The 200833-nt window shown below is 68.5% G+C and carries 151 protein-coding genes, 2 tRNA genes and 1 pseudogene; 55 read left to right on the top strand and 99 right to left on the bottom strand.

From position 1 onward, the window contains the following. The coding region (locus AMS65_RS11455) for an S-layer homology domain-containing protein (protein WP_193787024.1) at nucleotides 1–1302 on the bottom strand (1302 nt) is incomplete at its 3' end. Between the two features lie 384 nt (nucleotides 1303–1686). Continuing rightward, nucleotides 1687–3912, bottom strand: a complete 2226-nt coding sequence (locus AMS65_RS11450) for an S-layer homology domain-containing protein (protein WP_053384294.1) — start codon at nucleotides 3910–3912, stop codon at nucleotides 1687–1689. A gap of 215 nt (nucleotides 3913–4127) precedes the next feature. Between AMS65_RS11450 and AMS65_RS11445 the strand changes: the two genes are divergently transcribed. Next, a complete protein-coding gene (locus AMS65_RS11445; RefSeq protein WP_053384293.1) occupies nucleotides 4128–4676 on the top strand; it encodes a nitroreductase family protein in 549 nt (182 codons plus the stop codon). On the opposite strand, the gene AMS65_RS11440 is transcribed toward AMS65_RS11445, so the two are convergent. The 4 genes from AMS65_RS11440 to secA form a co-directional block, all read right to left on the bottom strand. Beyond that, a complete protein-coding gene (locus AMS65_RS11440) occupies nucleotides 4677–5612 on the bottom strand; it encodes a DMT family transporter (RefSeq protein ID WP_075200965.1) in 936 nt (311 codons plus the stop codon). It lies immediately after the preceding gene. 295 nt (nucleotides 5613–5907) lie between these two features. Continuing rightward, nucleotides 5908–5983: transfer RNA gene (locus AMS65_RS11435), tRNA-Thr, on the bottom strand. A gap of 61 nt (nucleotides 5984–6044) precedes the next feature. Next, nucleotides 6045–7034 carry a DsbA family protein gene (locus AMS65_RS11430; protein ID WP_053384292.1) on the bottom strand — a complete coding sequence of 330 codons (990 nt, stop codon included), beginning with the start codon at nucleotides 7032–7034 and terminating at the stop codon, nucleotides 6045–6047. Nucleotides 7035–7086: 52 nt separating this feature from the next. After that, nucleotides 7087–9825 carry a preprotein translocase subunit SecA gene (secA, locus tag AMS65_RS11425; RefSeq protein ID WP_053384291.1) on the bottom strand — a complete coding sequence of 913 codons (2739 nt, stop codon included), beginning with the start codon at nucleotides 9823–9825 and terminating at the stop codon, nucleotides 7087–7089. 120 nt (nucleotides 9826–9945) lie between these two features. Between secA and AMS65_RS11420 the strand changes: the two genes are divergently transcribed. Further along, entirely contained in the window at nucleotides 9946–10698 is a 753-nt protein-coding gene (locus AMS65_RS11420; protein WP_241489419.1) for a polyprenol monophosphomannose synthase, read from the top strand. A 145-nt stretch (nucleotides 10699–10843) separates the two neighbouring features. On the opposite strand, the gene tyrS is transcribed toward AMS65_RS11420, so the two are convergent. The 8 genes from tyrS to argF all read right to left on the bottom strand — a co-directional run bounded on the left by tyrS (nucleotide 10844) and on the right by argF (nucleotide 21612). Next, the gene (tyrS, locus tag AMS65_RS11415; protein WP_277620064.1) at nucleotides 10844–12157 is read right to left on the bottom strand and encodes a tyrosine--tRNA ligase; all 1314 of its coding nucleotides are present in this window, start codon (nucleotides 12155–12157) and stop codon (nucleotides 10844–10846) included. Further along, entirely contained in the window at nucleotides 12141–12962 is an 822-nt protein-coding gene (locus tag AMS65_RS11410) for a serine hydrolase (protein WP_053384288.1), read from the bottom strand. The genes tyrS and AMS65_RS11410 overlap by 17 nt, the downstream gene beginning before the upstream one ends. A 21-nt stretch (nucleotides 12963–12983) precedes the next feature. Next, entirely contained in the window at nucleotides 12984–14294 is a 1311-nt protein-coding gene (locus AMS65_RS11405) for a Na+/H+ antiporter NhaC family protein (RefSeq protein ID WP_053384310.1), read from the bottom strand. Nucleotides 14295–14478: 184 nt separating this feature from the next. Beyond that, nucleotides 14479–16095, bottom strand: a complete 1617-nt coding sequence (locus AMS65_RS11400) for an N-acyl-D-amino-acid deacylase family protein (RefSeq protein WP_053384287.1) — start codon at nucleotides 16093–16095, stop codon at nucleotides 14479–14481. A gap of 34 nt (nucleotides 16096–16129) precedes the next feature. Next, nucleotides 16130–17479, bottom strand: coding sequence for a type III PLP-dependent enzyme domain-containing protein (locus tag AMS65_RS11395; RefSeq protein ID WP_053384286.1), 1350 nt, complete (start codon nucleotides 17477–17479; stop codon nucleotides 16130–16132). A gap of 148 nt (nucleotides 17480–17627) precedes the next feature. Further along, nucleotides 17628–19214: a PucR family transcriptional regulator gene (locus tag AMS65_RS11390; protein WP_157502235.1), complete on the bottom strand. Its 1587-nt coding sequence runs from the start codon at nucleotides 19212–19214 to the stop codon at nucleotides 17628–17630. Nucleotides 19215–19270: 56 nt separating this feature from the next. Further along, the gene (gene argH, locus AMS65_RS11385) at nucleotides 19271–20689 is read right to left on the bottom strand and encodes an argininosuccinate lyase (RefSeq protein WP_053384285.1); all 1419 of its coding nucleotides are present in this window, start codon (nucleotides 20687–20689) and stop codon (nucleotides 19271–19273) included. Then, nucleotides 20686–21612 carry an ornithine carbamoyltransferase gene (argF, locus tag AMS65_RS11380; protein ID WP_053384284.1) on the bottom strand — a complete coding sequence of 309 codons (927 nt, stop codon included), beginning with the start codon at nucleotides 21610–21612 and terminating at the stop codon, nucleotides 20686–20688. Before argF ends, argH begins: the two co-directional genes overlap by 4 nt. 264 nt (nucleotides 21613–21876) lie before the next feature. Here argF and AMS65_RS11375 point away from each other — a divergent pair, with 264 nt between their 5' ends. Next, nucleotides 21877–22296: a DUF6941 family protein gene (locus tag AMS65_RS11375; protein ID WP_053384283.1), complete on the top strand. Its 420-nt coding sequence runs from the start codon at nucleotides 21877–21879 to the stop codon at nucleotides 22294–22296. Nucleotides 22297–22370: 74 nt separating this feature from the next. Beyond that, entirely contained in the window at nucleotides 22371–23135 is a 765-nt protein-coding gene (locus AMS65_RS11370) for an HAD-IIB family hydrolase (RefSeq protein ID WP_053384282.1), read from the top strand. A gap of 133 nt (nucleotides 23136–23268) precedes the next feature. Here the strand turns inward: AMS65_RS11370 and AMS65_RS11365 are convergent, their stop codons facing one another. The 3 genes from AMS65_RS11365 to AMS65_RS11355 form a co-directional block, all read right to left on the bottom strand. Beyond that, the gene (locus tag AMS65_RS11365; protein WP_053384281.1) at nucleotides 23269–24741 is read right to left on the bottom strand and encodes an APC family permease; all 1473 of its coding nucleotides are present in this window, start codon (nucleotides 24739–24741) and stop codon (nucleotides 23269–23271) included. Nucleotides 24742–25093: 352 nt separating this feature from the next. Next, entirely contained in the window at nucleotides 25094–26614 is a 1521-nt protein-coding gene (locus AMS65_RS11360; protein ID WP_053384308.1) for a malate:quinone oxidoreductase, read from the bottom strand. Nucleotides 26615–26644: 30 nt separating this feature from the next. After that, the gene (locus tag AMS65_RS11355) at nucleotides 26645–28063 is read right to left on the bottom strand and encodes a DNA repair protein RadA (RefSeq protein ID WP_053384280.1); all 1419 of its coding nucleotides are present in this window, start codon (nucleotides 28061–28063) and stop codon (nucleotides 26645–26647) included. Nucleotides 28064–28323: 260 nt separating this feature from the next. Here AMS65_RS11355 and AMS65_RS11350 point away from each other — a divergent pair, with 260 nt between their 5' ends. The 3 genes from AMS65_RS11350 (at nucleotide 28324) to AMS65_RS11340 (ending at nucleotide 31081) form a co-directional block, all read left to right on the top strand. Then, nucleotides 28324–29319 carry a putative FMN-dependent luciferase-like monooxygenase gene (locus AMS65_RS11350; protein ID WP_053384279.1) on the top strand — a complete coding sequence of 332 codons (996 nt, stop codon included), beginning with the start codon at nucleotides 28324–28326 and terminating at the stop codon, nucleotides 29317–29319. An 81-nt stretch (nucleotides 29320–29400) separates the two neighbouring features. After that, nucleotides 29401–29491 (top strand) — tRNA-Ser (locus AMS65_RS11345). Between the two features lie 171 nt (nucleotides 29492–29662). Continuing rightward, the gene (locus AMS65_RS11340; RefSeq protein WP_053384278.1) at nucleotides 29663–31081 is read left to right on the top strand and encodes a class I SAM-dependent methyltransferase; all 1419 of its coding nucleotides are present in this window, start codon (nucleotides 29663–29665) and stop codon (nucleotides 31079–31081) included. Between the two features lie 21 nt (nucleotides 31082–31102). On the opposite strand, the gene AMS65_RS11335 is transcribed toward AMS65_RS11340, so the two are convergent. Further along, entirely contained in the window at nucleotides 31103–31495 is a 393-nt protein-coding gene (locus AMS65_RS11335) for a hypothetical protein (protein ID WP_053384277.1), read from the bottom strand. A 21-nt stretch (nucleotides 31496–31516) separates the two neighbouring features. Next, nucleotides 31517–32293 carry a helix-turn-helix domain-containing protein gene (locus AMS65_RS11330; RefSeq protein WP_053384276.1) on the bottom strand — a complete coding sequence of 259 codons (777 nt, stop codon included), beginning with the start codon at nucleotides 32291–32293 and terminating at the stop codon, nucleotides 31517–31519. A gap of 211 nt (nucleotides 32294–32504) precedes the next feature. Between AMS65_RS11330 and AMS65_RS11325 the strand changes: the two genes are divergently transcribed. Genes AMS65_RS11325 through AMS65_RS11285 form a run of 9 tightly spaced genes read left to right on the top strand, consistent with a single transcriptional unit; the run spans nucleotide 32505 to nucleotide 43842 of the window. Continuing rightward, entirely contained in the window at nucleotides 32505–33563 is a 1059-nt protein-coding gene (locus tag AMS65_RS11325) for an ABC transporter substrate-binding protein (RefSeq protein WP_053384275.1), read from the top strand. 44 nt (nucleotides 33564–33607) lie between these two features. Next, nucleotides 33608–35467 carry a siderophore-interacting protein gene (locus AMS65_RS11320; protein ID WP_053384274.1) on the top strand — a complete coding sequence of 620 codons (1860 nt, stop codon included), beginning with the start codon at nucleotides 33608–33610 and terminating at the stop codon, nucleotides 35465–35467. Then, complete coding sequence (locus tag AMS65_RS11315; RefSeq protein WP_053384273.1) at nucleotides 35464–36519, top strand: ABC transporter substrate-binding protein; 1056 nt, start codon at nucleotides 35464–35466, stop codon at nucleotides 36517–36519. The genes AMS65_RS11320 and AMS65_RS11315 overlap by 4 nt, the downstream gene beginning before the upstream one ends. After that, nucleotides 36516–37538, top strand: coding sequence for a FecCD family ABC transporter permease (locus tag AMS65_RS20035; RefSeq protein WP_053384272.1), 1023 nt, complete (start codon nucleotides 36516–36518; stop codon nucleotides 37536–37538). The genes AMS65_RS11315 and AMS65_RS20035 overlap by 4 nt, the downstream gene beginning before the upstream one ends. After that, nucleotides 37535–38614, top strand: coding sequence for a FecCD family ABC transporter permease (locus AMS65_RS20030; RefSeq protein WP_053384271.1), 1080 nt, complete (start codon nucleotides 37535–37537; stop codon nucleotides 38612–38614). Before AMS65_RS20035 ends, AMS65_RS20030 begins: the two co-directional genes overlap by 4 nt. Continuing rightward, on the top strand, nucleotides 38611–39450 hold the full coding sequence (locus tag AMS65_RS11300) for an ABC transporter ATP-binding protein (RefSeq protein ID WP_053384270.1): 840 nt from the start codon (nucleotides 38611–38613) through the stop codon (nucleotides 39448–39450). Before AMS65_RS20030 ends, AMS65_RS11300 begins: the two co-directional genes overlap by 4 nt. Then, the gene (locus tag AMS65_RS11295; RefSeq protein ID WP_075200962.1) at nucleotides 39447–41213 is read left to right on the top strand and encodes an ABC transporter ATP-binding protein; all 1767 of its coding nucleotides are present in this window, start codon (nucleotides 39447–39449) and stop codon (nucleotides 41211–41213) included. The genes AMS65_RS11300 and AMS65_RS11295 overlap by 4 nt, the downstream gene beginning before the upstream one ends. Continuing rightward, the gene (locus AMS65_RS11290; RefSeq protein ID WP_053384269.1) at nucleotides 41210–43039 is read left to right on the top strand and encodes an ABC transporter ATP-binding protein; all 1830 of its coding nucleotides are present in this window, start codon (nucleotides 41210–41212) and stop codon (nucleotides 43037–43039) included. The genes AMS65_RS11295 and AMS65_RS11290 overlap by 4 nt, the downstream gene beginning before the upstream one ends. 29 nt (nucleotides 43040–43068) lie before the next feature. Then, nucleotides 43069–43842, top strand: a complete 774-nt coding sequence (locus AMS65_RS11285) for an SDR family NAD(P)-dependent oxidoreductase (protein ID WP_053384268.1) — start codon at nucleotides 43069–43071, stop codon at nucleotides 43840–43842. A gap of 29 nt (nucleotides 43843–43871) precedes the next feature. On the opposite strand, the gene AMS65_RS11280 is transcribed toward AMS65_RS11285, so the two are convergent. From AMS65_RS11280 to AMS65_RS11270, 3 genes are all read right to left on the bottom strand, one after another. Further along, on the bottom strand, nucleotides 43872–45650 hold the full coding sequence (locus AMS65_RS11280; RefSeq protein ID WP_075200961.1) for a bifunctional 3'-5' exonuclease/DNA polymerase: 1779 nt from the start codon (nucleotides 45648–45650) through the stop codon (nucleotides 43872–43874). An 88-nt stretch (nucleotides 45651–45738) separates the two neighbouring features. After that, complete coding sequence (locus AMS65_RS11275) at nucleotides 45739–46674, bottom strand: DUF808 domain-containing protein (protein WP_053384267.1); 936 nt, start codon at nucleotides 46672–46674, stop codon at nucleotides 45739–45741. Beyond that, nucleotides 46671–47309: a phosphorylase family protein gene (locus AMS65_RS11270; protein ID WP_083451648.1), complete on the bottom strand. Its 639-nt coding sequence runs from the start codon at nucleotides 47307–47309 to the stop codon at nucleotides 46671–46673. Before AMS65_RS11270 ends, AMS65_RS11275 begins: the two co-directional genes overlap by 4 nt. Before the next feature lie 297 nt (nucleotides 47310–47606). On the opposite strand from AMS65_RS11270, the gene AMS65_RS11265 reads away from it, so the two are divergent. Both AMS65_RS11265 and AMS65_RS11260 read left to right on the top strand, forming a co-directional pair. Next, nucleotides 47607–47909, top strand: a complete 303-nt coding sequence (locus AMS65_RS11265) for a hypothetical protein (protein ID WP_053384266.1) — start codon at nucleotides 47607–47609, stop codon at nucleotides 47907–47909. A gap of 142 nt (nucleotides 47910–48051) precedes the next feature. Beyond that, nucleotides 48052–48543: an S-ribosylhomocysteine lyase gene (locus AMS65_RS11260; protein WP_053384305.1), complete on the top strand. Its 492-nt coding sequence runs from the start codon at nucleotides 48052–48054 to the stop codon at nucleotides 48541–48543. Nucleotides 48544–48702: 159 nt separating this feature from the next. Here AMS65_RS11260 and AMS65_RS11255 read toward each other — a convergent pair whose 3' ends face one another. The 4 genes from AMS65_RS11255 to AMS65_RS11240 all read right to left on the bottom strand — a co-directional run bounded on the left by AMS65_RS11255 (nucleotide 48703) and on the right by AMS65_RS11240 (nucleotide 53311). Further along, on the bottom strand, nucleotides 48703–49458 hold the full coding sequence (locus AMS65_RS11255; protein WP_083451647.1) for a nucleoside phosphorylase: 756 nt from the start codon (nucleotides 49456–49458) through the stop codon (nucleotides 48703–48705). A gap of 352 nt (nucleotides 49459–49810) precedes the next feature. Continuing rightward, nucleotides 49811–51142 carry an amidohydrolase gene (locus tag AMS65_RS11250; protein ID WP_053384265.1) on the bottom strand — a complete coding sequence of 444 codons (1332 nt, stop codon included), beginning with the start codon at nucleotides 51140–51142 and terminating at the stop codon, nucleotides 49811–49813. A 367-nt stretch (nucleotides 51143–51509) separates the two neighbouring features. Further along, entirely contained in the window at nucleotides 51510–52346 is an 837-nt protein-coding gene (locus tag AMS65_RS11245) for an SDR family NAD(P)-dependent oxidoreductase (protein ID WP_053384264.1), read from the bottom strand. A gap of 179 nt (nucleotides 52347–52525) precedes the next feature. Continuing rightward, entirely contained in the window at nucleotides 52526–53311 is a 786-nt protein-coding gene (locus AMS65_RS11240) for an isoprenyl transferase (RefSeq protein WP_053384303.1), read from the bottom strand. A 126-nt stretch (nucleotides 53312–53437) separates the two neighbouring features. Here AMS65_RS11240 and trhA point away from each other — a divergent pair, with 126 nt between their 5' ends. Further along, complete coding sequence (gene trhA / locus AMS65_RS11235; RefSeq protein ID WP_053384263.1) at nucleotides 53438–54253, top strand: PAQR family membrane homeostasis protein TrhA; 816 nt, start codon at nucleotides 53438–53440, stop codon at nucleotides 54251–54253. 30 nt (nucleotides 54254–54283) lie between these two features. On the opposite strand, the gene AMS65_RS11230 is transcribed toward trhA, so the two are convergent. From AMS65_RS11230 to mca, 4 genes are all read right to left on the bottom strand, one after another. Then, complete coding sequence (locus AMS65_RS11230; RefSeq protein ID WP_053384262.1) at nucleotides 54284–54850, bottom strand: dihydrofolate reductase family protein; 567 nt, start codon at nucleotides 54848–54850, stop codon at nucleotides 54284–54286. Nucleotides 54851–55013: 163 nt separating this feature from the next. Continuing rightward, nucleotides 55014–57191, bottom strand: coding sequence for a RecQ family ATP-dependent DNA helicase (locus AMS65_RS11225; RefSeq protein WP_083451645.1), 2178 nt, complete (start codon nucleotides 57189–57191; stop codon nucleotides 55014–55016). 7 nt (nucleotides 57192–57198) lie between these two features. After that, nucleotides 57199–57486 carry a hypothetical protein gene (locus AMS65_RS11220; protein ID WP_053384260.1) on the bottom strand — a complete coding sequence of 96 codons (288 nt, stop codon included), beginning with the start codon at nucleotides 57484–57486 and terminating at the stop codon, nucleotides 57199–57201. After that, nucleotides 57483–58352, bottom strand: a complete 870-nt coding sequence (mca, locus tag AMS65_RS11215; protein ID WP_083451644.1) for a mycothiol conjugate amidase Mca — start codon at nucleotides 58350–58352, stop codon at nucleotides 57483–57485. The genes AMS65_RS11220 and mca overlap by 4 nt, the downstream gene beginning before the upstream one ends. Nucleotides 58353–58437: 85 nt before the next feature. Between mca and AMS65_RS11210 the strand changes: the two genes are divergently transcribed. Both AMS65_RS11210 and greA read left to right on the top strand, forming a co-directional pair. Beyond that, nucleotides 58438–58941 (top strand): DUF4307 domain-containing protein, encoded by a 504-nt coding sequence (locus tag AMS65_RS11210; RefSeq protein ID WP_241489418.1) that lies wholly within the window; start codon nucleotides 58438–58440, stop codon nucleotides 58939–58941. Between the two features lie 482 nt (nucleotides 58942–59423). Further along, nucleotides 59424–59909 carry a transcription elongation factor GreA gene (gene greA / locus AMS65_RS11205; protein ID WP_053384259.1) on the top strand — a complete coding sequence of 162 codons (486 nt, stop codon included), beginning with the start codon at nucleotides 59424–59426 and terminating at the stop codon, nucleotides 59907–59909. Nucleotides 59910–60190: 281 nt separating this feature from the next. Here greA and AMS65_RS11200 read toward each other — a convergent pair whose 3' ends face one another. From AMS65_RS11200 to AMS65_RS11155, 10 genes are all read right to left on the bottom strand, one after another. After that, complete coding sequence (locus AMS65_RS11200; protein ID WP_053384258.1) at nucleotides 60191–60991, bottom strand: TSUP family transporter; 801 nt, start codon at nucleotides 60989–60991, stop codon at nucleotides 60191–60193. Between the two features lie 76 nt (nucleotides 60992–61067). Further along, nucleotides 61068–62006, bottom strand: a complete 939-nt coding sequence (locus AMS65_RS11195; RefSeq protein WP_053384257.1) for an amino acid ABC transporter permease — start codon at nucleotides 62004–62006, stop codon at nucleotides 61068–61070. Then, nucleotides 62003–62659 (bottom strand): amino acid ABC transporter permease, encoded by a 657-nt coding sequence (locus AMS65_RS11190; protein ID WP_053384256.1) that lies wholly within the window; start codon nucleotides 62657–62659, stop codon nucleotides 62003–62005. The genes AMS65_RS11195 and AMS65_RS11190 overlap by 4 nt, the downstream gene beginning before the upstream one ends. A 72-nt stretch (nucleotides 62660–62731) precedes the next feature. Beyond that, on the bottom strand, nucleotides 62732–63625 hold the full coding sequence (locus tag AMS65_RS11185) for a glutamate ABC transporter substrate-binding protein (RefSeq protein ID WP_053384255.1): 894 nt from the start codon (nucleotides 63623–63625) through the stop codon (nucleotides 62732–62734). 70 nt (nucleotides 63626–63695) lie between these two features. Then, the gene (locus AMS65_RS11180; RefSeq protein ID WP_157502234.1) at nucleotides 63696–64442 is read right to left on the bottom strand and encodes an amino acid ABC transporter ATP-binding protein; all 747 of its coding nucleotides are present in this window, start codon (nucleotides 64440–64442) and stop codon (nucleotides 63696–63698) included. Nucleotides 64443–64683: 241 nt separating this feature from the next. Next, nucleotides 64684–65667 carry a TAXI family TRAP transporter solute-binding subunit gene (locus tag AMS65_RS11175; RefSeq protein WP_053384253.1) on the bottom strand — a complete coding sequence of 328 codons (984 nt, stop codon included), beginning with the start codon at nucleotides 65665–65667 and terminating at the stop codon, nucleotides 64684–64686. Further along, entirely contained in the window at nucleotides 65667–67040 is a 1374-nt protein-coding gene (locus tag AMS65_RS11170) for a sensor histidine kinase (RefSeq protein WP_053384252.1), read from the bottom strand. The genes AMS65_RS11175 and AMS65_RS11170 overlap by 1 nt, the downstream gene beginning before the upstream one ends. 124 nt (nucleotides 67041–67164) lie before the next feature. Next, complete coding sequence (locus AMS65_RS11165; RefSeq protein ID WP_053384251.1) at nucleotides 67165–67836, bottom strand: response regulator transcription factor; 672 nt, start codon at nucleotides 67834–67836, stop codon at nucleotides 67165–67167. A gap of 63 nt (nucleotides 67837–67899) precedes the next feature. Beyond that, nucleotides 67900–69309, bottom strand: a complete 1410-nt coding sequence (locus tag AMS65_RS11160; RefSeq protein ID WP_053384250.1) for an APC family permease — start codon at nucleotides 69307–69309, stop codon at nucleotides 67900–67902. Between the two features lie 134 nt (nucleotides 69310–69443). Continuing rightward, nucleotides 69444–71159 (bottom strand): amidohydrolase, encoded by a 1716-nt coding sequence (locus AMS65_RS11155; RefSeq protein WP_053384249.1) that lies wholly within the window; start codon nucleotides 71157–71159, stop codon nucleotides 69444–69446. Between the two features lie 203 nt (nucleotides 71160–71362). On the opposite strand from AMS65_RS11155, the gene AMS65_RS11150 reads away from it, so the two are divergent. After that, nucleotides 71363–71968 (top strand): TetR/AcrR family transcriptional regulator, encoded by a 606-nt coding sequence (locus AMS65_RS11150; protein WP_053384248.1) that lies wholly within the window; start codon nucleotides 71363–71365, stop codon nucleotides 71966–71968. Between the two features lie 23 nt (nucleotides 71969–71991). Here the strand turns inward: AMS65_RS11150 and AMS65_RS11145 are convergent, their stop codons facing one another. The 3 genes from AMS65_RS11145 to AMS65_RS11135 are packed head-to-tail and all read right to left on the bottom strand — an operon-like array spanning nucleotide 71992 to nucleotide 76436. Beyond that, the gene (locus AMS65_RS11145; protein ID WP_053384247.1) at nucleotides 71992–73569 is read right to left on the bottom strand and encodes an AMP-binding protein; all 1578 of its coding nucleotides are present in this window, start codon (nucleotides 73567–73569) and stop codon (nucleotides 71992–71994) included. Nucleotides 73570–73620: 51 nt separating this feature from the next. Next, nucleotides 73621–75045: an APC family permease gene (locus AMS65_RS11140; RefSeq protein ID WP_053384300.1), complete on the bottom strand. Its 1425-nt coding sequence runs from the start codon at nucleotides 75043–75045 to the stop codon at nucleotides 73621–73623. Continuing rightward, complete coding sequence (locus AMS65_RS11135) at nucleotides 75042–76436, bottom strand: amidase (RefSeq protein ID WP_053384246.1); 1395 nt, start codon at nucleotides 76434–76436, stop codon at nucleotides 75042–75044. Before AMS65_RS11135 ends, AMS65_RS11140 begins: the two co-directional genes overlap by 4 nt. A gap of 63 nt (nucleotides 76437–76499) precedes the next feature. Between AMS65_RS11135 and AMS65_RS11130 the strand changes: the two genes are divergently transcribed. Next, the gene (locus tag AMS65_RS11130) at nucleotides 76500–77138 is read left to right on the top strand and encodes a TetR/AcrR family transcriptional regulator (RefSeq protein WP_083451642.1); all 639 of its coding nucleotides are present in this window, start codon (nucleotides 76500–76502) and stop codon (nucleotides 77136–77138) included. Between the two features lie 3 nt (nucleotides 77139–77141). Here the strand turns inward: AMS65_RS11130 and AMS65_RS11125 are convergent, their stop codons facing one another. From AMS65_RS11125 to AMS65_RS11060, 14 genes are all read right to left on the bottom strand, one after another. Then, nucleotides 77142–77819 (bottom strand): FMN-binding negative transcriptional regulator, encoded by a 678-nt coding sequence (locus AMS65_RS11125; RefSeq protein ID WP_053384244.1) that lies wholly within the window; start codon nucleotides 77817–77819, stop codon nucleotides 77142–77144. An 83-nt stretch (nucleotides 77820–77902) separates the two neighbouring features. After that, a complete protein-coding gene (locus tag AMS65_RS11120; RefSeq protein ID WP_053384243.1) occupies nucleotides 77903–78814 on the bottom strand; it encodes a MurR/RpiR family transcriptional regulator in 912 nt (303 codons plus the stop codon). Continuing rightward, nucleotides 78807–79670, bottom strand: coding sequence for an alpha/beta hydrolase (locus AMS65_RS11115; RefSeq protein ID WP_053384242.1), 864 nt, complete (start codon nucleotides 79668–79670; stop codon nucleotides 78807–78809). Before AMS65_RS11115 ends, AMS65_RS11120 begins: the two co-directional genes overlap by 8 nt. A gap of 21 nt (nucleotides 79671–79691) precedes the next feature. Continuing rightward, nucleotides 79692–80792: a C45 family autoproteolytic acyltransferase/hydolase gene (locus AMS65_RS11110; RefSeq protein WP_053384241.1), complete on the bottom strand. Its 1101-nt coding sequence runs from the start codon at nucleotides 80790–80792 to the stop codon at nucleotides 79692–79694. Continuing rightward, a complete protein-coding gene (locus AMS65_RS20150; RefSeq protein ID WP_053384240.1) occupies nucleotides 80789–81790 on the bottom strand; it encodes an ABC transporter ATP-binding protein in 1002 nt (333 codons plus the stop codon). The genes AMS65_RS11110 and AMS65_RS20150 overlap by 4 nt, the downstream gene beginning before the upstream one ends. Next, nucleotides 81787–82794, bottom strand: coding sequence for an ABC transporter ATP-binding protein (locus AMS65_RS20145; RefSeq protein WP_053384239.1), 1008 nt, complete (start codon nucleotides 82792–82794; stop codon nucleotides 81787–81789). Before AMS65_RS20145 ends, AMS65_RS20150 begins: the two co-directional genes overlap by 4 nt. After that, on the bottom strand, nucleotides 82794–83699 hold the full coding sequence (locus tag AMS65_RS11095) for an ABC transporter permease (protein ID WP_075200960.1): 906 nt from the start codon (nucleotides 83697–83699) through the stop codon (nucleotides 82794–82796). Before AMS65_RS11095 ends, AMS65_RS20145 begins: the two co-directional genes overlap by 1 nt. Further along, entirely contained in the window at nucleotides 83692–84660 is a 969-nt protein-coding gene (locus tag AMS65_RS11090) for an ABC transporter permease (protein ID WP_053384237.1), read from the bottom strand. The genes AMS65_RS11095 and AMS65_RS11090 overlap by 8 nt, the downstream gene beginning before the upstream one ends. After that, the gene (locus AMS65_RS11085; protein WP_053384236.1) at nucleotides 84653–86380 is read right to left on the bottom strand and encodes a peptide ABC transporter substrate-binding protein; all 1728 of its coding nucleotides are present in this window, start codon (nucleotides 86378–86380) and stop codon (nucleotides 84653–84655) included. The genes AMS65_RS11090 and AMS65_RS11085 overlap by 8 nt, the downstream gene beginning before the upstream one ends. Before the next feature lie 170 nt (nucleotides 86381–86550). Then, the gene (ilvA, locus tag AMS65_RS11080; RefSeq protein WP_053384235.1) at nucleotides 86551–87795 is read right to left on the bottom strand and encodes a threonine ammonia-lyase; all 1245 of its coding nucleotides are present in this window, start codon (nucleotides 87793–87795) and stop codon (nucleotides 86551–86553) included. Further along, on the bottom strand, nucleotides 87792–88997 hold the full coding sequence (locus tag AMS65_RS11075; protein ID WP_053384234.1) for an AI-2E family transporter: 1206 nt from the start codon (nucleotides 88995–88997) through the stop codon (nucleotides 87792–87794). The genes ilvA and AMS65_RS11075 overlap by 4 nt, the downstream gene beginning before the upstream one ends. A gap of 49 nt (nucleotides 88998–89046) precedes the next feature. Continuing rightward, nucleotides 89047–90447 carry an aldehyde dehydrogenase family protein gene (locus AMS65_RS11070; RefSeq protein WP_053384233.1) on the bottom strand — a complete coding sequence of 467 codons (1401 nt, stop codon included), beginning with the start codon at nucleotides 90445–90447 and terminating at the stop codon, nucleotides 89047–89049. Nucleotides 90448–90637: 190 nt separating this feature from the next. Further along, nucleotides 90638–90937 (bottom strand): hypothetical protein, encoded by a 300-nt coding sequence (locus AMS65_RS11065; RefSeq protein WP_053384232.1) that lies wholly within the window; start codon nucleotides 90935–90937, stop codon nucleotides 90638–90640. Further along, complete coding sequence (locus tag AMS65_RS11060) at nucleotides 90934–92262, bottom strand: inorganic phosphate transporter (RefSeq protein ID WP_053384231.1); 1329 nt, start codon at nucleotides 92260–92262, stop codon at nucleotides 90934–90936. The genes AMS65_RS11065 and AMS65_RS11060 overlap by 4 nt, the downstream gene beginning before the upstream one ends. A 313-nt stretch (nucleotides 92263–92575) precedes the next feature. On the opposite strand from AMS65_RS11060, the gene AMS65_RS11055 reads away from it, so the two are divergent. Continuing rightward, entirely contained in the window at nucleotides 92576–92851 is a 276-nt protein-coding gene (locus AMS65_RS11055) for a mycoredoxin (RefSeq protein WP_053384230.1), read from the top strand. 214 nt (nucleotides 92852–93065) lie between these two features. On the opposite strand, the gene AMS65_RS11050 is transcribed toward AMS65_RS11055, so the two are convergent. The 5 genes from AMS65_RS11050 to manA all read right to left on the bottom strand — a co-directional run bounded on the left by AMS65_RS11050 (nucleotide 93066) and on the right by manA (nucleotide 99630). Beyond that, entirely contained in the window at nucleotides 93066–94103 is a 1038-nt protein-coding gene (locus AMS65_RS11050; protein WP_053384229.1) for a 6-phosphofructokinase, read from the bottom strand. 163 nt (nucleotides 94104–94266) lie between these two features. Further along, nucleotides 94267–96459 (bottom strand): DEAD/DEAH box helicase, encoded by a 2193-nt coding sequence (locus AMS65_RS11045; RefSeq protein WP_083451638.1) that lies wholly within the window; start codon nucleotides 96457–96459, stop codon nucleotides 94267–94269. A 282-nt stretch (nucleotides 96460–96741) separates the two neighbouring features. Continuing rightward, nucleotides 96742–97680: a bifunctional riboflavin kinase/FAD synthetase gene (locus tag AMS65_RS11040; protein ID WP_053384228.1), complete on the bottom strand. Its 939-nt coding sequence runs from the start codon at nucleotides 97678–97680 to the stop codon at nucleotides 96742–96744. Next, the gene (locus AMS65_RS11035) at nucleotides 97680–98204 is read right to left on the bottom strand and encodes a hypothetical protein (RefSeq protein ID WP_083451653.1); all 525 of its coding nucleotides are present in this window, start codon (nucleotides 98202–98204) and stop codon (nucleotides 97680–97682) included. Before AMS65_RS11035 ends, AMS65_RS11040 begins: the two co-directional genes overlap by 1 nt. Before the next feature lie 154 nt (nucleotides 98205–98358). Beyond that, nucleotides 98359–99630: a mannose-6-phosphate isomerase, class I gene (gene manA, locus AMS65_RS11030; protein WP_053384227.1), complete on the bottom strand. Its 1272-nt coding sequence runs from the start codon at nucleotides 99628–99630 to the stop codon at nucleotides 98359–98361. A 93-nt stretch (nucleotides 99631–99723) separates the two neighbouring features. On the opposite strand from manA, the gene AMS65_RS11025 reads away from it, so the two are divergent. The 4 genes from AMS65_RS11025 to AMS65_RS11010 all read left to right on the top strand — a co-directional run bounded on the left by AMS65_RS11025 (nucleotide 99724) and on the right by AMS65_RS11010 (nucleotide 105407). Continuing rightward, complete coding sequence (locus AMS65_RS11025) at nucleotides 99724–101118, top strand: O-antigen ligase family protein (RefSeq protein WP_053384226.1); 1395 nt, start codon at nucleotides 99724–99726, stop codon at nucleotides 101116–101118. A gap of 10 nt (nucleotides 101119–101128) precedes the next feature. Continuing rightward, nucleotides 101129–101479, top strand: a complete 351-nt coding sequence (locus tag AMS65_RS11020; protein WP_053384225.1) for a hypothetical protein — start codon at nucleotides 101129–101131, stop codon at nucleotides 101477–101479. 281 nt (nucleotides 101480–101760) lie between these two features. Then, the gene (locus tag AMS65_RS11015) at nucleotides 101761–103677 is read left to right on the top strand and encodes a glycosyltransferase (RefSeq protein ID WP_053384224.1); all 1917 of its coding nucleotides are present in this window, start codon (nucleotides 101761–101763) and stop codon (nucleotides 103675–103677) included. A gap of 206 nt (nucleotides 103678–103883) precedes the next feature. After that, nucleotides 103884–105407 (top strand): alanine/glycine:cation symporter family protein, encoded by a 1524-nt coding sequence (locus AMS65_RS11010; protein WP_053384223.1) that lies wholly within the window; start codon nucleotides 103884–103886, stop codon nucleotides 105405–105407. A 92-nt stretch (nucleotides 105408–105499) separates the two neighbouring features. Here AMS65_RS11010 and AMS65_RS11005 read toward each other — a convergent pair whose 3' ends face one another. Further along, on the bottom strand, nucleotides 105500–107872 hold the full coding sequence (locus tag AMS65_RS11005; RefSeq protein ID WP_162231765.1) for an S-layer homology domain-containing protein: 2373 nt from the start codon (nucleotides 107870–107872) through the stop codon (nucleotides 105500–105502). Nucleotides 107873–108008: 136 nt separating this feature from the next. After that, entirely contained in the window at nucleotides 108009–109148 is a 1140-nt protein-coding gene (gene glf / locus AMS65_RS11000; protein WP_053384221.1) for a UDP-galactopyranose mutase, read from the bottom strand. A 67-nt stretch (nucleotides 109149–109215) separates the two neighbouring features. Here glf and AMS65_RS19445 point away from each other — a divergent pair, with 67 nt between their 5' ends. From AMS65_RS19445 to AMS65_RS10980, 4 genes are all read left to right on the top strand, one after another. Further along, entirely contained in the window at nucleotides 109216–110856 is a 1641-nt protein-coding gene (locus AMS65_RS19445; RefSeq protein ID WP_053384220.1) for a class I SAM-dependent methyltransferase, read from the top strand. Between the two features lie 14 nt (nucleotides 110857–110870). Beyond that, the gene (locus tag AMS65_RS10990) at nucleotides 110871–111116 is read left to right on the top strand and encodes a DUF6752 domain-containing protein (protein WP_053384219.1); all 246 of its coding nucleotides are present in this window, start codon (nucleotides 110871–110873) and stop codon (nucleotides 111114–111116) included. 199 nt (nucleotides 111117–111315) lie between these two features. Further along, complete coding sequence (locus tag AMS65_RS10985; protein WP_053384218.1) at nucleotides 111316–112257, top strand: META domain-containing protein; 942 nt, start codon at nucleotides 111316–111318, stop codon at nucleotides 112255–112257. 29 nt (nucleotides 112258–112286) lie between these two features. Further along, nucleotides 112287–113231: an META domain-containing protein gene (locus AMS65_RS10980; protein ID WP_053384217.1), complete on the top strand. Its 945-nt coding sequence runs from the start codon at nucleotides 112287–112289 to the stop codon at nucleotides 113229–113231. A 229-nt stretch (nucleotides 113232–113460) separates the two neighbouring features. On the opposite strand, the gene AMS65_RS10975 is transcribed toward AMS65_RS10980, so the two are convergent. The 3 genes from AMS65_RS10975 to AMS65_RS10965 form a co-directional block, all read right to left on the bottom strand. Continuing rightward, a complete protein-coding gene (locus tag AMS65_RS10975; RefSeq protein WP_053384216.1) occupies nucleotides 113461–114414 on the bottom strand; it encodes a Gfo/Idh/MocA family protein in 954 nt (317 codons plus the stop codon). Nucleotides 114415–114499: 85 nt separating this feature from the next. Then, nucleotides 114500–115795 (bottom strand): nucleotide sugar dehydrogenase, encoded by a 1296-nt coding sequence (locus AMS65_RS10970; RefSeq protein WP_053384215.1) that lies wholly within the window; start codon nucleotides 115793–115795, stop codon nucleotides 114500–114502. A 10-nt stretch (nucleotides 115796–115805) separates the two neighbouring features. Further along, complete coding sequence (locus AMS65_RS10965) at nucleotides 115806–116942, bottom strand: glycosyltransferase family 4 protein (protein WP_053384214.1); 1137 nt, start codon at nucleotides 116940–116942, stop codon at nucleotides 115806–115808. 84 nt (nucleotides 116943–117026) lie between these two features. Here AMS65_RS10965 and wecB point away from each other — a divergent pair, with 84 nt between their 5' ends. Then, the gene (wecB, locus tag AMS65_RS10960; protein WP_053384213.1) at nucleotides 117027–118100 is read left to right on the top strand and encodes a non-hydrolyzing UDP-N-acetylglucosamine 2-epimerase; all 1074 of its coding nucleotides are present in this window, start codon (nucleotides 117027–117029) and stop codon (nucleotides 118098–118100) included. Nucleotides 118101–118161: 61 nt separating this feature from the next. On the opposite strand, the gene AMS65_RS10955 is transcribed toward wecB, so the two are convergent. From AMS65_RS10955 to AMS65_RS10930, 6 genes are read right to left on the bottom strand one after another with little or no spacing between them, the layout of a single operon-like run. Continuing rightward, nucleotides 118162–119277 carry a glycosyltransferase family protein gene (locus AMS65_RS10955; RefSeq protein ID WP_162231764.1) on the bottom strand — a complete coding sequence of 372 codons (1116 nt, stop codon included), beginning with the start codon at nucleotides 119275–119277 and terminating at the stop codon, nucleotides 118162–118164. Next, nucleotides 119270–120457, bottom strand: a complete 1188-nt coding sequence (locus AMS65_RS10950) for a glycosyltransferase (RefSeq protein ID WP_053384211.1) — start codon at nucleotides 120455–120457, stop codon at nucleotides 119270–119272. Before AMS65_RS10950 ends, AMS65_RS10955 begins: the two co-directional genes overlap by 8 nt. Before the next feature lie 56 nt (nucleotides 120458–120513). Continuing rightward, nucleotides 120514–122292 (bottom strand): ABC transporter ATP-binding protein, encoded by a 1779-nt coding sequence (locus AMS65_RS10945; protein ID WP_053384210.1) that lies wholly within the window; start codon nucleotides 122290–122292, stop codon nucleotides 120514–120516. After that, nucleotides 122289–123467 carry a glycosyltransferase gene (locus tag AMS65_RS10940; protein WP_053384209.1) on the bottom strand — a complete coding sequence of 393 codons (1179 nt, stop codon included), beginning with the start codon at nucleotides 123465–123467 and terminating at the stop codon, nucleotides 122289–122291. The genes AMS65_RS10945 and AMS65_RS10940 overlap by 4 nt, the downstream gene beginning before the upstream one ends. Beyond that, a complete protein-coding gene (locus tag AMS65_RS10935) occupies nucleotides 123464–124651 on the bottom strand; it encodes a glycosyltransferase family 4 protein (protein ID WP_053384208.1) in 1188 nt (395 codons plus the stop codon). Before AMS65_RS10935 ends, AMS65_RS10940 begins: the two co-directional genes overlap by 4 nt. A gap of 21 nt (nucleotides 124652–124672) precedes the next feature. Beyond that, nucleotides 124673–125785: a DegT/DnrJ/EryC1/StrS family aminotransferase gene (locus AMS65_RS10930; protein WP_053384207.1), complete on the bottom strand. Its 1113-nt coding sequence runs from the start codon at nucleotides 125783–125785 to the stop codon at nucleotides 124673–124675. A 56-nt stretch (nucleotides 125786–125841) separates the two neighbouring features. On the opposite strand from AMS65_RS10930, the gene AMS65_RS10925 reads away from it, so the two are divergent. The 4 genes from AMS65_RS10925 to AMS65_RS10910 are packed head-to-tail and all read left to right on the top strand — an operon-like array spanning nucleotide 125842 to nucleotide 129930. Then, complete coding sequence (locus AMS65_RS10925; protein WP_053384206.1) at nucleotides 125842–126540, top strand: glycosyltransferase family 2 protein; 699 nt, start codon at nucleotides 125842–125844, stop codon at nucleotides 126538–126540. 8 nt (nucleotides 126541–126548) lie between these two features. After that, nucleotides 126549–127001, top strand: a complete 453-nt coding sequence (locus AMS65_RS10920; RefSeq protein WP_083451634.1) for a DUF2304 domain-containing protein — start codon at nucleotides 126549–126551, stop codon at nucleotides 126999–127001. Continuing rightward, nucleotides 126998–128986, top strand: a complete 1989-nt coding sequence (locus tag AMS65_RS10915) for a DUF6541 family protein (protein ID WP_053384205.1) — start codon at nucleotides 126998–127000, stop codon at nucleotides 128984–128986. Before AMS65_RS10920 ends, AMS65_RS10915 begins: the two co-directional genes overlap by 4 nt. A gap of 59 nt (nucleotides 128987–129045) precedes the next feature. Continuing rightward, entirely contained in the window at nucleotides 129046–129930 is an 885-nt protein-coding gene (locus AMS65_RS10910) for an endo alpha-1,4 polygalactosaminidase (protein WP_241489417.1), read from the top strand. 13 nt (nucleotides 129931–129943) lie between these two features. Here AMS65_RS10910 and AMS65_RS10905 read toward each other — a convergent pair whose 3' ends face one another. Together AMS65_RS10905 and AMS65_RS10900 are read right to left on the bottom strand one after the other, a co-directional pair. Continuing rightward, a complete protein-coding gene (locus AMS65_RS10905; protein WP_053384204.1) occupies nucleotides 129944–131671 on the bottom strand; it encodes a family 43 glycosylhydrolase in 1728 nt (575 codons plus the stop codon). Between the two features lie 422 nt (nucleotides 131672–132093). After that, nucleotides 132094–133773, bottom strand: coding sequence for an HNH endonuclease signature motif containing protein (locus AMS65_RS10900; protein ID WP_053384203.1), 1680 nt, complete (start codon nucleotides 133771–133773; stop codon nucleotides 132094–132096). Between the two features lie 445 nt (nucleotides 133774–134218). Here AMS65_RS10900 and arsB point away from each other — a divergent pair. From arsB to AMS65_RS10880, 4 genes and pseudogenes are all read left to right on the top strand, one after another. Further along, nucleotides 134219–135309: pseudogene (gene arsB, locus AMS65_RS10895) on the top strand (ACR3 family arsenite efflux transporter). Next, nucleotides 135306–136361 (top strand): metalloregulator ArsR/SmtB family transcription factor, encoded by a 1056-nt coding sequence (locus AMS65_RS10890; protein WP_053384202.1) that lies wholly within the window; start codon nucleotides 135306–135308, stop codon nucleotides 136359–136361. The pseudogene arsB and the gene AMS65_RS10890 overlap by 4 nt, the downstream one beginning before the upstream one ends. Then, a complete protein-coding gene (gene chrA / locus AMS65_RS10885) occupies nucleotides 136358–137569 on the top strand; it encodes a chromate efflux transporter (RefSeq protein WP_053384201.1) in 1212 nt (403 codons plus the stop codon). The genes AMS65_RS10890 and chrA overlap by 4 nt, the downstream gene beginning before the upstream one ends. Nucleotides 137570–137597: 28 nt before the next feature. Further along, nucleotides 137598–137996, top strand: a complete 399-nt coding sequence (locus AMS65_RS10880; protein WP_053384200.1) for an arsenate reductase ArsC — start codon at nucleotides 137598–137600, stop codon at nucleotides 137994–137996. Nucleotides 137997–138099: 103 nt separating this feature from the next. Here the strand turns inward: AMS65_RS10880 and AMS65_RS10875 are convergent, their stop codons facing one another. Genes AMS65_RS10875 through AMS65_RS10850 form a run of 6 tightly spaced genes read right to left on the bottom strand, consistent with a single transcriptional unit; the run spans nucleotide 138100 to nucleotide 148309 of the window. Further along, on the bottom strand, nucleotides 138100–141903 hold the full coding sequence (locus AMS65_RS10875; RefSeq protein ID WP_083451631.1) for a CDP-glycerol glycerophosphotransferase family protein: 3804 nt from the start codon (nucleotides 141901–141903) through the stop codon (nucleotides 138100–138102). Between the two features lie 36 nt (nucleotides 141904–141939). After that, nucleotides 141940–143079 carry an ABC transporter ATP-binding protein gene (locus AMS65_RS20505; RefSeq protein ID WP_306455228.1) on the bottom strand — a complete coding sequence of 380 codons (1140 nt, stop codon included), beginning with the start codon at nucleotides 143077–143079 and terminating at the stop codon, nucleotides 141940–141942. Next, a complete protein-coding gene (locus AMS65_RS10865; protein ID WP_053384198.1) occupies nucleotides 143063–143926 on the bottom strand; it encodes an ABC transporter permease in 864 nt (287 codons plus the stop codon). Before AMS65_RS10865 ends, AMS65_RS20505 begins: the two co-directional genes overlap by 17 nt. A gap of 49 nt (nucleotides 143927–143975) precedes the next feature. After that, nucleotides 143976–144704: a DapH/DapD/GlmU-related protein gene (locus AMS65_RS10860; protein ID WP_053384197.1), complete on the bottom strand. Its 729-nt coding sequence runs from the start codon at nucleotides 144702–144704 to the stop codon at nucleotides 143976–143978. 9 nt (nucleotides 144705–144713) lie between these two features. Then, nucleotides 144714–146249: a polysaccharide pyruvyl transferase family protein gene (locus tag AMS65_RS10855; protein WP_053384196.1), complete on the bottom strand. Its 1536-nt coding sequence runs from the start codon at nucleotides 146247–146249 to the stop codon at nucleotides 144714–144716. A gap of 41 nt (nucleotides 146250–146290) precedes the next feature. Further along, nucleotides 146291–148309, bottom strand: coding sequence for a glycosyltransferase (locus tag AMS65_RS10850; RefSeq protein WP_053384195.1), 2019 nt, complete (start codon nucleotides 148307–148309; stop codon nucleotides 146291–146293). 94 nt (nucleotides 148310–148403) lie between these two features. Between AMS65_RS10850 and AMS65_RS10845 the strand changes: the two genes are divergently transcribed. The 5 genes from AMS65_RS10845 to AMS65_RS10825 all read left to right on the top strand — a co-directional run bounded on the left by AMS65_RS10845 (nucleotide 148404) and on the right by AMS65_RS10825 (nucleotide 159873). Then, nucleotides 148404–149675 (top strand): nucleotide sugar dehydrogenase, encoded by a 1272-nt coding sequence (locus AMS65_RS10845; RefSeq protein ID WP_053384194.1) that lies wholly within the window; start codon nucleotides 148404–148406, stop codon nucleotides 149673–149675. Between the two features lie 57 nt (nucleotides 149676–149732). After that, nucleotides 149733–150122, top strand: a complete 390-nt coding sequence (locus AMS65_RS10840) for an amastin family protein (RefSeq protein ID WP_053384193.1) — start codon at nucleotides 149733–149735, stop codon at nucleotides 150120–150122. 35 nt (nucleotides 150123–150157) lie between these two features. Next, nucleotides 150158–155185, top strand: a complete 5028-nt coding sequence (locus AMS65_RS10835) for a bifunctional glycosyltransferase/CDP-glycerol:glycerophosphate glycerophosphotransferase (protein WP_053384192.1) — start codon at nucleotides 150158–150160, stop codon at nucleotides 155183–155185. Beyond that, entirely contained in the window at nucleotides 155178–157679 is a 2502-nt protein-coding gene (locus tag AMS65_RS10830; protein WP_053384191.1) for a bifunctional glycosyltransferase/CDP-glycerol:glycerophosphate glycerophosphotransferase, read from the top strand. The genes AMS65_RS10835 and AMS65_RS10830 overlap by 8 nt, the downstream gene beginning before the upstream one ends. Nucleotides 157680–157851: 172 nt before the next feature. Further along, entirely contained in the window at nucleotides 157852–159873 is a 2022-nt protein-coding gene (locus tag AMS65_RS10825; protein ID WP_053384190.1) for an acyltransferase family protein, read from the top strand. On the opposite strand, the gene AMS65_RS10820 is transcribed toward AMS65_RS10825, so the two are convergent. Beyond that, complete coding sequence (locus AMS65_RS10820; protein WP_053384189.1) at nucleotides 159870–161963, bottom strand: acyltransferase family protein; 2094 nt, start codon at nucleotides 161961–161963, stop codon at nucleotides 159870–159872. The two genes, AMS65_RS10825 and AMS65_RS10820, sit on opposite strands and share 4 nt — an antisense overlap. Nucleotides 161964–162047: 84 nt before the next feature. On the opposite strand from AMS65_RS10820, the gene AMS65_RS10815 reads away from it, so the two are divergent. Next, nucleotides 162048–163079: a polysaccharide pyruvyl transferase family protein gene (locus tag AMS65_RS10815; RefSeq protein ID WP_053384188.1), complete on the top strand. Its 1032-nt coding sequence runs from the start codon at nucleotides 162048–162050 to the stop codon at nucleotides 163077–163079. Between the two features lie 14 nt (nucleotides 163080–163093). On the opposite strand, the gene AMS65_RS10810 is transcribed toward AMS65_RS10815, so the two are convergent. Both AMS65_RS10810 and AMS65_RS10805 read right to left on the bottom strand, forming a co-directional pair. Beyond that, nucleotides 163094–164140 (bottom strand): N-acetylneuraminate synthase family protein, encoded by a 1047-nt coding sequence (locus tag AMS65_RS10810; RefSeq protein ID WP_157502226.1) that lies wholly within the window; start codon nucleotides 164138–164140, stop codon nucleotides 163094–163096. A 52-nt stretch (nucleotides 164141–164192) separates the two neighbouring features. Then, on the bottom strand, nucleotides 164193–165854 hold the full coding sequence (locus AMS65_RS10805) for a cytidylyltransferase domain-containing protein (RefSeq protein WP_075200959.1): 1662 nt from the start codon (nucleotides 165852–165854) through the stop codon (nucleotides 164193–164195). 357 nt (nucleotides 165855–166211) lie between these two features. Between AMS65_RS10805 and AMS65_RS10800 the strand changes: the two genes are divergently transcribed. Continuing rightward, nucleotides 166212–167327, top strand: coding sequence for a hypothetical protein (locus AMS65_RS10800; protein ID WP_053384185.1), 1116 nt, complete (start codon nucleotides 166212–166214; stop codon nucleotides 167325–167327). Between the two features lie 86 nt (nucleotides 167328–167413). Further along, the gene (locus AMS65_RS10795) at nucleotides 167414–169435 is read left to right on the top strand and encodes an acyltransferase family protein (protein WP_162231762.1); all 2022 of its coding nucleotides are present in this window, start codon (nucleotides 167414–167416) and stop codon (nucleotides 169433–169435) included. A gap of 47 nt (nucleotides 169436–169482) precedes the next feature. On the opposite strand, the gene AMS65_RS10790 is transcribed toward AMS65_RS10795, so the two are convergent. The 12 genes from AMS65_RS10790 to galE form a co-directional block, all read right to left on the bottom strand. Then, the gene (locus tag AMS65_RS10790) at nucleotides 169483–171228 is read right to left on the bottom strand and encodes an S-layer homology domain-containing protein (protein ID WP_053384183.1); all 1746 of its coding nucleotides are present in this window, start codon (nucleotides 171226–171228) and stop codon (nucleotides 169483–169485) included. A 41-nt stretch (nucleotides 171229–171269) separates the two neighbouring features. Then, nucleotides 171270–173480, bottom strand: a complete 2211-nt coding sequence (locus tag AMS65_RS10785) for an S-layer homology domain-containing protein (protein WP_053384182.1) — start codon at nucleotides 173478–173480, stop codon at nucleotides 171270–171272. A 181-nt stretch (nucleotides 173481–173661) separates the two neighbouring features. Continuing rightward, nucleotides 173662–174954 carry a type II toxin-antitoxin system HipA family toxin gene (locus AMS65_RS10780; RefSeq protein ID WP_075200958.1) on the bottom strand — a complete coding sequence of 431 codons (1293 nt, stop codon included), beginning with the start codon at nucleotides 174952–174954 and terminating at the stop codon, nucleotides 173662–173664. After that, nucleotides 174954–175244: a helix-turn-helix domain-containing protein gene (locus AMS65_RS18760; protein ID WP_075200957.1), complete on the bottom strand. Its 291-nt coding sequence runs from the start codon at nucleotides 175242–175244 to the stop codon at nucleotides 174954–174956. Before AMS65_RS18760 ends, AMS65_RS10780 begins: the two co-directional genes overlap by 1 nt. A 212-nt stretch (nucleotides 175245–175456) precedes the next feature. Continuing rightward, on the bottom strand, nucleotides 175457–178657 hold the full coding sequence (locus tag AMS65_RS10775; protein ID WP_053384180.1) for an FG-GAP-like repeat-containing protein: 3201 nt from the start codon (nucleotides 178655–178657) through the stop codon (nucleotides 175457–175459). 255 nt (nucleotides 178658–178912) lie between these two features. Beyond that, nucleotides 178913–179782 (bottom strand): glycosyltransferase, encoded by an 870-nt coding sequence (locus AMS65_RS10770; protein WP_053384179.1) that lies wholly within the window; start codon nucleotides 179780–179782, stop codon nucleotides 178913–178915. A gap of 42 nt (nucleotides 179783–179824) precedes the next feature. Then, nucleotides 179825–181552 carry a sunset domain-containing protein gene (locus tag AMS65_RS10765; protein ID WP_053384178.1) on the bottom strand — a complete coding sequence of 576 codons (1728 nt, stop codon included), beginning with the start codon at nucleotides 181550–181552 and terminating at the stop codon, nucleotides 179825–179827. A 268-nt stretch (nucleotides 181553–181820) separates the two neighbouring features. Next, the gene (locus AMS65_RS10760; protein WP_162231761.1) at nucleotides 181821–182888 is read right to left on the bottom strand and encodes a CAP domain-containing protein; all 1068 of its coding nucleotides are present in this window, start codon (nucleotides 182886–182888) and stop codon (nucleotides 181821–181823) included. A gap of 482 nt (nucleotides 182889–183370) precedes the next feature. Further along, nucleotides 183371–184348 (bottom strand): glycosyltransferase, encoded by a 978-nt coding sequence (locus tag AMS65_RS10755; protein ID WP_053384176.1) that lies wholly within the window; start codon nucleotides 184346–184348, stop codon nucleotides 183371–183373. A 34-nt stretch (nucleotides 184349–184382) separates the two neighbouring features. Further along, nucleotides 184383–186023 (bottom strand): sulfatase-like hydrolase/transferase, encoded by a 1641-nt coding sequence (locus AMS65_RS10750; RefSeq protein WP_053384175.1) that lies wholly within the window; start codon nucleotides 186021–186023, stop codon nucleotides 184383–184385. Nucleotides 186024–186057: 34 nt separating this feature from the next. After that, nucleotides 186058–187506 carry an LCP family protein gene (locus AMS65_RS10745; protein WP_053384174.1) on the bottom strand — a complete coding sequence of 483 codons (1449 nt, stop codon included), beginning with the start codon at nucleotides 187504–187506 and terminating at the stop codon, nucleotides 186058–186060. Beyond that, nucleotides 187503–188516, bottom strand: coding sequence for a UDP-glucose 4-epimerase GalE (gene galE / locus AMS65_RS10740; protein ID WP_053384173.1), 1014 nt, complete (start codon nucleotides 188514–188516; stop codon nucleotides 187503–187505). The genes AMS65_RS10745 and galE overlap by 4 nt, the downstream gene beginning before the upstream one ends. Nucleotides 188517–188759: 243 nt before the next feature. Between galE and AMS65_RS10735 the strand changes: the two genes are divergently transcribed. Further along, nucleotides 188760–189878, top strand: coding sequence for a glycosyltransferase family protein (locus AMS65_RS10735; protein ID WP_053384172.1), 1119 nt, complete (start codon nucleotides 188760–188762; stop codon nucleotides 189876–189878). Between the two features lie 316 nt (nucleotides 189879–190194). On the opposite strand, the gene AMS65_RS10730 is transcribed toward AMS65_RS10735, so the two are convergent. Continuing rightward, complete coding sequence (locus tag AMS65_RS10730; protein WP_053384171.1) at nucleotides 190195–191439, bottom strand: MFS transporter; 1245 nt, start codon at nucleotides 191437–191439, stop codon at nucleotides 190195–190197. Continuing rightward, a complete protein-coding gene (gene purE / locus AMS65_RS10725; protein WP_053384170.1) occupies nucleotides 191440–191958 on the bottom strand; it encodes a 5-(carboxyamino)imidazole ribonucleotide mutase in 519 nt (172 codons plus the stop codon). It lies immediately after the preceding gene. 657 nt (nucleotides 191959–192615) lie between these two features. On the opposite strand from purE, the gene AMS65_RS20020 reads away from it, so the two are divergent. The 3 genes from AMS65_RS20020 to AMS65_RS10710 all read left to right on the top strand — a co-directional run bounded on the left by AMS65_RS20020 (nucleotide 192616) and on the right by AMS65_RS10710 (nucleotide 196881). Then, the gene (locus AMS65_RS20020) at nucleotides 192616–193107 is read left to right on the top strand and encodes an FHA domain-containing protein (RefSeq protein ID WP_053384169.1); all 492 of its coding nucleotides are present in this window, start codon (nucleotides 192616–192618) and stop codon (nucleotides 193105–193107) included. A 1-nt stretch (nucleotide 193108) separates the two neighbouring features. Beyond that, nucleotides 193109–194836, top strand: coding sequence for a variant leucine-rich repeat-containing protein (locus AMS65_RS10715; RefSeq protein WP_053384168.1), 1728 nt, complete (start codon nucleotides 193109–193111; stop codon nucleotides 194834–194836). Nucleotides 194837–194964: 128 nt separating this feature from the next. Further along, entirely contained in the window at nucleotides 194965–196881 is a 1917-nt protein-coding gene (locus AMS65_RS10710; RefSeq protein ID WP_053384167.1) for a DUF7937 domain-containing protein, read from the top strand. A 118-nt stretch (nucleotides 196882–196999) separates the two neighbouring features. On the opposite strand, the gene AMS65_RS10705 is transcribed toward AMS65_RS10710, so the two are convergent. Continuing rightward, nucleotides 197000–198148, bottom strand: a complete 1149-nt coding sequence (locus tag AMS65_RS10705) for a 5-(carboxyamino)imidazole ribonucleotide synthase (RefSeq protein ID WP_193787023.1) — start codon at nucleotides 198146–198148, stop codon at nucleotides 197000–197002. A gap of 260 nt (nucleotides 198149–198408) precedes the next feature. Here AMS65_RS10705 and AMS65_RS10700 point away from each other — a divergent pair, with 260 nt between their 5' ends. Both AMS65_RS10700 and AMS65_RS10695 read left to right on the top strand, forming a co-directional pair. Then, nucleotides 198409–200031: a DHA2 family efflux MFS transporter permease subunit gene (locus AMS65_RS10700; protein WP_083451622.1), complete on the top strand. Its 1623-nt coding sequence runs from the start codon at nucleotides 198409–198411 to the stop codon at nucleotides 200029–200031. Between the two features lie 10 nt (nucleotides 200032–200041). After that, nucleotides 200042–200611, top strand: coding sequence for a MarR family winged helix-turn-helix transcriptional regulator (locus tag AMS65_RS10695; RefSeq protein ID WP_053384166.1), 570 nt, complete (start codon nucleotides 200042–200044; stop codon nucleotides 200609–200611). Nucleotides 200612–200833: the final 222 nt, after the last annotated feature.

Raw genomic sequence — 200833 nt, 5'->3', positions numbered from 1 at the left:
GAACGCCGCCATCGCCTCACGCGTCACATTGTTCTTCGGCTGGTACTGGTAGGTGCCATTCGCCTGCTTGACACCCGTCGAAATACCCTCAGCGGCCATCCACGCGATCTCCGTGTAGAACTTCTGACCCTTCTTCACATCCGTGAAGGTGACGGTCGGCTTCGGATCCACCGGCTTCGGGGGGAAGACCGCATCCCACTGAGCCTTGGTCACCGTGAGCGGAACGGAACCGATGGTGGTGTCATCAGTCGGGTTCGAGTGCGCGTACCAGAAGAGAACCTCGTAGCTCTTCGAGCGGTCAAGGTCTTCCTTGAGAGCGTTCAGGGTCGCGCCGCCAGCCCCGTCGGTGATCTGGGCGTTGGTCACGAACGCCGCGGCAATGCCCTGGCTCCCCTGCGAGAGCTCTCCGGCGGTTCCCTCCTCGATGAGCGCGACGTACACGCCCGTGCTCGGCCCGGGCATGCCCTGCCCCGGCGGAATGGTGATACCGGTAGCACCGGTGAAGCTTCCGGTGACGCTGAGGCCCTTGTCGGTCGCGTTCGAAACGGCAGCGGAGTACGTCGGCGCGACAGGGCCAGCCTCGAGCTCCACGCTGACCGTGATCGGGCTGGGCTTGCGATCGTCGGCGCTGTTATTGACAGTAGAGGCATACGACCACTCCGGGATCACCGGGTCGGCATCCTCATCGCCGGCCAGGAACGCAAGGAAATCAGCGGTCCAAACGCCCTCGAGGCCGGCCCAGGTAGCTGCGTCATCGGCGACGACAGGAGCAGACTCGTTCCCCTGCAGTTCGATGATATCGAGGCGCTCGACACCACGATCAGGCGTCTGCTCGGGATCGAAGACGATGTTGGGATAGGCCCCGGGGGCAGTTCCGTATGCAACGTCAGCGGAAACCACACCGTTGCCGTCTGCGTCGAGTTCGACCTCCAGATCGGCCACGGTGAGCCAGCCACCGCCGGTAGGGGCAAAGTTGACGCTCTTGCCTCCGAACGCAAGAGTCGCTGAACCATCAGCGTTCAGTTCACCGGTTCCCTCACCCCAACTGCTGGTCTTGGTCCCGGCGTCGAACGATGCAGGCGCGACGTACTGCGCAGGCAGCGGGCTGGGACGCCCCATGCTGCCCGCATTCATCCAGGTGGAGATGACGCCGGAAGCAGTACCGCCAGTGACGTCTCGGGTCTCATCAGCAGCGAACGCAGCGGTCGGCGCCAGCGCCAGGCCACTCGCCGCGAGCAGCACAGCGGTGCCGGTCGCGAGCAGGGAAGAGAACTTCTTCCGCAGGCTCTTCTGTGCAGTCATTACGAGAGCACTCCTTTTCTCTAGGGGATCGGCCGCCGCAGAGGGGATGCGGGTGATCACTCATCGGATCGAACTGAGGCATGCCTAACCTCAGTGCCGCCCTCAAGTCTGACGAATATCATCCGATGATGCAAGTCGCAGTTCGCGCTCAGGCGTTTCCCACGATTCCGCATCCGTGGTTCTGCTGCTCTGCGCCGGTTCCGAGGAGTCTCCCGGGTCACGATATGGATTCTGCGACGCGCAAGCTCGCGCAGAATGACGTGGGAGCTTTGCGGGTTCGCGCAGCATGACCGCGGGCAGTGATCCTCGCGATCGCGCAGGACGACGAAGGCGCCGACCTCGAATACGTCGAGGTCGGCGCCTTCTATCGGCGCACTACCGTGCTCAGTTGTAGAGCGCGTTGCGGAACAGGAACGCCGCCATCGCCTCGCGCGTTACGGGCTTCTTGGCCTCGTAGTGGCGCTGGTAGCCCTTGCGCACGCCCGTCGACAGACCCGAATCGTACATCCACGAGATCTCCTTGAAGAACTTGTGGTTGGTCCTGATGTCGGTGAAGGGCGAGTAGCTCGGCTTCTTGTAGTTCGACGGCGCGTACTGACGGTACATGAACGCGGCCATCGCCTCACGCGACACTTTCGACTTCGGCTCGTAGTAGCGCGAGCCGCCCTTCTTAATGCCGGTCGACAGACCCGACGTGTACATCCAGGCGATCTCCTTGTAGAACTTGTGCTTGGTCGACACGTCCTTGAAGGGCGACTTCGCCGGAGCCTTGTACTTGGCCGGAGCGTTCATGCGGAACATGAACGCCGCCATCGCCTCGCGGGTGACGCTCTGCTTCGGGTAGTAGTAGCGGCCGTCGGACTTGCGGGTGCCCGTCGAGGTGCCCGAGTGGAACATCCACGCGATCTCGTTGTAGAACTTGTGGTTCGACTTCACGTCCTTGAACGGCGAGACCTGGCCGGAGCTGCCGGTGCGCAGGGTACCGTTGACCCCGGTCCTCTTCTGACCCGAGGTCAGCGTGATCACGTTCGCCTTGGCGCGGGTCGACTTCTTGTCCCACCACTCGCCCTTGGCCACGTCGCGGCCGGTCTTGGCGGTGAACTCGACCTTGTACTGACCCGGCGTCAACCCCAGCGTGAGGTAGTTGCCGCCGTGGTTCTGCCACGCGTAGTAGAGCGGGAAGTGGACGCCGTCGAGCACCTGGTACACGTTCGCCGCACGTAGGAAGTCCTTCGGCAGCCCACCGGTGACGCCGATCTTGCCCACGATGCTCGCGTTGGGATTCGTACCCGTCAGGTTACGGGTGAGGGTGCCGCCGAGCGACGGCGTGAACTTCGTCGCCGATCCCGACTTCATGAACTGGATCGAATCCAGCTTGTAGCTCGCGGTGTACCCGACGAGTTGCACCCAGTAGTCGCCCGCGGGCAAGGCCGGCGTCTGATAGGTGTTCGCGGTCTTGTTCCAGCCCGCGCTCCACATCTGGCCCTTCGCGTTCACCACGTACAGGCTCGAGGTGCTCTTGTTCACCCCGGCCGGCGTGGCGACGTTGCCCTTGAGCGCGACGCCGCGCTTGAGCGAGCCGTTGATGCCCGTGGCGTTGCCCTTGCGCACGTCGACGGCCTTCGCCGAGCTCCGATCCAGCGCGTTCGGGTACCAGCGCTCGACGATCACCGGGCTCGCCGCCCAGTACTCGAAGGAGATGCGGTAGCGGCCCGACGCGAGATTGCGGAACGAGAACTGACCCGTCGACGCGTTCCAGGTGTCGCGCTGCGCTGCAGGGATCGACGTGTTGTTGTGATTGAGGTAGCGGCTCGGCGTGCCGCTGCCGGAGGCGACGTTCTCGAGGTAGATGCGCACCGAAGACATGCTGCCGGTCTCGAGCGAGACCTTGCCCGAGATCGTCCGGTTGCCGGTCGTGGCGTTCGTGATCAGGCCGTTGTCATCGGAGACCGTCGCTTCCTGCGAAGCGGTCACCTCCGCGCCGGTGCCCTCCTCGTCGGGCACCGTGCCACCCTGCACCGAGCTCACGCTGTCACCGGCGAGTTCGGCCGGATCGACGAGTTCCGCGCGCGGCAGCGCATCCGAGGCCTCGCGGGACTCGAGCTCGGCAACCTCTTCACCGCTCGCCGCAGCACCGCCCGATTCCTCGAGCGCAGCGGGATCCTCAATCGATGCGCCGACATCACCCGGAATATCCTCTGCCGCCCCCACAACGGCTTCCAGGGTCACGTTCACATCGTTGCGGCTCTCCGCAGAGACATCGACCGGAGTTCCCTCCGGCTGCTCATCGGCAGCTCCGTAGACCTGTCCCTCGAGCACACCGGCTGCAACCCCAGCAGCGGAGAACTCGACGAGATAGGCACCAGGCTCAAGGCCGGTGATGGAGTATGCGCCGTCGGCATCGACGGTCGCGGGATCCACCACGGGATCCTCGTCATTCGCCGTGCGGGCAGTCACCTGCACACCGGCGAGCAGTTCGGCATCGAGGCCCTCGGGCAGCGCGACAACGCCCGCGATGGAGCGGTCGCCGTCCTCGGCGTGCGCGAGCGGGGCCGAAACCACACTGATGAGCGAGAGCACCAGCGCGACGACGATACCGATGGCGGGCACGCGCCAACGGATTCCTGGTCTTTCCAGGGATGAGGAGAACATGAAATTCCAATCAATCGGAAGTGGGGGTGGTGTGCGGCGTGACCGCACCCCAAGAGGCTACCAAGCACCTGTAAATTTGCCCAACGTACCGTGGAAACCCATCCGAAGTTCGCCGTCCGCGCCGGGCATAGACTGGCCTCAGATTCCTGATCGCGCGATTCACGGAGGCGGCCATGAGCAAGCAACCGGCGCTCGAAGCACTGCAGCAACGGCGCTCTCATTCGAAGCACACCGATGATGCCCCCACTCACGCCGAACTGGAGCAGCTGGTAGGGGCGATGGCGAGTGTCGCAGACCACTCCAGGCTGCGCCCCTGGCGCATCATCGAGTTGCGGGGCGGCGCTCGCGCGAAGCTGGGCAAAGGTCTCGCCAAGGCTTCAGGCGGGGATCGTGACAAGTACGTCGCCAAGGCGATGCGCAGCCCGCTCATACTGGTGATCGTGGTGAGCCCGCGCAAGAGCGGCAAGGTGCCGGTCTGGGAGCAGGAGGCTGTGGCGAGCGGTGTCGCGCACCTGCTGGGGCTGCTGCTGCACGAGGCCGGCTGGGGATCCATCTGGAAAACCGGATCGCACACCCGCAGCAAGGAGCTGCGCAAGGCCCTCGGAGTGAAGAAGCCCGAATACCTGCTCGGGTGGCTCTACGTGGGCGGGATCCCGGATCGGGATCGCAAGGCCAAGCCGCGCAAACCGCTCGAGCTGAGCCGCCACCTCACGGCGCTCTAGCTAGCCCTCGTTCCGCCTTCGCCCGGGCAGCGCCGCGACCGCCACCGCCAGCAGGGCGACGGCCGCTCCGGCGATCATGCCCTGCGTGAGCCCCTCGGTCAGCGGCACCCCGGCTTCGAAGGCGACAGCCGCGAGCAACTGCCCCGCCACATTCGACATGCTCAGCAGCAGCACTCCCGCCGTGCGCACCAGCGCCGCTGCCATCGCGATGAACACCGTGCCCACGATGCCGCCGATGTAGAAGTAAGGGGCGCTCGGCCAGTCCTGCGGCCAGCCCGAGATCAGCACCGAGACCACCGCGATGATCCCGAGCAGCGTCGTCCCCACCACGAAGTTGACGAAGGTGGACGTGAGCGCGCTCCGAGCCGCCGAACGCACCAGCCCGTTCACCATCGACTGCGCCGCGACGCCCACTCCGATCACCATCGGGAACACGACCAGCCACACGAACGGGCCGGGGTCGAGACCCACCGCGATGGCCACGGCGGCGACGGCGAGCACGGTCCCGATGATCCGTGCGGGCGTGGGATCGATCCTGCCGCCCGGACCCAGCCCCAGGCGATCGAACACCAGACCGCCCAGCACCTGCCCCGCCACGATCCCGACGGTGAACATCGCCACTCCGGTCAGCGGAGCCACGAGGCCCTGCCCCAGCACGAACATCGCGCCGCCGGCGCCGCCGAAGATCGCCCACATCGGCAGGTGCCCCGACCGCAGCTCGGTCCGGAGCTTCCCGAGGCCGCTGCGTCCGCGGCGCGACAGCAGCATCGCGAGGCACAGCAACGCGAGGCCGGAGCCGAACGACACCGCCGCGGTGACATAGCCGTTGCCGAGTTCCTGACTGAGACCGCCGTTGACACGGGTCTGCAGGGCCACCAGCACACCCGCGAGGCCGGAGCCGACGAGCGCTGCCCAGATCTTCAGTCTCTCGCGCACCCGGTCTACCCTACTCGCCCGCCGAGCCTCGCCGCGCTAGGTATCCGGGTGCTGCGGGGGCTCGGGTGCTGCCGGGTGCTGCCGGGTGCTGCGGGGTGCTGCGGGGTGCTGCGGGGGCTCGGATGTTGCCGGGCGCTGCCGGGTCGCCCACCGCTGCTTCGGCCCTCACCGTTGTTTCGGATGGAAACCAGTGAATCGAGCCGAAGTAGTGGTGAGGGCCGAAGAAAAGGATGGCGCAGGCGCCTGTCGGACATGCTCGACATGCAAAAGGGCCCCGCATCAGCGGGGCCCTGCATGGAGCCGCCTGTCGGACTCGAACCGACCACCTGCGCTTTACAAGGGCGCTGCTCTACCAGATGAGCTAAGGCGGCGAGGTGCGGCCCCGGAAGGCCGCGAATCGCTCTGACGGCCCCGAAGGGCCGCCAGAGCAGTTTACTCCGAGTCCTGCGACTCGTCGGAATCGGAACCGGCGTCGTCCGCCTCGGAGCCGTTGCCGTTGCCCTCGATCTCGCCCTTGACCTTCAGCAGGTACGCCTCGAGATCGCCGTCGCGACCGGCCACCCACTGCTGGCCGTTCACGATGACGGTCGGGGTGCTGCGCAGACGCTGCGGGCCGTCGGCGGGCTGCAGCTCGCCGGTGTTCGTGTCGCCCACGAGCTGAGCGCCCTTCGCGAGGCCGAGAATGCCGTCCTCGCTGACCGACTTGTAGTTGGCACTGATGAAGTTGCCGAAGCGCACGTCCTTGACGCACTGGCGGAGCTCCGTCGTCAGCTCGGCGCCGGCGGCCTCGGCCTGCTCGAGCAGCTGGTCATCGGTGAGACCGGTGGTGCTCTCCGTGGGCTGCACCTCGGCGCTCAGCAGGGTGTTGTGCACGTTGAACGCGACATCCGGCTGCTCCTCCACCACGCAGCTGAACAGATTGGCAGCACGGGTCGAGTACTTGGTGCCCAGCGACTGCCCATCGAGGAAGTTGATCGGGTAGACACCCAGCTCGATATCCCCGCTGCCCACATAGTTCTCGAGCATCGTGCCGTACTGCTGCTCGAAGTTGCCGCACGCGGGGCACATGTAGTCGACGTAGATCGTGACGTCGAGCGGCAGCTCCTTGCGATCCACCTCGCGAGCCTGACGCTCCTCGCCGGGCTGCAGCGCCGCACTCTCGACCACGTTCAGGTCCTTCGTGAAGACCGCCGCGCCCGAAGCCATGTTCTGCGGACCGGGACCCGCGGGCTTCATGGTCTGGGTGAGGATGAGTGCGACGACGGCGAGGATCGCCAGCACGCCCAGCACGATCCCGCCCTGCAGGAACAGTCGATTGCGCTTCTCGCGCTTCTTCTCCTGTTCCCGGGCCAGGCGGGCCTGTTCGCGCGCCTCTGCTCGGCGCTCATTCTTCGAGGGACGATTGTTCGTCTCGTTTGCCATGGATGTCTCCCAGTTGCCCCGCCGACGCGGAGTGCGGTTCAGTACGGTGTGACTACTTCTTCTTGCTTGCGCGGCGCTCGGCGCGGTTGGCCGGGGCGGCCTCGTCCGACACCTGCTGCCCGAAGGCTCCGCGCTTCTGCGGGGCCTTGGCCGCCTTCGCAGCGGCGGGATCCTGGGCCCCGCTCATAGCGGGAGTGCCGTCCTCGTCGGGAGCGCTGTAGCTGAGCTTGGACTGATCCGGCGTCTGCTGCTCTTCGAGCCCGCCGCCCTCGAGGTGCACGTGATCCTGCGGCCCCTCGGCCGGGCGCACCTTCACCTCGAGGTTGTAGAGCAGCCCCATGGACTCCTCCTTGATCTGCCCCATCATGCCCTCGAACATGGTGAACCCCTCGCGCTGGTACTCGACGAGCGGGTCGCGCTGGGCCATGGCACGCAGGCCGATGCCCTCCTTGAGGTATTCCATCTCGTAGAGGTGATCGCGCCAGCGGCGATCGACCGTGGCGAGCACCACGCGGCGCTCGAGCTCGCGCATGGCTTCCTCGCCCAGGGTCTCCTCGCGGTTCTGGTACGCGACCTCGGCGTCGGAGAGGATCTCGCGGCGCAGGAAAGCCCGGTCGACTCGGGATCCACCGGTCTCGGCCAGCAGCTCGTCGACGGTGATGCCCACCGGGTACACCTGGCGCAGGTCGCTCCAGAGCGCGTCGAAGTCCCAGTCGCTGTCGTGGCCGTGGGAATCGAGGATCGCGTCGATCGTCTGCTCCCGGAACGCCTTGATGCGCGGCTGGATCTCTTCACCGTCGAGGATCTGCTGACGGTCGCTGTAGATCGCCTTGCGCTGGCGGTCGAGCACGTCGTCGTACTTCAGCACGTTCTTGCGGATCTCCGCGTTGCGCTGCTCGACCTGGCTCTGCGCGCTCTGAATGGCGCGGGTGACGACCTTCGACTCGATCGCGAGGTCATCGGGGAAGCCCTCGCGATTCATGAGCGCGGCAGCGGCCCCCGAGTTGAACAGGCGCATGAGGTCGTCGGCGAGCGAGAGGTAGAAGCGGCTCTCGCCGGGGTCGCCCTGACGGCCGGAACGACCGCGCAGCTGGTTGTCGATGCGGCGGGACTCGTGGCGCTCGGTGCCGAGCACGTAGAGGCCGCCCGCGGCGGTGACCTTCGCGGCTTCCTCGGCGACGGTCTCCTTGACGGCGGAGAACACGTCGTCCCACGCGGCCTCGTAGGCCTCCGGATCCTCGTCGGTCGAGAGGCCGCGAGCGGCCATCTCCTGCACCGCGAGGAACTCGGCGTTGCCGCCGAGCATGATGTCGGTACCGCGGCCGGCCATGTTGGTGGCGACGGTGACGGCTCCCAGACGGCCCGCCTGCGCGATGATCGCCGCCTCACGGGCGTGATTCTTCGCGTTCAGCACCTCGTGGCGCACGCCCTTCTTGGCGAGCAGGCGCGACAGGTACTCGCTCTTCTCGACGCTCGTGGTGCCGACGAGCACCGGCTGGCCCTTCTCGTAGCGCTCGGCGATGTCCTCGACCACCTGCGCGAACTTGGCCTCCTCGTTCTTGTAGACGAGGTCGGGCTGGTCCTTGCGCTGCATGGGCTTGTTGGTGGGGATCGGAACCACGCCGAGCTTGTAGGTCGACATGAACTCGCCGGCCTCGGTCTCGGCGGTGCCCGTCATGCCGGAGAGCTTCTCGTACAGGCGGAAGTAGTTCTGCAGCGTCACGGTCGCGAGCATCTGGTTCTCGGCCTTGACCTGCACGCCCTCTTTGGCCTCGATGGCCTGGTGCATGCCCTCGTTGTAGCGGCGCCCCGCGAGGATACGGCCCGTGTGCTCGTCGACGATGAGCACCTCGCCGTTCAGCACGACGTAGTCCTTGTCGCGCGTGAACAGGGCCTTCGCCTTGATCGAGTTGTTGAGGAAGGAGATGAGGGGCGTATTCACCGACTCGTAGAGGTTGGTGATGCCGAGGTGATCCTCGACCTTCTCGATACCGGGCTCGAGCACGCCGATGGTGCGCTTCTTCTCGTCAACCTCGTAGTCGACGCCCGGCTCGAGCTTGCGCGCGATGCGCGCGAACTCGGAGAACCAGCGGTTGGCCTCACCCGAGGACGGACCCGAGATGATGAGCGGGGTGCGCGCCTCGTCGATGAGGATCGAGTCGACCTCGTCGATGACGGCGAAGAAGTGTCCGCGCTGCACGCGCTCCGACGCGTCGGAGGCCATGTTGTCGCGCAGGTAGTCGAAGCCGAACTCGTTGTTGGTGCCGTACGTGATGTCGGCGTTGTACTGCTCGCGACGGGTGGCGGGATCCTGGCCTGCGACGATGCAGCCGGTCGTCATGCCGAGCGCACGGAACACGCGGCCCATGAGATCGCTCTGGTAGCTGGCGAGGTAGTCGTTGACCGTGACCACGTGCACGCCCTTGCCCGCGAGGGCGTTGAGGTAGGCCGGCATGGTGGCGACGAGGGTCTTGCCCTCACCGGTCTTCATCTCGGAGATGTTGCCGAGGTGCAGATTGGCACCGCCCATCACCTGCACGTCGAACGGGCGCAGCCCGATCGTGCGCTTCGCGGCCTCGCGCACCGCGGCGAAGGCCTCGGGCAGCAGATCGTCGAGCGTCTCACCCTTCTCCAGGCGCTCCCGGAACTCGTCGGTCTCGCCGCGCAGCTCCTCATCGCTGAGCTCCGCGAAGGAGTCCTCGAGCTCGGCTACGAGCTTCGACTGACGCTGGAGCTTTTTCAGAGTGCGGCCTTCGCCGACGCGAAGGAGCTTTTCGAGAACTGTCGCCACGTTGTCTCTCCTGTAGGGTTTGCACGGTGGGTCTACCCGCGTCAGACACGGGTCACCGCCGTTGCCAAATTGTGACAACTCCCCAGCTTAGCAAGGTGCGGACTCTCCTCGGCTGGGGAGATGCCAGGATCGAGGATCGTGATGCACGAGCGCCCCTCCGAGGTCATCGTGATCCTGCCCACCTACAACGAGCGCGAAACCCTGCCGGCCACCGTCGCGGGGGTGCGCGCGCACCTGCCCGAGGCGGACATCCTCGTGATCGACGACGGCAGCCCCGACGGCACCGGACGCATCGCCGATGAGCTCGCGCTCGGCATCGACGGCCTGTTCGTGCACCATCGGGCCGCGAAGCTCGGCCTCGGCACCGCCTACGTGCGGGGCTTCCGCCACGCCATCGAGAACGGCTACCGGGTGGCCGTCGAGATGGACTCGGACGGCTCGCACCTGCCCGCCGACCTGCCGCGGCTCGTCGCGGCGGCGCGGGCGTGCGAGGGGGTCGCGATCGGCGCGCGCTGGGTGGCGGGCGGGCGGATCGTGGGCTGGCCCTGGTACCGGCGGTGGATATCGCACACGGGCACGCGGGTGGCGCGGATCGCGCTGCGCTCGCGGCTGCACGACCTCACGAGCGGCTTCCGCGCCATCGACACCCGCTGCATCGAGCGCCTCGACCTCGACGCCGTGGACTCTCAGGGCTATGCGTTCCAGGTGGAGACCGCGTGGACGTTCGAGCGCCTCGGCTGCCCCATCGAGGAGGTGCCCATCACCTTCGTCGAGCGGGTGGACGGGCGCTCCAAGATGAGCCTCGGGATCGTGCTCGAGGCGCTCGCGGGCGTGCTGCGCTGGGGGTGGCGGCTGCGCTTCGGGCGCCGCTGAGCCGCCTCTCGCTCACGCTCCAGTCCGGTCATCCTGCGCGGAGGCGAGGAACGAGCCGGAGTCGCAGGATCCCTCACTGAGATCCTGCGACTCCGTTCGCAAGCTCACTCCGCGCAGGATGACCGGTCGTGTCGGCCGGTCGGACTCAGGCGGTGAAGCCCGCGAGCGCCTTCTTGCCTCGGCGCAGCACGGCGTAGCGGCCGTGCAGCAGGTCGTCGCCCGAGATCACGCGATCCTCGTCGTCGACCGGTGCGTTGTTGACGTACACGCCGCCCTGCTTGATCGCGCGCCTCGCCTCGCCTCGGCTCGCGACGAGCCCGGACTCGGCCAGCAGCTCGGCCAGCGAAGCGCCTACGGACCCCGCGGCCTGCGGCAGCTCCGAGATCGCGCCCCGCAGCGTCGCCTCATCGAGCGCGGCGAGATCCCCGCGTCCGAACAGGGCGTCGGAGGCGTCGATCGCGCCCTGAGCGGCCGCGGCTCCGTGCACGAGCGTGGTCACCTCGAGCGCCAGCCGCTTCTGCGCCGCGCGCTTGAACGGCTCCTCGGCCACCTGGCGCTCGTAGTCCTCGATCTCGGCGCGCGACATGAAGGTGAACACCTTGAGGCGGGCGATCACGTCGGCGTCGGCCTGGTTGAGCCAGAACTGGTAGAAGGTGTACGGCGAGCACATCTCGGGATCGAGCCAGATGGCGTTGCCCTCGCTCTTGCCGAACTTCGAGCCGTCGGAGTTCGTGATGAGGGGGGTGCCGATGGCGTGCGCCGACTTGCCCTCGACCTTGCGGATGAGGTCGGTGCCGCTCGTCAGGTTGCCCCACTGATCGCTGCCGCCCGACTGCAGTCGGCAGTCGTACTGGCGGTGGAGCTCGAGGAAGTCGTAGCCCTGCAGGATCTGGTAGCTGAACTCGGTGTAGCTGATGCCCTCCTCCGAGTTGAGGCGCGCGGCGACCGCGTCCTTCTTCAGCATGGTGCCGACGCGGAAGTGCTTGCCGATCTCGCGCAGGAAGTCGATCGCGCTCAGCGGCGCCGTCCAGTCGAGGTTGTTGACGAGGCGCACGGCGTTCTCACCGTCGCTCGAGAGGAACTTCGTCACCTGCCCCTGCAGGCGCGTCACCCACTCGGCCACGGTGTCGCGGCTGTTGAGGGTGCGCTCCGCGGTGGGACGCGGGTCGCCGATGAGGCCGGTGGATCCGCCGACGAGACCGAGGGGCTTGTGGCCCTTGAGCTGGAGGCGGCGCAGCACCAGCAGCTGCACCAGGTTGCCCAGGTGCAGGCTCGGAGCGGTCGGGTCGAAGCCGCAGTAATAGGTGAACGGCTCGCCCTCGAGCAGCTCCGACAGCGCTCCGGCGTCGGTGGAAACGTGGATCAGACCGCGCCACTCCAGCTCGTCCCACAGGGTCTCGAAGCTGTCGTCGTTGCGCTGGGCTGCCAGGATCTCGAATCGTTCATCTACTACAGACACGCTTGCCATCGTACCGCGGTGCCGTACCGAGTTCAGCCACTGCAGACACGATCTCTCGTGTGATCCGGGCAATGGTGTCACCCGGGGTATGCCGATTCGCAGCACCCACACCGACGCCGAGCACCGAGATCAGCAGGAATCGTCCGTCGGGCAGTACGACCGCGCCGGCGTCGTGGCAGATGCCATCGAGTTCGCCAGTCTTATGCAGCACGGTGAGGGATCCAGGCAGCAGCCCCGGTATGCGTTCGTTGAACTGCTGGGCGCCGAGCATCTCCCGTGCCACCGTGGCGAGTTCACCGGGCAGGATCCGATCCGGCATGATCAGAGCTTCGACGATCGCTGTCAGACCGCGTGCGGTGACGAGGTTGTCCCGCCCTGCGAGTACCGCCGCGGTATCCATCATGTGCCGGGCGAGAATCATCCCTTCTGCGCCCGCTGCACCAGAGATCTCGTTGATCTCGTCGAACCCGACCAGGTCGATCACCGCGTTCGTGGCTGTGTTATCGCTGACGGCGATCATGAGCACGAGCAGTTCCCGGAGCGGGAGCGTTCGCACGGACGGCAGCAGCCGCAGCACCCCGCTGCCGCCGACGCACTCGTCGGGCAGCTGTACCTGCTGATCAAGTAGCAGACGTCCCGACATCACGGCTCGCAGAGCGGCGAGCAGCACCGTGAGCTTGATCGTGCTCGCCGAGCGAACCGCCTCCTCCTCGTTCAGGGAGTACACGGTCTGGCCGCCGAGGCGGGCTGACACGTGCCAGGTGCCGCCCGCCTCGGAAAGGATCGCTTCGATACGCGACTTCATGGTCTTCCTTCGTCCGCTCGGTCAGAGGATCGCGAACATGATGCAGAGCACGATGAGGTTCGCAGCCATCACGATCCAGCCGTTGTACAGCATCATCTTGAGGTTCGTCGAGCGCGCGAGGCCCATCTGACCGATCATGTCGCCGTTCGGGAGCGGCCCGAACCAGTCGATCTGGCTGCCTCCGAGGAGCGACGCCGCCCAGGCCGTCGGCGGCACGCCGATCGATGCGGCAAGCGGCCACAGCAGCTTGTCGATGAGCACCACCTGCGCGACAGCGGCTCCAGGAACCGCCAGCCACCCGATGAGCAGGCTGAGCACCAGGAAGGGCCAGGGTCCTGCAGACTGCAAGGTCGGGTTCAATCCGTCCAGCAGGGCCTCGTATGCACCCGATTCCTCGACGAGCACCAGCAGCGGGTTGAACAGCCAAAACAGGAAGAACAGCCAGATCAGGCTCGCCGCTCCTCGGGTGAAGGCTGTCACAGCAGGTTCCGGGTGCATCCGCCCGCAGAGAGCGGTCATGACTGCCGTGACGATCATCACGATGATCGCATAGGTGTAACCCGCCTTGATCATGACACCGACGACGGTGAGCGCCACGATCGTACCGGCGAACGCCCATGCCGCGGCCACCGAGTGCTTCGTGGCATTCGGATGAGCAATGGCCCCCGTGGCCTCACCCATATCCTCCGCCGGATAGGGGTCGGTATCGCTGGTGCGCTTCTGCACCCACCGAGAGCTGAAGAACCCCACGATGAAGGTAGTCGCGGCCATCGGCAGACCGGCCGAGTACAGGTACTCGAAGTAGGTCAAATCAGCAGCGCCCATGACCGTGACCACCGGAGGCGTGAAGGGGCCGATCATGAGGCCGGCGGCGCCGGCGGTGTGGATCATCGCGGCCACAGCGGGTCGCGACCACTTCACCCGAGCGGCAATCGGGATGATGATGGGCGCCAGAATCGCATTCGCCCCGGCCAAGGTGCCAAGCGAGCCGACGAGCACCGTCGAGGAGAGCATGATACCGATCTGCACCTTGCCCGGGGTATCGACACCGACCTTGTTCACGATCCCTTGCACCAGAGCAGCGGCGGCACCGGTCTCGCGGGCCACTGCGCCGAGACCCGCGCCGAGCATGATGATCAGGCCGATCGTCGCGATGAACGACCCCAATGACTCTGTCAGCAGAGTACCGATCTCGGGAATCGTGAGCTGCGCCATCGTTATCGCGAGAAGCGACGAGAACGCGGTCGAGAGCAGGATGTTGAATCCGACCAGCACCAGCACGGCGTAGGTGACGATCGGGATCAGACCCCACAGCCCAGGCCGGTCTGTCATCAACGGGATGAGAATACATGCGGCGAGCGCCACGGCTCCGACGGCGACGCCGAGGAGTCGGGGAAGCCGCTTGGGCGGCGCTTCCCCGTTCTCAAGCACACCATCGTGTTTGTTCGTTACGTCAACGGAAGACATTCTGGTCCTTCATATCGTGGTCGGTTCGGAATCGGATTTATGGTCTGTGTCATGCGGAGCGGCGGAGCACCCGGCCGCAACGGCGATCGGTAACCGCTCCGTCGGATACGGCTGCCTCCCCTGCGAGCAGCACGGTAGATACACCGCTGGAGAGCTGCCAGGGATCGCTATAGGTCGCGTTGTCTCTCACGGTCGCAGCATCGAAGATCACTACGTCGGCGACCTTGCCGATTGCCAGCATTCCTCGATCGTTCAGTCGAAGGCGATCTGCGGGCTGAGACGTCATCTTGCGGATCGCCTCCTCGAGCGGCATCACCCCGCGATCTCGCACGTAGTGACCGAGCACTCGGGCGAACGTCCCGAACGAGCGCGGGTGGGGCCGCCCCGCACCCGTTGCTGCCAGCGTCCAGCCGTCACTCGCGATCGAGACGAGCGGGTGGGCGAGCACGGCTTCGACGTCTTGCGGGTCCATCGCGTGGTTCACGATGGCGACGGAGCCGTCGTGCGCGTGCAGCAGTCGCATCGCGGCTTCCTCGGGTGCGCAACCGTCGCGCTCGCCGATCTCGGTGAGCCCGAGTCCGATCGTCCAGGAGTAGTCGTCTCCGGTGGTGCTCGGACCGAGCGCGGCCACGATGACTCCGGCCGGATCGATGTCTGCACCGAAACGGGAAGCAACAGCCTCCGCTATGGCTGCGCGCATCGGAGGATGGGCGAGTCTCTCGACCATCGCGTCCTTGCCACCGTCCATCGCGAAGCCGGGGAGCCGGGAAGTCAATCCCGTGCTCGAGGCGGTGTAGGGGTAAACGTCCGCCATGACATCGAGCCCGCGGGTACGCGCATCCTCGATCCGTTCGAGCGCGACGGCGGGCAGTCCTCGGTTCCCGGGCCCCAGCGCTTTCAGATGCGAGATCTCCAGCCGAGCACCGGCCCGCTCGGCAGTGGTGATGGCTTCGTCGACGGCTTCGAGCAGGTCGCCTGCTTCATTGCGCATGTGCGTCGAATGCAGAAGACCAGCGTCGGCTGCGGCAGACACGAGATCCACCATCTCCCGCGGGTCGGCATACGATCCAGGAGCGTAGATCAGGCCGGATGAGAAGCCGAAGACACCCGATTCGGCAGCCGCGGAGATCTCACGCCGCATCGCTCGCAGATCTGCGTCGTCGGGCTGCACATCGCCGCTCCCCATGCAAAACGAGCGGACCGTCGACAATCCGATCTGGAGCGCGATGTTGATACCGGGGCGCATGTCCTCGAGCGCGGTGATGAAACCCTCTGTATCCGACCACTCCCCGGTGAACGCGGCCTCCAGGTGTTGATTGTCCCGCGTGAGGTCATCGATCGATCTGGTGGGAAACGGAGAGGATCCGCAGTTGCCGACGAGCGAGGTCGTGACGCCCTGCGTCAGCTGAGTTTCAGCCGCGGGGGCGCCCTGGATCGAGAAGTCCGCGTGCGAATGCAGATCTATGAAGCCGGGGGCGACGATCTGACCACCCGCGTCAATCGTCCGAGTCGCCCGGTCCGCCTGGCGCGCGTCGGATGCGGTGGCGTCGGCGGGCCGCCGAGCGAGATGTGCGATCCGCCCGTCGACGATACCGAGCTCACCGTGGAAACGCGGCCCTCCGGTTCCGTCGACGATCTCTGCGTTGACGATGAGTGTCTCGAACATCGGTGTTCTCCAAAGGTAGTTTCCGGGGGTGGACTCACGCGCCGATCGCTCGCAGCTCGGGCTCACCCGATTCCGCGAGGATCTCCTGCATCGATTGAGCGCGGCGGGCAAGCGACCATGCGCGTTCTCCGGCCGGATCTGTTCCGACGGCGTAGATCGCGGGGCGCGGCAACGCGTTGTAGGAGAAATGGGAAGAGAAGTAGTACCCACCAGTGTCGGGAGCGACCACGAGGTCACCCTCCTCGATCAGCGGCAGTTCGCGCCCGACCGCCAGCATGTCCCCCGAGAAGCAGGCTGGACCCGCCACGTCCTGTATTTCCGTCTCGGAAGTCCGGATCCGACCGGCAGCGTCGTAGACTTCAACGCGCAACGGCCAGGACTCCGGCATGAAGACGGTCCGCGTCGCGACCTGCACGCCCGCGTGGGTGACCGCGATACGCCGTCCACCCGTCACTTTGATGTATTCGACGCGGCTCATCAGCAGCCCCGCCTTCGCGGTCAAGGAGCGCCCAAACTCGGTGATGATCTCGAATCCTCCGTCGAAGAGACGCGGCACCGCCGCCTCCACGGCCGCACGATGCGCTTCGAACCCCGGGATGATCTCGTCCGATGCGAAGTTCACCGGCAGCCCGCCGCCGATGTCGACCCGGCGAACCCTCCGCTCTCCCGCTCGATCGTTGATCTCATTGGCAAGGTCGACCACCGCATGCACACCGACCGCGGAGTGTTCCAACGTGAGTCCCTGCGAACCGCTGTGTACGTGTACCTGCGAGAGCCAAGGGCGGGAAAGATACGCCTCGATGAGCTCTTCCCGTCGGTCCGTGAGTCCGACACCGAATTTGGATGTGGCGGTGGCCGTGCTCATTGCCCCGATGGCTCCGGCACCGGTCTGGGGGTTAATGCGGATCCCGATGACTGCAGTGTGCTCCGGGCGGATGCATCGGTCGACGCGCTCGAGCTCTGAGAAGTTGTCGATGTTGAACGAGATCCCGAGCTCGAGTAGGCGGTGAATCTCGGTCTCCGTTTTTGCCGGCGAGTCATAGATGATCCCGCTCAGGGGGAAGCCCGCCGCGAGCGCGAGTTCCAGTTCGCCGCCGCTGGCCACCTCGCATCCGAACCCGGCTTGCGCAAAGCGCGCGAGCACCGGGCGGAGTGTGATCGACTTCGCCGCCACGGTGTGGAGAGCCGGCGACTCCGCGGAGTAAGCATGGAGCAACGACGCCATCAGTTCGTCGAGCGTATCCAGGTCGATGACGCCGCAGACCGGCTGTTCATCGGTCAGCAGGCCGAGGCGCACCGCATCGGCGACCGTATCGACCCTGCGCTGCCCGAGGAGTGCGGCGGTCGGAGAGGCGGAAGCGGCGGCGGTCGTCGTCGGGATCATATGCACAACACTAGGGAGCCTGAGCGTGCCTCCGACCAGTCCAGCACGAGGAGTTCACGCCGCGATCTCCGTGACTTTGCCCACTCCGGCGGGCGTTCTCCGCCGCTCTCTCAGATGTGCACGAAAGAAGCGCCTCCCGCTTGTGCATTCACCCGGAGTGACGAACTCCTGACATCGCGTCCCGGATGAGCAGGCCGAGGCCGAGCCGCGTCCGAGTGATGGGCGCACGCGGGTCGAGCTGAGCGATCGCAACGATCCGCTCGAGACGATATCGGAGCGAGTTGGCGTGGATGCCCAGCAGCCGAGCCGCGTCGGCAAGGTTGCCCGGGTGCTCGACAACGGCGGCCACCGTATCTACGAGTTGGGTACCATGCGCACGGTCGTACTCCGCAAGCAGCTCGAGCGGTGCGAGAATCTCCTCTGCTGCCGGCTCGACGAGTTCGACGATGCGCATCATGACGAGTCCCTCGTTCACATCAGCCTCAGTGAGCACCGTCGGACCGTTCTCAGCACGGCGGCTGTGCACGCCCCGCAGCACTGTTGAACGCAGGACGCGGCGGGCAGAGAGCGTCACCGATCGCAGCCCCGCGAGATCGGCCGACGGAGGGCTCATGGCCAGGACCGCGTCATGCTCCGATCCCGCCACACGCCGCAGATCCTGCTCCAGAGCTCGTGCCGCGTCAGCATCCGTCCGCTCACCCGCTCGCAGCGGCATCACGCCGAACAGCTCCGAACGCACCTCCACCGCAATGCAGCCGGCCCGCAGCGCTTGCAGATGGAACATCAGCGCGCGCGAGCGCTCGGTAACGGGCCCCAGAGCGACCACCGTGTGTATCGCGTCCCGTCGTAACCCGAGCAGGGAGGCGGGCACCCCGGAGTCGATACCGGAATCGAGCAGTTCCGCGAGTGCCGACTCCTGAACTCGACGCTCGTGCCGCTCACGATGCTTTTCTCGGAGCAGCATGGCGCTCGCCGACTCGCGGACGCTCAGCAGCAGCCCGCGGAGCGCGTCGCGATCGGTCCGCTGGTCGAACGCAGCCCATATGGTGCCGAGCGTCTCTGAGCCTGCTTTCAGCGAGACGACCATTCGCGCGGGATCATCGCCCTCGGCATCCCGCACCACAACCTCGTCCGATCTCCAGACCGCAGGGAGAAACCCGGAGGACATGAGGTGCTCGACTCGCCAGGCCGGCACCTCTCCGCTCAGGATGGTCTGGTTGCGGATCGGATCAACTTGTTCGCCCGCCACGGCGTACGCCAGCACCCTCGAGTCCAGATCTTCGATGGTGACCGCGCTCCCCGTCTGATCCCGGATCCAGCGCGCCAGAGCGGCGAGATCGTCCAGCTGAGACACCGCAGGATCCGTTCCGCCCGCGGCGATCAGCCGGAGCAGCGCCTGGAACAACTCAGTCCACTCGGTCCACTGCGATCGGCGCAGCAGATGCGGACCATCGGCTGCGCGCGCAGTGTCTCGGGTGGAGTCGTACGAGAGCACCAGGGCTGCCGCCGTACCTGCTTCGTCGAGCAGAGCCCCTAGCGCGAACCTGTCGGGAACCCGCATGCTGACGAGCACGATCGCGCCGCTGTAATCCCTGCGGCTGCCGGGCTCGTGCAGGAGCACCCGATCCACTTCGAGACCGGTCCGCGGTTCTTCAGCTTCACTGACGAACGGGAGCACCATGCCTGCAGCGCCCTCGAGGAGCTGCGAGAGTGGAACCACACGCGAATCGCTCACAAGTGGTGAGAGTACCAGGTCGTTGTCATCGCAACGCGCTGCACCCGATCCCCGCCCTACGCGCGGAACTCCGCGATGCGCTCGGCCAGGCGCGCCAACTGCTCGTCCACGCGCACACGGGCCGTGCCGCCCGCGCCGACACGCGAGTTCACCGATCCATCGATCGTCAGCACGTCGCGCACAGCCGGGGTGAGATGCTCCGAGACCGCGGCGAGCTCCTCGTCCGAGGGCTCGTGCAGCTCGATCCCGCGCTCCTCGCAGTGACGCACCAGCTCACCCGAGATCTCGTGCGCATCACGGAAGATCACGCCCTGCTTCACGAGCCACTCGGCCACGTCGGTGGCCAGCGAGAAGCCCTGCGGCGCGAGCTCGGCCATGCGACCCGTGTCGAAGCTCATCGTCGCGACCATGCCGGTGAAGGCCGGCAGCAGCACCTCGAGCTGGTGCACCGAGTCGAAGACGGGCTCCTTGTCCTCCTGCAGGTCGCGGTTGTAGGCGAGCGGCAGGCCCTTGAGCGTGGCGAGCAGGCCCGTCAGATTGCCGATGAGGCGCCCCGACTTGCCGCGCGCGAGCTCGGCGATGTCGGGGTTCTTCTTCTGCGGCATGATGCTCGAGCCGGTCGAGTAGCCGTCGTGCAGGCGCACGAAGCCGAACTCCTTGGTGTTCCAGATGATGATCTCCTCGCTGAGACGCGAGAGGTCGATGCCGATCTGGGCGCAGATGAACGCGAACTCGGCGACGACGTCGCGGGCTGCGGTGCCGTCGATGGAGTTCTCGAGCGGATCGCCGAGGCCGAGTTCCTCTGCGACGAGCCGGGGGTCGAGACCGAGCGAGGATCCCGCGAGGGCTCCCCCGCCGTACGGCGAGGCGCTCGCGCGCTGCGACCAGTCGCGCAGGCGTTCGAGATCGCGCACGATCGGCCAGGCGTGGGCCGCGAGCTGATGCGCCAGCAGCACCGGCTGCGCGTGCTGCAGGTGGGTGCGGCCGGGCAGGATCGCGTCGGGGTGCTTGCCGGCCTGCTCAGCGATCGCGTCGAGCAGGTCGAGCAGGTGCGACTTGATGATCGCGGCGTGGTCGAGCAGATAGAGGCGCACGAGGGTCGCGATCTGATCGTTGCGGCTGCGTCCGGCACGCAGCTTGCCGCCGAGCTGCACCCCGGTGATCTCGATGAGCAGTCGTTCGAGCGCGGAGTGCACATCCTCGTCGTCCTCGGCCGGCAGCGCGCGTCCGTCGGCCACGCGGGCCGAGAGCTCGTCGAGGGCGGCGCGCATATCGCGCAGCTCGTCGGCGCTCAGGTACCCGGCTGCGGCGAGCGCGGAGGCGTGCGCCTTCGAGCCCCGGATGTCGTACTGGGCGAGCACCCAGTCGAACTGCGTCGACTTGCTCAGCGCCGCCAGCGCGGGCGAGGGGCCGCTCGCGAAGCGTCCGCCCCAGAGTGCGCCGGCCTCGGCTGCGCGGTTCGTATTCTCAGTCACTTGCTCTCCTCCAGCAGCCAGGCCATCAGGGCCTTCTGCGCGTGCACACGGTTCTCGGCCTCGTCCCACACCACACTCTGCGGGCCGTCGATCACCTCGGCGGCCACCTCGTACTCGCGGTACGCCGGCAGGCAGTGCAGGAAGACCGCGTCTCCGGCGGCGTGAGCCATCAGCTGGGGCGTCACCCGGTAGGCGCCGAAGGTGGCGATCCGCTCGGCCTTCTCGCTCTCCTGCCCCATCGACACCCAGGTGTCGGTGATGACCGCATCGGCGCCCCGCACCGCTTCAAGCGGATCGGTGAGGATCGTGACGCTGCCGCCGGTCTCGGCGGCGATCCGCGTCGCATCGGCCACGATGTCCTCGCGCGGGTGGTACCCGGCCGGGCCGGCGACGCGGATGTGCATGCCCGCGGTCGCGAAACCGAGCAGGTACGAATGGCCCATGTTGTTGGCGGCGTCGCCCACGTAGGTGGCGGTGAGGCCTCTCAGGTCGCCCTTGCGCTCCCGGATGGTCTGCAGGTCGGCGAGGATCTGGCACGGGTGGAAGTCGTCGCTGAGCGAGTTGATCACGGGCACGCTCGCGTTCGCCGCCATCTCCTCGAGACCGGCGTGCGAGAAGGTTCGCCACACGACCATCGACACCATGCGCGAGAGCACCTTCGCGGTGTCGGAGATCGACTCCTTCACGCCGAGCTGGGCCTCGCCCGGGTTGATGATGACGGCGTTGCCGCCCAGTTCGGCGATGCCCGCGGCGAAGCTGAACCGGGTGCGGGTGGAGGTCTTGTCGAAGAGCACCGCCACAGACCGCGGACCCTCGAGGGGACGCTCGACGAAGGGTTCTCGCTTGACGCGCGCGGCGAGTTCGAGCACCTCGAGCTGCTCGGCGGGCGTCAGATCGTCGTCACGGAGGAAGTGCCTGGTCACCTATCCAGCCTACCTGCTGCGCCGGAGGCACCCGTCCGTCCCGGTGCCGCCCGCTCATCCCCCGCGTACCAACCCGTCGACACACCCATGCCCGCCCGCAGCCCTTTCTTTCGGACCTCACCAGTTCTGCGGACGGAAACCAGCGTCTCGATCCGAAACGTCGGTGAGAGCCGAAGCTCGGACGCACCCGCCCGCAGCGAACCGACCTGGCAGGGACCCAGCCCGGCGTGGGAGAGTGGAGCCAACGGATCCGAGGAGGCACGGATGAGAGTGGCGGCAGCGTTCCTGGCGGATGCGGCGAACGTGCGCGAGGGCACGCTCGGCGTGCTCTCGGGGTTCATCAACACGATCAACCGCGAGGAGTTTCCCGCGCCTCTGGGCGCGACGCTCGTGGTGGTGGTCGAGTACGACGAGAACGAGGCGCGGCGCGGCGATCCCGAACGCACCTTCCGTGCGCGCTGCGAGCCGGCAGTGGGCGGAGGCGAGATCTTCAGCCTGGAGGGCAATTTCAGCCTCGGCGGAGGCAACGACAGCTTCGGCTACATCCCCATGGTCTTCCAATTGGCCGATGCCCGGATCCCCATGCCCGGCACGTACCGCATCATCTTCGAGGGGACCGGGCTCGAGCGCGTCGACGTGCGCTTCTACGCCAACGCGACCTCCATGCCGGATCTCGACAAGTAGGTCCTCGGCGCGCGCCGGCCGAGCCGCGCGCCGCTTCCGGCGACCCCGGGGAAGCGCTGTGGCAGAATCGACGAGTGCCCACGATCCCCCGCCTCATCGCATTCGATCTCGATGACACCCTCGCCCCCTCGAAGTCGCCGGTCGACCCTCGTATGCTCGCAGTCTTCGCGCGACTGCTCGACCGCACCTCGGTGGCGGTGATCTCGGGCGGCAATTTCGAGCAGTTCGAGGCGCAGCTGGTGGATCGGCTCGACGCATTCGAGGGGGTCGACGAGTCGGCGCTCGAACGGCTGCACCTGCTGCCGACCTGCGGTACTCGCTACGAGCGTCGCGAGAACGGCGGGTGGGCGACCGTCTACCAGGAGAAGCTGACACCGCAGGAGCGCGACGCGGCGCTCTCGGCGCTGCGCGAGGAGGCCGAGCGCCTCGGCCTGTGGGAGCCGGAATCCTGGGGCGAGATCCTCGAGGATCGCGGATCCCAGGTCACCTTCTCGGCTCTGGGCCAGCGCGCACCCGTCGAGGTGAAGCAGGCGTGGGATCCCGACGGCGCGAAGAAGAGCGCCCTGCGCGCCGCCGTCGCAGCCAGGCTCCCCGACCTCGAGGTGCGCAGCGGCGGCTCCACCTCGGTCGACATCACGAGGCGGGGCATCGACAAGGCGTACGGAATGCGCAAGCTCGAGACGCACACGGGCATCCCGCTCGACGAGATGCTGTTCGTCGGGGATCGGCTCGATCCCGACGGCAACGACTACCCGGTGAAGGCGCTCGGCGTGGCGTGCCACGCGGTCGAGGGCTGGGAGGACACCGCAGCGTTCCTCGAGGAGCTGCTCGCGGCGTAGCCGGCGCCGGTTGAGCGAGCCGACGGAGGAGCGAGTCGAAGCCACGGGCGCTCGGACCCTCGATTTCGACTCGGCTCCGCCTCGCTCAATCAGCGGGAAAACGCTCCGCCCGCTCAACCAGCGGCAGGAGACGCTACGGGTTCTCGTGCGCGGCCTCGGCGAGCTCCTCGTCGAACTTCTCGAGGTCGCCGGAGAGTCCCTCGTACACACGAGGATGCTTCGACCGGAGCACCGCCGCGTAGATGATTCCGCCGACCACGGCGGCCACGAGGATCCACGGCAGCACCAGCACGTAGGGCTCGTCGGAACCCGCGACCGTCGAGAAGTTGACGATCGCCATGACGCTGAACACCAGCAGCGCGAGGAAGCCGATGCCGGGGGCGATGAAGGTGCTCCACCAGCGGGGATCCCGTGTCTTGCGGAAGTACACCACCACGGCCAGTGCGGCGATCGCCTGCACGATCATGATCGCGAGCGTCGCGAACCCGAGCCCGACCGGTACGAGGGTGAGGATCGACGGCAGATCGGGGAAGACGAACCGGAAGATCGCTGCGATGACCACCGCGAACATCAGGTTCACGAAGAGTGCGCGCTCGGGGGCGCCCTTCGCGTTGGTCTTCGCGAGCCAGCGCGGCAGCACGCGGGCGCGCCCCAGAGCGAAGAGGTACCGACCGGCCGAGTTGTGGAAGGCCAGCTGCGCCGCGAAGAGGCTGACGACGACCAGGACCAGCGCGACGAGCACCATGAAGGGTCCGAGGTGCTTGTCGATCAGCATCAGCGTGAGATCGCCGGCCTCGAGGTGCGCGAGCGCGTCGTCCTGCGCCTGGGCGGTGCCCAGCGAGCTGACCATCGCCCAGGCCGCGAAGGCGTGCATCAGGCCGATGACGATGATCGCGGTGTAGGTCGCCCGCGGGATGGTCCTGCGCGGCTCCTTCGCCTCCTCGCCGAAGAGCGCGGTGGCCTCGAAGCCGATGAACGCGGTTGCGGCCAGCAGCAGTCCGATCCACAGCGAACCGCCCATGATGATCTCGGGGGTGAACACCGAGAAACTGAAGCCCTCCTGGAAGAGCACCGAGAAGGCGAATACGAGCACCAGGATGATCTCGAGCACGAGCGCGATGCCGAGCACCACGGCGCTGATGTGGATGCCCGAGCGCGCGAGCAGGAACACGATCAGGCACAGCACGACGCCGCAGACGAACCAGTCGATCTCCAAGCCGTTGAAGAGTTCCGGGAACACCACCATGCCGGTGAAGAAGCCGATGGTGCCGAGCGCGCCCGCGACGAAGGCGTTGTAGCCGATCGTGGCGATGAGGCCGGTGATGAGGCCGGCGGTCTTGCCGAGTCCTCTCACCGCGATCGCGTAGAAGCCGCCGGCGTTGGTCAGCTCTTTGGTCATCTGGGCGTAGCCGACCGCGAACAGCAGCAGCGCCGCCGCCACGATGAGGATGGCGACCGGCAGGCCGCCGCCGTTGCCGAGCGCCATGGCGAGCGGCAGCACGACGACGAGCACCGTGACCGGCGCCACCGCCGCGAGTACGAGGAAGACGATCGAGCCGACGCCGAGCTGATTCCGGGCCAGCGCTTCATTGCGAGCTTCAGACATGGCTTCTCCTTCGAAACGCATACAAAGCAGGTTTCTGCAAGGAAAACACAGCCGATCAGGACTTGTCTATGCTCTGCGCCCGATGGTTAGGGTTCCGGGACGTCTTGATCGCCGGCGGACTAGGGGTGAGCGCTCTCAGGCAAGCGGCGACGCCGGGGCCGTGCGGCGGAGCCGTGCGGCGGGGCCATGCGGCGGGGCCATGCGGCGGGGCCATGCGGCGGGGCCGTGCGGCGGGTGCGTTGGCGTGCGGCGGGTGCGGAGCCGTGCGGCGGCGGCGCACGGCGAGCGACCCGTGAACGCAGAAGAAGGGCGTCCTTCCGGACGCCCTTCTGCTGCTGCAGCCCGAGGAGGCTCAGACCCCTGCGGCCGCCGGCTCGGTCTCGGCCGGTTCTGCGACGGGCACGAGACCCAGCACGGCTGCGGTCTCGGCGAGCGATGCGGCAGCCGCCTCGGGATCGCCGTTGAGGCCCACGCCGAGCGCGGGCACCTGCTGCTTGAAGACGGGCTTCCACTGCTGCTCGAACTGCTCGGGGAAGCAGCGCTCGAGCACGGCGAGCATCGCGTGCACCGCGGTCGAGGCGCCGGGCGAGGCGCCGAGCAGGCCTGCGATGGATCCTTCGGCGCCGGTGATGATCTCGGTTCCGAACTGCAGGATGCCGCCCTTTTCCGGATCCTTCTTCATCACCTGCACGCGCTGACCCGCGGTGATCATCTCCCAGTCCTCGGAGCGCGCGGTGGGCACGTACTCGCGCAGCGTGCTCATCTGCTTCTCCCGGCTGGCGAGCACCTCACCGACGAGGTACTTCTCGAGCGAGAACTCGGTGAGCCCGACCTTGAGCATCGGCCCGAGGTTGTGCGCACGCACCGATCCGGGCAGATCCCACCACGAGCCGTTCTTGAGGAAGTTGGGGCTGAAGCCGGCGTAGGGGCCGAAGAGCAGGCTCTCCTTGCCGTCGACGATGCGGGTGTCGAGGTGCGGCACGGACATGGGGGGCGCGCCGACCGCGGCCTTGCCGTACACCTTGGCGCGGTGCTGCTTCACGATCTCGGGGTCGTCGCACTTGAGGAACTTGCCGCTGATGGGGAAGCCGCCGAAGCTCTTGATCTCGGGGATGCCCGAGGACTGCAGCAGGTGCAGCGCGCCGCCGCCGGCCCCCACGAAGACGAACTTCGCGTTGATCGTGCGGTACCCCACACCCGAGGAGGCCTTCACGCCCACGTCCCAGGTGCCGTCGGAGCGGCGCTTCAGCTGCTTGACCGGCGTATTGAGGTGCAGTTCGGCGCCCTCGGAGACGAGATGGCGGATCAGCTGCCGGGTCACGGCGCCGAAGTCGACGTCGGTGCCGCTCTCGGAGCGCGTCGCGGCGAACACCTCGTCCTTGGCGCGGCGGTCGACCAGCAGCGGCGCCCACTCGGCGATCTGCGCGGGGTCGTCGCTGAACTCGATGTCGGCGAAGAGCGGCTCCTGCTTCAGCAGTTCGTAGCGGCGTCGCAGGTAGTCGACGTTGGCCTCGCCGCGCACGAAGGTCATGTGCGGGGTGGCGTTGATGAAGGAGGAGGGCTCGCCGAGGACGCCCTGCTTCACGAGTGCGGACCACCACTGGCGGGAGAGCTGGAACTGCTCGTTGATGTCGATGGCCTTCGCCGACGACAGGCTGCCGTCCTTGCCCTCGGGCATGTAGTTGAGCTCGCAGAGCGCCGCGTGCCCGGTTCCCGCGTTGTTCCAGGCGTTACTGCTCTCGGTCGCGACCTCGGAACGGGACTCGAAGATCTCGATCGTCCAGTCGGGCTGCACCTGCTGGATCAGCGTTCCCAGGGTGGCGCTCATCACGCCGCCGCCGATCAGGACGACATCTACCGTGTTGTTACTCACGGTCTGCAAGTGTACTCGCCTCTCGGGGCCCTATAGACCCGCGTCCTTTCTGGCCCGGTCCAAGGTCGCCGACGCGGCGTCGATCACGCGCACGTAGCCCAGGCGCGCGGCCTCGTTCGCGCGCTGCGAGCCTCCCACCACCGGGCGCACTTCGCCCGCGAGGCTGATCTCGCCGAATGCCGCGAGATCGTGCGGCAGCGGTCGGTCCGTGATCGCCGACAGCACCGCGAGCGCGATCGCGAGGTCGGCCGCCGGCTCGGCGAGCTTGACGCCGCCGACCGTCGACACGTAGACGTCCTGGTCGTGCAGGCGCGCCCCGACCCGTCGTTCGAGCACGGCGAGGATCATCGCCACCCGGGAGGGGTCCACCCCGCTCGTCACCCGCCGAGGATTGGGCGTCGCGCTCTTCGCCACGAGCGCCTGCACCTCGACGGGCAGGGCGCGCCGCCCCTCCATGGCCACCGTGGCGCAGGTGCCGCTGACCGGAGCGGCCGCGCGGCTGAGGAAGAGACCGCTCGGGTCGGGCACCTCCGCGATCCCCCGATCGGTCATCTCGAAGCAGCCGACCTCGTCGGTGGGGCCGTAGCGGTTCTTGAGCGTGCGCAGGAAGCGCAGGGAGGTCTGGCGGTCTCCCTCGAAGTGGCAGACCACGTCGACGAGGTGCTCGAGCAGACGCGGCCCGGCCACGGAGCCGTCCTTCGTCACGTGCCCCACGAGGATCACGGGCGTGCCCCGCCCCTTCGCCGCGCGGATCAGCGCCGCGGCCACCTCGCGCACCTGCGCCGGCCCGCCGGCGCTGCCCTCGATCTCCCCGCTCGCCATCGTCTGCACCGAGTCGACGATCACGAGCTCCGGATCCACCGCCTCGATGTGTCCGAGCACGGTCGCGAGGTCGGTCTCGCTCGCGAGGAACAGCTCGTCGTGCATGGCCCCTGTACGCTCGGCGCGCATGCGGATCTGCCCCGTCGACTCCTCGCCGCTGGCATAGAGCACACGTGATCGCCCATGGGTGTCGGGCACACGTGATCGCCCATGGGTGTCGGGCACGCGTGATCGCCCCTCGGCATCGGGCACGCGTGCCGCGCCGCCGTTCCCGTTCGGGGCGACGAAGCGCGAGGCGACGTCGAGCAGCAGCGTGGACTTGCCCACCCCGGGCTCGCCGGAGAACAGGATCGCCGCACCGGGCACCACCCCGCCGCCGAGCACCCGGTCCAGTTCGCCGATGCCCGTGGGGCGATGGCGCACGGAGTCGCCCTCCAGCTCGGTGATGGGCCGCGCCTCGCGACCGGGCCCGGGTGCCATCGCGCGCGTGGTGCGGGCGAGCGAGGCGCCCGCACGCCCGCGTTCCTCGACCGTGCCCCACTGCTGGCACTCGCCGCAGCGGCCGACCCACTTCGAGGTCTGCCATCCGCACTCCGAGCACGCGTACACGCTGTTCGTCTTCGCCATGCGGGCGAGCCTACCGGCGGCCTCCGACATCGAGCTGCGCCGGTCTCCCCTCCGGCCGGGAACCGGGTCGCTTCTCCATCGTCCGGACCGCATGCACTGCGAGAGATCGACCCGGATCCTGCGTGGGCGAGATGCACCCGGACTCTCGGCACCCCGCTGTGGAGGCACCCGGAATGTGACCGTCGTTGACCGCCGGCCTTGGGCTCGTCCTCACCGCTCACTAGCCTGGAAGCACACGATCGACCGGGAGCCCCACCTCTATGACCGATATCGCCTTCTTCACCCGGCTGCTCGACGCCGCCTCGCCGGCCGAGCGCTTCCGCCTCGCGGCCGAGCAGATCCAGCACGCCGAGCGGCACGGCTTCGCGCGGGCCTGGGTCGCCCAGCACCACTTCCGCGCGGAAGAGGGCGGGCTTCCGTCGCCGTTCGTGCTGCTCGCGAGCGTCTCGGAGCGCACGTCGTCGATCCGCCTCGGCACCGGGGTGATCACGCTGACTCTCGAGGATCCGGTGCGCGTCGCGGAGGACGCGGTCGTCGCCGACCTGCTGAGCGGTGGACGCATCGACCTGGGGCTGGGCAGCGGGGGCACTCCGACGTCGTTCGCGCCGTTCGGCCTCGCTCTCGAGAACAAGACCGCGGACTACGAGCGCAAGCTCGAGGTGCTGGTCGACGCCCTCGCGGGGCGCGACCTCGGGGCGGGCAACACGCTGTATCCCGCCGCCGGATCCCTCGTGGATCGCGTGTGGCAGGCCACCTTCAGCGCGGGCGGCGGCACGCGCGCCGGGCGGCACGGCCACGGGCTGCTGCTCAGCCGCACCCAGCCCCGGAGCTCCGGCCGCGAGCAGGCCTCGCTGCACGAGATCCAGCAGCCGATCGTCGACGCCTACCTCGACGCGCTGCCGGATGGAGTCGAACCGCGGATCACCGCCTCGCGCACCGTGTTCGTCGCCGACGACCGGGACGAAGCGCTCCGCTTCGCCGACGTGGGGTTGCGCCGACAGGCGGCGCTCTTCGGCGTCGCGGAGGACGCTCCCCTGGACGAGCTCATCCGGCGCAGCGACACGCACCTCGGCACGGCTGACGAGGTGGTCGAATCCCTCGCGAACGACCGCACACTCGAGCACGCCGACGAGGTGGCGATCCAGGTGCACTCGGTCGACGCGCCTCACGAGCACGTGCTGCGCTCGCTCGAACTGTTCGCGAGCCAGGTCGCTCCCCGCTTCGGGTGGGGTGGGAGCGCGGCCGGGGGCGCCTGACCCGGTCACCCCGACACGCCGGGAGCGCGGCAAGGGCGGCTCGATTCGCACTCGCGGCCGGAATCGCGTATTCTTTTCCGCGGTGACGTGTCCGAGCGGCCGAAGGTGCGACTCTCGAAAAGTCGTGTAGGGTAACCCCCTACCGTGGGTTCAAATCCCACCGTCACCGCCACCATGAAGGCCCTGACTCCCCGCAACGCTGGGGTGGCAGGGCCTTCGTCATGTCCGAGATGATGTCAGCAGCAGCACAGAACAGCTCACCGCCGCATCCCTTCCAGGCAGGCTGACTGGGGCAGACAACAGCCCCTCTCGGGCATCGGCGAAGTGAGTACACTGTGCCAGCATGGGGGCATTCTTCGCACGCAAGTTCGGCAAGTTCGGCAAGTTCGGCAAGGCCGGCAAGCTGCCTCGGGATCCCGCTCCGGCGACGTCGGACGACCTCGCGACGTACCTCCAAGGCCTTTCGACTCGTCTGCTGTCGGATGCGATCAAGGGCCGCATTCCCTACGACGCACCCCCGCCCGGGCTCGAAACCAGGTTGAACGGCGACCCCAACCCAAGCACCGCTCGCTATTACGCCGACGTGCTGACCCAGCCCGCGCTGCCCCCCACCGCGCGGACTCTCGATATGGGGTGCGGGTACGGGCGCATCGCGCTGGAACTCGCAATGAGGTTCTCCCCGGATCAGCAGTACTTCGGCTTGGACCCGCACTCCGAGGCGATCGAGTGGGCGACCGCCAACATCACACCGCGTCACCCGAACTTCACCTTCACGAAGGTCGACATCAGCAGCAAGGTGTACAACAGCGACGGCACTCTTGACGGCCCGAGCTACCGATTCCCGTTCGAGGATGAGAGCCTCGACCTCGTCTGCATGATCTCCGTGATGACGCACGTCGATATCGATACCGTCGAAACGTACATTCGCGAGGCGGCTCGAACGCTCAAGCCCACGGGCAGACTCGTCGCAACATTCTTCCTCCTCGACAAGGGCGTCGACGAGCTCCTGGCAGCGGGCCGCTCGACGTTTCGGATGCGATGGCCCCACGGTCCCAGCCGAGTCGAGGACCAGAGGAATCCCGAGTTGGCCATCGCCCATCCCCGAAAGCTGCTCCTCGACATCCTCTCCGACGCCGGATTCGCTGAGCCCGCCATCGTTGACGGGGACTGGTGCGGACGCTCCAGCACAGGATCGCTGGACTATCAGGATCTCGTGATCGCGAATCGGCAAGGAGACACCACCACTCCGACGCCGATCTCAGAGCCGGAGCCGCGGGAGCTCGATGCCGTCGAGTCGGATGCCCTCGCACATGCTGCGCTGCAATTCACACGTCTCGGATTGATCACTCCGCAGCTCGCTGCTGATTTCTTGGCCTGGGCGCATCCCGTTGTCATCAACGCGCTGTGGTGGCACACGAGAGGACTCACGCTGGCATCTGTGAGCGCCGCAGGCTCCGAACCGTTCACGTTCGCGTTCACGCACTGCCGAGCCCTGGGTTTCGATCTTCATGCCCCGACGGCTACCGCGTCCGGCGCAGCATTCACTCCCGTCACTCCGCAGGACCTGCTGAACTTCCTGGTCGACGCCGAGGCATCCGCGACCCAGCAGCAGATTCTCGACTGCGTTCTCGAGGTTGCTCACTATGGAATGCTCATCCACAATGCGATGCGCACCGGAAGGGAACTCACGCTGCACTCACCCGGTTCCCCGAGTCAGCCTGTCCGAATACCTGCGGTGCCGCGCCAGCTGCAGCAGCTGTAGCCCGACATCGTTCCCCAGGCCCTACCTGATGAGACCTCTCAGCAGGGTCCGGACCACCATCAGCACGACGACGAGCAGCGTGACGGCGAAGAACCCGCCCAGATGCACCGCGTCACCGAGGATGACGTCGGTGAGCCAGAGGATCACCGCCTTGCTGCCGGCGGCGACGGCGACGAGGCACACGCCGGCGATGGCGCGCGCACGCGATGTCTCCGCGCTCTTCATCCTGCCGACGATTCCGGTCTTCACCCGCACCACGACCTCGAGCACGACCTTGAGCAGGATCGCCGTCACGAGGGAGGTCAGAAAGGACTCGCTGATGATCTCCGGGAAGAACTGCGTGAACACACCGAGCACCAGGAGGTAGGCGAACACGTCGACGAGGTGCACGGCGGAGATCCTGGCGCGGTCCATTCCCACATGGTACGCGGACCGTCACACCGCGACGTAGCGGGTGACGTACTCGCTCGGCGTCATGCCGAAGTGCGCCTTGAACACCCTGCGGAAGGCGCTCGTGTTCGTGTATCCCACCCGGTGGGCGACCGCGTCGACGCCGCGCACGGAGCGCAGCAGCTCGACGGCGCACTCCATACGGTTCTGGATGCGCCACTCCCGGAGCGTCATGCCGGTCTCGGCCTTGAACGCCCGCTCGACCGTGCGCAACGAGGCGTGCACGTGAGCCGCGAGTTCCTCGGTGGTGCGGCTGTCCCCCGGGTTGAAACGCAGGATCTCCGCGATGCCGCCCGCGGCCTCGGAGACCGGCATGACGAGGTTCGTGGAGAGCACGGGCTGGCGCTCGAGACTCGAGAGGATCTGACGCGCGATATCGGCGTCAGGCCTGATGATGGTCTGCTGCGACTGGATATAAGCGAGGAAAAGCGTGCGCAGCTCGTGATCGACGCGCACCGTCGCCGTGCCGCGCAGTGTGGTGGCGACATCGGCCGCTTCGAAGAACATGGGCAGCATCACCGAGTCCTCGTGCACGTGCAGCACGTGCTTCGTACCGGCCGGCATCCAGATCGCGTGCCCCACTGTGAGCGAATGGCTGATCCCGTCGAGCACCGCCTCGGAGCTGCCCCTGGCCTGCCACAGCATCATGTGCTCATCGAAGTGCACCCGCTCCGGAATGCTGACGGGCGGCAGGTGGAGCCGTTTCGGTCCACGCGGATCCAGGGTGCCGGATCCGCGCGTCTGCGCGGTCGGAATCCGCATGCCGTCCTCCTGCTCCGCGTCCGTGGGGTGCAGGCGATCCCCCGTTTGTCGCATAGCGCCCGCAAGCTGTCGAAAACTGCACTCAGATGAAGCTTAGCGTCACCTAACCTAGATCTCATGTGAGCCCGCTTCGCGCTGCTCTCTCCTCTGACGCGGAACGCTCCATCCCCGATTCCACCTCGCCGACGATCCAGAAAGCACCGATATCGCCATGCCCACCATGACCCGCTCCGGCAGCCGCACCGCCGTAGCCGCCGCACTCGCCGCCCTGATCGTCCTGTCGGGCTGCGCCCCGTCGAGCGAGACGGCAGCAGGCGCACCGAACTCCGGCGATGCGGCGCTGCTGCCGCCCGCCGAGGGCACGACCGAATATCCGCTCGAGCTCGAGACCCCCTGGGGCGAGACGGTGCTCGAGGATCGCCCCGAGCGCGTCGCCGTCATCGGCGGCCTCGGCGACCAGGAGTCGGCCCTCGCTCTCGATATCGCTCCGGTCATCGGCTCCGATTCGGGCAGCTACCCGTGGATCGAGGGAACCCGGTTCGACGAGATCGGAGCGTTCGTAGACCCGTGGGCCGACAGCTTCCAGTTCGAGGCGCTGCTCGCCGCCCAGCCCGATCTGATCGTGGCGAGCACCTACGGCAAGCTCGAGGACGACTTCGAGCGACTCTCAACGATCGCGCCTGTGCTCGCAGTCGAGCCCTCCGGCGACTACGCCTGGGACTGGCGCGAGCTGATCCGCGGTGTCGGAGAGGCGACCGATCTGAGCGTCCTCGCCGAGCAGCAGATCGAGGAGACCGAGGCGAGCATCGTCGAGGCCGCGCAAGCGCACCCCGAGTACCAGGATCGCACGGTCTCGATCATCATCAACCGCGGACAGGAGGCCGGTATCCAGTTCGTGAACACCTCGGGATCCCCTGCTGAGGAGCTGCTCGAGCAGCTCGGCTTCGCAGAGCACCCGAACGTGGCGCAGCTGAGCGCCTTCGACTGGGGCGACGTCGCCATCGAGAACGTCGGCCTCGTCGACGCCGAGGCGCTCGTCGTCGCCCGCCACGGCGGCGAGGGCACGGTCGAGGAGGCGACGGCCTGGCTCGAGGACAACGGCCTCTACCAGCAGCTCGGTGCAGTGCAGGCCGAGAAGGTCGCCTACATCGATCCCAATCCCGAGACCGGCGGTCTCGACCTCGCCTGGGCCTTCGCCTACCCCAACGCGCTTACCCACCGCTGGGCTGTCGGCGAACTCACCAACGCCTTCGCCGGCCTGTTCGGCTGAGCCGCCCCGAGGGCGCGACCCCGACCGCAAACCGAGGAGTCCTCATGAGTAGCAGCCTGCGGCCGCTCACCGTCTTCCCCATCACCACCCGCACCCTCGAGGTGCTCCGCGTCGCCGATGTCACCTCCGGCATGCGCCGCGTGACGCTCGGCGGCCCCGAGCTCGCGGCGCACACCGCGACGAACGGCTACCCGGTGGCCGCGTTCCGCTCGGACGGGTTCGACGACGAGTTCAAGATCCTGCTGCATCACCCCGATGCGCCCGAACCCGTCGGCCCGACCCAGGCGGACGGCGTGCTGAACTGGCCGAGGGGCGATGAGCACCTGTTGCTGCGCACCTACACCGTGCGCCGCTGGGACCCGCAGGCCGGCGAGATCGACGTCGACTTCGTCAAGCACGGCGTCGGCCCCGCCACCTCCTGGGCCTGCAGAGTGCAACCGGGCGAGCGGATGCAGATCGCGGGCCCGAAGATGTCGGCTCCGCATCCGAACGGCGCCGACTGGGTGCTCATCGCGGGCGACGAGACTGCTCTGCCGGCGATCGGCCGCTGGCTCGAGGAGTGGCCTGCGGGAGCGCGAGCCCAGGTGTTCATCGAGATCGCCGAGCCGCAGCACCGGCAGCAGCTGCCGGAGCACGACGGCGTGGAGGTCACGTGGCTCAGCCGCGACGGCGCAGAGCCCGGTACGACGACGCTGCTGTTCGACGCGATCCGGTCCGCCGAGTGGTGGCCCGGCACCGTGTTCGCCTGGGTCGCGGGCGAGACGCTCACGCTGACTCCGATCCGCCGCTGGCTGCGCAACGAGCAGCAGCTGTCCAAGTCGCAGGTCGACGTCACCGGGTACTGGCGCCGCCGAGAGGTGGTGCTCACGGACGACGACGCGACGGTGCAGGATCTCGAGGCGAGCCAGGACGAGGGAGCTCGTTTCCACGAGTTGAGCGAGCTGCTGCCCGGCTTCGCGGTGCGCATCGCGGCGACTCTCGGCCTCGCCGCCGCATTCGACGGCGGCGAGCAGAACCTCGACTCGCTCGCCTCGCGCACCGGCTGCGACCGCCTCGGACTCGCGAAACTGCTGCGCTATCTCGCGGCCCTCGACGTCGTCGAGCCGAGCGGAGGCGGCTTCCGTCTCACCAGTCTGGGTCGCGAACTCGAAGACGACGATGTGATGGAGAGCCTGCATCTCGAGCGCGCGCATGCCGCCCGTGAACTCGCTGCCGCGCTCTCGCTGCTGGCTGCCGTCAGGGACGGTGCCGGGGATCACGTCCGCTGGTTCGGCCAGGAATGGCTCGACCGGTCGCTCGCACCCGGGGTTCTGCTCGACGAACGGATCGAGCACGAGGCGGAGGACGCGGTCTACGTCGCCGGCGCTCTCGCCGAAGCGAGCGCGTTCTCCGACCGCGCGGACGTCGCGATCATCGGGGAGGGCGCGGCGTCACTCGCGGCGTCACTCGCGAGCGCGCACTCCGCGCAGCGCATCACGATCCTCGCCGCTCCCTCGGAGATCGAGGCGATGCAGCGCCTGCACGGGGATCACGATCGCGTGCGCTACGAGCCGGCCGGACCGCTGAGCGGGCCGGAGCAGCCCGTCGACGCCGTACTGCTCTCGGGGGCGCTCGCGCGCCTCGCCGACGCCGATGCGGTGCATCTGCTCCGCCGAGCAGCACTGGGACTCGCTCAGGGCGGCTCCGTGCTCGTCTTCTCCGAGGTGCTCGATCCGGCGCTCGCCGACGAACACGACTACGAGCACGACCTCATCGGGTTCGCGCTCACCGGCGGCGGGGCCCGCGACGACGAGGAGCATCGACGTCTCTTCGAGGCAGCCTCGCTCTCGATCATCGCCCGCAGCACCATCGGCTGGGGGTACACCCTCTACGAACTGACCCGCAACGACAAGGATCACGCATGACCTTCCTCCCGCACCTCCGCCGCAGGGTCCTCGCATCGACCCTGGCCGCGACCGTGGCTCTCACCGCCCTCGCCGGGTGCGCGAGCCCCTCCCCCGGCGACGAGCCGTCCGGCGCAGCGGCCGCTCTGCTTCCCACCGCGGAGGGGAGCACGGACTACCCGCTCACGCTCGACAGCCCGTTCGGCGAGACCGTGCTCGAGCAGCGGCCCGAGAGGGTCGCCATCGTCACCGCTTCGACGGTGGACACCGATGCGCTGATCGCAATCGGCGGCACGCCGGTCTTCGCTCCCTCGACCATCGAGCGCAATCCCTGGCTCGACCCGGACGCGATTGCGGGTATCGAGACGCTCTGGGAATCGAACGCGGGCGCCGAGGTGTCGGCCGAGGCCGTGGCGGCTTCCGACCCCGATCTGATCGTCGCACTGTACGCCTACGACAGCTTCGATCGGGCGCGCTTCGAACAGCTCAGCAGGATCGCTCCGGTGCTCTACGCCGAGGGCGGCGAACTGTCCTGGCAGGAGACGACACAACGGCTGGCCGAGTCGGTCGACCTCTCCGCAGAGGCCGACCGGGTGATCGCCTCGACCGAACGGCTCGTCTCGGACAGCCGCGACGAGCACCCCGGGTTCGCGGGGAGGACGGCCGCGCACGTGATCGTCTACGAGGAGGACTACGGTGCGGCGTACGTCAGCGCCCCCGGCACCGACACTGCGACGCTCTTCGAACAACTCGGATTCGATCTGCCCGACAACGCCGCGAGGTTCGAGAGCGACGAGGCCATCAGCGACGAGATGATCGGGCTGATCGACGCGGACTTCCTGCTGGTCAGCACGTTCGAGGACGGCTCCGCCGACTACTTCGTGGAGTCGCCGCTCTTCCGGGCGGTACCGGCCGTCGCCGAAGGACGTACGGTCATCGATCCCGCCGACCAGAAGACCGGAATCAACTCCTTCGCGTGGGGGCTGAACGTGCAGAGCGCGATCAGCGTGCCCTGGCTCATCGATCGGCTCGCGGGCTTCGGGGAGCAGGCGCTGCAGGCCTCGGAGCAGTGATCCCTCGCACCGACGTCTCGACGGCGCTCTCACGGCGTCTGCTGACGGTACTCGTCGCCGCGATCGCCCTCGCCGCGATCGCGCTGACGAGTCTCGCCATCGGCGCGAACCCTCTCCCCTTTGCGCAGATCTGGCAGGGCTTCTGGCACCCGGACGACTCCGAGGCGTCGGTGATCGTATGGACGCTGCGGGTGCCGCGGACCATCGTCGGCATCGCGACCGGGGCCGCGTTCGGTCTCGCGGGCGCGCTGATCCAAGCGCTGACGCGCAATCCGCTGGCCGATCCCGGCATCCTCGGCGTCAACGCCGGCGCCGGTTTCGCGGTGACGCTGGGCGTGGGGTTCTTCGGCCTCGGCGGGATCACCGGCTACATCTGGTTCGCCTTTCTCGGAGCGATCATCGCCACCGTGCTCGTCTACCTCATCGGCTCGGCCGGACGCGGATCCGCCTCTCCCGTCACGCTCGTACTGGCGGGCGTCGCCCTCTCCGCCGTGCTCACGGGATTCTCGACATTCCTGTCGCTCATCGACGAGCAGACCTTCCGCGCGATCCGCAGCTGGGGCATCGGATCGATCGCCCGCACCAGCCTCGAAGACACCCTGGCGGTGCTTCCCTTCCTCGCCGCCGGCGCTCTGCTGGCCGCGTTCATCTCGGGATCCCTCAACGCCGTCGCTCTCGGGGACGAACTCGCGGCCTCGCTCGGCGCGAACCTCGTACGCACGCGAGTCATCGGAGTCGTGGCGGTCACGCTGCTCGCGGGCGGCGCCACCGCACTCACGGGAGGCATCGCCTTCATCGGGCTGATGGTGCCGCACGTAGTGCGGTGGTTCACCGGCCCCGACCAGCGGTGGATCCTCATCGGCACCTTCCTCGCGTCTCCCGCCCTGGTGCTCGCGGCGGACGTGATCGGACGTGTCATCGCGCGTCCGGGAGAGATCGAGGTCGGTATTCTGACTGCCGTAGTGGGGGCCCCGGTACTCATCGCGCTCGTGCGCCGCAGGAAGGCGAGCGGATTGTGACCGGAACACGCGCCCCGAGCTTCCACGTGGATCCCGGGTACACCCACCGGGATGTTCGCCGCGGGCGGCTGATCGCTCTTCGAGTGCATACGCGCAGCTTCGCGATCAACGTCGTGCTCATCGTCTTCGCTGCGATCTCGGCCGTGCTCGCGATCAGTCTCGGCGAGTATCCCCTCTCTCCTCAGCAGGTGGCGCAGGCACTGCTCGGGCACGGCGACGAACTGCACCGCACCATCGTCCTCGAGTGGCGGCTGCCCATCGCTATCGCGGCTGTGGCTTTCGGGGCCCTGCTGGGGATCGGAGGGGCGATCTTCCAGTCCCTGACGCGCAACCCGCTCGGCTCTCCGGACGTCATCGGCTTCGACGCCGGCGCCTTCACCGCCGTGGTCGTCACGGTTCTGCTCCTCGGCTCGGGCGGGTACTGGCAGATCGCGGGCGCCTCGATCCTCGGCGGCCTGCTCACCGCGTTCCTGGTCTACGCACTCGCGTACCGACGCGGGGTGCAGGGCTTCCGGCTGATCATCGTCGGCATCGCGATCTCCGCGGCGCTCGGATCGATCAACGCCTACCTCATCACCCGCGCCGACATCCACGAGGCGATGTCGGTGGGGTTCTGGGGCGCGGGATCGCTCGCGCGCGTGAGCTGGTCGAGCCTCGCCCCCTCACTCGTACTCGGCGCCGTGATCCTCTGCGCCGCCGGCCTGCTCGCACCGGCGCTCAGGCAGCTGGAGCTCGGTGACGACGCGGCCCTCGCCCAGGGGGTCGAAGCCGGACGTGCCCGGCTCGGTCTGCTCGTCGTCGGCGTCGCCACGTCGGCCCTCGTGACGGCGGCAGCGGGACCCATCGGGTTCATCGCCCTTGCTGCACCGCAGCTCGCCCGACGTCTCACCCGGACGCCCGGCGTATCGGTCGTCTCGGCCGGGTGCATGGGCGCCGCGCTGCTCACAGCGGCGCATCTGCTGTCGCTCGGGATCGCGCAGTTCTACCGCCCGGTGCCCGTGGGCCTGCTCACCGTGTGCCTCGGCGGGCTCTACCTCATCTGGTTGCTCATTCGCGAAACGAGGAAGGCCGCATGAACGTGTCGGAGATCCGCCAGTCCCCCGCCCGCCTGCAGGCGGAGCAGGCGACGCTGGGCTATGAGAAGCGCGTCATCAGCGAGGAACTGTCGGTGGCGATCCCCGACGAGTCGTTCACCGTGATCGTCGGGCCCAACGCCTGCGGCAAGTCGACGCTCCTGCGGGGCCTGTCGCGGTTGCTCAAACCGAGTGCCGGCCGGGTCATCCTCGACGGTGCCGACATCCACTCGTACCGGGCGAAGCAGGTGGCGGCCCGACTCGGCCTGCTGCCTCAGTCCTCGATCGCACCCGACGGAATCCGCGTCGCCGATCTGGTGGCACGCGGTCGTTACCCGTATCAGAAGCTGCTGCGGCAGTGGCGTGAGACGGACGAGCGCGCCGTGTTCGAAGCGATGGAGGCCACCGGCGTGACCGAGCTCTCGGCCCGCTTCGTCGATGAGCTGTCGGGCGGGCAGCGGCAGCGGGTCTGGGTGGCGATGGCGCTCGCGCAGGAGACGGAGATCCTGCTGCTCGACGAACCCACGACGTTTCTCGACATCAGTCACCAGATCGAACTGCTCGAGCTCTTCACCGATCTGAACCGCCGCGGACGCACGCTCGTCGCGGTGCTGCACGACCTGAATCACGCGGCCCGGTACGCGACTCATCTCATCGCGATGAAGGACGGTGCGATCGTGGCGGAGGGGGCACCCGCGGACATCATCACCGCGGAACTCGTCGAACGGGTGTTCGGCCTGCGCTGCATCGTGGTACCCGATCCCGTCGCGGGTACCCCGCAAGTGGTGCCCCTCGGCGGGCTCCGAGGCGAGGCCCCCCGCGACGGGCGGACGGCGTGATCGCACGAGCCGGCGGCGGCAGCCAGTTCGGACTCCGCCTTCGGCTGCCCGCCCTTCTGCAGGCTCCGGACGAGCCGCCCGGCATTCCGGCCGTGCGCGTGGACGACGCCTCTCCGAGACGGTTCGCTCTGCGTGTGCTGTTCGCGGCGAAGCGCTTCACCTTTCCGGCCGCTCTGCTGCTCGTCGGGCACATGGCGGGTGAGGCGCTGGTGCCGGTGATCGTGGGCGTCGTGATCGACCGGGCCATCGCGACGAGCGACCTCACCCAGCTGCTGTGGTGGCTGGGGGCGCTGGCGATCGACTTCCTGTTCCTCTCGTTCGCATTCCGCTTCGGCTCGCGGATCGGCCTCTACGGCATGCAGCAAGTGCAGCATCGGCTGCGCAGCCAGGTCGCCGACCGTCTGCTGCACCCGGCCGGTGTCGATCACGGGCAACAGGACGGCGCGGCGCTCTCGATCGCGACGAGCGACGTCGCACGTCTGGCCGCGGTGATGCAGATCGGCGTGTATCCGGTGGGAGAGGCCGCCGCCGTCATCCTCGCGAGCATCGCGCTGTTCTCGTTGTCACCGCCGCTGGGATTGGGGGTCGCGCTCGGTGCAGCGGCGCTGATCGTGGGCATGTTCACCGCGGGCGGGCCTCTGCAGAGACGCAGTCTGGACCAGCAGGCGCTCGCCGCGGACTCCGTCGACCGAGCGGCGGACCTGCTGGCCGGCTATCGGGTGCTCAAGGGACTCCGCGCTGAAGCTGAGGCGAGTGCACGGTACCGGGAGACGAGCCGCACGGCGCTGGTCGGCATGCTGCGGGCGAAGTCTGCCCTGGGGGTCTACGAGGGTGTTCTCAGCGGATTCTCGGGCGTATTCGTCGCGAGCCTCACGGTACTCGCGGGCGTGCTCGCCCTGAGCGGGCAGATCAGTATCGGCGGTCTCATCGCGGCGATCGGTCTGGTGCAGTTCGTGGTCGGTCCGCTCACCGCCATGCCCGCGCATACCGGTCGCATCTGGGCGGTCGCGCTGGCGAGCTCGGCGAGGGTGCTGAGCGTGCTGCAGGCACCCGAGGCGACGGCCACGACCGGGACCGATGCTCCCGGGCCGCGCGAAGCGGGTTCCGGGAGCCCCGCGCAGCTGGACAACGGCCGCCGAATCCCGGCGCTCGACATGCGCCTGCCGGGCTTCGCGCTCCAGGTGCTGCCTGGCGAGTGCATCGGCATCGTCGCGGGTCAGGCGGTCGCCGGTCGGATCGTACGACTGCTTGCAGCTCGCATGCGCTCGCACGAGTCGGGTGAGGCCCGCTTGGACGGCAGCGGTCCCGCGCAACTCGGCTTGCGGGAGTGGCGGCGCCGTATGGTCGTCGCGCCCCACCGAGCCGAGCTCTTCGACGGCACGATCGCGTGGAATCTCGACGTGCCGGGCACCGATCCAGCAACGGCCCCGGCCGCACTGCACGCGGCGGCCTGCGACGACCTGATCGCGGCACTGCCGCAGGGCATCGAAACGCCCGTCGGCGAGGGCGGTACCCGCCTCTCCGGCGGTCAACGGCAACGGGTGGCACTGGCCAGGGCCTATGCCACGAGAGCTCCGGTGCTCGTGCTGCACGAACCGACCACGGCCGTCGACGCGGCCACCGAGCAGCTCATCGCCGACCGGCTGCGTCGCGTCAGAGGCGCACGCAGCACGGTGCTCGTCACCTCGTCGCCGACGCTGCTCGCGGTCTGCGATCGGGTCGTGACCGTCGGCCCGCGCAGGAACGACGGAGAGGCCCCATGAGCGGCCAGGCGCACGAGCACGGGCGATCGGCCGGTGCACTGCCGATCGCGACCGGCACGCAGACGCTCGCCACCGCGTGGACGCTGCTGCGCGCCCGCCCACTGCTATTCGCAGGGACGGTGCTGGTGCTGCTCATCGGCGCGACCTGCGGACTCGTCGCGCCCTGGGCGCTGGGCCGATTGGTCGACCTGATCGCGACGGACGAGGCCGACGCGGCGGGGATCTGGGGGCTCGGCGCCGCGATCCTCTGCGCTGCGATCGTCTCGGCTATCGCGAGTGGCACGGGTATCGTGCTCGCCGCTCGTCTCTTCGAGACCGGGCTCGCCGAGCTGCGCGAGCGATTCCTCGACCGTGCGCTGGAACTGCCGCAGAGCAGGGTCGAACGGGCCGGCACCGGCGACCTGGTCTCGCGGGCGAGCGACGATGTCACGGAAGTCTCCGACGCGATCCCGGGCATCGTCCCGGCCTTCACAGCGGCGCTCTTCACCATCGCCGTCTCCCTCTCAGGAATGGCGGTGATCGATGTGCGCCTCGCGCTCGCGCTACTCATCACGCTGCCCGTGTACGTGTTCACGGTGCGCTGGTATCTGCGCACGGCCCCCGGGGTCTACGCCGCCGAACGCGCCGCGGTGGCCACCCGCGCGCACCACGTGCTCGCATCGTTGCGGGGACTCGACTCGGTGCTCGCGTACCGGCTCTCCGAGCGGCACGGCGCACGCATCGCGGAGTCGAGCTGGGAGGTGGTGCGGTGGGCGCTGCGGGCGAGGATCGTGCAGAACATGTTCTTCGCGAGACTGAACCTCGCCGAGTACCTCGGCATCGCGTCGCTGCTGATCGTGGCGTTCTGGCTCGTCGGAGCGAACGCCATCACCATCGGATCCGCCACCACCGCGCTCCTGATCTTCCTGCGACTCTTCGACCCGATCGGGCAGCTGCTGTTCGTGCTCGACGACGCGCAGTCCGCTGCAGCGTCGCTGGCGAGGATCGTCGGCGTCATACGCACCGATCCGCGTCCGGACGCGGAGAGCCCTGCACCTGCGGTGAGTCGTCCGAGCGCGGGAACCGGTTCGAACACGGACCCGGACGCCGTAGCTCGGCTGGACGGCGTCGATTTCGCCTACGACCGAACGGACGGCGAGAACGCCATGGCGCACGACGTTCTGCACGGCATCGACCTGCGCATCGGAACCGGCGAGCACATCGCACTGGTGGGCGCGTCGGGGGCCGGCAAGAGCACCATTGCGACGCTCCTGGCGGGACTGCACGAGCCGCGTTCGGGGCTCATGCACCGCCCGGAGCGAACGCTGCTGCTCTCGCAGGACACGCACGTCTTCGCCGACACGCTCGCCGGCAGTCTGCGCCTCGCCGCCGCGGGAGCCGACGACGACGCGCTGCGCGACGCGCTGCGGCGGGTCGAGGCCGGTGCGCTGCTCGACGCGCTGCCCCACGGGCTCGACACACGGCTCGGGCACGGCGGCCACCCTCTCACGGCGGCGCAGGCCCAGCAGCTCGCACTCGCCCGCCTGGTGCTCGCAGATCCCGATCTCGCCATTCTCGACGAGGCCACCGCGGAGGCCGACAGCGCCGAGGCCGGGGTGCTCGAACGGGCTGCAATCGCCGCAATCCGCGGCCGCGCAGCGCTCATCGTCGCACACCGTCTCTCGCAGGCGGCGGTGTGCGATCGCATCCTGGTCCTGGAGAACGGACGCATCGTGGAATCGGGCTCTCACGCGCAACTCATCGCGGACGGGGGTGCGTACGCCGCCCTGTGGCGGGCCTGGTCGCGAAGGCGGGAGATGCCTCCGGAGCGCGGCCCGCTCCCGTAGCATCTGTGAGGAGCGAAAGGACTGATGCTATGCGTGAAGATCGGACGGGCTTCCTCTCCGAGACGTTCGGACTCGGCGGCAGACGAGCGCTGGTCACCGGGGGCAGTTCCGGGATCGGACGCGCGATCGCGCTCGGGCTGGCGCAGGCCGGCGCCACCGTTCTGGTCGCGGCCCGCACCGAGTCGGCCATCGACGAGGTGGTCACCGGGGGAACCGCGGCGGGAGGTGCGCTCATCGGGATCCCGGCCGACCTGTCGACCCGCACCGGCGCGCACGCCCTCGCCGACGCCGTGGGCGACGCGGACATCATTGTGAACTCGGCGGGGATCAACCTGCGGCCCCCGATGCCCGAGCTCGACGAGGCGAGCTGGGACACGACCATGGCCGTCAACCTCGAGGCGCCTTTCGTGCTCGGGCAGCGCCTCATCCCGGGGATGGCCGCCCGCGGCTACGGTCGTGTCATCCACATCAGTTCGCAGCAGGCGCATCGCCCGTTCGCCTCCAGCGGCGCCTACGGGGTGTCGAAGGCCGGCCTCGAGGCGCTCGCCCGCTCGCAGGCCGAAGCCTGGTCGCCGCAGGGCGTGACCGCGAACGTGCTCGTCCCCGGCTTCGTGCGGACCGCGCTCAACGAGCGGCTCTCCTCCGATCCGCAGACGGTCCGGGCACTGGCCGAGAGAACGCTCATCGGACGCAACGGCATCCCCGAGGACTTCGTCGGTCCGGCGATCTTCCTCGCGAGTCCGGCGTCCGCGTACGTCACGGGACAGACGATTCCGGTGGACGGCGGATTCTCGGTCCACTGACGCTGCGCGCTCAGCCCTTCACCGCACGCTCAGTCCTTCACCGCACGCTCGGAGATGCGCAGATCCAGCGGGAAGTCGACCGGCGCGTTCCCGAAGAGCAGCTTCCCCGCGGCCTCCGCGGCCTCGCGGATCACGACGGCCGCGGCCTCGGCCTGCTCCTCGGGAGCGTGGACGATGACCTCGTCGTGCAGGAAGAACACGAGGTGCGCACGGCGCTCGAACACCGGGCCGGAGGCCCGCGCCGACGCGGTGTCCTCCGAGAGAGCGAACCCCGCCAGGCGCTGCCGCACCTCCGCGAGCCAGGCCAGCGCCCACTCCGCCGCGGTGCCCTGCACGACGAAATTGCGGGTGAAGCGTCCGAAGTCCCGGGCCGCGCGGCGGGCCCGATCCTCGTCGCGCGAGGTCGCGCCGGGCAGGCTCGCGCGCGATTGCAGCTCCCGCCATTCGGAACCCGGTTCGGGAGAGGAACGGCCCAGCCAGGTGGAGACGATACCACCCTGCTCCCCCACGGCGGCGGCCTGATCCACCAGGCCCATCGCACGGGGGAAGCCGCGCCGCAGACGCGGCACGAGGCGGCCGCTGTCGCCCGTCGTCCCGCCGTACATGGCCCCCAGCACCGCGATCTTCGCCTCCTGGCGGCTCGCGACGATCCCGCTCTCGACGATGCCCGTGTAGAGGTCGGTGCCGCGAGCCGCTGCGGCCATGGCGCGGTCGCCCGCCATCGCCGCGAGCACCCGGGGTTCGAGCTGGGCGACGTCGGCCGAGACGAGTCGCCAGCCGGGGTCGGCGCGCAGTGCGGGCCGCAGACCCCGCGGCAGCTGCAGCGCCCCGCCCCCGCTCGAGGCCCACCGCCCGGTGACGACCCCGCCCGGCACGTACACGGGACGGTAGCGCCCGTCGCGCACCCACTCGTCGATCCAGGCCCAGCCGTTCGCCGTGAGCAGTCGCGACAGCTTCTTGTAACGCAGCAGCGGCTCCACCGCAGGGTGCTCGTGCTCCGCCAGTTCCCAGCGCGACGTCGTCTCCACGTCGATGCCCGCGCGGCGCAGCGACCGCAGCAGCTTCGGCGGCGAGTCGAGACTCGCGCCGGGATCGCCGAGCGCCTCGCGCACCTGATCGGCCAGTTCGAGCATCCGCGCCGGCTTCGCGCCGTGGGAGGGCCTCGGGCCGAGGGCCTCCTGCAGCAGACGGTCGTGCTCCGCCGCGTCCCACGGCACGCCGGCCGATCTCATCTCGACCGCCACGAGCGCTCCCGCGGACTCCGCAGCGAGCAGCAGCCCGAGGCGGCCGGGATCATCGCTCGAGGCGGCAGCGGTGCGCTGCCGGTCGAACTCCGCGAGTGCGGCCTCCAGGTCGTGCGGCACCGTGCGCGCGGCGGCGCCGGGCTCCTCGATGACGAACAGCGCGGACTCGACCGGTGCGGGTTCCGCGGCTCCGGATCCCGCGTCCCATCGGTCCGCCGCGAACAGCGCCGCGCGCTCGCGTACGCGCACCGAGTGCTTCAGGATCGCGTGGCTGAGCCGGAGGTCGTGCGCACGGCCGACGCGGACCCCCGCCCGGAGCAGCTGCGGGTACCAGGTCGGAGTGTCGCTCCAGACCCAGCGCGGTGCCGCGGCGGATTCCCGCTGTTCGACGAAATCCGGCAGGTCCGCGGCGGCCATGAGGATCGGCGCCGAGCGCTCTCCGCCGGGGTCCACCTCCACCGCCGCGATCCCGCGGTCGGGGGCATGCCCGAGTACGCACCAGCGCTGATGCCGGGGCGCGGACGCAACGGTCCGACGATGCGTCGTGGGGCGATCCTCTGTCACGACTCCACGGTACTGCCCGCCTCGGACATCGTGCGCGGCTGGCCGAGAGACCCGACCCTCACCGGCCGGTCTCTGCTATCAGTGCGCGCTACCCCCGCCGCAGCAGCCGGCGGCCGAGCGACACCCCGACGACCGCCACAGCGCCCCAGGCCAGGCCGAACACGGCCGAGAGACCGCTGTCGATCAGCCAGGTCACGAAGCCCGGCGCGTGCACCGCGTGCGTGACGCCGTGCACGAGGTCGTGCGGCAGATGCCAGCCGACCTCGTGCAGGTTGGCGATCAGCAGATGACCGCCCACCCACAGCATCGCGACCACACCGATCACGCTGATCACCCGGAACACCGCCGGCATCGCCCGCACGAGCCAGAGGCCGAAGCCGCGGATGAACCGCGGGGCCTTCCGACGCATCAGCCACAGGCCGGCATCGTCCATCTTCACCAGCAGCGCGACCGCCCCGTAGACGGCACCGGTCATCGAGAGCCCGACCGCGATGAGAATCATGAGCCGCATCAGCCAGCCGTCGGCGTCGATGTTCGCCAGGGAGATGAGCATGATCTCCGCCGAGAGCACCAGGTCGGTGCGCACCGCGCTGCCGACGATCTGCTTCTCTTCCGCGGCGGGGCGCTCGAGCACCTCCTCCACCGTGGGCTCGTGCGCCTTGCCGCGCGCGGTCTCGATCCAGTGCCACACCTTCTCGGTGCCCTCGTACGCGAGGTAGGTGCCGCCGACCAGCAGCATCCACGGGAACACCCACGGCGCCCACACGCTGAGCAGCATGATCGCCGCGATGATGATCGCCTTGTTGATGAGCGAACCGCGGGCGATGCGCCAGATCACGGGCAGTTCGCGCTTCGGGTTGATGCCCCGCACGTACTGCGGGGTCACCGCGGCGTCGTCGATCACCACTCCGGCCGCCTTCGCCGAGGCCTTCGCCGCGCCGACGGCGACGTCGTCGATCGACGCTGCCGCCGCCTTGGCCAGCACGGCGATGTCGTCGAAGAGGGCGAAGAAGCTCGAGCTCACGCGTGCACCCCCGGTCCGCTCGACTCCGCTGCGGCCGGCACCGTCTCGGCCGGCACTGTCGCGGCCGGTGCCGCTGCGGCCAGCCGTGTCGCCCAGAACTCGCGCAGCTGCTCGCTCTTGCGGAACACGATCGTGTCCCACTCCTCATCGGTGGTCGAGCTGTCGGCGAAGTCGGAGGGGATCTTGAACAGCTGCAGCGGCACCGCGAAGCGCTCGCACACGCTCGCGTACGCGTAGGCCTCCATGTCGACGAGCGACGCCCCGAGACCCGCGATGTGGGCCCGCTGCGCGTCGTTCTTCACGAACACGTCACCGGTGGCCAGTACCGCGGTCGATTCAGGGGGCAGGATCGCGTCGCCGGCCGGGCGCAGCTCGGGCGACGGCAGCGAGAAGTCGTGCTGCACCACCCCGGTGATCTGGTAGACCTCGTCGAGGTGCGGACGATCCGGCCCGTCGCTCACGACGCCGGCGGTGCCGAGCACCACCACTCGCTCGACGTCTCCAGACGCGAGCGCGCTCGCGAGCGACACGGCCGCGTTCACCTTGCCGACGCCCGTGACCACGTGCGGCACATCGGCAAAGGCCGAGGCTTCGTCGCGGTGCGCGAACACGAGCAGCGTACGGGGCTCAGACATCGGTTTCTCCCTGCGGCGCTCCCGCGCCCATCGATCCGGATCCGGATCGGTTCAATCCCGATCCGGCTCCACACTAGCGCTTTTCGAAGATCTGTTCTATGCTGTAAAGCTGAGCTTGCGAACAGCACGCGTCTCCGCCCGATGGCTTCTGACAGATCCAGGGCGTTGGAGATCAACTCCGCGAAACCCCGCGAAGCTCAGCTGCACGGCGACAGCCCTTCCACAGGCGTTCCTTGGCGTACGCCGTGCGCATCGCAATTCGCGCACCACGGAGGTGCGCGCCAGAAAGGACCTCTCATGGAGAACAACATCACCCCGCTGCACGAGCAGCGCCGGGTGCGCCCACTGCGCACCCCCTACCACTCGCTCGGAGACGGACACGAGATGATCGTGCCCGACTGGGCGCAGCACCGCTCGGTGTACCGCACCTCGGGACGCACACTGTACCTCGTCGAGACCGAGAGCCTCGACGAGGCCCTCGGCGATCTCGAGCGACTCGGCCGTGCCGGCTGGGACGTACGAGTGGACGAGGATCCGGCAGCCCCCGGCTCCCGAGCCCGCATCGCGCTCTCGCGCCGCGACCTGGCGAAGGCGGCGTAGGGCGTCACCGCCCTCCCGCCTCCCCAGCGGCGCCGCCCGCGCTGCCGGCTTCCCGCGTTCAGCCCGCGCTACCCGTCGCGCCCTCTTCGTAACCGGGAGTCGCACTCGGAGCGCCCCGGTGTCCGCTCGCTACACTGACGGCATGAGCGATGTCGAACTTGCCGAGGTTGAGAGCTTCTCCCTGGACCACACCAAGGTGCTCGCGCCGTACGTGCGCCTGATCGGCGTGGAGCACGGCCCGAAGGGCGACGCCATCTCCAACTTCGATATCCGCCTGGTGCAGCCGAACGAGGGAGAGATCCCCACCGCCGGCCTGCACACCATCGAGCACACGCTCGCCGCACTGCTGCGCACCCGCTTCGACGGCCTCATCGACATCTCGCCCTTCGGCTGCCGCACCGGTTTCCACCTGATCGCGTGGGGCGAGCCCTCGGCCGAGACCGTCGCCGCCGCGATCAAGAGCTCGCTCGAGGATCTCGTCGAGCGCGTCGGCTGGGAGGACGTGCCCGGCACCGAGGCCGTGAGCTGCGGCAACTACCGCGACCACAGCCTGCACTCCGCGAAGGAGTGGGCCAAGCAGGTGCTGGATCAGGGCATCAGCCTCGACGCCTTCGACCGCTCGCGCCTCGCGTAGGCGCGGAGGCGCAGCGCGGGATACCGTCGCCCTCGCCCTCCCGAATCCGAAACACGGAGTCCCGGATGGCTGCTTCCATTCAAGTGAAGCAGCCATCCGGGACTCCGTGTTCGCGTTCAGCATCCGACACGTCTCCTGCGGAGTCGCCGGGCCGCGCGTCTACGACACCAGCACGTCGAGCGCCGCGGTGAGGGCGCCGTCGACGGCGCGGGTCACGATCTCGCGGTAGGGATCGTAGCCGTCCATCGACTCGTCCTTCGCGGCGAGCGGGTTGCCGTCGATCGCGAAGACCGCGCCGGTCTCGATGCCGTGCAGCGCGGCGATCACAAAGAGCGCGGCGGCCTCCATCTCGACCGCGACGGCGCCGGCCCGCTGCCACATGGGCAGATCGACGCCGGTGATCACGTCGCTGGGGTAGAACATGTCGCCGGTGACGACGATGCCGCTGTGCACGTCGAGACCGGTCTCGACGGCAGCGGCCTGCAGAGCGAGCGTCAGCGACGGCGTCGCGATCGCGGGGAACTGCGTCGGCACGAGCTGGTGGCTCACGCCGTCCTCGCGCACCGCCCCCGTGGCGACGACGATCGCGCCGTCGACCACGTTCGGCTGCATGCCCCCGGCTGTGCCCGACCGGATGATGCGGGTGACGCCGCCGCGGGCGAGCTCCTCGAAGCAGACCGCAGCGCCCGCAGCGCCGACGCCGTGCGAGGCGACGGTGACCGGCACACCGCGGTAGCTGCCCGCGTAGAGGTGGTACTCGCGGTTCGCGGCGAGCTGCCGGGCATCGTCCAGCAGTTCGGCGACTCGAGCGGCACGGCCGGGATCGCCGACCACGAGCGCGCGGTCGGCGAGATCGGAGACGCGTGCGCGCAGCAGCGGCAGTTCGGCATCGGCTGGGAGTCGGACGGGTGCCATGGTGAGGAGGCCTCTCTCGATCTGTCGTTCTGGGGGGGTCGCGAAGCCATCGTAGCCGCTGAGCGGGCAAACCTGCCTCGTCATTCTGCGCGGAGGCCTCGAAGCGAACGTAGTCGCGAGGCGAACGCAGTCGCGAAGCGACCACAGTCGCGAAGCGACCGCAGTCGCGAAGCGACCACAGTCGCGAGGCGAACGCAGTCGCAGAATCTACTCCGTCGGTTCTGGATCCTGCGACGGAGCCTGTGCTGCGCGAGCTTGCGAGTCGCAGTACGCAGGATGACGGAGCTTACGCGCGCAGGAGGACGGGGCTTGCACGCACGGGTACCGCGGCGCGCAGGGCGACGGATGCGGGTCAGCGCGCGGCGGCGCTCAGACGCGCGCGGGCCGAAGCCGCACGCGCGCGGATCGCGGCGGCGTCGAGCGTGAGGTGCTCGCCGTCGGCGTAGACGTGGCGGCCGCCGACGAACACGTGGCGCACGTCGGCCCCGCTGGCCGCGAAGCCGAGGTGGGAGGTGAGCACGGCGGGATTCGCAGCGAGGTCGAGGGGCGTGGCCGCGGATCCGCGCATGTCGAGCGCGATCACGTCGGCCAGGCGGCCCGCCTCGAGCGCGCCCGTCTCGGGGAAGCCGATCGCCTCCGCGCCCCGCCGCGTGGCGATGTCGAGCACGTCCGACGCGCGCACGATCGCGGCGTCCTGCCGCGCCCCGCGGTGCAGGATCGTGGCGGTCTTGATCTCCTCGAACAGGTCGAGCGTGTTGTTGCTCGCGACGGAGTCGGTGCCGAGCGAGACGCGCAACCCGGCCGCCTGCCAATCGGGCAGCGGCGCGATGCCGCAGCCGAGCTTGAGGTTGGAGACCGGGTTGTGACTCACCGCTGCTCCCACGCGCGCGAAGAGTTCGATCTCACCCTCGGTGAGGTGCACGCAGTGCGCCGCGAGCACCTCCGCGTCGAACAGCCCCAGGGACGCAAGGTGATCGCCGGGCGTGGCGCCGTAGCGCTCGAGGATCTGCTCGACCTCCGCCGCCGACTCGGAGATGTGCGTGTGGATCGGGATCCCCCGCTCGACGGCCCTCACCGCGATATCGCTCAGGAACTCGGGCGGGCAGGTATAGGGCGCGTGCGGACCGTAGGCGACCCGGATCTGCGGGTCGCCAGCGTACTGCTCGGCGAGCGCCTCGGTCTGCGCCGTGGCCTCCGCACCGTTCCAGGGCGAGACCCCCGGGAACCCGACGGCCTCCGGCGCGAACGAGGCGAGCGCGACCATCGCGCGCATGCCCGCCGCGCGCACGAGCTCGATGAGGGACTCGTCCCAGTGATACATGTCGGCGAAGGCGACCGTGCCCGTCTCGATCATCTCGACCATGGCGAGCTGCAGCCCCGTCTCCACGTCCTCGTGGGTGAGGTGCTGCTCGAGCGCCTGCACGGCGGCCAGCCAGGGCATGAAGCCCTCGTCGTCGGACACGCCGCGCAGCAACGTCATCGCGGAGTGGGTGTGCCCGTTGACGAGCCCCGGCATGAGCACGTGGCCGGAGAGGTCGTGCACGCGGTCGGCCCGATCCCCGCGATCGGGCCGCGCGGATCCCGCATAGGTGATGCGGCCCGTCTCGTCGAACGCGAGCTCCGCCCCGGCGATCGCGCCGTCGGGTGTCAGCATCGCGTCGGCCCGCAGAATGGTCTCGCTCATCGCGCCTCCCTCTCGTTCACGCCCACTGTATCGGCTGCCCCGGACATTCGAGGCGCTCTCGACGCGCGCATGCACGGACCCATCGGAGTCTCGGCGCTCACCGTTGTTTCGGACCGCACCGGCCGATCCCGTCCGAGAGAACGGTAAGAGCCGAAGCACGGGATCGAGACAGCGGGCGAGCGAGCGCGGTGCGGGCCGGCTGCGGTGGATCCTGCGACTTCGCGCAGGATGACGGGTGCTCGCACAGGACGACGATGTGCTCGCGCAGGACGACGGGTGCTCGCGCAGGACGACAGGTGCTCGCACAGGATGACAGGAACGCGCATGTCGGATGGGGCGCGTCCGTCGGAGGTCGGAGGTTTCCCGGCTACCAGCCGGGAGTGGCGAGCATGCCGCCGTCGACCGCGAGATCCTGCCCCGTGATGAACGAGGCCGCGGGTGAGGCGAGCAGCACGCACGCGTCGCCGATGTCCTCCGCGGTCGCGAGCCGGCCGAGCGGCGCGTGCGCGATCCAGCTCGCGACGCCCTCGGGCCAGGCCTCGGCGAGGCCCGGGCGATCCACGAGACCCGGTGACACGGTGTTGACGCGGATCCCCGCGGGCCCGAGCTCGAGCGCGGCCGCGCGGGCGTGCATCACGAGCCCGGCCTTCGCCACGGCGTAGTGCGCGTGCGCGGGCGCAGGGCGGCTGGCCTCGATCGAGGCGATGTGGGTGATCCAGCGGTTGCGTCGGGAGTCGGATCCGCCCGCCTCGACGGGCTCAGGAAGCGGACTGGGACCCGCCATCACCGCCGCAGCCTCCCGCGACAGCTCGAAGACGGCGCCGAGGTTGGTGCCCAGCACCTCGTCCCACTCCTCGCGCGAGGTCTCCGCGAGCGGCGCGAGCGGCTGGATCCCGGCGTTGTTCACGAGCCCGTCGAGGCCGCCGAGCGCGCGCGCCGCCTCCGCCACGAGCAGCGCCGCGGCTCCCTGAGCCGAGAGGTCGGCCCGCACCGCGACGGCCTCACCGCCGCGCTGCCGCAACTCCTCGACGAGCGCGAAGGCGGCGTCCGTAGAAGCGGCAGTCGTGCCTCGGTAGTGCACCGCCACACGTGCGCCCGCGGCGGCGAAGCGCCGCGCGATCCCGCCCCCGATGCCGCCCGATGCGCCCGTCACCAGCACGCGCTGGCCGCTCAGATCGGGCAGATCGGTGTTCCGCTGCGTCATCTCAGCCTCCTACCAGTCGGTTTCCGCGGCCCGGGAGGCCGAGCAGCCTGCCTTGCATCTGGGATATGCGGAAGATATGGTGCAATCGCCGCTCAGCGGCATATGTACGGCAGATCGCATACCTTCCGCAGTTGCGCGTGGCGCGAGCCGCCGGGCACCGTCGAGAGCATGGCACCGCCTCAGCCGCCCATCCGCCGCTGCCGCGAGGAGTAGTCGCGCAGCGCCCGCAAGAAGTCGACCTCGCGCAGATCGGGGTAGAGCGCCTCGACGAAGTAGAACTCGGAGTGCGCCGACTGCCAGATCATGAAGTCGGAGAGCCGCTGCTCCCCCGAGGTGCGGATGACGAGGTCGGGATCCGCCTGACCGCGGGTCCACAGATGCTCGCCGATCATCTCCGGAGTGAGCCGTTCGGCCAGCGTGTCGATCGACCCGCCCGCCGCCTGGTGCTCCTCGATGACACTGCACATCGCGGCGGTGATCTCGCTGCGACCGCCGTAGCCGACCGCGAGATTGATGTGCAGACCGTCGTGCTCGGCGGTGCCCGCCTCGGCTGCGGCGAGCGCCGCGGCGAGATCCTCGGAGAGCCCCTCGCACGCGCCGACGTGCTTCACGCGCCAGCGCGGGTTCTCGGCCAGCTGCGCGGCGAGCTCCCCGATGATCCCGAAGAGGTCCTCGAGCTCCTGCCGATCCCGGGCACCCAGATTGTCCGCCGAGAGCAGGTAGAGCGTCACGGTGTCGACGCCCGCCTCCTCGCACCAGCCAAGGAACTCCGGCACCTTCTTCGCGCCGGCGCGGTGCCCGAAGGCGGCACGCTCCTGCAGGCGCTGCTTGGCCCAGCGCCGGTTGCCGTCGACGATCACGGCGATGTGCTTCGGCACGCTCCCCGGTTCGATCTCCCGGCGCAGGCGCCGCTGGTAGAGCCGGTACAGCAGACCGGTTCGCGGCGTCGTGGCTGGGGCATTCACCCTCAGAGTGTACCGCCCGAGAACGGGAGGATGCCCCTGATCGGGCGGTGTCATCGGCAACATCACGGGCTGGGGATCTTCCACATATATGCCCCCGCAGATCTGTGCGGAACATACACTCGACACATGACCCCGCACGGCGCCTCCGAGCCCGAACACGTCGAACGGCCGTTCCCCGAGCCGGACAGTCTGTCACTGCCGCTGCTCGCCGACGCGCTCGATCACTCGCACGATCAGCCTCACCCGCCGGCGGACCCCTCCGACGCCGCTTCGGGCCCTCCTACCGCATCGGACGCCCCCGAGCCGAAGCCGCGCTGGCGCGGCTGGATCCACGCCGGCACCTTCCCCGTGGCGATCGCGGCCGGCATCGTGCTCATCTCTCTCGCGCACGGGCCCGTCGCCAAGTGGGCCTCGGCCGTCTTCATGCTCTCGAGCATGCTGCTCTTCGGCATCTCGGCGCTCTACCACCGCTTCAACTGGAAGCCGCGCACCAGGCAGCTCTTCCGCCGCCTGGACCACGCCAACATCTTCCTGCTCATCGCGGGCACCTACACCCCGATCGCGCTGCTCGCGCTGCCCCTCGACAAGGGTGTGCTGCTGCTGGTGCTGGTGTGGGCCGGCGCGCTGCTCGGGATCGGCTTCCGCGTGTTCTGGCTCGGCGCACCGCGCTGGCTCTACGTGCCCCTGTATCTGCTGCTGGGTTGGGCCGCCGTCATGTACCTCGTCGACATCTACAACGCCAACGCCGCGGCGATGGTGCTGGTGATCGCGGGCGGGCTGATGTACACCTTCGGATCGGTGGTCTACGCGCTCAAGCGACCGAACCCGGTACCCGGCGTCTTCGGTTTCCACGAGATCTTCCACGCGCTGACGGTGCTCGCGTTCCTGTGCCACTGGACAGCGGCGCTGCTCGTGGCGCTGGATCCGGTGTATCTGCGGTAGCAGGTCGCGGGCCGGATCCCCCGGCCTCCCTCATCGCTGCGGCACGTAGTGCAGGTACGCGGTGCCGTTCTCGAAGATCCGATGCTCGATGAGGCTCAGTTCGAGGCGCGCATCGCCGGGCAGGGCGCGCAACCCGCCGCCCACGATCTTCGGGACGACGAAGAACCGGAAGTCGCGCACCATGCCGGCGCGGATCGCCTCGCTCGCGGTCGTCGGCCCGAATATCTCCACCTCACCCGGAGTATCCTCGACGATCCGCGCGAGGTCGTCCAGGCCGAGGTCGCGCACCAGCCGCACCCCCTCGGCGGGGAGGTCGCCGGGATCCAGCGTCGAAGAGGCGACGACGAGATCCAACTCCCGCCAGCGGCGGGCGAACTCGTGCTCGGCCGCACTCCAGGGCTCGTCCTCCGGCTCGGCGTCCCAGTACCGCATCAGCCGGTAGGTGTTGCGCCCCAGCACCTCGGTCGACACCGCCGCCATGCGATCGATGTGGAACTGGAACACCTCCCCGCTCGGCGCCGACCACTGGAAGTCTCCGTCCGCATCGGCGGCGTAGCCGTCGATCGAGACGGTCGCGGTGTAGCTCAGAGTGCCCATACGGCATTGTCCTCCCGCGAGGGCGGGGCCGCAATGGGTCGCGATCCGGGATCGGAAGGTGCCGTGAGCCCCGGATCGCGCCCTGCTCCGGGAGGCGGGACCGGCCCCGGGGCGACAGCCGGCGCGCCGGGCCGGGCCGGGCACGGCGATCAGGACCGGCGGATCAGGCCCCGGCGAGCGCCTCGAGCACGGCGGCTCCGTAGCGCTCGAGCTTGACCTGGCCGATGCCGGATATCGCGAGCATCTCGTCGTCGCACGAGGGCCGGTGCACCGCGAGCGCTGCGAGCGTCGCATCGCCGAACACCACGTAGCCGGGCACGCCCTGCTTGCGTGCCTCGCCGGCCCGCCACTCGCGCAGCCGCTCGAAGATCTCGGCCTGATCCGGCGACAGATCGGCCGCGGCGGCCGAGCGCTTCGCGGCGCCGGATCCCGCACCGCCCGATCGCCCGCCGCGACCGGCGGCCCGAGCCACGACCTCCTCGCGCATCCGCACCTGCTCCTCGCCGCGCAGCACCGGCTTCGCGGCCTCGGTGGGCGCGAGCACACCCCACTCGCCGCGCGCCTCGACCAGCCCCACCGCGAGCAGATGCCGCACGAGCCCCCGCCACTGCGCGACCGACCACTCCTTGCCGATCCCCCACGTCGAGAGCTCGTCGAGCCGCATCTGGGTGACACGATCCGACCCCACGCCGCGCAGCACGTCGATGTGCTGCCCGGCCGCGTAGGTGCGACCGCGCTCCTTCTGGGTGCGGATGATCGTGGAGAGCAGCATCTGCGCCGGGGTGGTCGCGTCCCACAGCTTCGGCGGATCGAGGCAGACGTCGCAGTTGCCGCAGGCGTAGGCCGGCGCGGAGTGGGATCCTGCGACTCCGCTCGCAGGCTCGCTGCGCGCAGGATGACGGGAGGAGTCAAGCTCACCCCGCTCGATCGGCGAAGAAGGATCAGCGGGATCCTGCCCGAAGTAGCGCAGCAGGAACGCGCGTCGGCACTCCACGCCCTCGCAGAGCGCCAGCATCTGGTTGAGGTGGCGGGTCTGGTTGGCCCGGGTGGCGGCGTCGCCATCGCCGCTCTCGATCATCTGGCGCTGCTGCACCACGTCCTGCAGCCCGTACGCCAGCCAGGCCTCGGAGGGCAGGCCGTCGCGGCCCGCGCGGCCCGTCTCCTGGTAGTAGCCCTCGATCGACTTGGGCAGGTCGATGTGGGCGACGAAGCGCACGTCGGGTTTGTCGATGCCCATGCCGAATGCGATGGTCGCGACGACCACCACGCCGTCTTCGCGCAGGAAGCGGGTCTGCGCCTCGAGTCGCTCGGATGCCGGCAGGCCCGCGTGGTAGGCCACCGCGTCGATCCCGGCGTCCCGCAGCGCGGCGGCGGTCTGTTCGACCCGCTTGCGGCTCAACGCGTAGACGATGCCCGCCTCGCCCGCGTGCTCGCCTCGGATGAACGAGATGAGCTGCGAGCGCACGTTCTGCTTCGAGATGATGCGGTAGCGGATGTTGGGCCGGTCGAAGCTCGAGACGAAGTGCGCGGCGTTCTCGAGGTGCAGCCGCTCGGTGATCTCGCGGTGCGTCTCGGGGGTCGCGGTGGCGGTGAGGGCGATCCGGGGTACGTCGGGCCAGCGTTCGGCGAGCGCACCGAGACGCAGATAGTCGGGGCGGAAGTCGTGCCCCCACTGCGATACGCAGTGCGCCTCGTCGATCGCGAACAGCGCGATGCGGCCCTGGCTCAGCAGCTCGACCGTGCCGGGGGCGGAGAGCCGCTCGGGCGCCAGGTAGAGCACCTCGAGCTCACCCGCGCGGTAGGCGCGTTCGACGTCGAGCCGCTCCTCGTACGACATCGCGGAGTTGAGGGCGGCGGCGCGCACTCCGGCCAGGCGCAGCGCGGCGACCTGATCGTGCATCAGCGCGACGAGCGGCGACAGCACCACTCCGGTGCCCTCGCGCACGAGCGACGGGATCTGGTAGCAGATCGACTTGCCGCCGCCCGTCGGCATCAGCACGACCGCGTCGCCCCCGCCGACCACCTGGTCGATGATGGCCCGCTGCTCGTCCCGGAAGGAGTCGTAGCCGAAGACCTCCGAGAGCACGACGAGCGGGTCGGTGCCACGAGACGCCGCCGCGGCAGCCCGAGCGGGCTCTCCCGCTGCAGGCGCGTGGACCGCACCGGCAACTGCATCAGCAGGTCCGCCGGCGGGCGCGCGCCCCGCCGGCTGGGGCCGAGGTGCCGCCGAACGCTGTTCCGACCACCCCTCCGGTCGCGGGGCGCCCCAGGACTCGCCCGGCCACCGTTCCTCATCCGCGGAGCCGAAGCCCGGATCCTCGAAGCTGTCGCGGTCGCTCACGGTCGCGTCAGACCCGCCGGTCGGGATCGGTCGAGCCGTCAGGACCGGTCGAAGCCGCAGGAACGGCCGGGCTGTCGGGATCCTCGGCCTGGTCGGCGAGCTCCTCTGCGATCTGCTCGCGCACCTCTGCCCGGTAGGCGTTGCGGCGCAGACGCTTCACGAGCAGGAACCCGAGCGCGATGATGCCGACGGCCAGCAGACCCGTGAACACGAAGCCCTCCCAGCCGGGCGTCACCTTGTCGGGATCGAACTCGGTCTCTTCCGCGATCCGCACCGCGATGTTCAGCACGTTCATGCGCGCTCCTCCTCGATTCCCTGAAACAGATCCGCTTCGAACTCGCTCGTCGCCACCCGCGACGCCGCGAGCCGGTAGTCCTCGAACGGCCAGGCCTCGCGCTGCAGCTCGTTCGGCCAGAAGAAGAACGGGCTGTCGGGCGGCACCTGGCTCGCGTGCGCGCGCAGCGCTTCGTCGCGGCGCTCGAAGAAGCGGCCCACCTCGATCTTCGCGGTGCCGCGGTACTCCCGGCGGCTCATCCACTCGCGCATCTCGGCGAACTGCACGATGAGCGGGGAGGTCGGCTCGTTGTCGAGCAGCCACTGATAGACCGTCGTGACGCGCTCGGCGTTGAAGATCTCCTCGTAGTAGAGCTTCTTGATGGACCAGGGGTCACCGGCCTCGGGATAGGCGCCCGGATCCCCCGCGCGCTCCCAGGCGATGCGGCTGATCTCGTGGCACCGGATGTGATCGGGGTGCGGGTAGCCGCCCTGCTCGTTGTAGGTGATCATGACGTGCGGGCGGAACTCGCGCACGACGCGCACGAGCGCCTCGGCCGAGACCTCGGCGGGGATGTCGGCGAAGGATCCCGGCGGCACAGGGTCGCCCTCGTCGGGCAGGCCGGAGTCCTGATAGCCGAGCCAACGATGTTCGAAGCCGATGATGTCCTGGGCGCGCGTCATCTCGTCGCGCCGCAGGCCGGCGAGATCCCGGTGGCTCTTCGGATCGCGGGCGACGAGCTCGTTGAGCACGTCTCCGCGCTCGCCGCCCGTGCAGCTCACGATCAAGACCTCGACGCCCTCTTCGAGATAGTGCGCGTAGGTGGCGGCGCCCTTACTGGACTCATCGTCGGGGTGCGCGTGCACCGCGATCAACCTGAGCGTCATGCGAGTCCTCTCACGTGCCTCTCGGGAGCCTCCCGGTAGTCTGGCAACGATCACCCAGTTTACCCAGCCCGGATCGGAGGCTCCCGTGTCGCAGACGGCTGCAGATGCAGGAGCGACCAGCGGCTCGGCGGATGACCGGGTGACGGCCGCGGCGGAGCAGTCGGGAAGCGGCTCGGGAACCGGCTCCGGGCACCCCGGCGAGCAGTCCCTCGAAGACCGCTACGGCTCCGGCCGCAGGCGGCGCCTCGATCGGCGATTCGCCTGGGCGGCGGCCGCGCTGCTGGTGGCGGGCGGCGTGTGCTTCCTGCTGTTCAGCGGCTGGCAGAACACCAACCGCGTGTCGTGGCAGGACATCGGCTACACGGAGCAGGACGAACTGAACCTCGACGTGAAGTTCGAGGTGAGCGCCCCGCCGAACACTCCTGTCGCGTGCGCCGTCGAGGCGCTCAACAAGGTGAAGGCCACGGTCGGGTGGAAGATCGTGGAGTTGCCGGTGACCGAGGAGCGCACCCACACCGTCACCACACGACTGGTCGTGACGAACCCCGCCACCGCCGCGACCGCGCGCGAGTGCTGGGTCGTGGAGTAGGCCGCGGGATCCTCGCCGCTCTCCGGGCCCGTCACTCTGGATCGGTCGCGCTGGGCGCATCCTGCTGCACCCATCCTTCTGGGCCCCTCCCCTTGAACCCACCACCCTGGGCGCATCCCTCTGAACCCACCCTCGTGGCCCCCTCCCCCTGCTCCCGGAGTCTCAAATGGCTGGTTCAGTGGTCGTCGAAGCAACCATTTGAGACTCCGCGTTTCACGACGCGACGCAGTACTGCGCCACCCGAGGCACCGGCGCATCAGCCCCGCGTCATCACCGCCATCCGGGTGCGTCCGAACAGACACGCGGAATGCTCTCGGCCGGTGTTCCGGAATCGCGGTGCTATCCTGGAGGCCGCGCCCTGACCTGGTCGGGGCGTTCCGTTTACCCCGCGCCACGGTGGGTGCGGGCGCGGTCCACCCGCACGGCCCGCGATCCGCACGAGCACCGAAGCACACCGCGCACACACGAAACGAGGATCGACCATGGCCGAGCCCACGCAGACCTGGCTGACGCAGGAAGCTTACGACCGTCTCAAGGGCGAGCTGGACGCGCTCTCCGGGCCGGGGCGCAAGGAGATCGCCGCGCGTATCGAGGCGGCACGCGAAGAGGGCGACCTCAAGGAGAACGGCGGCTACCACGCGGCGAAAGACGAGCAGGGCAAGATGGAGGCCCGGATCCGCGACCTCGAAGAGCTGCTGAAGCACTCCGTCGTGGGCGAGGCTCCGCAGGCGAGCGGCGTCGTCGAGGTCGGCACCATCGTCACCGCCGAGGTCTTCGGCGACGAAGAGCGCTTCCTGCTGGGCAGCCGCGAGCTGGCCGACGGCAGCGACCTCGACGTCTACAGTTCGGAGAGCCCGCTGGGTGTGGCGATCCTGGGTCTGGGCGTGGGCGATGAGACCAGCTACGCCGCCCCCAACGGCAACCAGATCTCGGTGAAGATCCTCGCGGTCGACACCTACGCCGGCTGAGCTCCAGAGCCGCAGGGCCCGCCGCCCGGTGGGTCTCATCGCTCATCCGATTCCTCGGCTCTCACCGTTGTTTCGGACGGATCGGCGTCTAGCTGTCCGAAACAACGGTGAGAGCCGCAGAGTCGCGACAGCGCGAATGGCTGGCGGCAACTACGGCTCCGCGCCGCGTCACTCGTGAAACCGCCTCCACCCACGGAGAGCCGCCTCCACCCACGGAGAGCCGCCCCCACCCAAGGGGAGCCCCCCACGGAGCGCCATCCGCGGACATCAGGCCGAGGGCGTCAGCCCGGAGCCTCGCTCCAGATGTCGAAGCCCAACTTGACGATCAGCACGCCCACCACGACGAGGAACAGCGCCCTGACGAACCGGGATCCCCTCGCGATGGCCATGCGCGAGCCGATCAGGCTGCCGAGGACGTTGGCCGCTCCCATCACGAGCCCGAGGGGCCAGAGCACCGCTCCGAGCGGCACGAAGAACAGCAGCGCTCCCACGTTCGTGGCGAAGTTGACGATCTTCGCCTTCGCGCTGGCGCGCAGGAAGTCGTAGCCCAGCAGCCCGACGAGCGCGATCACGAGGAAGGTTCCCGTGCCGGGGCCCAGGATCCCGTCATAGAACCCGATCACCGCGCCGGTCGCGCCGGCGACCACGACGTGACGCGCACCCTTGTATTTGAGACGCGTCACCGCACCCAGTGACGGTTTGGCGAGCGTGATGATCGCCACCGCCAGCAGAGCGATCACGATGATCGGCTTGAACACCGCGGCCGGCAGGAACGCCGCGATCGACGCGCCGCCGAAGGCGCCGAGCATCGCGATCCCGGCCATCGGCAGCGTCGTACGCAGGCTCGGGCGCACCCGCCGGTAGAACGTCGCACTGCTCGTAGCCGTGCCGAACACCGAGGCGAGCTTGTTCGTGGCGAGGGCCTGCACCGGTGTCATCCCGGGTACCAGCAGCAGCGCGGGCAACTGCAGCAGACCGCCGCCACCGACCACCGCGTCGATCCACCCGGCGGCGAACGCCGCCAGGAAGAGCAGCGCCAGCACCCACCAGTCCGTGTCCTGCGGCAGAAACTCGATCGGCATGGCCTCTCCCCCCGATACAGATACCCCCTCACCGACGCGGGGTCGATGAGGGGGTGCGATACAGCAGATCGTACATCTATCTCTCGACCCGCGGGCCGTCCCCCTGAGTCGCGATCACCTCGGTCACGGTGCCCTGCTGATGCAGACGGGGATCACCCGGCTGCACCGGAACCGTGGCGGTCGCGGTGCCCGCATTGCCACCCTTGGCCTTCGGGCTCTTCCCCATGCGCACCTCGAGCTGTTTCGCGATTGCGGAGAGGATGAGGCACATGATGATGTAGATGCCGCCGATGACGAAGGCCGACTGCAGCAGCGGCCTGCCGAACTGCACGTTGCTGCTGAGCTGCTTCGCGAGGTACAGGAGTTCGGGGTAGGTGATGATGAAGCCGAGCGCTGTATCCTTCATCGTCACCACGAGCTGGGCGACGATCACGGGGAGCATGGCGCGCACCGCCTGCGGCAGCAGGATGAGCCGCATCACGCCGCTCTTGCGCAGGCCGATCGCGTAGCCGGCCTCCTTCTGGCCCCGTGGCAGTGACTCGATACCGGCTCGGAGCGCTTCGGCGAGCACCGAGCCGTTGTAGACCACGAGCGCGATCACGACGGCCCAGTAGGGATCCATGCGCACCCCGACCGAGGGAAGCCCGTAGTAGAGCAGCATCATCATGACGAGCACGGGAACGGCCCGGAACACCTCGGTGACCCCCATGAACGGGATGCGCACCGCCTTATGGTCGGAGAGGCGCCCGATGGCGAGCACGAACCCGAGCACGACGCTCAGCACGCCGGCGACGGCGAATGCAGCGAGCGTCTTGCCCAGCGCCTGGAAGATCTGCTCCCAGATGGTGGAGTAGGTGAACAGGCCCCACTTCTGAGCGGAGAACTGTCCCGACAGCGCGAAGCGGTACAGGAGGAAGCCCACGACGGCGGCCACGAGCAGCACCGTGAGCACGGCGATCACGCGGTTGCGCAGGATCGCCTTCGGGCCTGGGACGTCGTACAGCACGGAAGTCATCGGACGATCCTCCACTTCTTCTCAAGACGGTTCTGCGCGAAACTCAGCACCATCACCATCGCGACGAACACCAGCGCCACCCACAGCAGCACCTCCATCGGGCTGCCGGGTCGCCCGGCCGCGTCGTTGATCGTCGCACGCAGCGCAGCCAGCTCGGCCACTGAGAAGCCTGCCGCGACGGTGGTGTTCTTCAGGAGCGCGATGAACACGCTCATCATGGGCGGCACGACCGAGCGGAAGGCCTGGGGCATCACCACGAAGCCCATGACCTGACCGAACGGCAAGCCGATCGCTCGGGCGGCCTCGGCTTGCCCGACCGGCACGGTGTTGATGCCGGCTCGCAGCACCTCCGCGACATAGGTCGCGGTGTAGATGCCGATCGCGAGGATCCCCAGCACCAGCGTGCTCATCTTCGGCAGACCGAGCGCCGGGTACCCGAGCACGAAGAAGAAGAAAACCAGCGTCAGCGGCGTATTGCGGATGATGTTCACGTAGACGGTGCCCACACCTCGCGCGATCGGAACGGGCGAGACTCGCATCGCCCCGACGATGACGCCCAGCACCAGCGCCAGCACACCACCCCCGAAGAACACCAGCAGGGTGTTCTTGATCGCGGTTCCCCAGAGATCGAGGTTCCCGAAGATGACGTCCATACGTCTTCCTCTCCTGTGTGAGACCCCCCGAGCGGGCCGCGTCGGCGGCCGCGCTCCGGGGGTCGTCAGCGATTAATATGCATCCACCGCGGGCTGCTCGATCGTGATGCCCGAGTCGCCGAGGTTCCGGTCGAAGATGCTCTGCCACTCGTCACCGCCGTCGGTGAACAAAGTGTTGATGTGGGCGCGCAGCACATCGTCGCCCTTGGGCAGGCCGACGCCGTAGAGCTCCTCGGTGAGCAGCGGGCCGGTGGTGACCATGAGGTTGTCCGGATCCTGAGCCGCGTAGCCGATGAGGATCGCCTGGTCGGTGGTCACGGCGTCCACCTGGCCGTTGACGAGGCTCTCGACGCACGCCGAGTAGAGGTCGAACTCCTGGGTGTTGATGCCGGGGAAGTTCTCCTTGATGTTCTGGATCGGGGTGGAGCCGGTCGCCGAGCAGACCGTCTTGCCCTCGAGCTCCTCGAGCGACTGGAAGTCGGTGCCGCCCTGCTGCACCAGCAGGCCCTGGCCGGTGATGAAGTACGGACCGGCGAAGTCGATGTCGGCCTTGCGCTTGTCATTGATCGAGTAGGTGCCGACATAGTAGTCGATGTCACCGTTCTTGATCGCCTGCTCGCGGTTGGCCGATGCGATCGCCTTGTACTCGATGTTCTCCTCTTCGAAGCCGAGCGAGCCCGCGATCCAGCGCGCGATGTCGACGTCGAAGCCGCTGCGCTCGTTGGTCACGTTGTCGAGGTAGCCGAGACCGGGCTGGTCTTCTTTGACGCCGACGACCACCTTGCCGCGATCCTGCATCTCGTCGAAGGTGGGGCTGCCGTCGAGCGCCACACCCTCGGCGACATCGGCGACCACCGGTTCGCCGCCACTCGCGTCGCCTGCGGGGCTGCCGCTGTTGCAGCCGGTGAGCGTCAGCGCCGCTGCGGCGAGGAAGCCGAGTGCGGCGATGGACTTCTTGAAACGCATGGAGTGTTCCTTTCGATCTTTCGGATACTCAGATCGCCCGAAGCACGATCCGAGTGGGTCTGCAAACGGATCAGTGCGTGATGAGCTTGGAGAGGAAGTCTTTGGCTCGCCCGCTCTTCGGGTTGGTGAAGAACTCCTCGGGTGTGGCCTGCTCGACGACCTGGCCGTCGGCCATGAACACGACACGGTCCGCGGCCTTGCGCGCGAAGCCCATCTCGTGGGTGACGACGACCATCGTCATGCCTTCCTTGGCGAGCCCGATCATCACGTCGAGGACCTCGTTGATCATCTCGGGATCCAGGGCGCTGGTGGGCTCGTCGAAGAGCATCACCTTGGGGTGCATGGCCAGCGATCGGGCGATCGCCACACGCTGCTGCTGTCCGCCCGAGAGCTGCGCGGGGAGCTTCGACGCCTGCTTCTCGACGCCCACCCGGGTGAGCAGCTGCATCGCCTCTCGCTCGGCATCGGCTTTGCTGAGACCGCGCACCTTGATCGGCCCGAGTGTGACGTTCTCGAGGATCGTCAGGTGGGCGAAGAGGTTGAACGACTGGAACACCATGCCGACCTCGGCTCGCAGCTTCGCGAGCTCCTTGCCCTCGGCGGGCAGCTCCTTGCCGTCGACTCGGATCGAACCGCTGGTGATGGTCTCCAAGCGGTTGATCGAGCGGCACAGCGTCGACTTGCCCGATCCCGAGGGGCCGATGATGACCACCACTTCGCCCTTGTCGATCGTCAGATCGATGTCAGTCAGGGCTTGGAACTCCCCGTAGTGCTTCTGCACGTTCTCCACGACGACAAGCGGTTCGCTCGCACTCATCATGTCTCCATCTCTGGGTCGTGACCTGCGGAGTCGAACGCGCCGCAGGTGCTTAGCCTGGCTGCAACGGTTCACGGGTTCTCGCTGCCCCATCAGAGGTGTCGTTCACCGTCGAACCGATCAGGCCCCAATGCTAGGGAGCGGCTCACCGCACTGTCGTGCCTCTTGAGCGTTTCTTGAGCCTTCTTGCGGAACCGCGCGCAGCCAGTGGATCAGCGGGCGGCGGTGCAGCAGCGACGGCTCAGTGGCGCGCCTCGAGGTAGTACTTCACCGCTCCGGCGTGCAGATCCATCGGCGCGGTGAATATCGCCTGGCGCCGGTCGAGGAACTCCGCCGCGGCCACCGTGCGCGCGATCGTCGAGCGATGCTCGAAGAGCACACGTGTCATGTCGTAGACCAGGTCTTCGGGTGCGCTTTCAGCCGTGACCAGGTAGTTCGGCACGGTCATGGTGGCCGTCGGCGCCTCGACCCCGTAGGCGCCGACCGGGAAATCCGCGATGCGGTACACGCCGGCGTGCCCGGAGTTGACCCGCTCGACCGTGTCCGCTTCGATGGGGAGCAGCCGGATCGGCATCGTCTGCCCCAGCTGCGCGATGCCGGGGGTCGGAAGCCCGCCGACCCAGAAGAAGCCGTCGATCCTCCCCTGCTGCATCGCCTCGATCGACGCGTCGAGCCCCAATTCGGGGTTGTCGATCTGCTCGAGCGGCACGTCGGAGGAGCCGAGCACGCGCGCCGCAATGACCTGCACTCCAGAGTTCGGCGCGCCCAGCGAGACCCGGCGGCCGGCCAGATCCGCGATCCGCTCGATATCGGAACCGGCGGGCACGACGACCTGCACGTACTCGTCGTACACGCGTGCGATCGCCTGCACCGGCAGCGGACCGGTGAAATCCCCGGTGCCCGCGATCGCGTCGGCTGCGGTGTCCCCCTGCGCGAATCCCACGAGTGCCTGGCCTTCGGCCACCCGGAACAGGTTGTCCACCGAACCGTGCGTCTCGGTCACGGAGATGTCGAGCCCGAGCTCGGCACGCAACACCTCGGCCAGCTGCTCGCCGTAGCCGTAGTAGACGCCGGCGGGGCCGCCGCCCGCGATCTGCTGAGCCGGCCCGTTCGTGTACGACGGGCCGACGCAGCCACTGAAACCGAGCGTTCCCGCCAGCACCAGAACCGCCGCCAGGGCGGTTCGCGCGCCTGCACGCGCGACGACGCGCGTCCTCCCCCGCATCACTGCGGCCCTCCCGGCAGGTGCAGTGCGACCCGCAGACCGCCGTCTTCGGGAACCGAGACTCGCACCGAACCGCGCAGTGAGTCGAGCAGGTCGCTCGCGATGGCCAGGCCCAGCCCCGAGCCGGGAACGTTCTGATCGCGGGGGCTCCGCCAGAAGCGGCTCGTCACCCGCTCGAGTTCATCGGGCGCGAGCCCAGGGCCGTGATCGCGCACCGCGATCACGCACCCGTCATCGTCGCGCTGCACTGTCACATCGATCACCGTGTCGGCAGGCGCGAACTTTACTGCGTTGTCGATCACCGCGTCGAGGGCACTCTCCACCGATGTGCGGTCGGTGATGCTCAGCACGGTACCGCCGCGGTGCACCGCGATCCTCACCCGCTCCTCAGCCGCCACCTCGCCCCAGGCGTCGGCCCGGTCGGCCACGAGCCCGCCCAAGTCGACGACGGCGAACGCCGAGTCCTGCCGACCGGCTCTCGCCATGTTCAGCAGCGTGTCGAGAATGCGCGACATCCGGCGCCCCTCTTCACGGGTCTCCTCGACCTCGGCATCCCACTTCTCGTCGAGCCCGGTCGAGAGATACTCCACGCGCATCAGCAGCGCCCCGAGCGGGTTGCGCAGCTCATGCGAGGCGTTCATCGCGAACTCCTGCTGCCGCGAGATCACCCGTTCGATCTCGTCCGCCATCTGGTTGAAGATCCGGATCATCCGCCGCATCTCGGGCGGACCCGTATCATCGGCGATGCGCGCATCCATCTCACCGTGCTCGATCGCGGCCATCGCCCGGTCCACGCGCAGCATCGGCTTGAGCACCCAGTTGGCGAGCCTGACCACGGCGAGGACCAGCAGCGCGAGGATGAGCACGCAGGCCGCGACCAGCACCGCCCAGTGCGCGAGGATCTCGCCGCGCTGCGCGTCCGCGCTGGCTGAGATCGTGATCGCGCCGATCACATTGCCGTCGTCGAACACCGGCTCGACGGTCACGGTCTCGCCGAACGACCAGGGCAGCACCGCCGGAGAGGGATCGCTGCGTCGGCCGGAGAGGGCGAGGCCGATCCGCGCCGCCAACCCCTCGTCCACCTCCGCGGGCTGCAGTCCGCCCGATGCCCAGAGCACCCCCGACCGGTCGAACACGGCGATGCGGGTCTCGTAGAGCTCGCTGTGGCGGCGCATCTCGGCCTCGACTACGGCCGGGTTGCCGGCGCGAAGCGCCTGCCGGGCCCCGGTCAGGAAGTATCCGAGATCTCCCAGCTGCTGATTCGACACCTCGTGCTGGGTGCTGCGCGCGACACTCCAGGCGTAGGCCCCTCCGAGGGCCATGAGGATCACCGTCATCGGCACGAGGAAGAAGATGATGAGCCGGGTGCGCACCGCTCAGGATCCCGTCAGTCGGTAGCCGACACCCACGCCCGTCGAACGAACGGCGACTTCTCGCCGTTCGTAGGGCGTGCCCCGATCGTCTCGATCGAGGACTGCAACGTACCCGACCACCGCCTCAGCTCCCAGTCAATCGATAACCGACACCCCGGAGGGTCGCGATGAGGGATGGGCGGGCGAGCTTGCGCCGGATCGAGCCGACGTGCACCTCGAGCGACCGGCCGAATCCGCTCCAGTCGGTACCCCACACCTCCCGGATGATCCGATCCCGCGGCACGACGACACCCGGATAGCGTGCCAGCACCGCGAGAATGTCGAATTCCTTGGGCGTGAGCTCAGCCCACTCGCCGTCCACGAGCACCAGGCGATTCGCGAGGTCGATGAGCACCCCGTCGATCGTGATGCCGGCTGTGGTCTGCGAGTCGACTGCCAGCGCGCGGGTGCGACGGGTCACGGCCTCGATGCGTGCGACCAGTTCGCGCACGTCGTAGGGCTTCACCACGAAATCGTCGGCGCCGGCGTGCAGCCCCTTGATGCGCTCATCGACGTGGCTCCGGGCGGTCGCGACGATGATCGGCACCCCGGACACGCCTCTGATGCGGCGGCAGACGTCGATCCCGTCCATGTCGGGAAGCCCGAGGTCGAGCAGCACGACATCGGTGTCCGATCCCAGCACATCCAGCGCCGACGCGCCCTCGGCAACGCAGACCGTGGTGTACCCGGCCTGCCGCAGGTAGGCGCTGAGCACGTCGGACACCCGCTCGTCGTCTTCCACAATGAGGATCTTCATGTCGGCTTCTCCGCCCGACTCGCGGGCACCCCCCAGACTAGGCCATGAACCGACCCGACGACCTCACTCGTACATGCTGATGTTGATCGGGCCGGTGAGATCCGGCGCCGGAGCCCGGAATCCGCGGGTCTTCACGAGCAGGTAGATCAGCCCGAGCGCGAACCACACCCCGCCGATCATCATCGATACGTTGTCGAGGCTGAACCACAGCCACACGTTGATCGCGACGCCGATCGCCGGGACCGCCACGAAGCTGAGCCAGATGCCCGGTCCACGTCGCTTGAGGAAGCGGAAGAAGACGAAGATCACCGAGAGGTTCACGAAGGTGAAGGCGATGAAGGCGCCGAAGTTGATCATCGAGGCGGCCTGGTCGAGATCGACGAAGAGCGCCGTCAGCGCGACGACCGCGACGAGCAGCACGTTGCCCACCGGCACCCCGGTGCGGTTCACCCAGCTGAAGAGCCGCTTCGGCAGCGCCCCGTCGCGACCCATCGCGTAGAGCAGACGGGCGGCGCTCATCTGCTGCGTGATGCCGCAGCCCAGCACCGCCATCATGTAGCCGCCCACGAAGATCGCCTGGAAGGCGGCCCCGCCGACGTACTTCGCGATCTCGGGTGAGGCCCCCACGATGTCGGCCAGCTGCGTCACGTCGGGGATCAGCACCTGCATCACATAGGTGACGGTCATGAAGAACGCCCCGGCGACGAGCACGATGATGAAGATCGCCCGAGGGATGTCGCGCGTGGGCTTCTCGGCCTCCTCGGCGAGCGTCGAGACGGCGTCGAATCCGAGGAACGACAGCGCGAGGATCGCCGCACCGGCGGCGATCGACACCATCTGCACGTCTCCCGAGATGAACGGGGCGATCGTGAACTCCGCGCCGTTCGCCCCGTTGGTGATGTTCACGACGGTCAGCACCACGAAGACGACCGCGACGACCAGCTGGATCGAGACGAGGATCACGTTCATGCTCGCCGCCAGCTTCACGCCGATCAGGTTGAGCGCCGTGCAGATCCCGACCGTGAGCAGCACCCACACCCAGAACGGCACCTCGGGGAACACCGCCCCCATGTAGATCCCCGACAGGATCGCGTTGATCATGGGCAGCAGCAGGTAGTCGAGCGTCGCCACCCAGCCCACGAGGAAGCCGAGGTGCGCGTTGATGGCCTCTTTCGCGTAGGTGTAGGCGGATCCCGCGATCGGGAAGAACCGCACCATGCGCGAGTAGCTGAACGCGGTGAACAGCACCGCGACCATCACGACGAGGTAGGCGAGCGGCACGTGGCCGTCGGTCTCCTCGGCGACGATGCCGAACATGTCGAAGACCGCCATCGGCGCCATGTAGGCGAGGCCGATGAAGACCAGGTGGCGCAGCTTCAGCGTGCGCTTCAGCCGGCCCGGCTCGTGCGCGACGGCGTGGGCGATCTGATCGTCGCCCACGGCAACTCCGGAACGGGAGGGGAGGGTGGTCATGTGATTTCCTTCACTTCGTTGTGGTTCGAGGATGTCGCTGCTCGGGTTTCGACTCGTCGCGAGTTCCTCGCTCAACCGGCTGAGCGCACGATAGCCGGTTGAGCGAGCGGAGCGGGTCGAAACCGTGGGCTGTGTCAGTGGCTGTGGCAGTGGTGGTCGGCCGCGGGTTCGCTGCAGCTCTGCCCGGCGCCGGCCGGATCCTGCACGTTCGCGGCGGCCCGCGTGCCGCCCAGCTCGCCGCGGGCGTCGTGGATCGCGGTACCGCCGACCACGGTCAGCTCGGCGCGCTGCTCGAGGATCTCGGCGGGCTCCATGCCGTAGAGATCTCCCGACCAGACGACCACGTCGGCGAGCGCGCCGACGCGCAGGGTGCCGAGCGCGTCCTCGTGGTGAAAGGCGTCGGCCCCGCCCCTGGTGTAGGCCTCGAGCGCGCGGTCGAGGTCGAGCCGCTCCCCCGCGGTCCAGGCGTCCTGGCCGTCGAGGCGGGCGCGGGTCATGGCGCTGTACAGGCCCACGAGCGGATCCATCTCGCCGACCTGCCAGTCGCTCGAGAAGGTGACGCGCGCGCCCGAGTCGATCATCGAGCGGAAGCGCCACGCACGGTCCCAGCGGGCCTCGCCCACGTTCTCCATCCAGGTGCCGGCGACGAGATCGGGTGAGGCGTGCCGCGGCTGCATGGCCGCGACGACACCGAGCTCGTTGAAGCGCGGCAGGTCCTCGGGGGCGAGGCACTCGACGTGCACGATGCCGTGGCGGGCGTCGACCCGGCCGTTGGCACGCTGGGCAGCCTCGATCGAGTCGAGCGTGAGGCGGATGCCCCAGTCGCCCGTGGCGTGCGTGTGCACCTGGTAGCCCAGGCGGTCGAGCTCGACGAACAGCTTCGTGAACTCGGTCGGCTCGAGGCTCGTGTGGCCGCGGTGACCCGGGCGGTTGGCGTAGTCCTCGAGCATCGCCGCGGTGTGCGGCTCGATCACGTCGTCGGCGTAGAGCTTGACGGGGCCGAGCTTGAAGCGCTCGTGCTGCGGGGTCTCGCGGATGGCCTCGGTGATGCGGGTGCGGAAGTCCCCGTCGGCACCGACCGGGTGGTAGATCGCGGCGATGGTGCGCGAGGTGAGCCGGCCCTCGCGCTCGGCGCGGGCGAAGAGGTCGAGCTCGGCGAGCGGCACCTGCGGCTCGACCACCGTCGTGATCCCGAAGCGGGCGGCCATGTCGAGGCTGTTCACGATCTTGCGGTAGCGGCGATCCGGCGAGTACATGGGGATGTCGCGCTGCAGCTCGGCGAGGCCGTCGATCGTCATGGCGCTCGTGTAGAAGTCGGTGACCCAGCCGGTGGGCTCGCCCGTCGTCGCATCGATCTCGGGGTTGCCCCAGGCGATGTCGCCGCCGTTCAGAATGCCGAGCCGGGCGAGGGCGGGCCGGTTGAGCCACACCGAGTGCTGGTCGTAGGTGGTGATGAAGACCGGCTTGTCGGTGACGCCCACCAGATCGTCCGCGTTGGGGCGACGCCCCTCGACCACCGAGTAGAGCGCGTTCTCGGCGCAGATCCAATCGAGCTCGGGGTGCGTCTCCGCGAACTCGGCGATGCGGGATCGCACGACGTCGAGGCTCTGCACCTGGTCGAGGCTCACGGCGAGGTCGTCGAAGCCGAGCAGCAGGTGATTGTGGGTGTCGGCGACGCCGGGGGTGAGCAGGCGGCCCTCGAGCTGCACGGTGCGGCGGGCGGCGGGCGCGTCTGCGGCGGGACCGACGTAGCTGATGCGGTCGCCGGTCACGCCGAGGGCTTCCGCCCAGGGCTGCTCGGGATCGAAGGTGCGGATCCTTCCGCCGGTGAAGAGGGTGTCGACGGCCATGTCAGCTCCAGAGGATCGGGTCCGCGGTCGTGTCGCGGACAAGTTCTTTCACTCCAGAGTAAATTAATTAACTCAAATGTCAAGAAACTGCTTCTCGCGCGGATCCGCCCTGAGGCCCGCTCCCACCCCAGAGCAGAAGTGGGAGTCGGGCGGGGCCGACGCGAGCGGCGCACGGCGGCTCGGAGCCCTGGCATACTGGCCGTATGGCCCGACCGAGCACGCAGAAGCAGCGCCGCAGAGAAGTCGTCGATGCGGCCCTCGCCGCGGCGGCCGAGCACGGCCTGCGCAACCTCTCGCTCACCGACGTCGCCAACCAGGCCGGCGTGACCCGCGGCGCGCTGCTCTACTACTACGAGGATCTCGAGGCGATCCTCGTCGAAGCGCACGCGGCCGGCATGCGCCGCGTGGGCGAGGAGCGCGCGGCGCTCGTGGCGCAGCAGCAGGGCGCAGCGCGGAAGCTCGGGACCGCGATCACCGCAGGCCTCCCGGAGGGTCCGGACGACGCGCTCATGCGCCTGCTCTACGAGTTCGACGTGCTCGCGGGGAAGTCGCCGCTGCACGACGAACTCGTGCAGCGGCTCTACCGCGAGCAGCTCGCCCTCTACCGCGACATCCTCGAAGAGGGATCGGCGTCGGGCGAGTTCGAGCTCACCGGACCGCTCGAGGACATCGCCATGAACTTCGTCGCGCTCGAGGACGCCTACGGCCTCCACATCGTGGCCGGCGGCAGCATCACGGTCGCCGACGCCCAGCGCGCGATCCGGCTCTTCGCCGAGCAGGCGGGCGCCCCGCTGTCCGCAGGGGACTGAGGGGGGGCGCCCTCGCCGCGTCGCTACACCGCCGCCGCCTCACGCGCGCGGAGATCCCGGCGCATGATCTTGCCCGAGCTCGACTTCGGGATCGTCTCGACGAACTCGACGCGACGCACCTTCTTGTAGGGGGCGACCCGTTCGGCGACGAAGGCCATCACCTCATCGGCGCCGAGCTCGCTGTCCGGCGCCGCGACGACGAACGCCTTCGGCACCTCTTCCCCCTCCTCATTCCGCACACCGATGCAGGCGACGTCCATGACCTTCGGGTGCGAGAGCAGCAGCGCTTCGAGTTCCGCCGGGGCGACCTGGTAGCCCTTGTACTTGATGAGCTCCTTCACCCGGTCGACGACGGTGAACGAGCCGTCGGCATGATGCACCGCGACGTCGCCGGTGTGCAGGAAGCCGTCGGCGTCGAGCGTCTCCGCCGTCGCATCCGGACGGCCGAGATACCCGAGCATGACGTTGGGGCCGCGCACCCACAGCTCCCCCGGCTGCTCGTCCCCGGCCACGTCCGCGCCGGTCGCGACGTCGACGAGCCTGGCCTCCTGGTTCGGCAGCAGAACCCCGATCGAGCTCACCGGCAGATCGGTGCGCTGCGGCGGGATGACGTGCGACACCGGGCTGAGCTCCGTCATCCCGAACCCCTGCAGCATCCGCGCGTTGATCCGGCGCGAGGCCGCCTCACCGGTCTCGCCGTCGAGCGGGGCCGCCCCGGAGAGCAGCGTCCGCACGCTCGAGATGTCGAAGTCGTCGACCACGGGGTGCTTCGCGAGCGCGACCGCGATCGGCGGCGCGATGAACACGTAGGTGCAGCGATGATCCTGGATCGCGGTGAGGAAGGCGACCAGGTCGAACCTCGGCATCGTCACGAGCGCGGCACGCGCGTGCAGCGCCAGGTTCAGCAGCACAGTCATGCCGTAGATGTGGAAGAACGGCAGCACCGCGAGCACGCGATCATCGCGCTCCACATCGATGACGGGCCCGCACTGCGACACGTTCGCGACGAGGTTGCGGTGCGTGAGCATGACCCCCTTCGGCACCCCCGTCGTCCCGGAGGAGTAGGGCAGCACCGCGAGGTGGGTCGTCGGGTCGAACGAGACCTCGGGCGGCCGCTCCCCCGCCGACAGCAGTTCTCGGAGGGAGGGGTGGCCCTCAGCGCCGTCGAGCACGATCAGCCGCTCGTCGGGGATTCCGACCGCCGCCGCCGCGATCTTCGCCTGCGGGAGCAGCGGCGAGACCGTGATCAACCAGTTCGCCTCGGCGTCGCGGAGCTGCTTCTCGATCTCACCGGCGGTGTAGAGCGAGTTCAGCGTCGTCACGATCGCCCCGAGCCGGAGCACGCCGTGGAAGACGGTGGCGAAGGCGGGCGCGTTCGGGCAGAGCAGCCCGACGACCGTGCCGAGCCCGGCGCCGCGGGCGGCGAGCGCCCCGGCGAACGCGTCGATCTGGGCGGCGAGCTCGCCGTAGCTCGTCTCGGCCCCGGTCGCGGAGTCGATGAGAGCGGAGAGGGAGAGGTCCTCCGGCTGCAGAGAGCCGAAGAGGAACTCGTGGACGGAGACGTTCGGGATCTCGACGTCGGCATACGGGCTGGTGTACATGGTGACCTCCTGGTCCGGCGGTCGTCTTCGACCGCCTCGGTGGGAATGGGTTCAGGCGCGCGGAGCCAGGGACTCGGGCTCCGCGGCCGCAGCGGCGGATGCCGCGCCGGCCGGGGCGTCCGCGGCGGCGGCATCGAGATCGATGCTCGGAACCGGTCTCCGGAATCCCCGGGTGAGCACGGCGAGGACCACGAGCCCGAGCACGACCCAGGCACTGCCGATGCCGAGCGCGAGCGGGCTGAGGTTGGCGAGCAGGAACAGATCCACGACGACTCCGGCGATCGGGACGAGGATCCACCCGATCACCCCGCCGCCGGCGCGCGGCCGCTCGGGCGCCCGCATCCACAGCACGATCACGCAGACGTTGGCGGTCGCGAACGCGAGGAACGCGCCGAAGTTGATGAGCGACGTCGCATCGCCCACGGTGAAGAGCTGCCCGGCCACACCGATCGCCGCGATGATCAGAAGGCTCACGACCGGGGTGCGGAAACGGGCGGAGAGCCGGCCGAAGATCCGGCGCGGCAGCACGCCGTCACGACCCATCACGAACAGCAGCCTGCTGCCGCTCGCCTGCACCGCGAGACAGGACGCGATGGTTCCGATGAGCATCGCCGCGTTGACGAATCCGGCGAACACCGGCCCACCGATCATACCCATGATCTCGAACCCGGCGGTGTCCGGTGCCGCGAAGTCGAACCCGGGGTGGGCCCACTGCAGCACGAAGGCGACGAGGATGAAGATGCCCCCGCCGATGAGGACGACCGCGACGATGGCGCGGGGCACGTTCCGTCTCGCGTCCTTCACCTCCTCGCTGAGGGTCGACACCGCGTCGAAGCCCAGAAAGGAGTAAGCGGCTACCGCGGCACCGGCGACGACGGCGGGCAGGGCCAGATCCGCGGGGAGGATCGCCGGTGCGACCGCGTGGCCCTCGCTCGCGGCGAACACCGTGCCGCCGACGACGGCCGCCGCGACGGCGAGGAGCACGATGACGAGGAGCACCCGATTGAGGCGGTCGGCGAGGCGCACCCCGATGATGTTCACGATGGTCGTGACGGCGATGATGACGAGCCCCCAGCCCCAGGAGGGGAGGAACGGGAACTGCACGGAGATGTACAGCCCCGTGATCAGCCAGGCGACCATCGGCAGGAACAGGTAGTCGAGCAGGATCACCCAGCCGGCGAGGAAGCCGGCGTGCGAGCCGAGCGTGCCGCGCGCGTAGGTGTAGATCGAGCCGGAGGTGGGGAAGGCCCGGGCGAGCTTGCCGTAGCTGAGCGCGGTGAGCAGCATCGCGACGGTGGCGACGGCGTAGGCGAGCACGGTCGCCCCCTGGGACAGCACCGCGATCACCCCGAATGTGGCGATGACGATGGCCGGCGCCATGTAGGACACACCGAAGATCACGAGCCCCGAGTAGGAGAGCTGCGGGACGAGGCGGTTCGCGCCGGCGACCGCGCCGGCGTCGTGCTGAGGATTCATCGCGAGGGCCACCAGTCCGGAGAGGTCCACAGGGCCAGCTCGGCCTCCGCGGCAGCGCCGATCCGGAAGACGGTCGCGTCATCGTAGGGCCGGCCGACGATCTGCACTCCGGTGGGGAGGCCGTTGGACGCACGGCCCGACGGCACGGAGAGCACCGGCACCCGACCCACGATGTTGAACGGCATCGTCATCATCGCGTCGAGCATCGCCGGGGTGTCGGTGCACGGATCGTCCGCGGCGAAGCCGGTGTTCGCGAGCGTCGGGCACAGGAGCGCGTCGTAGGCATCGAGGATCTCGCCGAGCGGGAGGAAGAAGGCGTTCTCGCCCAGGAGCCCCTCCGCGTATCCGACCGCGGGTGCGGCGGCGCGCTCGACGAAGGCTCGCGTGTACGGCATGAGCTGGGCGGCCCGTTCCGGGTCGCCGTCGATGAGCGACTCGACCGAGGCGCCCATGATGGCGTTGAAGTGCGCCCACAGGAGCTCGGACATCTGGTCCGAGGTCCAGGGCAGCTCCACCTCCTCGACCGTGGCTCCGGCGCTGCGGAGAGCGTCGGCGAACGCCAGCGTGTTGGCCACCACGATCGGATCCGGATCGAATGCGCCGAGCGTGAGGCTCAGCGCGATCCTGGTGCCCGTGAGACTGCCGGCGACGGGGGCGAGCACGGGATTGTCGCGGAGCGAGGCCTGGTCGCCGCGCCACTGACCGACGATCACGTTCTGCAGCGCGGCGACGTCGGCGACGGATCGGCCCATCGGGCCGTCGGCGCAGTAGGTGTCGGCGTTGAACGGCGCGATGCCGGGCACGCGCGCGTAGGGCGGCTTGAAGCCGACCGTGCCGCAGTAGGCGGACGGGATGCGGATCGAGCCGGCGATGTCCGAGCCCGTCGCGAGCACCGTCGTGCCCGCGGCGAGCGCGGCGCCGGACCCGCCCGAGGAGCCGCCGGGCGAGAAGTCGGGGTTGTGGGGGTTCCTCGTCACGCCCCACAGAGCGGTATGGGTGACCGCCGCGGCGCAGAACTCGGGGGTCGTCGTGCGGGCATGCACGACGGCGCCGGCACCGTGGATCCGCTCCACGACGGGGTGGGTGATCTCCGCGACGGCGCCGCGGCAGAGCAGCGATCCATCCTGCTGGAGCCGCCCGGCGATGGGCTGCTCGTCCTTGAGTGCGAGCGGAATCCCCTCGAGAGGGCGCTGCGTTCCCTCGAGGAAGCGCTGCTCCGATTCACGGGCGGCCGCGTAGGCCTCGTCGCGCAGCTGCTCGGTGAACGCGTTGATCGTCGGCTCTGCGGCATCGGCGCGGGCGAGGACGTCGTCGAGGAGCTCGACCGGCGAGAGCTCGCGGCGCTCGAACAGTCCGGTCGCCTCGGCGGCGGTGAGGTATGGGGTCGTCATCGGTATCCCTTCCAAGGCGCTGCATTGCGCCTCCGTACAGTGTACGAAAACTACACTACAAGAATGAGCCCGCGTCAAGACCTCGATTCGCAACCGCTTCGACAGAGTGTGCCGCTCTCGCGCGGGATCATCACCGACGCGGCGATCTCCTATATCGAACGGCACGGCATGGAGCGCCTCTCGATGCGCCATCTCGCTCAGGAGATCGGCTGCGGCACGATGAGCCTGTACTCGTACGTGAAGAACCGCGACGACCTCACCCGCGCGATCGTCTCCGAGCTCATCGCACGCAGCCGCCTCCCCGAGATCGCGGCGCACGACTACCCGTCATGGCAGCAGCTCGCCCACGACCTCTGCTCGGCGTATCGCGAGCTCGCCTTCAGCCACCCGCGCTCCCACGAACTCCTCGGCCTGGCGCCCTACGAGGTCGAGCCCGTGGCATCGCACCTCCACGGGCTCCTCGCCGCGTTCGAGCGCGCAGGCCTCACCCCCGAGCGGGCGGCCGAGGTCTTCAGCGCGCTCGACGCCTACCTCACCGGCTACTTCGCCGTGAGCGTCCGCTCGGCGGTCGAGGATCAGCACCCGACCACCGAGCGAGATCTCGCACTGCAGCGGCTCCGCGCGCCCGAGCTCTTCGAGCGCGGGCTCGAGGTCTTCATTCTCGGGTTCGAGCAGGAGTTCTCGCGGCGGGATGCGGCCTAGCGTTCAGTCGAGCGGGCCGAGCCAGGTCGAGGGGTCGGTGCTCGGATCCCCTGCACGCCCCCGCACCTCCGCCGCGCGCATGTCGTCGGCGACCGCCCGCGCGCTCCCGAACGGGCACGCGTCGAGGTGCCCCTCGACGGCTTCGACGTCGGCCTGGAGCTTGTCCTGACTGAGCTTGCGAGCGGCGGAGATGTCGTCGATCTCGATCCGGAAGGAGACGACCCCGCGCGCGAGCGAGGCGAGGTCCGCCCGACTCATGGTGCTCGTCGACCACCCCGAGCCCATCGCACCGGCCTCGTTGTGCCGGACGGTGCGCTCGAGCACCGCCGGATTATCGGCGGCCGGCAGACGACGGTACCGCCCGCGCACGTGCACGGCCGTGTAGTTCCAGGTCGGCACGTCGGGTTCCGCCCGGTACACCCCCGGGGTGATATAGCTGTGGGGGCCCGAGAACACGACGAGCACCTCGGCCCCGTCGGGGATTCCGGTGAGCAGCGCGTTCCGGATCGCGCCGTGCCCCTCGAGCACACGATCCGCCCCGTCTCCGACGAGTTGGAACGGCAGGTGCGCCGCTCCGAAGGCCCCGTCCGAGATGCCGACGAGCACCCCGAACGGGTGCCGAGCGATGAGATCCTCCGCGAAGGCGGGATCCTCGATCTGGAATTCAACCGGCTGATACACGGGTCCTCCTCGACACCACGAAGCATTTCGTACACTGTACCGAATGAGGCGCGGCAATCGCCACCGGTGCGCCGCGGCACGACTCAGCGGTAGCGGAGCACTCCGCCGTCACGGGTCTCGATGAGCCGACGCGTCTCGTTGAGCAGCCTCGACGAGGATGTCGCGCGGGTGCGGTCCCGAGCCCCGAGCCCCAGCAGCACCGCGTCCACGAGCAGGAGCGGCATGAGCGTCTCGCCCGTCAATCCGCCGGGTGACGCCGCGATGTCGATGATCACCGCCATCCGCTCCCTCACCTCCGGCGGCAGGCCGGAGGTGATGAGCAGCACCGGCGCACCGAGCCGCTCCGCGCGGTCGAGGATGACCTCGATCTCGCGGAAGAGGCGCCCCGGGCAGAACACGACGACGCAGTCGCCCTCGCGCAGCTGCATGAGGTCGTCGGCGATGTCGAAACCCATACCCCCGACATGACGCGCAATCAGACCGAGTCGGGAGAACTTCTTCGCCGCGTACTCCGCAGCGGTGCTCGACACCCCTGTGCCGAAGGTGAAGACGCTGCGCGCCTCGAACAGGTGATCGATGAACGCGGTGAGCGTCTCCGCCGGAACCAGGCCCAGCGTCGTCTCGATGCGCTCCACCGCGTCGACGCTCACCTGTCCCAGAAGGTCGTGCTCGGGGTCCCCCTGCGCGGCCTGCAGGCGGCGTTCGAGTCGCGTAGCGGGGTGGGTGAGCGGCGACATGCCCAGCCCGATGCTGCGCTTCAGGTCTCCGAGCCCGGAGTACCCGAGCGTCTTCGCCGTCCGCACCACGGTCGCGTCGCTCGTCCGCGCCTGCCGGGCGATTCGCTGGGCGCTCAGATAGAGCACGTGCTCGGGGTTCTCGCCGATGAAGATCGCCACCCGACGCTCCGCCGGGCTGAGCTCGCCCTCGAGAGACGCGATCCGTTCGGACAGCGTCGCCGCGCCGTCGGGGACGGGGGTCGGCTCAGCGTCAGTCATGTCGTCCTTCCGAGTCCCGTCGCCGCGCGAGCGCCCGTGCGAAGAAGTCCGTAACGGCGGGGACCATCTCATAAGCATTATGTCCGACGCCGGGCACGACCGCTTGCTCGCTCGCGATGCCGTGCGCCGCGAAGTCGTCCATGAGCGCGCGCATCTTCTGCTGCCGATTCGTGCGCTCGTCGTTCACCCCTGGGAGGTAGAAGGGCGAGCCGGGCTCGGTCGCGATCTCCCACGTCTCGGTGTCGAGCCCCCCGATGAGCATCTGCACCGCGACGTCGCGCATCGCATCGAGCTGGATCCCGCGTCCGAGCACCTCCTCGAGATTCCGGGTGCCGACCGGCCAGTCCCGGGTCTCGTCGACGAGCGTGACGACGCCCGGGGCCCCGATCGAGATGGCGTGCAGACGGTCCGGGTGCCGGTAGTAGAAGCGGTGCGTGAAGTGCCCGCCGCCCGAGAAGCCGCCCAGCATGAAGCGGTCGGCGTCGACTCGGTAGAGCGCGGCGACCTCGTCGACCATGCCCAGCAGGATCTCGTCGAAGCGGATCCCGTGGAACTCGAGGTACTTGTAGCTGTGCAGCTCGCCGGGCTCGATGATCCCGACCGGGAAGAGCGGAGCGAGCACGATGCATCGGTGCTCGTTCGCGAACGCGGTGAAGAGGTCCCGATAGGCGACCGGGTTGCGCTCGGTTCCGTGGACCAGGACGAGCAGGTCGAGGACCTCGTCGCCGTCCTCCTCGTAGCCCTCGGGCACGGCGAGGCAGTAGGAGAATCGCTGGTCGGTCTGCGCCGCGAAAAACGGCGTCTGGCCGAAGTGGTAGTAGCTGAGGTTGCGGCCGTGGCCCGGGGTGGTGCGCATGAGGAGCTCCTTCGTTCGAGTTCAGAGGATGTGGTCGGGAAGATCGGCGCCCTGGAATCCGAAGGCGGCATACGGGCGCTGAGACGGCGGGCCGGCGCTCACCCACAAGAGGCCCGCCTCCGGCTCGGCGATGACCCCGCAGACCGTCATGTACTCGCCGAACTCGTGCCGGTCGTCGAATTCCACGGAGATGGCGTTCTCGGGATCCTGCCGGTCGCGCATGATCCCGGCGATCCGCTCGCGGCTCATCGGGCCGGAAACGGGGCCGGCGAGTTCTGCGATCCGGCGATACCGGATCTCGGAGTTCCGCAGACGATCGCCGATCGAGCGCTCCTCTTCGCGCAGCTCGTCCGAGAGGTAGTGGTTCGAGTGGAAGATCCGCCCCTGCTCGGGGAGCAGCCGCGTCATGCGCTCGGGGGTGTTCTCCAAGTCGACGGCCCGGCCGCCGCCCTGCAGGAGCAGGTTCCGAGACGACGCTCGATCGAGCGACTCGACCGCGGCGACCGCGGAGTCGAGGTCGCGATGCTGCAGGGCGAGCCGGGTGAACAGGTACCGCGGATACCCGGTGCGCCAGCCCTCGCATGTCAGGAAGTTCGCGAAGGCCGAGAGCCCGGAGTCGTTGATCCCGATGTAGGAGATCTGCCCGGCGGGCACGACCATGAGGATCGCCGGTCCACCCGTGGGGCGGAACTCGACCACCACGAGGAGGTCGCGGTACATGGCGGGGAGATCGGCGTTCTGCCCGGTGAACGTGGTTCCGGTGTCGGTGGCCTCGGGCTCGAACGCGAAGGTCGTGCACTCGTTGGACGCTTCGAGATCCCCGACGAGGTCGGCGTAGATCTCCGCACGGAGCTGCAGGAGGTAGGCCTCGCCGAGTGAGATGCCCGCTCCCTCGGCGAGACCGACCAGCTCCTCGTCCAGGTCGGGCGACACCCTGCGCACCGCCTCGCGGTAGCCGAGTGAGCGTTCGGCGGCGCGATCGGCGGGGATCCCGCCCGCATCGAAGCGATCGCGGAGTCGGTCGAGATGGCGCCGGATCCCGGCCCGGCACGACGACCCGTACTGGCGGCCGATCTCCTCGGGCGACCCGGAGAAGGTGAAGCGCGGAAGATGGACGGTCATGAGGACTCCTGAACGGTCGAGAGGTGATGGCAGGCGACGGATACCGGGGCGCCGCCCGGGAGCGGGACGAGCTCGGGCTGCTCCGCCGCGCAGAGCTCCGTGGCGAAGCGGCAGCGGGTGCGGAACCGGCAGCCGCTCGGCGGGGTGACGGGGCTCGGGATCTCACCGACGAGCACGATGCGGTCGCGCACGGTGTCGGCTTCCGGATCCGGCACCGGTATCGCCGATCGCAGAGCCCGCGTATACGGGTGCTGCGGATGCTGGATCACCTCCTCCGCCGGCCCGAGCTCGACGATCTGCCCGAGATACATCACCGCGATCCGGTCGCTGACGTGCCGCGCGACGGACAGGTCGTGAGTGATGAAGACGTAGCTCAACCCCAGATCGCGCTGCAGGTCCGTGAGCAGGTTGATGATCTGCGCCTGCACGGACACGTCGAGCGAGGCGATCGACTCGTCGAGCACGAGGAACTCGGGGTCGCAGGCGAGCGCCCGAGCGATGCCGACGCGCTGCCGCTGTCCGCCGGACAGCTCGAACGGCAGGCGATCCGCGAACGAGGGCTGCAGCCGGACGAGTTCGAGCAGTTCCGCGACGCGCTGCGGGATATCCCGGGCCGGAAGACTCCGGTGGACGCGGAGCGGCTCGGCGATGGAGCTGCCGATGCTGACCCGCGGGTTGAGCGAGGTCTGCGGGTTCTGGAAGACGAGCTGGGCGCGGCGACGCTCGGCCGGGGTCGGCGGACGATCCGGATCCGAATCGCCGATCCGGATCGAACCGGCCGTCGGCTCCTCGAGCCGCACGAGCATCCGCCCGAGGGTGGACTTGCCCGAGCCCGATTCGCCGACGAGCCCGAGGGTCTCGCCCCGCCGAACCTCGAGGGTGACCCCGGAGACCGCGTGCACATTGCCGACCGTGCGGCGCATGATCCCGCCCTTGATCGGGTATTCCTTCGCGACATCCTCGACGCGGACGAGGACATCGGGTGACGTGTTCGTCATGAGGCCTCCTGGTGTGCGAGCCGGCGGTCGGGCGCCGACTGTCTGAGCGGGTGGACGCAGGACACGGTGTGGTCGGCGCCGATCCGCACCACGGGCGGCAGCGCCTCGCGGCAACGACTCGATGCCATCGGACAGCGGTCCGCGAAACGGCAGAGCGGCTCCGACTCGGTGACCGTCGGGAGGCCGCCGGGGATCGGCTCGAGCCGCTGCGACGGCCGGTCGATCCGCGGCAGCGAGGCGATGAGGCCCGCCGTGTAGGGGTGCGCGGGGCGGAGCAGCACCTCGACCACCGGCCCCTCCTCGACGAGCCGTCCCGCATACATGACCGCGATGCGGTCGACGAGCCTCGCGATGACGCTGAGGTCGTGGGTGATCCAGATGACCGCCATGCCCAGCTCGGCGCGGAGCCCCATCACCAGATCGACGATCTGGGCCTGCACGGTGACGTCGAGCGCGGTGGTCGGCTCGTCCGCGATCAGCAGCTCCGGTTCTCCGATCAGCGCCAGCGCGATCATGATGCGCTGCAGCTGACCTCCGGAGAACTGGTGCGGGTACGAGCCGAGGCGCTCGCTCGGGTTCGAGATCCCGACGCGCTCGAGCGTCGCGATGGTCCGCGCCATGATCTCGCCCCGCCGTCTCTCGCCATGGGCCCGGAGCACCAACGAGAACTGCTTGCCGATCGTGAGGGTCGGGTTGAGCGCAGTCATCGCGTCCTGGTAGATCATCGCGATGCGATCACCGCGGATGCGGCGAGCGCGCGGATCGGCTCCGAGCAGCTCGATGCCGTCGAAGCGCGCGGATCCGGACAGCTGGACGCCCGTGCGCGGGAGCAGGCCCATGAGCGCGAGCGACGACACCGACTTCCCGGATCCGCTCTCTCCCACGATCGCGAGCGCTTCACCGCGCGCCAGTTCGAGGCTGACCCCGTCGACCGCGACGAGCGGACGGCCCTCGGAGCGGAACTCGACGCCGAGACCGTCGATGCTGAGCAGTGATTCCGACATCAGTTCCTCCTCCGTCGCGGATCGAGTGCGTCCCCGAGGCCGTCGCCGATGTAGTTCACGGCGAGCGCGACGAGGAAGATCATGAGGCCGGGGAAGAATCCTCTCCACCAGTGCCCCTGCGTGATGACCGACTTCACGGACTGATTCAGCAGCGCGCCCCAGGTCGACTCCGGCGGCTGGAAGCCCATGCCGAGGAAGGACAGCGCCGACTCCGCAAGAATCGCGGCGGCGATGCCGAGGGTCGCGGTGACGACGATCGGGGTGATCGCACCGGGCAGGACGTGCACCGTCGCGAGCCGGAGATCGCGGGCGCCGAGCCCGCGGGCCGCCGAGACGAACTCCTGCTGCTTCTCGGCGAGGCAGGCGGCACGCACGAGTCGGGCCGTGTTCATCCAGCTGAACAGGGCGATCGAGATGACGATCGCCCAGAAACTGGGGCCGATGAGCGTGACGAGCAGGATCACGACGAAGAGCCCCGGGAGCGAGTAGAAGACGTCGACGATCCGCATGAGGAGGTTGTCGACGATGCCACCGCAGTAGCCGGCTACGGCGCCGACCGTGACGCCGAGGGCGAGTGAGGAGATGACCGCCGCCGCGGCGACCGAGAGCGTGAGGCGTCCTCCGGTCAGTACCCGGGACAGCTGGTCGCGCCCGAGCTCGTCCGTCCCCATCCAGTGGGTGAGCGACGGAGCCTGGTTCTTCGCGGCGAGGTCGACCCCCTCCGGAGCGAACGGCACGAGGAACGGTCCGATCGCGACGGCGAGCACGATGATGATCAGGATGATCGCGCCGACGACGGCGAGCCGGTGCTGCATGAAGCGGCGCAGGAAGCCGGCTGGGCGCGAGGTTCTCGGGCGGACGCGGGCGACGGCCGCGCCCACCGCGCCGGTGGTGGGGCTAGGCATAGCTGATCCTCGGATCGAGTCGCGCGTAGACGAGGTCCGCGACGAGGTTGGCGATGACGACGAGCAGAGCGGCGATCATGAGCAGCCCGAGCAGCACCGGATAGTCCCGCTCATTGGCCGACTCGATGAAGAGGCGCCCCATCCCGGGGAGGCCGAAGATGGTCTCGGTGATGACCGCTCCGAGGAATATCTCCGGGATGCTGAGCAGCACCACGGTCGTCACGGGGATCGCCGCGTTCTTCAGCGCGTGCCCCACGATGACGGTCCGCTCGGCGAGACCGCTTCCGCGAGCGGTGCGGATGTAGTCCTGCGCGAGCACATCGAGCATCGACGCGCGCACGTATCTGGTGAGGCTCGCAACGCTCACGAGGCTCAGCACGGCGACCGGCAGGATCAGGTGGCGGATCCGGTCGATCGCACCGTCGAAACCGGTGTAGCCCGCGCGCAGATCCTGCAGCCCGGAGGCGGGGAGCCAGCCGAGTTGGAACGAGAACACGTAGACGAGCATGAGCGCGAACCAGAAGCTCGGCGTTGCGAGCCCGATGAACGAGAGGCCGGTGGTGGTGTAGTCGAAGGCCGACTGGCGATTGACCGCCGCGATCACGCCGATGATGAGGGCGATGACCGTGGACAGCAAGAAGGCCAGCCCGGACACGGTGAGGGTGACCCCCACGCGCTCTCCGATCACCTGCAGCACGGGCTGACCGGTCTTGAAGGAATCGCCCCAGTCGCCCGTGACCACTCCCCCGATCCAGTGCAGGTACTGCACCGGGATCGGATCGTTGAGCCCGTACTGCTCGCGGATCTTCGCCATCTGCGCAGCCGCCGCCGGGTTGGAGCCGCCCTCCCCCATGGAGAGCGGCCCGCCCGGTGTCATCTGCAGGAGCGCGAAGACGACGATGCTGATCGCGATGAGCAGCGGCACCGCCTGCAGCAGGCGACGGATCAGGTAGCTAGCCATCGCTGCCCGCTCCGGCGACCTCCCAGTTCGCGACGCTCATCGGCGTCCAGGCGCCGTACCAGGAGTCGGTGTCGACCCCCGTCAGTCGCGAGTTCCAGGCCATGCCGTTGATCCCGGCGTAGAGCGGGATCGCGACCCGCTCCTCCGTGAACAGGGTGTTGATCTCGCCGAGGATCGCGTTGCGCTTCTCGGCGTCCATCTCGCTCGACGCCTCCTGCACGAGCCGGTCGTAGTCCTCATCGCTCCACCAGGTCGCGGAGATCCCGGAGGGATTGTCGTCGCTCGGGATCGAGGAGGTCGTGAACTGCGAGATCCAGGTCGTGGGATCCGGGGCGTACCCGTCGCGGGACATCGCCATGTCGAAATTGCCGGTGGAGAGGAGACCGCCCTGGTCGCGGCTGTCGAAGAGCCGGTTCGAGGGGACGTTCTCGATCTTCACCTCGATGCCGATCTCGGCCAGGTTCTGCTGGATGAGCTGCTGGTACAGTTCGCGGACGTGGTCGCCGGCGATCGTCTGGAACTTGAGGCTGGCGCGCACGCCGTCTTTCTCGCGGATGCCGTCGGCTCCCGGGACCCAGCCGGCGGCGTCGAGGACCTTCGCGGCGGCCGCCGAGTCGAATGCGGCCGGCTCGGAGGGCACCGATCCGACACCGGAGTACAGGAAGCTCCCGGTGAGCGAGCCGAAGCCGCCGAGCACATCGTCGATGATCGCCTGCCGGTCGATACCGCGGTCGATGGCCTCGCGGATCGCCGGATCGCCGAGGACCGGATGGGGTGTACCGAGTTCGCCGTTATCGCTGTGGTTCAGCCACAGCCACTCGACGAACCAGGGCTGCTCGCTGATACTCGTGGTGATCGGGGCCCCGTCGGCCTCCTGCTGGGTGAGGTTCTCGAAATCGGCGCCCGTGAAGAAGAACACCGAGTCGTACTCGCCGCCGGCGAAGGCGGTCATGGTGGACTCGCGATCCGGGGTGATCTTGACGGTCACACCGTCGAGCTTGGGAAGCTCCGGATCGACCCAGTAGTCGTCGTTGCGATCGAGGGTGATGCTGTCACCGGACTTCCACTCCTCGAGCACGAACGGTCCGGTGCCGAGCGGGAGTCTCACCTGCGGATCGCTCTCCTCGATCGCCGGGGAGTCGAACTCGTGTGCGGGAAGGGTCACCTGGAACAGGTTGAGGAATGAGGGAGTCGGGGTCGTGAAGCCGACCTCGAGGGTCTGCGGGTCGATCACCTTCGTCGATTCGATGGCGCCGTACTCCGGGTCCGTGACGATCAGCGAAGCGGGATCCTGGACCGCTGCGACGGTGAACGCGAGATCTTCGGCGGTGAAATCCTCGCCGTCGGACCAGGTCACCCCCTCCTTGATCCTGAAGGTGATGGTCTTGCCGTCCTCGGAGATGCCGCCGTTGTCCAGCGTGGGGATCTCCTCGGCGAGCCAGGGCTCGTACTCCCCCGACTCCGAGATCGTGAACATCGGCTCCTGCACGAGCGCGCGGGTGAGTTCAGCGCCGCTCTGGGATGCGAACAGGTAGTTCAGAACGCCGGGCTCCTGGACCAGGGCGATGAGCGCGCGATCGCCGCCGCTCCCGCCCGAGGACGCGTTGCCGGAGGGGGCGCAGGCGACCATGCCCAGGCCGAGCGTCGCGGCTGCGACGGCCGCGCCGGCGCGAAGCGCGCGACCGCGGAGGGGTGTCCGAATAGGGCGTTTGGAGTTCATCATCGAATCCTTGCGTCGAAGCGGTATCGTACGGGTGTACGCTTGTAGCAGATACTACATAACATCATTTCGACACACAAGCACTACATTCCCGAGGGTCGCGAATACGACGACGCCCGCCCCGGAGAACCGGGGCGGGCGTCGTCGTATGGCCGCTGGGCGGGGAGTCGTCAGTACCGCTCGCCCACCCGCACCGTATAGCCGGCCTCGCGCAGCGCCTGGGCGACCGCGTCCCCGTGCTCATTGCCGCGGGTCTCGATGTGCAGCTCGAGCTCCACCTCGCTGACCGGCAGCTCCGTCGCGTGACGGGTGTGGATCACCTCGACCACGTTCGCGTTCTGCGAGGCGACGATCGACGCCGTGCGCACGAGCTGGCCCGGCACATCCGGCAGCAGGATGCGCAGCTTGAGGTACCGCGCCGAGGCGGCGAGGCCGTGGCCGATCACGCGCTGCAGCAGCAGCGGGTCGATGTTGCCGCCGGAGAGGATCGTCGCGGTGACGCCGTTCACGTGCGCCTTGCCCGCGAGAATCGCCGCGACACCCGCCGCGCCCGCGGGTTCGACCACCAGTTTGGCCCGCTCGAGCAGCATGACGATGGCGCGCGCGATGTCGTCGTCGCTCACCGTGACGACCTCGTCGACGTACTGGCGCACCATCTCGAAGTTGAGGTCTCCCGGACGGGCGACCGCGATGCCGTCGGCGATCGTGGGTCGCGTCTCGACCGTCACGGGACGCCCGACCTTGAGCGACGGCTTGAACGGAGCTGCATTCTCCGACTGCACACCGATGATGCGCATGGGCCGCCCCTCGCGCTCGGCGAGCTGCTTGGCAGCGGCCGCCACACCCGAGATGAGTCCGCCGCCGCCGATGGGCACGATGATGGTCTCGACCTCGGGCGCCACCTCGAGGATCTCGAGCGCCACCGTGCCCTGGCCCACGATCACCGAGGGGTCATCGAAGGGGGGCACGAAGAGCGCGCCGGTGTCCTCGACGAACTGCCGCGCCGCCCGGTTGGTCTCGTCAAAGGTCGCCCCCTCGAGCACCACCTCGGCGCCGTAGCCGCGGGTCGCCTGCAGCTTGGGCAGAGCCACACCGAGCGGCATGAAGATGGTGGCCTTGATCCCGAGCTCTCGCGCCGCGAAGGCGACACCCTGAGCGTGGTTGCCGGCCGACGCCGCCACCACTCCCCTGGCCCGCTCCTCGTCGGACAGCTGCCTGAGGCGGTTGTAGGCGCCGCGCAGCTTGTAGGCGCCGGTGCGCTGCAGGTTCTCGCACTTCAGGTAGACCTTCGGCACGCCCAGAATCTCGGCGAGGTATCGCGACGACTCCAGCGGCGTGCGCTGAGTCACCCGGTGCACGATGTCGAGCGCGTGCTCGAAGTCCCCCAGTACGAGGGCCGGCTGAGCCTCGGTCATGACTGTCCTTCCTTGCGCTGCAGTCTTGCGAGCGCGCGGGCCCGATGCCGGGCCCTGTGGTGAATCTTTTCCCGCCGGTGGTAATCGGCGACAGGATCCGATCCGGATTCCCATTGCCGCTGCACCAGCGTATTGACGATGGAGTTGGCCGACGCCGCGATGGGAACGGCGAAGAGAGCCCCGGGGATCCCCGCGAGCAGCGCGCCGGTCGAGACGGCGAGCACGACGCCCAGCGGGTGCACCTTGACGGCGCTGCCCATGACCAACGGCTGCAGTACGTGGCCCTCGATCTGGTTGACGAGGATCACCACGCCCAGCATGATGAGCGCGTTCACGGGCCCGTTGTAGACGAGCGCGATGAATGCGGCGAGGGCGCCGGTGGTGATGGCGCCGAGGAACGGGATGAAGGAGCCCAGGAAGACGAGGATCGCTATGGGTATCGCGAGCGGCACCCCGAGCAGCGCGGCGCCGACTCCGATGCCGACGGCGTCGACGAAGGCGACGAAGATCTGCACGCGAACGTACTGCCCGACGGAGATCCAGCCGGCGCGTCCTGCCGCGTCGACGGCCGCGTGGGCCTTGGCCGGCAGGAAGCCGACCACCCAGAACCAGATGCGCTTGCCGTCGATGAGCATGAAGATGAGCGAGAACACGGCGAGCAGCGCCCCGGCGACGAACTGGCCCGCTGTCGTGGCCACTCCGAGGGCCCCGCTCCAGATCTCGGACTGGTGCCCCTCGATCGTCTTCCAGATCTGCCCCGTGAAGGCCTCGATCTCGGTCGCCGAGATCCCGAATGTCGCCTCAGCCCAGTGCAGCGCCTCCCACCAGACCTCTTCCGAGCGCCTGGCGACATCCTCGAAGCCGTTGCGCAGCTGCGTGGTGATGAGCGTGACGAGGATCCACACCGCCGCGCCGAAGAGCGCGAGAGCGGTCACGACGCCCAGCCAGCGCGGTGCGCCCTGGCGTTCGAACCAGTGCACCACCGGTGCGAGCAGAGCGGTGAGCAGGATAGCGACGAGCAGCGGGATCACGATGATGCGCACCTGCACGATGAGCCACAGGAAGCCGGCGAGCGCGAGCCCGATGAGGATCAGCCGCCACGACCAGGCCGCGGCTACTCTGACACCGAGCGGCAGCTCGTGCGCAGCATCGTCGGCCGTATCCGGTGCGCCGTTACCGGCGCCGCTTCTGCGCTCTTCCACGGCACAATCCTACTCACGACAGCATGTCGGTTCGGTGATACCCGTTCGGTCACATGAGCCGGCGCAGCCAGCGACGCACGAGCGTGTTCTTCTGCGCCGTGAAGGGCGGCATGATGGTCGGGCCCAGGGTGTCCGGCGCGAGGGGCTTCGAGAGCACGGCCTTCTCGTGGCTGAACACGCGGAACGACCGCTCGCCGTGGTAGGCGCCCATACCGCTCTCGCCCACACCGCCGAACGGCAGTTCGGGCGCCACGAGGTGCAGCACGGGCACGCCGAAGTTCAGTGCGCCCGAGCTGGTCTCGCGCTCCCAGCGTGCTCGCGCGCCGGGATCCTCGCTGAAGACATAGGCGGCGAGGGGCTTGTCCCGTCCCGTGACGAAGGCGAGTGCGTCGTCCAGATCATCGACCTCGACGAGGGGCAGGATCGGACCGAAGATCTCGTCGCGCATCACGGCCGCGTCGCGGGAGACGCCGGACAGCACGGTGGGGGCGATGAAGCGGCTCGTCGCGTCGTGATCGCCGCCGACCTCGATCTCGCCGTCGCCGAGGTAGCCGAGCAAACGCTCGAACTGGGCATCGTTGATGATGCGGCCGTAGTCCGGGTTGCGCGCGCTGGCGCTGCCGTAGAGCTCGTGCACGGCGTCGCCGATCGCGGGAGCCAGGCGGCGCAGCACCTCGGGACGGCCGAGCACGTAGTCGGGGGCCACGCAGGTCTGGCCCGCGTTCATGAACTTGCCCCAGGCGATGCGCTTGGCGGTCTCGGCGAGCGGCGCGGTGCCGTCCACGTACACCGGGGACTTGCCTCCGAGCTCGAGCGTGATCGGCGTGAGGTGCTCGGCCGCGGCGCGGGCCACGATGCGGCCCACTCGCCCGTTGCCGGTGTAGAAGATGTGGTCGAATCGCTGCTCGAGCAGCACCGTGGTCTCCGCCACCCCGCCCTCAACGACGGCGACGGCGCGCCGATCCAGCGCATCGGGTACCAGCCTGGCGATGAGCGAGGAGGTGGCCGGAGCCAGCTCGCTCGGTTTGATCACGACCGCGTTGCCCGCCGCGAGCGCTCCGACGACGGGCGACAGCGCCAGCATCAGCGGGTAGTTCCAGGGGGCGATGACCAGCACGACGCCCAGCGGTTCCGGCACGACGCGGGCGGCCGCCGGCTGCGCCGCGAGGGGCACGCTCACCCGCTGGGGCCGCATCCAGCGCGAGAGGTGGCGCAGCGCATGATCGATCTCGGTGACGAGGAAGCCGATCTCGGTGAGCTGCGCCTCCGTGCCGGACTTGCCCAGGTCGTCGTGGAGCGCTCGCTCGAAGTCATCTCCGCGCTCGAGCAGCAGGGTGCGCAGGCGCTGCAGCTGTTCCCGCCGCCAGTCCTCGGGCCGCGTGATCCCGCGCTCGAAACCGTGCCGCAGGCCGGCGACGAGGCCGGAGATCCGATCCGTGTTGTCGCTCATGCGCCCACCCTATCTGCGCAGAAGGGGAAAGCAACGCGCAGCGTTGCGATCCTTCTGCGCAATCGCCGCACACGGCGGCGGATCAACACGGCGAGGATCATCGCCGGTTGAGCGGAGCGCAGCGGAGTCGAAACCAGGGGCCTCGGGTTTCCGCTCGCTCCGCTCGCTCAACCTGCGCGGCGGACCCGGCTCACCAGAAGTGAAGCGCGGGAATGATGAGGAAGATCCCCACGAGCACCACCAGCACCGACAGGCCGAAGCAGACGTTGGCGGCGATGGTCGCCCATCTGGGGCGGCCGATGTCGTCGACGTCATCGTCCTCGTCGTCGCGCGAGGGGCCGCTGGGTTCGAGAGTGCCGTCCGCGAGGCGCGCAGGAGGTGCGGGGGTCGCGAGGAAGCGGATCCCCAGCGAGTACAGCGTGACCACGAACACGGCGGCGAGCAGGGCCGCGGCGAAGACGATCAGGAACGCCATCCAGTCGATGTTCATCGTGCGCTCCCCCGCTCCGCGTCGTCGACCTTGCCGGCGAGCTCCGAGACCTCGGCTTCGCGCGCGGCCTTCACGGCCTCGCGCGCCGCGATGTCGTCGCGCACGGCCGACTGCGCCACCGGGGTGAGCGGCGGGATGGTGCCGGTCTTGGTCTTGAGGGGCTTCACCTTGCCCTTGCGGATGCGCACCGCGTACCCCGACTCGGCCACATCGGGCACCGGGATCGCGTTGGAGTGATCGACCTTGTTGCGCCTGGAGCGCCAGAAGATGAAGAGGATGAACCCGAATCCGAGCACGGCGTCGATGACGATGCCGATCGGCCCGATGTGGGCGATGAGCGCGGCCACGGCGGCCACCGCACCCGACGCCGGGAGCGTGAAGAGCCAGCCGAGGCTGATGCGGCCCACCGCGCGCCAGCGCACGCTCGAGCCTCGGCGGCCGAGGCCCGAGCCGATGACCGAACCCGAGGCGACCTGGGTGGTCGAGAGCGCGAAGCCGAGATGGCTCGAGGCGAGGATGGTGGCCGCGGTGCTCGTCTCGGCGGCGAAGCCCTGCGCCGGCTTGACCTGGGTGAGGCCGGCGCCGAGCGTGCGGATGATGCGCCAGCCGCCCGAGTACGTGCCGAGCGCGATGGCGAAGGCGCAGGCGGCGATCACCCAGAAGTGCGGGCCCGTGCCCGGATCCTGCAGGTTCGCGGCGACGAGGGTGAGCGTGATCACGCCCATCGTCTTCTGCGCGTCGTTGGTGCCGTGCGCCAGCGCGATGAGCGACGACGAGGCGATCTGGGCGTAGCGGAAACGACCGCGGCCGTCCTTCTTGCCGTCGTGGCGGCGGGTGATGGCGTACGCGACCCGGGTAGCGGTGAAGGCCACGATGCCCGCGGTGAGCGGGGCGGCGACCATCGGGATCAGGATCTTCGAGAGGAAGACGCCGCCGTTGATCGCATTGATGCCCGCTCCGACGATCGCGGCGCCGATGAGGCCGCCGAAGAGCGCGTGGGAAGAACTGGAGGGCAGCCCGTAGAGCCAGGTCAGCAGGTTCCAGACGATGGCGCCGATGAGGCCGGCGAAGATCATCTCCGGGCTGATGAGCACGCCGCCATCGCCCTCGTTGATGAGCCCGCCCGAGATCGTCTTGGCCACCTCGGTCGAGAGGAAGGCGCCGACGAGGTTGAGGATCGCGGCGAGCAGCACCGCGGTCTTCGGCTTCAGCGCCCCCGTCGCGATGGGCGTCGCCATCGCGTTGGCGGTGTCGTGGAAACCGTTGGTGAAGTCGAAGAACAGCGCCAGTGCGATGACCAGCAGCACGATGAGGGTGATTTCCACCGGCGTCTTTCGTTCGGGATCAGAGGTCCTGGAACACCCGCGAAGTCACCTTCCGTTCACCGGATTCCCGATGTGCGGAGATGGCCGCTGGCGCGCCGTATTCATGGTTTCACCTCGATTCCGGGAGGTCAAGCTGAGGGCACCCAGTTCACCCGCCGTTTACCTGGGAGCGACCGAGGAGTTCTGCGGGACCTTCCCCGATTCACCGGATCCCCGCACCCCTCGATCAGGCCGGCTGCCTCTCGGCCCGATCCTCGGCTCGTTCACGAGCACCGGGGATAGGCTTGCGATGTATCGATATCGAGGAGGCAGCATGAGCACCGCGGACCTGAACGACTTCATCCCCGAGCAGGGATCGGTCACCATGTTCTCGACGGAGTGGTGCGGGTACTGCAAGCGGCTCAAGCTGATGCTCGACAAGACCGGGATCGGCTACACGGTGGTCAACATCGAGGAGACGCCCGGCACCGAGGATCTCGTGAAGTCGGTCAACGGCGGCAACGCGGTGGTGCCGACGCTCGTCTTCCCCGACGGGAAGACGGCGACGAACCCCTCACTGCAGGAGGTCCAGGCCCTCCTCGGCGCGTAAGCGGCGTCGCCGCCGCGCCGGTCGAGCGAGCCCGCCGGTGCCGCCGGTTGAGCGAGCGCAGCGAGCGTTGTGCTGAGCGAGGAGTGCAGCGACGAGTCGAAGTATCGAAACCGAGGCAGCCGGGTTTCGACTCGTCGCTGCGCTCCTCGCTCAACCGGCGGGGACGCTCCTCGCTCAACCAGCGGCGGGCCGCTCGGCACAGGCGCGCCCGGCCTCACCCGAAGTTGAGGCGGGCTTCCTCGTAGCGCGCCTCGGGCACGGTCTTGAGCTTGCCGACGGCCTCCTCGAGCGGCACCAGCTCGATGCGGTCGCCGTGCAGGCCCGCCATGGTGCCCCAATGCCCGGCCTGAGCGGCGTCGGCCGCGGCGATCCCGGTGCGCGTCGCGAGCACGCGGTCGAAGGCTGTGGGTGATCCCCCGCGCTGCACATGCCCCAGCACCGTGGCCCGCGTCTCGATGCCCGTGTGCTGCTCGATGAGGGGCGCGAGCAACTCGGCGACCCCGCCGAGCCGCGGTCGCCCGAAACCGTCGAGCCCCTCGCGGGTCACCTCACCGTCCGAGCCCTCCAGCTTGAACCCCTCCGCGACGACCACGAGGGAGGAGCGACCGCGATCACGCACGCTCAGCACCCACTCGCAGATCTGCTCGATCGATTCCGGGTGCTCGGGAATCAGCGTGACCTGGGCGCCGCCGGCCATGCCGGCGTGCAGCGCGATCCACCCGGCGTTGCGCCCCATCACCTCGAGCACCATGCAGCGGCTGTGGGATTCGCCGGTTGTGCGCAGCCGGTCGATCGCCTCTGCCGCGATCGACACGGCGGTGTCGAAGCCGAAGGTGTAGTCGGTGCCGCCGAGGTCGTTGTCGATGGTCTTCGGGAGGCCGATGGCGCGGATGCCGGCGTCGGCCAGCAGCTTCGCGACGGTCTGGGTGCCGTTGCCGCCGATGAGCAGGAAGCCGTCGATCCCGTACTCGGCCGCGCGATCCCGGATCACCTGCAGATCGGCCTCGTCACCCGCGCCGCTCACGAAGGGCTGCACTCGACTGGTTCCGAGGATCACTCCCCCGAGGGGGGAGATGCCGCGCACGGCCTGACGATCCAACGGCACCAGATCGGCCTCGTAGAATCCGCGCCAGCCGTCCATGAAGCCGACCATCTCGAAGCCGTGCACATCGACGCCCCGCAGCACCGCACCGCGGATCGCAGCGTTCATGCCGGGGCTGTCGCCGCCGGAGCAGAGCACACCTATGCGCATGAGCCTCTCCTCGTCCGTCTCGCTCGACGCACCCGGACACACGGGGTCTCCAGGGCACCGCCCCTATCGTAGCGTTGGCCGGATCCACACGAACACGCGCATTCCCGCCAGATTCGGAACGGAAGCTGCCAGGTGCCGTGCGTGCGGCCCGGCGTAGCGAGCGCTACGCGTTCGCCTGCGCCACCGCCTTCTCCAGCACGCCGATGAGGGCGAGCAGCTGCACCGAGTCGGCCTCCTCGGCCGGCGCCGACGCACCGTCGAGCGCGCGCGCCGCGAGTCCGGCCTTGCCGTCGATGAGCTCGGCGATCTTCGCATCGATGGTCTGCGCGGCGACGATGCGCCACGCGGTGACCGGCTCGTCCTGCCCGATGCGGTGCACGCGGTCGATCGCCTGCGTCTGCTCGGCGTCGGTCCAGCTCAGCTCGGCCAGCACCACGTTCGACGAGGCCTGCAGGTTCACGCCGACACCCGCAGCGGTCAGCGAGCACACGGCCACAGCGACCTCGGGATCCTTGTTGAAGGCGTCGATCTGCTCCTGACGGAACGTCGCGGTCTGGTCGCCGCGGATCGAGACCGTCTTCAGCCCGGCCTCGGCCAGCTGAGCCTCCACCCGGTTCATCACGTCGATGTGCTTGGCGAAGAACACCACCTTGCCCACCGAGCGCGCGAGCTGCGCGGTGTAGTCGGCCGCGAGCGAGGCCTTCGCCTGGCCGATCTGCCGCACCATCGTGAACACGTTCATGCCGTCGGCCGAGGCGTTCGACTCCTCGAGCTCCTGCGCGCACACCATGCGGATGATGGCCTCGTCGCTGAGCTTCTGCCCCAGCTTGCCGTTCTTGACCGCCGTGAAGCGATCCAGCAGCTTGCGGGCCAGCTGCGCCTCGGCCTCGCGGATCCCGCGCCCCATCTCGTCGTCCAGCTCGACGGGAAGATCCACCACGCGCTTCGCGGGCAGATCGGCGGCGACGTCCATCTTGCGGCGACGCACGATGCCCATGTCGATCACGCTCTGCCGCGCTTCGGGGTAGAACGCGGGATCGGCCGGAGTCCAGCCGTTGTTCTCGAGCAGCGCCATGAGCTCGGGACCCGGCTTGTCGGCCTCGGTCCAGCCCAGGAAGCGCCAGATGGCGCGGAAGTCGTCGATGTCGTTGATGAGCGGCGTGCCGGTGAGCGCGATGAGCAGGGGCGAGACGCCCGGGGTGCGCTCGCGGATCCGCTCGGCGATCGCCAGCACGTTGCGGGATCGCTGCGACTGCACGTTCTTGATCATGTGGGCCTCGTCGACGACCATGCCCTTGAAGCCGAAGCGCGAGATCCAGCTCAGGTGCCGATCGAGGATCTCGTAGTTCACCACGAACACGTCGGCGAAGGGGTCGATGTCCTGCCCGTCGCCGTGGATGACGGTGACGCGACGCTGCGGCGTCCACCGCTCCACCTCGCGGGCCCAGTTCATCTTGACGACGTTGGGCACCACCACGAGCAGCGGGTAGCTGCCGGAGACGCTCGCCGCGAGCACGGACTGCGCGGTCTTGCCGAGACCGGGCTCGTCGGCCAGCAGGAAGCTGCGGTGCCCCTCGGCCACACTCGCGAGGAAACGCGCCTGGTGCGGCATCAGCTCGCGCCCGGCGGGAGCGAGGCGATCCGGCACCGGCGGAGCGGGCAGATCCATGCACGCGGATCCGCCGCCGCCCTGCTCGAAGGACTTGAGCAGCGGGCCCAGCAGCTCCCAGTTCGCCAGACGCACCACCGGGGTCGGCTTGCGCGGCGGGGCGAGGTCGGGCGCGAGGAACGGGTTGGCCATCATCCGGGCGTCGATGCCGACGGGCTCGACCTGGCGCTCCGCGAGCTCCGGCGGCACGAAGGTCTGCGCCGGCTCCGGGGCCGCCTTCTCCTCCTCCGGCAGCGCGATGCCCGCCTGCGTGAGCATCTTGCGCTTCAGCAGCCGCGTGGCCTCGGTGATGGGAGCCGCGGGTTCGAGCAGCGTGATGAGGCTGGTGTCGCGGGCGGCGGTCTTGGCGAGGATCGCCGCGACGCCGTCGAGCCGCTTCAGCGTCTCGGCGCGCTCGGAGTCGCTCACCGTCTCGTCGGTCTTGACGCGGGCGCGCTCCTCGCGCATGAGCAGCGCGATCACGTGGAACTTGGTGCGGCCGGCCGGGCTCGCCTTGCCGCGCTGGGCCGAGGCCTCGACCTCGCGCACGGCGCGGGCCAGCAGCGGGATGATGCCCTCGTTGTGGGTGTGCTTGCGGCGGCCGTTCGAGCGCGTCGAAGCGCCGGCGTCTCTCGTCTGCGCTGCCTTGTCCTTCGCAGCGGACTTGCCCTTCGAGGCGGACTGACGCGTGGCAGTGGTGGTTGCCAATGGATCTCCTGATCAGCGTGGTGCGATCTCGGCGCGTGTGCCGAGGCGCAGGTCGCTCGCGGGTTCAGAGCCTGACCTCATGCGCGGCATGGGGCTCGCGAAGCGCTCGCGCGACCGTGCTCATGATCCTATCACCCGCGGCTGTACATCGGTGCGGGCTCAGGAGATTCTGCGACTCGCCTCACGCAGAGCGCCACCGCGAGGTGCGCCTAACGCCGGCGCGTTCTGCCTCAGCATCTCGCGTGCGCAGATATTGAGACGGATCGGGGATCCGGATGCGGGTCAGTCCGCGAGCAGGCCGCGCGTCGCCTCGACGTCGGCGTGCATCTGGGCGAGCAGCGCGTCGAGCGCGTCGAAGCGCTCCATGCCGCGCAGCCGCAGCGCGAACTGCACCTCCAGGCGCTGCCCGTAGATGTCGCGGTCGAAGTCGAGCACGAACGCCTCGACCCGCGACTCCCCCTCGGGGTCGAACGTCACGTTGGCGCCGACGGAGATCGCGGCGACGAGCCGCACGCCGTCCACCACGACCCAGCCGGCGTAAACGCCGTCGGCTGGCACGAGACCCTCGATGTCACCGCCGAGGTTGGCGGTGGGGAAGCCGAGTTCCCGGCCGCGCGCGTCGCCGTGCACCACGATGCCCCGCACCGCCGGCGGCCGTCCGAGCATGCGGGCAGCCACGTCGACGTCGCCCGCCAGCACCGCCTCGCGCACGCGGGAGGAGGACACCTGGCCGGCCTCCCCGTCCTCGACGAGCCCGAGCACGTCGGCCTCGAAGCCGTAGCGTCCGCCCAGCGAGCGCAGCAGCGCGCCGTCACCGGCGCCTCGGTGACCGAAGCGGAAGTCGGCGCCCATCACGATGTGCCGCGCGCGCAGACGGTCCACCAGCACCTCGGCGACGAAGCGCTCGGCGGGGATCGAGGCGAGATCCGCATCGAACTCCAGCATCACGCAGACGTCGACGCCGGCCGCCTGGAAGGCCTCCAGGCGCTGCTCCCTGCTCATGAGCGGCTGCGGGCATGCCTCGGGGTGCAGGTAGCTCAGCGGATTGTTGGCGAAGGTCAGCACGACGGATCGCCGCCCCTCGCGCTTCGCCGAGTCCGTCACGCTGCGCAGGATCGACTGATGGCCCCGGTGGAGGCCGTCGAACTTGCCGATGGCCACGCAGCTGCCGTCCGGAAACTCCTCGGGGCTGATCGCCTCGAGGGTGTCGATCACGCGCATCAGGCGGATTCCTCGATCCCGGCGGTGGCGGCGCCCTCGGTCCTGCCGCCCCGCGAGCCGCCGCCCGCTGGCCCGCCGTCCGCGGCACGATCGACGCGGCGCAGCCAGATCAGGCCGAGCACCGGCAGCACGAGCGGGATGAAGAGGTACCCGCTGCCGAAGTGCGACCACACGGAGGGGTGCGCGAAGAGCTGGGGCGCCACGAGGCTGAGCACACCGACGATCAGCACGCCGCAGAGTTCGAAGAGCAGCGCGCACCAGGCGATCCTGCGCCAGACGCCCACGCGCTTGATCAGGGCGACGGTGGCGACGATGTAGACGAGACCCGCGACCGCGGAGAGCGAGTACGCCAGCGGCGCCTCGTCGAACTTCGTGATGATCTGATAGATCGAGCGGAACGTCGCCGCGATCGCGAGCACGATGTAGACGGTGATGAGCACCCGGCCGAGTCCGCCGAGTCGATCGCCCGGCGAGGCTCCCGGCGCTGCGGGGTCTCGGGAGTCACGGAGATCGGCGTTCGACACGCGCACCAGTGTACTCGCACGATGCGGTGGGAAATCCGGTGCGGGCTCGCCGCTCGTGCAGGAGTTCAGCGTTCAGACAGGAAGGAGTCGGCGAAAGGCTCCTGCGCGAGCGCGGATCTCCTCCGCGAGCGCGGCGCGGCCGATCCCGCCGCGTTCACTCGCCGACGGTCGCGATGAACACCTCGCCGTGGCCGGTGAGGCGGATCGGCTCGCCGGCCGACACGTAGAGCGACTGGCCGCGACGGGCGGTCGCCACCTCGGCGAGCGCGTCCGCGTCGGCGGCCGGCCGTTCCACCCGCACCCGGCCGGCGGTCACCATGAGCACCAGCGGATGCTCCGCCGAGATCTCGGCGAGCGGAGCGCTGTCGTCGATGCGGGATCCGGATTCGCCGTCGGGGTCGCAGAGCCGTGCCCGCAGCAGCCTGAAGTCGGGCACATCGGGGCACCAGGCCACGAGTCCGCGCGCCACGCGCTTGCACGGGAAGCGGGGGTCATCGAGCTCGCCGGTGTCGACGATGCGGCACAGCTCCGCGACGTCGACGTGCTTCTCGGTGAGGCCGGCGCGCAGCACGTTGTCGGACGAGGCCATCACCTCGACCGCGATGCCGCTGAGGTAGGCGTGCATCTGACGGGCGCGCAGGAAGACGGCTTCGCCGGGTGCGAGGCGCACCACGTGCAGCAGCAGCGACACGAGCACGCCCGGGTCCCCCGGGTGCGTGGCGACCAGCTCGCGCAGCGCGAGGGCCCGCTCGGGATCGAGGCCCGCGGCGGTCGAGCTGTCGGCATCGCGGGCGACGCCCTCGATGGCCTGCAGCGCGCGTGCCGCGATCGGGTCGCCGCTGAACGCCCAGTCGAGAAAGTCTCGCCGCCGTTCGGGATCCCCGCCGCTCAGGTGCTCCGAGACCCGGTCCAGCGCCTCGGCCCCGTCGCGATCGGCGGCGCCGCGCGCCGCGCCCGCGAGAAGGGCGAGATCGCGGCGCACCTCCGCGAGCGGCCGGAACCCGCTGAGCGCCGTGACCTCGCTCAGCGCGACGAGCAGCTCCGGTTTGTGGCGGGGATCGCCGTAGTTGCGGTGCCGCGCGTCACGGGGAACCCCTGCGGCCTCCTCGGCCGCGTACCCCGCCTCGGCCTGTCGGGGGTCGGGGTGCACCTGCAGCGACAGCGGGGCGCCGATAGCCAGCACCTTGAGCAGGAAGGGCAGCGGGCCGCCGTTCACCCCGTAGCGCTCGGGGTCGCTCTCGACGAGGTCGATGAGCGTGTGCGCCGCCGCGCTCGCCTTGGCCACCATCGCCGGGCTGCTGGGATGCGTGCCGAGCCACAGCTCGGCCTGCGGCTCGCCCGTCGGCTCGGTGCCGAGCATGTCGGGAAGCGCGTCCTTCGAGCCCCACGCATAGGCGCGCGGGGTGTTCTCGATGAAGATCAGCACGTCACCCTCCGACCCCTCGATTCCGGGCCCGTCGGCTCACGACCGCTGCGCCCGCGCAGGTCACCGTATGGGCCATGCTCTACCATACCGACTATGGCGGAGAGCAAGACCAGACTCGGCGTGAGCGCGTACGCGATCTGCGTCTTCATCGTCACGCTCGGCAGCAACGGCGTGCGCAATCTGCTGGGATGGTGGGGCTTTCTCGCCGTCGCGGCGGCGCTGACCGTCTGGGGCGTGGTGCTCTTCGTGCGGCTGAAGCCCGAGCGCTTCCGGTGGTACCGGCTGCCCTCCCCCGTCTACTGGTTCCTGACGCTCGCGGTGCTCTCGATCGCGTGGTCGCAGTACCGGCTCGAGAGCGTGCTCGGCGTGACCGCGCAGCTGGCCACGACACTGCTGGCCGTGGTGCTCGCGTTCGTGCTCACCTGGCACGAAGTGCTGCGCACGCTCGGCTCGGCGCTGCGCTGGCTCATCGGCGTCTCCTTCCTCTTCGAGCTGTGGGTCGCGCTCGTCGTGCGCCAACCCGTGCTGCAGCCCATCGCCGAGGTGCCCGAGTCGGGAACGGTGCCGAAGCTGCTGTACTGGAGCCGCGATCTGCTGTTCGCCGGCGGTCCCATCCAGGGCATCGTCGCCAGCTCGGTGCTGTTCGGCTTCATCGGCCTGCTGGGACTGATCGTGTTCGGGATCCAGCTGCGCGCCGGGCTCGTGCGCCCCTTCACCGGATGGTTCTGGGTGTGCGCCGCGCTCGCCACGGTCCTGCTGACGCGCGGGGCGACGGTGTGGGTGGCGCTCGCGGCGGCGGCGGTCGCGCTGGCGCTCGCGCTGTGGGCCCGCCGTCTCGGCCCCGAGCGGCGCGTGCCGCTCTACCTGACCGGCACCACGCTGGTGGTGGCCGCCGTCGCGCTCGTGCTCTTCGCGCGCGACTTCGTCTTCGGCCTGCTCGGCAAGAGCGCCGACATGACGGGCCGCCTCGAGACCTGGCACGCGGTGATCGAGCTGGCCGAGCAGCGGCCCTGGTTCGGCTGGGGCTGGGTGAGCTACTGGGCGCCGTGGGTCGAGCCGTTCGAATCGCTCGACGTCAAGGCCGGGGTGACGGTGATGAGCGCGCACAACGCGTGGCTCGACGTCTGGCTGCAGCTGGGCATCGTCGGCGTGCTCGCCTTCGCCCCGCTCGTGGTGCTCACCATGTGGCGGGTCTGGTTCCGCGCGGTGGATCCGCCCCGCCGCGGCTTCGGCGACCCGCTGCCCTACGCGACGAGCGCGCTGTGGCCGTTCCTGGTGATGGTGGCCCTGCTGGTGCAGTCGCTCACCGAGAGCCGACTGCTCATCGAGGGCAACTGGCTGCTGCTGGTGCTCCTCGCGGTGAAGTCGCGCTTCGACTTCCAGCTGCCCTCGCTCGACGCCGAGCCGACGAAACTGCCCTGGCGGCGCGTGCCGATCCCGCGCCACACCGGCCCCATCGCGGTGCCGCAGCTGCGGAACGGACGGTGACGCCGTGCTGATGACCACCGAACGGCTGCAGCGTCTCCGGTCCGATGCGCGCCTCGAGCGCGACACGATCCTCGAGCATCGCATGCGCGACGGCGAGGATCCCGCCACCGCGGTGGCGGAGGTGCCGGAGGTCGATGAGCTGGTCGTCCTCGCGCTGCGCGACGAGATGCTCGAGGATCGCGGCCAGCTGGCCGAGTTCGGTCTGGCGCGCCTTGCAGCGCTCTCCGGCGGCCCGGACGCGCACGAGCACCGTCGCAACGCGGATCGCGTCGAGTTCGAGCTGCTGCGCGAGATCGCAGCGGAGGTGCCGCAGCTCACGGTCGCCGTGTGGCGCGTGAGCCACCGCCTCGATGTCGACTGACGGGTCGGCGGCCGCCCCGTCATCCTGCGCGGAGGCGAGGAACGAGCCGGAGTCGCAGGATCCATCGAACCGGAACGATGCACGGTGTGGATCCTGCGACTCGCAAGCTCGCGCAGGATGACAGAGAGTAGACCCTGCGACTCGGTCCTCACGCAGGGTGGCGGGCGACGCACGAAGCACAGCCGCCCCTCGGCGAGTACCGAGCAGCCCCTCGGTAGACTGTGGGGGTTGCAACGGCCGGGTGATCCGGCTCCCCGTCAGTCAAGAGAGGCGCGCCTTCGATGCCGACCACGCTCCAGAACGTCGTTTTCCCGCTGGCCAAGGATCCCGATGTGCTGCCGCTCTACGCCGACGCCGAGACCTGGACCACGGTGCGCGGAAAGCCGGTGCGGCTGAGCCAGAACGCGCACATCGACAACGTGCTGTCACGCACCAGCGTGCGCGTGCGCTCCGGCCGTCGCGTCTCCTTCGCCAGCTACTTCAACGCCTTCCCCGCCGCCTACTGGCAGCGCTGGACCGTGGTCGATCAGGTCACCCTCACCCTGCGCACGCAGGGTCCCGGCACCATCATCGTCTACCGTTCCAACGCCCAGGGCGTGCAGCAGCGCGTCGACTCGCGTGTGGTCGGAGGCAGCGCCGAGAGCGTCTTCGACCTGCCCCTCACGGCGTTCAGCGACGGCGGCTGGTACTGGTTCGACCTCATCGCCAGCACCGATGAGACCGGCACCGACGAGCTGATCCTCGAGAGCGGATCGTGGACCACCGACGCCGATCCCGTCTCCACCGGCCAGCTGAGCCTGGGCATGACCACATACAACAAGCCCGACTACTGCGTGGGCACGCTCACCAACATCGCCGACGATCCGGCGCTGCTCGAGGGCATCGACCGCATCTTCCTGGTGGATCAGGGCACGCGCAAGGTGCACGACGAGCCCGGCTTCGACGCGGTCGCCGAGCGGCTGGGCGAGAAGCTGCGGGTGATCGAGCAGGGCAACATCGGCGGTTCGGGCGGCTTCGCCCGCTCCATGGCCGAGACGCTCGAGCGCGAGGACACCGACTTCCTGCTGCTGCTCGACGACGACGTCGAGTTCGAGACCGAGAGCGCCCTGCGCGCGCTGCAGTTCGGCCGCTTCAGCCGCACCCCGGTGATCGTGGGCGGGCACATGTTCGACCTGCTCGACAAGCCCGTGCTGCACGCCTGGGCCGAGGTCGTGCGCCCGGGACCGTTCATGTGGGGGCCCTCGTTCGAGGAGCAGCACCGGCACGACTTCCGCAAGCGCAACCTGCGCCAGACGAAGTGGATGCACGCGCGCCTCGACGCCGACTACAACGGCTGGTGGATGTGCATGATCCCGAAGCGCATCATCGCGGAGATCGGGCTGTCGCTGCCCGCCTTCATCAAGTGGGATGACGCGGAGTACGGGCTGCGGGCGAAGGCGGCCGGATACCGCACCGTGTCGCTTCCCGGGGTGGCGCTGTGGCACGTGTCGTGGATCGACAAGGACGACTCACAGGACTGGCAGGCGTTCTTCCACACGCGCAACCGGATCATCGCCGGCCTGCTGCACTCGGATCGACCGGGCGGGGGGCAGCTGCTCCAGAACAGCGGCAGGCAGGACATCAAGAAGCTGCTCAACATGCAGTATTACGCGGTGCAGCTGGCGGTCGACGGCATGCGCTCCGTGCTGCGCGGCCCGGACCGGCTGCACGGCGAGATCGCGAAGGACATGCCGCAGGCCCGCGCCCGCGCCGCCGATTTCCCGGAGACCCGCGTGTACCGCTCGGGCGACGAGGACGCTCCCGTGTCGAGCGGCGGCCGCGCGTTGCCGCTGCTCGAGGATCCGGTCGGTCCCGCCGGCCTGCGCCTCGGGATCTTCACACTGCGCATGGTGCCTCAGCACTGGCTGCGCAAGAGCAACGAGGCCGACATGCAGGCACCGGAGCTCGAGTACCCGAAGCTCGACGCGACGTGGTGGCAGATCCCGCACCACAGCAGCGTGATCGTCGGGTCCGCCGACGGAGCGGGCAAGATGTGGTACCGCCACGATCGCGCGAAGTTCCGCCGCCTACTGCGCGAGTCGCGCATGCTGACCCGCAAGATCGAGAAGAACTGGGATCGGCTGGCGCGCGAGTATCGTGCGGCGCTGCCCCGCATCACCTCGGTCGAGGAGTGGAAGAAGACGTTCGAGGGCCGATAACGCCCGCGCTGGGCCTCTGGATCCTGCGACTCGCGAACTCGCGCAGGATGACCGGCGTCCCACCCGTCATTCTGCGCGCTGCGACTCGCAAGCTCGCGCAGCACAGGCTCCGTCGCAGAATCCACCGCTGAGTCCGGCGACTCTCGCAGCACTCCACGCCGCGCTTCGCACTTTACCGTGCGCGCGCAGCGGGTTACTGTTGCCGCATGCCGGATTACAGCGTCGTACGTGCAGAACTCGCCGACACCGTCGGATTCGCAGTGGACCAGATGTGGTCCTACGCCCTCGCGCCGGTGATCGTGTTCGTCGGGTTGTATCTGACCCTCCGCTCCGGGTTCGTGCAGTTCAGGTGGCTCCCCGAGATGTTCCGCACGATCACCGACCGCTCACCGCTCGACGAGGAGGGGCGGCCGCAGTCCATCTCGGCGTTCCAGGCGTTCACGCTCTCGGCGGCATCGCGCGTCGGCGTCGGCAACATCGCCGGGGTCGGCACCGCGATCGTCGTCGGCGGACCGGGCGCGATCTTCTGGATGTGGCTCATGGCGTTCATCGGCGGCGCGACGAGCCTCATCGAGTCCTCGCTCGCGCAGCTCTACAAGACGCGCACCGGCAAGCGCGCGTTCCGCGGCGGGCCGGCCTACTACATCGAGCGCGGGCTGGGGTCACGCAAGCTGGCCGTCGCGTTCTCGGTGCTGCTGATCATGTGCTTCCCGTTCGCGTTCAACTCGCTCCAGGCCAACACGCTCGCCCGCACCATCGTCGGTGTCGCCGACGAGTCGGCAGCCGCCTGGATCCCGTTCGTGGTCGGCGGGGTCGTCGTCGTGCTGACCGCCCTGGTGATCTTCGGCGGCGTGCACCGCATCGCGAGCGTCTCGCAGACCGCGATCCCGGTCGTGGCCTTCGCCTACCTGATGATCGGCCTCATCATCGTCGGTATGAACTGGGACAACCTGCCCGCGGCGTTCTTCTCGATCTTCACCGAGGCGTGGGGAACCACGCAGGTCGCGGGAGCCACCCTCGGCGTCATCATCATGACCGGAGTGAAGCGGGGCATGTTCTCGAACGAGGCCGGCATGGGCTCGGTGCCGAACGCGAGCGCCACGGCGGCCGTCACGCACCCCGTCAAGCAGGGGCTCGTGCAGACCCTCGGCGTCTACTTCGACACCTGGCTGGTCTGCTCGATCACCGCGTTCATCATCCTCGTCTCGGCCCCAGACCTGTCGACGGCCGAGCGCGGGGTCTATCTGACCCAGAACGCCCTGGCCGACGCGCTCGGCGACTGGACGGGCGTCATGCTCGCGATCATCATCTTCCTGCTCGCGTTCACCTCGGTGCTCGGCAACTACTACTACGGCGAATCGAACATGGAGTACATCACCTCGAACCGCTTCGCCGTTCCCGGCCTGCGGGTCGCGGTGCTGATCGCCGTCTTCCTGGGTTCGATCGCGGGCGCGGATCTCATCTGGAACATCGCCGACGGGATCATGGGCCTGATGGCGCTCATCAACCTCATCGCCATCGCGCTGCTGTCGCCGGTCGCGATGCGGCTGATCAAGGACTACTCGCAGCAGCGGCGCGAGGGGCGCGATCCCGTCTTCACCCGCGACCGGATGCCGGACGTCACGGGCGTCGAGTGCTGGGAGGACGAGCAATCGGTGACGGGCACGATCGGCACCATCTCCGAGGAGGTGCGGAACAAGAAGCACCGCTCCCGCCTGCGCCACGACTAGCGGCTGAACGATCGATCACCGCACCGGGTGCATGACGGAGGGGGCGGGTTTCCGATCGGAAACCCGCCCCCTCCGTCATGCGGAGCAGCCCGTCAGCTCTCCAGGCGGTAGATGAACGCCGCCATCGCCTCACGGGTCACGCTGCTCTTGGGCAGGTACTTGGGCTTGCCCTTCTTCTGCTTCACGCCCGTGGAGAGCTTCTGCTGGTACATCCAGGAGATCTCCTTGTAGAACTTCTGGCCGCGCTTCACGTCGGAGAACTGCGACGTCTTCGCACCCTTGTAGGTCGCCTTCTCCATCCGGTAGATGAAGGCCGCCATCGCCTCGCGCGTCACGCTGCTCTTCGGCATGAACTTCGGCTTGCCCGACTTCTGCTTCACCCCCGTCGACAGCCCGGACTTGTACATCCAGGAGATCTCCTTGTAGAACTTCTGCCCGGGCTTCACGTCGGAGAACGGCGAGGTCTTCGGGGCCTTGTAGCCCTTCGGGGCGTTCAGCCGGTAGAGGAAGGCCGCCATCGCCTCGCGCGTGACGTTGCTCTTGGGCGCGTACTTCTTGAGTCCCTTGCCCGCGTTGATGCCGGTGGAGAGCCCCTTCGAACTCATCCAGTTGATCTCCTTGCCGAACTTGTGGTCGTATGGCACGTCGATGAACGGTGTGTAGCTGATGCGCACCTTTGCCTGCGTGGCATTGGTGGACACCACCGTGACTCTGGCGTTGCTGCTCACCGGGGTCGTCGACTGACCGCTCTTGCCGGAGGAGTAGAACGTCGATCCGCTGCGGAACGGGATGACCGTGGAGCGCTTGTAGTCGAACGAGCGCCAGACACCATCAGTCCACTTGGCTTGGGCCTTCGGGTAGCTCTTGACCACCTGCACACCGGTGACGAGACGGGTCTTGCGACCGTCGTTGAACGAGATGTAGGTGTTGTTGCCGAGGCCCGTACCCGTATCCTGGCCGCCCCCGCTGCGGAACTCTACGTAGAAGCTGCCTCCGCTCTGGGTGTTGACCTTCAGACCTCGCAGGCCCGAGTTGTTGCCGGCCCGACTGATGGTGATGGTCTGCGTGCGACCGCCCGAGGCGTTGACGGTTTTGACGCTGCCCGAGGGCAGCACGCCGAGCGCGGCCTTCTGCGCGATCGAGAGCGCAGGGGTCACTCCGCCGACGGAGACTCCCATGATGTTCCAGGCGTCACCGTACTCGAGATCGCGGCACGGGCTCACCGGCTTGGTCACCCGCAAGCCGGTCTGCGGGTCGGCCTGCATCGAGGTCTTCGCATCGACGCGGGAACCGGTGCACTCGCGCACCTGGCCGTGGCCGAGGCTGAGGTTGTGGCCGATCTCATGTGCGACGACCGCAAGCATGTCGCTCACGGGACGGCCGCTCGCACGCGCGTTGAGGTCCACCCACACGGTGCCTCCCGAGTGGATGCTGCCGACGTGACCGAGACCGGCCGGTCCGCAATTGCCGTGGGCCACGTAGACCACCAGGTGCCGGGCTCCGGAGTAGTAGCTCGCCGGCGTCCTGCCGAACTTCGCAGCAGCCTTCGCCCACAGGCTGTCCGCGTTGCACGCATGCGCCGCCGAAGCAGGCAGGGTGCTGTAGCCGCCCAGCTTGATGCCGTTGACCGCGCTGTTGGTCTGGCCCTTCCAGTAGCTTCCCGACTGGGTCACGAGGTTCTGGGCGGTGGACTGGGATGTCGCTCCGCCCACGACCACGATGTCTGCCACGTGCTGCCTCTTGGCGGGTGCCCCGGCGATCACCTCGGGTGCCACGGCTGCACCGGCCACGACGGCGGGAGCTTCGTTGCGCGCAGACACCTCGGCCACGGTGTCGAGCACCTCGGCCACGTCCACCGAGCCCTCAGCGTCGATCTCCGCCTGCACTTCGGCCTGGGACTCGGCATCGAGCTGCAGGGTGCCGGCGAAGTCGGAGTTCGAATCGACCGCGCCGCCCAGGGTAGCTGTGTCGACCGGCACGATCGGCCCTTCGGTCGTCGCGAGCGACCATGTGCCGCCCTCGAGCTGTTCTGCGATTTCGTGCGCGGCTTCGCTGTCTTCACCGTGCTCGTGCAGTTCGGTCGTGAGCGCCGCAGCAGGCTCGTTCGGCAGGAACAGCAGCTTGCCGCTCACCAGGATCTCGCTCGGTGCCTCGGAGATCTCCTCGTCGGCCACGGCGTCGCCGACGGCCTCCACGGCGTCGGCCGGAATATCGACTTCCTCAGCGGACTCGGGATCGGTCGGATCCGCGATGTCATCGGACTCCGCAGGCTCCCCCAAGCCCTCCGAGTCTTCGACTGCCGCGGGGTCCTCGGACGAGGTCTCCTCGCCAGCCCCCTGTTCCTCGACCGCGGTCGCCGGGTCGGTGTCGCCGGGCGGCGGGCCGAAGGCCTGCGCCGGTGCTGCGCTCAGCACGAGCAGGAGCGCCAGGGCGGCTCCCACGGCGGGTTTCAGAATGGATTGCACGGTTCCCCCTTCTACATCCGCTGATGACGCGGACCGAGAACAGCTTAAACGAAGCTGTGCAAGTCCTGAAACCAACATCTGAGGAATTCCGCCGATCGGCGCTCCCAGAAGAGGAGGATGGAGGGTCGAACGCCCGTCAGAGCAACTCGGCGAGCTTGTTGTTGTACATGGTGAGAGCCGAGCCGATCGCCATGTGCATGTCGAGGTACTGGTAGGTGCCGAGGCGTCCGCCGAACAGCACCCGATCCTCCGCGGCCGAGAGCTCGCGGTACTTCAGCAGGCGCTCGCGGTCCTCGGGGGTGTTCACGGGGTAGTACGGCTCGTCCTCGCGCGTGGCGAAGCGGGAGAACTCCCGCATGATGACCGTCTTGTCGGAGGGGTACTCGCGCTCGGGGTGGAAGTGGCGGAACTCGTGGATCCGCGTGTACGGAACGTCGGACCCCGCGTAGTTCATGACGCTCGTGCCCTGGAAGTCGCCCGTCGGCAGCACCTCCTGCTCGAAGTCGAGCGTGCGCCAGCCGAGCTCGCCCTCGGCGTAGTCGAAGTAGCGGTCCACCGGGCCGGTGTACACCACCGGCACCTTGCCCACCACGGCCCGCTTGTTGAGCGGCTGCGACTCGTCGAAGAAGTCGGTGTCGAGGCGCACCTCGATGTTCGGGTGATCCGCCATCCGCTCCAGCCACGCGGTGTAGCCGTCGACGGGCAGTCCCTCGTGCGTGTCGTTGAAGTAGCGGTTGTCGTAGGTGTAGCGCACCGGCAGGCGCGAGATGACCTCGGCGGGCAGCTCGGTGGTGGGGGTCTGCCACTGCTTCGACGTGTAGTCGCGGATGAAGGCCTCGTAGAGGGGGCGCCCGATGAGGGAGATGCCCTTCTCCTCCAGGTTCTTCGCCGACTTCGTGTCGAACTCCTCGGCCTGCTGCGCAATCAGCGCCCGCGCCTCGTCGGGGCCGTAGGCGGCGCGGAAGAACTGGTTGATGGTGCCCAGGTTGATGGGCAGCGGGTAGACCTCGCCCTTGAAGTTCGAGTACACCTTGTGCACGTAGTTCGTGAACTTCGTGAAGCGGTTCACGTACTCCCACACCGTCTCGTTCGACGTGTGGAAGAGGTGCGCGCCGTACCGGTGCACCTCGATCCCCGTCTCGGGCTCTGCCTCCGAGTAGGCGTTGCCTCCGATATGCGAACGGCGGTCGATCACGACGACTCGCTTGCCCGCGCTCGCGGCGCGCTCGGCGATGGTGAGCCCGAAGAAACCTGATCCGACGACGAGAAGATCCATGCGCACCAGCTTAGTGCCCGCCGCTTCCACCGTTAGACTTGCGGCAACCGTCAGGGACCCCTCACCTATGAACCCGCATTCCACTCCTCACCGTCTCGCCGTCGATGCGCTCCCCGAGGGCACCGACTCCATCGACGTCCGCTTCGACGGCTCTCGCATCTGGTCGATCGATGTGCGGAGCGAGGATCCGGGCGAGCCGTTCGCCGTGGAGTGGCCGGAGGCGCTGAGGCCCCACCTCACCGGCCGCACACTGCTGAGCGTGCACGACTCGGGCAGCGGCGCCGAGATCGAGGCCCGCGAGGTGCGTTTCGACGCCGCAGAGCATCGCACCCGCGTGGTCGACGGCTCGGGATCCCCCCTCGTGCTCAACAAGTGGGGCCGCCTGGGTGTGGCGCTCGAGGCGATGGGAACGGAGACTCGGCGGCTCATCGTGGAGCGCTCGGCCCTGATCGTCGAGCAGCTGCGCGGACTCGGCCTGCGGCCATTCATCGTCGGGGGCACGCTCCTGGGGGCGGTGCGCGACGGCACGCTGCTCCCCCATGACGACGACGCCGACATCGCCTATCTCTCGGAGCACACGAACCCCGCCGACGTCGCGGTGGAGGCCTTCCGGGTGGGCCGGGAGCTGCAGGCGCTCGGCTACGAGCTCAAGCGGCACAGCGCCACGCACATGCAGCTGCTCTTCCGAGAGGAACCGGGCGCGGGATCCGGACCAGCGCCGGTGCAGCACTACATCGACGTGTTCACGGCGTTCTTCACCGCCGACGGACTCGTCAACCAGCCGTTCCACGTGCGCGGCGAGATGCGGCGGGATCAGATGCTGCCCTTCGGCGAGGTGTCCATCGACGGCACGGGGTTCCCGGCTCCCGCCGACACCGACCGCTGGCTCACCATCAACTACGACGAGAACTGGCGGACGCCGATCCCCGGCTACCGCCTGGAGACGCCGATCGAGACTCGGCGACGATTCGACAACTGGTTCGGCGCCTTCAACTTCCAGCGCGAATTCTGGGACGAGTTCTTCAGCGCGGACGCCGTCTCGGAAGAGGAGCACTGGGCCGCCGGACGGGACTGGCTGCTGGAGCAGGCCGAACTGCTGCACGCACCCGCGCTCATCGACCTGGGCAGCGGGGCCGGCGAACTGAGCAGAATGCTCGCCGAGGCGCGGCCCGAGCGACGGGTGCTGGGGGGCGACTACTCGGCGGAGGCGCTGCGGACCGCGAGGCGCACCGCGGGATCCCGCGCCGCATTCGAACACCTCAATCTCTACCGCGCGGATTCCCTGGCATTCCCGCGAGCGCACGGCATCGCGGGCGCATTCGACGTCGTCGCGAACCATGTCGTGGAGCAGCTCGGCCATCACGGCCGGGTGTACGCCTGGAGGATCCTACGCATGGCGCTGCGCAGCGGGGGCGCCGCGCGTCTCACCTTCCACGCGGCACCGGCCGCCGATGTGCACTTCGAGGATCCGACCGGCTGGCATCTCGAGGAGGCGCAGCTCGAAGCAGAAGCGGCGCGCTTCGGCCTGGAGCTCGAGTGCTTCGCGCTCGACAGCGACCGCACGACCCAGACCACGGCCCCGACCACGACCGCCGATCGGCCATCCGCCTCCGCGGATCCGCGACGGCACCCCACCGGCGCCATCGTGCGCCTCACCTCGCCGGGAGCCCGCGAGGGCACCACCCACCCGATCGATCCCACCGCATGACAGGAGAGCACGGTATGAATCAGAGCAGCCTGCCGCGACGCGCGCTCGGCCGCGTGCGACGCGTCTTCGGCCGACACGGCGCCACCGTCCACCGGCTCGAGCAGGAGCTGCAGGCGGAGCGCGAGCGCATCTCGCGCCTCGAGGCCGACCTCGACGAGCTGCGCCGCGACAGCCTGCGCGTGGCCGAGCTGATGGACCTCGTGGAGCGCGGTCTGACGCCGCACCCGGACAACTCCCCACCCGCGCCTACCGCCGATTGATCGAGGCACCGCCGATCGAGCGAGGCGCAGCCGATCGAGCGAGGCACCGCTGATTGAGCGAGGCGCAGCCGAGTCGAAATCACACACCCCGCCGACGGGCTTCGACCCCCTGCGCCCACTCAACCGGCGACGCCTAACGCGCCCCTAACCGCGGAGCCCCTAGACTGCGAGCAACAGCATCGATCGCAGGGAGGCCCCGATGTCGACTCTTACTCACACGCTCTGCATCTTCGGTGCGGGGGTGCTCGCGTTCGGGGCGGTATTCGCCTCCCACCAGCTCACCGCGCCGCTCGTGGAGCCGACGCCGGCGCACGACTCGGGTCAGGAGGACGCCGTGGACGACCACACCGCCGATGAGGACCTCGAGGAGCTGCCGGTCGTGCCGGGCCCGACGGGCGACCCCTCCGAGGCACTGCTCGAGCAGGCCATACTCGGGCGCTGGCAGGCCCCCGAGCCCGCCAATCAGGACGCCTTCGTCGAGTTCACCCAGTACGGGCTCTGGTTTGCGTCCGACGGCTGCAACGGGCTGAACGGCACCTGGAGCGCCACCGAGGACGGCGATCTCAGCATCGACGGTACCGAGGCCATGACGATGATCGCGTGCGACAACGAACCGATCCCCACGGCGGTGCGCTACGCCGTGTCCGCAGAGGTCACACCCGACTGGGAGCTGGTGCTCACGGACGCGGACGGCGAGCAGACCACGCTGGTGCAGGCCCGCCACGGCAGCATCTCGCTGGCGGGACGCTGGGTGCCGGAGCAGAGCACCGGCGGGGCCTACGTCGAGTTCGCGCTCACCGGGCGCTGGGAGAGCTCGGACGGCTGCAACACCGCGACCGGATCGTGGGAGCTGTCGGCAGTGGGCTCCGACGCCGACTCCGCTACGGACGACGTCTCCGCTCTGAACCCGACGTGGGGTCGGCTCGTCGTCGGCGACCTCTCCGGTATGACGAGAATGGCCTGCGAGGATCTCGACTCGGTGAACCTGCCCCTCATGCTCGCGGATGCCACGGGTCTCGACTTCATCGACCAGAACCGCGTGATGATCCTCATCGCGGAGCCGGGATCCTCCGCCGAGGAGTGGCAGTCTGTCCTACTGCAGCGCGCTGATGAGGGCGCACCGGTCATCGTTGCGCCGTAGCCATCGGCGCTCGAGCGGAAGGAACGACGATGCCGTCTTTCACTCACGCACTCGGTGTCCTGGGTGCGGGCGTGCTCGCATTCGGAGCGGTGCTCGCCGCGTCCCAGCTCACCGCTCCGCTCGTCGGGGCCGAAGAACCGCATCCACCGGGGATCGCGGTTCCGCAGGAGGCCCCCGATGATGCGGAGCCCGGGGACGATGCCGGGGATCCCGACGCGCAGCCGACGGATCTCCCGCTCGCGGAGGCGATGGTCGGCCGCTGGCGGGCTCCCGAGCCCGCGAACCAGAACGCGTTCCTCGAGCTGACCGAGTACGGCCTGTGGTTCGGCTCCGACGGCTGCAACACCGCGGAGGGGACGTGGAGCGTCGATGAGACGGGCGCGCTCGACACGGACGACTACGGGTTCATGACCGCGATGGGGTGCGACAACGAGCCGCTCCCCGAGACCATGTGGGGTGCGACGGCGGCCGGGATCACCTCGGACGACACGCTGGTGCTGACCGACGCCGACGGAGGCGAGACGGTGCTCGAGCGCAGCCGGGTCGACGGCGTGTCGCTCGTCGGCCGCTGGGTGGGTCCGTCGTCCGACACGTCGACGACCGTCGTGGACTTCGACGAGGACGGATCCTGGCGCGCGACCGCGGGCTGCAGCGAGTTCTCGGGCACCTGGCGCCTCGAGAGCCTCGACCAGGACGAGCGGTACTTCGAGCTGCCGTCGGACGACGTGGGCACGATCAGCTACGTCTCCGCTCCCGGGGCGCTCCGCATCGGCCCGCCGCCGTCGGAGCCCGACCCCGTGTGCACGGACGCCGATCTGCAGGGCGAACTCCCCTTCGCGTACGACACCGGCTACTGGTTGGGCTTCGTCTCCACCGGCGTCTTCTCGCTGACCCTGATCGAGACCGAGTCGCTCCCGGATCAGCGGTTCAACTTCTACCGCACCGAGTCGCCGGAGTGGCCTTTCCCCGGTTGAGCGAGCGCAGGGCACCGCTGGTTGAGCGGAGCGCAGCGAGTCGAAACCCAGCCACTCAGGTTTCGACTCGTCGCTGCGCTCCTCGCTCAACCAGCGAACCATCCGTCATCCTGCGCGAAGAGAGCGCAGCGAACGCAGTCGCAGGATCTCACGTGATAGATCCTGCGACTCGCAAGCTCACGCAGGATGACGGTACCGCCGGTTGAGCGGCAGGGCAGACCGCGAGGCGTCAGCTCTGCTCGAGCGCCGCCGCGATGATGCGGTGCGCCGGCAGGATGCTGCGGCGTTCCTCGTCAATGTCGACGCGCCCCTCGACGAGGTCGACGAAGTGCTCGAACTGGGCCGCGAGCGGCTCGAGCCCCGACACCTCGGGCACTTCCATCTCGGTCATCTGCTTGAAACCGGCCCGGCCATCGGTGCTCTCGATGTTGGTGTGGCGGTACTTGGTGACGCTGCGCAGCAGCAGGTCCACCTCGACCATCGAGTCGAGCGACTGGATGGTGAGTCGGCGCACCTTGCGCTGGCCGATGCGGCTCGCCGAGGCCGAGGCGATCCCGTTGCCCGGGAAGCGCAGCGTCATGTCGATCACGTCCTCCGCGCCCTCGACCGACTGCGGATGGAAGTAGCCGAGCTCGGCGTTCACCTTCTCGGGGCTCTGCGACCCGAAGATGCGCGAGATCAGGTCGGCGTCGTGCACCAGCACGTCCCAGGCGACGCCGGTCTTGATGCGCGCCCAGTGCGGCGAGTGCCGTTCGGCGCGCACGTAGACGGGATCCTCGATGAGCGTCTGAGCTGCGACCACACCCGCGTTGTAGCGCTCGAGGAACCCGCACTGCACCGGCACCCCGCGCTGCTCGGCCGCCAGCAGGATCTCCTCGGTCTGCTCGAGCGACGGGCAGACCGGCTTCTCGATCAGCACGGGGAGGCCGGCATCGAGCACCTGCGTCGCGATGCCGTAGTGGTACTCGGTCGACGCGGCCACCACGACGGCGTCGGCGCGCTTCAGCGCGTCCTCCGCGTCCGGGTACCACTCGCCTCCGTACTGGTCGGTCGCCGCACGGCCGTTCTGCTCGAAGGGATCCACGATCCCCACCAGATCGGCGTGCGAGGAGGCCGCGATGATGCGCGCGTGGTTGCGGCCCATCGATCCGGCGCCGAACAGCACCACCCTCGGGTTTGCCATGGGATCCTCCCTGTTGGTTCTGTCGACTGTGGATTCTGTCGGCTGCCGGTTCCGGCATGGGTGTCTGGCGGCTCGCTGCTCGGGGCTACGAACCCGCACCGATGACGATGCGCGGCACTCCGGCCCAGCGAGCGGGATCGGTCGCGTTACGGCCGTCGGCGAAGAGCCGGATGCCGGGGAACTCGGCGGGACCGAGCTGCAGGTAGTCGGCGTGATCCGCCTGCAGGATCGCCACGTCGACCTCGTCGCCGAGCCGGTGGGCCGTGAAGCCGTAGCCGGCCAGCTCCTCGTCCGAGAACAGCGGGTCGTGCACGGTCACCACGGCGCCGCGCTCCGTCAGCGCCTCGACGGTGGGGAACACGCCCGACACGGCCGTCTCCTTCACGCCGCCGCGGTAGGAGGCGCCCAGCACGGCGACTCGCAGACCCGCGAGATCGCCGATGACCTGCTCGACGCGGTCGACGACGTAGCCGGGCATCGTGGCGTTGTAGTTGCGGGCGGTGCGCACGATGTCGGCGTCGGGATCGGTCGACAGGTACAGCCGCGGGTAGACCGGGATGCAGTGCCCGCCGACCGCGATGCCGGGGCGGTGGATGTGGCTGAACGGCTGCGAGTTGCAGGCCTCGATGACGCGGTAGACGTCGATGCCGGCGGTGTCGGCGTAGCGCGCGAACTGGTTCGCGAGGCCGATGTTGACGTCGCGGTAGGTGGTCTCGGCCAGCTTCGCCATCTCGGCCGCCTCGGCGGTGCCCATGTCCCACACGCCGTTGGGACGGGGCAGGTCGCTGCGCTCGTCGAAGGTGAGCACGGCCTCGTAGAACTCGATGGCGCGCTGCGTACCGGCCTCGGTGAGGCCGCCCACCAGCTTGGGGTACTTGCGCAGATCCTCGTAGACGCGACCGGTGAGCACGCGCTCGGGCGAGAACACCAGGTGGAAGTCGTCGCCCTCGGTGAGGCCGGAGACCTCCTCGATGAGCGGCTTCCAGCGTCCGCGGGTGGTGCCGACGGGCAGGGTGGTCTCGTAGGAGACGAGGGTGCCGGGGGTCAGGTGCTCGGCCAGCGAGCGGGTGGCGGCGTCCATCCACCCGAAGTCGGGCTGCCAGGTCTCCTCGTCGACGAGCAGCGGCACCACCAGCACCACGGCGTCGGCGCCCGGGATCGCCTCGGCGTACTCGGTGGTGGCGCGCAGCTTGCCCGCGGGCACCTGCTCGGCGAGCTTCTCGGCGAGCCCGGCCTCGCCGGGGAACGGCTCCTCACCGCGATTGATGCACTCCACCAGCGCCCGGTTGACATCGACTCCGATCACCTCGTGCCCCATCGACGCGTACTGCGTGGCGAGGGGGAGGCCGATCTTTCCGGTAGCGACTACTGCGATCTTCACGCGTGCGAGTCTACCGCTGCCGTTTCGATGCTCGCTGCACGGCACGGTCGTACACCTCTCGGTAGTCGGCTCGGCGGCGCTCCTCCGAGAAGGTCTCGCGGGCGTATGCGGCGATCTGCTCGGGGGTCCAGCGCTCGGGATCGGCCGCCAGTTCGGCGATCGCGCCGGCCAGGGCCGGACCGCTGCGCGCGTCGACCGCGCGGGAGGCCGCGGGCGGCAGGAACGCCCGGTGGCCGCCCTGGCCGCTCGTGACCACGGGCAGCCCGTGTCCGAGGGCCTCCGCGATGGCGACGCCGAAGGTCTCCCCCTGCGTCGGCAGCACGAACAGGTGGGCGCGCAGCAGCGCCTCCGGCAGCGCTTCCGGATCGACGTGGCCCAGCAGTGCGACGCGGTCGGCGACCCCGCGCTCCGCGGCTCGGGATCGCGCCTCGTCGGCGAGGGGACCCGATCCCGCCCACTCGAGCCGAGCATCGACGCCGCGATCCCGCAGCTCGGCGACGGCGTCGACGGCCTCGAGCACACCCTTCCACGGGATCAGATTGCCGACGCCCACGAGCCGCAGCGGGCCGTCGCCGCGCTCCTCCGGCCGCTGCGGCAGCTCCTCCTGCTCCGCGGCACCGGGCGGGGCGAGCCGCACCCGGTTGCCGATCACCGCGGTCGGTTCGGAGCGGAAGCGGTCGACGGCGTCGGCCAGCGGCAGCCCCACCGCGACCACCGCGTCGGGGCGCCGCAGCCCCGGCCGCAGCACCGCGCCGCCCAGCCGGGCGCGCAGCGTGGTCGGCGTGCCGACCAGGCCCGACCAGTGCTCGGTGTGCACCCACGGCCGGTGCGGCCGGCTGAGCGCCACCGGCAGGATCGCGGGGAAGGCCATCGTGTGCACCAGGTCGGCGCCGGCCGCGTGCCTGCGGATCTCCCGGATCGCGGCGGGCCAGGTGTCGGGGCGCGAGCTGCTGAACAGGCCGCGGTGCACCGTCACGCCGCCGTCGGCGCGCCACTGCGCGGCGCCGTCCGGCAGGGAGGGGTCGTGCAGGTGCAGCACCGTCACCCGGTGGTCGCGCGCGAGCAGTTCGACGTCGCGCAGGTTGAAGATGCCGGATCCCGGAGCGGAGGGGGTCGGGAACCAGGGGGTGACGACGAGCACTCGCATACGCCCATGCTAGGACGCGTGAATCAATGGGCACTGCGACTCCGCACGGAATCCAGTGGTGCGCCGCCTTCTAGGATGGAGTGCATGAGGATCATGAGCGTCGTCGGCGCACGCCCCCAGTTCGTCAAGCTCGCCCCTGTTTCGCGGGCGATCACCGCGGCCGGGCACGAGCACATCATCGTGCATACGGGGCAGCACTACGATCCGATGCTCTCCGACGTGTTCTTCGAGGATCTCGGCATCCCGCAGCCGGATGCGCACCTGGGCGTCGGATCGGGCTCCCATGGCGTGCAGACTGGAGCGATCCTGTCGCAGATGGATGAGGTGCTCGAACGGTTCTCCCCCGGCTGCGTGCTGGTGTATGGAGACACGAACTCCACGCTTGCAGCCGCGGTGAGCGCTGTGAAGCTGCACTATCCGGTGGCCCATCTCGAGGCGGGGCTCCGATCCTTCAACCGCGCGATGCCGGAGGAGCACAACCGGGTGCTCACCGACCACGCCGCCGACCTCTGTCTGGCGCCCACCGAGGTGGCGATGGGGCACCTCACAACCGAGGGACTCGCCGACCGGTCAGTCCTCGTGGGCGACGTGATGACCGACGTGCTGTTCCGCGTGCGCGACGCCGTACTCCAGGGCGGTACTCCGAACCCGCTGCACGGGGTAGATGCACCCGAGGGATACTACGTCGCCACGATCCACCGCGCCGAGAACACCGATGACCCCGCACGGCTACGTGAGGTCGTCTCGGCATTCGCCGCCGCAGACAAGCCAGTCGTGCTGCTCGCGCACCCACGCGTGAGGGCGAAGGCCGCGGAGCACGGCATCGATCTCGACTGCGGTGCACTGCAAACAAGAGATCCCCTCGCCTACCCCGAGCTGATCGCAGCGGCCCTCGGCAGCGCCGGGGTGGTGACCGATTCGGGCGGCCTGCAGAAGGAGGCCTTCCTGCTGCGCGTGCCGTGCACCACCGTGCGCCGGGAGACGGAGTGGGTCGAGACGATCGAACTCGGCTGGAACGTATTGGCGAACACCACCGCCGAAATCACGACGGCGCTTACACGGCCGCGGCCCGAGGACACCGAGTCGGCCCCGTACGGCGACGGTCACGCGGCCGAGCGCGCCGCTGCCGCCATCGCGGAGCACATCGCGACGGCCTGAACCGCCGAGTTCGGTGGTTCAGGCTACAACAGTCGTTGCAGGCACGGGCGGCTGTGTTTCTCTAGACCCCGTACAGATCGGCCGCGACTCGGCGGGCGCGCGCCTCCCAGGTGTGCTCGTGTCGCACCTCCCGCGCCCGCTCGGTCGCCCGCTGCCGCTCGGCGGGATCCGCGACCAGGCGATCCAGCAGCTCGCCGAGAGCCTCGCTGCCGTACGGCACCGTCCAGCCGACCTCCTGTTCACGCACGAAGCGCCCCGAGAAGCTGTCGTCCGAGGCGAGCACCGGCTTGCCGTGACCCAGATACTCGAACAGCTTGACCGGCACGGCAAAGGTCCAATACAGGATCGGTTCGACGGCGATCAGGCAGGCGTTCGCCTCGTCGTAGAGCTCGCGCAGCCCCTCGCCGCTGCGGTGCACGACGCTAATGTTCGGGGCAATCAGCTCGCGGTACTCGGGTTCGCGCTGCTGCCACTCGGCCTCGCGGGTGCAGATGGTGAGCGACACGCCCTCGCGGCCCGCGATCGCGCGCACGCTCTCGTGGAGACGGTAGTTGTCGCCGAGACCTCCGACGTAGAGGAGGCGGAGATCGCGCTCCGAGCGCTCCCCGACCGCATCGGACACGGTGTCGCGAATCTCGCACCCGGGGGGCAGCTCGCGGAAGCGCGCACGGTCGATGATCGGCACCCACTTGGCCATCTCCATCGACGGCAGGTAGATGTCAATGCCCGCGCGACGGTAGCCGCGCAGATCCCGCCGGTGGAGCATGCGCAGGACGGTAGAGAGCGGCCACCGGACGACCTGGGTGTAGATCGGGAAGTTCCAGTAGATGTCGCGGTAGAAGAGGCCCACCGGGATCCCTGACCGGCGGCAGAACCGCAGAAACTTGATGTCACGCGTCAGGCTCGTCGCAGAGGTGACCGGCTCGCCGAGTCCGGTCGGCGAGGTCGCGTTCTCCGAGTACACGAAGTCGACGCGCAACCCGCCGCGGATCTGCTGGCGGACCCGTTTCATCTGCTCGCGCCGTTCGGGGTGGCGGCCCGAGATCTCGATCACCCGGTAGCCGATCGCCTCGAAGGCGCGCCGCATCTTGAGCGGGCGGATGCCGCTGGCGCTCTTCGCCTCGGGATCGAGACGGTAGGCGACGTGGAAGATCATCACCGGGCGTTGGTCAGTCATGCGCGTCGACTCCCCTCTCTGGCACGACGGCGTCACCGCTCGATGCGGATGTACCGATGATCGCGGCGATCGCACGCGCCCATCCCTCATTCTGCCGTTCGGCGGAGAGGAGGGCTGCGGCAGCGTCGGCGTTGAGCTGGTACTCGCGCACGGCCTCGACTGTGAGCCCGTCGAGCGCACGGGCGATCGCGGGCACGTCGAAGTCGTCGGTGACGACTCCGAGACGATGCTCTTCGAGCAACTCCGCCATCGACGCCGTAGGGCCGATGACCAGCGCCAGGCGCGCCTGCACGTAGTCGAAGAACTTGTTGGGCAGGGCCAGCGCGTTATTGGTGTTCGTGGGCGGGAGCACGTGGATACCCACGTCGTAACGGTTGAGCGTGGTGAGCAACTGGTCGTGGGGCACGGGGGGCAGCAGGCGCACTCGATCGCCCAGCTGATCGGCGAGCTGCGCGAGGCTGTCGTAGTACGGGGTACCCTCGCCCATCAGGTAGAGATCGAGCACGGCGTCGAGCGAGCTCTCGGCCACCGCGCGCATGATGCTCTCGAGCCGGCGGTTCTTGAGCGCGGCCCCGGAGTGCACGAGCCTGAGCGGCGAGGCCGCGGAATGCGGCTCGAGATCGCGGTAGGGGCTGGCATTGGTGACGACGCCGGCCTGGATGCCGAACTCGTCGCGGTAGCGACGAGCGATCGTGTCGCTCACCGTCGTGGCCGAGCGGGCGCGGCGCGCGTAGCGACGCAGCAGCCAGAAATAGTACGGACGGCGGATGCGCACCCATTCGGGGTGCTGATCCTGCCTGCCGGGCCAGTACTCGTGCAGATCGAGGTGCACTCGCTCGCCCGGCGCTGTGGCGAGCGCTAGCCCGGCGGTGTCGAGGTCATTGGCAAGCACGGCGTCGAAGCGGCGTCGCCGGAGCAGCCGGCGGCCCTCGCGCACGGCCGGGGTGACGCGGTAGGCGAGCCCGAAGAGGCGCAGACGGATGCAGGCGGCACGGACAAGCACCGCGGCCCGCGATTCCTCGGGCGAAACCTCAAGGTGCTCTGCGACGCCGGCCGGCTGCGGGCCGTATCCGCAGGTAACAACGCGGTACTCCCCCGAGAAGCGGTCGATCTGCTTCAGCAGCCGGGCATCCGAGGCGATCCGGGAGAAGGAGAGGATGAGGAGTAACGGTCGGTGCACGGCTGCTTCCTGTGTCGGGTCGGAATCGGATGTCGCTCGGACGTTCGGTGCGCCGCTCACAGCAGACCCGCCAGCTCGGCCTGCAGCTTGAACTCCGGCACCTGCGCGACCACCTCGTCGAAGGTGCCCCGGCCCAGGATGCTGCCCCGGTCGAGGTAGCAGACCTGGTCGTAGTCGCGGATGGTGGCGAGGCGGTGCGCCACGGTGATGAAGGTCACCTCGCCCTGCAGCTCCCGCATCGACTCGGTCACGCGATTCTCGGTGGCCGTGTCGAGCGCGCTGGTGGCCTCGTCCATCACCATCACGAGCGGATCGGAGTAGAGCGCGCGGGCGATGCCGAGGCGCTGCTGCTGCCCGCCCGAGATCGCGGCTCCCCGCTCACCGATGTGCTCCTCGATGCCGCGGCCCCGCTGGGCCAGCTCGCCCAGGTGCGCACGCTCGAGCGCGATGCGCACGCGTTCCGAGTCGTAGTCGTCCTCCCATGTCAGGGCGACGTTCTGCGCGATCGAGGCGTCGAAGAGCGCCACGCGCTGCGGCACGTAGCCGACGCGCGAGCGCCACTGCTTCATCACGTCCGTGATCGGCACCTCGTCGACGAGCAGTTCGCCCGAGGTGGGTACGCTGAGTCCGAGCAGGATGTCGATGAGGGTCGACTTTCCCGCGCCCGAGGGGCCGACCACCGCGAGGCTCGATCCGAAGGGCACCGTCAACTCCAGCCCGTCGAGCACGTTCTGTTCGGCGCCCGGATAGCGGAAGCAGACATCTCGCAGCTCGATCGACCGCGTCTGCTGAGGCAGCACCGCACGATCCTCGGCCTGCGCGGTCACGACGTCGTCGTCGCGGGCCGCGGTGAGTTCCCGGATCACATCGCGCGCGTAGATCTCGTTGGCGCCCGCCGTGGTGAAGGCCGATTGCACCGTGGTCATCGCCGGTATCATGCGGAAGCCGGTCGCGGCGAAGAGCGCGACCGCTGTCATCGCGGCCGCCATGTCGTCCATCAGGTAGGCGCTGCCACCGACTACGAGGAAGCCGCCGATGAGGGCGCTCTCGAACGCGTACTTGGGCACGATGCCGAGGAAGGAGATGTTCGCCCGCGCGCGGGTGGCGACGCGCCGGTTCTTCGTCACCACACGGCCGATCTCGTCGAGTTTGCCCCGCAGCGCCACCTCCTTGAGCGCGTCGACCATCTCGGTCATGATCGTGGCGACGCGGTAGGCGTACTTCCTGTTGTTGATGCCCGCCTGGCGCGCGCGCCGCGAGATCACCAGCAGCATGAGCGCCGAGAACGCCGAGAGGTAGAGCAGGGCGACGAGCGCTGTGGCGGGCTGAGCGATGACGAGCACCGCCAGCACCGAGACGAAGGTGAGCAGGTTGCCCGGCACCTGCGACAGCGGCAGGATGAAGCCCATGTTGGTGTTGGCCATCGAGCTGTCGACGATGCGGGTGACCTCGGCGGTGCTGATCTGCGAACGCTTCTCCCAGCTGGAGTGCGTGTAGGCTCGGAACAGCGCGTCGCCGACCTGGAGCTCGTAGCGCGCGAAGCGGCGGGTGGCGAACCAGTGCAGCAGGATCGCGAGCACGCTCTTCAGCAGGAAGAGGCCGCAGATGACGACGATGATCCACACGATCGACTTGCTGGGAATGTGGCCGATGACGGGCAGGCGGATCTCCTGATCGCTGGCGATCGGCGTCACCACCGCGACGATGAGCGCGAGTGCGAGCGTGTCGAGGATCGCGAGCGCGCTCGTGACGATCGAGTACCACACGTAGAACGGTTTGGCGCCCTTCGGGAGCACGCCGAACAGCTCCACCAGGGTGTGCCACAGTGACTTCATCGCTCTGCCTCCTCAGCGGGTGCCTCGGCAGCGCACCCCATCCACTCCGCGAGCATCAGACCGCTGCGTCGGCCGTCGTGGTTGCGGCGCACGAATCCCGGACCCTGCGCTGCGATCTCCGCATAGTGCTCGGGGCGCCGCGCGACATCGTCGAGCACCGCCTCGAGCGTCTCCGGGGTCGCCTCGACCACCGGCAGCGCGTCGCCCGTCAGCTCCCGCGTGCGCTCGCGCACGCGGTCCGAGACGTGCGAGATCACGAGCCGGCCGGCGGCGAGCCCCTCGCAGGCGGCGACGCCGTAGTCGCCGACACGGAACTGGTCGATCACGACGTCGGCCGCGTGATAGGCGGCCGGCATCTCCGCGTGCGGGATGCCGCTCACGGGCCGGTAGTCGATGCGCTCCTCTGCGGCGAGGCGACGCAGCACCGGGTCGACGAGCTCCGTCCCCTTGACGGCCGAGTTCGAGGGGATGTGCACCGCTCGCGGCCGCTCGCCGCCGGCGAACGGCGGCTCGGCGATGGCCCAGCGGTCGGGATCGACGACGACGGGCAGCCAGCGCGCACCGAGCACCTCGTCGAGCAGAGCCGGGGTCGAGACGAACACGGGGATCCCGGCGGCGCTCACGAGGGATCGATTGCGCGCGGTGACCTCGCGGAAGGTGGCGGCGAAATCCTGATCGCCGAAGTGGGAGTGCGGCTCGGCCGCGAGATGCCGGTCGGGATCGCGGATGTCGCTGCCGTGGAAGAGCAGCGCGGTGCGCACGCCGGCCGTCTCGAGGGCGCGGATCTGAGCGAGCGGATCACCGCCGAGCAGTCCCGCGAAGGGCGGCAGCCCGGATTCGAGCAGCGCCGCGTCGAAGCCCGACACCGCGGTGAGCTGACGGCGCTGCCAGGCGCGGCTGTGCGCGCCGTAGGCGGACGGCACGGACTGGTCGACGTCGAAGGCGAAGCCGCCCGCTCGTCTGAACGCCATGCTGACGGCGGCGATCCCGAACCCCGTGCGCTCGGCCGCCCTCGCCCAGTTCGTCCCCTGCCCGGCGCTGTTCGCCGGCCCGATGAAGAGGGTGCGAGCGGTGCCCGTGCCGGCGGGCTGCGCCACCGGCGGGAAGGACTCCCCCGCCCGGCGCAGTCTCGCGAGCTGCAGCAGGTCGTAGGCCGCCCGTTTGAGCCGGCTCACCGCTGCACCGCCGAGACGAGGCGGCGCACGGCCCGCTCCGCGACTGCGCCGAGGCTGACGTTCTGCTGAGCCCACTCCGATACGCGTCGGCGCCGCTCGGCGTCGAACGGGCGGCGGGCGACCTCGATCATCGCCTCGGCCGCCGCCGCCGGATCGTCCGTCACCGCCGCGCCGAGGGGGGCGTCGTCGACCTCGGTGCGCACGAAGTCCACGGCCGGTCCCGGCCCGGAGTGGATGAGCGGCGCCCCGCAGACGGCGGCGCTGTAGAGCTTGGTGGGGAACGCGAAGTCGTACCCGGCCCCCGGGCGCACGCTCGCGACCGCGGCAGCGGCGCCCTGCAGGATGGGTGCGACCTGCTCGGCCGACATCACCGGCTCGAACGAGACGGCGTGCGCGATCCCGAGCTCGGCGGCGCGCGCCTCGAGCGCGTCGCGCTCCGATCCCCCGCCGATGAAGCGCAGCCGGGCCTCCGGCACCTCGCGCAGCACAGCGGGCATGGCCTCCACGAACACGTCGGCGCCGTGCCACTCCGAAGCGGTTCCCGCGTAGACGAACACCAGACGGCCGTCGGCCTCCGGCTCGGGCGTGCTCCGCAGCGCCCCGGCGAAACGGGGGGCGTCCACACCGTTGCCCACCGTCACCACGATGCCCGCGACCCCGAGCTCGGCCAGCCGCGCCGTCACCCCGTCCGAGACCGAGAGCACCACGCGCGCACCCTTCAGCGCGAAGCGCTCGATGCGGCTCACGAGGCCCACCATCCAGCCCGGCGCCCCGGTCTGCGCCGAGGCGTCCGCCCAGATGTCGGCGGCGTAGTAGGCGTAGGGCGTGCGCCGCAGGGCTGCGGCGAGCCGCACGAAGAAGCCGCTGGTGGGCGGGGGCTCGCAGACGATCAGCTCGCGCCGCGGCCCGAACAGCACCCGGAAGAAGAGCGGGATGTCGAAGCTCATGTACTGCACGTACCCCCGCACGTACCCCGCTCGGTCGCGCAGCACCGGGAAGCGTGCGACGCGGTAGCCCGGCCTGCCCGCTCCGGGCTCCGGGGACGGGTGCGAAGCCGGTGGGCGCACCGTCAGCACCGTCACGTCGTCGCCGCGGCCGGCGAAGGCTGCGGCGAGCGCGGCGAGCCTGAACGAGGCGGCACTCGGCTCGGGCTCGAAGATACGGCTGGTGATCGCGATGCGCACGTAGTCGGGGCTCCGGCTGGTCTACGCGCCGGCCCGCAGCACGGCGCTGACGCCGGCGACGATGCGCTCGAGATCGCCCTCGGTGAGCGAGGGATGCACGGGCAGCGACAGCACCTCGGCTGCTGCGCGCTCGGTCTCCGGCAGCTCGAGGCCCGGCGCGAACGGCGCGAGCGAGGGCAGGCGGTGGTTCGGGATCGGGTAGTAGACGCCGGATCCCACGCCCTGCTCCTCCCGCAGCGCGTCGCGCAGGCGGTCGCGCTCGGCGGCGTCGACGCGGATCGTGTACTGGTGGTAGACGTGCACGACATCCTCTGCGACGAAGGGGGTGGTGACCCCGGCGATACTCGCGAGGCCCGCGTTCAGCACGGCCGCATTGCGGCGGCGCAGCTCGGTCCACCCGTTCACCTTGGTCAGCTGCACGCGGCCGATGGCGGCGTGCACGTCGGTCATGCGGGCGTTGAAGCCGATGACCTCGTTGGCGTACTGGGTCTCCATGCCCTGGTTGCGCAGCAGGCGCACGTTGCGGGCGATCTCCTCGGTGGCGCACGACACCATGCCGCCCTCGCCCGAGGTCATGTTCTTCGTGGGGTACAGGCTGAACATCGCGAAGTCGCCGATGGTGCCGACGGGGCGTCCGCGCCACGAAGCGCCGTGCGCCTGCGCAGCGTCCTCGTAGATGGCGAGTCCGTGCTCCTTCGCGATCTCCTCGATCTCGTCGACGAGGAACGGGTGCCCGTAGAGGTGCACCGGCATGATGCCCTTGGTGCGCGGCGTGATCGCGGCGCGCACCGACTCGGGGTCGAGCGTGAAGGTGCGCGGCTCGATGTCGGCGAACACCGGCGTCGCCCCGGTCAGCGCGACCGAGTTGCCCGTCGCCGCGAAGGTGAACGACGGCACGATCACCTCGTCGCCGGCTCCCACCCCGGCGGCCAGCAGGCCCAGGTGCTGCCCGCTCGTACCCGAGTTCACGGCCACCGTGGCGCGGCCCTGCACGAAGTGCTCGGCGAACTCCCGCTCGAAGGCGGCCACCTCGGGCCCCTGAGCGATCATCCCGGAACGCAGCACACGATCCACCGCCTCGCGCTCATCGTCGCCGATGATCGGCTTCGCCGCGGGAATGAGCTCAGATGACATGCATCCACCTTTCATGCACGCGGGATCGCGCGCCCATCATCTGCCAGAATACCTGTATGACCCTTGAACCAGCGGCAGAGCGCCCGGTCGCGGCCGCCGACGTCTGGGTGGTCATCCCGCTCTACAACGAGGCGACGGTCATCGCGGGCGTGGTCGAGGGGCTCCTGCCGGTCTTCCCCAACGTCGTCTGCATCGACGATGGATCGCGCGACGGTTCGGGCGGCATCGCGCTCGCGGCGGGTGCTCGCCTCGTCACGCACCCCATCAACCTGGGTCAGGGAGCAGCGCTGCAGACGGGCTTCGAATACGCGCTCGAGCGCGGCGCCCGCTACGTGGTGACCTTCGACGCCGACGGGCAGCACCGCGTCGAGGACGCGGCCGCGATGGTGAGTCGCGCCCGCGACGAGGACCTCGCGATCGTCTTCGGATCCCGCTTCCTCGACGATCGCACCGATCCGGGGATCCTCAAGAAGATCGTGCTCAAGACCGCCGTCGCGGTGACCAATCTCACCACGCGCACCCGCCTCACCGACGCGCACAACGGGCTGCGCGTGATCCGCGAGGATGCGCTGCGACGCATCAAGCTGCGGCAGGATCGCATGGCCCACGGCACCGAGATCGTGGTGCAGCTGGGTCGCACCGGCCTGCCCTACGCAGAGCAGCCGGTCGAGGTCATCTACTCCGACTACTCGAAGGCCAAGGGGCAGTCGCTGCTCAACTCCGTGAACATTCTCGTGGACCTGATCATCCGTTAGGTGCCCTCATGACTCTCTTCCAGATCCTGCTCATCGCCGCCGTGATCGCCGCGGCGGCCCTCGCGGTGCGCTTCCTGCCGGGCGAGCGCTCGCTCGCGCTCAAGCGGATCTTCGCGATCCTCTTCGTGGCCGCCGCGATCGTGGCGATCATGTTCCCGGCGGTGCTCACGAGCGTGGCCAACTTCTTCGGCATCGGGCGCGGCACCGACCTGCTGCTCTACCTGTTCATCGTGGCGATGCTGGTCTTCGCGGTCGCGGTGGTGCGCGCGAAGGCCCGGAGCGATGCGCGGGTGACCGATCTGGCGCGAGCCGTGGCCCTCATGGAGACGCGGATCCGGGAGCAGCTCCCCGAGGGGAACACGCACTCGGATCGGGGCGCCGACCGAGGCCGGGGTTCCGAGCCTGAGCAGGACACCGACCGGGATCGGGACTCCGACCCGGACCGGGGCACGCTCTCGTGAGCTGGGTGGCCTTCGCCGGGCCCGCTGCCGCGTCGCTCGCGCTCATCGCGATCCTCGGCCTCCCCGTCTCCTTCGCGCTCAGGCTGCGCGGATTCGCGGTCGCCGTGGTCGCCGTGCCGGCCGCGTTCGCGGTCGTCGCGATCTCGAGCATCATCGCCCCCGTAATCGGCGTCTCGTGGTCGCTGCTGCCGCCGCTCGCCGTCGCGGTGCTCCTGGCCGCGGTGCTGCTGCTCCTGCGCCGCTGGCTCGGCGCTTCCGAACGGGTGCGGAACCGGATGAGCGCCGCCACCGGGCGCCGCGACCTGCTCGTCTCGCTGGGCGCCGCCGCGATCGGCGGCGCCGTGATCGCGCTCTCGCTCGTCGCGGGCCTCGGGCGGGGCGACGCGATCTCGCAGACCTTCGACGCGGGCTTCCACCTCAACGCGGTGCGCTACATCCTCGACTCCGGGTCGGCCTCGCCGCTGACGGTCGATCTCACCTCGCCGGGCACGCCGGTCTTCTACCCCACCCTCTGGCACGGGTTCGTGGCGCTGCTGGTGCAGCTGACGGGCGCGTCGATCCCCCTCGCCACGAACGCCGCCCTCGTCGCGGTCTCGGCGGTCGTATGGCCCGTGGGCGCACTCGCGCTGGGCCGGGCGGTCGCGGGACCGAGCCTGCGGGTCACGCTCATCACCGGGGCGCTCATCGCGGCGTTCCCCAACTTCCCGCTGTTCCTCGCCGGCTACGGCGTGATCTACCCCAATCTGCTCACCCTCGCGCTGATGCCGTATCTGCTGGTGGCGGGGCTGCAGATGCTCAATCTCGGGCCCTCGCGCCGGGCCATGCCGCTCTCGCAGGGCACGCGGTGGCTGCTCTTCCTCGGAGCGCTGGGCGCCGCGGTGCTCGCGCACCCCAACGTGATCCACGCCGCCCTGGTCTGGGGTGCGGTTCCGGTGCTGTGGGCTGCGGTGCGGGCTCTGCGCGGCGGCCCGACGCCCGATGCCGACGGGCTGCTCGCGATCCCGCGCCGCCCGCTCGCCCTGCGTCGTGTCGGTGCCGTGGTCGGCCTGGGCGCCTTCGCCGCCGCGACCCTGGCGGCGTGGATCGGCGGGCGCACCTCCGACAACGTCTGGCAGGGTTTCTACGGCTTCCGCGCCGCCCTGGTGCAGGCGATCGACGGCACACCGCATCTGGAGGGCTCGGCCTGGACCGTCTCGCTGCTGGTGCTGCTGGGGGCCGTGATCGCCTGGCGGCACCGTCGCGTGCGCTGGCTGATCGGCAGCGCGGCGGCACTCGCGCTCTTCTACTACATCGCCGACGGCTTCCCCAGTTCGGAGTGGCGCACGCTGTTCCTCAGCCCCTGGTACAACGACCCGCGCCGCCTCGCCTCGCTCGTGCCGTTCGGGGCACTGCCGCTCGCGGTGCTGGGCGCTTCGGCGGCGTGGACGATGCTGCGCCCCGGCCTGCGACGTCTCGCCGCCGCTCGCGCGACCGATCCGCGGCGGGCGACCCGCACGCTGACCGCATGGGCGCTGCTCTTCCTCGTCGCGGCGGGGCAGGCGGGCACGTTCACGGCCATGCAGATCGTGCGAGAGAGCTATCAGGAGCCCACCCCGCTGCTCAGCGACGACGAGCTGAGGCTGCTCGAGCGGCTCGACGAGGTAGTGCCCGAGGGCGAGCGGATCCTCAACAACCCGCTCAACGGCAGCGCGCTGGGGTACGCACTGGCCGATCGCGAGATGGTGTTCCCGCACGCCGGAGGCCGCTACGACGCGCGCGGCTACGAACTGGTCGACTCGATCGTGAGCGATCCGACCCGCGCGTGCAGCCTGGCGCATGAGCTGGAGGTCGGGTTCGTGCTCGACTTCGGCATGGACTACGTGCTCGACAGCGACACCCGCCGGGGTGTGCCGTTCGAGCGGATGCAGGGGCTGGATCGCTCGCCGATCCTCGCGGAGGCCGATCGCGAGGGCGACGCCGTGCTCTTCCGCGTCGACTGCGGATGAACCCGGCCCACGATCGCGCGGACGGCCGGCGCGCCGTACCCCCGGGGCAGGGACGACGCGTGACCCCGGGCCGAGCTGCTCGGCTCGCCGCCGTGCTGCTCAGCTTCGCGCTCGCCACCGGCTGCGTGCCGGGTGACGGACGCACGAGTGGGGACGCGAGTCCGACGGCGCCCCGCTCGGCAGCACCCTCGGACCCCGTCCCGGATGCTGCTTCGGGAGGACATCCGCCTCCGCCTGCCGGCGCCGCACCGGACTATCAGATCGGCGGTCCCTATCCTCCGACCGACGAGGTCGGCATCGTGGTCCGGGATCGCCTGGCCGATCCCGATCCCGAGCGCTACTCGATCTGCTACGTGAACGGCTTCCAGACGCAGCCCGGGGAGATGCACGAGTGGCCCGAGGAGGTGCTGCTGCGCGACGCCAACGGCCCGGTCGTCGACCCGGACTGGCCCGACGAGGCACTGCTCGACACGTCGACCGGGGCTCGGAGGGACGCTATCCTCGCTCGAGTCGTACCGTGGATCGAGGGATGCGCGGCCGCGGGTTTCGATGCGGTCGAGTTCGACAATCTCGACACCTACACCCGTTCCGGAGGGGCGTTGACCCGGGAGGACGGCGTCGCGCTCGCAGAAGCGTACGTGACAGCCGCGCACCGTGCGGGCCTCGCCGCTGGTCAGAAGAATGCCGCGGAGGATGCGGAGCTGCTGCGGGCGCGGGCGGGCTTCGATTTCGCCGTGGTCGAGGAGTGCGCCGCGTATGAGGAGTGCGGAGCCTACGCCGAGGTCTACGGGCCGAACGTCATCGACATCGAGTACACGGACATGCTGCCGCACTCGTTCGCGCGCCTGTGCTCGGATCCGGACTCGCCGTCTTCCATGGTGCTCCGGGATCGTGAGCTCACGACTCCAGGTGACGGGACGTACGTCTTCGAGGTGTGCCGCTGAACCGCGAGCGGGATCAACGGTACTTCTCGTCGTAGCGCATGAGGAAGGCGGCGAAGGCATCGCGCTTCGTGGTGCCGTACTCGTTGTAGCGCACCTGGTTTCCGGACGTGATGCCCGTGGTGATGCCGTTGTCGTACATCCAGCGGATCTCGCGGTAGAACTTCGACGAGCGGTTCACGTCGACCAGCGGCTCCTTGCCGCGCGGCGTATATCCCTTCGTGCCGCTGAGACGGTAGAAGAACGCGGCCATGGCCTCGCGGGTGATCGCCTGCTTCGGCTTGTAGAGCGGTTTGCCGGTCGCCTGCTTGGTGCCGGTGGCGAGTCCCTTGGCGTGCATCCAACGGATCTCCTTGTAGAACTTGGTGCTCTTGTTCACGTCGGCGAAGGGTTCGGGGCCGCTCGGGGTGTACTTGGGCGAGCCCGCGTAGCGGTAGAGGAACGCGGCCATGTCGGATCGGCTCGTGCTGCCGAGCGGACGGAAGTTGCCGGCCTTGTCGCCCGTGGTGATGCCGCGTTCGGAGAGCCACATGATGTGCCGGTGGAACTGCTGGTGCACGGGCACGTCGGCGAAGCGGGGGCGGGCGCCGTCGGCGATCGCGATGGCGCCGCTGGGCCAGCGGTAGATGTTGGCGATGCGCATCTGGCGCAGATCCCAGCGACCGCCGAGCGTGTAGGAGTGGTACACGAAGCGCCAGGTACCCTTGGCATCGACGAAGAAGCTGCCGCCGCCCGGTCCCTGCACCGAGCCGGCGCTGGCGAGCAGCCGGTTGTCGCCCGCGGGGCGGGTGCAGGGGGCTGTGGGACCCTTGGGGCAGACGGCGTAGCTCGTGGAGTAGCCGCTGGTGGTGTTGGGGCCCGACCAGAACTCGCCGCTCGAGTAGATCAGGTAGGTCGTGCCGCCGATGGTGGCCATCGACGGATTCTCGATGGCGTGCTTCTCCCAGCTGCTGGAGAGGTCGCGCTGCAGCAGGTCGACGGTGCGGGATCCGGCTTTGAGGCGTCCCGTGGAGACGTCGATCTCCTGCGCGTGCAGCCCCTGACGGGTGCCGACGGCGTTCTCGCTCTTCCACAGGAGGTACCACTTGCCCTGGTACGAGAAGGGTTCGGCGTCGATGACGCCGTTGGGGCGGTCTTTGGGACAGACGACGTTCGAGTTGCCGCCGACGTACCGGTAGGGGCCCGCGGGCTTCGTCGAGGTGGCGAGCCCGATGCAGAAGCGGTCGGGACCACCGCCCGTTGCGCGGATCGAGAGGTAGGCGTGGTACTTGCCGTTGAAGTAGGCGATGCCGGGGGCCCAGGTCTCTTGCGAGCGCCAGCCGAAGTCACCGGAGTCGGCGGGGTTGCGGGGCATCGCCCGCGCCCAGCTGGGTCGCGGTGACACGAGACCGTCGGCGTTGAGCCAGGCCTCGCGGCGCTGCAGGGCGGGCGTGCTGTTCGGCACGAGGTAGTTGAAGTTGCGGATCTCGCTCGGGATCGCATTGTCGGTGAAGGGGTCGTAGTCGTCGGGCCTGCCACGGTCGTACCAGCCCATGTCGGAGGAGTACGAGGTGACGGTCCAGCTCTGCAGGTCGGTGCTGCGCAGCACGGGGAGGTTGCGGTTGCCGGAGTTCGTGGCGAAGGCGTAGTACACGGTGCCGCCGGGTTCGGCGACCGGCAGGATCTGCGGGTCGGCGAAGTTGCCGGTGTAGGTCGAGCCGGGCCACAACCAGGTGCCGTTCGGGGCAGGGGCGGTGATCGGCATCGGTCGCGGAGGTTCTTCGCCGTCTGCGTCGGAGAGCGGTGCGGGTGCTTCCGCCGGTGCGAGTGCTTCTACTGGTGCGGGCGCCTCAGCCTGTATGGGTTCCTGTACCGGTGAGGGCTCCTGTACCGGCGCGGGCTCCTGCACTGGTGCCGGCTCCTGTACCGGCGCGAGCTCCGCTTCACTCCCCTCAGCGTGTGCCGGTACCGCGACCGCGCCGCCCAGAATGAGCGCCGCAATGGCAATCGCAGTGGTCAGCTGTGAGGTTTTCCGAGCGAGTCCCATGTACCTTCCCAGGGTTCGATGATCCTCAACAGCCTAACCGAGCTTCTGATTTCAGAAAGAACGGGTGGCAGTTGGGGGCACACTCAGGCGGGGCTTCCTCGCGTCCGCGGGGGGCCGGGCGCACGTGTCCCCTGGAGTGTTCAGGCGGCGAGCGTGAAGCGGCGTGGTGGTGGGCCGGTGGTCCAGGTGTATCGAAGTTCGATGCGGGGTCGCATGGGGAGGGTACGGCCTCCGGGGTCGTGGAGGGCGAAGTCTTCTCCGCTGTCGCGGGTGATGTGCCAGCCCCGGGTGTGGAGTTGCATGTGGTGGAAGCGGCACAGCAGGATGCCACGATCAAGGTCGGTGCGGCCGTGGTCTTTCTCCCACTCGTCGATGTGGTGGGCTTCGCAGTACGCAGGCGGCCGGTCGCAGCCCGGCCATCGGCAACCGCCGTCCCGGACCGCGAGTGCGATGCGCTGCCGGGGCGTGTAGAGCCGCTGCTCCCGCCCCACATCCAACGGTCGTCCCGCACGGTCGATCGTGACCGGCACCACCCCGACCGTACACGCCTGCTGGTGTACGACCCCGGCCGGGATGGTGGCGGGGTCGTCTTCGAAGTATCCGGCCCCCGGCACCCCGTCCGGGTCGATGTGCTGCACGAGGCGGATGCCGGCCTGCCGGGTGCCGTACACGGTGTCGGCATCAGCAAGCGCGCCGGCCCGCAGCAGGTCCATGCACAGATCGAACTCGAGCTGCTCGTTCGTCCGCGGATCCGCCACCAATTCTCGGGCGCGCTCTTGTCCGGCGGGGTCCACGAACCGTGGACCGCCCCGCCTGGGCCGTAGCGCGGCATCGCGCACCGACCGCCACCACGCCGCCGACACGTCATCGCACACCAGCGCGACCCGGTGCAGGCCGTCGCGGTCGGTCCACATCCGGAACGAACGCGCCTCGTATCGGGCCAGATACCGCGCCTCGGCGCCCACCGGGTCGAGACGATCCCGCACCGCACGCGCCGCCCGCGCGAGGTCTTCGACCGTCCGGCATCCCGCCTCATCGATCAGCTCCGCCACCGCCACCGACCACACCGCGGCACACTCCCGCACTTCACGCGCGCAATCATGCCCCGGCCCCGGGCCCGCTGCTGGGGCCGGGGCCGGGGCACTGTCAGCTCCCGGCGCACCATCAGACCCTGACCCACCGTCATTCTCTCGGCCGTCGTCAGTCACAGCCGTGCAGTCGTGCGCGGGTGGTTGTCCGAGTCCCCGGAAGATCGCGTCATGCTGCGCCACCGTGATCGTGCCATCCAGTAGCGCAGCCCCCAACGGTGCATGCCACAACGTCACCGGCGTCCCACCGTCGAGACCACCGGGCGCGTCGACACCGCCAGCATCATCCGCGCAGCCGGCACCATCTACACAGCCGGCACCATTGGGCGGAGAGTTCGCGGCATCCCGCCCGCAGGCACCGGGGCCCACCCCCGGGGACACCACCGGGGCGGTCTCGTACAGCGACTCCCCCACCCGCACCTGTTTGACCGCTTCACCCGGGCTCATGCCGGTCACCTGCTGCACCAGCGACACCGCGCTGCGATGCCCCGCCGATTGCGCCAACCCCGCATGCCCTGCCGCACGCGTCGAACGCTGCGCCACCACCCCCGCTGCAGCCACCCGCAACCGCTCTACCATCTGACCGACCGCGGCCACCAACCCCAGCAGCTCCACCGCGCCCGCATCATCCAAACCCGCCACCACCCCGGGCAGCAACGCCGCATCAGGCACCTCACCCACCAACGCATGGATCTCAGAGACCCGATCCGACAGGCTAGTGAAGAATGACATACCCTATTTTCCCAGATGAGCGACATAAACACCTAGGGATAACTCCACCAGTATCACCGAATTTCCGCGCCTGTGGACGAAGCACCAGCAACACCACCACGAGACCAACAGCCCTCGATTTCGACGGGCTCAATCGGCGGGAACGCGATCCCATGCTCCCTTGATTTCGACAAGCTCAATCAGCGGAAGCCCCCCTTGATTTCGACAAGCCCAATCAGCGGGAGCAAGATCCCACGCTCTCTTGATTCGACAGGCTCAATCGGCGGGAGCCCCCTCGATTTCGACAAGCTCAATCGGCGGGGCGGGCGACAAGCTCAATCGGCGGGGTGGGCGACCAGCTCGACCGGCGGGAGCCTTCCCCAACAGGACCGACCCGGAGATGAACACTCCGTGAAGACCGTCCGTCCGCCTTGCCCCCTATTTAGACATACATCAATATAGATGCATGCCGAAACAGGAAGTCACGGAGGTCGCACCGGCGACGCGCCGGCTCTCGACTCCGGACCGGTGGCTGCCCGCGTGGATCGGGGCCGCGATGGTCGCGGGGCTCCTGCTGGGCAGGTTCGTCCCGGGAGTCGCGGATCTGCTCGCCCGCATGGAGGTGGGCGGGATCTCGGTGCCGATCGGCCTGGGCCTGCTGGTCATGATGTACCCGGTGCTCGCGAAGGTCCGCTACGACAAGATCTCGGCCGTCACCGGCGACAAGCGTCTCCTCGTCTCCTCGCTCGTGCTGAACTGGCTGGCAGGACCGGCGGTGATGTTCGCGCTCGCGTGGCTGTTCCTGCCTGATCTGCCCGAGTACCGAACTGGACTCATCATCGTGGGCCTGGCCCGCTGCATCGCGATGGTGGTGATCTGGAACGACCTGGCCTGCGGCGACAGGGAGGCGACGGCGGTACTGGTGGCGATCAACTCGATCTTCCAGGTCGTGATGTTCTCGGTGCTCGGATGGTTCTACCTCACCGTGCTTCCGGGCTGGCTGAACCTCGACACGCAAGGACTCGAGGTGTCGATGGGGCAGATCGCACTCAACGTGCTCGTCTTCTCGGTGTGCCGCTGGTCGCGGGGTTCGCGTCGAGATGGATCGGCGAGAAGCGCAGGGGTCGCGACTGGTACGAGCAGACGTTCCTCCCCCGGATCGGCCCGTGGGCGCTGCACGGGCTGCTCTTCACGACCGTGCTGCTGTTCGCGCTGCAAGGCGATCAGATCGCGAAGCGGCCGCTCGACGTTATCCGCATCGCACTGCCGCTGCTCGTCTACTTCGCGCTCATGTGGTTCGCCGGGCTTCTGCTCGGCAAGCGTCTCGGCCTCGGCTACGCCCGCTCCACGGCCCTCGCGTTCACCGCTGCCGGCAACAACTTCGAACTCGCGATCGCGGTCGCCATCGGCACCTTCGGCGCGACCTCCGGGCAGGCCCTCGCGGGTGTGGTCGGCCCGCTGATCGAGGTGCCCGTGCTCGTGGGGCTCGTCTACGTCTCGCTCCGGGCGGCTCGCGCCTGGTTCCGCATCGACCCCCACGAAGGGACTCCCTCATGATCGCCGCGCTCGAAACCGACTCCTGCACGCCGGCGGCGACACATGCCATCGGTTCCGAAGCGTCCGCGACCGTCGCCCGCGTTCTGAAGTCGCTGTCCGACCCGCTGCGGCTGCGGATGCTCTCCGCGATCGCGGCCGACCCGCGCGGCGAGTGCTGCGTCTGCGACCTCACCGGACTCGCCGATGTCTCCCAGCCCACGATCTCGCACCATCTGAAGGTCTTGAAGGAGACCGGGATGCTGCTGTCGGAGCGGCGCGGCACCTGGGTCTACTATCGCATCGCTCCGGCCCGGCGCGGCGCGGTGACCGCGCTGCTCGACGCCTTCGCGCCCGCCGCGACGGTCGCCGCCGCCGACGCCGAGGCCGCCGCCGACGCCGACGATTCCGATCAGCGTGCAGAAGCGCTGCGCACGATGGACGGCCGTGTGACCCGCCTCGCCGATGAGCTCGCCGAAGAGCTGACCGACGTGAACCACGACCTCGTGGTTGCGATCGTGCGGGAGTCCTACGCGGGTCTCGTGCGGTCGGCGAGACTCTCCCGGCACCTGATACCGCTCACCGAGCGGTTCGCACGCCAGCGTCTCTCAGACCTCACCCGCGACCGCCAGGGCGGAGTACCACGGGTGCTGTTCGTCTGCGTGCAGAACGCGGGCCGCTCTCAGCTCGCCGCCGCGATCGTGAATCGGCTCGCACGAGGTGACGTCATCGCCCGCTCTGCGGGATCCGCCCCGGCCTCCGACGTGCACCCGCACGTCCGATCGCTCCTCACGCAGATCGAGGGCAAGGGCGACGGCAAGGGCGAGGGCGAGGCGGAGACTGCGTTCCCGAAGCCCCTCACCGATGACGCCGTGCGTGCCGCCGATGTCGTGGTGACGATGGGGTGCGGGGACGTGTGCCCGGTCATCCCCGGTATCCGCTACGAGGACTGGGCTGTCGGCGATCCCGCGCTCGCCTCACCGGAGGGGCTCGCGGCGATCCGCGATGACCTCGAGGGCCGCGTCCGCGCCCTGCTCGACTCCTTGACCCCGGCATCCGGCAGAAGAGCCCGATGAGCGCGGTCGCGGGAGCGCGCGGGTCGGCGTGGGAGGTGTTCCGGGTGTTTCTCGTGCTCGGAATGACCTCGTTCGGCGGACCGGTCGCGCACCTGGGCTACTTCCGCACCGAGCTCGTCGAACGCAGAAGGTGGGTCGATGATCAGGCGTACGCGGATCTCGTCGCGCTCTGCCAGTTCCTGCCCGGCCCGGCATCCAGCCAGGTCGGGTTCGGGATCGGCCTGCACCGCGCCGGGCTGCGCGGTGCAGCGGCGGCCTTTCTCGCGTTCACGCTGCCGTCTGCGGCCCTGATGGTCGCATTCGCCTACGGGGCCTCCCTGATCACCGGCGCGATCGGGCAAGGGGTGCTCTCGGGGTTGAAGATCGTCGCGGTCGCGATCGTCGCGCAAGCGGTGCTCGGTATGGCGAAGACGCTCACCCCGGATCTGCGCCGCGCATCCATCGCGGTCATCGCGGCCGTCGCCGCGCTGCTGGTCGCCGGCTCCGTCGGTCAAATCGTGGCCATCCTGTTCGGCGCGGTCGCCGGCTATCTGCTCTGCCGCGCCCCGGCTGCGGCTGCGGCTGCGGGCGCTGCTCTCCGCTTCCCGGTCCATCGGAGCTTGAGCATCGTCTGCCTCTCGGTGTTCGCCGTGCTGCTGTTCGGCGGGCCGCTGCTCGCCACTGTGACCGGGTCCTCGGGGATCATCCTGTTCGATGCGTTCTATCGCGCCGGAGCTCTCGTGTTCGGCGGTGGACACGTCGCCCTGCCGCTCTTGCAGGCCGGCGTCGTCGCCCCCGGCTGGGTGCCGGATCCTGACTTCCTCGCCGGATACGGTGCCGCCCAAGCGCTGCCGGGGCCGCTGTTCGCCTTCGCAGGCTATCTCGGCGTCATCTCCCAGGTCGGCCCCGGCGGGATCGGCGGTGCGGCGATCGCGCTGGTCGGGATCTTCCTTCCCGGCTTCCTGCTCCTGCTCGGGGTGCTCCCGTTCTGGAGCTCCCTGCGGCGGCGCGCATGGGCGCAGGCCGTGATGCGCGGTGCGAACGCCGCCGTCGTCGGGATCCTCGCCGCTGCGCTCTGCACCCCCGTCTTCTCCACCGCGGTGACCGGCCCGGGATCGTTCATACTTGCGCTGGCCTGCTTCGGGCTCCTCGTCGTCTGCAGGCTGCCGCCCTGGATCGTCGTGATCGCGGGGGCGGTCGGCGGCGTTCTCCTCACCCTCATCGCATAGCGCCACACCGTTCCAGGAAGGAAGCCCTATGAGCACTCCCACCGTGCTGTTCGTCTGCGTCCACAACGCCGGCCGATCCCAGATGGCCGCGGCCTGGCTCCGTCACCTCGCCGGAGACCGCATCGAAGTCAGATCGGCGGGGTCGATTCCTGCCGATCAGATCAATCCCGTCGCGATCGCGGCGATGCAGGAGCTCGGGATCGACATCACCGCAGAGCAGCCGAAGATACTCACCCCCGAGGCCGTGCAGGCCTCTGACGCGGTGGTCACCATGGGCTGCGGGGATGCGTGCCCGTTCTTCCCCGGGAAGCGCTACGAGGACTGGAAACTCGATGACCCCGCGGGGCAGGGCATCGAAGCCGTGCGGCTGATCCGTGACGAGATCCGTGCCCGCGTCGAAGCGCTCATCGCGGAACTGGGAATCTGACGGGCTCGATCGGCGGAAGCGTCCTGCGGCACCCCTTGATCTCGACAGGCTCAATCGGCGGGGGCCAGGATGACGGCACGGGGATGGGGTGCGGAGAACGGGCTCAGCCGACCGGGTCGATGGCCTCCGTGAACATGCGCAGCGAGCGAGCGGTGAAGGCTTCGGGATCGAACGTCTCCGTTCCGGAGAGCCGTCCGTCGGCGACCCGATGCAGCGCCTCGACGAGCCCTTCGAGGGAGATCGGCACGATCGGCCCGAATGCGCCGTCGTGCAGCACGGATCGCGATCCCGGAGTATCGGTCGCAACGACCGGGGCTCCGACTGTGAGCGCTTCGAGGATCACGAGCGGCTGCCCCTCGTGCAGCGAGGGCAGGATCAGGGCGCCCGCCGCTTCGAGGTGCGACTGCGGGTTGGGCACGAGGCCGCGCAGGCGCACGAGGTCGCCGAGTCCCCGTGCCGCGATCTGGCGTTCGAGTTCGAGCCGCAGCGGCCCCTCGCCGAGGCAGGTGATCTTCACGGGGCGGCTGAGCTTCTCCCGGCATGCGGCGAGCGCGTCGAAGAGCTGCGCGTGGTTCTTCTCGTGCGAGAGCCGCGCGATCACGCAGGCGTGCGCCCCCTCGGAGCCGTACCACTCCGCGTCTGCGGGATCGAGGGGGATCTCGGCGAGCGCGCGGATCTCGGCGACGTTGATGGTGTTCTCGATCGTGATGTGCTTCTCGCGCGGCACGCCCAGGTGCTCGTGCATGGTCTCGGCGTTGTAGTCGCGCACCCCGTCGCTCACCGAGGCGCAGAAGGCCATGCGATCCATCGTCAGCAGGCCGGCGCGCAGCCGCGGATACTTGTTCTCGATCTCCTTCCACATCTCGTTGTGGAAGATGATGCCCCGACGTCCGCCGGCGATGCGCACGCCGTCGTTGACGAGCGCGATGTTCTTCGCGTCGTAGGCGCTGAACTCGACGGCCGAGTGGAACACGGCCTGCCCGAAGAGCCGGCGCGCCTCGCGCTCCATGGCGCGCGCGACATGGCGCTTCGCGAGCGGGAAGTCGATGTAGCGCCGGGTGGAGAAGAACTGCAGGGCCTCGCGCTCCATGCGGGTTCCGGAGTACTGCCCCACCTGCGGCAGCACTCGGGCATACCGCCGCACATCCGCGAGCGTGTCGGCCGCGGCGCCCTCGAGCGCGTTGCGGTTCGGCATGAGATACGGGGTGTACTCGCTGCCGTCGAGTGCGGCGATGAGGCTGCGCACAGACCGGGTGATCCCGTTCGGGGGCAGGCCTCCGGTTGAGAGCAGCACGGCGCGCTGATCGTTCTCCGATTCGGTCGACACCCCGGGCGTCCCTCCATCGGGCGCGGGATCGCCGTCGGCGCCGAACAGCAGTTCGACCGCCCGTCGTGCCGAGGTGCCCGTCTCGGGAGAGCTGAAGCGAGTGGTCAGCTCGGCGTACTCGTCAATGAAGCCCTGGCGATCCTGCACCGCCTGCAGCAGCAGCTGGCGCGCCTCCTCGGTGCTGCGCGCGTTGGCGCCGGGCACCTCCTCGGCGCCGAAGTACAGGCCGCGATCTGCGGAGTACTCCTCGATGTCGGCGATGAGCTTGACCACCGGCACGCCCACCGCCGCTGCGTCGAAGAGCACGCTCGAGAAGTCGGTGACCACGGCATCGGCGGCACCGATGAGCTCGTTGGTGTCGAGCTGGGGCGGCACGAACACGAACCCCTCGGGGTCGGAGGCACCGCGGAACGCCTCGCTCACATAGTGGTGCGCGCGCACGGCCACGGTGAGCCCGGGCGCACCGAGCCCGCGTGCGATGTCGACCACCTGCTGCACCTCGGCGTCGCGCTCGGTGAAGGTGCCCTTCCAGGTGGGCATGTACAGCACCAGTCGACCGTCGGTCGGCACGCCGAGAGCATCGCGCAGCTTCGCGCGATCCTCGTCGTTCAGCTTCACCGAGAGATCGTTGCGCGGGTAGCCTCCGCGTACGAACACCTGCGGGATCAGCTGGTCGACGTCGTGTCCGCGCGAGAGGACGTCGAGGGTGTGGGGATCGGGGCCGAGCACCGCGTCGGCGTGCAGGAAGTTGCGGCTGATATTGCCGTAGGCGAAGGGCTCGGAGCGGTTGTCGCGGCCCATCGTCTTCCACGGCACACCGTGCCAGGTGTTGAGATAGCGCTGGCCGTCGCGCTTCGAGAAGCCGTACTCGATCGTCGAGTTGTTGACGATGTATCCGGCGCTCGCCAGATATCGGAAGTGGCCGGGCGAGCCCTTGCGCACGAACACCACGTTCGGGCGATCCAGCAGGGAGGGGTGAATCGCGGCGCCGGGAGCGATGCTCCAGACGTGCAGCAGATCGGCGTACTGCGGATCGTCGAGCAGTTCGCGGCAGATGGCCAGCGGATTGCAGGAGGTGGTGGCTCCGAGCGAGGATTCGTAGAGCACGGTGCGGGGCTGGATCGGCTCCGTCTCGCAGCACTCGTCGTAGAACAGGTCGAGCGGGGAGCCGAGGTCGCTGCGGTCGTCCGCTGTGAACGGCAGCGATGGCAGGCGGTCGCGCTGAGAACGGACGATCGATGCCCACGACAGCTCCCACGCACCACTCGCTGCAAGCTCGGCGGAGAGACGCATCGAGCTGCTCGACAGAAGATCATGGCTGCTGGCACGACGGGCGACCTGTTCGAGGAGTTCTCCCGCGTCACCCGTCCGCGTCGAACCGACGGCTCCTGTGGCCTCGGCGTTCGCGAGCTCCGCGATCCTCTCGGTGGATGCCGTCGCGTTCAGTTCGGCGATCAGCCCCGGCAGCGCCGGGTCGACTTCTTCCTCACCCGCGAGAATCGGCCCGAGCGCGACTCCTCTCAGGTACTGCGTCACCGCCTCTTCGACCAGTCCATCCGCTTGCAGCAGTGTGCCGAAGCGGTAACGGATGAGGGCGCTGCGCTCATGATCGTCCGCTCCTCGATAAGCGTCAAGGGCCTGCCGCGGGCGGTCGAGCAGTTCGAGCAGCATACCCAGCCGCCCCCGGGTCTCGTGGGCGCGGTCTGCTCGCGCGGCCGCGATCCTGAGGTGCTCGAGGGCAGTGTGAAGTTCACCGAGCTGAAAACGCGCCGCCGCACTCAACTCGAGCTGCTCGGTGTCCGAGGTCTCGTCGAGACCGCTCAACAGCGCGGCGACCTCGTCGGCCCGCTGGAACAGTCGGAACTGGTCTTTCGCGATTCTCAATCTGTCGAAGCCGTCCACTTCCAGGGGTGCGTAACGACGGTAGGCGGCTACCGCCTCGTCTCGCATCCCCAGGCGGCTCGCGCAGTAGCCGGCGCTGAGCAACCGCTCGTCATCGGGAGCGAGCCTCGGAAACAGCTGCAGGTGTTCCCAGGCCGCTTCGAGGCGATCCTGCCGGATCAGAGCCTCTCCGAGCCAGATACGCCAGTAGAGCCGCTGCCGTTCATCTGAAGCGAGCGCGATCGACTGCTCGACTGCGTGGATCTCACGGTGCAGGTTGCCGCGAGCACGCTGATTCCAGGCTTCCTCGTCATAGATACGGGCACAGGCGGGATCGCTCTCCTTGGCCCGCTCGATGTAGAAATCACCGAGAGAGAGGGCTCTGCGCAGGTAGTGCGCCTTGGCGATCTCGACGAGCATGGCAGCGGTCGTACCGTCCTGCTCCGCAAGCCGCTGTGCATACATGAGCACAGCCTCCGCACCCTCGCGCTGCTCCACATAGTCGAGGTAGGGCACGAGCGCTTCGGGATAGTCGTGCAGACGGCTCTCGAGGCGCCGCCGCGCGCTCGCCACGAGTCCGGGCGAGAGCCGGTTCGCGGCGCGCAGCAATAGGAAGTCGCGCCGCCAGGGCCGCTCCCGGTCCACGAGCAGGCCGATGCCCTGGGCGACGGATCGCGAAAGCGTGCGCATGGAACTCATCCCTGCGAGTGTACTCGGGAGTGCCTTGCGCCGAGCTCAGTCCCTGATGAACTCGACCTCGGAGTCGGGAGAGAAGAACGCGGTCCCGTGCTGGAAGCGCAGTGACTTGCGGCCGTTCTCGTCGAGGCTCTGCATCTTCCCCGCCACGAATCCCCACTCTCCCGTCGGCCCGCCCGCGGCCGCGTACGCCCGCTGGAAGGCACCGTTGCGAAGACCCTGCGTGGTCTTCAACGATACGGAGGTGAGGATCAGTCCCTCACTGCAGAACTGCAGCAGGCCCCCGCCGTTCTCCTCGACCACGGCGGGCTCTCCCTCAAGCGTGCCGTACTTGTTCGGATGCTCATCAATGAAATCATCCAACGACTCGCGCGGATCGAAATGCCCTTTCTTCGCCTGTTTCAGACGACGGGCGGCCGCACCGCTCGTATTGTCGAGCACCTTGAGCGCCTCTTCGATGGGCCCGTCGAAGATGGCCCGCCCGCGGTGCAGCACCACGCCGCGGTCGCAGAGCTGCTTGACCTGGCTGGCGCTGTGGCTCACGACGAACATGGTGGTGCCACGAGCGCGCATCTCCAGCATGCGGTCGGCGCACTTCTTGCGGAAGGCCGCATCACCGACCGACAGCACCTCGTCGATCAGCAGCACGTCGACCTCGGTGTGCACCGCGACCGAGAAGCCGAGCCGGGCCTGCATACCCGAGGAGTAGTGCTTCACCTCGGTATCGATGAACTCGCCGATCTCCGAGAACTCCAGGATGTCGTCGAAGCGGGCGTCGGTCTCCTTCTTCGACATGCCGAGGATCGCCGCGTTGAGGTAGACGTTGTCGCGACCGGTGAGGTTGGGGTTGAAACCCGCGCTCACCTCGATCAGTCCCGCAACACGACCGCGAGTGCGGACCCAGCCCCTGTCGGGACGCATGACACCGGAGAGCATCTTGAGCGTGGTCGATTTGCCGGAACCGTTGCGTCCCATGAGCGCGATCGACTGCCCAGGCGGCACCTCGAGGGTGATTCCCTCGACGGCGTTGAAGTGCGTGCTGAGCTTTTCGCGCCTCAACAGAGCGAGAAACAGCTCCTTGAACGAGTTGTTGTGCTTGAGCGTGAACGACTTTGTGATGTCGTTCATGACGATGGCGGGCTTCTGCACGGCAGCCGACGTCTCAGAGGTGCTGGGCAAAGTTCCCCTCCATCTTCCGGAACGTGAGCTGTCCGATGAGCAGCGTGACGAGCGCGATTGCGAGACCGATCAGCGCGTTGAGCATGAGGTGGTCCGGCCGCTCCGATCCCGGGGCGAGTGGTAACCAGAACACATCGTGGAAGAGCTCGACGGTCGTGGTGACCGGATTGACCATGTAGAGGTGGTAGAGCCAGGAAGGCGCCAACTCACGCACCAGCTGAGAGGAGTAGAGCACGGGCGAGGCCCAGGTGGAGAACATCAGGATGAGGTCCACGATGTTGCCCGCATCGCGGTAGGCGACATTAATCGCGCCGAAGAACAGCCCGAGTCCGAGCGCGAAGATCATCACGATCAGGAGACCGAGCAGGAAGGCCGCTACCTGCATCCAGGTGACCGTCCAACCGACGATGATGCAGATGACAAGCAGCACAGCCGCCTGCGGCAGGAAGTGGATGAACGCGGCACCGATCGCAGAGACCGGGAAGAGCTCGCGCGGCAGATAGATCTTCTTGACCAGCGAGGCGTTGCCCGTGATCGCATTGGTCGAGTTGCGCAGGGCCTCGCTGAAGAGGTTGACCGTGATGATGCCACCGAAAAGGTACACGTGGAAGTACGGCAGTTCACGGCCGCCGAGCAGCACTCCGATCACCACGTAGTACATGAGGAACTGCGCGGCGGGGCGCACATACGACCACATCCAACCGAGCACCGAGCCGTAGTACCGGGTCGCGACGTTCTTCTTCAGCAACAGCGAGAGAAGATACCGATGCCTGAGGACATCCCAGAGACCCTTGCTCTTGCCCGGAGCGCTGTACTCGGGGTCCGTGAGCGCCGCTTGATACACCACGAGGAAGCAGTCTACTTCGTTTTCCCTGATGACCCTCTGCAGCGATGGATCAGTCGAGCGCCGCAGTGACCGGGCGCAGATCGGGCTGAGCCCGCCACCACGCGATGTGATCGCTCAGCGCGGCGAGGTCGTCCGGCAGCCAATCGTTCCCGGCCAGGAACTCGCCCGTCTCGTAGTGGGCCAGCAGCGCGGCGGCCACCTCGGATCCGCACCCCGCGCGTTCGATGCCCACTGCGTTGACGCCCGTCAGCCGCGGGGGTGTGCCGTACACCTTCCCGAACGGGGGCACGTCACGGGTGACCGGGGTCCCCATGCCCACCATGGCACCCGGGGCAATGACACGACGCTGATGCACGACGGCGTTCATGCCGATGTTGACGCGATCGCCGATCGCGCAGTGCCCGCCGATCGAGACTCCCGCGGAGACGGTCGAGTCGGCCCCGAGCAGCACGTCGTGGGCGAGGTAGGCGCGGTTGAGCACCCAGCTGCGGGCGCCGACGGTGGTCTCCCGATAGGTGCCCTGGTGGATCACGGCTCCCTCGCGGATCACCGCGCCCTCGCGGATGCGCACACCGGCGTGCTGCAGATCCCCGGTCCAGGCCGTGTTCTGCGGCAGGCTCGACATCTCGGGCGGGGCCCCGATCTGGGCACCCGGGCCGATCCAGACCCGGTTCTCGATGATGCAGGGGCCGAGGATCACGGCACCCGGCCCGATCTTCACCTCGTCGCCGACGACGACGCCCTCACCGATGAACGCCAGCGGACTGATCTCGCTCATACGACCCGCCTACTTCCCGCGCAGGCCGCGCAGCTTCAGCCGCACGCGATCCCGCAGCGCAGCCCCCGGGGGCCGCATGCGATGGCGCAACTCACCGTACTGGGCCTGCAGACGCGCGAACTCCTCGCGGGTGTCCGCCAACTGCTTCTCGAGTCGCCCGATCCGCGACGCGTGGTCCTGCTCGGTGAAGGACGCGTTCAGGCGGTAGAGGTTCGTGCCTTCCTGAGCCACGCGGGTCACCGCGAGCAGTTCCTCGTCCCGGGCGTCGGCCCAGGAGAGCTCCGGAGCCGTCGGCAGGTCCTCCCGCACCGCCGATCCCCCATCGCGAATATCGGCAACGATCCCGTCCCACCAACTCGACTGATACTCGCGCTGGGCGAGGCCGACCGCCCGAACCCCCGCCCGGATCTTCTCGCCGTCGTTCCGAAGCGCCGCAAGCGCTCTGGAGCCGAAGAGCGGCGTCCACGCCTCGTAGGGGATCGCGAAGGACTCCATGCCGAGGTTGGCGAGCGCCCCCCGCATGCGGACCGCCGAGTAGTAGCTCGTGACGATCCCGATCGCGGGGGTGCCGACGGCGGCCCCGAACACCACGGGATGGTAGCGCGTCGAAAGGGTGAAGACCGCGCCGGCGGTGACCGCGAGCAGATCCCGCGCCGAGATGATGTCGAAGGAGCGCACTCGACCGCTCGCCGTATAGGCCGCGATCCGCTCGTGTCCGAAGCGGTCACCGTCCTGCCCCAGATCCTCGGTGTCTCCCAGCTTGCCCATGTGCGGCAGCAGCACGACATCGACGTCCTGCTCGGCGACGATCTGGTCGAGCATCACTGCGAGCTTGCGGTAGTACTCCTCGCGAGAGAGGCCCGTGGACCAGGCGTGATAGGTGAAGCTCCCGACGACGTAGCGCTCGGAGAGCCCCAGCAGCTCGCGCGCCTCCTCCGGGCTGCGCGACGGCTCCAGCAGGATCGCATCGTCGAGCGTGTGCACCACGTTGCCGGCGTCGCCGACGATCTCGCGCATCAGGGCGGCCGTCGTCCGCTCCCGGGCGCCGAACGCTCGCGCGTAGGAGGCGATCTCCCCGACCAGCTCACGGTCCTCGGGGAGGAGGTGCGGGCCGACGGTCTGACTGGAGACGTAGAGCGGGATCCCGAAGTGCTCGGCGAGCCGCTTGAGCGTCAGGCGCTCGAAGATGTGGTGCATGCCGCTGGAGTTGAGGTTGCCCCCGCCCGCGATGACCACGGCGTCGGCGGCCCTCACGGCGTCGACGGCACGCACCGCCTCCGCCGGGATCTCGCCCTCGCCGCGCGCCCCGGCCAGGATCGCCTCGAGGTGACGGATCTTCGGCTCGCGCCGGTAGATGGTGCGATAGCCGAACCGGGGCACGGCGTCGACATCGTAGAACGGCGCGGAGATCCCGGGGTCGCCGGCCACGAGAGTGACCTGCACTCCTCGCCTGCGCAACTCGGCGATCGCCACCTCGGTCATCGCCTCGTCGCCCAGATGGTAATTGCCGTTCCAGCTCACATCTCCGATGACGACGACCCTCATGGCTACCTCTGTTTCAATCGCGTGCGGAACCGCTGACCAGCCTAGTCGGTGCGGGACATGCCCGAGCAGGTCTCGAATGCCTCTCGCGCTTCCTCGCCCCGGATCGTTCCTCGACGGTAGCCGGGCAGGAGCACGACTTCGCTCGGGAGGAACCGGTAGTCACCGCCGTCGCTCGCGTAGAGGGCACCCTCGTCGTGGTCGTCGGCCGCGATCGCATCGATCTGGAGCGGGTTGATCCGACGGTAGTCCCGCAACCCGGGAGCGTCGGGCGGCAGATAGACGAATCGCCACGTCCGGGCGAGCACCCCCGCGGGGAAGGGCTGCCGCTCGCGCGGGGAGAGACCGGTGGCCACGAGCAGACGCGCGTGCTTCATCAGGATGAAGTGCCGCACGCTCCCGCTCCGCACCGTCCGCAGACCGCGGAAGGCGCGTCGGTCGGGGGCGGTATCGACCACGCACCAGATGTTCGGGGCGTCGGGTCGAGCCTCATGCAGGCTCCGGCACATCTCCGGCAACCACGAGGCGCCACCTGCCTCATCGGAGAAGACCCAGGCCCCGGCGAAGCGCCGGCCGTAGCCGGTCACCGCGGCGAGTCTCAGCGGCACCGAGTAGCGGAGCCTCGCGATCGCACGCCGCAGCTGCGAGGCCCGGGACGGCACCGGAGCGCTCGGCTGCGGAGCCGCGGCTCCCCGCGGCTTGCTCTGCCCGAGCTTCGCCCGTATCTCGGCCGCCGTGAACGGCCTGCCGCCCAGCTCGAAGACGAAGCCGTCCGAGCTGGACAGCACGGCCGCTCCCGGCTCCGCCGGGGAGAGTCGCAGGATGTGCTGATAGGTCCAGGTCGTGCCGAGATACTCGACGCGACGTGCTTTCGCTTCGCGGATCTCGGCGCCACCCGCCTCCAGATCGCTGGGCGCCTCCTGCGCATCGGAGTAGAAGCCCACCCGCAACGACACCGCGGGGTCCCCGCTCAGACGCTCGACGGGAGAGCGGCGCAATCCGGGCCGTGCAGCCGCGAGCCAGGCCATCCGCACGTCCAGGGGAACATCGAAGATGCGGAAGGCCTCGATGCGGTCGACGCCCATGCGCCGCAGGTTCTCGGTGATCTCCGCGCGGATCTCGTCGAGGATCTCCTGGGCGACGCCGTAGACGGGCGAATCAGTCTGACGGTTCCGGCGGAAGAGATAGAAGGTGAAGTACAGCAGGGTGTTCGCCAGCCACTGCGGGCACTCGGGCCCTGCCGATTCGAGCAGGGCCCGGTGCGTCACCCCGAAGACCGTCGTGAAGCGCGCGATGTTGCGCTCCTGGGTCTTCACGATCGAAGAAGCGTCGACGCGTCGCTGATAGCAGTACTCCGCCGAGGGCACCAGCACGTACCGCGCCCCGTTCAGCAGCAGGTATCGCATGATGAAGTCGGCGTCCGAGGCCGTCGGCAGATCCTCGCGCACCCGCTGCCGGTGCTCGGTGATGCGCTCGGCGCTGAAGAAGACCGTCCCTCCGAGCGTCTGGATGTCGTCGGGAGTCTCGAGCAGGTCGACCACGCGACGCCCGCCGCCCGCGTACTTGGAATCGAGCGGATGGCGGATATCCCGCCGCTGCGGATCCTGCAGGCGGATGCGGCCCACGAACATGAGTTCTTCCGGGTGCTCCGCTCGAGCGGACTCGATCTCCGCCAGATAGCCCGGCGCCAGTCGGTCGTCGGGATCGGGTGACGAGATCCAGGCCCCCCGAGCGCGCGCGATCCCCGCGTTCCTCGCCGATGCCACCCCGCCGTTGCGCTTCACGACGATGCGCACGGCGTAGTCGCTGTCCGCCGCCCACTCCCGCACCACGTCCTCGGATCGTTCCGGGCAGCCGTCGATCACGAAGATCACCTCGTACCCCGAGTGATCGGCCGTCTGGGCGTCGAGCGAGGCGAGGAACTCCGGCAGGTACTCCTCCACCCGATAGCAGGCGAGGATCAGCGTGGTGTGCGGCGCGCGCGCCTCCCACTCCGCGTCCGCAAGATTGAGATCGTCGGCCAGGATCGGCTCATCTCGAGCATCGATTGGATCCCTGCTCATATGCCCCCGATACCCGTGACTTCAAGCCCACAATCTACCACCGGGGCGCTCCGGCAAGTTCGTCAACACAGGTGTTCCAGTTTAGAATGTGCTGGTGAACAGTTCAGCTGCACCCAAGCTCATCGTCATCGGCCAGGGCTACGTAGGCCTTCCGCTCGCCGTCAGGGCGGTCGAGGCCGGCTACGACGTCATCGGCATCGATTTCGATCAGCGCCGCATCGATGCGCTGAACCGGGGAGAGTCGTACGTCGAGGACATCTCGAACGACGCGCTCACCGCCGCGCGCGACTCGGGGCGGTACCGCGCCACGAACAGCTACGACGAGGCGGCTGGATTCGACTACGCGGTGATCACCGTGCCCACCCCGCTCAAGGACTCGCTGCCCGACCTGAGCTTCATCGAGAGTTCGGGCGCCTCGCTGGCCCCGCACATCACCCCTGGCGCGACGGTGGTGCTCGAGTCGACCACCTACCCCGGCACCACGCAGGAGCTGCTGATCCCGATTCTCGAGCAGGGCTCGGGCCTCACCGCCGGCAGCGATTTCCACGTGGGGTACAGCCCGGAGCGCATCGATCCGGGCAACCAGAAATTCAGCTTCAAGACCACCCCGAAGATCGTCTCGGGTATCGACGAGGCCTCCCTGAAGCGGGTCGACCAGCTCTTCTCCGACCTCGTCGACCGGACGGTGCCGGTGAGCACCCCGCGCGAGGCCGAGATGGCCAAGCTGCTCGAGAACACCTTCCGGCATGTCAACATCGCCCTCGTCAACGAGCTCGCCGTGTTCGCGCACGAGCTGGGGGTCAACGTCTGGGAGGCCATCGACGCTGCGGCTACCAAGCCCTTCGGCTACATGAAGTTCACTCCGGGCCCCGGTGTCGGGGGTCACTGCCTGCCGATCGATCCGAGCTACCTCTCGTGGAAGGTGCGCACCGAGCTCGGCCGCAACTTCCGCTTCGTCGAGCTGGCGAACGACGTCAACGAGCACATGCCCGACCACGTGGTGCAGCGCACGATGCACCTGCTCAACGACGAGGGCAAGGCGCTCAAGGGATCGAACGTGCTGCTGGTGGGCGTGGCCTACAAGAAGGACTCCGGCGACTCCCGCGAATCGCCTGCGCTGCGGATCATCGAGCTGCTGGGCCAGTACGGCGCGCGCGTGCTCGGCGTCGACAGCCACGTCGAGGATCATCGCTGGCCGGCGGGGGCCGAGCGCGTCGAGCTGACCCCCGACACACTCGCCGAGGCCGACGTGGTGATCGTGGTCACCGATCACTCCGACATCGACCTGTCGCTGCTCGTCGATGCGCCGCTCCCGGTGTTCGACACCCGCAACAGCGTGCAGGGAAGCAATATCCACCGGCTCTAGTGACCGCGGCCCGCACGTCGGGCATCCCGGGCCGAACAGAACCGCAAAAGAAGGATCATGCGCCTCTCCTCTCAACGCCAGCTCATCGCGATCGTCGTGCTCGGCGCCTGCGTGCTCGCCACCGCGGCCGTCTGCCTCTTCGCCCCGCTGCGCATCGCACTGCTCGCGCTGCTCGTAGTGCCTGCCGTCTGCAGTCTTGTGGTCCTCGTGTTCCTGCGGAAGACCCTCACCGCGGTGTATCAGCTGCGCGATTCTCTCCGGGGCGGGATCGACACCGATACGACCGCGACCAGCGAGGCGGTACAGCGCGAGTTGACCGATGTCACCGCTCGACTCGACCGCATCGAGCAGCATCTCCCCGAGCGGATCGCCGCGCGCCTGGCGTTCGAGAACGCCCAGCACGACCGGAGAACCCCGGTCGCCTCGGACTCCCCGGCGGAGCAGTAGCCGGCGCATCCATGCCGCCTCACGCGAACGCACCGATGGACCCGACCGGAACGCCTGCCTCTGGAGCACTCCGCGAGCTCACCCCGGCCGAGTTCCTGCATGTCAACCGTCTCGAGCCCTGGCGGATGCTCTCGCTGGGCGGACGGCTTCGTTCGTACGACGTGCTCGAGTACCTCGTCGCACGCGCCACCGGCGGCACCCTCGGCTGGCGGGGGGCACTCGAGAAGATCGAGTCCGACGGATCCCGCGAGCAGTTGCTGCGCTGGAACGCCCCTCACCTCGCCTGCGCGGCGCTGCTGGCGTGCGTGCTCGATCCGAGCCCCCGGCACTTCGATGCAGCCGCGACCGTGCTGCAGGCGCTGACCGGCGAGTCGAAGCTGTGGACGCAAGCAGCCGTGCACCCTCTGCGTCTGGCCGCCCAGATCGCAGCCATCACCGACTCCCATGCGCTCTTCCAGGAGCTCGTCAAGCTGCCGTTCCTCCCGCCGGGAGTGGCTTGGGCCGGCGAGACCGACTTCCTTCGTCCGCAAACGCCGGCGGAGTGGGGTCTGCACCGCAGTGCTGACGGGTCGGAGGGGATCCCGGATCAGTTCAGCCTCTGGTGGAGCGCTTTCAACGCACCGTTCACCGAACACGGGCTGCCGCCGTACGAGTTGCACCCCGCGCGTCTTCGCGACCTCGAACAGGTCTTCGCGGCGATCGAGGCCCCCGAGGTCGCACTCGCCGAGATCCCTCTCGACGAGCAGCCGCTCGTCACCGTCATCGTTCCCACCTATGCTCCCGAGGCGAGTTTTCTCCACACCGTCTCATCGCTCACGCGACAGTCCTGGTCGAACCTCGAAGTGCTGATCATGGACGACTGCTCACCTTCCGGTCAAGAGTTCCTCGAGGCCGCCACCGCCTCGGACGCCCGCGTGCGCGTGATCCGCATGGAGCAGAACGGCGGAGCTTACCGGGCGAGGAACGCCGGTCTGCGCGCAGCCCGCGGAGACTTCGTCACGTTCCAGGACGCCGACGACCTTTCGCACCCGAAGCGCATCGAATTGCAGGTGCTGCCGCTGCTCAATGACCCCACCCGGGTCGCTTCGGTGTCTCGGGCCCAGCGCGTGCTGACGGATGGCAGGCTCACCTATTTCGGTTACCTTCCGCACCGCGTCAATGCCTCTTCCCTGCTGTTCCGCAGGGTTCCGGTGCTGAACCGCCTGGGCCGCTTCGACGCGGTGCGCAAGGGCGCCGATTCGGAGTTCGCAGAGCGCTTGATCGGCGCATTCGGTGCCGAAGCGATCATCGAGAGACCCGAGCCGCTCAGCCTGGTGCAGCTGACACTCGGCTCGCTCTCCCGCTCGGACTTCCGCCCCGACTGGATGTCGGGCAACCGCTTGAGCTATCTGCGCCAGTTCCGTGCGGCCCATCGTCGGATCGCCGCGCAGCCCGAACCTCAGTGGGATCTGAACGACGCGCGTCCGGCCATCAGCTGGTCTTCGCCCGGGATGCGCGGAGAGCCGCCCCGTCAGCACCTCGCAGCCGCTGTGGTCTCGGACTGGAACAACAACCTGGCCGCGCTCCGCGACGCACCATCGGTCATACGCGAGCTCGCCGGCGACGCCCCAGGCCCTATCGGCCTGCTCAACGGCATGCGTCCTCGGTTCAGCTCGATGAGCCGCGCCGCGATCACCGCGGAGCTGACGGAGAGCGTCGAGCAAGGCCGCGCGGCCTGGATGAACTGGGCGGATGCGACGAGCGTGGGCACGCTGATCTTCGACAACCCCGAGTTCCTCTGGGCGCTCCCCCACTCCGGCGAACTCGGTGTGACCGCGGAGCACGTCGAGATCGTGCTCGACGAGTTCCTGCGGCGCACGGACTCACCGGCACTGCCACCGATCGGGTGGTGCGAGGACCGGGTGCGCGAGCGCTTCGGGGTACGCCCCACCTGGCGCGTCTCATCGCACTCGCTGCTGTCCCACCTGCGCGCACGCGGGAGCACCGCAGAGCTGCTGGACGGCGCCGAGAACACGAGCGCGACGCAGGCGGCTCCGCCCGCCCGCCCGGTGATCGGCGTCCCGCTGCCCGCCCGCGCCGATCGCGCTCGATGGGATTTCGAGCGCGTACTCGAGATGCTGCCTCAGGAGGATGTCGCCGAGACCGTCTTCTACGATGAGGCCGGGCTGCTCGATGCGCCCGATGCGGTGGACCCGGCCCTCCGGCAGATCCGCGTGCTGCGTCAAGAGGACTGCGACCGCGGCGAGTTCCTGCGGCGCGTGGATATCCTGCTCCCCGACCTGTTCGGGCAGCGCCTGCTCGCAGCGGAGTCATGGATCCGTCGCTGCCGCCGCACCGATGTGCGTCTCCTCCTCCCCCACGGCCTCGAGACCGCTCAGCAGGCGCGAGTGCTGCGTTATCCCCCTCTAGCCTCGCGCGAGATCCTCTCCTCGATCGCACTCGACCCGTCCTACGTCGCGCGCGTCGCCGAGGATCCGTTCCCGCAGCAGTCGTCCGATCCGGGGATCCGCTTCCTGATCCTCGGATCGGATGATCCGACTCAGCTGAAGGCCACCGAACAGTCGATCCGAGAGCTCCGCAGCGCAGTCGGCAACGACATCCGGCGGCTCCGCGGGGAGCGCCTGGGAGACGTGCTCAGCCTCGGGGCCCTCGATGGGCTGTCCGCATCCGACCGCGTCTGCCTCGTGCCGGCGGGCACACGATTCGAGCCCACGGCATTCGACGCTTTCGACACCGCCAGCGGCGAGGACTTGCACGTCTTCACCGAGGCCGCCTACGAGTATCGGCTCAACGGCGAACTCAACGGGCTGCGGACGGTCATCGCGAGCAGCGGCGCCCCGCTCTGGACGGGTGCCACCGCCAATCTCGTACGCGCCGACGTGCTCGCCGCCGTTGCCCGCCGCCATGCCGACTGCGGTATCCGGACCCTCTCCTTTGCTGCGGCAGTGTCCATCACCGGCGGCTACGGCGTACTCGGCGGGGTCCATTCGCCCGAGACTCACGAGGATCGTGCGGACGAAGCGCCCGAGGCGCTCACGATCGACTGGTATACGGATTTCGTTCGGGAATGGGCGCACCTGCTGCAGGACTCCCGCGATCTCGGTCCGGCGAACGAGTATCTGCAGGAGGTGTTCGTCCACCTGCTGGCGGTACGCCTGCGGCTCAACAGCGGCCCTGGCCAGAAGCTCACCCTGTCCGACGAGGCGTACTCCTCTTACTCCCGTTTGTTGGGCCGCGCCCTCGGCGACGTCGCCGATGCTCGTGTCTGGGCTCCGCGCCCCCAGAGCCGCATCTCCTCTCCGGCGCTGCGCAAGCATCTGCTCCGTCTGAAGCATCAGCAGGCCTTCGCACCCGTGCAGGGCGCCGACGATGACGGGCCTGTCACCACGTTCAACGGCATCGAGCTCGAGCGACCGAGCAGCGTGCGCGTCACGATCGACGCCATGCACGTACGGAACGGCACCCTCACGGTACGGGGCCGGCTGCCCCTGGTCTTCGACTACCCGGGGTATTCTCTCGTGCTGCGAACCGGTGAGCAGGTGCTCCCCCTGCCCGATCTGGGGCGATTCGCCGATGTGCTGCTGCACGGCCGCGTGCTCAACCGCGGGCGCACCTTCGACGTCGATATCCCGCTGTCGCAGCTCGGTGATCGGCTGGAGTTCTGCTACGAGCGAGAGGGGTCCTCGGTACCGCTACGCCTGTACTTCGCTCGCGCGACCGCGAGGCTCAGCTATCAGCGAGGCGCATACTGGGCGATCCGCGGAGCGGTGATCCTCACCCCGGCCTACCGCAGGATCGAAGTCGCCCCGTATTCTCGGCGACGACTGATCGCAGCCGAGTTGCGCAGGCAGCGCTTCCTCCGGGGCTCCCACGACCCCGTGCAGGTCTCTGCTGCGCGTCTCCGCATCAAGTACTTCCTGACTCGGCGACGCTTCGCGCGCAAGCGCATCTGGATGTACGCCGACCGTATCGCGAAGGGCGGGGACAACGGGGAGTACGCCTTCGCCTTCGCCGTCGACCAGAACGACGGGATTGAGAAGCACTATGTGCTGGGCCGGGGCACCTCTCTCGAGCAGCACTTCACCGAGAAGGGCCTGAGTTATCTGCCGTACGGCACCGACGAGCAGCGGCTGCACTACCTCAACGCCGACGTCGTCTTCGCCACGCGCCTGTCGCCCACGGACACCTTCGGCTTCCAGCAGGATCAGAAGCATTTCCGCGACCTCTTCGATGCGCGACTGGTCTACATCAATCACGGTCTCGTCGTCGACCGTCTCGATTACGTACTCAACGCCGGGTATACCGATTTCGATCGCGTCTGCGTCGTCTCCGAAACCGAGCGCGACAACCTGCTGACGCCCTCCTACGGCTATCGTCCGGAACAGGTCGAGGTCACGGGGTTCGCGCGCTACGACGGGCTGAAGTCGAACCCGCAGCGCATGCTGCTGCTCGCGCCGACCTGGCGAGCCTATCTGCACAACCCTCAGCAGGGCGACCGGCAGGCCGATGAGCATCGGGCCTTCCGCCGCACCGCCTACTTCCGAGTGTTCGATTCCCTCATCCGCAACCGGCGGCTGCGCGAAGCTCTGCACCTGCACGGCTACCGTCTCCTCTTTCTGCTGCACCCCAATGCCAGCTCTCAACTGGCCGACTTCACGTCGAACGATGAGCGGATCTCGGTGCGCGCTGCCACCGACGATGTCAGCTATGAAGACCTGCTGACCGCCGCCGACCTGATGATCACGGACTACTCCGGGGTTCAATTCGATTTCGCGCACATGCGCAAGCCCGTCGTCTACTACCAGCCGGACTCGATCCCTCCCCACTACCGCGAGGACTCCTTCGACTACACGCGAGATGCCTTCGGCGAAGTCGCCACGACCGAGGAAGAGCTGGTCTCCGTGCTCATCGAATACCTGGAGCACGACTGCGCCATCGCTCCCCGCTACGAGCAGCGCATCGAACGGTTCTTCGGTCAGATCGACCATCAGAACGCGAAGCGCATCTATCGAGTGGGACGCGGAGTCGACCCCCGACCGGGTGAGGAGCCGCACCGTGGATAGTCCCGTCTCGACCCACACCAACCGCGAGGCGAGCGTCTGGGACAGCACGACACCTCACACGAGTCTGATCATCGCATGCTATCGCGTCGCCGAGTATCTCCCCGCCTTCTTCGCCTCGTTGGAGGAGCAGACCGCCGAGCACGCCGGCTACGAGCTCATCTTCGTGATCGACGGCTGTCCGGAAGACTCAGAAGGCGCGGTACGCGCGTGGATGGCCACCACCGACTACCCGGTCCGCATCCTCTCGAAGCCCAACGGTGGCGTCGCATCGGCCCGCAACGCCGGACTCGAGTGGGCGCGCGGAGCATGGATCAGCCACCCAGATCCGGATGATCGCCTCGATCCCGGCTACCTGTCCGAGGTAGAGCGGGCGCGAGCAGCGTTTCCGAACGAGACGATGTTCGCGGCGCGTGCGATCCTGACCTCCCCGGCGGGCGAGGAGATCGGACACACCCTCGACGCCAGATACGTCGACGCCGAGAACTCCGTGATCGACCTGCACGCCGAGCCTCGGAAGATCCACACCCTCGGCGGCGTCGCATTCTTCAAGCGCTCGGTGGTCGAGATGCACGGGCTGCGTTTCGACGAACGGATCCTGCAATCGTCCGATACCGACTTCATCGGCCACTTCCTGCTCTGCAGCGACAGCCGATATGTACTGGTGCCGGGTGCCCGCTACCTGTATCTGCGTCGCGCGGACGGATCCTCGATCGTCTCCGCCCAGAGCGGCAACATGTCGCGCTACGCCTCTCTCTTCGGAGTCTCCCATCGGGGACTCCTCGACCGAGCGGGCGAGGAGTGCCCCGCATGGCTGGGGAATCTCCTGCTGTACTTCGTGTTCATGCTGTTCAGACGAAATCGTCGCCGAGACTCACCGGTCGATCTGGCGGGCGAGGGAGAACTCGCGAGGATCAGAGACGCACTCGCGCACAATCTCGCAAGGATTGGAGCCGAACGGATCCGAGGCTTCGATATCTTCGCGGTACCGCTGGAGTTCCGGATGGCCTGGCTCGCCGCGGTCGGCGATATCGAGGCCTCCCCCGTGGAACACCTGCTGTGGTATCCGGCGTCGGGTTCGCGCCGCGTCGCGATCTACTCGACGCAGCCGGTGTCTCCCATCGGCCTGCGTCCCCGCGACAGCACCGCCAAGATCATCGACCAGAAGCGCCGCCCGATCGAGTTCCTCGGCAGCACCTGGGTCTATCAGCACGTGTTCGTGTACCGGTCCGCATCCGCCTCTCAGACCCGGTTTGTCTGCGATGCGGGGTTCTCACTCGAGTTCGGCGGGACTGTGCTCGGCGCCGCTGACATCCGGAAGCAGAGCGGTCTCGAGAGCCCGATCGCGGTACAACCCCCGAAGCCGACGCGGAGCCCGACGACACCCGCGGCTCCGAGCGGAAGGCGCAACGCGTTGCTCACGGGCCTCAGCCGACTCCGCCGGCAGCAGATCTGGATCTTCTCCGTCGACGAGCAGAGCGACCCCGCGCAGTGCGAAGCACTGCACGAATACACCGCGCGTCACCTCCCCGATGTCGAGGCTCGTTTCGTCGTGGCGGAGGGTTCTCGGCACGTCGGACCGCTGCGCGCCTCGGGCATCGAGACGGTCGCCGAGGGCTCCGCGGTTCACCTCGATCTGATGCGCCGCGCCCAGATGGTCTTCGCCCCTCGCATCAATCGCTCCGTACTCGATCCCTTCCCCGGGCAGGGGCTGCGCCGCACCTGGCGAACCGCGCTGCTGCCGCACGCCGAGCTCGACCGCCTGTCCTATCGCGACGACTCAACGGCCCGGGCCGACTTCGTACCGGTCTCCTCAGCGCTCGAGCTGGAGCGGGTGGGCGGCCGGTACGGCGCGTCACTCGTGATGCCCCGCAGCGTCCGCCTGACCGGGCTGCCGCGCCACGACCTGCTCGAGGCGGCGCGCGTCGAACCGTCCGCACTCGTGATCGCACCGAGCTGGCCACGCGCGCTCAAGCACCCGGCGATGCTGGATGCCGAAGCGCTCGCCGAGCTGCGGGCGACCGATTTCGTCGCCGAATGGCGTACGGTGCTGCAGATGCCGGAGCTGCGATCGGCGGCTCGCCGCGTCGTGCTCCTGCTGCCGGACGGCGCCCCTCGTGACCTTTTCGCCGCAGCCGGCATCGAGGTCGCCTCCAGTCTCACGGAAAAGGCGACCGCCCTCGGCTCCGCCGCCACCGTTCTCACCGACTACTCCGCCTCCGCCGCACTCGACGCCGCATACCTCGGACGACCGACGGTGTATCTGCAGACTGCGCCGTCCCATCACCTCGGAGCCCCGGACAGCCCGATGAGCCGGGCCGCCGCATTCCGCGAAGAGGGGTTCGGGCCAGTGGTATCAACCGCGGCGGCCGCGCTCGAGGAGACGGTACGGCTGAGCGAACACGTTCCGGATCGGTACCGGCGCCGTATCGATGGCGCCTTCGAGCACCGCGACGGCCGCGCACGCGAGCGCCTGGTGCAGGAACTGAGGCGGTGAACGGACGGTTCTCCCGAAGTCGCGAGCGCAGGTTAGAATCTATCGTTCGGATACTCGCGCAGGCATACCGCGTCATGCAACAACGGTCAGGCCCGGGTGAGTCGTCTTACGAGGATCGGGAAATCAACTGCAGACACAAGGTGCCACTCTCCGTCCGGTGAAGGCCGGACACATGCACGAGATCGATGGTGTGCGTGGAATCGCACTGACCCTGGTCGTCCTGTTCCATATCCTCGGAGGCGGACGGGTGTCCGGGGGTGTGGATGTCTTCCTCGTACTCTCCGCATACTTCCTGACCCGCAAACTGCTCGGCTATTTCGGGCGACCCGGCTCACGATCTGACCGGCGTGCACCCGGCCCCTGGCTGCGCGATCACTACATCCGCGTCGCCAATCGCCTGATCCCCAGCTCGGTGATCGTCCTGGTGGCCGTGCTCGTCGCCACGTATCTCTGGGCACCGGTGGCGCAGCACATCCAGAACATCCACGAGGTTCTGGCCTCGGCGCTCTACTACGAGAACTGGGAGCTGATCTGGTCTCAGCTCGCCTACGGCGCCGCCGGCCCGGACTCGAGTCCGCTGCAGCACTACTGGTCGCTCGCCGTACAGGGACAGTTCTTCCTGATCTGGCCGCTTCTCGCGCTGGCGATCTACGCGGTGCTGGGGCGCGGGCGACGTACGTTCCCGAGCGTCTTCTTCGTCGTCACCACGATCCTCACCATCGCTTCGTTCGTATGGGCGATCATCCTCGTAGGCGCGGACCAGCAGGTCGCGTACTTCAGCACCTACGCACGCTTCTGGGAACTCGGAGCCGGCGCGCTCATCGCGTTCTTGCCCGTGAGTTTCTGCAGTCATCGCCTGGTACGAGAGGGCGCGGTGTGGACGGGTCTCGCCATGATCGTTGCATCGGGATTCCTGTTCGACGGAGCGGTTCTGTTCCCCGGCTTCGCTGCGCTCTGGCCGGTGGTGGCGTCGCTGCTCGTGATCTTCGGAGCCAGCCGGGACGTTCCGAGCGGGCTGTCCTCTCGCCTGCTCAGCCAACCGCCCATCACATTCCTCGCGAGGATCGCGTACCAGCTCTATCTCTGGCACTGGCCTATCCTGATCTTCTATCTGCAGATCCAGGGCTACGAACGCGCAGGTTGGAAGGGCGCGCTCATCATACTCGCGCTCTCATTCGCTCTGGCCATCGTGACCGAACGTGCCACCACGACGGTGACGGATCGCGCGCTGCACCGCTGGAACTGGCGCGGCGCGCTCCTCGTCCCGGCTGTGTCCCTGTGCGTCCTCACGGCGATGACGCTCACCTGGTCCTCCGCGGCGGAGACCCAGCGGGCCGAGGCACTGGCTGCGGCAGCTCGTCTCTCACCCGACCACATCGGCGCGATGGCGCTCTCCGATCCCGAGAAGGCAGCATCTCTCAGCACCGATGCCGAGATCCTGCCCTCGCCGGAGACGGCCTACGAAGATCGGGCCTCCATCTACGGCGTGGGCTGCGTCCAGAAGGTCACCGACGAGCCCAGCGCGGCCGAGGTGCTCGTGTGCGATGTCGACGACTACGGCGCCCGCAAGACAGTGGTGATGACCGGAGGATCGTATGTCGCCCAGTGGTATCCGGCGCTCCGCACGGTTGCCGAGCAAGAGGGCTGGCGCCTGCTCGTCATCGAGAAGAACGGATGCCGCCTCACCACCGACTCATCCCAGTCGTCCTGCGCGGCCTGGAATGAGGAGGCCGTGTCCGTGATTTCCTCTTACCACCCCGATGTCGTCTTCACGCTGGGTACGGCGGTCAATCCGCTGCAGAGCACTCCGGAGTCGATTCCCCAGGGCAATCTCAACCAGGTCCAAAAGCTCGCGGACGAGGGCATTCCGGTCATCGGTGTTCGCGGTACTCCGAAGTTCCTCTTCCCCGTTCCGCCCTGCTTGATCGAACACGATGGCGATGCGTCGGCGTGCTCCACGCGCAGGGTCGACACCTTCGTCCCCGATGTGTTCGAGGCTGCCGCAGCCGATCTTCCGTCGAATCTCACTTTCATCGACCTGACCGACGCGATCTGCGAGCCGGAGATCTGCGAGCCGGTCGTCGGCAACGTGCTGGCCTACCGTGACGCCGGGCATCTCACCAGTACCTTTGCGGGGACACTTGCACCGGCCCTCTCGAATGCCATGCGCGAGGCGATGCCGGAGCTCTTCTAGGGTGACCCTTCGACCGCCGGTGCGAGACGCGCTTCGAGCAGATCCGCCGTCGACTCGATAAAGGTGTTGGTCAGGTGGGAGCCCTGCCTGAACAGCAGCACGCCTCCGATGACGGCGGGGCAGCGCTCTTCCACGGGGCAGACGATGTCGGCGATGTCGACCGCTGTCTCGAGGCTGAGCAGCTCCGCCGCGGCCACCTGGAATTTCGCCCCCGATCGCGCCACGGCATCGTCTCTGTCGAAGGAGCACTGCGAGATGTCGTCCATGTGCTCAGCGACGCACTCGTACACCTCGAAGTCCGGAGCGGGGTTGTCGAGCAGCGGCACAACGCGAATCCCGGCCCGCTGCAGTTCGGACCACCAGGCGGCGATCATCTCGGCTCCGGCTGCCAGGTCCCCGTCGTCGATACCGTCGAACACCTGACGGCCGGTCGTCACGACCACGTCGGGCGAATCCTGCTTCAGCTGGGCGAGTGCGGAGCGATTCCACTCAGCACAATTGCTGCGCTGCTGATCGTCGAGATCGTAGAGCGGCTCGGCGAAGGCGCACGCCGATTTGAAGTAGGTGGTGATCCGCCACCCTCTCCGTTCCGCTATCTGCGCGATCACCGGCTGCCACTGGAGGATCTTCGAATCGCCGACCAGCGCGACATCGAGGCTGCCGTCTGGATCACCGTACTCGCAGACCACGACCTCGTTCTCATCATCACTCACGACGCAGCCGTCGCGTTGAGCCTGCGGGAGATCCTGCGTCGCGTCCGCCGGCGAGGGCATCACTTGCTCCGCGGTCTCAGCAGGCTCATAGGGCAGGACCAGCCCGTCCTCCCCGAGCTGCAGGGCCCCGGCGCCACTCCCGGGTGCTCTGGCAGCAGCGCCCGCACCGATCGAGCTCGGCACCATGAGGATCAGCACCAGACCCGCGAGCACTCCGATGAACGACAGGTTGAGCCCGAACGACACGGTGAGACCGGGGTTCTTGGCCAGTCGTCCTGAGCGACGGATCGGATTCTCGATGAACTTGAGACTCAGCCAGGCGAGCACTCCTGAGAAAAGCACCAGCAACAGACGGTAGCTGAGGTCCAGCTCGCCCCAGCGCGCCTCGGCGAGCACCAGCACCGGCCAGTGCCACAGGTACCACGAGTATGAAAGGCTCCCCATCCAGACGAGGGGACGGAGTGCGAACAGACGACCGGCATCGGCCCAGCGCAAGTCCCGTCCCGTGGTGGCGACGATGATCGCGGCGGTGCCCAGCACCGGTACCAGCGCGGCCGCACCCGGCCACGGGGTCGCCTTGCTGAACACGAGGGCCGCGAAGGCGATCGCTGCGGCACCTCCCCACCCGAGGAATATCGAGAACGCACGAGGCAATCGCGGCCAAGAAGCGACTCCGATCGCCACCGCCGCGCCGGCACCCAGTTCCCACAGCCGAGTGGTGGTGACGAAGAACGCGCCTTCGGGGCTGACCTGCGTGTAGTAGACCGACCAGACGAAGCTCGGGATCGCTACGAGGGCAAGTGCTGCGCCGGTCACCAGCCTCACCCGCTGCGCGCTGCGTCTTCCGAGCATCAGCCACGCTGCAAGGGCGAGCAGGATCGGCCAGATCACATAGAACTGTTCCTCAACCGCCAGCGACCAGAAGTGCAGCACGGGTGAGACTCCGGCGCCCTCGGCGTTGTAGTCGACGGCCTCGGCCGCGAAACGCCAGTTCACGATGTACAGCGACGCCGCGGTGATGTCGGCGCCGATGCTGCGCCAAGAGGTGTTCGGTACCACGAGCCAGGCCACCAGCGCAGTGGCGACGAAGACGGTCAGCGCTGCGGGCAGCAGGCGCTTCATCCTGCGTCCCCAGAAGCTCAGCAGGTCGAGGCGACCGCTCGTGTCGATCTCCCTCACGATGTGGCTCGTGATGAGAAACCCGCTGATGACGAAGAACACATCGACACCGACGAATCCGCCCTTGAGCACCGGCACGCCGGCGTGGAAGAGCAGCACGAGGCCGATCGCGAGAGCGCGCAGCCCCTCGATCTCCGGTCGGAAGGATCCGCGGCGCGCAGTGACGCTCGTCTTCAGCACCGCGTTGCTACCGCTCATCCCCGACTTCCGACCTCCAAAACTCACCAGCGGCAATCCTAGCCGACGCTTCGTGTACCTTGGCAGGGTGAAGAAGGCTGCAGCATGACGGTGTATTTGGCTCACGGCGCGAAGAAGAACGTCGGCGACTACCTCATCCATTCTCGCGCCAGGAAGCTGTGGACTCACGTCGTCCCCGGAGCAGAGCTCGTCTCGATTCCACGTTGGGAGAAGATCGACCTCCCCGAGGATGCCCAGCTGCTCGTGCTGTGCGGCGGACCGGGTTTCACTCCGCGCATGGTCGAGGGGGTCTTTCCCGTCGTGCAGAATGCGCTCGAGCGGAGCGTGCCCGTCTCCGGTCTGGCTCTGGGATGGCAGGGGCTCCCCAAACGCAATCCCGGCTCATTCGCCATGACGGCGCGAAGCGTCTCCACGCTTCGGTCGATCGCGGATGCCGGAGCGCCGATCTCAGTGCGCGACGATGTCACCCAGGAGATCGCGCAGCAGTTCGGCATCGAGACGGTTCGCACCGGATGCAGCGCTTGGTACTCGGTTCCCCACCTCGGCACGGATCCGGCGCCCCCGACAGAGGAACCGCGCACGATCGTCTATACGACTCCTGCACACGCGGCAAACACTCGCGAGTCGATCAGCGTGATGCGCATGCTGCGCAAGAAATTCCCCGGCGCGAATCTCATCGCCACGTTCCATCGAGGCATCCGTCCAGATGCTCAGACCACTCGACGGCAGAGTCTGCCGCTCGTCACCCAGGCCGCCGCGGCGCGAGCTCTCGGCTTCGAAGTGCGCGACGTCGCCTATGATCTCGAGAAGATCGGGTTCTACCGCGATGTCGATCTGCACGTGGGATATCGCGTGCACGCGCATCTCGACTTCGTGAGTCGCCGCACTCCTAGCGTTCTCATCAGCGAGGATGGGCGCGGCTTCGGCCAGACAGCGACGCTGCACGGCAAGAAGCAGGTGCTGTGGGCCGGTGGCTCACAACTCGTCGAGAAACTCGATCGGCGGCTGAGTAACGAGCTGAAGGCGGGCTGGCCCTCGCTCACCCGAGCGGTCTCGGTGATCGAGGACACCTACCCGGTGATGCGCGAGACCATCCTGCAGCAGGCTCGGCTGTAGCCGGACAGCGCGCGCTACGCCTCGGAGAGATCGCCGAGGAGCACCGCGTCGCCCGATTGCTTCGCAACGGCCAGGCGTCGTCCCACCACAGAATCCCACGCCGCGATCTCGAGACCGGAGTTCGCGCGCAGTGCGATCAGGTCGCCTTCTGCGACAACCGCTCCGGCCTCGAGATCCCGTGTCACGAAGATGCGTCGACGCGCGTTCTCGATCGCTGCGCTCTGCGCTTCGATGTCGGGCGTTCCATCGCCGGCAAGTCGCCTGAACGTCGCCAGAGACGCTACGTACTCGCGCAGCAGCGCTTCATCGAAGGCGTGGTAATGATCGTTGCCGACGCCGTTGCGATCGTCGGTGAAGTGCTTCTCGATCACTCGTGCTCCCATGATCGAGGCCATGTCGAGCGCGGGAAGCGACCCATCTGCCGCAGGGGCGACATGGTCGGAGTACCCGATCACCGCGCGGTCTCCGAACCTGGCTCGTAGCCGCTCGATACCCAGCAGATTGGCGTGCTCGGGCGGCGTCGGGTAGCGCAGCACGCAGTGCAACAGCGCGATCTCGGTCGCCCCGGCCCGTTCGAGGATGCCGAGCGCCCAGTCGATCTCCTCGTGGGTCGAGGCACCGGCCGAGAGGATCACGGGTTTGCCCGTGGCCGCGACGGAGCGCAGCAGGGGCACGTTGGTCAGGTCGGCAGAGGCGATCTTCACCGCCGGCATGAGAGGCGCAAGCATGCCCACGGCATCCAGGTCGAATGGAGTCGAGAGGAAATCGACCCCTGCTTCCGCGCAGTACTTCGCCAACTCCACGTATTCGGCTTCACCGAAGCTGTCGTACCTCTGGAACAGTTCGTGCTGCGAGGTGGTGGGCTCCTGAGAGGTGTCCCAGTAGGACGGGCTGCTCGTCGCACTCGCGAGCGTATCTGCCTTGTACGTCTGGAACTTTGCCGCGTGCCCTCCGGCCCGGGCTACCGCCTGGATCATCGTCTTCGCACGATCGAGCGAACCCTCGTGGTTCACACCGATCTCGGCGATGATGTACGGATCGGCGTATGCACGTTCAAACATCGCTTGCCCTGCACCTTTCATTCGTTGTCGATATCGGGAGCCATCAGCAGCCTCAGTAGACGGAGAGCTCCTCGAATCCGAGCCGGGCCAGCATAGCCGATAGCGTCTTGCGATTGCTCCGCTGCGCACCGGCCCTCGCGGCCCGTTCCGCGTACTTCCGTCGCAGCTCGGGCTCGTTCATCATCGACCGAGTCGCCTCATCGAGCGTTGCGTCATCGACGGTGATGCCGCGACCGAGGAAGAGCACACCATTCTCCTCCGTCGCGTGCGTGTGAGTGAGTTCCTTCTCGTTCTGCGCCAGGCAGATCGCGGGCGTACCTCGGCTGAGCAGCTCGATGACGGTGCGTCCGGCGGACGTAAAGGCGAAATCCGCGCTCGACATCAGTGCGGGCATGTTCCTCACGTTCTCGAGCACGTCGAGGGTGAACGGTATCGACTCGCTGCCGAGCTGCAGCGGAGGAGCGCCGAGACCGCGCGCCACGGTGACATGCCCGGTGTACTCGACCCGGGCCAGGGATTCGAGCGCACGCTTCGCGAGCCCGGACGGGTCGGTGCCGCCGAACAGCACCAGCACCTCGCCCACTGCTTCGTGGTCGGCCAGCCCGTTCGGCAGGTGTCCCGGAGCTTCGATCTCGAATCCCGGGGCGAGCAGCGCGAAATCGATGCCCGCGAGTTTCCGCCGGTCCGGCACCTCCGGGCTGTCGATGAACTCGGTGACCAGCAGGTCCACTTCGGCGGCGCCGGTGCCGCGATCCTCGAACGATACGAGTTTGCTGCGCGGCGCGGCGCCCCGCATGCGGGCGATCTGCGACGCCTCGGTATCGAGGACATCGAGCACCACCAGCTCTGGCTGGGTCTGCCTCAGACGCTCCAAGAACTCCGCCTCGTCGGAGACGCACACCACCCGGTAGGGGTAGTCGGCGAAGAATCTCTGCCCCAAGGAGGCCTCTGCACTCAGATAGATCGTCACCTCGTGCCGCGCAAGCTCCGAGGCGAGCGCGAGCATCCGATAGACGTGCCCCATACCGAGCGACGTCGAAGCATCGACACGGATCGCAACACGCATGCGGCTGAGCAGATGCGCAGCTGCGAGGAGGTCGGCGTAGTCATCGATGTCGATGGCTTCGTCCGGCGCCAGCTCGATCACCTGCACGGGGTCGATCACCCGGGTTCGCCTCTCCTCGATATCACCGAGTCGAGCCGCGATGACCCCGCCCGTCTCACGGTACTCGAGCGGCAGTTGCTGCCGGTTGACTCGCGCGGAGAAGAGCGGAGCAACTCTTCCGTCGTCGCCACGATGCCACCTCAGGTGCTGATCACGCGCCACCGTGAGCACGGATCGCACCTCACCGTCTTCGAAGATCGTGATCGCCTGATGGATCGTGTCTGCGCTCAGCAGAGGCGAAGTGGGCTGCACGGTCAGCACCGGATCGTTCTCACTCGCACCACGCTCCCGCAGCGCTGCGAGGTTGCGCAGGATCTTGGTGTCGAGCGTTTCCTCCGGCGGTGTCGGATCCGTCTCGAGAATCGTCGACGCACCTGCAGCTGCCGAAACGGCAGCGATCTCCTCGTCATCGGTGACGACCAGCACTCTCTCACCGGGAAGCACCCGGAGTGCGGTGTCGATGGCGTGGCGGATCAGCGGCTTCCCTCCCAGCATTCGCAGGTTCTTACGCGGGATTCCCACTGAGCCACCCCGCGCCGGAATGATCACCCAGGCATCCGGACTGTCACTCACGCCCTCGCCCCTCTGCCGCTCATACCTTCGGTTGCGAGGCCTTGCCTGGCCCGGAAAGAGTCTCCTCTCGCCATACGCTGCGCCTCAGCGGCTAGTTTATCGGTGAACAGGTCGTAGCATGAGATCACACCTCTGCCATCAGCCGAAGGAGCGCGCGTGCCGCTACAAGCTCTCGACACGGAGACACTGCTCTGGTGTATGCGTCCGGCTCTACATCTATCTCACCTGCGGGGACCGCTCCCCGAGAAGATCCGATCGCTTCCGCCCGCGCAACGCCCGTTCCGCCCGGCCTCCCACTCGCGCTACGGATCCTTCCTCGCCGTCACCGAGACGTTGAATCAGCAACGCGCTCTGGAGCGGCTCATCGCAGCGAGAGCCGAACCGGTCCCCGTGCAGGCGCCGGACGAAGCGCACCGAGAGCCGGTACTCGCCGCGTATGCGGTGCGCTCGGCTGTTCGCCGCATCCTGGAGACGCTCTCCTCTCACGTAGACGAGGCCGTTGCCGCCTCGTTCGAGAACCAGTTGTACAAGGTCGCGCTGGCGCTCGTGCAGTACCGCGCGTTCGATCTGGGTGCGTATGGAGGCGTGCTCGTCTCGACCCAGCACTCACCGATCATGCGGGCGCTCATCGTTGCGGCCGACGAACAGGGCGTTCCAGTGGTGTACGTGCCGCACGCTCCGGTCGCCTCCAACGCCGCGTATCTCGACCTCCCCGTGATGTATGCCGGGCTCCGCGGGGTCGGCGAGCAGCGCTATTACACATCCGAACTCGGAGTTCCCGTTTCTCTGCTCGATGTGGTGGGGAATCTCGCGAGCGATGTCCTCTCGCAGCCGCTCCCTTCCATGCGCCTCGGAGGAGCCGGGGTACTGGCCCTCTCGCCGCACGAGCCGGAGGTGCTGCGACGGATCTTCTCAGCCGTGGCTACTCGTAGCCTCGGCGACATGATCGTCGCCCCGCATCCTCGCTCCGACCTCGACGCGATCACCGAGATGATGCCGCCGGAGTGGTCGCTGTACGAGGGGGAACGGACACTCGATCTGCTCGCGTCCGGCCCCCCGTTCCTCTTCCAGTTCTCCAGCGGCGTCGCCTGGGAGAGCGCGGCGCTCGGCATCCCCACCGCGACCATCCACATTGACGACACAACGGTGAACTACCCTTTCCTCGCCGACGAGTCCGTCTACCCGGCGATCCGAACTCCCGAGGACGCGACGCGCTTCGCGAGTCTTGCTCGTACCGGAACCATGGAGCGAGACCGGCTTCGCGCCCACGCTGAGCAGTGGTGCGGTGTGGATGGCGATCGGGCCGCCCATAGGCTTGCGGAGTTGCTCGAGCGGGTCGCCGATGCCGGACCCACTGATCGGGCCGCCCGATTGCACGACGGTTGGGCCGCGCGCGGTGCCGCTCTCTCGAGATCCTGGCTCGCTGCAACCCCTGCCGCACCGGTCTGAGCCGGAGCGGCCACCCAGGTCCGCGGTCGCACGAGCATGTGCTCAATGCTGCTCGCGATCATGTTCCACGACATAGAATGTCCGTCGTGTCTCGCAAGCAGCTCCGTCTCGATATCCAGGGGCTCCGAGCGATAGCAGTCGCGCTAGTGGTCGTCTTCCACCTCGCACCGAAGTCCCTGCCCGGTGGGTACATCGGCGTCGACGTCTTCTTCGTCATCTCCGGTTTTCTGATCACCGGCCATCTTCTGCGCGAAGTCACTCGCAGTGGCGGCATCAATCTTCCCGAGTTCTGGGCTCGACGCGCACGACGATTGCTCCCAGCGGCATTCGTCGTGCTCATCGTCTCGACCGCGGCAGTGTATTTCATCCTGCCCCCGCTGGCGCGGGAGCAGAACTTCATCGAGATCGCGTTTTCCGCTATCTACCTATTGAACTGGCGACTCGCAGCCGATTCCGTCGACTATCTCGCCGAGGACAATGCTGCATCCATCGCCCAGCACTACTGGTCGTTGTCGGTCGAGGAGCAGTTCTACATCGTCTGGCCGATCCTGATCATCGCCGCCGTATGGGCTGCGGCGCGCAGTCGGCGCATCGCGCCTCGGCACGCAGTCGCCGCAGCGCTGGTCGTCGTGTTCGTGGCCTCGCTGGCTTTCTCCGTGCACGAGACCTCGGTATCGCAGCCCTCGGCCTATTTCATCACTACGACCCGCGCGTGGGAGTTCGCGGCAGGCGGTCTCGTCGCGGTGCTTCCGTCTGTCGTCCTACGCAGGTCCGCCCATGCCATGATGAGTTGGGTCGCATTGGCGTGCATCATCACTCCAGCGTTCCTGTTTCACGCCACGTCCCAGTTCCCGGGATGGATCGCACTGATCCCGGTTCTGGGAACCGCCTCGCTGCTCTGGCTTGGCGACGCAGGCTCCGCCTGGTCCCCGCAATATCTCGCCAGGGCGAGACCCGTGCAGATGGTCGGCGACACTTCCTACGCCATTTACCTGTGGCACTGGCCCCTCATCATTGTGGCGACCGCGCTCCTCGGTCGCGCTCCGGACTGGATCTGGGGGTTCCTCATTGCGATCGTGACTATTCTGCTCGCGATCGCGACGAAGCACCTGGTCGAGGATCCAGTGCGCAAAGCCCCCGGGGTGCTTCGCCGACGCCGACCGACGTTCGTCCTCATGTGCGCCGGAATGGCCACCGTGCTGGCGCTGACAGTGACACCGGTTGTGATCGGAAATCTGCAGATCCAGCAGCGGCAGGAAGTCGCCGCCTCGGCAGGCACTGACGAGGCTGGATGCTTCGGCGCCTACGCGATTCTGAACGATTGCGACGATCCCTATGCGCACACGGCCACGGTGGACCCAACCGCGGCTCAGCACGACTCCTTCGGCGCGTATGTCCAGAACGACGACTCGTGCACTTCAGAAGCGTTCGCCGGGCGATCCGAGCACCGTTGCACGGTCGTTCGAGACGCCGACACCACGATCATGCTCATCGGCGATTCCCACATGTACTCGATCTATCCAGCATTCGACGCGCTCGCTGAGCAGCAGCACTGGAACCTCGAGATGCGCGCCCGCTCGGGCTGCAGTGCCGTCGGGGTGGCCAGCGTGCGTTCACCTCTGGACAAGCGAGAACGCTGTGTCGTGTGGAGCGACGAGATACTCGAGGAGATCACCACGAGCGACACGATCGACATGGTCATCTACACGGCATACGAGCCCACCTATGATCACTCCGACGAGATCCAGCCCGAAGCCGAACAGCGTCTTGAAGCGATACGGCAGTCGGGCAAGGATGTCGTGGTGCTACGCGATGTGCCTGGTACCGCTTCGAAAGAGATCGAAGCGCCGACTTGCATCGAGGCAGCGGGCGACGTCGATGACCCGTGCACGTCCCCACGACCGCCCGAGGGGTCCTGGCTGCAGGCCTCAGGGGAATCTTCCGCAGATCTCGTCATCAACCCTGCAGATGTGGTGTGCGACTCTGAGAACTGCCACACACTGATCGGCGGGACCATCGTCTACCAGGACTACAACCACATCACCGCGACCTTTGCCCGCACACTCACGCCCTGGCTGACGCAGTATCTCGTCCCTCTCGCCCGCTAACACGCGCCACGCCCTCTACACACCGGGCGCGGTGCGACGGCGACGGCTCAGTTCTGCAGCCGGTAGATGAACGCGGCCATGGCCTCGCGCGAGACCCGATCCTTCGGCGCGTAGATCGGCTTCTTGCCGGCACCCTGACTGATGCCCGTCGACAGGCCTTCCGCGCGCATCCAGGCGATCTCGTTGTAGAACTTATCGCCGCGCTTCATATCGGCGAACGGAGAGGTCGCCGGACCGGTGTACTTCGCAGCTTTGTAGCGGTAGATGAACGCGGCCATCGCCTCGCGCGAGACCCGATCCTTCGGCGCATAGATCGGCTTCTTGCCGGCACCCTGACTGATGCCCGTCGACAGGCCGGAGTTGTACATCCAGACGATCTCCTTGTAGAACTTGTCACCCGGCTTCATATCGGCGAATGGCGCAGAGCTCGTATTCACAGCCGGGGAACCGTTCAGACGGTAGAGGAAGGCCGCCATCGCCTCGCGCGTCACCTGGCCCTTCGGGTGATACACCGTTCGGCCATCGGAGGTCTTGATCCCGGTGGTCAGGCCGGAGGAGCTCATCCACTCGATCTCCGTGAAGAACTGGTGGCCCTGGGGCACATCGGGGAACGCGGAATTCGGAGACCCGAACCACTGCTTGTAGAACTGGTAGAAGTTGCGGTTGCCGTAACTCGAGCACCCGTCGCCCGTGCCCCAACCGGCGTTCAGCGCGGCCTGATTGGGACGGTACGGCGTGTAGATGTACAGCGCAGCAGTCGCCCAGTTCTCGATGTAGACCTGCGAGGTACCGCAGCCGATGTTCGGATGCCACTGGATCGTGTTCGTCTGGAACGGCTTGTATCGATAGCTGTTGGGGTTCGCCTTGTACACCTGCAGCTGCCACGCTGCACGGTAGACCTGCTGCATGAAGCCAGTCTGGCTGGGATCGCAGTTCGCCGAGTTGTTGGGGCCGGAATCCGGGCAGGCGTACCCCATCGCCACGTTGAATTGGCGCTCGGTCGGCCAGGTATCCGTGATCAGGCTCTGCTCCTTCTCAAGCATGACCAGCAGCACCCTGGGGTTGATCCCGCACGCCCGCGAAACCTTCGCCACGATCGCCGCCGAGGACTCGTTCGAGCCGCCCGAATAGGCCTTGCAGTAGGCGTTCGCAGCCCTGGAACTCGTTGTCCACGTGGCGTTCCGCAGACAGGCCTTCGCGATCTTCGTGTTCCCCCAGGCCGAGCCGGCCTGACGCCCCGGATCCCCGATCGTGCAACGCGGCACGCGCTGGTTGAGGAACGTCTGGATCTGCGCGGCCGTCATCGCACTGCCGTTGTAGAAGTTCGCGTCGGAGATGATGTAGCCGGGTGTGAAGCCGCTCGACAGCGAAGTCGACGCGGCCGCAGCGAGCGGGGCGATCGCGAGCGGTTCCCTGGGCTCCTCTTCCTCGTCAGGGTTGCCGTCCTGACCATCGGTGATCGGATCCCCGTCTGAGGAGTCGGGCGCAGGCTCGCCCTCGGCATCGCCTGCGGGCTGCCCCGGGTCGACCGGTTCCGGGTCCACGGGATCAGTCGGTTCCGCGGGCTGCTCCGGATCCGGAGTCTCGACCGGATCAGCACCTGCGTCCCCATCCGCGCCGGCCTCCGCGTCAGCACCCACCTCAGCGGAAGAGCCGCCAGCTGCATCGGCGGCACCCTCCTGCGTGGTTCCCGGCTCGGGCTCCGCATAGGCGACGGCACCCGGAAGCAGCAGGCCGAAGGCGATCCCCATCCCCAGCATTGCGGTCGTGAGCGTTCGCGACTTCACAGACATGGTCTCCAGCCTAACCTTCCGGGTGCTCCCAGTACACGGGCCTAGCTCTTGAGGCGATAGAGGAAGGCCGCCATCGCCTCGCGCGTCACCTTGACCTTCGGCTGGTACGCGGGTTTGCCCGAGGGCTGCTTCACACCCGTCGAGAGACCATCCGCGTACATCCACGAGATCTCGCGGTAGAACTTGTCACCGCGTGAGACATCGGAGAAGAACGAGGCGCCCGGTGCGGTGTACTTCGCATCTTCGAGCCGGTAGATGAACGCCGCCATCGCCTCACGGGTCACCGTGGCCTTCGGCTCGTAGTTCGGCTTGCCCGACTTCTGCTTCACGCCCGTCGAAAGGCCTTCCTGATACATCCAGGTGATCTCGTTGTAGAACTTGTCGCCCGGCTTCACATCGGCGAATGGAGACACCTTGGGGCCGGTGTACTTGGCGCCCTCCATGCGGTAGAGGAACGCGGCCATGGCTTCGCGCGAGACACCCGTCTTCGGCTGGTACTCACGACCTGCCGGGGTCTTCACGCCGGTCGAGAGGCCTTCCGTGTACATCCAGGTGATCTCCTTGGAGAACTTCTGGTTCTTCGAGACATCCGTGAACGGGGGCTTCGTCGGTTCGGGATCCGGTTTCGCCGCCACCGCGGCCGTCTGAGCCGACATCTTCGGCGCGGGCTCGTAGCCGGACTTCGTGCCCGTGACCTCCACCGAGATCCGCTTGCCCTGATCCGCAGCAACCAGCGTGTACGCCGAAGACATCGCACCCGAGATCGCCGAACCGTCACGCAGCCACTGGTAGGCCAGCGACACGTCGCCGGGACCCCAGGCGCCGGGCTTTGCCGTCAGCTTCTGGCCCACCTGTGCGGTGCCCGAAATCGTCGGGGTCGGAGCCGTCAGAGTCCCCTTCGGGATCTCGACGTCCTCCGTCGTGCGCGTCTCGTTCTCATAGCCCTGCTTCGACGCGGTCACTCGGACCGAAAGCGAATGATCCGCGTCCTCGGCGGTCGGGATGTAGATCTCGCCGTCCGCTCCATCGATCTCGTTGCCGTCGCGCAGCCAGGTGTACTCGATAGCGTCGGGATCCGGTGCGATCTGGCCGATGTTCGCGGTCAGCGTCTCACCGATCCCCGGGGCGCCATCGATCGTCGGATCGACGCTCCAGGCAAAGTCCGCACCCGCCACCGCGGCGGTCTGCGCCGACGTCTTCGACGCGGGTTCGTAGCCGGACTTCGTGCCCGTGACCTCCACCGAGATCCGCTTGCCCTGATCCGCGGCGACCAGCGTGTACGTCGAAGATGTCGCACCGGAAATCGCAGCACCGTCGCGCAGCCACTGGTAAGCGAGCGTCACGGAAGCAGGCTGCCACGCACCAGCTTCAGCGGTGAGAGTCTGCCCGACCTGCGCGGTTCCCGTGATCGTGGGCGTACCCGCGACCACATGCGGGAACACGAGGGCTTCGAGGCCCGTTCCCTCCCAATTCTTCACCGGGAACACGAGCGCGTCAGAGGCCGTGGACGAGGTCGGGGCGTCAAAACCGGTGTAGTACTGAGTATCGCCGTTCCACACCGAGTAGGCCGTGTAGTCGCCGGCAGGCATACCGGAGAAGCTGTAGTTTCCATACGACACCTCGGGCGGGCAGTCGGTGCTCGGCTCCACCCAACCACTCTGCGCGGGCTCGGCTTCGTAGACGGTTCCGGTCGTCACGTTCTTCGCATAGAACGCGGTCTCGTCTCCGATCGTCCAGCCGCAACGCGCGATGGCTGCCCTCAGCCGACCCTCCTCAGAGATCGAGGTGGTCCCGACCGCCACGTCTGCCCCGCTCACCGTCAGCTCCTGGAACGTCCCGGGAGCGTATCCGTTGTTCGGCAGCGAGACATTGATGGTCAGGCGATATTCACCGTCCGGCACATCTGTGACCGACCAGGCTCCGGTGGCAGGATCAAAGCTCACATTCGCATCCTCGCCGAGCTGCCACCCCTCAACAGTGCCGTCCTGCTTCACATACAGCGTGAGATAGATGCCCACATACCCGCTGGCCCCGTCCGGGGCCCACGGTACCTGCACCTCGCTCGGCGCGCTCGCCGGGAACTGGATGGTACCGCTGACCGTGTGGTCGCCCGCAGCATGAGCCGTTCCCCCGCCCGCCACCATACCGAAGCACAGCATCGCGAAACCGAGCAGCAGCGCGAGCAGCCTCGTGATCCTCGAGCCGTGCGCTTCCGAGAACGCCGCAGCGGTCCCCCGATTCGATCCGTTCATTACTTCTCCCCCTGAATCGATCAAACGTGTCAAGCCTAACCCGGAAACTCGTTGCGCGCTCCGAACGGACACCCTTCCACACTTGTGGATCCTGCGATACTTCGACTCGTCGCTGCGCTCCTCGCTCAGCACGGCGCTCGCAAGCTCGCGCAGGATGACAGGGAAACTATCGGCGCGATCTCTACGGCTGGTGCTTCTCGACGAAATCTTCCGCCACCGCGTACTGATCCTCACGAAATGCGGAGGACATGCTCCCGATCTCAGACTCCGAAATACGACAGTGCCGGGCGATCTCTCGCCACCGGGAGACGGCATCGATCAGAGGATCGAGCCTCATGGCGGCCTGCTGCGGCGTCAGACCGTAAACGTCGCAGTCGTCGAGGAGCAGTGCGATCTGCCGGTCGCTCGGAGTGTCCCTCTTGTTGATGGGTCGTGATCGCATGGGGCTCGTCGCTCGCACCGGGTTCACGTCGAACATCGGGCTGAGACGCCAGCCGTTGTCGAAGAGGAAGCCGTGGTTTCGCCAGTGATCGTCTCGGTTGCTGATGAGCACGTTGAAGGCGACTCGCAGGAAGAGCTCGCGGAGGTCTTCCCGAGGGGCACCCAGGTCGACGAGCGCATCCGCCAGATCCTCATAAGTTTCCACCGACCCCGGCACCGCCTGAAGCACGGTCATCGCCGACATGTAATGCAGCCGGCGATCGCCGTCTCGGTCGAAGCGTTCGATCAGCAGCGAGGAACCCCCTTCGCGACTGTAGAACAACCGATGCTCGGGAACTCTGATTCCGGACGCTTGAGCGATGCGCAACGCGACCGTCTCCCATGCTTCGGTGTCGGTGTTCCAGTCGCGGCTCGAAGGAAGCTTCAGCAGCCAGAGCTTCCCCTCGTGATTGATCGAGACCTTCGGGCGAGCGCCGCCCAGAGATGACCCCGCCGCGCCGAGGGTGTCAATGTCCTCCTGAGTCGCCTCGTGCCGCTCGAACCGTTGTGCAATCCGTGTGAAGTTCGCCGCTTTATCGACGAGCATCTCGCCGGCGCCGGTCTCGCCCGGTTCCGACTGGCCGACCCATGCGCCGTGCGCATCCTGATACCTCAGTGCACCCACCCGTCCCTCGTCACCCGCGAGAGCGAGGAAATCGAAGGAACCGACCTGAATACCTGGGTGTTTTCGGTTCACCGTCTCTCGGATGACCGATTGCCCCCAGTCATCAGGTGCCGTGTCAGCGAACACGTCCGGTAGTGACGAGTTGGCCTCAAGCAGTTGCGGACCTCGAAGCAATTGCAGCGTTGGAGACAGCGCGATCCTGCGCTCATCTGCAAGATACTCCGGCGCGTACTCGAATCGCACGGCACCCAGCACCCGGCTCGTCCCTTGGAATGAAGCTCGCAGTGAGCCGACATGCCGAGTCTCCGGCTCGTCTTCTCCGGAGCGCCGAAGATCGATGAACACCTCGAGCGTGTTATGAAGCTCCATCACACACCTGCAATCTGCTCATCGATGAGCGCACGGCCTGCAGGCGATTCCATCGGGTCGGTGGCTGTGACGAACGGATCCGCAATGCCCAGCGCGTTGAACACCGCCAACACGGCATGAAAACTCGCCGTTCCTGTGCCCTGCTCAATCCCACGAAGCGTCGCGCGCGTCACGTATGCGCGGTCTGCGAGCGCGCTCGCGCTCAAGCCCTGCAATTTACGCCAGCGAGTGATATTCGCTCCGATCGCGATGAGCTGACGATCGCGTTTTGGTGAACGGCGCTGAACCACGTGCGAACACCTCCTGATCCTTACACATGCCAATTTTACCGCTTACTGGCATGTATAGATACCAATTTGATGAACTTTGGCCCCGAGAGACACCATCGGTTGAGGTACCCGCTTGCGAGGCGACGAGGCTCCGGGACGGATTTCGACTCGCTCCGCTCGCTCAATCAGCGGTGGGAGCTGCTCCGCTCGCTCAATCAGCGGGATCCGCTCCGCTAACCGCGGGTCTCCAAGCGGTACAGGAACGCGGCCATCGCCTCACGCGACACGGGATCCTTCGGCGCGTACTTCGGCTTGCCCGAGCTCTGCTTGATCCCCGTCGACAGCTTCGACTCGTACATCCACGCGATCTCGCGGTAGAACTTGTGCGTGGTCGGCACGTCGGCGAACGGCGAGGTCGCCGGCGGGCGATACCCGCTGGGCTTCTCGAGCCGATACAGGAACGCGGCCATCGCTTCGCGCGACACGCTGCTCGAGGCGTCGTACACCGTGCCCGTGCTGGTCTTGATGCCCGTCGAGAGACCCGAGGATCGCATCCAGGCGATCTCCCGGTAGAACTTGTGCCCGGTCCCGATATCGCGGAACGGCGATGCCGACGGAGGCCGGTAGGTCTTCAGCGCGTCGAGACGGAAGAGGAACGCGGCCATCGCCTCGCGCGAGACTCCGACCCCCGGCTGGTACTTCGGCTTACCCGATGACTGCTTGACCCCCGTCGACATTCCCGAGGTGTACATCCACGCGATCTCGCGATAGAACTTCTGCGAGGTCGGCACGTCGGCGAACGGCGTGCTCGCCGGCAGCGGGGGTGTGCCAGGCACCTTCACCATCGTCGAGGTGAGCGACTTTGAGTCGTAGGCGTTGCGCTTGCCGGTCACCGTTACGGTGATGCGACGCCCGATATCGGCGGAGGTCAGCCGGTAGCTCTCACTGGTGGCACCGCGGATCGGGCTGCCGTTGCGGTTCCACTGGTAGCTGAGCTGCACGGGAGCCGGCTGCCATTTGCCCGAGGGGGCCCGCAGCGTCTGCCCCGACCCCGCCCGACCGGCGATCACCGGTACGGGCGTGCGCGTGAGGCGCTGCACGCCGACCATACGCGGGTGCGAAGCAACCCGCCATCCCGCCGAGAACCCCATACTCGCCAGTTCGAGCTTCGAAGCGCCGAACGCGCGTCCCGTGCTGAGCGCCGCACGAGCTCCGTCCGGGCCGAAGCCCACGACATCGGCGCGACCGTCGCCGTTCACGTCGACCAGCATGCGCGGATGCCGATCGGCCAGCCACGATTTCGCGCCGAACTCGCCCGACCATTTCACGGGCGCCGAGAAGGCAGATCCCGAGCTCAGCGCCACGATCACTCCGTCGCTGCTGAAGCCCACCACGTCGGCGCGGCCGTCGCCGTTCACGTCGACCAGCGTGCGCGGGTGGTGCCCCGTCTGCCATCCGGCAGAGGGGCCGAAACCCGACACCCAGCGCGTCGCCGACCCCAGTCCGGATCCGGTGTTCAGCGCCACATAGACTCCGGCGGATGCGAAGCCGACCACGTCGAGGCGGCCATCGCCGTTGACGTCGGCGAGCGTGCGCGGATGCTCCCCGACGCGCCAGCCGTCGTTGCCGCGAAACGCCGTCGACCACTGCTGCGCCTTCGCGAATCCGCTTCCGGTGCTCAGCGCCACGTAGACGCCCGCGCTCGAGATCCCGGCGATGTCTGCGCGCCCGTCGCCGTTCATATCGGCCACGAATCGCACGGAGTTGTCGACCCACCAGCTGTTCGCAACGGTGGTGCCCGTGCCCGATCCGAAACCAGCGTACCAGCGCTGCATCGCGCCGAAGGAGGTCCCTGTGCCCAGAGCGACGTAGACGCCACCCGCGGCGAAGCCCACCACGTCGGGCAGACCATCGCCGTTCACGTCGGCCAGCGTGCGCGGGTGGTATCTGACGTCCCACCCGCTCGCCGCACCGAACTGCGTCGACCATCGGGTCGCGGGCCGCAGCGCGGACCCCGTGCTCGTCGCCACGTACACGCCGTCGTTCCCGAAGCCCACCACGTCGGCCATGCCATCGCCGTTCACGTCGATGAGTGCGCGCGGATGCGTCAGCGCACCCCACCCGGCCGCAGTGCCGAACCCGCTGCCCCAGGTTTTCGCGGCTCCCAGCCCGCTCGATGAGCGGAGCGCCACCTGCACGCCGTTCGCGCTGAAACCCACCGCGTCGGGCAGACCGTCGCCGTTCATGTCGGAATCCCAGGGCAGCATCTCCTGGGTGTCGTCGACGCCGTTGCCGTTCGCATCGATCATCAGCACCGCGGCCGTGCCGCTCGAGGTCTGACCGGTCGGGGTGTACCCCGGACGATCACCGGTCACCTCAACCGAGATGCTCTTCCCCAGGTCGTCTCGCATCGGCCGATAGCTGGCGGCGGTAGCCCCAGGGATGACCTTACCGTCGCGAAGCCAGCGATACCGCAGGGTCGTCGGAGCGGGGCTCCACCCCGTCACCGACGCCGTGAGTGTGCCGCCGAGCATCGGAGCGCCGCTGATCGTCGGCTTCACCGTCTTCGTGAACGGCTTGGTCATGTCCTTGATGTGGATGTATCCCTGGAATGCGCTCGGAGACACGGTCCGCGCACGGTACGCACCCGACCAGTTGTAGTTGTACTCCTCGATGACGATATTGCCGTTGTTCAGCACCTGTGCCACCCAGGCCACATGCCCGAAGTCTGCGGAGGCACCGTTGAACCCCGGTCCGCTCCACGCGACGGCGCCCACCTCGGGTGTCGTGTCGACGCGGATCCCGACCTTCTTCGCAGACGCCGCCCACTCCCCCGCGTTACCCCAGCGTGCTAACCCGAGGTACTGATTGCTGAATTCGATTCCGTTCGCGCTCCGGAGCCGCCACGCCACGAACGACGTGCACTGACGATACGCGAAGTTCCAGTCGTCCCAGATGTCTTTCTGACCGACGAAGTACGGCCAAGGGTTCCTGTTCTTCAGGGGGTAGTCATTGCCGAGCACAACACCACGACCGGCCGCGTGCGTCACCGGCTCCGGGTCGGACCCGTCCCACGGTTTCGCCGTGTCGGGTCCGGGAGAATCCGAGGCCAGACCGCCGTCGGGGCCGCGCGGGCCGTCGAGATCTTCGGCGTCCTCTGCATCCCCGCTCCCATCACTAGCAGCACTATCGAATCCGTCGGGTGGCTCCGGAAGGGACGGCTCCTCGGCCTCCGGAGTATCGGAGTCCGAGGATCCCGGATCCTCGCTCGGGGCTTGCGTGTCCTGTCCGCTCTCCTGCCCGCTCACCTCGCCGTCAGCGGGCTGATCGACCGCCACCGCCGGAGCGGACGTTACGAAAGCGGGCATGGAAACGAGCAGCGCCGCCGCGAGCACCATCGCCCACGCGCGCGTCGATCCCCATCGATTCCCCATCGGCTCTCCCCCAACCCGTGCGCTCCAATCTAATGGATCGCGCGAATCGGCGTCTCGTTTTTCTGCGCACTGCGACTCGCAAGCTTGCGCAGCACAGGCTCCGTCCCGTGGGTCGGCGTTTGGATCCTGCGACTACGCGCAGGATGACGGGGCTCTCGCGCAGGATGACGGAGGCGCTCGCGCAGGATGACAGGGCGGTGCGCGCGCAGGACGACGGGGTAGCGCCCCCGCAGGATGACGGGGGTCGGCCTGAGCTCAGGTCGCGGCGCGATCCCCCGGCAGCCCGCCCCCGATGAGGCCGCGGAAGAGCACGCGCTTCACCCCGGCGGGCAGCAGGCGGTACACGCCCTTCATCACGACGTTGCGCACGTACTGCGCCGGCGTCACGAAGCCCATGCGCAGCAGTTCTCGCTGCAGCCGCCACTCGGTGCGGGCCTCCGACCAGCCGCCGCGCCGGGCGAATGCGCCGGCACCCACCCGGTAGGCCAGCAGGGGTTCGGCGATGTTCTCCACCCGGGCCCCGGAATCGATGATGCGGATGCCCAGCCAGTAATCCTCCATCTTGCCGAACGCCTGGTAACGCCCCACGCGGTCGAGAGCCTCGACCCGGTACATCATGGTCGGGTGGTTGAACGGGTTGTGGGTGCGGGCGTGATCCCGGATGCGCTGCGCGCCCACCGGCGGGGTGCGCAGCGCACTCGGCCGATCCGGATCCGCGTCGAACTCCTCCATGCCAGTGCCCACGAGGTCGTAGCCGCCCTGCAGCAGGTCCCACTGGCGCTCGAAGCGCTGCGGCCGGGAGACGTCGTCGGCGTCCATGCGCGCCACCACGGAGTAGCTGCACGCGTCCAGTCCGCGGTTGAGCGCCTCGGTGAGTCCGCGGTTCTCGAGCAGACGCACCAGGTGCACCGGGATGGGGCTCTCCGCCTCGATCCGCTGCAGCTCGGCTTCGAGCGCGTCGGGCACGGGTCCGTCCTGCACGATCACGGCCTCGGCCGGCCGCAACGTCTGGCGGTCCACCGAGCTCTCGAACGCGAGCCGCAGGAACCCCGCGTCATCGCCCGCGTACACCGGCAGCAGCAGCGAGAAATCGGCCTGAGCGGGGGCGGGAACCGGATCTGACATGATCCCACAGCCTACCGGCTGCCGCCGTCCCGCTCCTCGCACCTACAGCTTGGAGCGCCGGTAACCGGCTGCCTGGGCGGCCGCCTCGGTCGCGAAGCACTCCTCGGGCTTGGTACGGCTGTAGTACCGCCCGCCCGGCACGTGGTAGATGCCCGAGTTCGCGTTGCCCTTGATGGGGGCCCAAGCGGGGCAATCCCACGCCGAAATCGGCCAGGTGCGCGTCGGATAGGCGACCCTCGCCGTTGCGGCCGACATGCGGGTCTCAGATGCGTACCCGCTCTTCACGCCCGTCACGCGGACCGAGAGAGAGCGGCCGACATCGCCGGCCCCGAGGCGGTAGCTGCTGCCCGTCGCCCCGGCAACCGCCGCTCCGTTGCGGTACCACTGGTAGGAGATGCGCACTCCCGAGGTCCACGTACCGCGGTTCACCGTCAGCGTCGAGCCGACGGTCGTCGAACCCGAGACCTTCGGCTTCGAGGCTCGCATCACGAGCGGAACCTTCTTCGCAGCCGAGACCTTCGCCGTGTTGAGATACCCGCTCTTGGAGCCCGTGACGCGCACGGTGATCTTCTTGCCGGCGTCGCTCCCGACGAGCTTGTAGCTCGCCTTCTTCGCGCCGGCGATGGCCTTGCCGTCGCGGAGCCACTGGTAGGAGAGCTTGACGGGCTGCGGCTTCCAGGTGCCCGCCCGAACCGAGAGCGTGCTCCCGACCTTGGCGGTGCCCGTTATGCCGGGTTTCGGGGCCGCCTGCATGAGCTTCAGCACCGTCGCGGTCGACGCCGACGTGCTCGACGCGGTCTGGTATCCGGACAGCTTGCCCGTGACGGTGACCGTGATCCGCTTTCCGCCGTCGGCTGCCTTCAGCGTGTAGCTGGACTTCGTCGCTCCCGAAATCGCCTTGCCGCCGCGCTTCCACTGGTAGGAGAGCTTGACGCCGGCAGGCTTCCAGGTGCCCGCCTGGGCCTTCAGCGTCTTGCCGACGACGGCCGATCCGCTGATCTTGGGCTTCACCGTCGTGAGCGCGCCCGCGACGACCGCACGAGTCGCAGCCGAGGTCGCGCTCCTGCTCGCGTACCCGTCCCTCGTCCCGGTAACCGTGACGGTGATCCGCTTGCCGAGATCCGCCGCGAGCAGCTTGTAGCTCTTCGCGGCGGCGCCCGAGATGGTCTTGCCGTCGCGCTTCCACTGATACGCGAGCTTCGTGCCGCTGGGCAGCCAGGTTCCCGCCTGCGCCTGCAGCATCTGGCCGACCGTCGCGGTGCCCGAGATCGTCACCTTGCCCGCAGCGAGGGCACCGGGCTTGACCGGCACCGCCGCTGACTCGTGCACGGCCTGACGATAGCCCGCTTTGTCCGCAGTGACCCGCACGCTCAGCGCCCGGCCGTTATCCCCGGGAACCGGGATATAGGTCTGAGCGTCCGCACCGTCGATCGGCAGGCCGTCCCGCAGCCACTGGAAGGAGAACTGGATGTCCTCCTCCGCCCACGTGCCCGCAGTCGCCTGCACCGCGACGCCGACGACAGCGGTACCTCCAGAGATCGTGGGAGGTGCGGTGGGCGCCTCGAAATCGAGGAGCTCGGGCTCGGGTTCCCCGTCACCCTCCGAGGGATCCTCGTCCCCGCCCTCAACGCCGGTATCCTCGCCGCTGAACACCTCGCCCCCGGGCGCGAGCTCCTCGGCATGCGCCGGAGTGGCCGAGGCATCGACGGCGACCGCGCCTCCTCCGAGCACCAGTGCAGCGGTGAACACCGCGGCGAGCAACCGTCTCATCACGTCCTCCTCGTTCGACGGGGAGAACAGACACCATTCCCCGAACCCAGAGCAAGCTTACTCATTGTCGGGGCATATCACGCGCACCCGTGACGCACCCGGATCCCTCAATTCGAGGCGCCGCCGCCGACCGCTCAGGCGAGTCGGCACCGACTACCGCTCAAGCGAGTGGGCACGGCCTACCGCTCAAGCGGCTCGGCACAGCCGCTCTCGGAGTCCCGCTTCTGGATGAGCGCCGAGAGCGGGGTGACTCGTCCGGGGTTCGCCCCTACGACTTGGCCCGGTAGAGGAAGGCCGCCATGGCCTCGCGGGAGACCCGGTCCTTCGGCAGGTACTTCGGCTTGCCCGAGCGCTGCTGCACCCCGGTCGACAGCTTTTCGTCGTACATCCACGCGATCTGCGTGTAGAACTGGTGCGAGCGCGACACATCGGCGAACGGCGACGTGCCGGGTGCACGATAGCCGGAAGGGTTGTCGAGCCGGAACATGAACGCCGCCATCGCCTCGCGCGACACCCCGTCCTTCGGCGCATACTGGGGCTTGCCCGAGCGCTGCTTGATGCCCGTCGACAGCCCCGACGTGTACATCCAGGCGATCTCCTTGTAGAACTTGTGCGAGACGGGGACATCGGCGAACGGCGACACCCTGGGAGCGGTGTATCCCTGGGGAGCTTTCGCGCCCGACGGCGTGCTCAGCCGGTACAGGAACGCCGCCATGGCCTCGCGCGACACCGTGCCCTTCGGCTGGTAGCTTCGACCGCCCGTGGTCGCCACCCCGGTCGAGAGACCGCTCTTCAGCATCCACGTGATCTCGGTGCCGAATTTGTGATCCTTGCAGACATCGAGAAACGGTCCGTCGCTCGCCGGCGGCGCGAGCGACGCGCCCTGATACTCGGCGAACACCTGGGTGTAGTAGGGGCGGCCGAGGCTGTCATAACCGACCCCGATGCCGATGTGGGTGTAGTTGCCGACCATGTTGCCGAAGTGCCCGGGCGAGTTGCGCCAGCCCTGCACGACGCTCTGATGCGAGAAGCCGGCTGCGACATTCTCGCCGACGCGCTTCCACCCGGCCGGCACCTCGCTGGCCAACCGCGGGTTGTGGTACATCCGGGATTCGCGGGCCTGCTGCTCGGACCAGCGCCGCGCGAGGTCGTTGAGAGCCTTGCTCGCCTGCAGATCGGCTTTCTTCTGCGACTTGCGTACGGCGTTGGTCTGCTCGTGCACGGTGGTCCACACCGTGCACGCGCTGGGGCGCTTGCTCGACGCGTTGAGGGTCAGTTCGGTGTCGCTCGCTGCGGACGCGCCCTCGAGGCCGGGAGCTGAGGGCTTCGGCTGCACTGAAGCATCCGTCAGCACTGACGATTCCGGTGCCCTCTGCTGCTCGGTCGGCTGAGCTGAGCCGTCTTCCGCCGGTGCCTCCGATGCGGACGGCTCGGGTTCTCCCGGCTGCTCGGAGCCCTCGAGAGGCTCTGCGGAATCGACCGGCTCCGGAGAGGGGTCCTGCGAAGGGTCCTGATCGCCGTGCACATCCGTGTTCGCCTCGATCGCGGGATCGGACTCCACCGCGAGCGCACTCGGAACGGGGCCTCCGACGAGCAATCCGCACACGATCAGGAGAACACAAGCCACATGCGTTCGACTGTTACCCCGCATCTCGACCCCCCGGTGTGATGCCCTCAACCCCAAAAACGGGAGACAGATGTCCACCGTCGCAATGCAGACTATCGACTCCGAGACGCGGGAACCATGGACCTCTGGCAAGCAGTACGTACGACTCAGGTCCAGGATCGCGCAGCCCCGGAGCAGCCGCGGAGCGCGCTCTATTTCGAGTCGAGCTTGGAGAGTCTCTCGATCTCGACCATCACATCGACGGGAACCCCCGTGTCGCGGAGCACGACCCGAGTGGGTCGCGGCGAGCGCAGCCAGCCGTCCTTCCACCCGCGCCGCAGGCAATCGCGCAGCTGGGCCCGATCCGAGGAGGCCAAGAAGGTGCGGAACCAGCGTCGAGCGGTCGCAGCGGAGTAGAGCAGCTTCTCCCACCCGAACAGCGCACCGCTGCGGCGGAACACCCAGAGCTTGTTGCGCACCTCGAGGTAGAAGCGCGAACCCGGGTCCTGGTCGCTCGAGCCCCGCTTGGCGGTCTTGTGGGTCACGACGGAGTCGGGCACGTAGAGTCCGCGGGCCCCGCGCAGCAGCCGTGCCGAATACTCGAAGTCGTCGTTCCAGAGGAAGTAGTCGGCGAGCGGCAGACCCAGCTCGCGCACGCGCGCGGCGCGGAGGAAAGCCGAGACGAAGGAGATCGAGCGGATCTCCATGCAACCGACCTCCTCTGCACGGGCTCGCTCATCGGCCGAGGCTCGGATCTTGGCCTTGGGGGTGTTCATGGGATGATCGTCGCCGTCGGTCCAGATGACGCGGGATCCCATCACGGCGAGGTCGTCCTGCCCCGTGGCGAGGTAGCGCTCGTGCGCGGCCAGCGCCCCCGCGAGCGCGTCCGGGCCCGGAACCGTGTCGTCGTCCATGACCCACACCCAGTCGATGCAGTCCTCGGCGACGGCCGCGGCGATCCCCGCGGCGAACCCGCCGGCGCCGCCGGTGTTCCTGGTGAGACTGATCAGACGCGCCCGTTCGCCCCAGTGCTCCAGCAGTTCGGAGGCGACCTCGCCCGATCCGTCATCGGAGGCGTTGTCGACCACCACCAGGCGATCGACGGGTCGACTCTGCGCCGCGAGCGCCTCGAGCGATTCCCGCAGCAGCTCGCGTCGGTTGTAGGCGACGAGCACGGCCGTCACGCGCATGCGCACACTCCTTCAGGATTCGAACCCGCCCAGTCTAGCCGGACGCCTCGACACCCCACAGGTCGCGGTAGAAGGCGGCGGCGCGCGACTGCGTCACCGCACGGTACTCCTGTTCGTCGAGGTCGAGGATCGTTCCCGCCGGCACCTCGTCGGCGCCGACGAGCGCCGACACTCCGATCCCGGCCCGGTGGTCCTCCAGTTCGACACCGGCGAGTTCGAGGAGCGTCGGAAACATGCTGAACTGGTCGATGTCGCCACGGGCGAACTCGACCCCGTCGGGTGTCCACACCCGATTGAAGATGGTGCGCCCCTCTCGGTTCCTGAGTTCGTCCCAGAAGCTGTTGGTCTCCGCCTCGAACTTCAGGTGGTCCCCCATGAGCACCACGGTCGTGTCCTCGAGCACCCCGGTCTGCTCGAGGTAGTCGACGAATCCCGCCACCTGCTCCATCGAGCAGACGGTGATCGACGTCATCGGCTCCGCGGTGTCGTCCGGGCAGTAGTCGTAGTGATACGGCGACTCGTGCGTGTCGAGCGTGAGCAGCGTGAGGTTGAACGGCTGCCCCTGCTCGTGCAGGCGCGTCACCTCCTCGCGGGCCCGCTCGAAGAGGCGACGGTCGGAAAGCCCCCAGTCGGAGCGGATCTCCGTCTCGCCGAGGCCGTACCACTCCTGCAGAGCGTGCACCTCGTCGTAGCCGTGGGACTCGAGGAAGGCCCCCTTGCCCGCGAACCTCGCATCGGCTCCGCCCATGTAGACGTTCCGATACCCCTCGCGGGACAGCACGTCGCCCAGGCAGGTCGCGCCCGGCAGATACTCGTCCACGGCCTCGCCGTCGTGGCCGATGAGGTTGAGCGCGGTCGCATCCGAGACGGCGCCCGCGGTACGCAGCGGGATCCCGCACTGCGTGCTGACCAGCCCCGCCATCGTCCAGCCGCCTCCCTCGTACTGGTGCAGCGCCGGGATCGCATCCCAGCCCTCGGTGGCCTCCTGCACCGGGGCGAGCATGTTCGTCTCGAAGATGCCCTCGTCGGCGAAGGTGTCCTCGATCGATTCGAGGTAGATCGTCACGAGGTTGCGCCGCTCGCGCCCCTCTCCGCTATCGGGGCGCATGCCGGGCCCGCCCTGAGCGTTCGCGCTCACGCCGTGCCGCGGCACGGCGTAGTAGTCGGCGAGCGTCGTGCCCCCCGCGGCCTCGCGCGCGTACGCCTGCACGTACTCCGCCGCCCCGATCGTGGAGCCGAACACCGCCGCACCGCCGAGGGGCGCCGCGACCGCCAGCACCAGCGCGATCCCGCGCAGCGCCCAGCGACCGCCGCCGCGCAGCACACCCCCGCGGTGCAGCTCGCGTCGCGACTTCTCCGTGAGCAGCAGGATCACCAGCACGATCGCGCACGGCAGCAGCAGGATCGTGACGGCTGCGCTCACGATCAGTTCGCCGCCACCGGCACCCTCGCCGCCCGGCAGGTTCATCAGCAGCTGATCGACCGAGATCACCCCGAAGGTGCGCCGCACCCAGAGACCGCCCGCTGCGAACACGGCTCCGAGCAGCACCAGCAGCCAGAACACGACGATCGCGGCGCCCCAGAACCAGCGCCCTCGATTTCGGGTCTCGACCGGAGCAGCCGCCCCGGCAGCCCCGTCCTGGCTCAGCGTCGTGTTGTCATCGTCTCTTGCCACAGTGCCGCAAGTTTACCGGCGCGCTATCCGAGGTTCACTCAGAGTTCTCCTGCGACGACGCGGCCGCCACGCCCTCGGCCACGAGGCCGCGGATCGTCGAGTAGTCGGGCATCTCGGGATCGACCGCCGGCGGTACGAGCTCCACGTTGACCGGGGAGTGCTCGCGCGCCTTCGTGGCGAGATCGACGAAGCGGCCGAGCATGGACTGCGGAATGTCGGTGTCGACGAGTTCCCCGCCCACCGCGGCGACGTCCTGGAACTTCGCGAGCACGTTCGTCGGGTTCATCTGCGCGAGGATCGCCGCCTGCAGCTCGCGCTGGCGCTCCATGCGGTCGTAGTCGCCGTTCGCCGAGCCGTAGCGGGATCGGGCGTACCACTGCGCGGCGAAGCCGTCGAGGTTCCGCTCGCCGGGCTCGATCCAGTCCTGCACCCCCACGAGCTCGCCGGTGTACGGATCGATCTGGCCGCCGATGGGAAGGCGCTCGCGCACGTCGATCGTCACGCCGCCCAGTGCATCGATGAGGCTCGAGAAGGCGTCCATGTTCACCAGCACGTAGAACTGCACCTCCAGCCCGGTGGCGCCGGTCACGGCGTCCTTCGTCGCCTCGATGCCCGGCGAGGATCCGCGCGCGTGCGCGTCGGCGTACATTCCGTCGTAGAGATGCTTGAACTCCTCGGGCAGCCCCTCGGCCTCGACGATCTCCGCCGTCTGCTCGAGCTCCGCGTGCAGGCCGTTCAGGTACCCGGTCAGGCAGCCGCCCTCCGGCCCGAACGCGTTGGGACCCACGCAGAACCCGTTGGGGTGCACCTCGCGCATCGGGGAGTCCTCGGGGAACGGCATCTGGACGAGTTCGCGCGGCAGGCCGATGATGACGGACTGACCGGTCTCGGCATCGACGCTCACGAGCGAGATGCTGTCGGGGCGCAGACCCTCGCGGTCGGAGCCCGCGTCGGTGCCGAGCAGCAGGATGTTGTAGCGGCCGTCCACCGGCTCCACAGCGGGGGCCCCCTGGAACAGGTCGCCGAGCAGGCTCCGCCCGGCCCCCACGGTGGTCGCCGCCCAGGCCGCACCGGCCGACGGCACCACGGTGAGCAGTACCGAGAGGATCACGATCGGTATCCGCCAGGCGCGCTGCACGCGTACCAGGCGCGTCAACCGCAGCGTGTCGAAGCCCAGAATCAGCCACAGCACCGCGTAGGCGAAGAGCAGGATCTGCAGCACGAGCAGCACGAAGCCGTTGGTGAAGAAGGAGAGCGTCGCCACGCGCGCGAGCAGCAGACCGAGCAGCGACAGGACGGCGCCGGTGATCAGCACGAAGGTCGCGACGAGCCCCGCACGGCCGAGTCTGCGATTGCCCGCGAGCACCTGTGCGCTGCCGGGCAGCAGGAAGCCGATCACCACCAGCCACCTGGCGCGCTTGCTCATGAGCGGCTCGGACTCCGTGTCGGGGTTGCGGAGCGGCCGTTCGAGGTCGAGGCTCATGCGGCGTAACCGCTCGGGTTCGCCGACTGCCAGGTCCAGGTGTCGCGGCACGCCTCCGCGAGGCTGCGCGTGGTGCGCCAGTCCAGTTGCGCATTCGCGCGCGAGGGATCGGCGGTCATCGCCGCGACATCGCCCGCTCTCGGCGGCACGACGGCGTAGGGCACCGGCCTCCCCGAGGCCTCCTCGAAGGCGCGCACCACCTCGAGCACGCTCGATCCGGTGCCCGATCCGAGATTGTAGGTCTCGACACCTGCGGCGATGCGCTCGAGCGCCGCGACGTGGCCCTCGGCGAGATCCATCACGTGGATGTAGTCGCGCACACCGGTGCCGTCGACCGTCGGATAGGCGTCGCCGAACACGCTGAGCCGCTCGCGCTTGCCGACGGCCACCTGGGCGATGAACGGCATGAGGTTGTTCGGGATGCCCGTCGGATCCTCGCCGATGCGACCCGACGGGTGCGCACCGACCGGGTTGAAGTAGCGCAGCAGCACCGCTCCGAGCTCGGGCCGGGCGGCCTGTGCGTCGCGGATGATCTGCTCATTCATGAACTTGGACCAGCCGTAGGGGTTGGTGACGCCGACCCCCACGCGATGCGCCTCGTCGATGGGAACGTACTGGGGGTCGCCGTAGACCGTGGCCGACGAGCTGAACACGAGCTTGTCCGCGCCGCGCTCGCGCATGATGTCGAGCAGGGCGAGCGTCGAATCGATGTTGACCTTGTAGTAGCGCGTGGGTTCGGCCACCGACTCGCCCACCGCTTTGAGGCCGGCGAGGTGGATCGCGGCGTCGAAGTCGACGCCGTCGAGGGCCGCTGTCGCAGCCGCGCGATCGGCCAGATCGACTTCGATCACCGGGATCCTCGACCCTGTGAGCTCCTCGACTCGGCGCACCGCCTCGGGACTGCTGTTCGAGAAATCATCGAGCACGACCACCTCGTGGCCGCGCTCCACAAGCACCAGTGCGGTGTGGGAGCCGATGTACCCGGCACCACCTGTCAGCAAAACACGCATACGCAACAGGGTACTTGGCCCCTCTGCGCGTCAGCCCGCAAACCGCCCCTCCGCCGGGGTGTGTCTCGTCATTCTCACCGGCGACTCGCACCGGCGAAGGTCACATTTCCATCACGGCTACATCTGATGCCGATCATCCCAACCGATCCCTCAGGCTTTCCGAGTGCCGACTCAATACAATGAAGCCGGTGGCACGCCTTCAGCCTGCTACCGGGGCGGATCTGAACATCTGAGGGGGAGACTATGGCCACACTCACCCTCATTGCCGAGCCTCTCCCCGACTGGGAGGCGGAGATGCACATCGCGGCCGCCCGAGACCTCGCCAAGGCCGTTGCCGCCACCGCTCCCCGCAGCTGCAGCGCACGCTTCCTCGTGGGCCGCGGCAGCTCGGCTCCCGAGTTCGAGTCGCCGCTGATCCGCGTCGAGAAGCTGCCCATGCGCGCCAGTCTGCTGCCTCTCGTGTGGCAGAGCAGCGCCACGGCCCGGCCCCTCGACGGCGAGTTCGTGCACTCGCTCACGCCCATGATGCCGCTGCGCTCCCGCGGCGAGGACGACGGCTCGCAGACCTCGGTGACGATTCCCCACTCCATCGCGTGGGAGGCCCCGGCGGTGCTCGGCGGCTCGCAGGCCCGCCTGTTCCGCGCCTTCACCCGCCGTGCGGTGAAGCTCGCAGACGTGGTCCTCACCCCGACCCACGCCACCGCGCGCGTACTGCAGCGACAGTACGGCGAGAATCTGCCGGTGCAGGTGATCCAGCTCGCTCCTCCCGCCGAGTTCCGAGCGGGCCCCGACGCGGCCGAGCGGCGAGCCGCGCTGGGCCTGCCCGAACGCTACGCGGTGACCACGTCCATGAGCGGCGAGCACGGCCGCCTCGAGTGGCTGTTCGACGCGATGCGCATGGACGCTTCTCTGCCCCCGCTCGTGGTGCTCGAGGGCTTCGATCCCGGCATCTCCCCCCGCGATCGCGACCCCTCGGACATCGGCGGCACCCAGGTGCCCGATGAGCTGCGCGACCGCGTCATCGCGGTGCAGGCGCGCGAACTCTCCGACATCGGCGCGGTGCTCGCGGGCGCCTCGCTCCTGGTGCAGCCGCAGAGCTTCTCGGGGACCGGATACGTGCTGCTCGGCGCCCTGTGCGCGGCCGTTCCCGTGCTGCACGCGGGTCACCCCGCCACGGCCGAGCTCGTGCTCGACGCCGGCGTGTCCGCCGATACTGCCGGTGCGTTCGCCGCCGAGTACACCCGCCTGTTCCGCGACACCGACGCGCTCGCTCAGCTCTCGGTGCTCGCGTGCGATCGCAGTCGCGGATTCTCCTGGTATGGAGCCGCCTGGCAGCTGTGGGAGACCCACGCGAATCTCTGACGTCGCCCGCGCGGGATCCGCGGGCCTGCCGCTCCGTGTTCGCGCGACCGCAGCTCCGTGTCCGCGTGCCCCCGCTCTCGGTCCGCGCGTCCCTCGCTCCGCGTTCGCGCGCCCTCGCTCGACGTTCGCGCGCCCTCGATCTACGTTCGCGCGTCAGTAGTTGTCACCAAACTTGACGCGAGGCAGCAACTACTGACGCGCGAAGAGGGGGCGCCACGAGGGGAGAGGGGCTACGAAGAGAGGGGTGCCGTGAGGGGCGGGGCGCTATGAGGGGACGGGCTGCTGCGGATGGGGACGCGGCTGCGGCACCGGGCCCTCACGGGCGCAGATCCACCGCGTCGATTCCGCCGTTCGCCCGAGCGTAGCCCCACGCCAGCAGCCCGGCGGCGAGCACCGACCCGGAGACCATCAGCACCGTCCCGATCCAGCCGCCCCACCCGAAGGCCACGCCCCCGAACCAGCCCAGCAGGCTCGACCCGGCGTAGTAGCCGAGGTTGTAGAGCGGCGGCGCGATGCTCCTTCCGCCGGGGCTCGCCCGGCGCTCGATGAGGCCGCTGGCGATGGAGTGCGCCGCGAAGAAACTGCCGGTGAACAGCACCAGCCCCAGGATCACGGCGGGCAGCGACGGCAGCAGTGTGAGCGTGATGCCCGCGAGCATGATCCCGACGCTGCTCAGCAGCACGGCCGTCGGCGGGATCGCCCGCGTCAGCTGCCATATCCAGCGAGACGCGGCCGCGCCCGCGAGATACGCGAGAAAGATCCACGACGTCTGGGCGAGCGTGAGGTTGAAGGGATCGTGCTGCAGCCGGAAGGCCAGGTAGTTGTAGGCGGCGACGAAACCGCCCATCAGCAGGAATGCCTGTGCCACGAGCACCATGACTCCGGGGGTGCGCAGACCGGCCAGAACGGCGCTCGGGATCGGCTTCGACGGGCCGGGCGGCACCGCTGTCGGCGGGACGCGCACCAGGAACACGAGCGTGGCGACGGCCGCGAGCACCGCCACCGCGGTCATTCCCCAGCGCCAGCCGAACAGTTCGCCCACCTCGGCCGCGATGATACGTCCGACCAGCCCGCCGATGGTGGTGCCCGCGATGTAGGTGCCCACGGCACCGCCCAGGGAGAGCGGCCGCACCGTCTCAGCGATGGCCGTCACCGCGATCGCGGGGAGACCCGCGAGCGCGACCCCCTCCAGCAGCCGCGCGGCGATGAAGAGCTCGAACCCGGGAGCGAAGGGAGTGGCGAGCCCCACCAGCATCGCGGCGGCCAGCGCGACGCGCATGGTGGGCACGCGGCCGAAGCGATCGGAGACGCGAGCCCACGGCAGCACTCCCGCCGCCACGCCGATGGTGGTGGCCCCGACCGCCCACGACGAGGCGCCCGCGGCGACACCGAACTCGCGCGCGATATCGGGCAGGATCCCCTGCGGCGAGTACATCTGCGCGAAGGTGGCGAGACCGGCGCAGAAGAGGGCGATCAGCGCGCGCCGATACCGACGGCTTCCGGCAGCGGCCCGGGGATCGTCCTCCTCCGAGACCGCGCAGTCTCCGACGGACTCCGCCACCTACTGGTCCGCGGCGATCCGCGCCTGCAGCGCAGCGTTCTTCTCGTCGACCATGTCGGTGAGCTCGCGCGCATATGCGTCAAGCCGCTTCGAGACCTCGGGATCGCTCGCGCCGAGGATCCGGGCCGCCAGCAGACCCGCGTTCTTCGCCCCGCCGATCGACACGGTCGCGACCGGGATACCGCCCGGCATCTGCACGATCGACAGCAGCGAGTCCAGGCCGTCGAGGCGGGCGAGCGGCACCGGCACGCCGATCACGGGCAGAGTGGTCATCGAGGCCACCATGCCGGGCAGGTGCGCCGCCCCGCCCGCTCCCGCGATGATCACGCGCAGGCCGCGGCCGGCGGCCTCCCGAGCGTACGTCACCATCTTGTCGGGGGTGCGATGCGCACTGACCACCTCGACCTCGTGCGGGATCCCGAACTCGCGCAGCGCCTGCACCGCGTCGCTCATCACCGAGAAGTCGCTGTCACTGCCCATGATCACGCCGACGAGGGGCGTTGCGGTGGTGTCGCTCATGAGAGCAATCGTAGTCGCTCGGGAAATCCGGTCTCGCCGGGCTCGCCTCGGAGACGCCTCCAGGCTTACGATGCGCATGCCTTCAGCTATCGCTCATTGCTCTGATTTCTACGAACACAATATGCTCGTTCACAGAGTATGTGAGGATCGCGGTACCGCACCGCGGAAAGAACGGGAGTCATGGCACAATTCGATCCGGGCCGGCCCGCGCCGTGGGACGACGAGCCGCTGCCGGGCTCCGCACTCCCCGCTCAGGTCCCCGCTGCTCCCCCTGCGCCCCCAGCTTCCCCGGCGCCGCCCGCACCCGCCGCGCAGTACGCACCGTCGGCTCCCCCGGCACCGCCCGCGCAGTATGCACAGCCGAGGCCCCCGATGCCCCCGGCGCCACCCGCACCCGGCGGCTTCGGAGCACCGCCACCACCGCCCGCTCCTCCTGCGCCCCCTGCGCCTCTCCCCCAGCAGCCGTTCAGCGGGGCTGCTCCGGTACCGGCGCAGCGGTACGAGCCGTCCATGCCCCCTTTGCCTCCGGCACCTCCGGCACCCGATCGGCAGTTCGGGCCACCGCCTCCGCCGCTTCCACCTGCGGCGCCCGCACAGTTCGCGCCTCCGCCACCGCCACCGGCACCCCCGGCACCCTCCGCGCCGCCGGCAACCCGGGTGCCATCGCTGCAGCCGCTCGTTCTTCCCCCGGCTCCGGCTGCCCCGGCCGCCCCGGCAGCCGAGTCGCAATCGTCTGCCGCCGATGACGAGGAATTCGAGTCGACCATCGTCGTCGTGCGCGGCACGGCCGCGACGCGCTGGAAGCTCATAGACACCGACGGCTCCGCGTTCGAGTTGCACCGCGTCAACCTGCTGGGCCGCAAACCCGCCGTGAACCAGGCCCCCGAGGGCGCCCAGATCATCGCGCTCTCGGATCCCGAGCGTGTGCTCTCGCGCACGCACGCGGTCATCGAGGTCGAGGACGACCGTGTCTGGATCACCGATCTCGACTCTACGAACGGCAGCGAAGTGCTCGGCGAGAACGGCACCGCGGACGAGTGCGCTCCGCGGACCCGCTACGCGCTCGCCCCCGGGCAACGCGTCAGCCTGGGCGGCCGAGAGGTGTCGTTCGAATCGCCCGACGGCGCGCGCCCGGACGCGAGAGGCTGAGATGCTCGATCCGAGAACCGAGCTGAGCAATCCGTCGACTCCGCCCGAGCGGCTCGCCGAGCTCGCCCAGCAGTACCCCGAGTACGGTCCTGCCATCTCGGCGCACCCCAACGCCTATCCCGAGCTGCAGGCGTGGATCACCCAGTTCGGACCGCAACAGGCGCAGGCACTCGCGCAGGCGCAGCAGGCTCAACAGCAGCAGGCGCAGGCGCAAGCACTCGCTCAGCAACAGCAACAGCAACAGCAACAGCCTTACGGTGCCGCGCAAGCGCACGGCGGGCCACAGGCGTACGGCTCTCCGCAGGGCTACGATCCCGCGTTCCAGCACTCCGGACCCGCCGCATACGGAGCCCAGCAGCAGGCGGCTCCCTCTCATCAGTCTCAGGGCGCCATCCCCTCGCGCCCCCGTGGCAGAAGGCACGCGCTGCTCATCACCCTCGCCGCGGTGCTCGTGATGCTGCTCGCGGCCGGCGGGGGCGTCTGGTGGTGGCTCGCCACGAAGCTCGGCGGATCGGCGACCCCGGAGGCCGCCGCGACGAAGCTGCTCACGAGCGCCGCGAAGCTCGACCCGCTCGCGCTCTACGGATCCCTCGCCCCGAGCGAGATCGCACCCTTCCAGGATCCGCTGCAGCAGCTCAGCTCCACGAGCCAGCAGGGATCCGACCAGAGCGTCGAACGCACCCTCCGGCAGCTCGGCGATGCCATCAGCATCTCGGTGACCGGCATCGAGACGCAGACCGAGACGATCGCCGCGGGAGTGGAGCGCGTCATCTTCACCGATGGGGAGCTCACCGTCGACGGCGACGAGGACCGGATCGTCGCGCTGGTGATGGACCTGCTCGAGGAGTACTCGTGGGACGCCACGGGCGACGACCTCCGCTATTTCGAGGAGGAACTGCGCGAGAATATCGAGCTGCCCTACACGGTCGACTTCCGAGAGCTGCGGCGCGAGGCTCAGGGCAGCGGTTTCGAGGGTGTGAGTCTCGTCTCAGTGGAGGAGCACGGCGGCTGGTACGTGAGCCCGCTCATGACGCAGGCCGACTACGTCTATCTCACCTCGCTCGGGTACGGCGGCGACTATACGCTCGGCACCGAGATCATCGCCGGTCAGGGCTCCGAGAGCCCCGAGACCGCGGCGGAGGATCTCGTCTCCTCGTTCGTCGATGCCATCGCGCGATCGGATCGCGATTTCGAGGAGGTCGCGGCCCACCTGCCGCTGGCGGAACGACGGCTGCTCTCCATCTACGGCATCGGGGGCTTGAACGCGCTGCCGCTCTCCCCGATCGGATCCGCCGCATCGGGGATCGAGATCCTCGAGCAGCGCTACAGCGCGCAACGGGAGGGATCCCGAGCCCGCATCAGCATCGACGCACTCGAGGTCGGCAAGCGCACCGAGGAGCACGGCTTCTCGCTGTTCAACGGCGTGCGCGTCGAGGGGCTGTGCGCCGAGACTTCCAACGAGTGGGTCAGCGACGTCTCCGACAGCTTCTACTACGAGTTGTGGGAGCGGCAGGGCGGCACCTCGAAGGGGTGCCTCGACGACCTGCCCGTCGCCGAGGAGCTCGGCCTCGAACGGCTGGCCGTGATCGCGGTCGAGGAGCAGGACGGCTGGTACGTCAGCCCCATCGCCACCTACGCCGACGCGGCTGCCATCGTGGCGGAACGGCTCCAGCAGCTCGCCCGCGACGGCGAGCTCGAGGATCTCTTCCACGATGCCAGAGGCTACTGAGGATGCCAGAGCCCCTGAAATGTCACAGCCCCTGAGATCATGAGCGAGCGGCCGAATAGGGCCGTCACGCTCTGCACCGCCCGACGGCTTCACCGCCGATCCACCCCGACTCCGGAGAACCCACCGACATGAGCTACCCTCCGCACGATCCGCAGGCCCACTGGCAGCAGGGGCAACCGCAGCCGAGCGCACAGCAGCCGGCGTATGCGCAGCAGCAGACGGGCGCCCAGCAGGGATACCCGCAGCAACAGGGATACCCGCAGCAACAGGGGCATCCCCAGTCGCAGGGATACCCCCAGTCGCAGCAGGGCGGCGCGTACGGCGCTGCAGGGCAGCCGAAGCCGAACCCCTTCGCGGGCACGCCGGTCTCCGACTGGGTGAGAGACGGCGCAGCGGTCGTGCTGCTGCTCGCCTCGCTCGCTCTGCCGTGGTCGCTCAGCTTCGAGTTCTCCTTCGACGGCAGCGGCATGAACATCGCCGCAACTCGCGTCGAGGTGCTGCTGATCACGCTGCTTTCGGCGCTGTCGGTATCCATCGGTTACCTGGCTCGAGCCGGAGTCTTCGGAGCGGCGTTCTCGGCACCGCGCGCGGCTCTCGTGCGCGCACTGCTCAATCTGCCCTATCTGCTGCTCATCCTGCTCTACGTGGTCTTCGATGCCGTGCGCCTCGGCGACCTCGGCACAGGAGTCGGGCTCGGTGCAGCGGCCACCGCGGGTCTGGCGGGCGCGATCCTCGCAGCCGTCCCGCGACGCCACGAGGTGTACGCTCCCGAGTTCTCGGCCACCGCGGCCCAGCACGGCCACCGCTTCGTCATCGGCTTCTTCATCATCGCGTCGGCCGTGACCCTGCTCGGCGTCGTGCTCAGCCTGGTGAACGCGCTGCGCAACGTCACCGGGTCGAGCGCGTTCATCCTGCTGCTCACGATCCTGCTCTCACTCGCGTTCACGCTCACGCCGTTGCTGCTGACGCTATTCGTCATCCGCCGCTCCGAATCGGCCCGCGTGCTCGCCCTCGCCTTCGGCGTCGCGATGATCGTCGGCACGTTCATCGCCGCGTTCGCCTCTCAGAGCTTCCCCGATTCGCTGTGGACCGACTACGGGTACCCCACCCTCCTCATCGGTGCTCTCGCGGGCGTGATGAGCCACGCCGGTCTGCCGTATGCGATGCGGCAGCAGCAGCCCCTCGCCGCCTGGCACTCCACGGTCAAGCTCACCGCACTCGCCGCGATCATCGTGTTCTCCTACTTCACGCTGAATCTGGTGGTCGCGATCATCGTGCTGCAGGGCAAGAACATCGGTTATGCCATCGGCATCCTGGTCTGCGTGGTGCTCTCCCTCGTGGCGGCCCTCGTGCTCCGCATGCAGCTGATCACCAACTTCCAGCACGGCCGCACGATCTCGGCCGGTATCGCCGGCGGGATCGCCGTACTGGGTCTCGTGGCCGTGGTGCTGGCCGGACTGCACAACTCCCGGCCGTTCGACGCCTCGTCCCTCGACTTCAGCAGCCTCCAGCTCGACAACTTCCAGTCGCTCATCTCATCGGTCATATCCATCATCGCGACCGCGGCATTCATGATCCCGTCGATCTTCGCCGCGTTCTTCGCACCCGCGGGTCTCATCCTGTACGGGCTCTTCGTCCCCACCGAGGTGCGCGGCTACTACGCCTCCGTGAGCCGGCAGCAGGCGCAGTACCCGCAGCAGGCGCAGGCGGGCTACCCGCAGCAGCACCAGGGTGCCGCCGCCGGCACCCCTCATCACCCGGCCGAGCAGCCGCACCCGCAGCAGATGCAGCAGGTGCAGCAGGAACCTCAGCAGGTGCAGCAGACGCAGCCCCCTGCCGCGGCGCAGCCGCAGGTCGATCCGGAACTCGCGCACCGTGCGCTCGACGCCGCGACACCGGCGCAGGAGCAGTTCGAGCTGGCTCAGCGCCCGGAGCTGTGGCCGTACCTCGCCCAGAACCCGGCTCTCTACGACGACCTCGCGCAGTGGCTCGCGCAGGTCGGAGACCCGCAGGTGCAGCAGATCCTGAACTCACGCGGGAAGTAGCTCCCGCGAGGCGGTTGTCCGGCACCATCGCCGGGTAACCGCCCCACCCGGGCGCCACGCGCCGCGAGGATCACACCACCCGCGGATCACACCGCCTGCGGATCACACCGCCAGAGGATCAGGCGAACGCAGCCGCTGTGGCTCGCGCCTCTGCCAGCACCTCGTCGAGGTCGTCACCCGTCACCGTGATGTGACCCACCTTGCGCCCCGGGCGGGGCTGCTTGTCATAGCTGTGCACTTTGGCGCGCGGGTGCTCGGCCAGCACCGCCGGGTAGCGCGTCGGCATCGGCCCCTCGGCCGGCCCGCCGAGCACGTTCACCATCACGACCGCCGGAGCGGTCATCGAGGTGTCGCCCAGCGGCAGGTCGGTCACCGCGCGCAGGTGCTGCTCGAACTGGCTGGTCACCGATCCCTCGATCGAGAAGTGCCCCGAATTGTGCGGGCGCATGGCCAGCTCGTTCACCAGCACGCGGCCGTCGCTCGCCTCGAACATCTCGACCGCGAGCACGCCGGTCACCTGCACCCCCTCGGCGACCGCCGCACCGATACGCGCGGCCTCTTCGAGCGTGGCGGGATCCTGCACGGGAGCCGGTGCGAGCACCTCGGCGCACACCCCGTCGCGCTGGATCGTCTCGACGACGGGCCAGGTGCGGGTCTCGCCGCTGGGTCGGCGCGCCACCAGCTGGGCAAGCTCGCGCGTGAAATCGACGAGCTCCTCAGCGAGCAGGCGGCCGCCGTGGCCGTCCTCCGCGAGAGCCGTGAACCAGTCGCGCACCTCGGCGGCGTCGGACACCACGCGCACGCCCTTGCCGTCGTAGCCGCCGCGAGCGGTCTTCACGACGGCGCGACCGCCGCGCTCGTCGATGAAACGCTGCAGCTGGGCCTCGTCCTCGACGGCCGCCCAGGCCGGGATCGGCACGCCGAGCTCGCCGAGCTTCTCACGCATCAGGATCTTGTCCTGCGCGTACTGCAGCGCGTCGGGGCGGGGGTGCACCGCAGTGCCGCGGCGCTCGAGCTCGCGCAGGATCTCCCCCGGCACGTGCTCGTGGTCGAAGGTGACCACGTCGACGGTCTCGGCGAAGGCGTACACCGTCTCCGGATCCCGGTAGTCGCCCACGGCGTCCGCCGCGCGCTCGGCGCTCGATCCCTCGTTCTCGGCCAGCACGCTGATGCGCAGGCCCAGGTGGATCGCCGGGGGCACCATCATGCGGGCGAGCTGCCCGCCTCCGATCACGCCGACCCTGATGCTGCCGCTCACAAAACCCATGGTGTCCATTCTGCCCTACCGCCGCTGCCTGCCACTCCGCCCGCCGCTCCGATAGGAGATCGACGCCCGCGCAGGAGGATCTCACGGTTTCCTTCCTGCGCAACGGGCGATCTCCTGCACGAACGGCGAACGAGTCCCGTGCCCGCACTCCCGCGGATTCGGCCGCCGCAGAGATAGTTGACATACATCAACCAAGTGCCTATAGTTGATCTTCATCAACTAACACCGCAATACCCCACGACGAAGGACTCCAGCTCCGCATGGCTCAGACCCTCACCTCTACCCCGCGCACCGCACCAGACGACGGCGTGCTGCGGGGGCGCGCGAAGAACCTCGCGCTCACCGGCCTCTTCCTCAGCATGGCCGTGTCCATGCTCTCGATGACGGTCGTCGGCACCTCGATGCCGATCATCATCGCCGACCTCGGCGGCAACCAGGCGGCCTTCACCTGGGTCGTCACCGCCACCATGCTGGCGAGCGCGATCTCGACCCCGATCTGGGGCAAGCTCGCCGACCTCACCAGCAAGAAGGTGCTGCTGCAGCTCTCTCTCATCATCTTCACCGTGGGTTCGGCGCTCGCCGGCATCGCACAGGATCCGGGCTGGCTCATCGCGTTCCGGGTGCTCCAGGGACTCGGAGCGGGCGGCCTCGGCGCGCTCGGCCAGATCGTGCTGGCCGAGATCATCAGCCCGCGCGAGCGCGGCAAGTACATGGGCATCATGGGCGCCATCATGGCGGTCTCCACGGTGGGCGGCCCGCTGCTCGGCGGCGCGATCACCGACGCCATCGGGTGGCGCTGGAACTTCTACGTCGCGGCCCCCATCGCGATCGTCGCGATCATCGTGCTGCAGCAGACCCTGCACCTCCACACGACGAAGCGCAAGGTCAAGATCGACTACCTCGGCGCTACGCTCATCTCCGCCGGCTTCGCGAGCCTGCTCATCTGGGTGACGCTCGGCGGATCGCAGTTCGAGTGGTGGTCGTGGGAGACCCTCGCGATGGCCGGGGGCGGCGTGCTGCTGCTCGTCATCGCGGTGATCGTCGAGCTGCGCGTCGACGAGCCGCTGATCCCGATGCACCTCTTCAAGAACCGCACCTTCACCATGTCGGTGATCGCGAGCATCGCTGTGGGCCTCGCGATGTTCGGCACCTCGGTGTTCCTGGGGCAGTACATGCAGCTGGCGCGCGGCAAGACCCCCACCGAGTCGGGTCTGCTCACCATCCCGATGATGGCGGGCGTGCTGCTCGCCTCGACCCTCGTCGGTCAGCTCATCTCTCGCACGGGCAAGTGGAAGGGCTACATGGTGGCGGGCTCGTTCATCATGCTCGCCGGCCTCGTGATGATGGGCCAGCTGCGCTACGACACCTCGTTCTGGTTCGTGGGCGTCGCGATGTTCGTGCTGGGCGCGGGCGTGGGCATGTGCATGCAGAACCTCGTGCTGGTCGTGCAGAACACCGTCTCGCCGAACGAGCTCGGCGTCTCGAGCTCGGCGGTCACCTTCTTCCGCACGATCGGCGGCACGGCCGGCATGTCGGCGATGGGCGCGATGCTCTCGCACCAGGTGGTCGCCTTCATCACGGAGGGTCTCGATCGTCTCGCGAAGACGAACCCCGAGGCACTGGCCGGCGCCGACAAGCTGGCGGGCGGCACGATCCCCAAGATCGCAGAGCTCACAGCCCCGATCCGCGACGTGGTCGAGTCGGCGTACGGCCACGGCATCGGCGATGTCTTCCTAGCCGCATCCCCCGTCGCCATCGTGGCGATCGTGGCGATCATCCTGATCCCGAACCTCCCCCTGAGCACGAAGAGCGCCGCTCAGCAGCGCGCCGAACTCGACCGCGAGGCGTCGGACGCCGAGGTCGCCTCGGCCCAGACCCGCTAGGTTCGAAGGCATGCAGGATCACAGCGCCCCCACCGCACCGACGGCGGACGACTCGCCTCGGGGAACCGAGATCGCCGGAATCATCTCGGAGTTCTCGGAGATCTTCGCCTCGGCGCGCACCCGCTGGGTGCGCTACGCGGAGGAGGTGCACCCGGATCTGAACGGGGGCGGCATCATGGTGCTGCAGACCGTGCTGCGCAAGGGGCCGGTCACCGCGACAGGCCTCAGCCAGATGCTGGGCATGGACAAGGCCATGGTGAGCAGGCACATCGCGAAGCTGCGGGAACTGGAGCTGGTCGAGACCGAACCCGCCCCGGAGGACCGGCGCGTGATCCTGCTCACCGTCAGCGAGCGGGCCAGGCTCCTCATGGAGCAGATCCGCGAGCGCTGGGCCCACTCCTACCATGAGCGGTTCGAGGACTGGCTCGTCGAGGACCTCGAGCAGCTGCGCAAGGGCCTGCACCGCTTCAACGCCTCGACCGATGACGCGCATCGCACCGACGGGCCCGCGATGCGGTGCGCGCGCGGTCACGGGGGCGGCGTCGCGGAGAATCGCGAGGACGACGAAGCCGCCGGTTGAGCGGAGCCTGCTGGTTGAGCGAGCGGGGCGCAGCGAACGCAGTCGCAGGATCTCGCGTGATAGATCCTGCGACTCGCAAGCTCGCGCAGGATGACGGTACTGCTGGTTGAGCGAGCGGGGCGCAGCGAAGCCCGGAGTCAGAGGTTTCGACTCGTCGCTGCGCTCCTCGCTCAACCAGCGAACGCAGTCGCAGGATCTCGGGTGATAGATCCTGCGACTCGC

It is taken from the genome of Leucobacter celer subsp. astrifaciens (assembly GCF_001273835.1).
In the GTDB taxonomy this organism is placed as follows: domain Bacteria; phylum Actinomycetota; class Actinomycetes; order Actinomycetales; family Microbacteriaceae; genus Leucobacter; species Leucobacter celer.
The sequence above is the reverse complement of the archived record's forward strand: the minus strand, read 5'-3'. Positions and strand labels throughout refer to the sequence as shown.

Excerpts from the sequence above, each read along its gene's own strand:
- AMS65_RS11445 (WP_053384293.1), top strand. The coding sequence starts at position 4,128 with ATGAGCAAGCAACCGGCGCTCGAAGCACTGCAGCAACGGCGCTCTCAT.
- AMS65_RS11430 (WP_053384292.1), bottom strand. The coding sequence starts at position 7,034 with ATGGCAAACGAGACGAACAATCGTCCCTCGAAGAATGAGCGCCGAGCA.
- AMS65_RS11420 (WP_241489419.1), top strand. The coding sequence starts at position 9,946 with ATGCCAGGATCGAGGATCGTGATGCACGAGCGCCCCTCCGAGGTCATC.
- AMS65_RS11410 (WP_053384288.1), bottom strand. The coding sequence starts at position 12,962 with ATGAAGTCGCGTATCGAAGCGATCCTTTCCGAGGCGGGCGGCACCTGG.
- AMS65_RS11405 (WP_053384310.1), bottom strand. The coding sequence starts at position 14,294 with ATGACAGACCGGCCTGGGCTGTGGGGTCTGATCCCGATCGTCACCTAC.
- AMS65_RS11400 (WP_053384287.1), bottom strand. The coding sequence starts at position 16,095 with ATGTTCGAGACACTCATCGTCAACGCAGAGATCGTCGACGGAACCGGA.
- AMS65_RS11395 (WP_053384286.1), bottom strand. The coding sequence starts at position 17,479 with ATGATCCCGACGACGACCGCCGCCGCTTCCGCCTCTCCGACCGCCGCA.
- AMS65_RS11375 (WP_053384283.1), top strand. The coding sequence starts at position 21,877 with ATGAGAGTGGCGGCAGCGTTCCTGGCGGATGCGGCGAACGTGCGCGAG.
- AMS65_RS11365 (WP_053384281.1), bottom strand. The coding sequence starts at position 24,741 with ATGTCTGAAGCTCGCAATGAAGCGCTGGCCCGGAATCAGCTCGGCGTC.
- AMS65_RS11355 (WP_053384280.1), bottom strand. The coding sequence starts at position 28,063 with ATGGCGAAGACGAACAGCGTGTACGCGTGCTCGGAGTGCGGATGGCAG.
- AMS65_RS11350 (WP_053384279.1), top strand. The coding sequence starts at position 28,324 with ATGACCGATATCGCCTTCTTCACCCGGCTGCTCGACGCCGCCTCGCCG.
- AMS65_RS11340 (WP_053384278.1), top strand. The coding sequence starts at position 29,663 with ATGGGGGCATTCTTCGCACGCAAGTTCGGCAAGTTCGGCAAGTTCGGC.
- AMS65_RS11335 (WP_053384277.1), bottom strand. The coding sequence starts at position 31,495 with ATGGACCGCGCCAGGATCTCCGCCGTGCACCTCGTCGACGTGTTCGCC.
- AMS65_RS11330 (WP_053384276.1), bottom strand. The coding sequence starts at position 32,293 with ATGCGGATTCCGACCGCGCAGACGCGCGGATCCGGCACCCTGGATCCG.
- AMS65_RS11325 (WP_053384275.1), top strand. The coding sequence starts at position 32,505 with ATGCCCACCATGACCCGCTCCGGCAGCCGCACCGCCGTAGCCGCCGCA.
- AMS65_RS11320 (WP_053384274.1), top strand. The coding sequence starts at position 33,608 with ATGAGTAGCAGCCTGCGGCCGCTCACCGTCTTCCCCATCACCACCCGC.
- AMS65_RS11315 (WP_053384273.1), top strand. The coding sequence starts at position 35,464 with ATGACCTTCCTCCCGCACCTCCGCCGCAGGGTCCTCGCATCGACCCTG.
- AMS65_RS11300 (WP_053384270.1), top strand. The coding sequence starts at position 38,611 with ATGAACGTGTCGGAGATCCGCCAGTCCCCCGCCCGCCTGCAGGCGGAG.
- AMS65_RS11290 (WP_053384269.1), top strand. The coding sequence starts at position 41,210 with ATGAGCGGCCAGGCGCACGAGCACGGGCGATCGGCCGGTGCACTGCCG.
- AMS65_RS11285 (WP_053384268.1), top strand. The coding sequence starts at position 43,069 with ATGCGTGAAGATCGGACGGGCTTCCTCTCCGAGACGTTCGGACTCGGC.
- AMS65_RS11270 (WP_083451648.1), bottom strand. The coding sequence starts at position 47,309 with ATGTCTGAGCCCCGTACGCTGCTCGTGTTCGCGCACCGCGACGAAGCC.
- AMS65_RS11265 (WP_053384266.1), top strand. The coding sequence starts at position 47,607 with ATGGAGAACAACATCACCCCGCTGCACGAGCAGCGCCGGGTGCGCCCA.
- AMS65_RS11260 (WP_053384305.1), top strand. The coding sequence starts at position 48,052 with ATGAGCGATGTCGAACTTGCCGAGGTTGAGAGCTTCTCCCTGGACCAC.
- AMS65_RS11255 (WP_083451647.1), bottom strand. The coding sequence starts at position 49,458 with ATGGCACCCGTCCGACTCCCAGCCGATGCCGAACTGCCGCTGCTGCGC.
- AMS65_RS11250 (WP_053384265.1), bottom strand. The coding sequence starts at position 51,142 with ATGAGCGAGACCATTCTGCGGGCCGACGCGATGCTGACACCCGACGGC.
- AMS65_RS11245 (WP_053384264.1), bottom strand. The coding sequence starts at position 52,346 with ATGACGCAGCGGAACACCGATCTGCCCGATCTGAGCGGCCAGCGCGTG.
- trhA (WP_053384263.1), top strand. The coding sequence starts at position 53,438 with ATGACCCCGCACGGCGCCTCCGAGCCCGAACACGTCGAACGGCCGTTC.
- AMS65_RS11230 (WP_053384262.1), bottom strand. The coding sequence starts at position 54,850 with ATGGGCACTCTGAGCTACACCGCGACCGTCTCGATCGACGGCTACGCC.
- AMS65_RS11220 (WP_053384260.1), bottom strand. The coding sequence starts at position 57,486 with ATGAACGTGCTGAACATCGCGGTGCGGATCGCGGAAGAGACCGAGTTC.
- mca (WP_083451644.1), bottom strand. The coding sequence starts at position 58,352 with ATGACGCTCAGGTTGATCGCGGTGCACGCGCACCCCGACGATGAGTCC.
- greA (WP_053384259.1), top strand. The coding sequence starts at position 59,424 with ATGGCCGAGCCCACGCAGACCTGGCTGACGCAGGAAGCTTACGACCGT.
- AMS65_RS11200 (WP_053384258.1), bottom strand. The coding sequence starts at position 60,991 with ATGCCGATCGAGTTTCTGCCGCAGGACACGGACTGGTGGGTGCTGGCG.
- AMS65_RS11195 (WP_053384257.1), bottom strand. The coding sequence starts at position 62,006 with ATGACTTCCGTGCTGTACGACGTCCCAGGCCCGAAGGCGATCCTGCGC.
- AMS65_RS11190 (WP_053384256.1), bottom strand. The coding sequence starts at position 62,659 with ATGGACGTCATCTTCGGGAACCTCGATCTCTGGGGAACCGCGATCAAG.
- AMS65_RS11185 (WP_053384255.1), bottom strand. The coding sequence starts at position 63,625 with ATGCGTTTCAAGAAGTCCATCGCCGCACTCGGCTTCCTCGCCGCAGCG.
- AMS65_RS11180 (WP_157502234.1), bottom strand. The coding sequence starts at position 64,442 with ATGAGTGCGAGCGAACCGCTTGTCGTCGTGGAGAACGTGCAGAAGCAC.
- AMS65_RS11175 (WP_053384253.1), bottom strand. The coding sequence starts at position 65,667 with ATGCGGGGGAGGACGCGCGTCGTCGCGCGTGCAGGCGCGCGAACCGCC.
- AMS65_RS11165 (WP_053384251.1), bottom strand. The coding sequence starts at position 67,836 with ATGAAGATCCTCATTGTGGAAGACGACGAGCGGGTGTCCGACGTGCTC.
- AMS65_RS11160 (WP_053384250.1), bottom strand. The coding sequence starts at position 69,309 with ATGACCACCCTCCCCTCCCGTTCCGGAGTTGCCGTGGGCGACGATCAG.
- AMS65_RS11155 (WP_053384249.1), bottom strand. The coding sequence starts at position 71,159 with ATGGCCGTCGACACCCTCTTCACCGGCGGAAGGATCCGCACCTTCGAT.
- AMS65_RS11150 (WP_053384248.1), top strand. The coding sequence starts at position 71,363 with ATGGCCCGACCGAGCACGCAGAAGCAGCGCCGCAGAGAAGTCGTCGAT.
- AMS65_RS11145 (WP_053384247.1), bottom strand. The coding sequence starts at position 73,569 with ATGTACACCAGCCCGTATGCCGACGTCGAGATCCCGAACGTCTCCGTC.
- AMS65_RS11140 (WP_053384300.1), bottom strand. The coding sequence starts at position 75,045 with ATGAATCCTCAGCACGACGCCGGCGCGGTCGCCGGCGCGAACCGCCTC.
- AMS65_RS11135 (WP_053384246.1), bottom strand. The coding sequence starts at position 76,436 with ATGACGACCCCATACCTCACCGCCGCCGAGGCGACCGGACTGTTCGAG.
- AMS65_RS11130 (WP_083451642.1), top strand. The coding sequence starts at position 76,500 with ATGAGCCCGCGTCAAGACCTCGATTCGCAACCGCTTCGACAGAGTGTG.
- AMS65_RS11120 (WP_053384243.1), bottom strand. The coding sequence starts at position 78,814 with ATGACTGACGCTGAGCCGACCCCCGTCCCCGACGGCGCGGCGACGCTG.
- AMS65_RS11115 (WP_053384242.1), bottom strand. The coding sequence starts at position 79,670 with ATGCGCACCACCCCGGGCCACGGCCGCAACCTCAGCTACTACCACTTC.
- AMS65_RS11110 (WP_053384241.1), bottom strand. The coding sequence starts at position 80,792 with ATGACCGTCCATCTTCCGCGCTTCACCTTCTCCGGGTCGCCCGAGGAG.
- AMS65_RS20150 (WP_053384240.1), bottom strand. The coding sequence starts at position 81,790 with ATGACGAACACGTCACCCGATGTCCTCGTCCGCGTCGAGGATGTCGCG.
- AMS65_RS20145 (WP_053384239.1), bottom strand. The coding sequence starts at position 82,794 with ATGTCGGAATCACTGCTCAGCATCGACGGTCTCGGCGTCGAGTTCCGC.
- AMS65_RS11095 (WP_075200960.1), bottom strand. The coding sequence starts at position 83,699 with ATGCCTAGCCCCACCACCGGCGCGGTGGGCGCGGCCGTCGCCCGCGTC.
- AMS65_RS11090 (WP_053384237.1), bottom strand. The coding sequence starts at position 84,660 with ATGGCTAGCTACCTGATCCGTCGCCTGCTGCAGGCGGTGCCGCTGCTC.
- AMS65_RS11085 (WP_053384236.1), bottom strand. The coding sequence starts at position 86,380 with ATGAACTCCAAACGCCCTATTCGGACACCCCTCCGCGGTCGCGCGCTT.
- ilvA (WP_053384235.1), bottom strand. The coding sequence starts at position 87,795 with ATGACCGAGGCTCAGCCGGCCCTCGTACTGGGGGACTTCGAGCACGCG.
- AMS65_RS11070 (WP_053384233.1), bottom strand. The coding sequence starts at position 90,447 with ATGAGCGACAACACGGATCGGATCTCCGGCCTCGTCGCCGGCCTGCGG.
- AMS65_RS11065 (WP_053384232.1), bottom strand. The coding sequence starts at position 90,937 with ATGAACATCGACTGGATGGCGTTCCTGATCGTCTTCGCCGCGGCCCTG.
- AMS65_RS11055 (WP_053384230.1), top strand. The coding sequence starts at position 92,576 with ATGAGCACCGCGGACCTGAACGACTTCATCCCCGAGCAGGGATCGGTC.
- AMS65_RS11050 (WP_053384229.1), bottom strand. The coding sequence starts at position 94,103 with ATGCGCATAGGTGTGCTCTGCTCCGGCGGCGACAGCCCCGGCATGAAC.
- AMS65_RS11040 (WP_053384228.1), bottom strand. The coding sequence starts at position 97,680 with ATGCGCGTGATCGACACCCTCGAGGCGATCAGCCCCGAGGAGTTTCCG.
- AMS65_RS11025 (WP_053384226.1), top strand. The coding sequence starts at position 99,724 with ATGGCGGAGAGCAAGACCAGACTCGGCGTGAGCGCGTACGCGATCTGC.
- AMS65_RS11020 (WP_053384225.1), top strand. The coding sequence starts at position 101,129 with ATGACCACCGAACGGCTGCAGCGTCTCCGGTCCGATGCGCGCCTCGAG.
- AMS65_RS11015 (WP_053384224.1), top strand. The coding sequence starts at position 101,761 with ATGCCGACCACGCTCCAGAACGTCGTTTTCCCGCTGGCCAAGGATCCC.
- AMS65_RS11010 (WP_053384223.1), top strand. The coding sequence starts at position 103,884 with ATGCCGGATTACAGCGTCGTACGTGCAGAACTCGCCGACACCGTCGGA.
- glf (WP_053384221.1), bottom strand. The coding sequence starts at position 109,148 with ATGGATCTTCTCGTCGTCGGATCAGGTTTCTTCGGGCTCACCATCGCC.
- AMS65_RS19445 (WP_053384220.1), top strand. The coding sequence starts at position 109,216 with ATGAACCCGCATTCCACTCCTCACCGTCTCGCCGTCGATGCGCTCCCC.
- AMS65_RS10990 (WP_053384219.1), top strand. The coding sequence starts at position 110,871 with ATGAATCAGAGCAGCCTGCCGCGACGCGCGCTCGGCCGCGTGCGACGC.
- AMS65_RS10985 (WP_053384218.1), top strand. The coding sequence starts at position 111,316 with ATGTCGACTCTTACTCACACGCTCTGCATCTTCGGTGCGGGGGTGCTC.
- AMS65_RS10980 (WP_053384217.1), top strand. The coding sequence starts at position 112,287 with ATGCCGTCTTTCACTCACGCACTCGGTGTCCTGGGTGCGGGCGTGCTC.
- AMS65_RS10975 (WP_053384216.1), bottom strand. The coding sequence starts at position 114,414 with ATGGCAAACCCGAGGGTGGTGCTGTTCGGCGCCGGATCGATGGGCCGC.
- AMS65_RS10965 (WP_053384214.1), bottom strand. The coding sequence starts at position 116,942 with ATGCGAGTGCTCGTCGTCACCCCCTGGTTCCCGACCCCCTCCGCTCCG.
- wecB (WP_053384213.1), top strand. The coding sequence starts at position 117,027 with ATGAGGATCATGAGCGTCGTCGGCGCACGCCCCCAGTTCGTCAAGCTC.
- AMS65_RS10955 (WP_162231764.1), bottom strand. The coding sequence starts at position 119,277 with ATGACTGACCAACGCCCGGTGATGATCTTCCACGTCGCCTACCGTCTC.
- AMS65_RS10945 (WP_053384210.1), bottom strand. The coding sequence starts at position 122,292 with ATGAAGTCACTGTGGCACACCCTGGTGGAGCTGTTCGGCGTGCTCCCG.
- AMS65_RS10930 (WP_053384207.1), bottom strand. The coding sequence starts at position 125,785 with ATGTCATCTGAGCTCATTCCCGCGGCGAAGCCGATCATCGGCGACGAT.
- AMS65_RS10925 (WP_053384206.1), top strand. The coding sequence starts at position 125,842 with ATGACCCTTGAACCAGCGGCAGAGCGCCCGGTCGCGGCCGCCGACGTC.
- AMS65_RS10920 (WP_083451634.1), top strand. The coding sequence starts at position 126,549 with ATGACTCTCTTCCAGATCCTGCTCATCGCCGCCGTGATCGCCGCGGCG.
- AMS65_RS10905 (WP_053384204.1), bottom strand. The coding sequence starts at position 131,671 with ATGCCGATCACCGCCCCTGCCCCGAACGGCACCTGGTTGTGGCCCGGC.
- AMS65_RS10900 (WP_053384203.1), bottom strand. The coding sequence starts at position 133,773 with ATGTCATTCTTCACTAGCCTGTCGGATCGGGTCTCTGAGATCCATGCG.
- AMS65_RS10890 (WP_053384202.1), top strand. The coding sequence starts at position 135,306 with ATGATCGCCGCGCTCGAAACCGACTCCTGCACGCCGGCGGCGACACAT.
- chrA (WP_053384201.1), top strand. The coding sequence starts at position 136,358 with ATGAGCGCGGTCGCGGGAGCGCGCGGGTCGGCGTGGGAGGTGTTCCGG.
- AMS65_RS10880 (WP_053384200.1), top strand. The coding sequence starts at position 137,598 with ATGAGCACTCCCACCGTGCTGTTCGTCTGCGTCCACAACGCCGGCCGA.
- AMS65_RS10875 (WP_083451631.1), bottom strand. The coding sequence starts at position 141,903 with ATGAGTTCCATGCGCACGCTTTCGCGATCCGTCGCCCAGGGCATCGGC.
- AMS65_RS10860 (WP_053384197.1), bottom strand. The coding sequence starts at position 144,704 with ATGAGCGAGATCAGTCCGCTGGCGTTCATCGGTGAGGGCGTCGTCGTC.
- AMS65_RS10855 (WP_053384196.1), bottom strand. The coding sequence starts at position 146,249 with ATGAGGGTCGTCGTCATCGGAGATGTGAGCTGGAACGGCAATTACCAT.
- AMS65_RS10850 (WP_053384195.1), bottom strand. The coding sequence starts at position 148,309 with ATGAGCAGGGATCCAATCGATGCTCGAGATGAGCCGATCCTGGCCGAC.
- AMS65_RS10840 (WP_053384193.1), top strand. The coding sequence starts at position 149,733 with ATGCGCCTCTCCTCTCAACGCCAGCTCATCGCGATCGTCGTGCTCGGC.
- AMS65_RS10835 (WP_053384192.1), top strand. The coding sequence starts at position 150,158 with ATGGACCCGACCGGAACGCCTGCCTCTGGAGCACTCCGCGAGCTCACC.
- AMS65_RS10825 (WP_053384190.1), top strand. The coding sequence starts at position 157,852 with ATGCACGAGATCGATGGTGTGCGTGGAATCGCACTGACCCTGGTCGTC.
- AMS65_RS10820 (WP_053384189.1), bottom strand. The coding sequence starts at position 161,963 with ATGAGCGGTAGCAACGCGGTGCTGAAGACGAGCGTCACTGCGCGCCGC.
- AMS65_RS10815 (WP_053384188.1), top strand. The coding sequence starts at position 162,048 with ATGACGGTGTATTTGGCTCACGGCGCGAAGAAGAACGTCGGCGACTAC.
- AMS65_RS10810 (WP_157502226.1), bottom strand. The coding sequence starts at position 164,140 with ATGTTTGAACGTGCATACGCCGATCCGTACATCATCGCCGAGATCGGT.
- AMS65_RS10790 (WP_053384183.1), bottom strand. The coding sequence starts at position 171,228 with ATGTCTGTGAAGTCGCGAACGCTCACGACCGCAATGCTGGGGATGGGG.
- AMS65_RS10785 (WP_053384182.1), bottom strand. The coding sequence starts at position 173,480 with ATGAACGGATCGAATCGGGGGACCGCTGCGGCGTTCTCGGAAGCGCAC.
- AMS65_RS10780 (WP_075200958.1), bottom strand. The coding sequence starts at position 174,954 with ATGGAGCTTCATAACACGCTCGAGGTGTTCATCGATCTTCGGCGCTCC.
- AMS65_RS10775 (WP_053384180.1), bottom strand. The coding sequence starts at position 178,657 with ATGGGGAATCGATGGGGATCGACGCGCGCGTGGGCGATGGTGCTCGCG.
- AMS65_RS10770 (WP_053384179.1), bottom strand. The coding sequence starts at position 179,782 with ATGTCAGATCCGGTTCCCGCCCCCGCTCAGGCCGATTTCTCGCTGCTG.
- AMS65_RS10765 (WP_053384178.1), bottom strand. The coding sequence starts at position 181,552 with ATGAGACGGTTGCTCGCCGCGGTGTTCACCGCTGCACTGGTGCTCGGA.
- AMS65_RS10755 (WP_053384176.1), bottom strand. The coding sequence starts at position 184,348 with ATGCGCGTGACGGCCGTGCTCGTCGCCTACAACCGACGCGAGCTGCTG.
- AMS65_RS10745 (WP_053384174.1), bottom strand. The coding sequence starts at position 187,506 with ATGAGCCTCGACCTCGAACGGCCGCTCCGCAACCCCGACACGGAGTCC.
- galE (WP_053384173.1), bottom strand. The coding sequence starts at position 188,516 with ATGCGTGTTTTGCTGACAGGTGGTGCCGGGTACATCGGCTCCCACACC.
- AMS65_RS10735 (WP_053384172.1), top strand. The coding sequence starts at position 188,760 with ATGGCCACACTCACCCTCATTGCCGAGCCTCTCCCCGACTGGGAGGCG.
- purE (WP_053384170.1), bottom strand. The coding sequence starts at position 191,958 with ATGAGCGACACCACCGCAACGCCCCTCGTCGGCGTGATCATGGGCAGT.
- AMS65_RS10715 (WP_053384168.1), top strand. The coding sequence starts at position 193,109 with ATGCTCGATCCGAGAACCGAGCTGAGCAATCCGTCGACTCCGCCCGAG.
- AMS65_RS10710 (WP_053384167.1), top strand. The coding sequence starts at position 194,965 with ATGAGCTACCCTCCGCACGATCCGCAGGCCCACTGGCAGCAGGGGCAA.
- AMS65_RS10705 (WP_193787023.1), bottom strand. The coding sequence starts at position 198,148 with ATGGGTTTTGTGAGCGGCAGCATCAGGGTCGGCGTGATCGGAGGCGGG.
- AMS65_RS10700 (WP_083451622.1), top strand. The coding sequence starts at position 198,409 with ATGGCTCAGACCCTCACCTCTACCCCGCGCACCGCACCAGACGACGGC.
- AMS65_RS10695 (WP_053384166.1), top strand. The coding sequence starts at position 200,042 with ATGCAGGATCACAGCGCCCCCACCGCACCGACGGCGGACGACTCGCCT.